Origin of the sequence: Chryseobacterium sp. JJR-5R, assembly GCF_034047335.1 — a bacterium.
Classification (GTDB): Bacteria; Bacteroidota; Bacteroidia; order Flavobacteriales; family Weeksellaceae; genus Chryseobacterium.
Window position 1 is genome coordinate 2709712 of sequence record NZ_CP139137.1, and the last position, 230686, is coordinate 2940397.

Here is a 230686-nt window from a genome sequence, read left to right on the forward strand (position 1 = left end):
CCGTTTGCACAGGGAATCACATGATTTACATCTAAATAAGACTCCAATTCATTCTGGAAAGACTTTACTTCCGGGCCGTTGATAAAAGCCGCAGAATCCATTACATTTAATACCGCATTATCCACATCATTCTTTATTTTGTAATACTGACTTTGTAAGTCAACCATTTGAATCTTTTTCATAGATAAATATTTCTGTAAAAATAAGGAATTTAAAATCCTATCAAAAATTTTATTGATTTTGTTTTATCTTTATACAAAATAAAGATATGAAAAAAACTTTACTTTTTTGTCTTTTAGCAGGTTACTCTGCCGGTTTCGCACAGACCTCGCTGGTTTTTGTGTTTTTCAAAGACAAGCCGAACAAGGCTGTTTTTTACGCCGATCCCCTGTCTGAACTCTCTCAGAAATCCCTCAGCCGGAGAACGGCATTGGGCATAGCCCTCAATGACCAGGACGCGCCGATTGAACAGTCGTATATTCAGAATGTCCAGACTCTGGGTTTTACGGTTACGGATTATTCAAAATGGCTGAACGGTGTGGCCGTAAATGCAACGCCTGCCCAGATAGCTACCCTTCAGGCTCAGGCGTATGTGCAGTCGGTGGAAAGCTTTGCCAAAAATACGTCCGGCATCCCCAAATATAAAAATGTCAATAAATGGGAAACCGTTGCTGACGGTTCTGGTTCTGCCAATAAAACCTTAACGACATTCGATTACGGTTCCGGTTCCGGACAGATCGACCAGGTCAATATCCGCCCGCTCCATCTTGCAGGCTATACGGGAACAGGCGTAACCGTTGCTGTGATTGATGCCGGATTTCCTTATGTTGATACCGGTTCTGCCTTTTCAAGATTATGGACCAACGGGCACATCAAAGGCGGCTATGATTTTGTGACCAAAGGGACCGATATTTACAACACTTCGATCAGCAACCATGGCTCTGTGGTTTTAGGTGCTATCGGAGGATACATTCAGGGTACATTCGTCGGAGCCGCGCCGGATGCTGATTTTTACCTGTACCGAAGTGAAAATGCTGCAGTGGAAATTCCCGAAGAAGAATTATACTGGATTGAAGCTGCCGAAGAAGCAGACCGGAAAGGTGTTGACCTCATCACCACTTCTCTGGGCTATGCCACTTTTGACGATCCGAAATATAATTATACCTATGCAAACCTGAACGGAACCACCTCCTTTATCGCAAGAGGTGCTGAAATTGCCGTCAGTAAAGGGATCTTCACCTTATTTGCCGCCGGAAATTCAGGTGCGCAGCCCTGGCATTATATTTTAACCCCGGCAGATAATGCAAAAGTATTTACCATCGGGTCCGTAGATGCGGCGGGCGCTTCTTCAGATTTTTCATCTTATGGCCCCAATGCTTCAGGTGTTATAAAGCCTGATGCCAGTACAAGAGGATCCAATGCAACTTCCGTTAATAACAGTTCGACCGTCCAGGTGAACGGCACTTCAATTGCCACGCCGATTGCCACCGGAGGGGTCGCCTGCCTGCTCCAGGCATTTTCCACCATGAACAGAGATGCTATGAGAGACCGGCTGAGACAAACCGCCTCCCTGTATCCGAACCACACCAATCAGATGGGTTACGGGATCCTGAATTTCGGAAGTTTCTACAATACCGTACTTAATACTTCGGAAACGGTTCAGGTTAAGCAGCTGAGCATTTTCCCCAATCCTGTTAAGGACATCCTGAATATTGCAACGGAAAAAGAAGTACTGTCAGTGGAACTGTATGACAACCTGGGAAGGCTGGTTATGAAAATTGATCATCAGAAATCGGTAAAGGTTGGGGATTTTCCCAAAGGCGTGTATTACCTTAAGATCCTGACTAAAGATAAAATCTTTTATGAAAAAATAATAAAGGAATAAAATAAACAAAGCCTCTCGTACATGAGAGGCTTTGTTTATTTTGTTTACGTCAGGTCAAGTTCATCGAAGTCCTTAATTTCAGATAACACAACAGGTTTCTGAGCCTTAATCTTTGTCCAGGTTTCTTTAAAAACCTCTTCTCCGCTGTCCGCATCCTTATTTGTATTCTCTTTGAACTGTTTTTTGCCGGTCAGGAAATTGATACTCGTTTCGCTGTTGATCACCGGACCGAAATTATCGCTGGAATCATAACCTATCAGTTGGAAATCAGAATTCCTGTACTGGAAAGTATAAGTCCAGTAACCGTACCTTCCGTGTCCGTAATGGATATATAATTTATTCTTCTCTACCGATACGTCGAGTTCCGGGGCAAAATAAATCCCGCCGTCTTCATTTTCTGAAGAAAAACAGGTCTTATTCTCTGTGATCAGCTGGTAACTGTCGTTTTTGGTTTTAAACAGCACAATAATGCCGCGGCGGTTCCGGTCCAGTGTTCCCCGGTATTTATCCATAACCACTTTATCTTTTTCCGTTCCTTTGATGATCAGGATATCATCATTCATTCCGTCATTATTCAGGTCTCCCTGAATTTCATCGAACAGCACAAACCCTTCCGGCAGGAAATCCGCCGGTTTTTTCTTTTCCTCAACTTTTATATGGTCTTTTACTGCTTTTTCAAGAGACTGTGCTTCATTTCCGGCAGCAGGCGGCAGCTTATCTTTTTTTGATTCTTTACAGCCTGCTGAAAACATCAGGGCAATTATTAAAACAGGTATCCTCATATTTAAATTTTAAGCTGAATTCCTGCTTGCATTAATATTCCCGAACAGCGAGCGCATCACCAGTTTCTCATAAGCTTCCCTGTTTCCTTCACCTTTCTGGATTTTCATCAGGGCATACTGCTGGATACTCAGCAACGGCAGTACGATCTTCTCACGGATTTTCACGGATTTCCTTGATAAGGCATCTTCTTCCTGAAGCATGGCAAAACCGGTCAGTTCCAGCATGATTTCCTTGGAAAGCCGGTATTCATCAAACAAGACCGTCCAGAACGGGCCGAATTTAGGGTTGTTTTTAATATAATAGGTCAGCGGGAAATACGTTTTATTCATACTCATCATGGAGTTGAGCACCAGCGTTCTGAAAAAGTCTGAGCCTTTGTATAATTCCCTCACCTCATCAAACCTTCCCTGTTCCTTAACCTGCTGCATGGCAAACCCGAAACCGAAAAACCCGGGAACATTCTGTTTCAGCTGTGCCCAGGATCCTACAAACGGGATGGCTCTCAGGTCTTCGAATTTAAGCTCGTTTCCGCTGCCTCTTTTTGACGGGCGGCTTCCGATATTGGTCCTTCCGTAATATTCCAGCGTGCTCATTTCCTGAAGATAGGGCACAAACATAGGATGCGCTTTAAGATCCGAATATTTCTGATAGCTGATATCGGACAATTCTATCATCAGGGTCCGTTCTTGTTCCGTTAAATCTTTTTTGGCATTTTTAAAGACATCATTTTCCACACCGGCCGTCAGAAGCTGCTCAAAGTTGTATTTCGCCTGTTCCTTGTTCCCGAAGATACTGGTAATGGTCTGTCCCTGAATCGTCAATTCAATCTTATTATTGGCAATGGTGCTTCCCTGCGAAGCATAAAAGTCATGGGTTTTTCCGCCTCCTCTCGCCGGCGGCCCGCCTCTTCCGTCAAAGAACACCACTTTAACCCCGTTCTGTTCAGAAAGCGCGGTAAGAAGTTCTTTGGCTTTGTAAATCTCCCAGTTGGCCTTCAGGTATCCGCCGTCTTTGGTTCCGTCTGAAAAGCCCAGCATAATGGTCTGCTGGTTCCCCCTTCCTTCCAGGTGTTTCTGGTACACCGGGTTCCGGTACAGCTCGCTCATTACATTTTCTGCATTGGCCAGGCCTTCCATGGTTTCAAAAAGCGGAACAATATCCATATTGATCTCTTCATCTTTATACCCGCATATCCTGAAGAATGCATAGACATTCATAACGTCTTTCACGGCATCGGAATTGGAAATAATGTACCTGTTCATTCCCCTTGTGCCGTTCATTTGCTGGATTTGCGCGATCTGCGTAACCGTAAGCAAAGTATCTTTAACAATATCTTCAAAGTCTTCCGGATCAACCGTTTCAGACATCTGAATCAGGTGATTGAACTTTTCTTCATAGCCGGCTTCTGTATTCCCGGATGTTTTGGCAAAAACTTCATCAATAACGGCCTGGTGAACTCTGCTGTCCTGCCGGACATCCAATGTCGCAAAATGGGTCCCGAAAATCTTTACACGGTCCCTGAAATCAGTCAGCAGATCTACAAACAATGAATTGTGATCTTCCACAACGATCTTCTCTGCTTCGTCAATCCTTCTGATGATATCTTCCGCCGTAATTTTTTCATTCCTGAAAATGGCTGCATACAGTTCATTGCTTAATTTCCCTAAAACTTCGGAAACACCTCTGAAACTGAGCCTTCTCCGCACGGATTTGAGGTTGTTGTAATAGGCTTTTAAAATTGCGGAATGCAGTTCTTGTGCTACTCTTTTGGTAACATCCGCGGTAACGAAGGGGTTTCCGTCTCGATCACCTCCCGGCCAGAACCCCAGCTGGATTACGTCTTCATGCAAATGGAAATGATCATTGCCGAAAGTTGATTTGATCTTGGTAAAAAGCTCCCCGATGGTATCGTAATACACATACCTCAGATAATAGATGATGCTCATGGCTTCATCAATAGGCGTCGGCTTTTCTTTATTGACGAACGGGGTTTTCCCTAATTGCTGGAGAAGCATATCAATATCAGTTACCGAATCTCTGGTAATGGCATTCCTGAGATCATGCAGGATTCTCTGTACGGAATTGGGGTAAAACTGCGTGGGATGCGCCGTGAAAACAATTTTAACGGCAAAATCCTTCAGTTTCTCACGTACTTTTTCAAGCTTATGGTCCTGCAGCGAGCGTTCATATAAATGGGTTACCGTTCCTTTATCGCTCTCGGAATGCAGACCTGGAAAGGCTGCATCTTCAATACTGTCAAAAAGGACTACCTGCCTTTCGATATACTGGATGATCTTAAAAAGCAGCTCAAGCTTCTGTTCTTCCGTCTGGAGGCTGGTATGGTTTTTAAAAAATTCTTCTACGATTTCTTCAGGGGTTTTTCCTGCTTCGTAACCTGCTTTGCTTTCTTCGCAAAGAAACGGGAGCAGCATCCCGATGTTGGTCATTTTATCATAAGGCAGGCTCATAAACAAAGAATTGTAGATCTGGAATTTATTTTCCACGATCTGCCTGAATTTTTCTGCGCGTCGGTCGTGTCTCATATAACAAATGTAGGGGATTTTGATTTGAATTCAAATGGTATCCTGTTAACTAATTTAAAAATAAAAATGTATTTTTTTATGATTATTGATTAGTTTTGACAACTTTTTAACCGGCATGGTCAAATTTAATTTCCATATTAAAACAAAGATTCTATTTATATAAAAGATGAAACTGTAGATTATAAAATTGTTGCTTTCAATGAACATCAGCTGTATACTCTTTATAAAACACAGAAACAGATTAGGTAAGATCGCGGAATAAAACGATATCTCGATGTCGATGTATATTGATAACAGTATATTCTTTTTATTATAATTTTGAATACCAGCACCTAATGATTAACTTTACTTTACGTTTCATTTGCCTAATCCTTTTCTCATGAAAAAAATATTTATATTCTTTTTACTGACCTTAATTCTGACAGCCTGTGGTGACGACTGTTATAACGCTCCTCAGCCGATTGTTTTTGAATTCGTTGATGATCAGGGCGAAAATCTGATTACTAACGGAACCCTGGATCCGTTTTCGGTGAGCGACGAAAACCAGGTGGGTATACCGCTTACCAAAACTTCTGACGGCAAGGTGATTTTAGAGAATGTAGGGGCTTACAACGGGACAAAAAACTATACATTTTATTCCGCGGTCAGAGTTTTTAATTTTTCAATCCAGTCATCCGAATTTAAAGGAGGCTGTGACGGATACCAGATTAATAAATTAACGTTTACCGGGGTAGGCATTGATGTAAAAGACGAACACGGCTATTACAAAATTATCCTGCAATAAAACTCAGGATCATCATTATCATCATCATCATCATCATCAAACCTATGAAAATTATTTCAACCGTATTGTTTCTGGTATCCGGGTTACTGTTTTGCCAAAATACCGTTTACCGGGACTTTAAAAAGATTCCGGAAATCCTTGACAACCCTGAACTGCTCTACCCTTTTATCATGCCGGACAGCAAATACCAGTACTGGTCTGTATTCCGGAATAATCCGGATCCGGATTTAGCGGTAGTCTATGAAAGCCAGATGCCGCCCTACATGACCCTTAATGATCCGGTACCGGAGAAAGGCTTTTTTCAGAAATGCCTGGGCAAAGACTGCTTCTCTTACCTTATGGCCTGTGAAAACGGACGTTCCGTGTATTTCTTGACCGAACAGCAGTTAAGGGATTTCATAGGATCCGTGGATAATCTGCCGGAAGCTGTTCTGATTGCGAATACCTATGGTTTCAGTGTTGATGCAGACAACGGGCTGGGCAGCTCGTATAAAACAGATGACCAATATATTTCGCTGTACCTTTCAAAAACAAAAACCTGTCCGCTGACCAAAGAATCTTTCCTGATCAGAATCAACAGGAAAACCGGGAAAACGGACTCTAAAAGCAACGGAATTTATTTCAAAAGCAAAGAATGTATAACGGGTTAAGATCTGAAATGCAATTTTACTGACTCATGTAAAATATTCATTAAGAAAGGTTTACTGCTGTGGGATAACAGAAGCTGTTCTTATTGATATTTTTATTTTTCAATTACATTTTGATTTTTATTAATTATCCAATTATTTGATCGTTTTTATAAAAACCGGTCATTGGGATTTTAAAACTTCTTTAACGTTGTATTCAGGCTCTATTCCGTACATTTGGATTAAATAAATCAGAACAATGCTTAATTTTGAGTTTAAGAATCCAACAAAAATACTTTTCGGGAAAGGGGAAATCGCTAAAATTTCAAAGGAAATTCCTGAAGACGCCCGAATACTGCTGATTTACGGCGGTGGCAGCATCAAAAACAACGGTGTATACGACCAGGTAAGAGAAGCCCTTGCAGACCATGAGTTTTATGAATTCGGAGGCATACCTGCAAATCCTGAATACGAAGTCCTGATCTCTGCGCTGGATTTTATCAAAGAAAAAAACATCACCTTCCTTCTGGCAGTAGGCGGCGGTTCGGTTATTGACGGTACGAAGTTCCTGTCTGCAGCAGCCAACTATGACGGCGAGCCCTGGGAAATTTTAAAGAAACCCGTGCGGACTTTTGAAGGCGAAGGACTGCCTTTCGGAAGCATCCTTACGTTACCGGCAACGGGTTCTGAAATGAATTCGGGCTATGTGATTTCGAGAAGGGAAACGAATGAGAAGCTGTCTTCGGGAGGCCCGGGACTTTTCCCTCAGTTTTCAGTACTGGACCCGGAAGTGGTAAGAAGTATTCCTGAGCGACAGATCGTAAACGGATTGACCGATGCCTATACCCACGTTTTGGAACAATATATGACCACCACTTCTTCGGCAGACCTTCAGGAGAGAATTGCCGAAAGTATCCTGATCAGCATTCAGGAAACGGCTCCGAAAGTGCTGGGCGGCGATTTCGATTATGATGCAGCCGGAAACTTTATGTGGTGCTGTACGATGGCCCTGAACGGACTGATCCAGAAAGGCGTGATTACCGACTGGGCAGTGCATGCTATGGGACACGAGCTGACCGCCTATTTCGGAATTGACCATGCAAGGACGCTGGCCGTTATCGCTCCGTCGCATTACCGTTACAACTTTGAATCCAAGAAAGAGAAGCTTGCACAGTATGCAGAAAGGGTTTGGGGAATCAAAGGTGGGTCTGTGGAAGAAAAAGCGGAACTCGGAATTAAAAAACTGGAAGAATTTTTCCACAGCCTTCATATTCAGACGAAGCTTTCAGAATATACAGAAGATTATAAAGGCACTGCCGAAAGGGTGGAAAAAGCATTTACGGAAAGAAACTGGGTGGGCCTTGGCGAACACAAGGCACTGACTCCGCAGGATGCACGCCGGATTGTGGAAATGAGCTATTAATAAAGCCGGAAACTGTAAAACAGGTTATTGGAAATATTTATTCATCAAGCGCTTCAGAGTCTTAATAAATTAGAAACTGAAATTTAAAACAGTGATAAAATTTTTAAACGCCTGCTTTCTCTTTCCTCTTACCTTTATAAATTTGTCTTTTCTGTAACCGTTGGTTTAAAAAAGCGGAATTTCATTACTGATATTTCAAATTTATTTATATTTTAGCATATTCTAAAATTTGTGAAATGAAAAAACAGTTACTTTTATTTGCCTTTTCAGCATTGGCGCTTACTTCCTGCGAAGATGACGATATCAAGGGTTATGAAATGGATATGATGAAAGGTGAGTGGAAAACCAGCAAGACAGAACTTATTTCCGGAAAAGACGATAAAACGGTAATTGACACTGTAGTTCCTGTAGGCTGCTCTGCGAAAAATATTACGGAGTACAGAACGGATTATTATGCAGCATACTCCGCTTATGCAGGAGTAGGTACGGACTGCCAGTTAAGCGCTAAGTCAGAAGGCACTTACGAGTACAATGCCGACACCAAGGAACTGGTTATTAAATATGACAATGACAGCTCCAGAAAATATCAGGTGGTTGTGCTTACAAGCTCTGAAATGAAACTGAAACAGATGTTCGGAAATGTTGATGAAGACGGAGACCAGATTATAGACGTAACGTATATCTCGTATAAGAGATAAGATAAATAAAATAAGACAGACTCCCGGATTTGCGGGAGTTTTTTATGAAAAAGAATTTTAATAGAACATAAAAAATTATTAAAAAATGAAGAAGACTTTAACCGCATTTTTATTGCTTACTTTCGCCCTTTTCTTTTCACAGGAAAAAAAACCGATGTTCTGGCAGGACATCCAGAACTTTAAAAAAACGGATCAGCAAGCCGCACCGCCGAAAGATGCCATTCTGTTAGTCGGAAGCTCATCTTTTACCAAATGGACGGATGTTGACCGGTACTTTCCCGGTAAAACCATTATCAACAGAGGTTTCGGCGGTTCCAGGCTGACTGATCTCAATGATTATGCTGATGATCTATTAAACCCTTACCAGCCCAAACAGATCATTGTGTATTGCGGGGAAAATGATTTTGCCGACAATGATCAACTCAAAGCACAAACGGTGGTTGACCGTTTTAAAACATTTTATAAAAAAATCAGATCCAGGTTTCCGAAGGTTGAGGTAGATTATATTTCCATCAAATATTCTCCGAGCCGCGAAAAGCTCTGGCCGCAGATGAAAGAAGCGAATCAAAAAATTGCCGCTTTCATGAAAAAGGAACCTAACGCAGAATATATTGACATCACTGAAGTTATGCAGGATGCTAACGGCAAGGTACGGAACGATCTTTTCGTGGAAGATATGCTTCATATGACACCGGAAGGATACCAGCTCTGGACTTCGGTCATGCTTCCTTATATGAAATAAAACATACACAGTGTATCTTTTGAATGTAATTATATAAAGAATAAAGAACTTACATTAATATTATAAAGCTGCGTTTCACAATTGAACCACAGCTTTCTTTATAATTAAAGTAAAAACTCCCGATTTGAATCGGGAGTTTTTTATTCTGTATAATAAATTAACATACTGTTTATTTCTTCTTTTTAGACTTGGAGATCGCTTTTTGCTGCGCCCTGTTCGCCCCGAATTTTTTCGGCTCTTTTCTTTTTGAAGGGCCGCCCCAGTTTTCTTTCTTGTTTTTGTCTTTTTTCTCATGGAAAGCACCTCCGCCGTCATACAGTTTCACCTGCACCGGATTTTTCATAATCACCTGTTCTTCTTCAGAAGCGATTTTCTTAGGGTTTACCTTCACTTCCTCAGGGAAACCGATAAACGTCAGCTCTTTATCCATCAGGAGCTCGATATCAAGAATCAAAGGTTCTTCCTTCTTGGTTACAAATGTCACGGCTATCCCGTTTTTATCTGCCCTACCCGTTCTGCCGATCCTGTGGATGTACTGTTCCGGGATTTCAGGGGTTTCAAAATTGACAACGTGGGTAATGTCTGAAATATCAAGGCCTCTCGCCATCACGTCTGTTGTAATCAGGCCTCTTATTTCCTCTTTCTCAAATCTCTTCATGGCCTTCAGCCTGTAGTTCTGGGATTTATTGGAGTGGATCACGTCAAACTGATCAGGGAAAAGCTCACTGATTTTCGTGTACAGAAGATCTGAATTCTTTTTATTGTTCGTAAAGATCAAAACTTTGGACATGTCCTGATCGCTCTTCAGCAAATGTTCAAGTAGGTTGATCTTGGTATTGAAGTTTTCTACCTTATAGGCAGTCTGTTCTATTTTTTCAAGCGGCGTACCGGATTTCGCCAGGGAAATTTCTACCGGACCCGCGAAATATTGGTCCAGCATTTCATCTACGGCATCTGTCATGGTAGCCGAGAAAAGTATATTCTGCCGCTTGTCCTTCATCATTTCAAAAATGTGGGTCAGCTGCGGCCTGAAACCTAAGTTAAGCATTTCGTCAAATTCATCAATAATCAGCTTCTGGACTTCTTTCAGTGAAATGGCATTGTCAATGGCCAGATCCATGATCCTTCCCGGCGTGCCCACTAAGATATCACATCCGTTATTGAATAAAAGCTTTTGGGTATTGATGTTTTTCCCTCCGTAAATACCGATTACTCTTGCAGTAAGATTTTCTGTTAATTTCTCGACAATTTCCGTTACCTGAACCACCAATTCCCGGGTAGGAACCAAAACAACAATTGTAGGGTTCCCGTTTTTATTGTATTTCCAGGTTTTAAGGACAGGCAGCAGATAGGCTAATGTTTTTCCGGTACCGGTCTGCGCAATTCCCATGACATCCCTTCCGGAAAGTATAGGCCCTATACTTTTTTCCTGAATGGGTGTAGGCTCAAACAATTCCAGGTCCGCAAGAACATCAAGAATTTTAACAGGCAGGTCAAAATCTGCAAAAGTGAGTTTTTCCATTTTGCAAAGATAGGCAATTAATTTTTTGCAGTTATACAGAGGAATAACATAAACGTCAAGGATGAAGATTTAAGAATGATCAAAATAAAACCCTCTTTAACCAACCCTTATTTCCTTGTAATTCTCAGCAGAATGATAATAATCAACACCAATGAAAAGATAAATCCCAGTAGAGCTATCAAAGACATTTCACCGATTTCAGGACCGGACCCGGAGACAAAAACAATAGCTGTGGCAATGATATTGGCTCCGAGAATCATTGCCAGCATCAGATTGACAATCCCTGATTTTATGAGATGGTTGGTCTTCTCAATATTCCTGATCTCACTGGTCACGGTAAATTTGTTTTCATCCAGCTTCTGCAGGACGGAACGGAGTTCTTTCGGGATCTCATCCATCGTATCCGTGAAGCTCATCATCCTGTCTATTCCCGTTTTTACGATGTTTTTCGGGCTGATCTTTCTGGCAAGGATTTTTTTCGTGTAGGGATGAAGGCTCTTCACCACATCCAGGTCAGGATTGATGGTTCTTCCGACACCTTCAATCAGGCCGATTCCTTTAAAAAGAAGATAAAAATAATCCGGCATATACAGGCGGTTGTCTTTCAGCACATCTTTCATTTTATTGATAACCGATTGAGGATCAATTTCTTTCAAGGAAGTACTGTGAACAAAATTAAGGATGTCCTCCACGTCATTTTCAAACCGCTTATCATCCGGGATCTGGTAGCTTACCGCCATTTTTTTAAGATAGCGGACAATTTTATGGGGATTTTTTGCCACGAAGCTGACAATCATGTTTTCAAGGACTTCCTTATCATTCGGGGGAATTTTCCCTACCGCCCCAAAATCAATAAATACGACTTTGCCGTCTTTCTGCACCAGGATATTGCCGGCATGCGGATCCGCATGGAAGAAACCGAAATCTAAAATCTGTGAGATAAAAAGCCTAAGCCCAACTTCGGAAATCGTAACCGGATCAATATTGTGTTCTAAAAGGCCGGCCTTATCCGTCACCTTAATCCCGTCGATAAATTCCATGCAGAGTACCGTATTGTTGGAGAACTCTTCATATACCTTGGGAACGTATGTTTCTTTATGGTTTTTAAAATTCCTCCTGAACTGCAGGATATTTTCCTTTTCATTGATCAGCGATACTTCTTCCAGCAGCGATTTTTCAAAGGTATAAATGGCCTGCTTCAGGTTCAGCTTCTCTCCTATTTCGGAATAGGATGAAACCAGTTTTTCAAGATCTTTGATCAGCAGTAAATCATCTTCTATGATACTCTGGACATCCGGCTTCTTGATTTTTAAGATAACATCCGTCCCGTCAGCAAGAACCGCTCTGTATACCTGGGCAATGGAAGCAGTGGCCAAAGGTTTTTTTTCAATCTTCAGAAAGTGATCTGAAACCGTGATACTAAATTCGGATTCCATGATTTCTTCCACATCCATTTCTACCGTATCCACTTTATCCTGAAGCTTCTGGAGTTCCTGGACGAGTTCCGGGGGAAGCAGATCTTCCCGGTTGCTGAACGTCTGCCCGAGCTTCACAAAAGTAGGCCCCAATTCTTCCAATACCAGCCGGATTCTTTCATACACCGTTCCTTTGGAAATAATTTCATCGGGGTTCCGGGAAATTTCCACCGGCTTGCTCCCGCTGTTCATTCTGGCCAAAAGGTCTTTAAAACCATATTTACTCAATACGGAAATCAGCTTGGCGGACCTTTTCAGTTTTCTTTGCTGTTTATCGAACATAATGTATAAAAATACAAAAAATTAAGTTTTTCCTATATCATGCCAGCTTTAAATATTATCCTGTACACAATAACACGTTCTTATCTTTCAGCCTGACAGAGCAACTCATATGAATTTATACAACAATCCTGAATGGCTTACTCTATCATTTTTAAGATTTTAATTGAAACAATAATTCTCTTTATATGGAATAGTGCCCTTAAAATTATTATATTTAAAAAATTAATCATCAAACTAAATTGTTATGAAAAATTTAAAGAAAATCTCAAGAAACCAGATGAAAAGTATAGCTGGAAGCGGAATTATCAGAAACTGTTCCAACAAATGCTGTCCGGATGACGGAAAACCAAGATGCCCGGGATTAGTCTGCCCGGCTGTCATCTGCCCTCAATGATATCTTTTAAGATCATGGATTTAACAAAAAAAGAATGCAAAACTGCATTCTTTTTTAATTTACCGTAAATAGATATCATATAAATCTTTCCTCCGGTCTTTCATCACCTGTACAGAGCCATGGTGGTGAAGGTCTTTCAGAAGATTCAGGTCTACGTCTACAATCAGGGTCATTTCGGTATTCGGTGTGGCTTCCCCTTTAACACCATTGGATGGGAAAGGAAAATCCGACGGGGTAAAAACAGCGGCCTGCCCGAACTGGATATCCATATTGTTCACGCCGGGCAAATTGCCCACACAGCCTGCAATAGCAACATAACATTCATTTTCAATGGCTCTTGCTGCCGCACAGTGGCGGACCCGTATGTAAGCATTCTGTGTATCGGTAAGGTAAGGAACGAAGAGTATTTTCATGCCCTGGTCTGCCAGGATTCTCGGAAGTTCCGGGAATTCCACATCGTAACAGATAACAAGCCCGATTTTTCCGCAGTCGGTATCGAATACTTTAATTTCGTTTCCGCCTTTCATTCCATAGTATTTCCTTTCGTTCGGGGTGATGTGGATCTTACGGTACTCATCTATCCTGCCGTCCCGGTGAAGGAGGTAGCTGACATTATAGAGTTCATTATTTTCAAAAACCGGCATGCTTCCGGAAATGATATTGACATTATAGCTGATGGCCAGATCGGAAATTTTCATTCTGATTTCCGAAGTCAGTTTTGCCAGCTCAATCATGCTGTCACGCTCGGAAAGTTTATTGAAAGGTGCCAGTAAAGGCGTATTGAACAGTTCCGGGAACAGCACGAAATCTGATTTATAATCGCCCATCACATTCACGAAGAACTCCACCTGCTCATAAAAAGCATCGATGTCCTTAAAATGCCTCATCTGCCACTGTACCAGCCCCAAACGGATAATGCTGTCCTGCATGGTATTCGGTTTTTTGCTGTAATAGATGTTGTTCCACTGAAGCAGTACTGCATTTTCACCAGAAGATTCATCTTCAGGCAGGTATCCTTTCAATACTTTGATCGGCAGAAAGTTATTGGAAAGCTGAAAAGAAAGCACGGGATCATAGAGTTCCTTATCACGTACCCTCCGGATGTATTCTCTGGGCGAAAGTTCGCTGTGTTTATGGTAATTCGGGATCCTTCCGCCTAAAATAATCGATTTTAAATTTAATAATTCACAAAGCTCTTTCCGGGCATCATACAGCCTTCTTCCCAAACGCAGTTCACGGAATTCAGGATCAACAAAAACTTCAATGCCGTACAGGACATTCCCCGTTGACAAATGGGTATTAAAGGTGTAATTTCCTGTGATGTCACTGTAGGTATGCTCGTCCCCGAACTCGTCATAATTTACGATAATGGAAAGCGCCACAGCTGCCAGTTTCCCGTCTACCGTAATACAGATCTGACCTTTGGGAAATATTTTGGTAAGCTTTTCTATACTTTTTTTAGACCAGACATACTCTGACATCTGGGGATAGGCACGCCTCATCGTTTCAACCAGCTCATCGTAATCCTGAACGGTAAGCGGCCTTGTTTCAATTTGCATCTGATATAATTTTTCTAAATTTAAGGAAAATTTCCAAAGAGTAAAAGTTATTACGGAACATAAGCACAGAAATGAAAAGATATCGCCTGATTCACGCTGTCACCATCCTTGTCATTATAATCCTGAGGTTCTTTTATACGGAATCGGGAAATAATGTCTCACATCACCTGAATTTATTAATGGGTTCAGATCTCAATGCACGGTATGGAACAGACGTTCTGTATTTCTTTACCATGCTGGGTATACTGCTGAACTTATTTATTTTTGATAAGCACAAAATATTTATAGCCTTGTACTATCTATTAATTATTCTGAATATTGTACTGATCTTTTTGTGCCTAAAACAATAAATAAATCTTTCCAGGATATAAATAAAAAACCTCCCTTAGAAAGGGAGGATAAAAACACAAATGATGAAAAAAAATTATTTCGAATTACAAATCTAAGGATAATAATTCATTTCTTTTATGAGTATAATCATTAACATACCATTATTCCCACTCAATGGTTGCCGGCGGTTTGCTTGAAATATCGTAGGCCACGCGGTTGATTCCTTTTACCTCATTAATGATTCTGCTGGAAACCGTATCTAAAAACTCGTAAGGCAACCTGCTCCAGGTTGCCGTCATAAAGTCGATGGTATTGGCAGAACGTACCACTGCGGTGTATTCATAGGTTCTTTCATCACCCATTACGCCGACAGATTTTACGGGAAGAAGCACAACAAAAGCCTGGGAAACTTTTTCGTACAGGTCATTTTTATATAATTCTTCGATGAAAATATCATCTGCTTCCTGCAGGATTTTTACTTTTTCGGCATCTACAGCGCCTAAGATCCGGATTCCCAGGCCCGGGCCCGGAAACGGATGCCTGTGCACCAGATGATGCGGGATCCCCAGCTCCTCTCCTACTTTTCTCACTTCATCCTTGAATAATTCCCTCAAAGGCTCCAGCAGTTCAAAATCCATTTCTTCCGGCAGTCCGCCGACATTATGGTGGGATTTGATTACGGCAGAAGGCCCGTTCACCGACTGGCTTTCGATAACGTCCGGGTAAATAGTTCCCTGTGCCAGGAACCTGGCGCCTTCAATTTTATGGGATTCTTCATCAAAAACATGTACAAACTCGTTTCCGATGATCTTTCTTTTCGCTTCAGGGTCATCCACGCCGGCCAGTTTTGATAAAAACCTTTCTTTGGCATCCACCAGCTTGATGTTCATATGGAAATGCTCCCCGTAATTCTGCATTACCTTAACATCTTCATCTTTTCTCAACAGCCCGGTATCAACAAAAATACAGGTAAGCTGGTCACCGATTGCCTTGTGGATGAGTACTGCGGCTACGGAAGAGTCAACACCTCCTGAAAGTCCCAGGATCACTCGGTTTTCCCCAACTTTTTCACGGATTTCTGCAACCGTTTTTTCAATATAATTGGTCAGTTTCCAGTTTTTCTCTGCATTACAGATGGCAAAAACAAAATTCTCAAGCATTTTCCCGCCTTCTTCCGTATGGGAAACTTCCGGGTGGAACTGTACGCAGTAGATCTTTTTATCTTCATTGGATATGGAAGCAATAACCCCGGATTTTGCATTCAGGTCAAATCCGGCAGGCAATTCCCCTACTTCGTCGAAATGGCTCATCCAGACCACAGAATCCTGGGCAACGCCTTTTAACAAAGCGCTTTCTTTTACAATTTCCAGGTGTGCCTTTCCGTATTCGCCTTTTACGCCTTTATGAACTTTCCCGCCCATAAGATGTGCGGTAAGCTGCATGCCGTAACAGATCCCCAGCACAGGAATTCCCTGTTCATATAATTCTTTTTCTACCAGGTGGGCATTTTCTGCATTCACAGAGCTTGGCCCTCCGGACAGGATGATGCCTTTCGGCTGTCTTTCCAAAATGGTTTCTAATGGCGTGTTGAAAGGTAAAATTTCGGAATATACGCCCATCTCCCGGATTCTTCTTCCGATAAGCTGGTTGTACTGGGAACCGAAATCTAATATAATGATACCGTTGTTCATTTTTTATAATTGATTTTTAAATGACATCAGATTTCAGATTTCAGATGTGAGACTTTAAGTCTGGAATCCGGGATCTTTGATCTGACCTCTAAATTCTAAATGTTTTACAAAAAAAGACCTGGATTGCTCCAAATCTTTTTTAATGATTTTTATTAAAACTTTCCGATGTCTTCTCTGTAGAAGCCGTAGTCGAAATGTACATGACTTGCATCTTCATAAACTTTTTTGCGGGCATCATCGTAGGTAGCGCCTGTGGCTACAATGTTCAGTACCCTTCCGCCGTTGGAAACCACTTTGTCTCCTTTTCTGATGGCACCGGCGTACAGAAGCTTGCTGTGCTTCAGTTTGTCTTCGCCTACAATTTCAAAACCGGTCTCAATGTTTCTCGGGTAACCTCCTGAACACATCACAAGGCATACTGCTTTTTCATCCTTAAAGGTAAGTTCGATATTTTTACCTTCCATACAATCCTGGATGACATCAAGAAGATTGTTTTCCATCAGGGCCATCAATACCTGGGTTTCAGGATCTCCGAATCTCATATTGTATTCCAGCAGGTAGGTCCCGTTTTTGGTAACCATCAATCCGAAGAAAATGATCCCTTTAAAACCGAAGCCTTCTGCTTTCAGACCTTTAACGGTAGGCTCAAGAATATTTTTCTCAAAATCAGCATAATGTTCCTGAGTAAATTCCGGGCTTGGTGCCACGCATCCCATACCTCCGGTATTCGGGCCCGTATCTCCGTTTCCGGCCTTTTTATAATCTTTAGCCGCTACACACGGGAATAATTTTTCACCGTTTGAGAATGCAATGATGGATGCTTCAAAACCTTCCAGATATTCTTCAATAACCAGACGGATTCCCGCATCTCCGTAGATCCTTCTGATCATGAAATCATGGATAGTCGCCTCCGCTTCTTCCTGGGTATCACAGATGACAACCCCTTTTCCGCCGGCCAGTCCGCTGGCTTTAACTACTAAAGGATACTGCTGCGTCTGAACATATGCCTTGGCATCGTTATATGAATCAAATACCATCGCTTTAGCGGTCTTGATATCATAGGTCTGCATAAATTTCTTAGAGAAAGCCTTACTGCCTTCCAGGCTGGCTACTTTCTGGTTTGGACCGAAAACTTTAAGATCATGATTCTTGAATTCGTCTCTCAAACCCGCTACCAGCGGAGCTTCAGGACCTACGATGGTAAGATCTACCTTTTCTTTGATTGCAAAATCCCTTAGTTCTTTAATCTCTGATAAATGAACATTTTTTCCTATAACATCTGTAGTTGCGTTTCCGTTAGCAAAAAACATTTTAGAAATTCTCGGGTCATTCTGAAGTTTTGCCGCCAAAGCAGATTCTCTTCCACCTTCACCTATGATTAATATTCTCATATTTTTATTTAATTAACAAGTCTATTTTACAAATATATAATTTTGAATGCTAAAAATACAATCTCAAATTATTTTTAATTCTATTTTAATTAATGGAAAAAATGCCTGATTCCTGTAAACATCATCGGGATTCCATGCTCATTGGCAGCCTCAATACTGTCCTGGTCCTTCACACTTCCTCCCGGCTGGATGATCGCCGTGATTCCTTCCTGATGGCAGAAATCCACTACATCACGGAAAGGGAAAAATGCATCGGAAGCCAATACAAGTTCTCCGGTGAACTTTTCTTTTGCCCTTTCAATCGCCTGCTGCGTTGCCCAGATCCTGTTCACCTGTCCGCCGCCAATACCGAAAGCCTGGATCCCGTTGGAAACCACAATGGCATTGGATTTTACGTATTTTACTACCCTTTGGGAGAAAAGCAGTGCTTTTTTCTGTTCTTCCGTAGGCTGAGTCTCGGTTACTACCTTAATATCATCAGAGAAAACGCTGTAGTTGTCCTGAACCAGGATCCCGCCGTCTACTTTCACCCACGTCTGCTTATCGGAAACAGGGTTTACAATTTTTATAATCCTCAGGTTTTTCTTTTTTCTTAAAACATCCAAAGCTTCTTCATCAAATTCAGGAGCCATCACGATTTCAAGGAATGTCTTATTCAGTTCTTCCGCTGTTGCTGCATCAATTTTATAGTTCATGGCAACAATTCCGCCAAAGATGGAAACCGGGTCACATTCAAAGGTTTTCTTATAGGTTTCCAGTGCAGAAGTTCCGATGGCAACACCACAAGGTGTGGAATGCTTCACGGCACAACAGGCCATTTCTTCCCTGAATTCAGTCACCACTTTCCAACAGAGGTCCATATCGCGGAGGTTATTGAAAGACAACTCTTTGCCTCCCAGCTGTTCAAAATCTTTCATGGCCCCGTTTTCAAAAGTGGAAACGTAATATGCTGCTGTCTGGTGTGGGTTTTCACCATATCTTAGATCGGAAACTTTTTTATAGGAAGCATTAAGATAGGTTGGGTATTCTTCATCCAGAAGCATTCTGGAAATAGCGGCATCGTAAGCCGAGGTAAGGTTGAATACTTTTCCTGCCAGTTTTTTACGGGTCTCAATATAGCTATCGCCGTTCTGCTCTATCTCGATTTTTACCGTTGCATAATCTTCCACATCGGTAATTACGGTAACGGAATCAAAGTTTTTAGCGGCTGAACGGAGCATTGAAGGGCCTCCAATGTCGATGAACTCCACTTTTTCGTGAAGGGAAATGTCTTTGTTTACATTTTCAAAGAAAGGATACAGGTTCACAATCACCATATCAATCAGTTCAATGCCGTGCACCTGAACCGTGTTCATGTGTTCTTCATTGGAACGGACAGCCAGCAATCCGCCATGAACTTTCGGGTGCAGTGTTTTTACCCTGCCGTCCAGCATTTCAGGGAAGTTGGTTACCTCATCAATCTGAACCGGGCTTAATCCTGCGTCTTTCAGGTGTTTGAAGGTTCCTCCTGTAGAAATCAGCTCATATCCCTGAGATTCCAGAAACTGTGCGAATTCAGTTAATCCGCTTTTATCCGAAACACTGATTAAAACTCTCTTTTTGCTCATTTTTTCTTTCAATTTTTTACTTTTTACAGCTATTTCAAACTGTAGACCGGTTCTTTCACCTCCGGTCTTTATTTTTACTTAGATTTTTTTAACGAATGCAGCAATGTACCGGTTTAACAATCTGACAATGATTTTAAATTGGTAAACTGATATTTTATATTGTTATATTATATTATTCAATACCTTATTGATTGCCTTTGGAAAAATTTCATATTCAATCAGGTGAACTTTTTCTGCTACGGTCTCAGGCGTATCGTCTCCTGTTACGGCAAATGATTTCTGGAGAATAGCTTCCCCTTCATCAATTCCCGGCGTTACGAAATGTACGGTTGCGCCGCTTTCTTTTTCTCCCGCTTCAATCACCGCATGATGAACATGGTGCCCCCACATTCCTTTTCCTCCGAATTTCGGGAGCAGTGCAGGATGGATATTGATGATCTTGCCGGTCCAGTTTTCACAGAATTCAGGCTTTAAAATCGATAGAAACCCTGCCAGTACAATTAAGTCCGTATTTTCAGGGATTATTCTGCCCAGTTCGCTGCTGAAGTTTTTGCCTCTGGGAATGAGGATATTTTCTATGTTGTGGTTTTTGGCCCTTTCCAGCCCGTAACATTCACGGTCTGCCACTACCAGGGTTACTTTTGCATCCCGGATTTCGCCATTATCAATGGTATCAATAATTCTCTGGAGATTGGTTCCCGAACCTGAAACGAGTACAACGATGTTTTTCATTAACTGAACTGAGATGTTAGATTTCAGATATCGGATTTCAGACTGATGGTCTGATGTCTGATGTCTTCAATCTGATGTCTTATCTTATTAGAATTTTAAGTTTATCTTTTCGCTTCCTTCCGTAATTTCCCCGATTTCGTAGGCGTCGTCTAAAAGGTGCAGTACTTTTTCTGCGTGCTCTGCGTCTACTACTACGATCATTCCGATACCCATATTAAAGGTCCCGAACATTTCTTCACGGGCAATGCTGCCTCTTTTTTCCAGCTCAAGCATAACACTTGGGATCTGAATTTTGGAAGCATCAATAGAGGCACATAATCCTTCACCGATAATTCTTGGAATGTTTTCGTACAATCCGCCTCCTGTGATGTGGGCAATCCCGGCCACTTCAACTTCTTCAAGGACTTTATGGATATCTTTATAGTATAATCTGGTAGGAACCAGAAGGGTTTCATACAATGGTTTGCCTTCAAATTCTTCATTGAAATCAGGGAATATCTTTCTTACGAGAGAGAATCCGTTGGAATGGAAACCTGAACTTGGCAGTGCAATGATTTTATTTCCGGCTTTAATTTTAGAACCGTCAATAATCTGGTCTTTTTCAACAATCCCTACACAGAATCCGGCAACGTCATAATCTCCCGGCTGGTACATCCCCGGCATTTCAGCGGTTTCACCACCGATCAAAGCGCAGTTGTTATCCTTACAGGCAGCCACCATCCCCAACACAATTTCAGCTGCAATTTCAGAATCCAGCTTTCCGCAAGCCAGGTAGTCCAGGAAAAACAACGGTTTTGCACCGTGGCAAAGAATGTCATTGGCACACATGGCAAAACAGTCTACCCCGATAGAATCATATTTTTTAGAGTCTAAAGCGACCTTTAGTTTTGTTCCTACTCCATCGGTTCCAGAAACCAGAACGGGATTTTTATACCCTCCGATTTCATAGAAAGCCCCGAAGCTCCCCAAATGATTCAATACATTGGCGTTGTGGGTTTCACCAACTGCCTTTTTGATCTTATCAACGGTTTTGTACCCTTCTTCTTTATCTACGCCTGCTGATTTGTATGTGTTGCTCATGCTGTATTTAGATTTTTAGATGATAGATTCCAGAATTATAATCTGTAGCTGAAACCTTAAGTATCTTTGTCTTTTTTAATATTTCTTATTCAAATTTCGGAAACAAAAAAGCCGACAATCTTGGTAGATTATCGGCCGTTGTTTTATCTCAGAATTTCAGAGCCCACAACATTTCCTTTTTCGGAGAAACATTCTTTAAAAGCGGTCTGAATTTTCATCTTATTTCTTTTTGCAAAGATATTAATTTTAAATTAATTTTCAATTTATTTTTCAAGGATAGATTCAATGGCGGAAATTTTCCGGGTTTTCTCTTTTAATTCATTGTCTTTTTCCTCATTGGAGATTTTCTGTGCCTCTTTATCAAAGTTATCATTGAAGAAGGGCAGCGAGAAAGTATCTATGATATTTCCCCCGTGCAGCGGGAAACGCTTGGAAGCTGCCTCCAGCACGCCTGCGCCTCCTCTTGCTCCGGGTGCCGTGGCCATTAAAAGCATCGGCACTTCATTCCATACAGCGCGGTTTTTTATTCTTGACGTCCAGTCGAATACATTTTTAAAGGCTGAAGAATAGGTTCCGTTATGTTCAGACAGGGAAATCAGAAGGACGTTAGCGTTGTCTATTTTGGCAGCAAAATCAACAGCCTGCTGTGGCACACCGCTTTCCACTTCCTTCTGGTGCTTATAAATCGGCATTTCGAAATCATTCATATCCACGATTTCCACTTCTGCATTTTCAATGAGTGAAGCAGCGTAAGAAACCAGCTGTCTGTTGATTGAAGTATCGGAATTACTTCCTGCTATGGCTAAAATTTTCATTATTGTTGTATCTGTTTAAGTTATTATTCTGCGGCACAAAGATCGTAAAGTTTTTGAATCCTCAGCCACATTTATGACCACACGGTCAAAAATTTTTTCTGAATCTTCGCACCTTTTTCAAAGATAATCTTCTGCTGCGAAATTTTATTATTTTAAATAATCCGGCAATTCCATCGGAACTTCCATCAGAAGGACTTCCGTATCTTCTACCGCTTCAATGTTAAAACTCTGCGTATCCCATATTCCCAAGCCGTCTTTTTCACGGAGGACGCGGTCACCTATTTTAGCGGTTCCTTTTAAAACAAAAGCATACACCCCGTTCCCTTTTTTGTTCAGCATATAGTTTTTGCCGTTTCCTTCGGTAAAATTAGCCAGGTTAAACCAGGCATCCTGATTGACCCATACGCCGTCATCATCCCGGTCGGGTGAAAGAATCTGCTGGAAACCGTTGATCTTTGCTCCTTCTTTGATGCTTTTCTGATCATATCTCGGCTCTACGCCCTGTATCCTCGGGAAGACCCAGATCTGTAAAAACTTTACCGCTTCATCTTTGTTCTTATTGTATTCGCTGTGCATTACGCCTGTCCCGGCACTCATCACCTGGATTTCACCTTTCCTGATCACCGCAGTGGTTCCCATGGAATCTTTATGTTCCAGATCGCCTTCCAACGGGATGGAGATGATTTCCATGTCTCTGTGAGGATGCGTCCCGAATCCCATTCCCTGAGAAACCGTATCGTCATTCAACACCCTTAACACACCGAAATTATTCCTGTCCCTGTTCTGGTAATTGGCAAAACTGAATGTATGGTAACTATTTAGCCATCCGTGATCGGCATGGCCTCTTGAATCGGCTTTATGATATACTGTTTTCATATTTTATTTATTTATAGTACAAAGGTACACCATGGCTTTTCCCCGTATATTGACGTAAGATAAGAAAGGATTGCGGGTTCCGTTCTTTTTTAAAATACAGGCTTTCAGAAAGCTTCCTTTATTTTTGAATTTCTCTTCAGTACAAAAAGCAGGGCACAGATCATAACAGCCAGGGTTATAAGGATCTGCAGGATTAAAGAAGTCCGGTCTGAAAAACGGCCCAGGACATTCGTTACGACTCCGGTCCCGATCTGGTTGGCTGCCATCAGGAAGCCTGAAACCATTACGGACAGCGTGGGGAATTCTACGGTTCCCCAGCCGATAGCACCCGGGAACAGGCTTCCCATAAAAAACCCTGCTGCGAACATCAGCGAAAGGATGGCACCGGCACCGGAAAAAAACAGCAGCAAACCGATGATCAACCCTACTGCCACCGGTGATAAAAGAAACAGCAAAGAAAGTTCATATTTCCTCATAAAAATCCCGAAAAGCAACCGGTTAACGGCAATTCCGCCCCAAAACAACGAAAGCCCGAGACTGGCACCGGCATTATCCAGCCCCCGGCTTTTAAGAATAACCGTCCCAAAGCTGCCGAAAGTCCCTTCTATGCATCCATATAAAACAATAATCCCGAAAAATGCCCACAACCTGCGAGGAACGGAAAACCGTTCAGGAAGTTTAAATAATGTTTCTGCGGGCAGACGGATGAATAAAAAGACGGTAAACAGGATGCTTACAGCAACAACAATAATTCCGGGAACATACATCCAGTGGCGTACATCTCCTGCCAGGTTCATCATCAGCGGCGAAGCCGAAGTTCCCAATCCTACGAGGAACTGCAAGATCAGAATGGCAGAAGAAGGATTGCTCTTAAATAAGCTTGCCGCCAGGGGATTCAGTGTCGTAATCGAAAGGCCGAAACCGGAACCGGCACATGCAACCAGAACCATGAGTACGGGAAAAAGCATCTCTTTTTCCTTCATTAAAAACTGCATTCCCCATAAACCCGCAGTAGCAGTCAGCATCAATGCAATTCCTGTCGCCAGGACTATTTTAGGGCCTGACTTATTGACGAGAAACGGAGCGGCAAGGCATGAAATGATGATGCAGGCTACCTGCGGCAAAAAAAGGTTCCCGAATTGTAATGATGAAAGCCCAAACACCGAAGGATCTGTAAATGCCGTGCCCAAAGCAGGGAAAACCACAAAGTTGACCCCGGTTATGAAAGCCAGTAAAAAGACAATTCCTGTTTTCGCCATTTGTGAACTCATGAGGCCAGAACATGTTTTTTAAGATGCCCCCCTACCCTGAGGGCCATTGCAATAATGGTAAGCGCCGGATTCACAGCACCGCTGGAAACGAAGAAACCGCCGTCTACGATATACAGATTATCCAAGTCATGGGCTTTACAATACGTGTCTACTACTGAATTTTGCGGATCTGTTCCCATTCTGGTGGTCCCGTTCTGATGGGCCGGTGAAGCGATGTCCATCCCTTTGCTAAAATAAATGCCTTTAAAGAAAAACGAATTGAATTTGCCCGAAGCTTTCAACGCTTTAATGAGTTCATCTTTAAGCAGTTCATGGCCTTTGGTATTATTTGGGGTATAGCTGATCCTGATCTGCCCGTTTTCTTCCACCGTCACCCTGTTTTCAGGATCCGGAAGGTCCTCGGAGGTCAGCCAGAAATCCACGGCATGTCTAGCCATCAGTTCAAAAGTAAAGCCGGGTGCCGGAACCGGGCTGTCTGCGCTGATCTGGTGTTCGTCTGATTTCCCGAGCATCTGGATATGTCCCAGCGGAAATTCATAGCCCCGGTTCGCATGGTAAAAATCATTGATCCCGAATGTTTTCCCGAACCTGGTATAATTGGGCTCGGTATAGAGTGCCACCAAGGCTGTATTCTGGTGGAACATATAATTCCTTCCTACCTGGCCGGATGAATTAGCCAGCCCGTCGGGAAATTTTTCGCTGCTGCTCTGCAACAGCAATGCCGCGGAGTTGATGGCTCCTGCCGACAGTACAACATACCCTGCCTTCAGGGTTTTCGTTTCCCCGTCCTGTTCTACCATTACTTCCGAAATCTTTTTCCCTTCATCATCTGTCATCAGTTTCAGGACTTTGGTATTGATCATCAGTTCTACATTAGGATGTTCCAGTGCTTTGGACAATGAACAGAGATGGGCATCACCCTTCCTTTCTGCAGCATCAGGAAATCCGTCAAAGCGGTCTAAAATATAAGGTGCATTAGTTGCAGGGTGCGGCGTAAAATTAACCCCGACCGGAAGCTCAAAGGGCTTCAGTCCGTATCTGGTAAGTTCATCAAAAATTTCCTGAATCCGGGGTTCATGAGGCAGAGCTTCGTAAGGGTACGGTTCCGAATCTGAAGGCTCGGTAGGATCCGACCCTCTTTTACCGTGCACATAGAACAGCTTTTCGGCTTCGAGATAATAGCCTTTCAGATCTTCATACTGAATGGGCCATGCCGGTGATGTGCCCCCATAATGCTGTATTTCTTTAAAATCCTCTTCCCTTAACCTGAATAAAGCCGCACCGTAGAATTTGGTATTTCCGCCTACATTATAGTGCATCCCCGGCCGGAAGGGTTTCCCGTGCTTATCCAGCCATTCGTCGGTTGTGGTATACCGGTTTTTACGGAATACTTCTGTTGAATCCCAGTTTTCTTTTTCTACGGGAACATATCCCCCTCTTTCTACAATTAAAATTTTCTTTCCGCTGTCTGCCAGCTGATAAGCCATGGTAGCGCCTCCGGCTCCGCTTCCTATAATGATAATGTCATACATCTTTTGAAATTTGATCCCTCTAAATTAGAGATTTAAATACCATGAAAGCTTAAGAAAAAATTAAATTGCAATAGATTGTATAAATAAAAAGCCACCCGAAAACGGATGGCTGGATATAATCAGATCTGATTTTTAAAAGTGCACCTGTTTGATTTCTCCTTCAATTTCTTCCGGGGTTTCATCATCTGGTCTGATAAAAACCATGGTAATAAGGGCGGCGGCCATCATGCATATGCCTCCCACCACAATATAATCCATTGCATAATTCCCGAAAAAACGGCTGACCACAGGTCCTCCGAAAATTCCGTTAATGATCTGCGGAATAACAATAAAGAAGTTGAAGATACCCATATAAACGCCCATTTTTTTCTGTGGAATGACTTCAATCAGCATGGCATATGGCATCGCTAAGATACTTGCCCAGGCAAAGCCCAGCCCAATCATAGAGATCCAGAGTAAACCGGTATCTTTTATGAAATACATTGAGATTAAGCCGATTCCGCCACATAAAAGGGCTAAAGCATGGGTCTGTTTCTTCCCTATTGCTTTTGCCAGCGGGGTGAGAAGAAAGGCAAACGGGATTGCCCAGAGGTTGTACATCCCGAACAGTTTTCCGGTAAGGTCTCCGGCATTGTTAAAAGCCTTTGAATGCGTATCTTCCGGTGAAAGTCCGAAATGATGAGTGGCCAGCGCACTGGTGGTAAATACCCACATGGTAAACAGGGCAAACCACGAGAAAAACTGTACGGCGCCCAGCCTTTTCATCTGGTTCGGGATACGTGCAAAATCCTTAAAGATGTCTGAAAATTTAGAAACATGCACGGTTCCCGGATTCTCATTGGCAAATTCGGCAAACTCACGGGGAGAATATTCTCTGGTTGTAAAGATGGTATATAAAATGGTCAGCAGAAGCAGGATTGCTCCGGCATAAAAGGAATAGATCACGTTATCGGCTACGAATCCTTCAGGTGCCGTATTGGAAACTCCCAGCCGTGTTAACCAGTCCGGCATATAGGAACCGATCACAGCACCGATCCCGATTAAGATCGTCTGCACCGAAAATCCTAATGTCCCCTGGTGTTTGGGGAGCATATCTCCCACAAGTGCCCGAAAGGGTTCCATTGCAACATTAATGGATGCATCCATCATCGCCAGGAAAATCACGGCCAGAAGCAGTACATTGGCAGCCATCATCTGGGTAGCAGAGGCGGCATTCGGCAGCATGACCAACCCGATGGCACATAAAACGGCCCCGATCAGGAAATACGGCTTCCTTCTTCCGAGCGGGCTCCAGGTATTGTCTCCCAAATGACCGATAATCGGCTGAACAATCAGCCCGGTAACCGGCGCGACCAGCCAGAACCACGAGAGCTCATGAACATCAGCTCCGAAATTGGCCAGGATACGGCTTGCGTTTCCGTTCTGCAGCCCGAAAGCCATCTGGATGCCCAGAAACCCCATGCTCATGTTGATGATCTGAGCCATGGAGAGATTTGGTTTTTTCCTCCCCGTAATCCGGGCTTCAGTATATTTATCTTCCATTATTTTGTTTTTAATTTTTGAATTACCACATCTTCAGCCGATGCTTTTTCTGCCACTACTTTGTCCACCACCTCATTAGGAACGGTCATAGAAAGCACATACTGCCTGATTTTCCATTGCCCGCCGACTTTTTCCAGCACCCCTGAACCGCGGCAGATCTTCATCTGGGTATCCAGCAGCTCATCAAACCAGGCCAGCTTACCGTCTTTGCTGAAATGGATATTCCTTTTGAGTGAGGTAAAGTTCCATGTGGTTTTTTTATCAAAATAAGGCTTAGCCCAGACTTTAAATGCCTGTTTGTCCCAGACTTCAGAAGCATCGGTCCCGATAAAAGTGGATTCTTCAGCGAAATAGCTGAAATAGGCATTGAAATCCGCTTTGGCTGCGGCCGTATTGAAGCTGTCGAGCATCGTGCCGATCTCCGCTTTGTCTTTTCCGGAACTTCCCTGTGCCGAAACAGACGTGCAGTTCAGGATAAAAATGAAGACTGCAAAGAATAAGGTTATTTTTTTCATGTCTGAATATAATTATAATTTCATCCGGCGCAGGTCCGGAAAGTTTTTAATGATCCTGTTTTTTTGATTCGAATATTGATTCCTTGTTTATTATTTAACCAATTCAATTACCATCGGGGTTTTTGCCGGCACTGTAAATGAATTCTGCAGTGACACTTCTTTACCGGAAATGATTTCTCTTCCTTTTGAAAATCCGTTCAGCGATTCTGCAAAACGGGCCAGATCTATTTTCTGTTCGCTTTCATTATTGTTCAGAACCACCATGACGCTTTCCTGGCCGTTGTACCTGAAATAGACGAATACATTATCCTGCGGAATATAATTTTTGGTTTTTCCGGTATGGATCACCTCTTTGCTTTTTCTCCAGTTCAGCATTTTGCGGGTGAACTGATAAAATTCTTTCTGTTCAGGCGTTTGTGCGGAAACATTGAATGCATTCTGCGGATCCGACTTCCAGCCTCCGGGAAAATCCCTGCGGATATCGGCATCGCCGCCTTTATTTTTGTCTCCTCTCATGCCCACTTCCGTTCCGTAATAAAGCTGCGGAATCCCGCGGACGGTTGAAAGAAGCGTTAATCCGAGCTGATAGGCTTTCGGATCAGCATTAAAAATTTCATTCCATCTTTCGGTATCATGGTTTTCAAAGAATACGAGTATATTGTTGATGTCTGGGTACAGGAAATCACTTGAAAGCCCGTCATAAATTTTCATCATTCCGGTATCCCAGCCCTGGTTTTCTTTCAGGGCTTTCGGCATGTTCCCGTACAGCATGAAATCCATCACGGAAGGCAGGTTGGAGTTATATTTCGCGGCTTCCCCTGTTTTGGAATCTTTCTGCCAGGCTGAAATATGCCCGGCAGTATTCAGCCAAGTTTCGCCTACAATATTGAACTGCGGATACTCATCGGTAATCGCTTTTGCCCATTTTGCCATGGCTTCTTTGTCATTATATGGGTAAGTATCTACACGGAAGCCGCCGAGTTCCGCGTATTCAATCCACCAGATGGCATTTTGGGTCAGGTATTTTAAGACCAGCGGATTTTTCTGGTTGATATCAGGCATCGTAGTATCAAACCAACCGTCCAGCGCTACCCTTTTATCGCTGTCGGCAGCATTGGTATCAAACTGTGAGGTGATCTTGTAATTGGAACGTTTAAAACCGTCTTTTCCGTCATTGAACCAGTGAATCCAGTCTTTTGTCGGGAGATCTTTGATAATCCAGTGGGAAATCCCCCAGTGGTTGGTAACATAATCCATCACCAGCTTCATATTCCTTTTATTGAGTTCACGGGAAAGTTCACGGTAGTCTTCATTGGTTCCGTAACGGCCGTCAATTTTATAGAGATCAGTCTGGGCATATCCGTGGTAGGAATATACTTTTTCATTATCCTCGTTTACCGGGGTCAGCCAGACTGCCGTCGCTCCGAGATTTTGAAGATAGTCTAAGTTATTGATGATTCCTCGCAAATCTCCTCCATGACGTCCGTTGGGAAGGCTGCGGTTGGCTTTTTCGGTAAGCTCCGGCCTTGAATCATTTTTTTCATCACCGTTGGCAAAACGGTCGGGCATGATGAGGTACATGACGTCTTTTGAAGTGAATGATGCGCGGGCTGCAGAACCCGGGTTTCTCTCTTTCAGTTCATAGGTGTATGAACCTGTATTTTTCCTGCCCTGTCTGGTACTGATCTTAAATTTCGGGACATTGATTTCATTGGTATTTACCGTAATAAAAACATAGTTCGGGTTTTCAACTTTCTGGATACTGCTGATTTTCACTCCGTCTGAAAGCTCAATTTCCTGATCCGCAATATTTTTTCCATACACCAGGATCTGAAGTTCAGGGTTCTTCATGCCTTTCCACCAAAAGGCCGGTTCTACTTTTTCCAGGGTTTTGGTCTGGGAAAAGGCAGCGGACGCAACGGTACACGCAAAAATTACATATATTTTTTTCATATATTTAAAGATAATCAAATAGATTCGTATACTTCAACATCCGGGGTTCTTTTTGCTATTTTATTGGCCAGCCAGCTTACATAGAACAGCTGGAAACTGTGGTACACCATAACCGGCAGCAGGAACAGCACTTTCTGATCATCCGGAATCCCCAGCACCAAAAGGAAAAGGCTTCCGTGAACCAGGGATTTTTTGGAACCGCAGAAGGTTGCCGTGATCCGGTCTTCAGCTCTGAAATTCATTTTCCGGGCGATGAATCCCAGGATATGGTACACGGTAAAAAACAGGAACACCACACTGAATGCCAGGATCAGAAATACCAAAGCAGGCACTGAAGCAAAGATATTTTCTGTGAAAGCGGCAGAAAAACTTTCATAGACAATCAGCAGGATAATCAGCCGGTCAAATTCTGCAATGGCTGAGGAAAACCGGGTTACCCATTTTTTGAGAAAAGGATTCAGCAGGATTCCCAGGATAATTGGCAGCAATACTTTGATGAGCAGCTGCTGTATGATTTCACCCTGATGGCCGGAACCTTCAGCCGGAACCAGGAAAAAGCTCATCAGTAAGGGTGTCATGACAATCCCTATCAGCCCTGAAACAGAGGCATTGAAAATTGCTGAAGTCACGTTTCCTTTAGCAATGGAAACCATTACCACAGAAGATGAAACGGTAGAAGGCAGGCAAGCCAGAAAAAACACGGAGAGCCAGATACTGACATATCCGGAATCCTTTACCAAAGGATAAAAAAGCAGTACCAGCAGCGGAAACAGGATAAAGGTACCGGACTGGATAAGCACATGCAGCTTCCAGTTGGCAATATCTTTCACCACTTCTTTTAAATCCAGCTTAAGCCCGTACAGCAGGAAGATCCCTGCAATGCCCCAGTCTATAAAAGCAGAAAGGTTAAAATACCGATTGTAGGATTCGTGGAACGGGATAAGCTTTGCCATCAGCACCATGACAGCCAACAGAAAAAGAAAAAGATTCTGCCTGCTAAACATTTTAGTTATCAACATCATTAAAAGATAAATTATTCGTACATAAAAAATCCTTAAAGGCGGAGAACCTTTAAGGATGATAAAGTTAAGAAAATATTATTTACTGTACGGGCTTAACCGAGATCGCAAAGCCGCCGCTGCGTACCATTTTCATATTGATTTTGGATTTGCTTGTGACCTTCTTTTTGTAAATGTTATAACTCTGAGGATTGCTGATGTAGTCTGCATCCTTGCCGTCTTCATAGATTGTGGCCTCATACTTTTTCCCTTTGTCCAGGAATGAAAATTCTACGGTATAATCCCGCTTGTTTTCATCGGTAATCCCGCCCACAAACCAGTTTTCCGTTCCTTTGGCTTTTCTGGCCGTCACTACATAATCTCCGGGTTCTGCAGACAGGATTTTGGTATCGTCCCAGTCTGCAGCTACATCCTTGATAAACTGGAAGGCATCCATATGTTTCCTGTAGTTTTCCGGTAAGTCGGCAGCCATCTGAAGCGGCATGTACATCGTTACGTACAGCGCCAATTGCTTGGCCAATGTGGTTTTAACAAAACGTTTATCGCCCGGGAAATAGTAATCCAGTTTAGTCTGGAAAATCCCCGGCGTGTAATCCATAGAACCGCCCATCCATCTCGTGAACGGAAGAATGGTTTGATGATCCGGATTGTTTCCGCCAAATGCTTCGTATTCGGTTCCGCGGGCCGCTTCTGCAGAAATGTAGTTCGGATAGGTACGGCTTTCCCCGGTCGGACGGACCGATTCGTGAGAATTTACCATCACTTTGTATTCATTGGCTTTTTCAGCAATCCTGTAATAATGGTTGATCATCCATTGGGAGTAATGGTGTTCCCCTCTCGGGATAACATCTCCCACGTATCCTGTTTTTACGGCATCATAGCCGTATTTGTTCATTAGCTGGAAGGCCTTGTCCGCCCATCTTTCATAATTTGTTGCAGAACCTGAAGTTTCGTGGTGCATGATCAGCTTGATTCCTTTGGAATTGGCATACTCATTAAGCATTTTGATGTCGAAATCAGGATATGGCGTAATGAAATCAAAGACGTATTCTTTTGAGCGACCGAACCAGTCTTCCCAACCGATATTCCAGCCTTCGATCAACAATCCCTGAAAACCGTTTTCAGCAGCAAAGTCGATATATTCCTTTACTTTGGTATTGTTCGCGCCATGTTTTCCGTTAGGCGTCAGTTTCGTGAAATCAGTCTGTCCCAAACGCACATTGGATTCCGGCTGACCGTATGCCCACTGGGATTTCCCGATGATCATCTCCCACCAGACGCCCATGTATTTGGTTGGGTGAATGTAAGACGTATCGGTATACTTTGTGGGTTCGTTCAGGTTAAAAATCATCTTTGAATCCATAACCTCTTCTGCTTTCGGAGCTACGATAATGGTTCTCCACGGCGTTACCATAGGAGTTTGCATATAACCTTTTGCCCCTTGTCTGTCGGCAGTAAGGTGGGTTTTGAATTTAAAATTCTGTGCATCCACTTCCAGATGGGAAGCCGGATAATCCAAAACAGCTGCTTCCGCCAGGTTGATGTACAAAGGTTCTTTGCCTTCTTTCTTCAACATCAACGGCGACTGAACGGCGTTTTTAATTAAAGTCTGCGATGCGTTGGCATCTGCTGCCTGCGACCATTTTGAAGGAATTTCGGAAACTTTGGTTTCCTGATATTTATACTCCTGGGAATCATAATCTGCCACCATCCACCAGGCTTTCATATCGGTAGGAAAATCGATTTCCGAATCTTCTTCACGGATCACAAAGTAGTTCAGATTTTTCTGCTGCGGAAATTCATACCTGAACCCAAGCCCGTCATTGAATAATCTGAATTTCACAACGATGCTTCTGTCTGTACTTGCCTGATTAAGGGTTACTGCCAGTTCGTTATAATGGTTGATATAATTTTTCTTTTCGCCGAGAACCGGCTGCCAGGTTTCGTTTTTTGAATCTGTTTTTTCGCCGGTTTTTGTAAAACCGCTGTTTAAATCAAATTTCGCATCTTCAGGTTTTGCAATTTCTGATGCAAATTTTATGGAAGAATCTTTAAAAATTCTCAGTCCAAGTTTTGAATCTTCCACCACTACCTGACCGTTGTATTTCAGGTTGTAGTAAGGAACGCCCTGTTTTAATTGGAAATCCATTTCGAATTTTCCATCGGGCGATTTCAAAGATTGCGCATTGGCGACTCCAAACATCATTGAGAGCAAAAAAGCTCCGATTGTCATTTTCTTCATAATGATTTTTATATAAAACTTTAAAAATAAAAAAACTGTTGCCGAAAAGCAACAGTTTTAAAGAATTTATAGCTACTAATTTATTGTATAAGCTAGAGTGTAAGGGTCAAAAGTAACTGTATGCTGACCTGCCGAAATGGTTAAATTACCTCCAGAAGTAGAAGCCGTTCCGCCAGATCCTCCCCAGTTGGGTTGACTCCAGTCATGATTTAGCCTGAATTTAAACTCACCTGCTAAAAAAGTCGCTGTAGCAGTCCATTTCAACTGAGTATTATCCCAAACCATGTCTATATCTGTACTCCAGTTGCCTCCGGGAGTTGCAGATCCTATTAAACTCATTTGGTGAGGTACCATCTTCAGTGTATTTGTGTTGGTATTGATGGTGGTTTCATAATAGCCAAGACCGGGTGCTACAATATCGGATCCTCCATTATACAAAACTGGAATTGTATTTACGGCTGCTGAAAACTGGCTAGTGGTTCCATAAGAATTATCCCAGTTTTTCTGCGGATTAATTTTGAATGACAGTCCATTATCTGCAGTTGCCAGAAATTTAATATAACCAACATAGATTCCATTTGAAGTTGGGGACACAAGAGTATTTGCCGTAGCAGGATCCCATCCTTGATATTTACCAGGAGCATACATATAAGAAATCAATGCATAGGGGTTTACCGAAATTTTCTGTACCGTTGAATAAACAGGACTTCCTTTTCCAACAGTAGTTTTTAATCTTACATCTACGTTTGACGCAATACCAGTTTGCAATCCCAAACTCAACATCAAAGCATTAAATTCAAATACTGTATAGGTTTTGGATAATGTTCCAAGACTTAATCCTGCCTCTTTTACATTTGCAAAATTATTTCCTGCTACTGCAAACTGCAATACATTTGTAATTTCTACTTCAGGGGTATATTCTGCAGGGGTAATGGTAAATGTAACGGCATTGTTGCTTGCTGTTGTACTCGTCAAAGTAAGAGATGCTGCACTCGCTTTAAGCGTAGGCTCGGATTTTAAAGATAAAACAGCCTGATCTTCATCTTTTTCACAAGACCAAACCATCATTATAGCAATGGTTGCGAAAAGAAATTTTATAATATTTTTCATTAATTTAAATTTTAAAAATTAATAACCCGGGTTTTGAGATAAGTTTGAATTGATATTCAGATATTTATTCGGAATTGGGAACAAAACTCTGGTAGGAGCTATAGAAGACCCATTTTGGATTCCTCCTTTCCATTGCCATGTATAACCGGAAACGTAATGATTTAACCTGATTAAATCTTGTCTTCTCGTACCTTCCCAATACAGTTCTTTAGCTCTTTCGTTCAGAATAAACATTTCTTTAGCATCTGTTGTGGTAAGCGCATTAATATCAGACATTGAAATATTTGTTGCACCACCTCTTGTTCTTAAGGCATTGATATACCCTAAAGCTGTAGCTGTGCTCCCTTTTCCGTTGACAACGGCCAATTCTGCATACATCAAATATGCATCTCCCATTCTGAACAAAGCAAAATCTGCATCTGCAAAAGTTCCGTCACTTCCATTAGCACCGCTTGTCTTTTTGTTAGAAAACTTAATCAATTTGGTACCTTCTTCAAATTTAGAATAATCTGAAATAGATACAGGATCTGTACTTCCAGCAACTTTCATTACTCGGGCATCCGATCCTGCAGACTGAATAAATTCCTGACGTGTTCTGAAACCAGCCCAGCCTGCATCTACCCCTAACAGAGCTCCTACTGCATTGGTACAACTTGCGTGGATTAAAAAGGTAGTGCCTCCGTAAGTTTTTGTTTTGATACCGTCAAAATTAATTGGGAAGATAGCTTCATCTTGCGCACCATTGGTATTGTTATCCGCTTTAAATAAATTGGCGTAAGGTATTGTAGCCACTTTATATGGTGAAGCAATTACTTTTGTAATCTCTGCCAAAGCCTCTGTACTTCTGTCAACACCCGTATATACTTTTGAGTTTTGGTATAATTTGGCTTTTAACATCCAAGCGGCAGCTTTGTCCGCTCTTCCATATTCGTTGGTCTTTGCTGCGGCCAAATCTCCATCTATATCATTCAGCTCTCCCAACAGATAATTGAAAACATATTCTCTTGATTGTACTGACGGTTTTACACCAGAACCAATAACATCTCCTTCTGTTGCAAAAGGAATTCTGCCATAAATATCTATTGCGTGATAATAAGATAGGGCTCTTAAAAATCTTGCTTCTGCACGGAAAGTCTTTATTTGGGTTTTTAAATCTGCAGAAACCCCTCTGGATGATAATTTCTCATCAGTAGTTTCTCTTAAAAACTCATTGACCAAGCCAATCTGAAAAAATATTCTTGCAAAGAAAGCTTCATTGAATTTATTGTCTGCATTCCAGGTATTGAAGTTTAAATCTCTGATCCCGGGATTATCAGATTCTCCCCAGGCAATAATGGCTTCATCGGTTGTAAGTTCCTGTAGTTGCCAATATCCTCTAATGTATTGTGAAAAACCTTCATTCGGTCCTCCATCAGATTCTAATCCTAAATCTGAATTTCCGTTAGGAGAAGTTTGTCCTGTTACCGCTAAACCAGCATAAATTTTCGCCAAAAACTGCTTGTAAGATTCAGGCTGGGAATAAAATTGTTCGGACGTGTACAATTCATCATCACTTACTTTAACATCTAAATCGTTAATACAAGAGGTTGCCGATAATAGAAATACACTTGCAATAGCCAGATTTCTTAGTTTTACTATATTTAATTTCATTTTTTTAAGTTTAAAAGTTTGCATTGATTCCTAAAGTAAACATTCTTGCTCTTGGATATATCGAAGCATCTCTACCATCATTAAATACCTCTGGATCAATGTTTTTATATTTTGTGATAATAAGTACATTATTTACCCCTGTATAAAATCTTATTGAACCCTTGTTTTTTAATAAATTGTTAAAAGTATATCCTAATGTTACATTATCTAACTTTACAAAACTTCCGTTTTTAACGTAATAATCAGATTCTTTATTGGTAAATGTAAAATTAGTATTAGTAAAATCTACAGGAGCATTGTTAATAGTTCCATCTACAGTATTATAAATGTTACCTAATTGCGCTCTGTCTGCCGAAATTTGATCATACACATAGTTACCAATACTTGCTCTCCAAGCCATAGAGAAGTCAATATGTTTCCCAAAAGTTGCATTTGTCATGAATCCCATTGTAACATCTGCCTGTGGCTTTTTATAGATGTATTTATCTGCAGAAGTAATGACACCATCATTATTTCTGTCTACATAAGCTCCTTCTATTGGTTTACCATTGCTGTCATATACTTGTTGATACACATTAAATGCATATGGAGAATATCCTGTTTTAAATGTTTGTATAAATGCTCCTAAGCCAACACCACCTTTATCAATGTTATCTAATTCCAGTTCTTTAATATTGATGTTATTGTAGGTTGCGTTATAATTGAAATTCAGGGTGAAATTTTCTTTTTTCACTGCCTTGATATCCAAACCTAATTCAACACCTTTAGACTGTAATTTTCCGATATTCTTAAATCCAATAACTCTTAAATTTTCTAAAGGTCCTTCCGGTACAATAGATAATAGATCTTTAGTATCTGCTAAATAAAAATCCAAAGTTCCCGTAACTCTGTTTTTGGCGAATCCAAAATCTAATCCAAGATTATATTTTACACTCTCTTCCCATTTCAGATTTTGATTATATCCATTGGCTTTCGCAATCTGATAAAATGTATTTCCCAACTGATAAAATAATGTTGTTGAGATATCATATGTTTTTAAATAATCAACTCTTGCAATATCACCAATATCTTGATTTCCAATCTTTCCAATACTTGCTCTTAGTTTAAGATCTGATAATGTAGAATTTCCTTTTAAGAAACTTTCTTCAGAAACTTTCCAGGCAGCGGCTACTCCACCAAAATTGCCCCATCTGTTTTCCTTACTAAAGCGAGAAGATCCATCATGTCTGTAATTTACAGTAAGTAAATATTTATTGTTATATCCTAAATTTAACCTACCAAAAAATGCCTGTAAATTAACATCCGGTTTAGAATTCGGATTATAAAATTGAGCAGGGTCTATACCATATACAAGTGTATTACCACTTCCGAAACTTGTCTTATGATAATTTTGATACTCATAACCTCCCATCACATCAAAATTGAATTGCCCAAAAGTTTTAGCATAATTCAACTGTACATTTGCATTTTTATTGAATAGACTTTCCCCAGAAAAAGATTCTGATCCATAATAAGCAAAAGTATTATTAATAGAATAATATCCGTTTCTCGAATATTTATTTGTTGTTACATGACCATCGTATTCTCTGGTATCCAAACCTGCATTCGCAACTAACCTTAATTCTGGTAAAAAATGGAATTTATATTCCATGTTTACATTTCCAAAAAATCTTTTAAAATTTTGAATATCATGCTTATTTCTTAGCTGTGCTACAGGGTTAGAAACCCCATTAGGATTATATGTTCCTGTAGTAGAGTTAAAATTACCCATTCTATTTTCGTAATAACCATCTCCATAGATAGAATTGTCTTCATAAACAGATTGTGTAGGATTCATAGAAAGTGCATTACCAATAGCTCCTTCATCGGCATTATTTTTAAAAGTATAAGAATAAGTACCTGTAATATTAAATTTCAAATGATCGTCAAAAAAACTAGGGCTTATTGCGATATTTCCGGTTGTTCTCTGGAAACCAGAAGTAATCAATAATCCGGTATTTTCTAAATGATCTACAGAGAAACGAGTTGGTACTTTTCCAAACAAACTTCCGGAAACTGAAGCATTAATATCATTCGTTACAGAAGTTTTAAAAATTTCGTCTTGCCAATCTGTATTAGAAGTACCTAATTGAGATACTTTATCCGGGACAAATTGATTGATTAGGGCTCTAAACTCATCACCACTATATACTTTAATTTTCTTAGCTAAAGTATTAACCGTGGTAAAAGCATTTAATGATACTCTTAATCTTTTTCCTCCTTTTTTAGTCGTAATTAGAATAACCCCATTAGATCCTCTGGAACCGTAAATCGCAGTAGAAGCCGCATCTTTTAATATCGAAAAAGATTCTATATCATTTGGATTGATTGTAGATAAAGAAACCCCGTCTAATGGCAAACCGTCTACAACTAATAATGGTTCATTACTTGCATTCAGAGAAGAACCTCCTCTTATCCTGATAACCGCTTCACTTCCCGGCGTTCCGGACTGGGTAATTACCACACCGGCAGCACGACCATTGATCAGCCCTTCTACAGTCGATATGGCCCCTTTGTTAAAATCAGCTGTTGACAATGCAGTTACAGATCCAGTCAAATCAGTTTTTTTCTGCTTTCCATAGCCTACTAACACCACCTCCTCAATTTTTTTCTCTTTTGTTGTAGAGTCTGTCTGCGCATGAATCATTGTACTGGCCAATAGGAAGGCCGGCGCAATTTTTAATACCGTTGTAAAATTCTTCACAATATTATTTTTATATAGTTTCTTTATCAATCATACCAGCATCAGCCAGTCCTGCAATTTAACAAAAATTTACAATGATGTTAATTTTATTATAAATTAAGTTAAAATTGTGTAGATTGATATACTTTTTTAGCGTATAATATTCAATTTCAGATGATTAAATTAAAATATGCTTTACATAGCACTGTAATAATTTAATAAAAAGTTAAACTTATGTTTAACTTAATGTCATATCCCACTATCCGTATAGACTAAAAACCATTGTTTGCAGGGCTTAGGGAATTCCACAGATATTCGTTATCTTTGCCTATAAAACTTTACAATAAGATGTCAGACAGAAAGATGATTACGGCAGCGTTGCCTTATGCCAACGGGCCGGTTCACATAGGGCATTTGGCAGGGGTGTATATTCCTGCGGATGTGTATGCAAGATTTCAGAGAAGATCAGGAAAAGACGTAGCTTTTATCTGCGGTTCTGATGAACATGGGATACCCATCACCATCAGAGCCAAAAAAGAAGGCGTAACGCCCCAGGATATTGTGGATAAGTATCATGAAATCATTAAAAAATCATTTTCCGACTTAGGGATTTCCTTCGATGAATATTCCAGGACGACATCTGAAAAGCACTACGAAACCAGCCAGGATTTCTTCAAAGTCCTGTATGAAAAAGGAAAGTTTACGGAAGAGGTTTCCGAACAGTATTTTGACGAGCAGGCCAATGAATTCCTGGCAGACCGCTACATCGTAGGAACATGCCCGAACTGTGGCAATGAAAATGCCTATGGAGACCAGTGCGAAAAGTGCGGCTCTACGCTTTCGCCTTCAGAATTAATCAACCCGAAATCAATGCTGAGCGGCAATGTCCCGATCCTTAAAGAAACCAAAAACTGGTACCTGCCGTTAAATGAATATGAAGACTTCCTGAACGAATGGATTATTGAAGGCCACAAAGACGACTGGAAACCTAACGTATACGGACAGGTAAAATCATGGCTGAATGACGGACTGAAGCCTCGTGCCATGACCCGGGATCTCAACTGGGGCGTCCCGGTTCCGCTGCCGGGTGCAGAAGGAAAAGTGCTGTATGTATGGTTTGATGCCCCGATCGGTTATATTTCATTTACCAAGGAGTGGGCAGAGAAAAACGGCAAGGACTGGAAAGATTACTGGCAGAGCGAAGACAGTGATCTGGTTCATTTTATCGGTAAGGATAATATCGTATTCCACTGTATTATTTTTCCTGCCATGATGAAGGCCCACGGGGATTTTGTGATGCCTGACAATGTTCCTGCTTTTGAATTCCTGAATCTGGAAAACGACAAAATATCAACTTCCAGGAACTGGGCAGTCTGGGCGCATGAGTATGTAGAGGAATTCCCTGGACAGCAGGATGTTCTGCGTTACGCATTGCTTTCTTCCGCTCCTGAAACAAAAGATAACAACTTTACCTGGAAAGATTTCCAGACCAAGAACAATTCGGAGTTGGTAAATAAGTTCGGTAACTTTATTAATAGAGTAATTTCTTTTACAAATAAAAACTTTGAAGGGAATGTACCTAACGGTAACTTAGATGAAGATAGTAAGAATGCTATCAATAAGGCAATTAATGACGTTTCAAATCATTTAGAGAAATATGAGTTCAGAAATGCATTAAATGCTTTTATGGCTTTAGTAGATTATGGAAATTTATATCTTCAGAATGCGGCACCTTGGAACTCTATAAAAAATAATCCAGCTGAAGCCGGGCAAACAATGTTCGTAGGAGCTCAAATCGCTGCGGTAGTAGCTCAGTTGTGTGAACCATTTATGCCATTCTCCGCAGAAAAATTATTTGGATATTTTAATATTGAGAAAAAAAACTGGAAGAATTTACGGAATTCCGAAATTCAAATTAAAGCTGGACATAAGATCGAAGAAGCTCCGTTATTATTTACGAAAATCGAAGACGATGTGATCGAGGCCCAGATCCGGAAACTGGAAAACACAAAACAAAGCAATAAAAAAACAAACCCTAGCGCCAACGCCATGAAAGAAGAAATCACCTTTGATGATTTTACAAAAATCGACTTAAGAACTGCGACTATTATTGAAGCTGAAAAAGTAGAGAAAGCAGATAAATTATTAAAGCTGAAAGTGGATACAGGCGTGGACGTAAGAACCGTGGTATCTGGGATTGCGGAAAGCTTTACCGCTGAAGAAGTGATCGGGAAACAGGTGATGATCCTGCTTAACCTGGCACCGAGAAAAATCAGAGGGATCGAATCCCAGGGCATGTTGCTGTTAACTACAAAACCGGACGGAAAACTGTCTTTTGTTACGCCGGATGACAGCACCGTGGAAAACGGAATTGAGATCGGATAATTATTTCAATTTCTATCAGAAATAACAAAAGACGTGCAGCTCATTGTACGTCTTTTTTCTTTATGCTTAAACAATACGATGTTGTCTGTCATTCTGAGTGCCGCAACGGAGTAAAGAATCTCACATCATCAATTTATCTTAATTTTATAAAACCTTTTCTTCTCAAAATGACAGTAGCCATGATTATTTTTTCGTCAGTTTCGCCAGATAAGTATCCTCGTCCTGGATCATCTTTTCAATAGCAAAACCGTTATATTCCGCTGCATTTTTCAGCGTATTGAAATCCAGGTAGAGCCATTTGATCGGGTCTTCAGATTCCCCTTTGTAATGCACCACATAATCCAGTTCCCCGTAATATCCGCCGGCCGGGATCAACACTCCGCCGTCTTCTTCGTCACGGTCAAACATATATATAATATCCGTACTGTCGATCAGGATCTGTCCGTTTTCATTCAGCAGAGAATACAGCCTTTTCAGATAGGTATCAATGGTGGAAAGGCTCTGGAAAATCCCGGTGCCGTTCATCAGCAGCAGGATCGTATCAAAAGTTCCCCCGGAAAAATGAAGCATGTTTTCACAGACTGCCGTCTGGATCCCTCTCAGCTTGCAGACTTCAATGGACTTGGGTGAAATATCCAGGGCTGTCACTTCCAGGTTCCTTTTATTCTGAAGGTACAAAGCATGAGAACCCGCGCCTGCCCCAATGTCCAGCACTTTTCCCTGAGCCAGCCCAAGCGCTTTCTGCTCTATTCCGTTCATCTCTTCAAAATCCCTGAACAGGTAGGCTATCGGAAGTTCGTCAAGTTCGGAAATAGAAGTTTCCGTCTGCAGGTCTTCAGGATTTCGGTTGTGGTAATAATCGTGGATGGCTTGGCCCATTAGGTCTTTCATGGTGAAATTTTTTTTGATGTAAAGATAAAAATTGTATAAAAACTTATTTAAAAATTTTAATCGTATTAAGTATCAAAATTAAACTAAATGAATTTATTACATCAACAAATTAAAATATTTTAAATCATATTATTTGTATCCTAGCGAGGGAAGGAAATATTTTCTATTGAGCTAAAAAAAGCCCAAAACAATAATAAAAACTTAAAATCATAAATATTAGAATATTGAATATATAATATAAAACCTTGCTAGGTATTTTATGAATTAGAAAAAAACTGACAAATTGTAGTAACAATATTACAGGTATAAATTTGAAAAAATAATCGTATTGAAAATACAATAGTAATAACAAATAAATTACTGATATTAATGTAATGGCTTGGATAAAATATTTCATCATTATTAGGGTATTAATTCTCTTTTTACAACTTCTCTTACTTTATCTCTTAAATCATTATCAATACTTCGATGTGTTGAGTTTGGAGCAAGTAAATTTAATGTTTTTGAAGTTTTATTATCACTTGTAGGCTCAATTTTTTATCCTCCATAAATATCTTTTGTCTGATAATAATTAATTGATTTAAAAACATTTGAAGAAATTTCAGTACCAGAATAAGAATCTAAAATATCCAAAGTAATTAGCAAGTCAACTTTCATACTTTTATTTTCGTTGACTGACTCTACAAAAACTAGTCCACCAATGCCTGTAAAATCTAAATTTCCTTGTCCCTTAAAATTGGGATTACTAATTCCTCCTACATTTTGAACTTGTATCTTATTAGGTTTAGTATCTTCTCCCCTAACCCAACCTTGCACAACTAAAATCTACAGCTTCTAAACCTTCTAATTCTCTAGCATCAATAACTCAATTCTCAAAGAAATTATAATGTGACTGATATGTATACTTTTCACTTAAAGGGTCAACATTAAAAAACCTTTCTACATCCGGCATATAATTTCTCCATTTAAAACTATGAAAACCAGTCTCCTGTAATTCTTGTCCCTGATACTTGTAACTCTTATAACTTCCTTGTCCAAACATAACAGATCCTTTCTTCAGGTGGTTCATGCCGAATGGGTAATAATCATTGGCATCTGTAATCTCAAGAACGCCTGCGCTGTTTCTTCCGAAACTAATCCTTGCTGAACTTCGTTCCTAGCCTTCGTAAAAACTTCTCTTTTACTTGTACATCTAAATGGTCTTTGTATTGATAAATGTACTGATCTTTTTTGTAATCATAATAGCCTTCTGCCGTTGGGAAAAACTGGAGATCAGTGTTTTTAAGGCTCATCGGGGTTAAAGAAGCAGGATCATCTATGGAATAGGCCTGCCTTTCAAGCGCTCTGCCTGTTTCCAGATTGGCCATTAAAGATTCACATCCTCCGCCACCGCCAGAAGAAGTGGCAGGCGGCTTGGAAAGGTATTGGAACACATCTGGGTAATCTGTAATTTTAATATCGGTGATATAACCCATTGATCCTCCAATTCCAGTTTTGTTTATCTTACTGAGTTTTGATCCGTCTGTCCTGTATTTGGTATCAAGAACAACTGATTTATTACTGATCTTGCTGTATTCTAAATGTTTGGGGAGGTTCAGGTAATTATATTGTATTGACCCTATCCCTTTATCCGGCATATCGGTCATATTCCCGTTCAGGTCGTATTTGATCTACTGCCCACCGCCTTCATAATCTGTATAGTTGTCAGCAGAATCATTAATATTAGTAAGCTTATTACTCTTGTTTCCTGATACGTAAACATATTCCAGGTCATCAATCTTGGTAGGGATAGTACTGCCGTACTCCGTTATTGGAGTCCTGTAAAGATTTACAAGTCTTTAATGTGAGCACGAGCAAGATGCTCGCGCTAGCATGGGATTGTAAGCAGTGCCCTGAATCCCTTTATCCTTCATATTAATCATGCTCCCGTTCAGGTTGAGCCTGTCATATACATAACCGTACCTTCTGAATTTGAAATTGTTCTCACCACTAACTTTGGAACATTGCTTTATTTCGCATATTTATAATCTCTCAAAACTAAAACTCCATAACCTTTAAAATCATAAATGTCGAAATAATTAATTTTTAAAATTAAAAATTGTTTACTTTTTTCTAATATTTCTATTGAACTAATCTTCTCAAAATGACTAGGATAATTGCCTGTAGCTGATACTACCTTAAACTTATTTTCAGAATCTTTCAGAATATTAAAATTTCTAAAAGTACCTAAATAGTTTTCTTTAGAAATAACTTTTTCCCTCTTTTTAAAATTTATAAAACTTTTAAATTCTTTCTTATCAAGATCGAAAATATAGAGAGTGCTATCATCAGAACTATACTTAAGAAAATTGCTTTCCATGTCATTAGCATTTGGATTATAATAATCTAAAATAACTTTATTTACTTTTTCATTATTAATGTTCCCATTAGGAAGATTACTAATGAGAATTGGACTATAAACTTTTAAATCCTGACTTTTAAAAAAACTTAAGCTACAAAATAGTATTAAAAATAAAACTTTATTTTTTATCATGATATTTTTCTGCGTTTTGAATTTGTATTATTTTTATTAATTGTTTATCAAAAATATCCATTGGAGAATTGGGTCTAATGTAGCCTTGAAATTTAGATTCTCCTAATTTTTTATGATCATCATCTGCATTACCTGTTCTATCTTCAATATGTGCTTTCGTTTCATGATAAACAACTTTGGATAAATCGGATAAATCATATTCTTCTTTTACTTCTCCTAATGTAGGGCTAATAGTTATTTTAGTATATTTTTCCGAAGCTGTATTTGGGAAAAAATCTTCATTAAATGCCATCAAATGTACATTTTTACCATTCGATTTGGATACATCTAATCCCTCAAAACTTCCTAATGAAGGATATGTTTTACCAATATTAGATATAGTATTATTTTTTACAAAAGACTCATTTCCACTTAAAGTATATGTTTCTGCAAAAGTTCTGGAATTTGAAGGGAAAACCGATGAATTTATATAAATATCATCAGTTTTACTTGCTCCATATTTATCCCAAATTCTTCTTCCTTCAGCTGTTTTATACATAAGTTCCTTAGATGCCTTAAAAGAACCGTTTGCGGTTAGGACAATAATATCCTTACTGGATCTTCCATCAGGATCAATAAATCTTATCGGATTATTGTAAGCATATGCGTAAGTTGACCATCTTCTCGAAGTTTCCGCCAATGGATCCACCACGCCCCATCTTCCAATATCCGGCATATAAAATCTTGCGCCGTAATCATACATCCCGCTTTCCTGCAGCTCCTTTCCGTTGTACTTGTAATTCTTGTATGAATTTATCCCAAAGAAAGAGTTCCCGCTTTTCAGGTGGTTCATCCCAAATGGGTAATAATCATTGGTATCCGTGATCTCAAGAGCACCTGTGCTGTTTCTTCCAAAACTTACCCTGTTGTTTCCAAGATGATCTTTGTATTGGTAAATATACTGATCTTTTTTATAATCGTAAAACCCTTCTGCCGTCGGAAAAAACTGGAGGTCATTGTTCTTGGATGCCAGTGTGGCCACTGCCATAGGTTCCACAGAAAATGCCTGCCTTTCCAAAACCCGCAAGGTTTCAAGGCCGGACATCATTTCATCGCTCATCCCGATGAGCCCGATATTTTCCGTTTTAAGATATTGGAAACCATCCAGGTAATCCGTTGTCTTTTTAACGGTGACAGGTCCCGAGATCCCGTCTACGGTGGTCATGTTTTGTTTCTGCAGCTTGCCGCCGTCCGATCCGTATTTGGTGTTAACGGTAACCGTCTCAAATTCTTTGGCGTAATTCAGCTTATCGGGAAGGTTCAGGTAATTGTAGGCAATCTTGCTGATGCCCTTGTCCGGCATCACGATCATATTACCGTTCAGGTCGTAACCCATCTGCTGATTCCCGCCTTCGTATCCTGTAGGATTATTCTGATGATCAGTAATGTTGCTTAACCTGTTGCTGTTGTTCCCCGGTCCGTAGAAGTATTCAAGCCGGTCAATGGCCGTTGCCGTATTGCCGGATTCTATAACCGAAGTCCTGTAGAGATTGGTAATGTTACCATTGAGGTCATAGTCTAAGGATTCTGTATTTTCCTTGCTGTTCGGATTATTTGGGTTCTGGTAGTAGCCTGCCGTTAAGCGGTTCAGCCGATCATAAACGTAGCCATATCTCTTCGGAGTCAGTGATGGATTATTGCCTATATTTTCTACACTTCTCCAGTCTACTTCCGCAATATTCCCATTGTATTTCAGTACTACATCCTTCCCGGAAAAAAGTACCGGATCGGGATTCGTCAGGCCTTCTTTCTCATTGTATCTGATCCTGTAAGAGAACAGCCTGCCACCCAGATCAGCAAGCGGCATCTGGTCTTTGTTGATGTGCGTCATCCAGCCCCGGATGTTGTAGGTATAATCAATCATTAAACCTGAAAAAAGTAAATGATGGACAATTACTTTTAAAATTTCTTAATAAGCAAAGAGCCGACTCAATTGAGTTGGCTTCTTTGTTATGACAGATACGAGCGTGACGCTCGCACCAGCGGGGGATTTCCTGTTCTCTGCCTTAGTAACCTGTGGCATTACTGGAAATATTAGTGTAAGTTACCTGTTACTATTGTTATGCGATGCAGAAATATACTCCAAGTCATCAATCTTGGTTTGGATAGTATTGCCGTATGTACTCAATCTGAGCACGAGCAAGATGCTCGCGCTAGCAGGGAGAGACCCACTTAATGTTTCAGTTTCAGCGGCAGCAACTCCTTTCGATCCTCCTACCTTATGAGCAAGTACCACAACAGCTCCAATTGTACCTAAAGACCCTAGAGCTCGTGGACAACCTTAACCAACAGTAACATTTTTATCTATTATTAGTATTCAAGTTTAGTTTCACTCCAAGAAGGTTTAATTATAGTAATCTCAATATTTTCATATATTCTGTTTAAAGTTGAATATTCAAAAAGTATTATAGTACTTTTTCTTTTAGAACTACTTAAAAAGTATGAAATGAAAATTAAATAAAGTCTAGTTCTTTCACTCAATGCTTCTAAAGACAGCAATAAACAATCATAATGTAAATTTTCAGAAATTGATAAAAGTATTTTTTGTTTTACAGATAATTTACGGATTAGAACATCTTTATGATTTTCATAAAAATATAATAAGTCCTTATCTAAATTATATTTATGGACATATTCATTCAGTTTTAGATGACCGTATAATTCAACATCTAAAAAAAAACCATCTACTATAGGAGAAATACTATTAAATAAATTTAAATCTATACAATCATTTATATATTCGGCTATATCATTTTCTGATGGCAGATTGATCTTGTAGCAATTCTCTTTTTTTATAATAAATTTCCTCATCTCTTAATCTGTATTTACCGTAAATTTATATGTTTTTGACTTAGGAGTTTTATTATCCCAACTTCCAGTTTTTAAAAACTCATTTACATATTTTGAACTTCCTGTTTCCGCTTGATATTCTAACGCAGCAGCCATTCTATGATTACCTTCACTAATATAATATACACCTTCTGAATAATAGCCACCAATTGTATAATCTGATACATTAAAACCATCTTTAGATTTCATTTTATCTAAAATTTCTCCCACAGGCGTCTCACTTCTTAATCCAGATTGTAAACTTTTTATATTTTGAGATTCAGCTAATCCTTCAACTTTTGCTACATTAGAAAATATCGAAGATTCAGTTTCAACTGCCCCAGCCACTTTTATTCCTTTTCCAGCTCCTGCAATCCTTCCAGCACCCTCTGCTGCAAGTACTGCTAAGCCTTGTGCACCTAATGCACCTAATGCTTTTCCATCTCCTTTAACTGCTTTGAATGCATTTTTAACCATATCTGTAGTACCCATATGGGTTAGATTGGTTATTTTATCCACAGCAGAATTATACCTGCCTGCCTTTGCATCATTTACAGCTCCTCCTATTACTGTCCCAATTGTTTTTCCTGGTCTAGCTGCTAACTGAATACCACCCAAAACCATATTTTTTGATTCCGTTTTAAAGTTCCCCCAGGCATCATTCCAATATTTACAACATCTTTCCGCTTCTCTTCCATCCGGATCCACAAACATGATTGGATTATCTAATGCATAAGTATAGGTAGAAAACCTTCTTGATTTTTCAGCAAGGTCATCTACCACGCCCCATCGTCCGATATCCGGCATATAGAACCTGGCTCCGTAATCATACATCCCGCTTTCCTGCAGTTCCTTTCCGTTGTACTTGTAATTCTTGTATGAACTTATCCCAAAGAAGGAGTTTCCGCCTTTCAGGTGGTTCATCCCAAACGGGTAATAATCATTCGCATCTGTAATCTCAAGAGCGCCTGCGTTGTTTCTTGCAAAACTCACTCTGCATTTCCCAAGTGGTCTTTATACTGGTAAATATACTGATCTTTTTGGTAATCGTAAAACCCTTCTGCAGTAGGAAAAAACTGGAGATCAGCGTTTTTAAGGCTCATGGGTGTTAAGGCAACAGGCTCATCTATGGAATACGCCTGCCTTTCAAGCGCTCTTCCTGTTTCCAGATTCCCCATTAAAGATTCAGATCCTCCGCCTCCGCCAAGAGGAGTGGCAGGCGGCCTGGACAGGTACTGGAATCCATCCAGATAATCTGTGGTTATAATATTGGTGATATCACCCATTAATCCTCCAATTGTAGTTTTGTTTATCTTACTGAGTTTTGATCCGTCTGCCCTGTATTTGGTATCAAGAACAACAGATTCATTACTGATCTTGCTGTATTCTAAATGTTTGGGAAGGTTCAGATAATTATATTGTATTGACCCAATCCCTTTATCCGGCATATCGGTCATATTCCCGTTCAGGTCATAGTGGATGTCCTGCCCGCTGCCTTCATAGCCTGTGTAGTTGTCAGCAGAATCATGAATATTCGTCAGCTTATTGCTCTTGTTTCCTGATGCATAAACATATTCCAGGTCATCAATCTTGGTAGGGATGGTACTGCCGTATTCCATTACCGAAGTCCTGTAGAGACTGGTAATATTCCCGTTCAGGTCATAACCTAAGGACTCGGTATTTTCATTACTGTTCGGATTATTTGGGTTCTGGTAGTAGCCTGCCGTTAAGCGGTTCAGCCGATCATAAACGTAGCCATATCTCTTCGGAGTCAGTGATGGATTATTGCCTATATTTTCTACACTTCTCCAGTCTACTTCCGCAATATTCCCATTGTATTTCAGTACTACATCCTTCCCGGAAAAAAGTACCGGATCGGGATTCGTCAGGCCTTCTTTCTCGTTGTATCTGATCCTGTAAGAGAACAGCCTGCCGCCCAGATAGGGAAGTTGCATCTGGTCTTTGTTGATGTACGTCATCCAGCCCCGGATGTTGCACTGATAATCAATCATTAAACCTGAAAAAAGTAAATAATGAACAATTATTTGTTATTACAGATATGAGCGAGACGCTCGCACCAGCGGGGGTTATTATTGCCCACGGATTACAAATCCACGAGATATGGTGCCATTTGATTTCTTCGAGTTCATTAATCCTCACAAAAACCTGTATTGGAACTTCAGCCACGTTGGAGAGAAGCATTTTCCGATACTCGATAAACTGGCACAAGGTTTTCTTGAACTCGTTGATAAGCAGTTTGAAAAGTAAAATCAAGAAAGCCAACTCTACCGAGTTGGCTTTCTTGTTTATTTAATCTTTAATAAGTGGAAGAAAATAGAAATAAAATATGAATACCAATAATAGCAAACAAAGTATTATCTCCCAAAAAATTTTCTTTTTAGAAAAAAATTGTGTGAAAATATAAACAGATATAATAAGTCCCAATACATTCATCGGAAAACAAAAGAATAAATATATTTTCTTCGCAGTATTACTATATGTATAAATTACTCCAAAAATTTCTATCAATAAATAAATAATAAAATTGATAGTAAATATTACTAGTGGAATAAAACACATTTTAGATATTTTTATTTTTTCCATCTTACTCTTTTATTCAATAGTTTTAATTTTTACTTTAGATAAACCCCTTTTAAAAAAAAGAAATAGAATAATATTAAAAGTAATGGCAAACAAAGTACAGAATAAAGTAATTTCCCTTTATTGATTGTATTTTTTATAATAACAGCAAACGATATTAATATTCCTATTATATTCAAAGGAAATAAAACGAAAAAACTTATTTTTTTATTAAATGACGAATATGGCTTAATCAATTCCAATACATCTATAAAGATAAACGCACAAAAATTTAATAAAAAAATTATAAACGATAAAATTGCTAAGTTTCTAATATTTATTTTTTCCATCCTACTCTGTTATAATTATATCCGTTAGTAATTGCTCTTTGGTCTGATGCCGTATCAGGTCCTTGACGAGAAATATATTTACTACTAGCATTAGCACCACTTTTCAATACATCCAAAGGAGCTCCAATCATTTGGAAAGCTTTTCCTGTCATAAAATTTCCAGCATCATAGACATTGTATAATGTATTGCTCCCTTCAAATTTTATAAAACCTCCTGCTCCGTCTGGAGGAGCAGAGCCACCACCTTGAATAGGATTATATGCATTATCTGTTTTTTGAGTTAAAGCGGACATATCTCCTGCAAAATCAAACTCTCCGTGACCTAAAGAACCCATATACATCATCCAAGGTGTCATAAAAAACGATTGTTCTCCAAAAGCCTGAAGATATCTGGCTGTACCATTTATATCGCCAATTCCTAATTTGTTAAAACTGTCCGCCATATCTTGTGCCGAATATGGTGTAAATAGCCTGACTTCTGCATCCTGCACTTCATAATCTGTCATTGTTCCGGCATAATCAACAAGCGCTTGTAATTGGTCTTGGTCAGCTGCGGAATCATTTGTATTTAACTGATTGCCTTGTTCATCCACCACAACGTGCGGTCCTTCCTGAGGAGTAATAGATTGAACGTAACCTTGTGCATTAACTTTAATAATATCCTCATTTGCCCTTCCATCAGGGTCTATGAATCTAATTGGGTTATTATAGGCATAATTGTAAGGACTCCATCTTCTTGAAGTTTCCGCCAGCGGATCAACCGTTCCCCATCTACCAATATCCGGCATATACATTCTCGCCCCATAGTCATACATTCCGGTCTCTTGAAGCTCCTTTCCATTGTACTTGTAATTCTTATAAGCCGATGGGCTGAAGAAAGAGTTCCCGCTTTTCAGATGGTTCATCCCAAACGGATAATAATCATTCGCATCCGTAATTTCAAGAGCACCTGCGCTGTTTCTTCCGAAACTAATCCTTGTGTTTCCTAAATGGTCTTTGTACTGGTAAATATACTGATCTTTTTTGTAATCGTAATAGCCTTCTGCCGTTGGGAAAAACTGAAGGTCACTGTTCTTGGATGACAGTGTGGCTGAAGCCGCCATAGGTTCCACAGAAAATGCCTGCCTTTCAAGCGCCCTGCCTGTTTCCAGATTGGCCATTAAAGATTCAGATCCGCCGCCACTGCCAAGAGAAGTGGCAGGCGGCCTGGACAGGTACTGGAACCCATCCAGGCCTTTGATTTCTTCGAGTTCCTAAACCCATCCAAAAACCTGTACCGGAACTTCTACCATCTTCAAGAAGAACACCTTTCTATCCTCGATGAACTAGCGCAAGGTTTCCTTGACCTCGTAGACAAGCAGTTTGAAAATTAATAATAAAGCCACTCAATTGAGTGGCTTTATTATTTATCTCTGAGTTTTCCCTGTCCCATCAGTAGCATAACCTTCTAAGATATTTATGCTTAAAAAAGAAGCATCATTATTTATATCGGAAAATTTTTCAGCATTTTCTTTATAAATGATAGGTTTATATTTTTCTTTATTTGATATGTAATCCTCAAACAAATACTTTTTATTTATAGGATTAGAAGATTTATAATCGTAGTTGGATTCTTTACTCAATAAAATAAGATGTGGTAATTTATCACTATAATATACCGTAAGATAACCAAGGTTTGAGGTCTCTATATAACCATCTTTTGGTTTTGTAATCCCATAATATTTACCCGGAATCAGATAACAAGTTCCTCCATATCTTTTCCACATCGTAATATATTGTCCATTAGTTGCTTTGAAAATAGAACGACTTTGATCATACCAAACAAATAAAGCTCCTAAAACTGCAATCAATATAACGAAGACTTTCAGTATTTTTTTCATAATTAAATTATTTGGGTCCACGTAATGGATTTGAGGATTGGGACTTGTAAACTGCGGCACGCCTACTATCATAATTTTTATGTCCGAGAGTATGACCTATTTTTTGAGCCATTTGGGTGGTCTGTCCTTCAGTAGCAAAAGTACCTTGTTGCTTGCTTTGGAGAGCATCAAATCCTAATCTTGCGGTTCCCCAGGTTAAACCATTATTTCCAGCAATATAACCTGCTCCAAAATTTCCAATATCTCGTGCTGAAGCGATAACAGAAACGTTATTAGTCTTATCTCCAGTATCTACTGAAAACAAAACACCACGATAGCTATACTGTTGCACGGTCATTCCTTCAGGTCTTTGATCGGTTCCTCCAGCTTCTCCATTAGGACCATTGGTTTTAAAATCATATTGTTCATTACTTTTACCGTTCGCCATATATTTAATAATATTAGGCTCATTAGCACCCATCAGATCATTAAGGAAATCATTGCCACTTAAATCACCTGGACTAATTACAGCACCTACAACAGCTTGGTTATCGTCTCCCATAAAAGAGCGAGGGGTTAAAGAGTTAGCAAGATGGTCTGAAGTTTCTACATCATAATTGCCTTTCGCATCTGCTACATAAATTCCATTATTCCCATCATCTTTAGCACTTACGACAGTATATGTACCATTTTCATTTAATTTTACACCTGTGCTTTCAACTCCACGACCATCCGGATCGATGAATCGTATTGGATTGTTTACGGCATAATTGTAAGTAGAGTGTCTGCGGTATTGTTCCGCCAGTGGATCCACCACACCCCATCTACCGATATCCGGCATATAAAACCTGGCTCCGTAATCATACATCCCGCTTTCCTGCAACTCCTTTCCGTTGTACTTGTAATTCTTGTATAAACTTATCCCAAAGAAAGAGTTCCCGCTTTTCAGGTGGTTCATCCCGAATGGGTAATAATCATTGGCATCTGTAATCTCAAGAGCGCCTGCGCTGTTTCTTCCAAAACTAATCCTTGTGTTTCCTAAATGGTCTTTATACTGGTAAATATACTGATCTTTTTTATAATCGTAAAACCCTTCTGCCGTTGGGAAAAACTGAAGGTCAGTGTTTTTAAGGCTCATGGGTGTTAAGGCAACAGGATCATCTATGGAATACGCCTGCCTTTCAAGCGCCCTGCCTGTTTCCAGATTGGCCATTAAAGATTCAGATCCGCCGCCTCCGCCTGTACTGGGAGGTGAACCCAAATACTGAAAGCCATCCAGATAATCTGAGATTCTGGTAGTGATGACATATCCTGTAATACCAACCACAGTCGTTGCATTGGTTTTGCTGACTTTTACGCCGTCTGCCCTGTATTTTGTATCAAGAACAACAGATTCATTACTGATCTTATTGTATTCTAAATGTTTAGGAAGGTTCAGGTAATTATATTGTATTGACCCAATCCCTTTATCCGGCATATCGGTCATATTTCCGTTCAGGTCATAGTGAATTTCCTGCCCGCCGCCTTCATAGCCTGTGTAGTTGTCAGCAGAATCATGAATGTTCGTCAGCTTATTGCTCTTGTTTCCTGATGCATAAACATATTCCAGGTCATCAATCTTGGTAGGGATGGTACTGCCGTATTCCATTACCGAAGTCCTGTAGAGACTGGTAATATTCCCGTTCAGGTCATAACCTAAGGACTCGGTATTTTCCTTGCTGTTCGGATTATTTGGGTTCTGGTAGTAGCCTGCCGTCAGCCGGTTCAGCCGGTCATAAACGTAGCCATATCTCTTCGGAGTCAGTGATGGATTATTGCCTGTATTTTCTACACTTCTCCAGTCCACTTCCGCAATATTCCCATTATATTTCGGCACTACATCCTTACCGGAAAAAAGTACCGGATCGGGATTCGTCAGGCCCTCTTTTTCATTGTATTTGATCCTGTAAGAAAACAGCCTTCCGCCCAGATCAGCAAGCGGCATCTGGTCTTTGTTGATATGTGTCATCCAGCCCCGGATGTTGTAGGTATAATCAATACTCTGAAGATTATTTCCTACTTTTTTATTGGAAAGCTGGGATAATTCATTATAGGTATTATCTGCTAAAATAACTTCAGGCTTGTCATCTACCTTGTGGTAATGCTGCAACAAGCGGTTCTGATGGTCATAGACAAAGCCTTCGGTTACTGATACCCCTACTTCACCCTGTTTGCTTAAATGATAGGTATTGACCCTCTGGGCTACCCCTGCAAAGTCCAATAAAGATTCTGTCTTTGTATAGCCCCCCAGATGGTTAATGGAATAAGATCCTATCGCCCTTCCTTTTTTATCGTAATACGTATAGTTCTTCGTCCAGTTGTCATCCTCAATATTTTTTACCAAGCTCATCACAGGAAGGCCTTTGGTGCTTCTCCCGTCTGCTGCCGGATTGTCCGTTAAGGTCGGCTGACCGATAATATCCGCCGGGAAAGTGGGACTGAAGTCATATGGAGGATACTTATCATAATAGTTTACAGTAAGGATCTTGTCAAAAACAGTTGGTGCAGCCGTTTTGCCATGATATATTGTGATGCCGCTGTGCTGAAATGACCCTTCTGTCTCAGTATTGCTTCCGAATACAGCTTCAACATGGCCTTGTATCGCATTTCTGGCGCCTCCGTCAATAACAATTCCCGTATATAATACTCTGCTGAATTTATCATGTTTGTTAAATAACCATTTATTTTGCGCTCTCAGATTAGCATCCTGGCTCATAATCAATCTATCCGCTGTATCGTAGATCATATATTCCCAGCCTTTCCCGGGAAGTTTCTTCTCCACCAATCTGCCCCTGCCGTCATATTTGTACTGGTAGCAGAGATCAGTGAGCACCGTATTGGGGTCTGCAGCAGCAGCTGCTTTGGGAGGAATGACAAAAGCCAGCTGGTTGTATTCGTTATACACATAATACGTATCTGCATTTTCACTGGCACTTAAAACTTTTCTAACCAATACAACCTGCCCCTGCCCGTTTTTAAACTCAACAGTTACATTATTATCTTCATCCGTGACTGTATTTTTATACAGCTGCGCATTCCCGTAATTAGCTGACTGGCTCATAACAGAGCTCGTAGCCCCATCAACCCAGGTGGTAACCGTAGTGTATTTTTTAACGGCATCACCGGTAGTATTGGCATCATAGCCAAACTGCACAGGCTTGTCACTCCACGCAGTTCCCACCTGCTTCTGCTGAAGGATACGGTCAAGGGGTGAGCTTTCAAGTACCTTTTCAGCATAGATCTTTTCGGAGCCATACAATGCAGGCTGCGTGGCATTGCTTAAGGGGAAAGTATAAATAGCCCCGTTCTGCGTCCCCTGCTGGGGAACGGACAAAAAATCAAAAACCTGTCTGCCGAAGCCATCATATTCTATATGCGTTACCACATCTTTTCCGGTTGGGGAAGCCTTTACATTTACCACCTGCTTGGGCCTTCCCAATCCATCAAAGTACTGGACCGTTTCCACCTGCCGCGCTGTTGAGCTTGAAGCCGTAACAGGCTCTAAATAAGTCCGGCTCTGTATATAGTTTTCTGTACTGCTTGGCCCTGTGGTCTGGCCATATCCCAAACCCGATACCAGCAAAGCACCGATTGGTATTAATATCTTTTTCATGGTTAGTGTTTGTAATTGTATTTAAATTCTTTTAGAAGTTTGCCTGTCTGATCATTTTCCCTGATTTCCATCAGCCTTCTCGCATTATCATAAATATAAACCTCTCGTATTCCTGAAGGGGGCGTGATGCTTCTTACGCCAATCAACGGATCGTAAGAATAGGTGGTCACCTGGTAATTCGATAAGCTTGCATCTTTCCTAAAATTGTCCAGTGCCTGTAGAAGTGATGTCTCATCATTATTAGGAGTTGCAGAAGCATCGGTATCAGAAGCACTCACAATAATATTAATGAGTGACTGCGGGATATCGGAAAGTTTGGCTCCTGCTATTTTAGCGATAGGCTGGGTCTGGTTGTAGCCCCAGACAATGGTTACCGGAATGCCGTCTTTGGCCGTGTACTGCACAATATTGCCTTTCTCGTCGTACTTATCATACGTAACATCCGTGGACATCACTCCTGTAAGCTGGTCCGAGGATTTTAAAGACAAAGGAAGCAAAAGGCTGCCGGCTTGGGCTGTCGGATAATTGTTCTGGTCCGGGTAAACCACTTCGGTCTTTGAAACTGTTTTACCAGCATCATTTTCATTCTGCTTTTTGATTGTCGTAGTCTCCAATGGAATACCAATCATATTAGCTGTGATTAGTTTTTGGTTATTCTTTTCGTGGGCATATTGATATGTATTTTCTGTGATACTATTATCCGGAAATGTTGCTAACTTTCTCGCAAGAAGATATTTATTATTATAAATATTACTAACTTTTGACTCTATATAATTATTTGATCCAGCAGGAAAGTATTCTCTGGTAACTGTACTATCTAATAATGACTTATATAAATTAATCGAATAATTATGGACAATTCCTCCGAATAACTCATAATAATAACTGCCAACCCCATTAGGATTAATACCATGATATTCAGTTACATAATTTGTAACAGGATCTAAAATAGAAGCAGAAATAAAATAAGTATTTAGGGTATTGGGATAGTTAAAACTATAATTAAATATGGACTCTCTTATTTTATTACTATTATTATCATAAACTATTTGTTTTGTAAGATCTCCATCTCCAATAAGCAAAGATGCACCTCTTACCGCCATATTAATACATGACTGATTATAATTATTTATAAAATGATTTTCTGTTTTCCCTTTTCCAATAATTTGTTCTGTTACTTTAGAGTAACCAACATGAGTGCCCTGTGGTAGAGTTGATGCGCCCTGAGACTGCGTTGCCTCATAAACAGATATTTTAAATGGTTTCGAATTCGAGTTTGACGGTGTTGTAGTGCAATTAGGTCTCGGGATTATACGAGTCATATTAGGATTATAAACCAGAACTTCAAAACATCTGTTTTGGATTTCAAAAAACTTAGGAAGTTCAGCGAGATTTCCATTAGAGGTAATTTTTGTACCCCCATCTGTAGATTCATCATAGATATAATTTGTAATTATCGAATTTGCACCTGGTTTTTCAGTAGATTTTATGCTTTTTATTCTTACTCCACCTCCTGAACTATAATTGTGCTCTATTCCATTAATGATACTTTTTTCTTCATTATATTTTATAGTACAGGAATTTAGTATTGCAGTGCTTCCCCCTGTATATAAATTATTATAATTAAAATCATTATTGTATGACATTCCTACTTCATACGTGCCACCCTGTAGAATAATATTATCAATAAAGAAAATATTTTGGTATGATCCAAGATTTGTATTATATATCTTTTTAACAATTTGACCGGTAGATTTATTCTTTATATAAGCCCAAAAATAATTAGTAGAATTATTATTTGCACTAGACAAATAATAAAACCCAAAACGAGCAGTAATGTTAACCTTTATATTATTTCCGGTTATTGTAAATTCTGTTGCATTGTTATTGTGTACAATGTTCCCATTTATATTATTAATAGAATAATTAGCTCCTTTCTCTATTCTGGTATTATCATTTATTAATGATTGTAGGGGAAAATTAGAATATGTATTGGGTTCATATTCATATTCTGTCTTACCACCTGTAGGATATGTTACTGATGTTAATAATCCAGCCAGAGAGTACATCGATGCTCGTCTGTCCGACAAATAATGCTTACCATCTGAGGAGTAATTTTTATAAATTCTAAAATGACCATCACTATATTCAGCACTAACCGCTGTTGCTTCATACCAGTAATTAGATGCATCCTTTTGAAATGAGGTAACATTAAAAGGAGTTTCTCCTTTGATATATTTATCAGGATCAGGAATAAAAGTATCACTATTATTCTGACCATTAAAATAGCCCCAAAAGTCAGATGAAAAACTTAGTTTATTAGGAAGATTGTGATTTACATTATATCCAAAAGAGTAATTTTCATTTGTAATTGGATTTAGGATACTCATTAACTTTAATCTGTGTGTAAAGATTTTATTACTTGTGGCACCCAGCCATGCAGCAATTGAATTTGTATCTAAATTATCCGTTGCTACAAAATAATCATAATTGAAATTATATTCCTTAATGAGTTTTTGGTTATTGAAAATCTTAATTGATGATAATTTCTTAGAATTATAAACATCTTCCCTGTCAGACCATATGAAAATCACAGAACCATTGGCGAAATTTATTTTTTCAAGATAACTTTCTTCTACAGATTGTTTACTATAATCTGTTAACCCGTTTTGAATCTGATAATTTTGGCTCATGCCTGGCGCATAAGTAAAATCTGTTCTTGTATTTTTAGCGCCTGACAGCTTATAATTACTAATATTATTGGAATATGTAAAGCTGATTGAATTACCTTTTATATCGTCTATATTAGATAGACGCTTTGAAAGTCCAGATATAGAATTCCAACCCGGCATTGGTATTGTGATCTCATTTTTAAGGAAAGTATATTTTATCCCTTTTTCGTCAATAACTTCAAAATTATAACTTGCATTAGAGCTTGGATATCCTATCAATTTAAAATCAATATTAGGTTGTTCAGCTATTGCAAATTTAAGAGGTCCGTTTGGTTTTATTGTTTTTTCCATATCCAGATAAGCTTTGTAGGATTTACCTGGTATATTGATCAAAAATAAATCCGGTTGAAAATCCCAACCTGTATAAACAGCTCCATTCTGTTTTATAGTCATAAAACTATCAGAATAATAAGCATTAGTTTGAGTACTGCTATTCCACGGAACAGTTGGACAATTTGATACGCTTCCAATTAAACTACCAAAACTTTTTGGATAAATATTATAATACCCATCAGTACTAAAATCATTAGCACCCGCCATGATTTGGGATACACTGCCTCCTGCATTAAGTGACCAGCCCAAACCTATTGACGAAGCTTCATCATTTACCTTTATACCCCCACCATGATATGAAATAGAAATAGGAACCTCAATATCTCCTTCTTTGATTGTATACAATGGAATATTTATATCCGGGACGCCTGTGTATAATGAAACGGGGGTCTCCGTATATCTGAATAATGCTGCAGCATCCGGAGATTTAGGAGCAATGCTATTAACGCTATTTTGTATATAGCCTCCTGGATTTATTTGGCACTTTATTGATATAGCAAATAATACTAATAAAGTTGATAAAATATTTTTTCTCATTGTTATTTTATTTTTTAATCAGTTTAGCACTCGCCGTTTTTCCCTCAGCCGTTTTTACACTCACTAAATAAGCCCCCTGAATCAGCGGCTGCGTATTGATCTTGGTCACTTTGTTCTTCGTTTTCACATTTTGAAGCTGTCTTCCGCCCATATCATATAATGTGATATCCGCTTCCTTAAAATCAAATCCAATTTCTACATATGCATAATCACTTACCGGGTTCGGGTAGATCTTAATATCCTGCTTTTCGATCAATTGGTCAATCTGTTTATCCCCAAGCTTTACAATCTTCCAGTTCTCTTTCCCAAGTTCCTCAGCACTGGTGCCGGCCAGGATAATCGAGCCGTCGCGGTTAAGCTTTAAATCTGACAGTCGCTCTTCCCGCTGCCTCTTTTCTCCCTTCACATGCTTTCGCCACTGCTCATTCCCGTTCTGGTCCAGACACAGCATCCAGAACGTCTCATCATCCGTTTCGATCCTTTGCTCAGCCTGGGTATAACCGCCCAATAAAATCCCGGTCGTAATGTCTTGGCTTTTGATTCTTGTATCTTGTGTCTTCGTAATCACACTCATTCCCATTAAAATATCCCGGTTCTTGAAACTGTACGACTTCTGCCAGATCTCTTCGCCTCTTTCATCTAGTGAAATGAGCCACAGATCCGTGCCTTCTTCGATGCCCGTCGTTTTATTCCCGGATCTTTCCGATCTCGATTCCCCGCCGATCAGAAAACCGGTTGAAGTCAGGGCCAGAGTCCTTGGGTGGTCATCGCCCTTGCCGCCGAAGTTCTTTTCCCATTCTACTTTGCCGTCTTTGTTAAGTTTGATGATCCAGTAATCGCCTTCGCCATAGTTCTCGGTTTTCTTTGATACTCCTGCAGCGCTTCGGGAATAGACGCCTAGTAAAGCCCCGCCGTCTTTGGTCGGGACCATTTTCTCCACTTCATCCAGGCCTTTCCCGCCTAAGATAAGCTGGGAGATTTCTTTTCCGTTTTTATCCAGCCTGATAATAAGGACATCTTTGGAGCCGTAGCCCTTGGCGGCATTCTGTACATTCCCGGCAACAAAGAATCCCAGATCCGTCGTCTGGATCACCGCCCTGGCTTCTTCATCGGAGGCTCCGCCGATGGTTTTCTGCCACAGTTCATCCCCGAATTCATTAATCCGGATCAGCCAGATATCCGAGCCGCCTTTGGAATCGTCTTTTTTATCAAAGCCTTTCGGGCTGTAGGAAGTGCCTGCCAGAAGAAAACCGCCCTCCTGGGTATTTACCGTAGCCGATAAAAAATCGTGGTTCTTCCCGGAGAAGTATTTTTCCCAGACTTCTTCGCCCTGCTGGTTTAATTTTATCAGGTGAAAATCGTATCCCTGGTTTTGCTTATTGTCCGAAGAAATTTTATCGGACCGGATGCTGCTCCCGGAAATTAAGTATTGCTGGTCAATGGTCGTGGTGACCTGCGATAGGAAATCCTGCGTGGAGGATTTGATATCCTTCTGCCAGAGTACTTCCTGGGCTGAAATGCCCAGAACCGCACACACGGTCAGTGCACTCATGTAGAGTTTTTTCATGTCCTTAGTATTTTAATTATTACTTTTTATAATTCCTGCAAAAATATGTTTTTTAATTCACCGTAAAAAGATGATACATATCAATTTTATGTGAATATGATCATGTTTAACCGTTGCCCTACTTCTGCTTCATTTCCCTGTAAACTTTCTGAAGCAAAGATATTCCTGCAATGCGACAAAACGTGTCGTGTTTTCCTGATATTTGAAATTTTCTAACCAAAATATGTCACTTAGAAACTTTTTTAAAGAAAACTGTTCCCGGTACCAATATGGTTACGGGTATTCAGTGTTTGCATTAGAATATTAACTTATTCATTTCTCGCCCTGCTTTTTATACAGCTTGCATCCAGCTGAATATAAGTAGGAAGGATCAAATTTATTTTATTATTTGTAAAAGAGAGATTCGGGTTAGGCATGAACGATGCAGCCACATCCTATTATCAATAACAATACGCAAGCGATCAACTTATTGCTTTAATTCTTTTTAAAACTTAATTGGTCCTGGTTGATTTTTATATCGAAATTCTGAGGTTCAACCGCCTCTAATGATATATCGATTTTAAAATTATTAGATTTTCCGGATGCCGATTTTAAGATAAATTTGTTTCCGAACTTTAGTTTATCGTATATTTCATGATAATCGAATAATAAGCAGAGCCCTACAAATGACAGGTCATCTTTAAAATCGGCAAAAACAACCTCTGCAGACATTCTTGGCTCCTTTAACTTCTGATTATTGAATTCCTTTATTAGATGGTGCGACAACCCGTCAGGTCCTTTATCAATAAAATCTGAAGTAAAAAACCTTCTTTTGGATTCTTCTTCAAACTGCTTCTTAACAGAAGGCATTTTTACGGAATATATATAATTGAAATTATTTTCTTTTAGGGAAAATCCGGTATTCCTGATTTCAAAATAATGCTGCAGGCTGTTTTTAAAATCCGTAATTACCGCAGATACTATTCTATTCTTCCCGGACCTGAAAGAAATATCATAGGAATGGTCTTGAGAATTGACAGCGTATTGAAAGTCCATTATTTCAGGCTGTTCTTTATTTCGCTTTATTTCATATTTATATTGAATGTAATAATCAAAATGGTATTCCTGAGAGAAGAGATTAGTAAAAGCAAAGATCAGAAACAATGGCATTAGTTTTTTCATAAATAGGTTTTAATCCTTCTCCATTCCTCCAGTTTCTTTTCAAAGGAAACGGTGTGAAGCGGACTGGTTGAAGGCAATAAAAATACAGGAATTTTAAAATGCTTTCCTAACATTTTCTGCGCATTTTTATAGGATTTTCCACCATTACAGAATATGGCCCCAATATTCGGGTATTTTTCAAGGAGCTCCGGGATCTGGTTGGCTTCTTCATTTTTAATCTCGGAATCCAGGCTTCCTTTCCGTTCACAGGAATCGATGACATCCCAGAGTGCAATATGGTGTTTTTTTAGCATCCTGATTTTTTCCCCGTAGTCTTCGGTAAAATCTTCATTGAGCAATTCAAAAATAATCTTCCAGAATTTATTCTGCGGATGACCGTAATATTGTTGCTTTTCCAATGATTTCACACCGGGAATGGAACCTAAAATTAAAATCCTGGAATTGCTGTCGACAATCGGCGGAAATGAAAATATTCTTTGGGTCATGGCATTGCTGATGTGGGATTCATCTAATTTCAAACAAAAAGCGGGCTAAAGCCCGCTTCTGTCTATGTTTTAAGTATATATTCAATCTATTTAACCACCCCGTCAAAAATTCTGAATGAATTTTTGCCCCTCCTCCGGAGTAGGAGAACTTTATAAAGTTTCTTTCAGCCAGCTGAAAAATTCACGCTGCCATACCAGGCCGTTCTGCGGATGCAGCACCCAGTGGTTTTCATTAGGGAAATAGACTAATTTTGATTTCAGGCCTCTTAATTTGGCTGCCTGAAAAGCTTCCTGGCCCTGCTCATAAGGAACCCTGAAATCAATACCGCCCTGAACGATCATGATCGGCCTGTTCCATCGATCAACAAAATTGCTCGGATTAAAATCGGTATAGGCTTTCGGCTGCGGTTGTTCCCACGGCGAGCCCAGGTCCCAGTTGGCAAACCAGAGCTCTTCTGTAGTCAGGTACCAGGATTTCATATCAAATAATCCGTCATGCGCGATAAAAGTTTTAAAACGGTTTTCATGAATACCCGCCAGCATGAATACACTGTATCCACCATAGCTTGCTCCTACTGCTGCCATTCTGTTTCCGTCAACATACGGTAAGGTTTTCGCAAAATCCGTTGCCGCCAGGTAATCCTTCATCGGCTGTCCGCCCCAGTCCCTTGAAATTTCTTCGTTCCATTTCGTTCCCCAGCCCGGCATTCCGCGGCGGTTGGGTGCCACTACAATATATCCGTTGGCTGCCATCAGGGCAAAGTTCCACCGTGTACTGAAGAACTGTGTCAGGGCAGACTGCGGGCCGCCCTGGCAGTATACCAGCGTCGGGTATTTCTTATTCGGATCGAAGTCCGGCGGATAATGGAACCAGACGCCCATTTCTTTTCCGTCTGAGGTTTTAACCATCTTCAGCTCAGATTTTCCCTGCGCCAGTTTTGAGTACATTTCTTTATTCACTTCCGTCACCTGCTTCATGTCTCCGTTTTTCACATTTACCGAAAAAAGGTCTGTTGCATGGTTAATGTCGGTACGGCCTACCAACAGCGTGTTTTTCTGATCGGCAAAAATTTCATTCACATCAAAATCGCCTTGGGTCACCTGCTGTACTTTGGCATTTTTGGGATCTAAAGAAAACAGCTGCTTGGTTCCTCTGAAAGCTGCCGTAAAATAAATGGTTTTGGAATCACCGGCCCAGAACACATCGCCCGAAACGCTGTCATCCCAGCCGGCGGTCAGGTTGCTTGTTTTACCGGATTTCCAATCCAGGATTTTGATATCGTTTTTATCCGCTTCATAGCCGTCTCTGGCCATGCTCTGCCAGATCAGCGATTTCCCGTCCGGACTGAATTTCGGGTTTACGTCATAGCCTTTATTGGTTTCCGTAAGATTTTTCGTGGTTCCTGATGCCAGGTCATACGCAAAAATATCTGTGTTGGTGCTGGTGGCGTATTCTTTACCGCTTTTCGGCTTGGTTACATACAGAAGCTGCGAAGAATCAGGGCTCCAGATGAAATCTTCGGCACCGCCGAATGGCCTTTGCGGAGCATCCCAGGTCTTTCCTTCCAGCAGGTCTTTTGCGGCATCTGCATTTTGAGAAGTATTGACTATGAAAACATGGTTGTACTTTCCTTCATTGAAGTAATCCCAATGCCTGTGGTTCAGGTCGGTATAAACCTGCGCGGTAGATTTCGGGATATCGGAATATTTGTCTTTGCCCATAAGCTTTTCCACCAGAACCTGCCTGCTGAAGGCTATTTTTTTACCGTCCGGAGAAACCACGATATTGTCTGCCTCGCCCAGGGTATAAAACTCGTTCCAGGTTTTCCCGCTGTCTCCGGAAAGTAAAATCTTGTCGCCTTCCTGTGCATAGATGCCGTTTTTGTCCCACTGGATCAATGATTTCTTGCCCAGATCTATTTTTACAGACTGGTTATTAATGACATTCAGGAAGTAGCTTTCGTTTTTTGTCTTTTCGGTTTTCAGATCGGTCTGTCCTATTTTATAAATCAGCGAAGACTGGTCAGGAGAAACGGCCTGTACGCCTACTTTTTTCAAAGTCCAGAGTATTTCGGGCGTCATGAGTTGTTGTGCATTCATTAAAAGCGGAGCTGCCAAAGCCAGCAGGCTGTACTTAAGTTTCATAATGTGGATATTCATTTTGTTCAGGACACAGCGCCATGTGAGAATGGAGATGTCCTTAATTAATTCAAAGAACGCCAAAGTTACTTATTTCTACCCTTAAATAATTAACAGGTTCATAAAATCTTTTTCAGGGAGCTGATTATTTAAACCTCACAGGTTTTGAAAACCTTTGAGGTTTAATGAGGATTTCAATACGCAAAAAAGAGCCAACCGGAATTGACTCTTTTTTATTTAATATTTGCCGGTTGGCATCTAAATTTAATCCTTGTCGCCAATCATTGAATTGGCAAGGGAAGTAATGATGGAAAGCAGAATACTGAAGATCAGTGCCCACCAGAATCCGTCCACCACCATACTGTCAATAAAATAATCGGCAATGAGAATGATGACAGCATTGATAACCAGTGTAAACAGGCCTAAAGTAATGATGGTCAGAGGCAGGCCGAAAAGGTTCAGTATCGGTTTTACAATCAGGTTGAGAATTCCCAGGACAATGGAAAAGATGATTGCCCCTCCGAATCCTGTAAAATGGACGCCCGGTAAGATCATGGTCAGCAGATAGGCGACAATCGCTGTAATAAGCAGCCGGATAATTAAGTTCATAAGTTGATTTTTTTTAATATTTACAAGGTATTGCTGTACAAAACATATTCCATTTACCGGAAGGTGTTTTACCCACAATACCGCTATTTTATTTTCATCATGGTTACCAGAGAAGTGGCCACATGGCTTTCTGAAGCCCCGTTTTCATCAACAGTATAAATTTCCGTCCTGACCACGCTTATTTTAGCACCGCCTTTTACAACGTAAGACTTTGAAATTAAGGCATCGCCTATAGCCGGCCTTAAATAATTCACTTTCATCTCTACCGTAACCACATAGCAGTCTTCTTCATAATGGCTTACTGCGGCGTATCCTGAAGAGACGTCTACCAGGGAAGCGATCATGGCACCGTTGAACATTCCGGCTTTCCGGGTCATCATTTCCATTTTCGGGATTTTAATCGAGATAAATCCGGTTTCCACTTCCAGCAATTCCGCTTTGTAGAACTGCAGGGTTTCGGAACGGCTGAAACTGCCGGTAATAAGTTGCTTTTTTTCGGGTGTCATTGTTTTTTGTTTACTGCAAATGTAGATACAAATTTTTACAAATGCTTTGATGGATCTAAGGGCGTGGCTTAAATTTATTTCAAAAAAAATAATTTTACGCAGATTACGGTGATCACACAGATTTTAAGGTGTACTTAAAGTGGTATGTGCAATTCCAAAAACTCTGAATATGGGACTTAAGCAAGATAAATAAAGGATAAAATACCGTTTCAATTGATGAACCATCAACGTACTGAATGGGTTCAGCATATTATTAGAAATATAAACACTTCAAATTAAGCCAGGGAAATACTAAAATCTTCACTTAAAGACAGAATACCTTCCGTCAGGCTTTCAGGATGCGAACTGAAGCCTTTCAGTTTTGAGGTTTTCCCCTTCAATACAAGATCCATCAGTTGCTTATCCGAAATCTTCTTGCCGAAGACTTCAAACATAACCTTAAAGCCGCAGTTCTTAAAATCAGAACACCCGACAGCCGTTTTCCCTTTGATGAGGTGGTGTGCTTTGCATTTCGGGCACCGTGTTTCTTCCCACGACTGCAGGTCTTTCTTTACTGCCGGTTCGCGTTTTTTCTTTTCGGTTTCCGGCTTTTCTTCCTGCAATGTGATTACTTTTCCTTTTCCGTATACTACTTTATCGGTGAGTTCCGTCACCATCCGGATCAGTTCTTCCTTAAACTGGTTGGCTTCATAATCGCCGCTTTCAATCCTGCGGAGCTTGGATTCCCATTCGCCGGTCAGTTCCGGGCTTTTCAGCAGTTCATCCTCAATGGTGTCAATCAGCTGGATGCCGGTCTGTGTGGCAATCAGGTTTTTCCGTTTCTTTTCAATGTACTTCCGCTTGAAAAGGGTTTCAATGATATTGGCACGGGTAGAAGGCCTCCCGATCCCGTTATTTTTAAGCATTTCTCGGAGCTCTTCATCTTCCACCTGCCTTCCGGCGGTTTCCATAGCCCTCAGCAGCGTGGCTTCCGTATACGGTTTCGGCGGTGATGTTTTTCCCTGGTGGATTATCGGATCGTGCGGCCCGGACTCTCCCACCGTAAATTCGGGAATGCTCTGTTCTTCTTCCTTGTCTTTTTCCTTATCGGCAGGCTCTTCTTTGGGTTCTTTGGCGTAGACTGCCCGCCAGCCCGGTTCCAGGATCTGCTTACCGCTCGTTTTGAACGGAATGATTCCTACTTTTCCTTCCACCAGGGTATTTGAGATTTTACACTCGGGATAAAATACGGCAATAAACCGCTTGGCTACCAGGTCGTAAATGAGTTTTTCTTCCCTGCTGAGATTCTGGGACGGCGCAACTTCAGTTGGGATAATGGCATGGTGATCGGTCACTTTCGCATCATCAAATACTGCCTTGGATTTTGGGACCGGTGCCTGCAACAATGGACTGATAAGTTCCTGATAGATGGTCATTTTTCTCAGGATCCCTTCTATTTTCGGATACAGGCTTTCTGATAAGTAGGTAGTGTCCACACGCGGATAGGTGACATGTTTTTTCTCGTACAGGCTCTGGATATAGTTTAAGGTATTCTCTGCGGAATAGCCGTATTTTTTATTGGCTTCCACCTGAAGTCCCGTCAGGTCAAACAACCTCGGATTTTTTTCTTTCCCTTCCTTGATTTCGAACGAAACGATCTCGAAAATATTTTCTTTCAGGTATTCCAGTCCTTTCTCTGCACGTTCACGGGTTTTCAAACGATCAATAGCCGCAGTGAACAGGACATCGCGGTACCGGGTTTTCAGTTCCCAATATTCTTCAATGGTGAAGACATCGATTTCCTTCTGACGCTGAACGAGCATGGCCAGCGTCGGGGTCTGCACCCTTCCGATCGAAAGGACCGCTTTATTGCCACCGAATTTTTTTGTAAACAGGCGGGTGGCATTGATGCCCAGCAGCCAGTCGCCTATGGCCCTTGCATTGCCTGCGAGGTACAGGTTTTTATAGTCTTCAGCAGGCTTTAAGTTTTCAAAGCCTTCTTTGATCGCTTCTTCCGTCAGGGACGAAATCCACAGGCGCTTCACCGGTTTGGTGCATTTTGCTTTCTGCAGTACCCACCGCTGGATCAGCTCCCCTTCCTGCCCGGCATCCCCGCAGTTGATCACCTCATCACATTCTTCCACCAGCCTTTCAATGACTTTGAACTGATTTTCAACCCCTTTGTTCGGAATGAGCTTGATTCCGAAATTCCCGGGAATGATCGGCAGCAGGAACAGGTTCCAAGATTTGAACTGCGGACCGTAATCATGCGGTTCTTTGAGCGTACAGAGATGCCCGAACGTCCAGGTCACGCAATAGCCGTTCCCTTCCATATAGCCCTGTTTGGGCATGGTGGCCCCCAATACTTTGGCAATATCTCTGGCAACACTGGGTTTTTCGGCAATACAAAGTTTCATGAAGGTTTCAGAATTTTAAAGATGGCAAAATTCGGGATTTTTTTTGGATTTTGCTAATTAATGAAAGTCAGTAAAATATATAATAAAGCAAGGCTGTTTCTAAAGTTTCATATCATCGGGATCTCCATCAGAAGCACCTCTGTGCCGTCTGATGTGGCTTTCATCTTCAGCTCCTCAATATCCAGGATACCGAATCCATCCCTTCTTTCCAGTTTCTCACCTTTCACTTCCAGGCTTCCTTCAATTACGAAAATATATATTCCGTTTCCTTTTTTCCTGATCTGATGACTGATTTCGGTGGCATCATCAAAGTTTCCCAGGTGGAACCAGGCATCCTGATGAATCCATATGCCTTCATCTTCAGGATCGGGAGAAAGGATCTGCAGAAACCGGTTTTTGCTCTTTGCTCTGTCGAGGGTGAGCTGGCCGTACCTCGGCGCAACATTCCTTTTCCGGGGATATACCCATATCTGTAAAAACCGGACGGTATCGCCCTCATCTTTACTGAACTCGCTGTGGGTGACCCCGGTTCCGGCACTCATTACCTGGATGTCGCCGCTCTTTATTTCGGTTCTGTTTCCAAGGTTATCTTCATGGATGAGCGTTCCCTGCAGCGCAATGCTGATGATCTCCATATTGTCATGGGGATGTATCCCGAACCCTCTTCCGGCTTCCACCGTATCATCGTTCAGCACCCGCAGAGTACCGAACCGGAGACGCCGGGGGTCATAATAATCCCCGAAACTGAAGGTTTTTTCGCTTACCAGCCATCCCAGGTCGGTCTTTCCTCTGGAACCGGAACGGTGAATCACCTGGTTTTCCGATTTTTCCGGCTTTCCGAAACAGCTTTCCACTTCGCTCCTAACGAGTCCGCTGCCGCCGCCATAATGTTCAATTACCTTAATGTTATGGTTAACTTGGCTGCAGAACTCTCTGATCCGGTTCTCAGCTGCCTCTTCCAGCCCGGAACTCAGCAGCACCAAATCGATCTGCCTTTCTTTAATCCGTTTATAGCAGTCATTCTCATTGCTGCAAAGGTCTGCTTTCCAGCCTTCATTTTTTTCGATGACCCTTTTTAAGATTTCGAGGATTTCCGGATTTTTTCCGATGACTAAAAACTGTAGTGATTTCATAAGTTTATTTTAAATTGTGAGGTTGTATAATAACCGGCTGTATAAGATTACAAATGCTTATTTCCCGTAATCTTCAGTTCATTCAGGTCCAACCGGTATTCATCTTTGAAGATCTCATGGTTGCCGAACTATCTGCTGCCTTTTATGGCGAATAATTCCTTTCGCTGAAGGCAAAGATGTCAAGCAGGATCTGATGGTATATTTTCAGGCCATGCTGCCTGTTGAAACACTGTTCCATCAAATGAGATGGTTCTGATGAAGCATAATATCATCTTCCAGCGTTTTTTTCAAATTCTCTGTCAAACAAACTGTTGGTCTGTAAGTTAACTGCATATTTTTCACTGATCCGATTGACCCCCAGGTTATCCAGCCTGATCCGGATTCCGGCCTGCTGTTCGTGCGAAGGCAAAACAGGGTTATACGCTTAAAATCAAATATCATCGTTGTCATCCTTCAGTCTTAACATTAAATGTTAACTCATCTCATCTCATCTCATCTCATCTCATCTCATCTCATCTCATCTCATCTCATCTCATCTGCTGAATGCCGGATAAAAGTTTTATTATCAGATTGTTTCCTTTAACCAGATGTCATTGTATTCCTCAGGATGGCGCTTGAACTGTCCATGGACATAAGGGCATAACGGGACAATCTTCAGGCTGTTTTCCCTGGCATAATCAACCAGCTGCCCCAGCAATAACCTGGCAAAACCTTTTCCTTCATATTCAGGGCTGACTTCCGTGTGATAGACGGTTAATTTTCCGCCGATGACGGAAATATCCATCTTTCCTGCTTTGTGATCATCTGAGAAAAGCTGGACTTCCCCTTTTACATTTTCTAAAACTACTGCTGTTCTTTCCATTGTTTTGATTTTTAATAAACAGAGTAAAATTAACAACTTTATTAAAACCGTTTCATGATCTATGATATTTTCTGCCTGACATTATAAGGAAACCGGATGCATAAATTAAACGGTAAAATAAAGCCTAAAGTAGGAGAAAATGAAAGATATTTTATATCCGGTAAAATTTATTTCATTGGAAATCATTTACTTGAATATTAAAATTATAGCTAACCAATAAAAAGTCTACTTTTTTAGTGGACTAATTAAATTTATGTCCTATCTTTGCAGTCATAATTAAATAAGGAAATGAAATTGAAATCAAAATTCAGATATCCATCAATGAAGAACAGGAACATCAATCATATGATGATGTATTGCTGTATGCCTTGGTATGTGAATTTTAGTGGCTGACCTTACTTTTATTATGACATATTTTTAAAGGCTTTACCACGTTGTAAAGCCTTTTTTATTTAACAGAATTTTTAAAGCATGATCGAAATAAAGAATATTTCAAAAACTTTTTATCAGAAGAAACAGTCCTTCAAAGCGCTGGATGAGGTAAGCCTCTCGATTGAACAGGGCGATATTGTCGGGATTATCGGGTTCTCAGGAGCAGGGAAAAGCACCCTCATCCGGACAGTAAATCTCCTTGAAAGGCCGGATTCCGGTAAAATTATCATTAACGGAACAGATTTTACCTCGCTAAAAGCCGGACCGCTCGCCCGCGAAAGGAAAAAGATCGGAATGATATTCCAGCACTTCAACCTTCTTTCCTCAAGGACGGTTTTTGAAAATATTGCGCTTCCGCTGGAACTGGATCATGTTGCTAAAACCGAAATCCATAAAAAAGTAAATGAACTGCTTAAAATCGTAGGGCTTGAAGACAAGGCAGGTGATTATCCCAGGAGCCTTTCTGGAGGGCAGAAACAAAGGGTGGCCATTGCCAGGGCACTGGCCAACGATCCTTATCTGCTGCTCTGTGATGAGGCAACCAGCGCACTTGATCCTGCTACCACCCAGTCTATCTTACAATTGCTGAGGGATATTAACCGCAGATCAGGAATTACCATATTACTGATTACGCATGAAATGGATGTCATCAAAGCGGTCTGCAACCATGTGGCCGTAATCGACAAAGGAAAACTTATAGCCAAAGGGACGCTGAACGAGATCATCTCGAACAAAGCGCATCCTGTTATCAACCAACTTTTAAATACCGGAGTTATGACCATACCCCAGGAACTGAATAAAAAAATGCAAAAAGAACCCCAGGCCGGATTGTTCCCGCTGGTGGAAGTTGAGCTTAATGAACATATCTCTGTTGAAGAGCTGCTTTCTGTGGTGCATGACCGGTATAAAATCCCCTATAAGCTCCTGAAAGCGGATGTTGAATACCTCGGTGATTCCAATTTCGGGAAGCTGCTGCTGCAGCTTAAAGGTAATGAAGAGAAAAATCAACAAGCGATTTATTATTTCAACCAGAACAGAATTCAAAATACGGTAAGGGGCTATGCTTAGTGATACAGTGGTTTCCCTTTTGTCAAAGGGAATTTGGGAGACGGTTTTTATGACCCTGGCATCGGGGTTCTTCGGCTTTGTTTTAGGGCTGCCGATCGGGATTTCATTATTTTTAACCAGGAAAGGGCAGTTGCTCGAACATGGTGTGTATAACAGGATCTTATCGGTTTTGGTTAATATTTTCCGCTCGATTCCTTTTATTATTTTAATTGTCTGGATGATCCCTTTTACGAGAAGCCTGATCGGGACATCCATCGGTGTCAATGCCGCCCTGGTTCCGCTGAGCGTCGGAGCTGCGCCTTTTATTGCACGCCTGGTGGAGAACAGTCTGCTGGAAGTCCCGGCAGGCCTTATTGAAACCGCAAGGGCACTGGGAGCCTCTCCTTTTCAGATCATCAGAAAGGTTTTACTGCCGGAAGCCCTGCCTTCGCTGATCAATAATGCGACAATCACGCTGATTACCCTGGTGGGATATTCCGCAATGGGCGGTGCCGTAGGCGCCGGCGGGCTGGGACAGATCGGATACCAGTACGGCTATATCGGCTATGATGCGGTAATTATGAACCTTGTTTTGGGATTGCTGGTGGCCATTGTTTTTATCATCCAGTTTTCGGGTGACCGCCTGGCAAAACATTTTGACCACCGGTAATCAATCCGGCTTCAGCCTGCAGGAACTGTTAAAAGCAGATCTGAAAATATAAATAGAGTGTGAATGTGATTTAGTGTGGTGGACTGAATATTTCAATTCAGCCATCAGCGGTGAAAAGATTAAGCAGAGATGATAAGCTATGATGATGTACAGAATTCCTGATGTTCCTCTCTGCTTTTTCGCCGTTTTCAGAAAAAGAAAATAATGTGTTATGAAAATAAAAATTTTAGGACTGTTAACAGCGGTTTTCTTATCCTTTACCGCCTGCCAGTCATCAAAAAAAGAGGATCCGAATTATATTAAAGTAGGAATCACTTCAGGGCCGGAGCAGGAAATTGCCGAAGTGGCCAAGAAAGTGGCTAAAGAAAAGTACAATCTTGAGGTGGAACTTGTTTCCTTCAATGATTATGTTATCCCCAATGAAGCGCTGAACAACAAGGATATTGATGCCAATGCGTTTCAGCATGTCCCATATTTAAATGAACAGTCCAAACAGAGGGGTTACCAGCTGGCTGTGGTAGGCAATACTTTTGTATACCCGATTGTGGCCTATTCAAAAAAGATCAAAAACATCAGTGAGCTTCAGAACGGCAGTACCATCGTGATCCCGAATGACCCTACCAACGGCGGGCGTTCACTCTTGCTGCTGCAGAAAAACGGATTGCTGAAACTCAAAGACGGCATTGGCCTGCTTCCCAAAGTAACCGATATTGCCGGTAACCCGAAACAGCTGAAGATCCTGGAAATTGAAGCCCCGCAGCTGCCAAGGGTACTGGATGACAAAGAAGTGGTCATTGCCATTATCAATAATAATTTCGCCGCGCAGGCCGGCCTGGACGCGGAAAAGCAGGGAATATTCAAGGAAGACAAGGATTCACCTTATGTGAATGTGGTTGTGTCCAGAAAAGACAACCGGAATGATGAAAAAATAAAAAACTTTGTTAAGGCCTATCAGTCTGATGAAGTCCTGAAAAAAGCCAAGGAAATTTTCAAGGGCGGAGCGGTGAAAGGCTGGAATTAAAAATAAGGACTCAGTTAACATCATGCTACAAAGTAAATATTTTGCATAAAGATTCTGTGATCATATTCAGAGCATCGTTACAACATAGTACAGTTGACGATGCTTTTTACTTTTAACGTGTTATTTGTTCATAAACAACTGGTTAAAAATAACCATTTTCCCTAAATTTACATTTTCTCAATTTGAGATAATAAAAATTTTCCTATTTTTGTCTGAATCAATAAAAAGGCTTTTATGTTAAAGAAAACCGCTGTTGTAAGTTTATTTATGCTTATTTCCGCCTGCTATACGGCTCAGAATACGAATACTTTACCTGCTTACTTAGACGAATCCAAACCTGTGGAACAGAGGGTAAAAGACGCGCTTTCCAGAATGACGCTGGAAGAAAAAGTGGCCATGCTCCATGCACAGTCGAAATTCAGTTCACCGGGTGTCCCGAGACTTGGAATTCCGGAATTCTGGACTACTGACGGCCCTCATGGCGTCCGCCCGGAAGTGATGTGGGACGAATGGGACCAGGCCGGATGGACCAACGACTCCATTATCGCCTACCCTGCCCTCACCGCGTTATCGGCCACCTGGAACAAAAAAATGTCCTGGAACTACGGTAAGGCGCTTGGGGAAGAAGCACGGTATAGAAAAAAAGACATCCTTCTGGGCCCCGGTGTGAATATCTACCGGACACCGTTAAACGGAAGAAACTTTGAATATATGGGCGAAGACCCCTACCTGACTTCAAAAATGGTGGTTCCTTATATCAAAGGCGTGCAGTCCAACGGAGTGGCAACTTCCGTGAAGCACTACGCTTTGAACAACCAGGAAATGTTCCGCCATACCAGCAATGTGGAAGTAGATGACAGGACACTGTACGAAATTTATCTTCCGCCTTTTAAAGCAGCAGTCACTGAAGGGGATTCCTGGACAATCATGGGCGCCTATGACATGTACAAAGGCCAGTATGCCAGCCAGAACCAGTATCTTTTAAATGATATCCTGAAAAAGGAATGGAAATATAAGGGCGTAGTGGTTTCCGACTGGGGTGCGGTAAACAATACGGAACAGGCCATTCATAACGGGCTGGACCTTGAATTCGGGAGCTGGACCAACGGTCTTTCGGCAGGAACCAAAAATGCCTACGACAACTATTACCTGGCCAAACCTTATTTGGATTTAATTAAATCCGGAAAAGTAAGTACCCAAGAGCTTGATGACAAAGTAACGAGACTGCTGAACCTGGCCTATAAAACTACCATGAACAAAAATAAGCCTTTCGGAAACGTGGCTTCCGAAGAGCATAAGGCGGTGGCCAGAGAAATCGGGGAAGAAGGGATTGTGCTGCTGAAAAACCAGGGGAATGTACTCCCGATTGACGCGAACAAAGCTAAAAAGATTGCCGTGATCGGTGAAAATGCCATTAAGATCATGACTGTTGGCGGAGGTTCTTCTTCGTTAAAGGTAAAATATGAAACGCTGCCGCTGGACGGCATCAAAGCCAGATTCGGGAAACAGTCTGATGTACAGTATGCCAGAGGGTATGTGGGCGATATCGGCGGGGAATACAATGGTGTAAAATCCGGACAGGATCTTAAAGATTCCCGGTCCCCGGAAGAACTGCTGAACGAAGCCGTGGAACTGGCAAAGAAATCCGACTATGTGATTTTCGTAGGAGGATTGAATAAATCCGATTTCCAGGACAGCGAAGGCAACGACAGGAAAAGTTACGGGCTGCCTTATAATCAGGATAATGTGATTGCTGCGCTGGCGAAAGCAAATAAAAACCTTACTGTAGTGCTGGTATCCGGAAACGCAGTGGCGATGCCGTGGATCAAAGAGGTCCCTTCGGTTCTTCAGAGCTGGTATTTAGGTTCCGAAGCCGGAAATTCCATCGCTTCGGTATTAGCAGGAGACGCAAACCCTTCAGGAAAACTGCCGTTTACATTCCCTGTGAAGCTGGAAGACAATTCTGCGCACCAGTTGGGTGAATACCCAGGGAATAAGGAGGAATTTGCTGCCGGAAAAGGAAAAGACCAGAAGAACCCGATCAACATCAAATACAATGAAGGCATTCTGGTAGGCTACCGTTGGCATGATACAAAAAAGATCAGGCCTCTGTTCAGTTTCGGACATGGACTGAGCTATACGACTTTTGAGTTCGGAAAAGCCAGAGCCGATAAAACAGCCATTTCCCAAGAGGATACAATTACGTTCACCGTTACGGTTAGAAATACCGGGAAAAGAGCCGGTGCGGAAGTGGCACAGCTTTATATTTCCGACCTGAAATCTTCCGTTCAGCGTCCTGCGAAGGAATTGAAAGGTTTTGAAAAGGTATTTTTAAATCCGGGAGAACAGAAAGAAGTAACCTTTACGGTTGATAAATCCGCTTTAAGCTTTTTTGATACCCAAAAGCACGACTGGGTAGCGGAACCGGGCGATTTTGAAGCCCAGATCGGGAACTCTTCGGATGTGATTAAAACTAAAGTGAAATTCACGCTGAAGTAATTTTACGTATTTATATTTTCTAAAACGCAATGCCCGGATCGATATGATCCGGGCATTTTTTACAGGTCTTTAAACTGATATTCGGTATATCTTTGGCAGTTGCCATAACGCTTTTGTTGTCCAATAAAGCTGTTATCTGTTCTTCTGTAAGTGTAATTTCCTTCGATTTCCAATGAAGATTGGATGGTCTTAATCAGGTTTCTTTTTCGCGGTTCGAATTATAAAGATGAAAAGGAATTCACCTGTTTTATTTTCTCCGAAAAATAAGCGATTGACTTATAACATATTTTGCAATCTGATATGGAGGCTTGTGCATTGATCGTATCATTTGATACAATCAAAGATATATTTCTATCGGATTTCTTTATGATCGGATCTCAACAATCAGTTCTTTTTCATATCCGTTGTACGGATCAACAATATACCCGTGAGGATTGCAGATAACCTCAGTATCTCCCACCCTGTACCGGCACGGCGTATGGATATGCCCGTGAATCCAGTACATGGGCTGATGTTCCAGAATAAAATCCTCGAGATTGGAAACATAAGCGGAGGTCAGCGGATCTTCCTTAAAATACGGCGGACTGGACTGCAGACTCGGTGCATGATGGGTCACCACAATATTCTTCAGGCCTTCTGCCTGTTGCAGGCTTTTCTCCAGCCAGGCCCTTGACACCTGATGGATTTTAAAGGTGTCAATCGACCTCATTCTGGAATAAGAAGGGTCACGCCTGATCTTTTTGTAATCATTCATCCCGTTCTGGCAGACGGACCCGTAATACACTGGATTCCCAAAAATTGAAAAATCCGTCCATAAAGTGGCTCCGTGAAAACGGATGCCTTCAATATCCACAAAATCGTCCTCCAGTACAGAGACATTGGAGCCTTTTGCCGCTTCTTTGATTTTATTTAGCGTCTTAGGATAAGAACCCTTGTAATATTCATGGTTCCCGAGAACATAGATCACCGGCTTATCCTGGATTTTGGTTTTCATCCATTCAATCCCTTTCGTTCCGGTGTTCACATCTCCGGCCAGCACCACAACATCTGCTTTTTCAAAAGACAGTTCGGAAGATCCGAATTCCTGGTGCAGGTCGCTGATAATTTGTATTTTCATGATGGTTTAAAGATGCAAATTAACTATTTTTATGCTGAACCTGTTTAAACTTATTTAAGATGATCTTAATTCGTTCTGATTCTTAAAGTTCACTTCGGAAGAAAATAAGGTTTTCAAAACTTAAATGCTCTTCTATGAAACCATTTTTTTTTTATTTCTTAATCTATCCTGCATACTTATGAACAGCCATTTTCTCTTTTCTGATTTTTATTGTCCTGATGATAAAATATAGCAGTATAAATAAAGCGGTAAGCGCATAACCGACCAGTATAAACAGGCTCAGACTCCCGACGGCTGATTCCGACGGAAAAACCTGGCTCATCAGCGTCATAAAAGACAGCCCGATCCCGGCCCCTAAAAAATAGCTGGTGGAACTTAAACTTGAAGCAACACCATAATCCGGAGCATCCACATCCTGAACCGTAAGTACAGACAGTGCCGTAAAACAGAAGGTCATGCCGATCCCGGAAATGCAGGCCGCACCCAGCAGAACCAAAAGCAAAAGATGCCCGGAATACAGGGAAATCAACAAAGATAATGATCCGGCAATCATAAATGCCCAGCCGAGGATCCCCATCTGTGAAGAATCCAGCCTTCCCGAAATATGCGGCAGTATAAATTTGGCTACCAATGCAGACATGGCACTGAACGGAACCAGCATCAGCCCTGCTGAAGCCGCACTGTAATGCATATCTTTCTGCAGCATCAAGGATATCAGGAATAAAAAACCGATGAAAAATGCACCGAGCATCACAAACGTCAGGTTGGAAACCACCAGCGAAGTGTGCCGGAATAAACGCAGGTCAATCAAAGGATGTACGGCAGTTTTCAAACGGTAAACAACGTAAACCAGCAGTATAACCGCCACAACCAGTGATCCCAATACCATAAAAGGATGTTCTTTGATATGGATGAGCTCATGCGTTCCGTAGGTCAGGCTTAATAATCCCAGAACCAATATAATCCCTGATAACAGATCTGTTTTCTGAGCCGCTTCTTTTTCATCTTCCGGAAGATACCGGTAAGCAAAGATTAACGTCACCAGCAGGACCGGCACATTGATCAGGAACACCCAGTGCCAGCTCAGATAAGTACTGATGATCCCGCCCAGGGAAAGTCCGCTTCCCGAACCGATAGCTGCAAACGAACTGAAAATTCCGATGGCCCGGTTTCTTTCCCGGTCTCCTTTAAAGGTATTGACCACAATAGACATTGCAGAAGGCATAATGAAGGCAGCTCCCAATCCCTGTACAGCCCTGAAAAAAGCAAGCATGGTAAAGTCCGGTGAAAGTCCGGCACCCAGTGATGTCAGCAGGAAAATCAGCGATCCCCACAGGAAAATGGTTTTACGCCCGACCTGATCCGAAAGCTTTCCGCCGATGATCAGGAATCCGCCAAAAAACAGCACATACAAGGTCTGCAGCCACTGTATGGTTTCCGTACCGATGCCGAACTGTTCCTGTATGGAAGGGACGGTCAGGTTAATGATGGCAATATCCAGTGCTTCTACAAATGTGCCTGCCGATGCCAATATTAAAATCAGGTTTTTCCTTTCCATGTTTTGTTTATATTGTTCAATTATGCTGCAAAATTAAAATAAACAGAACATTTATTAAAATTATACACTAAATTTGGAACATATTTACGCTTGATAAATGGTAAAAAGAACAAATGATCTTTCATTTATAATTTAATTCACAAAAAACAGAACAAATGGCAACAGAACAATACGTGCCGGATGAAAAAGACCTTTCGATCCTAAGGATTATGCAGAAAGATGCGAAACTGAGCATCCGGGATATCGCCAACAGGATCAACCTGAGTCCCACCCCGACCCATGAGCGCATCAAACGTATGGAAAAGCTTGGGATCATTAAAGAATATACCGCAGTGGTAGACCGCCGGAAAGTCGATAAAGGAATGATGGTAATCTGTATGATTGCGCTGAATGCACATAACAAGAAAACGGCAGGACGGTTTATTGAAGAGGTAAGCAGACTTAAAGAAGTGGTTGAACTGTACAACATCAGCGGGGACTTTGATTTTATGCTTAAGATCCTTGCACCCGATATGGATGCCTTCCATGAGTTCTTCGTGAACACGTTATCTGAAATTGAAGGGATCGGACAGACGAAAAGTATCTTTGTAATGAACAGTATTAAGGAAAGTGCACAGATCCTTTAAGCCGTTGTATGAATATTATTAATTTTCAGCAGAAGGTCTTAAAATTATTTTGAGGTTCCAATTTGATTCATTTTTAATCTGTTATATGATCATTGATGTAATTTTAAAAATATGGATGCATATAAAAATCCGGAAGTAAAAAGTTTTATTGATTTTGTGAATTCCCTCAGCCCGTTGGAACAGGAAGCTGAAGAGGCGCTGGTTTCCGTACTCCGGCACAAATCCTTTGCCAAAGGCGAGTATCTGCTGGAGGCAGGCAATGTCTGCAGCCGGATTTATTTTATTGAAAGCGGCCTGGCAAAAACCTTTTTTTATACCGGTACCCGCGAATTCATCATGCGCTTTTTTGCTGAAGGCGATATGTTTACGGTTCTTGACACGTTTGTGACACGGAAGCCGTCCGCCTATTCCATTGAAGCCCTTGAACCGACTGAAGCAACTTACCTGAACCATGCGGATCTGGAAAATCTCTGTGCAGAATACCACTCCATGGAAACGTTTTTCAGAAAGCTGGTATCCGTTGCCGCTGTGAATATGATGGACCGGATTGGCGGTACCCTGGAAGAAAAAGCACAAGTGGCTTACCATAAATTCCTGCGTGAGTACGGAAAGCTGTTACAGCGGATCAGCCTGGCAGACCTGGCTTCTTATCTGGGGATTACCCAAGTCTCACTGAGCCGTATCCGGGGCATCAAGTAGCCGTTTTTATCATTTGATAAATGCCGGGCCGGACAGGCGGTGTACCTTTCGGGTACATTCAACCGCTATGAAAAATACACTTTCTACCCATCAGAAAATAAGCCTTCTGACAGCCTGCCTTTTTACTGGTGTTGCCCCGGTGATGGGCTATTTGTCCATAGGCCTTGCGCCTGTTATCATTGTAGGAGGCTCCGCGCTTACCGGACTGATCTGCTGGTATTTCACGTACTTGCGGAAGCCTGTGGAACCCGAGATCATCCTTCCCCTGTTTATCCTTACGGTAGCCGGCTTACAGATCCACATTGTTGAAGAATACCTGATGGGTTTTGCACCGGCCATGAGCCGCCTGTTCGGCATCCCGTGGAGTGAACGGAGTTTCCTGATGGTCTTTGCACTCATCGGTCCCGTTATCTATACGCTCACCTCACTCGGCCTCTATTATAAAATTCCACTCGCGGGATTTGTAGCTTGGTTCATCTTCATCGGTCCCGGCGTTGCAGAATTTACCCACTTCATCTTCCCTCTGATTTCGCCCGAACTGCTTCCGTATGACCCTCACACGCTCACCGCTGACATCAGCGGCACGCCTATACCGGACATGCCCAATTTTTATTTCAGAACCACCGGGCATTATTATTTTCCGGGCCTATGGACGGCCATCCTGCCGATGATTCCCGGCTGCACCGCTATTTACCGTTTGATGATTAAGAGACAGCGGAAGATTATAAATTAATATTAATTCAAACCTCTGCATCCATCCCTGTTTCTCTGGTAACAGGCATTACAAGCCATGCAGTTTCTTTTTTTATGATTTAAAACACAAAAGGAATGTATTTTGAATAGCAGAAACTACATATCCTTATCACATGGAAAATAATTACGAAAGTATTGCCTTAATAGGCGGAGGGCCTGCCGCGCTTTTTGCCTTTAAACACATAGTAACACAGGACATTAAGCCTGAAACCATCCATATATTTGAAAAAAGCGACCGGCTCGGTGCCGGAATGCCGTACAGCAGATCCGGTGCCGGCCATGAACATGTGGCCAATGTTTCCGCGAATGAACTGCCGGAACTTTATGAGGATTTTGTTACTTACATCAGCAAACACAACAGCGGCGATTTCCCGGAATTTGTTAAAAACGGGACGGTTAACGAATATGAAGTAATCCCGAGGCTGCTGCTGGGAAATTACCTGGAAGCCCAGTTTAAAAATTATATTCATCTTGCGCGGAAATCCGGGATCGATGTGCATGTCCACACGGAAACTCCTGTTCTGGATATTGTTAAGAAAGAAAATGAAGAGGCTTTTACGGTAATCACGGAGCAGCATTCTTCCGAAGTGTCTGTTACCGTTATCTGTATAGGGCATATCTGGCCGGTAACGCATGAACGGAAACAGCCCGGATGGTATGATTCCCCCTACCCGCCTTCTAAGTTTAATGAGGTGACCAACTATCCGGTAGCAATACGGGGAACTTCATTGACGGCCATTGATGCCGTGAAGACCCTGGCCCGCAGGAACGGAACTTTTATCCCGGAAGGAAAAGGCCTGAAATACCGTCTTAATGATACAAGCCCGGAGTTTTCCATCAGCCTGTTTTCACTGCGGGGCTTCTTGCCGGCGCTCAGGTTTCATTCCGAAGATGATGCGTATTCGGAAGACTGGATCATGTCATTGGAAGATATTTACGAATATAAAAAATCCCACGGCGGTTTTGTAGACCTGGATTATGTCTATGACCTGCATTTTAAGCAGCCGCTTAAGAAAAAAAATCCTGGGTTTCACGAAGAGATCAAGGATCTGAGTATTGAAGATTTTGTAGACAAGATGCTGAAGATCCGGGATGAGCTGGACAGCTTCGAACTTTTCAAGGCAGAATATGCGGAAGCTGAAAAATCAATCCGGAGGCATCAGTCGGTGGCCTGGAAGGAGACCTTATCGGCATTCAGTTATGCGGTTAATTACCCGGCCAAGCATTTTTCCGCAGAAGATATGCTGAGGTTACGCAAAAGCCTCCTGCCGTTGATCTCCGTAATCATCGCTTCCCTGCCGCAGTCCTCTTACCGGGAAGTGATCGCACTGTATGATGCCGGACTGATCCGCCTCGTGAGCGTGGGCGAAGACAGCCATATTGAGCCCCACCGAGAATCCGGTGCTGTTTACCACTATGAAGACAGCGAAGGCCGGCAAAAATCCGAACATTACCGGATGTACATCGACGCCATCGGCCAGCAGCCGGTTCAGTTTAATGATGTGCCTTTTGAAGGGCTTAAGCAGAACGGTCAGATCAGCACAGGATACCTGAAGTTCAAAGACCTCAGCAGTGCGGAAGCAGCGTATGAAGAAGACCGGAAGAATATCATGAAGACGGATGCGGACCAGTATTATTTAAGAGTAAAAGGGCTGAATATCAACGACCATTTCCAGGCACTGGATATTTACGGAAAAACCATCACGGATCTGTTCATTATGGCCGTACCTTATATTGCAGGACTGAACCCGGACTATTCGGGGCTTGATTTCTGTGACACGGCAGCCAAAAGGATTGCCGAAACTTTAACTGATCTCAGACAGGTGAAAGATGTTGGATAATTCAGGAAACAATGACTGATTGCTATTTTAACGCAGAAAATCCATCAGATTATTGATTGCTTATTTCAATACCTTGCTTCAATTAACTATTGAGATACTTTAGAGATTTAAAGTGGTTTTTGGATTCAGCAACTTAAATATACACAGATAATATTTTGAATATCATCTTTTTATTAATAATTGTATGGTTTATAGATAAGTATAAGTATAAGTATACAGACAGAAATCTGAAAAGTGTACCCTGAAAAACCCAGGGTACACTTTTTTTAATGGTAACCGCCGTCCGGCGCACCTTCTTCATCCTGCCTCAGATCAAAGCTGCAGCCATCGGTATAAAGATGGACGACCAGGTTTTCTGCAAATACGGGATCGCCTTTTTCTACCCTTTCGATGTTGGTACGGCTGATGTTTTTCGGATCTATAATAACCGTCATCCCGGAACCTTTGCAGGTAGCCCTGTGCCCGTTTTCAATAAGAAGCGCAGTATCTTCCCCAAGCCCGATTCCCACGCAGTCCTGACGGATGATTACTGCATGGGACAGCCTTCCGAACCTTCCGCGGTGTATGAAATGGGTGTCTACAATGCAACGGGGCAGCAGGTTCAGTCCGAGTCCGAGTTTAATGTCGCCTTTCAGCATTGCTTCCCCTTCTTCTCCTTCATCAATGATAATTTCGGGCATGCACATGGCCCCCGCACTGGTCCCGGCAATAAGAAAATCTTCTTCATTCTGATACTTTTCTATGAGCAGTTTATTGGCCTGCGTATCTTTCAGCGCTTTGCAGAGGGTGTTCTGATCACCGCCCGTAAAGAAGATCACGCCTGCATTTTTCAGCCTGTCGAGATCTTCATCAGCCTGCTCCGGTAAAATATGCATAAAGCCGAAATTGGTATACCCTATTTCGTCAAATGTTTTCTGGTAGGTATCACGCATGCTTTCGGGTTCGGAACTTGCCGTGGTAATAACTTCAATGCGCCTGTTATTATCGGAGGTCAGAAGCTTAAGGATTTCATGAGAAATAAATTCACTGTTCTTCTCCTCCATTTTCACATCGGTACCATCCCGGTCTTCGTGACCTCCAATAATTAATAATTTACCTTTCGGATTCATATACCATATTTATTTTAGTGATGTTAATGCTTTTGTTAATGGGCTTTTGTTACCTTTTTCCTACTCAAAAATAATAAAGAAAATCAACAATAAAGTTGAGGCAAATCAATTCTCAGAAAAAAGAAACATAATTCCTTCTATAAATACTGACTTACGAATCTTGATTGATCATTATACTCCATAAAAACAGACAGCAGATTATGACACGGATCATAAGAGCCTGTTTTTAATATCAGTAATTTTAAATGCGGTTATAATAATCATCCTTTAAATATTTAAACTATTTATTATCTATGCTGATTTCAGAAGAACTATTAGAGTCGTACGGTGCAGAAACGGAAACCTTACATCCCGGAGATGTTATTTTTAATGAAGGCGATACCCCCAGACAGTACTATCAGATTAAAGAAGGCAGGATAAAACTGAATCATTTTGATGAAGACGGCAGAGAGCTGATCCTGGCTGTACTGCATGCCGGACTGAGCGTATGTGAACTTATGCTGTTCATTGACAAGACCTACCCCGTGAATGCCGTAGCCATGAAGCCCACTGAAATCATAAAGCTTCCTACCGGTAATTTTACCAGGCTGCTGGATGAAAACCCGGATATATCAAAGGATATCAACAGGTTCCTGTCAGAAAGGCTGTACTTTAAGTTCATTATGCTTCAGAACAATACCTCCCTGCGTCCTGAAGTGAGGATTAAAGGCGCGCTGGATTACCATAGAAGCTTCAGTCATAATCCGGGCCCGTTTTCCTTTGAAGTACCGTTCACCCGGCAGCAGCTCGCCTCTATCACGGGTCTCAGGGTAGAAACCGTTGTCAGGACCGTAAAAAAACTGGAACAGGAAAACTACCTTAAAATTATAGACCGGAAAATATATGTCTGAGAAAGTATCCCCGTTAAACCCGGTTTAAAAGCTTTATATCTGATCTTATTTTTTCACTTTTAAAAAAACATGCCTCTAAGCTGCTGATATTATATCAAAACAATGAAAAAACTGGAAGCTTCCTATTATCAGAATCCGGATGTGGAATTTCTCGCCCGGGATCTTCTGGGAAAAATACTTTTTACGCAAAAGGACGGTGAGGAAACGGCAGGTATCATTGTGGAAACCGAAGCCTATCTCGGTATTGAAGATCAGGCTTCGCACGCTTTCGGGGGCCGCCGTACACCACGCACGGAACCTATGTACCGGCAGGGCGGGATTGCGTATGTCTACCTCTGCTATGGCATACACCACCTTTTTAATATCGTTGTTTCCGGCGAAGATGAACCTTCCTGTGTACTGGTCAGGGCAGTTGAACCGTTCGCCGGCCAAGAAACCATTGAAGCCCGAAGGCAGATGCCTGTCAGTAAAATAACAATAACTTCAGGCCCTGCCTCCACAGCAAAAGCATTGGGAATTGACCTGGCATTTAACCGGAAAGATCTTACAGGAGATGAAATCTGGATAGAGGATGCAGGTGTACGCTACAGGCCTGATGAAATAGCTGCCGTACCGCGTATCGGGGTTGCCTATGCCCGGGAAGATGCGGTTTTACCCTTACGGTTTTATATTAAAAACAACAGGTACGTAAGTAAACCTCAACGGACCTGACAGACATATATTAACAATATGGACTGTTTTGGCCGTTAGCTGTTGATGTCATTTTATGTGTTCTCGTGATGCTGCCTGTCCAGTTCCAGTTTCAGGCATCCCAGGATAAATTCGCTGTAATAAAGCTGCGCATTGGGCGATTTGGTTCTCGTATGAAGGTCCAGCCTCTCAGACAGGAGGATTTTTCCGTTGCGGGCAATGGCAAAGTAAGCATACAGTTTCCCATCAGACTCATCCATCGGCGTGGCATATCCCGTTACGCCTATAGACCAGTCTGACTTAAACAGTCCGGCAACATTTAAGGCCATGGTTTCTGCAATACCGGGAGATACACAGTTGCAGCCCGAGGCTTCCCCGTCATCCACATGCAGCAGGGATACCTTCCCTTCCTGGGTATACGCCGTCATGCCGCCTTTGTAAAACTGTGAGGCATCTTTCATCTGGGAAAAGGAAAACTGCAGGAACCCGGAGGTAACGCTTTCCGCCACCGAAACGGTTTCGCCGGAAGCCTGCAGCCGACTGCCGATATATGCGAACAGGTTTTCCAGTTCCAGTATAAAATTAATAAGGGATCTGACGGAAGTGGGGTCAGTACTCATACTGATCCCTGAATGTTTTAAAATCATTGATTTGCTTTTATTATTATTGCTGAAATAAATAAAGTGAAATAAGACTGGCCCGTTCAGAAATACCTTCAGGATTTTCATTTCCTGTTACGGCCCGGATGATCCGGTTACTTTGAACTTTAAAGGCCATCCTGTTATTCAGCATTACCGAATTTAATAAATATAAAAGCTTATTTTTATGATTTCAGTCAACGGACGGATAGAAATCAGGCCAAGGCAGCAAAAGCCCGGTATGGCAAGACCTGTTTTTTAAAGCATGAACAAATACAATAGGCTTATCAATGATTAGTTTTTACATTGCCGGAGGACAGTTTCAGGGAATGTCTCATTGAATAAAAAGATCATGATATTATTATAGGGATCCCTTTATTTTGGACATACGGTTGTTATTAATAATCAGTATCCTTCCTATTTCCGGCAGGATATCAGACAATTCAATGATAATTATATATCCTCCCACAGACCGGACAGATTTGGTGAAAAAAGAAAAATCTATATGATAAGATGGTGCCGGTCTGCAGGAGCAATATAAAAAATGATAATTTGCGTTTTAAGGCTTGTGAGAGGGAGTCAGTATGTTCTATATACTGAAATGAGTTTATGTTTAATGAAGCCTTACCTTCACCACTTCCCCGTTTTCCTTTACTTCCACAAATTCTTCGATCCGGTCTTCATGGCCCACTGAATACTGCTTCTGCTGGTAATAATTGGTCTGCCCGCCATAGTTATTGTACCCCGTTCCGGTATATTCATTGTAATAGCCGTATTTTGTATAGCCCAGAAAACCCTGTAAAAAATATTTACCCGGCTTCATCTCCGGAAATGTAAATTCGCCGTTGCTGTTGGTAATTGCTTCCAGCCTGTAGCGGTATGCTGCATTGGAAAGATAGACATACCGTCTTCTCCTTGTATTTTCTTTTTCTTTCCGGAGTTCAAACCATTCATTAAAATAAGGCGTTACGGGCAGCAGCACAACTTTAATCTGGTTGGCATAAATGCGCTGTCCCGCTTTGAATCCAAAATTGTTCTTCGGTTTTGTAAAAGCCACTCCTTTTATGGTAGCTGTCCCTTTTGCCAGCATTTTTTTTGCCATAAGGGAGTCAAAGGTAATCTTAGGATAATAAATCTCTTTCTTATCCTTTTTTTCCGGCTCTTTATACTGTGCTGCCATCGGCGTACAGGCAGCTGCAATAAGGCATACTGCAGGAAACAATTTTTTCATAAGCATAAAACTACTGTAATTGATGTTAATGTTAGTGTTAGTGATTGATGTATACAAAGCTAGGACAAGTCTTTCCGGCACGAAATACCGGTTTTTAAGTCTTTTTTTCTACTGGTTTTCCAGTAGTTTTCGGGCGGATTTTAGCCAAAATGATGGGTCATGAAGATTTTTGGCGGATATTTACAGAGAATTTGATTCTGTCTTCCGAACAGCAGGATCAGGAGTGATGATCAATGAAACATTTTTTAGTATTTATCTTTTTATGGTGCCCGCTGTGTTTTTTCACCCAACAGCAGATACCGCTTGATGAGAACCGGTATGTTGACAGCCTTCAGCGCATTCTTACATCAAGAAGGGCAGACAGCGCAAAGGCCAATGCCAGCTTTTTACTGACTGACTACTGGAAATTCAGGGATACAGCAAAAAGCAGATCTTATCTGGCTGCCGGAAAAAAACTGGGAGAAAAATACCCGTATTACAAAGCGTTGTCCTATTTTTATGAAGGGCAGTACCATTACAACGGCGACCGGAAAAAAGCTTCGGCCGCCTTCAGAAAAGCAATCGGGGCACTGAGCCGCTTTAAAGACCGGAAAGGCTACGAAAAACTTTCAGCTGCCTGGTTTAATTATGCCCTGATGAATAAAGATGATGAAGGCTATGATTTCATTATGAAGATTACCCTGGAAAAGGCAGTCCCGAATGCTGAAAAAGCACGCAACCCTGTGCTGAAAGCACATTACTATACACAACTTTCCACCATTCTGATGAACAATTCCCGGTTTGACAAAGCCACTGCCTATAACCTGAAAGCGGTTGATATCCTGGAAAAGGCTGCCCCTAAATCCAGCACCATGCTGTTCGCCTATTTAAGCGGGGTCAGCATTTACTGCTACAGCAATGAGCCCAAAAAAGCCCGGATTTTCCTGCAAAAGGCAAAGCATATTTTAAAACCGTTTCCGGAATCGTTAAACAATACGCTGTACTATTACAATGAGACATTGTATTACACAACCAGCGGGCAGCTGGAGGAGGCGCTGGCAAGTGCCGGTAAAGGGGCTGTACTTGCAGGGAAATACCACCAGCAGCAGCTGTACCAACTGCTGCTGTTCCGCCAGTATGATATCTACGGCAGGCAGAAGGCATATGAAAAGGCCCGGCAGCTATTGCTCAGGATCATTAGGGAAAAAACCCTGACTAAGGACATCAATGACAGGGCGGTTATCTATGGTGAGCTGGCCAAAACCAGCGAGCAGATGAAGGATTACAAAGAAGCCTACCATTGGCTGAGCAGGTACCGTTCGGTAAACGACAGCATCAACAGCAGCCAGACCCAGCTGAAGATCAGCGAGCTGGAAACGAAATACAGAACCGTGCAGAATCAGCAGAAAATTGCTGCGCTGCAGGCACAGAACAGGCAGGCTGCCCTGAATGCCAGGAATGACCGCCTGTACAGCTGGTTTCTGGGCCTTGGGTGCATTTTTCTTATGGCGGTGCTCTGCTTTGCTTTTCTCAATGCACGCAGCAACCGGAAACTGGCTCTGCAGAAAGAAATCAATTACAGGCAGCAGCTGGCTGAAATGGAACAGAAGCAGCAGCTGAAAGTAGCGAAAGCCATGCTGGACGGTGAAGAACTTGAACGTGAACGGGTAGCGCGCGACCTCCACGACGGCCTGGGCGGGATGCTGTCCGGCGTGAAGATCAACCTTTCCGGCTGGGCCACTTCCCGTCCTGATGTCCTGCATGACAAGGATTTCCAGAGAACTGTAGACCAGCTGGATGGTTCGGTTACGGAACTCCGGCGTATTGCCCGCAATATGGTGCCGGATACACTGATGAAATTCGGGCTTGAAACGGCTTTAAAGGACCTCTGTGAATTCCATATGCGGGAAGAACTGCAGATTTCCTGTGAATCATTCAACCTGCAAGAAGATATTCCCCTGAATGTACAGCTGAATATCTACAGGATCATTCAGGAACTGATTTCCAATTCAGTCCGCCATTCACACGCCACAAATATCCTGATGCAGTGCAGCCAGAATGCCTCCACTGTTTTCATTACTTTTGAAGATGACGGGTGCGGCTTTGATCCCGCGCTGTCCGGTAAACGGAAAGGAATGGGGCTGGATAATCTCCGGAACCGCATCGCTTACCTTCAGGGCCAGTTTGAACTGATATCTGCACCCGGTGAAGGGACAACCGTCAATGTTGAACTTAATACCACTACCAATGAATAAACTGCGCACGCTTATCGTGGATGACCATCCTATTGTAACGGAAGGGCTTAAGAACCTTCTTACGCATGAACCCAATATAGAAATTACAGAAGTATTTTATAACGGCCGTGATGTATTATCCTATATGAAAGACCACATTGCAGACTTGGTTCTGCTGGATATTACCCTGCCGGATATCAATGGTATGGATTTGTGTAAAATGATTAAGCAACAATCTGTAGAGACTATTATCCTGGTCTTCAGCAACCATACGGAAAGAAGCATCATTCTGCAGAGCATACGTAACGGTGCCAGCGGCTACCTGCTGAAAAACAGTACGCTTGCCGAATTGAGGGACTGCATTGCCGAAGCTTTAAAAGGAAACATCTGCTACAGCCGTGAAGTGGCAGAAATCATAAGCCGCCCGTCTAAAAACGGGTCTGACCATATTCCGAAAATTACCAGGAGGGAACGCCAGATCCTTTCTTTGCTTTCGGAAGGAAAAACCAGCCAGGTAATCGGGCAGGAACTTTTCCTGAGCCCGCTTACGGTAGATACGCACCGCAGAAACCTGATACAGAAATTCGGGGTGAAAAATGTGGCAGAACTGATGATGGCTGCCAGCCAGCATAAAATCTTATAGGCTAAAACAATAATCAGTCTTAGCCGTATTCCTGATGAGAATAAAAGAACAGACAGAAACGTCCATTCGTATTTTATCCAGCTAAAGCAGTCTCTTAATAAAAATAAGAAGCATCAGGCCCGTCGGGCCTGATGCTTCTTATTTTTATTTGATATAACAAATTAAGGCAGAACGGGTGCAGGTGCAGATCCGGTGCCGGAAGTATCGCCGTTCATATTGTAGGTTATCGGCGTGTTTACCGTAGTCAGCATATCTCTCCTATAGGCACTGATGCTCAGCCGCATTTCGGCATTTTGGTCAAATACACGTCCGTTGTTGGGTGTAAATTTAATTCTCCACGTTCCGTTTTCCACAAAAGACCTTGCAGAATACTGAGGGATATAATTACCGGTATCATCAGGGCGGGTAATATTGATATTGGAATCGTTATTGATTCCCCTGATGATGAATCCGCCGATGATCACATAGTATTTATCCGCCGGAATCCCGGTATCGAAATTGGTAATCCCGGCTGTACTGATGTTATTGATAAAGTATACCACACTGTTGATTGCACTGTAGAAAGCCGTAGCAGGAACATACCGTTTGATGGTACTGTCACTGTTGTCCCTTACCAGGAAATAAGAATCTGAGGCATTGCCTGTATAGTTGCCCGGGTTTTCAAAATACAGGTCTCCGTTCAGTTTCATATTACCGTTGACTTCGAGGGTATGGGTTGGGGCATTGGTACCGATACCTACCCCGTTGATCTGTGCATTTAAAAGAGCAGAACCGAAAATAACGGCTGCCGTTAAAATATTTTTCATAGGTAAGTTTTTAAATTCCATTCGGTGCGGCTGCGGCGCTTCCTACATTCGATCCGTTAAAATCTACATTGATGGTGCCGAGATTCTTATAAAATCTTTTGGAATAAATAATAATGTCAAAATTATAAGTGTACCGGTCTGCGGTGTTCTGTGTATCAAGGGTAGGATATGCAATATTCAGATGCCAGTCCGGTCCGGATTCGAAGACCCTTAATGTAAAATGCCCCCTGTTTGTATCTGAATCAGGATCAGCAAGCGGGGAATAAATCCCGTTGTTCCCTGAGCTGGGGATAGCTTCAAAATTGGCAACCGTAATAAAATATTTGTCTGTAGGGATATTCAGATTAAGATCCGTAAGGTCATCCCTGTAAATATTGGTAACGGAATACGGCTGAACCGTAAGCGGAGTGAACAGGTTTTCTACAGATAATACTTTACCGTTTACCACCGCAGACTGGGGATCTGTTCCCAGAATGGTAAAACCTGCGGCATTGTTTACATAATCTACCGGATCAATGGTTACAGACTGTTCTACAGCAGTACTTCCTGAAACCTCCAGCTTTTCGACAGGTGAAGTTATACCGATACCAATTTGGGCACTAAACGGAAGTGAAAAAGATAAAGCGAGAAATAAAATACTTTTTTTCATGGTGTTTTTATTGAAGAATTGGAGAAGCATCAGATCCTGTTGAAGTGGCATTCAGGTTAAAAGGTCCGTGTTCAGGAAATATTTTCACATATGTCTTAGGGTAAACAGCACATACAATTGTCCATACACCGTCTGTATATGAGGAAAGCTGCGAATAATCTGCATAGATTGTCCATTCATTATTTACCGCCTTAACCCCGTAGGAAGGAATTGCGATATTGGCTCCTACCACATCACGGTCAAAATAGGCAGAAAGCACCATTAAAGAATAATTATCTGAGTTTATTTTGGTATTAAAACTTTCTACCCAGTCACCGTTAACATTGTTTAATGAATAGGTGACAATACTTGCAATCCCCGGAGAATTGGCCTGTCCCGGAGCTATTCTTTTTACAGTATTATCAGCAACACTATGGCTGAGCAGCATGTAGCGGTCTTTTTCAGTTGTTGTAAGTGCCGGTAAAACTCCGGTAATGATCTTTTTTGATTGGTAAGTCCCCTTAACATCAAGCTTAACGCGCGGAGTAGCCGTATTAATACCTACATTCCCTACTTGAGCATATGAAAATGCAAAAAACAAGGAAGCGGCAAAAACAGATAATTTTGTTTTCATGATAAAGTTTTCTTGACTTTTATTTTTAACGCGGCAAATATATAATTTTTTTCTAAATATACAAACAATTAGTTTTTAACACTTTACATATTTTATTTCACTATTATTTGACATTAACTCTACTTTTAATATTACCTTTTTATCTGTAATGTGCTTTCAGATCGGTGTTTATTGGATTTAAGATGTAGTACTAAAATCAAATTCTGGATTTAAATAAGGAATTATCTATGAGGCGATATAGAATTAATTCTATATTTTATCGGTAAAAAGATGATATTAACATATAAAAAAGAGATTTTCAACAATTTAAAAGGTAGAAAATAATACAGATATATCTAAACGGTGCCATAATGATTAATCATGGCACCGTTGGATTCTTCAGCTTATTATGGCTGTTATTGTAAGTATCTGCTATTTATTCCGGATACTTGTCAGCCTGCATCTCCTGCTCCTGCCTGATTTTCAAAAATGGCCCGTCCTGAAATACATTTCCGTTTTCTTTAGTGTATTCCAGCGTTTCAAGGATATACTTTTTTATCTCTTCTGTTACTCGTGAAAAGCCCAGAAGCCGTGCCACAGGAAGAACGGCATGGTCCGGCTGTATAGCTACGGAATCCGCAACCACCTTTGTAATGGCAAGGCTGATCTCTTCCGGTGCTATCAAGGCTATTTTCTTTGAATTGGAAGGAAGCATACGTCTGTCCCTGATGGTCAGCAGTCCTTTTTGCGGATACCATAAAAAGTCGCCTCTCCTGGTTATAAGGCCATTGGTAACGGCATAATCTGCCGCATTGGTAATGGCCATACGGACCCTACTGCCTATTTTTGAAATACCATTGGCATCAGCAATCCTTCTGGCCATTTCATCAAAATGCACAGGGCTTTCCGCCATTACCACCTCATGAATCCAGGTACCAAGCCTTCCCACAGGGTACATATGCAGTTCCTGCCCGGCAACTTCCGGTGGCAAAACAGCCATTTCATATAAAGGATATACCGCTGTAATCTCCTCCAGAGGCTCTTCACGGATGATGTTTTTAAGTTCTTCCATGGCCTCTTCCTCAACGGCATAATTATGATCCGCCTGCGCTTTCGCTTTTTCCACAGCCTCCGTGATCAGCCTCAGCTCACCGGCCGGATCCCGGAACCAGTCCAGGCTCCAGATATGCATCAGGTTCCACCCCATTCCTTCCAGTACCGCATTTCGCAGCCTGTCCCTGTCCCGGGCCGACTGGGCAGCCTGGTAGGATGTGCCGTCACAGCTGATGCCCAGCAGGTATCTTCCCGGATGGTCAGGGTCTGCAATGGCCAGATCAATATAAAAACCGGCAGACCCTACTTTTTCGCGTACAGTATACCCTGCATCCCTGAGCGCATCTGCAATAATCCCTTCAAACGGCTTCGGCTGATAAGGCAGCTCGTCCCTGTCGCTTTCAAACTTCCCATGCTGCGCGAAATACAGGAAACTTTTCAATGCCCTGATCCCGAATCTGGCATTAGGACCAATCGACATATCGGCTGCCGTAATGTTGGTAAATACTTCACAGCGGCTTTTCGCTCTGGTGATCAATACGTTCAGCCTCCGTTCTCCTCCTTCATTATTAAGCGGTCCGAAGCTCATCGGTACTTTTCCGTCTTCGGTCCTGCCGTAGCCTATGCTGATAAATATGACATCCCTTTCATCTCCCTGTACATTTTCAAGGTTTTTAACAAAAAACGGTTCATCGGCATGTGCCCTGAAATAATTTTCAACCTCCGGGTTTTTTCGCCGCCTTAATTCAACGGCATTCTGTATTGCCTGCATCTGCGCCGTACTGAAGGCTACAACTCCTAGGCTTAGCTTAGGGTTTTTAACGGCATGCGCTATAACGGCGTCCGCCACTTTTTCAGCTTCGCCGGGATTGGTCCTTGTTTTTCCTTTATCGTAAAATGTATCCGGCAAATGGTTAAAAGCCAGCCCCATCCTGTGTTTAGATCCGGGGCTTGGAAATATAACCAGCCTGTTTTCATAAAATTCCTGGTTGGAAAGGCTGATCAGGGATTCATGCCTGCTGCGGTAATGCCAGCGCAGCATCCGTTGCGGCGCTCCCTGTGCATCACACATTCCCAGGATGCTCTGCATATCGGCAGTTACGTTTTCCTCATCTTCGGTATCGGTATTCAGCTTATCAAAAAAGCTGGTGGGAGGCATCTGCTTGGTATCACCTACCACTACGATCTGTTTTCCTCTCAATATGGCACCCAGCGCATCAACCGGCCTTACCTGGCTCGCCTCATCAAAGATTACCAGATCGAAATCTATACTTTCCGGCGGCAGAAAGCCGGCAATAGACATCGGGCTCATCATGATTACCGGCTTTATGGCCTGAATGGCCATCCCGGCTTCCTGAATAAGTTTACGGATCGGCATATGCCTGGCTTTCCTGTTGAATTCGCTCTTCAGGATATTGATCTGGCCTCCGCCTTCGTGTTTCGGCACGCCTTCCCAGTGTTTCAATGCTACTTTGGCCCTGTTGTAATACTGTTTCAGAACATCAATCTTCCTGAATCTCGCAATGGTTTCTTCATGGGTAGAGCGTTCAAATTTCCTCAGTTCAGGGCTGTTCAGCATAGCCTGTTCAAGAAGGGAGTCATACCAGGTTTTCTGCAGGGCCGTCTTTAAATGTACGGCAGCGTCCGGCCAGTCCTCAACAGTATTTATGAGAAATCCGGCTCCCTGTTTTGTTACGTCTTCTTTTAAAGCATTCCATAAAACCGTTTTATGGATTTCAGGCAGCTGCTGCATCCATTGGTTCAGTACCGAAACCTGTGCGGACAGTTTGAAATTCTCAATGCCGTTTCCGTTAAAGTCCAGATGTTTGAACAAACCGTCAAAGGATTTTTTCTGTTCATGAATCAGGCTTCCCAAACGTTCTGTATAAGAAGTAACAGTATTGGTATCCCCGTTCTTTTCAATAAATTCCAAGACATCCTGCCGCACCTTTCCCTGTCGTATATGGGTATGCAGGCTGTTTAAATAATCTACTGCTTTCTGCAGGGCCTCCCAATCAGATTTTTGTTTCTGCCACCGTATCCCGAACAGCTTACCCGCCAGGGCATCACCGGAATCCAGGACAGAAGCTAACCTTTTCCCTTCCATTAAAGCATTCACCAGGTCCAGCTTCTTCTGCGTATCATCAGGCACTGTTGTATTGAGCAGTGCTGCCAGCTTCTTAACACTTCGCTTATAATCCCCGATGATGAATTTATACCATTTGTTGCCGTGGGCCATGATATGCTGCCTGATCTCCAGTACGTCCTGGTTCCAGGCTTCAGGGATAAAGACTGCATCATATTTACGGTGAAGCTCATTCAGCCTGCTGCCGGTTTGCAGGATATCGGCAATATCTTTCTGATGGCTCAGCCATGCAGCATCAGTAACCGCTATGGAAGCGGTACCGGGATTTTTTGACGCCCATTCCGCCGTGGCCATCAGCTTTTTGGTTTCCGCAAGATCTGTGGGTGGCTGGAATCCCATCAGCTCAGCAAGGGCTTTCGAGGTATCGGACAGGTTTTCGGTCAGATTGATGGAATCCACCAGAAGTTCTTTAGCCCGTTCTTCATCTTTAGGCAGGAAAATGGTTAAATTACTTCCGTAAAAAACCAGTTTTTCGGGCTGTCCGATTTTGCCGAGCCTTGCTTCGATCTGTCCGGCAATCAGTTCAAGATCCTGAACCTGCCTTGAGTCAAGGGAAGGTAAATCATCAATGCTGATTTTAGGGAATTTATACCCTTCGTTTTCATTGCTGATCTTTAACAGGCTGCCCATTACTTCATGGGCCGAAAGCCCGCTTTTCCCGACAGGGCGGTTAACTTCATTAACGTATGCATTCAGCTCCTGAATAAGCGGCTCCAGCAGTCGCACTTCTTCCTCAAGATGGGCAACCGTAGGTTTACCGAGCTCCAGAACACGCTTAAGCTCCGAATGCAGTTCGCGTTTGTTGGCCTTGTGACTATGGAGTTCGAGGCAGGCTTCCCCTAAGTTAATACTGTCTAGCCTCCTTTTTACCACTTCAAGCGCCGCCATTTTCTCTGCAACAAACAGTACTTTCTTGCCGTTGCCTACGGCATTGGCAATCAGGTTGGTAATGGTCTGGGATTTCCCGGTTCCCGGCGGCCCCTGGATGACCATATTCCGGCCTTCATGAACGGCCAGCATGGCAATTACCTGTGAACTGTCGGCATCCACAACCTGTAACAGCCGATCTGCACCGGTTTCTTCATCCAGGTTGTGCTCTTCTCCGAAAGTAGGCTGCGGTTCATTGAATCCGCTGCCGAATAAAGACTGAAGGATCGGATGGTCGAAAGGCTTTCTGCTGTCCGGCCACCCGGTGCTGTCAAGGTCATGATAGATCATAAATTTACCGAAGGAAAAGAACCCAAGCTCGATGGCATCATGATCCACTTTCCAGTTTTCAAGATGGCTGACATGCTGCTGAATTTCATTGAAATAAGTGGTCAGGTCCAGATCCTCTTCTTCCGGAAGATCAGGAACGGTAACATTAAAATCTGCCATCATCTTCGCCTGAAGCGATAAGTTCGCTCCTATTTCCCCGCCTGTGTAGCGCAGCCTGAACCTTTCGCCGGCACTGGAACGCTCCAAAGCGACGGGAACCAGTACCAGAGGAGCCTGTCTAACTTCTTCGGTATTGCCTTTTTCAAACCAGTTGAGCATGCCCAGCGACAGGAACAAAGTGTTTACACCCTGTTCTTCAACGCTTGTCCTTGCCGCATAATAGGTATTGAGGATTTTAGTCTGAAGCTTCTGTTCAGATTCATTGGTCTGCAAGCGGGTATCATTATAGGCATCCTGCAGTTCGGTATCTGAAAGCGGCGGGAGTTCAAAGAGTTCTTCACTTTCTTCTTTCCCTGCCCTACCCAGAAAGGTCATGGTTTTATTTTGTTTTACCAGAATCTGATAGACGGAACGTGACTGTTCCTGTACCATATGCAGCCCGCGGGCTTTCGGAACTTTATAATTTAACAAAGTATTGCGCATCCCAAGATCCAGCAGCTCTTTTCTTGCAGCTTCCAGCCTGGGAAGTATAAGGTCATTCATAGTTTGTGATTATCGGACTCCTAATGTAGAAAAAAAATGGTAAACCCTGAAACGGATGGCATAAATATACTTATGGAATTTATGATATAAAGATTAAATTGTTTCATAAACAACCAATTGATACAGGAGGATATACATGTTTTTCGGATTCTTTTTAGTACTTTTAAGTAACATTAATGTTAGTTATACTCGTACATGAACCCTTCTGAAAAAATTTACCTTGACAACAATGCAACGACCCGTCCGGACGACCGGGTTCTTCAGGCCATGCTCCCTTTTTTTACGGAATATTATGAAAATGCCGGAAGCAGCCACCTGGCCGGACTTACCGTTAATGAACATGTGGACAATGCAATCTGGCAGGTCTCGGACCTGATCGGGTGCAGGCCTGAAGAGCTCATCTTTACTTCGGGCGCTACTGAAGCCATCAACCTGGCTGTACGGGGAATTTCAAACGGGACAAGAAATCATTTTGTAACAGTAAGTACAGAACATAAAGCCGTACTGGATACGGTAGAAAGTTACACGGAAAACGGAAATTACACCCATACGTTTCTTCAGGTGGGAAAAGACGGGCGGATTGACCTGGATGACCTGGACGCTGCCTTGTCTGAAAATACCCTGATGGTGAATATAATGCTGGTTAACAACGAGACCGGCGTAATTCAGGACATCAGGAAAATCAGTGAAACAGTTCATGCCAAAGGCGCATTCCTTCTCTGCGATACTACACAGGCGGTGGGTAAAATACCGGTTGATGTCCATGATCTTGGAATTGACCTGATGCCTTTTTCTGCGCATAAATTTTACGGCCCTAAAGGAACAGGAGCCCTGTACGTTTCCAAAAAATTAAAATCCCGTCTCCAGCCGCAGATTACAGGCGGCGGACAGCAGAATAACCGGAGAAGCGGTACCCTGAATGTTCCGGGCATCATCGGTTTCGGGAAAGCCTGCGAGATTGCCAGGCATGATATGCAGCAGGATTACCTTCAGATAAAAAACCTTCGCGATCATCTGGAAAATGAACTGTTAAAAATTGAAGGTACTTTCGTTAACGGTTTATCAGAACACAGAATACATACGACTGCCAATATCTGTTTCCCGGGTGTGCTTTCAGAACAGCTGATCCTCTCCCTGCAGAACATTTCGGTTTCCAGCGGATCTGCCTGTTCCTCGGTTACCGCAAAACCGTCTCATGTGTTAAAGGCAATGGGATTATCTGACGAAGAGGCCCTGAGTTCCATCCGTTTCAGCCTGGGCAGGTTTAATACCATGGAACAGATTGATTATACGGTAAGCAGGATGCAGAAATTAATACAGCAGCTCCGGTAAACCCCGAAACTGCTGTATAGTGAATATTGTTGCATATAAAAAGCGTAATTATACGACTTTATAGAAGCTTATCAAAATGTATGGGAAGATCATAAATTCTTTTTCCCGTAGCATGGTAAACTGCATTGGTAATGGCAGGCGGCATTCCTACGCCACCGATTTCCCCTACGCCTTTTACGCCTAAATCATTCACGAACTGATCATTTTCTTCTACAAAAAGCACCTGCAGGTCATGGATATCGGCGTGTACCGGAATATGGTATTCTGCCAGGTTATCATTCATGTATTTGCCCAGACGGTGATCAAGGATGGTTTCTTCATGAAGAGCCTTGCTGATCCCCCAGATCATCCCGCCCAGCAGCTGGCTTTCAGCCGTTTTTGGGTTGATTATTCTTCCGGCAGCTACCGCAGTAAGCGCTCTTTTAACTTCAATTACACCCAGTTGCTCATCTACTTCAACTTCCACAAATACCGCACTGTGAACTGCCCGGGCTTTTTTACCGTAGGTCAGCGGATTAGGCATGGCCGAATTGGTTGTCTTAATGACTTTTCCTTCATTGGCTTCCATAATTTCCTGGTAACTGATCCTGGATTCCGAATTATCTTTGTGGACGATGTACCCTCCTTTAAAGATTACTTCTTTCAGTTTAGTATTGGCCAATACGGAATCTTTCAGTGATTTTGCTTTTTTGTACAGCTTTTTATTTAAAGCCTGGCATGCTGCCTGAACTGCGGGACCTATCGTTGCTGTGGTAAAAGACCCTCCCTGGATCGGGGCAAACGGCATCGCACTGTCGGCATAGGAAAAAGTAACATCTTCAAGAGGGAGCCCGAGCTCGTCGGCTGCAATCTGGGTCATTATCGTAAATGTTCCGGTTCCTATATCTGTTACCGCACTTTTAATCTCTACTTTGCCATCTGCATTCATAATGGCCTCAGCACGGCCTAAAAGCCTGTTGGCATCCCACATTCCTGTGGCCATTCCGTAACCTACCAGTTTATTCCCGCGCTTCATGCTGCGGGGAACAGGATTTCTTTTGTCCCAGCCGAATTGGCTTGCTCCGCGCAGGTAGCATTCTCGGAGTTCCTTGCTGGAATATTCTTTTTCACTGCTATAGTCAATTTCAGAATAGTTGATCAGCCTGAGTTCTACGGGATCAATATCAAGCTGATATGCAATTTCATCCATAGTAACTTCAATGGCATGCATCCCTGTACTTCCTCCCGGTGCCCTCATATCGAGCGGACTGTAAACATCCAACGGTACAATCTTATGTTCCAATAAGGTATTTTCTGCCGGATACAGCATATTGGCCCAGTTCACTACAATTTCCACATAATCTTCAAAACGGGATGTTTCCCCTGTGGCTTCATGAAAAATAGCATTCACTTTTCCATTTTCATCAGCTCCGAATTTCGTATGCTGTAAAGTAGGCGGACGGTGGCCGATCATGTACATCTGAGCCCTGTCCAGTGTTACCCTTACATTCCTTTTCAGATGCAGAGAAGCCATTACCGCCATAAAAAGCTGGTGCTGAGGCCGTAACCCGGAACCGAATCCTCCACCTACAAACGGGGAAATAACCTGTACGTTTTTCATTTTCAGGCCGAACACATTGGCTACATACATCTGGGAATTGATGGTTCCCTGTGTTTTATCATAAATCTTTAACTTGTCTTTACCTTCGTAAATCACCGTTGAAGCAAACAGTTCCATCGGGTTATGGTGTTCCGTACCATGGCTGAAAGTACTGTCTGTTTTAATGAATGAATCCTTATACGCTTTTTCAAAGTCACCCTTTGGCGGCGGCGGTGGCGGTTTCAGTAACGAAGCCAGCCCTTTTTTAGGATCACGGGAATCTTTAAGGTTAGCCATAAGATCAGTCTCAAACGCTTCTTCTTCGTATTCAATATGAAGTTTATTTGCTGCCAGACGTGCCATTTCAAAAGTATCGGCCACCACCAGTGCAATCGGCTGACCGTTGTACCGGATCTCATTATCTTTCAGCGGTTTAAAAACAAGTCCCGGCGGCGCATCCATATCAGCATACTGAAAGTCAAACCACGCCGTTGAAGGCCGGTTATCATGGGTAAAAACTTCAACCACACCTTCAAGATTTTTGGCTTCTTCTGTATTTATTGATTTGATCTTGCCTTTGGTTACAGTACTGTTGACCACATAGCCATACAAGAGGCTATCTGCATTATAATCCCCGGCATACTTAGCGCTTCCGGTTACTTTCAGATGGCCTTCAAGGCGGTTTTGCGGAGTTCCTATAGAGGGTATATTATTCATATTTTCTGTTTTGGTTGGTATTGCTTCGGATTATAATGAAGGTTTTGCGCCCGGTCTCTGCGATCCTGGATCCATTGCCATGATGCTGTTCCGTACAATGGCTCTTTTTGCCAGGGCAATTTTAAAATGATTATGTTCAAAACCCTGGGCTCCGTCCAGTATGATCTCTGCTGCTTGAGCAAAATTTTCTTCTGAAGGTGTTTTGCCTTTCAGGTAGGCCTCGGCTTCCGCACTGCGCCATGGTTTATGGGCAACGCCGCCCAAAGCGATCCTGGCTTCTTTGATCAGTCCGTCTTCAATATCAAATCCGGCAGCTACGGAAATTAATGCAAAGGCATAAGAATTACGATCCCTGAGTTTTAAATAGGAATAATATTCAGAAAAGCCCTTTTCCGGAAGTTCAAGCCCTGTAATGATTTCTCCGGCCTGCAGGTTATTATCCAGGTGAGGAGTGTCTCCGGGAAGCCTGTGAAAATCGGCAAACGGCAATACGCGTTCTCCCTTTGGCCCTGAAATATGCACTTCTGCATCCAGAGCGGCCAGAGCCACGCACATATCCGAAGGAAAAACCGCAATGCAGCTTTCATTATGTCCCAAAATCGCATGAATACGGTTATATCCTGTGGCAGCCGAACATCCGGTTCCCGGTTCCCTCTTATTGCAGGGAACTGCAGGGTCATAGAAATAATAGCACCGGGTACGCTGCATCAGGTTTCCGCCGTTGGTTGCCATATTACGGATCTGTGCAGAAGCCCCTGCCAGAATTGCTTTGGAAAGCAATGGATAACGGTCTTCTATTACAGGATGATAGGCGGTATCTGCATTGGTCGCAAGGGCACCCAGCATAACCCCGCCGTTTTCGGTATCTTTGATATCACTGAGACCGGAAATTCGGTTGATGTCTACCAATGTATCGGCTTCGGTAACAAAGTATTTCATCAGATCGATGATATTTGTACCGCCCGCTACGGCTTTATGATCATTGTTTTCGCTCAGCAGTGAAACGGCATTCTGAAGGTCTGTTGCTTTTGTATAAGAAAAATTATTCATCGCATATCCTGTTTTACCGCCATGATGGCATTAATAATTCCTCTGTTGGCACCGCAGCGGCAAAGGTTCCCGCTCATCATATCCTGTACTTCTTCACGGCTTTCCGCTTTTCCTTCACTAAGAAGCCCCACGGCACTGCAGATCTGCCCCGGTGTACAATATCCGCACTGGAACGCATCATGCTCGATAAAAGCTTTCTGAACGGGATGCAGGTTTTCTTCAGTTCCGATTCCTTCTATGGTGGTAACTTCTGCTCCGTCTTTCATAACGGCGAGGGTAAGGCAGCTTAAAACTCTTTTCCCATCTACTAAAACAGTACATGCCCCACACTGTCCGTGGTCACAGCCTTTTTTGGTTCCGGTAAGATGCATGGTGTGCCGAAGCGCGTCCAGTAAGGATACCCAGGGTCTGAGCGCAAGTTCATGGTCTTGTCCATTCACCCTAAGTTTGATGGATTGGTTGTTCTGATCAGGCATATTTTATTTAATTTGGTGTTTGGAGAACCTATGCAAAAAAAGAACCGCAATCCGATGGCGCAGCAAATTGTGGTATATTAATGTATATAAACCTTTACAATAGATATATTTAAATGAACTCTATAATGATAATTACTGAACATTTAAGTTTCCTTTAATGAATTTAAACAGAGCCTTAAACTCATTCGAAAATAACTGCGTCCAAAAATTAATAAAGCTAAAAAATCAAAAACAGGTTTAATTTTATTCCTGAAGATTCTATATTAAAGTTTATTAAAAAGACAAAACCCTGTCAGAGTTTAAAATTCTGGCAGGATTTTTTCCTTCAGGCAGGTGTAATAAAATCAATGCCTGTATTTGTCTTTAAGCTCAAATACATGGAGTACCTGCGGAAACAGAGCCTGCATGTATTCTTCTGCACCTTTTACCGAACCGGGAAAAGCCAGTACTAAGGTTTGTCCGCTGAAGCCGGCGACACTCCTGGACAGCATAGAGGTTTTAATGCGTTCCTGCCCGTAATTCCGGGCGGTTTCCATAATTCCAGGCATAGGGCGGTCGAGCATCGGTGATAGGGCGTCCGGGGTAACATCTCTTGCTGAAGCACCGGTTCCGCCGGTAAAAATAACCAGATCTATATTTTGCCTTTTGTATTCTGCAAGCGTATTCTGAATAATGTCAAATTCATCGGGCACTACCGTATATTCAATATTTTTACAGCCTGATTCCTCTAATTTTGTAAGGATGACTTTTCCTGAACGGTCTTCGTTCTTTCCCTGATGAATGCTGTCTGAACAGACTACCACAGCAGCTTTGATGTCTTCCGCAGCGTATTTCCGGTCTGATTTTCCTCCTGTTTTTTCCAGAAGTTTTATGTTGTGTATTTCAACCCGCTTGTCAATCGGTTTCAGCATATCATACATAACCAGGGCTGCTACGGAAGCACCGTGCATGGCTTCCACCTCTACGCCGGTCTTATAAACGGTATGCACCTCCACGGAAATAATTATGGATAAGTCTTCAATGGCATAGGTAACGGAAGTATATTCTACCGGCAGCGGATGGCAGTCCGGGATTACATCACTGGTTTTTTTAACCGCAAACAATGCAGCAACCCTTGAAAATTCAAAAATATCCCCTTTCGGGACTTTCCGCTGCTGTATGGCTTCAATGGTGGCCAGGGACGAAGTCTTTACCGTAGCCGTAGCCACCGCCTTTCGCAGGGTGGACGATTTATGCGTGATATCTACCATATTAACTGTTGGTTTTCCATTGATGGGAAGCATCTTCAAATACCTCTTTCCCCCAGACCGGAAGGTCTTTTTTTATTCTTTCCACGACTTCATCACAGCTTTCCATGGCTGCTTTCCTGTGCTTTGATGAGGTAAATACAAACAGGCAGATCTCCCCGGTTCTTATTGTGCCCAGACTGTGATGGATGTGCATGCAGGTAAGATCATATTTTGCAAAGATCTCTTCTCTTATTTCATGCATCTTTTCAAGAGCCATTTCTTCATAGGCTGTATATTCAATAGCCTGAACGGTTTTGCCTTCTACCATGTCTTCCCGGATCTGGCCCAGGAAAATACTGTGTGCCCCGATGTTTTTTTTGGCAGAATGCTTAGCAATGCTGTCTGAAATGAATACAGGATCTATTGCTCCCTCAACAAATATATTTTTAAAATCTTTTTTCATGTTCTTTGTTTTGTAATGCTGTTATTCCGCCTTTCAGATGGCTGACTTTTATGGCGGTTCCATATGCTGCGGCTAACAGTTCCGCTGCCTTTAAGCTTCGTTTTCCGCTTTGGCAGAATAGAATAATTTTCTGTCCTTTAATATTGTTGATACCTGATGTTTCAATCTTTAATTCAGATAAAGGAATCTTAATGTGAGGAAAACGGGCTTCAGGAAGTTCACCTCTTTCCCGGACATCCACGGCAAGAACACCGGGCTGCGCTGTGATTTCCGGAAAATCATCCGGCGAAATTTCTTCAATATCAGAAGAAGAGGAGAGCCCGCAAAGCCAGCGGTAATCGGTTTTTTCAAAACGTTCCCTGTTTTCTGGAATAAGACTTAAAGCATCGCTTCTTTTTGCAAGATCCATAATCAGGGTTTCATACGTCAGCATATTGAATATCAAAAGCCGCCCTCTGAGCACTTCGCCGATGCCTGTAATCAGTTTGATGACTTCATTTGCCTGTAAGGTCCCGATCATTCCCGGCAATACCCCCAGCACGCCGGCCTCGTTGCAGTCCATAACTTCGTCAGGAGCCGGCGGCTCCGGGAAAAGGTCACGGTAACTGATCCTTTCTTCATTATGATTCCCGGTGTCAAATACTGCCACCTGCCCTTCATACTGAAATACCGCTCCGAAAACCAGAGGTTTCCGCAGCAGGAAACAGGCATCACTGATCAGGTATCTGGAAGCAAAATTATCGGTGCAGTCGGCTACAATGTCGTATCTTTCTATCAGTTCCCATGCATTCCCGGAAGTTACTTCTTCTGTATAGGTTTCAATGGTGATCTCCGGATTCAGTTTTCTGAGACTTTCAGCCGCCTGAACGGCTTTCAAACATCCTACGTCTCCGGTAGTGTACAAAGTCTGCCGCTGGAGATTGCTTAAGGCAACCCGGTCATGGTCTGCAATGCCAATGGTGCCAATGCCCGCCGCGGCAAGGTACTGGAGGACCGGACATCCGAGCCCGCCTGCACCGATAACCAGCACTCTGGCCTGCAGCAGTTTTTCCTGTCCGATTTCCCCGAAACCGGCCAGCGCATAGTGCCGTGCATACCTTTCATTGTTCCGTTTCATAATTATCCGCCGGAATAGGGAGGCATCAGAGCCACCGTATCATTAGTATTCAGTTGCGTATTTCCGTCCGTCATTTTTTTGTTGACGGCTACGGCATATTTCATACCGGAAAGCTGAGGAAACTGCGTGGCCAGCTGTTGTTTTAAAGTGTCGGTATCAGGTGCTGTAATTATAAATTCCTTACCGGTAATTTCAGCAATCCGCCCGAATGCAATTATTTTTATTTCCATATTAATCTACCTTATGAATGATGATCTCAGAAATATTTTTAACATACCTCCTGCCGGTTGCCTGATCGCCGGGAGTAACCAGACTGATGCCTTCTTCTTTTTTCAAAGCTGAAACGCCGTCAGATTCAGTTACGATCATGGCATTTTCCCCAGCGGCAGAATTAAACAGCTCATTCCAGGAATATACCACTTTATAACCGTCATCTGCTATACAAACCAGATAAAATGTGCTGAGCTCCTTCGGAGATGAGACATTGAATTTTACCTGACCCAAAATATCTTTAAGCCATACGCCTTTCAGGTTTCTCAGTGTCTTTTTAAATTCCATTTTATGATTCAGGATATCCAGGCTTTTGATTTCATGGACGGTATATGTACTTAAATCCGTAAAAGAAACGGTAACAGGCTGGGCGATATCCCCTTTAATCTGCAGGGAGGATGCATGCTGTGCTTTTAAGGTTGCCGTTATTAACAGCAGAATGGTGACAATGTACTTCATATATTATGCTTTTGTGAATAAGAGTTTGTAGGAAGCCATGAGCAAAACTGTTGCCAGTACGTATTTTAAAACATTCTGATTGAATTTTTTCGATCCGAAATAAGCGCCTAACAATCCGCCAGTGAATGCTACTATCACATACATCATCATATCATCGGTAAAATGGATTCCCTGGGTAAGCATCCCTCCCAGACCGGAAAGAGAATTCACAAATATAAACGCCGCACTGATGGCCGCAGTCTGTTTCTGGTTGGTCCATTTGAGCAGAAGCAGGATGGGTGAAAGGATGATGCCACCTCCGATCCCGATCATTCCGGATAACAACCCGACAATTCCGCCGGTGATAACGGCAACCGCAATATTCTGTTCTTTAAGCTCATGGTCTTCAGCATTCCTGAAAAAGAAAAAACGGATAATCGGGAACAGCAGCAGTACACCCAGGATCCTTTTATAGATATTTTCTTCTACCGTAATCATCCCGCCTATAAATGCCAGCGGAACAGATGCCGCGGCAATCGGAATGAATAGTTTCCGGATAAAATACCCGCCGCGATAGTACTGGATAAAAGAAGTTAAGGATACAAAAAGGTTCAGTACCAGGGCAGTGGGCTTCATTTCCTCGGGTGCCACTCCGTAGAGAGCCATTAGTGCAAGATATCCGCTGGCCCCGCCATGGCCTACAGCCGCATAAAAAAACGCAACGGCGAACAGAATACCATAAAATAGTTCTATACTCATTAATTTTCTTTATTTAATTTAAAAATAACCGATGGATTTATACCGGCAGCAGATGGATTTCTACCTTATCTCCTTTCAGGCATCCTGCAGATTCTTCCGGCAAAACAATAAAACAGTTGGCCTGTGCAAATGAATGAAGCCGGTACGATTCCTGTGCATACAGCGGACTGACCTCTCCACGCTCTTCATCATAATACGCTTTCAGAAAATGTGTCAGGCCGGCAGGTTTTTTATAATCATGAGCAGCGACTGCTTCTTTTTTCTTTACTGAATTCCTTAGACCAGTTGCGTTTTCAAGTGCCGGTAAGACATATTCATAAAAACATGTCAAAGATGATGAAGGGTTCCCCGGGAGCCCGAATATCAGCTTCTCACCTTTTATTCCGAAAAACAACGGTTTCCCCGGTTTCTGTTTTATTTTATGGAATTTCTGAATAACTCCGCACTGTTCCGCTGTTGAAGCCACAAAATCATAATCACCTACGCTTACTCCGCCATTTAACAGGACCACATCGCTCATTGCTAATGCCTTCTGCAGCACATCCATCAGTTCTTCCGGATGATCATCGGCAGTGAATACATGAATATCCGTAATCCCCGTTTTTTGCAAGGCAGCTTTGAGCTGGAATGAATTCGCTTCATACACCTGCCCGAATGCCAGGTCCCGGCCCGGGTCCTGCAGTTCGTTTCCTGTAACAATAATGGCTATCACAGGCGGTACAAATACCTCAATACGATCATGCCCGATCCCAGCCAGAAAACCAATTGCTGCAGGTGAAAGATAAGTACCTGCAGCCATAGCGGTTTCCCCTTTTTTTACTTCCGATCCTTTGGGCCGTACATTCAGGCCTAAGCTCAGACCTTCATCTGAAATAAGCAACCGCCCGTTTTCAATGTTTATCTTTTCCTGCATCACCACGGTATCGGCACCTTCAGGTAATGGCGCACCGGTAAAAATCCTTGTGGCTTCGCCTGTTTCAATGGCCAGCGGCTGTGAAGTGCCGGCTGCCATTTCGCCTTTTATTGTAAGCGGTTGTCTCCGGTCTTCAAATTTCAGGGCATACCCATCCATTGATGACTGGGAAAACGCCGGAATATCGGTATGCGCCGGAATATCTGAGGAAACAACCAATCCTGCAGCCTCCGAAAGCGGAATTAAAGCCGTTTTTTTCGTTGGTGCATTCTGTAAAATAATCTGTTGTGCTTCGTGTACTGAAATCATTGGTTATTAATAAGTTGTTGATAATCTTCAGGGGTATCGATATCCACGGATCCTTTTTCAAACAACACCTGCCCTACCTCATCTTTGTATTTTATAAGCAATTTTTTAGCGCCTTCATGGCCACTTAGCTTAAGTAAATCACTGAAATAAGACTGGCTGAACAATACGGGGGTCCCAAGTGTGCCGGAATAGCATGAAGCGATAATTTTTTTTCCTGATAACTGCCTTTTTTCAATCAGTTCTGAAAAGACAGAGGCATCGATATGCGGCTGGTCACAGACGGTAATGAGTATATTTTCTGTTTCGGAATATTTTAACAGCATTTCATTCAGCCCTTTGTGAATGGATGAAGCCATGCCTTCCTGCCAGTTTTCATTGCGTATGGTTGCGGCAGATCCTGTTTCCTGATCAATTATTGAGTTTTCGCTGCCTGTAACCACAATAACTCTGGAGCTCACGGCCAGAGCCTGTTCTACGGTATGGCGCAGCAATGTTCTTCCCTGATAATCCAGAAGCTGTTTCGGCTGGCCTAATCTTGATGAATTTCCTGCTGCCAGAATAATGATTCCGGTATTCTCCTGTGCCATCATCCTCCTATGGTTATCATGCTGCGGTTATCCAGCGTACTGGCATCAATATCCTGGAAAACACCTGAAAACTGTCCTCCTAATGCTTTATGTTTTGCTTTGATGGTGCCTTCTATTAACGGCATTATTTCTTCCCCTCTCCGTAAGGCACTTAAAAGGTCTGTTTCCCCTTTGGAAAACAAGCAGTTTTTAAGCTTGCCGTCTGCGGTAAGACGGATCCTGTTGCAGGAAGAGCAAAACGGAGCAGTCATGGTACTGATTACAGCAAAATTCCCGGCAAAACCGGGTATTTTAAATTTTTTAGCTGTATCATGGGCTTCCGGTTCAATAGCAAGAATATCATACCGGCTCTGTACTTCTACCAATATTTCTTCGAGTGTAAAGACCTGGTTGCTGGTCCAACGGTTGCCGGTGAACGGCATAAATTCGATGAAACGGACTTCTATCTGAGAATCCCGCGTCATTTCTATAAAATCCAGGATTTCATCGTCGTTTAATCCTTTCATCAGCACAACGTTGATTTTAACGCGAAAGTTATTTTGGATCAGCAGATCAATATTATCTCTTACTTTCTGAAAAAGATCCCTTCTGGTGATTTTTTTAAATTTTTCGGCGTTGAGGGTATCCAGGCTTATGTTAATGGTTTTTACCTGAGCTGACACAAGGTTATCCATCATTTCGTTAACCCGTATGCCATTGGTGGTGATGGCCAGCTCAATGCCCAGTTTCCCTAATTTATCAATAATGACCGGAGCATCTTTCCTGACCAGCGGCTCACCGCCTGTCAGTCTTATTTTCTTTACGCCGTGCGATACGAAAAGTTTTGCAATGGTTTCTATTTCGTCCGGCTGCATCAGCTTTGCAGCAGGTGCAAAAGCATATTTCTCATCCGGCATACAGTAAAAGCACCGCAGGTTGCAGTTGTCGGTCAGTGAGATCCGAAGATAGTCGTGTACGCGTCCGAAGGTATCCGTTATCATTATATTTTATTTGTCACCATCTCCATGAACGGCATTGTGAATTTTATCTGTTTTATATCTCAGGGAACTTCCTTTCCTGCCTTCCAGTACCGCTTTTATTTCAGAAACTACGGAAAGAGCGATCTCTTCTGAGGTTTCCGCACCTATATCAAGCCCTACCGGGCCATAGATTCTTTCCATGTGCTGCAGCGTTATGTCAAAACCTTCAGCCGCAAGGTCATCAACCATCCGGTTCAGTTTTGTTTTTGGCCCCAGGATCCCGATGTAACGGCTGTTACTATCAGTCAGCAGGTTTCTCAGCACCGTCAGGTCATACCGGTAATTGTGGGTCATCAGGATAAAAAATGTATGGTCATCTATGATTATGTCATTCAGGAAATTTTCAGCTGCCGTTACCTTTATCGTTTTCGCAGACGGAAACCGTTTTTCTGTAGCATGTGCAGGCCTTCCCTCTCCTACTGTTACTTCCCAGCCCAATACCGATGCAATTTCCGTTAACGGTTTTACATCATTTCCGGCACCGGCAATGACAAGCGAAACCGCCGGAGCTATGTATTCAATCAATGCCTCGCAATCCGTTCCTTCATAGGAAATATTTTTAATACGTGAAGCCTTGTTTTCAAACGTATTACGAATGTCGCCTGATAAAAAATCAAGTCCCTCCCGTGATGCAACCTGTCCTTCTCTTCTGTACAACAGTACCGTTCCCGGCTGTGCACTTCCCCTGGCGAGTGAAAAAAGGCAGGCCAGTACGGCATCTTCCCGTTTTTCCACGACTTTTTCCAGCATCTTAACCGGATTATGCTCAAACGCAGCATCGATAGGTTCAAAAAGGATATGGACAATTCCGTTGCATCCCAACTGTACTCCAAAATCGGCATCTTCATCATTGCTGGTATCATACGTAACCAGCTTATTCTGCTGCTGCTGAATGGCCAGCAAAGCTCTTTTCAGCGCATCGCCTTCCAGGCATCCTCCGCTTATGGCTCCGGTCAGTTGCCCGTCTTCCGTTATCAGCATGCGGGCTCCGGGCTGCCTGTAGGAGGATCCCGTAACCTTTACCACAGTAGCCAGTGCTGTTTTCATGCCTTCGGCTTCTGCTTTGCGATAAGCGCTGATAATGTCATTAATCTCTTTCATAAATCTTTTGGAATACTGGCCTGATCATTTATATGAACTGTAACTGATCTGCTACCGATATCGATTGTTTCCTATACTTATCAAAAATTAAGCAAATGTCCATCTTGGCCTCATAAAAAACTGTAATTATCTAAAGTCCATCCATAAACTTTACTTTTTTCAGCTTATGAAATGTCATATAATTTTGCTTTTCTGATTGATATCTTACCTTCCGGCATCTGTGCGCTATACTTTTGACATATCGAATGGCAGGGTCCTTATCCTTTTTCCGGTCAGGTCAAAAACAGCATTTGCCAGTGCAGGAGCAAACGGCGGCAATCCGGGTTCCCCCACGCCTCCGGCATCTTCTTTATTTTCCATAATATGTACTTCAAGAGGCGGAATATCATAAATCCGCGGAAGCTTGTAGGAATGAAAGTTGGCTTTATCTGCCATACCGTCTGTGAAAGTCTGCGCATCCATGGTTGCTGCACCCAATGCCATTATGATAGAGCCTTCTACCTGTGCTTCAATAATATCCGGGTTAACATACCAGCCGCAATCGATCACGGCCCAGACTTTATCAATCTTCACGCCTCCTTCTTTGCGTTTTGATACCTTGACCACCTGACCTACGGTACTGTCGAAACATTCGGTAATGGCAATCCCGTATCCTTTATCCTGAGAACTTTTTTTCCAACCACTGACTTCTTTCAGCCTGTCGATCAGCTTCCGGGTCCTTTCGTTATCCATATGCACTCTCCTGAATTCCAACGGGTCCATATTCATCTGATGGGCAATTTCATCCATAAAGCTTTCATAGGCAAATCCGTTGGTGGATGCATATACGGATCTCCACCACAATACAGGTACCGGGGTTTCAAAAGGGATATCGGAAAACTTAATATTTTTAATCGATTTAAAATAAGGTTCCATGAAACCTTCCGTGGTATTTTCATTGGCAATTCCGCGCTTCTTGTCTGACCAGTGCTTGATGTTCTGCCCGACCATACGGAATTTCAGGTCGGTAAGCTTACCGTTTTCAATAATACTTTCCCCTCTGTAGGAAACGCCCGGCCTGAACGGGCCCTGGACCGCATCATCTTCCCTTGACCATATCACCTGTACCGGTGCATTGATCTTTTTGGAGATGGCCACGGCCTCATTTGGATAATCGGTAAATGCTTTACGCCCGAATCCGCCGCCTAAAAATGTCATGTTAACGATAACATTTTTCGGTTCCATGCCGAATTCCTTTGCGATATCTTTCTGGATCCAGTCCGGTGCCTGGATTGGTCCCCAGATCTCAATTTTGTCTTTCCGGTAATGGGCAATACAGTTCAGGGGTTCCATGGCCAGATGTGACTGGTAAGGGGTATGGTATACGGAATCTATCTTTTTCCTCTGGACTGAAGCCTGTACATTCACAGTTCCCTGTTCTTTGGCAGGGAGGCCTTCTTCACGCATAAGAAGCTCATGATGCTTTTCATATACTTTTTTAGTGCTGATATGCTCAAAACCGGAATCATCCCAGGTTACCTTCAGGACTTTACGGCCCTGCAGCGCTGCCCAGCTGTTGTCTGCAATGACAGCGACTCCTTCGCGCTCAGTATCATATACTTTCATGCTGATTTTGATAACGTCCTTAACGCCTTTTATTTTTCTGGCAGCCGTATCATCAAAACTTGCCACTTTCCCCCTCAGTCTCGGGTTTCTTTCCACGGATGCGAACATCATCCCAGGAATCCTCTTATCCAGGCCGAATACCGCAGTACCGTTGGTTTTTAAAGGCGTATCGATTCTTTTCAGTGGCTTGCCGATAATTTTATATTCCGAACGCTGCTTCAGCGTTACTTTTTCCGGCGCAGTAAGCTGTGATGCCGCAAGTACTAACTCTCCGTAATGCATTTTACGGCCGGATTTTTCATGAACGATATTTCCGCTTCTGGCCATACATTCATTGACCGGGACTTTCCAGGTATCGGCGGCGGCCTGCCGGAGCATTTCCCTAGCCGTGGCACTTAATTTCAACAAGTTTTTATAGGAAGCCCTGATGGTAGAGCTTCCGCCGGTAATCTGGCTTCCGTATTTTGTGCTTCCCTGTGCAAATATCACTTCTATCTGGCTGAGGTCTACCTCAAGCTCTTCTGCAATAATCTGGGGAACGGAATGGTAGGACCCCTGACCCATTTCCGCACGGTGATCCACCAAGGTAATCTTACCGGAGGTGTTAATGATAATCCATGAATTCATTTCCACGCTTTCTGCCAGTGCCGTTTCCGGCAGGATGACTTTTGCTGCCGAAACGGAAGGAAATATTCCGAGGCACAATGCAGCACCTCCCAGGCCGGCCAGCTGCAAAAATTTTCTTCTTGAAAGTTCTGATTCTTTAGACATAATTTTTCAGCATTATTTTGCCGGGGCGTATGCTCCGGTGGTTAACCAGGTGATCCAGGCTTTTTTAAATTCTTTATGGGTCAAAGGCGGTTTTTTAAGGCCGTCTGCAGGATTGAATCCGGCAAGCACCAGCTCATCATCAGCATGTTTGATGAGGTCTTCCATACTTTTATTCCCGTTCTCTTTTTTGTTCATCAGTTGCTTAGCCAGCTGATAAGGGCTTTTGCCTTCAAAAACCATTTTCATATCGGCAGGCGGCAGGTGCCATTTGGGATTTCCCGGCGGCATGTGGAGCCCGGGTGTATTTTCATCCTGATGGCAGTTGGCGCACTTCATGGCATACAGCCCTTTACCATCGGGGCCGCGTCTCGGGAACATCTGATGAACATGACTGTCTTCGCCCTGCAAAGGAATATCCCCTGCCGGGTGGCAGTTAAGGCACCGCGGACTCATCAGTACTTTATACACGTCTCCGAAAGCTTTCACGGATGCTGCGCTATCCTTTTTAACAACCGGAACAGTAGAATACATTCTTTTATTGTTCTGCACAACCATTCCGAATGTGCTTACCGATGCCAGGATAACGAGAGCCCCTTCAAAAAAGGTTCTCAGCTTTATATTTTTTTTACTGAAAAATGTTTTCATATCATTTTCTTTATCTGTTCCTGTTTACCGGATTAACCATTTCCTTTTTTCTGAATATCCGCAGCTATTTTAATCGCTTTCCTGATCCTCGGATAGGTCCCGCAACGGCAAAGGTTCCCTGCCATGGCAATATCAATATCCTCATCGGTCGGGGACGGGTTTTCCTTCAATAAAACCACAGCCGCCATAATCTGCCCGGAATGGCAGTAGCCGCACTGCGGAACATCAATATCCTGCCATGCCTTCTGGACCGGATGGTTATTATCCTGCGAAAGCCCTTCAATGGTCACAATCTTTTTGCCTACTGCCCTTTTTGCCTTGGTGATGCATGACCTTACCGCATCGCCGTCCAGATGAACCATGCATGCCCCACACTGGGCAACGCCGCAGCCGAACTTGGTTCCCGTAAGGCCGAGAATATCCCTGACTACCCATAGGATGGGCATATCCTCGCTGATGTCAAGCTCGTGATTTTTTCCGTTAATATTTAATGAAACCATATCCAATTGTTTAGCATTTTAAAATTTTTGTTAATAAGCAAATATATCATACTTGCCGCATATATCCTTATCATTTTTCAAACCGATTATTAAGAATTTCAAACCTTTTCCCTGGTCTGGCGGAAACCATCCTGTAAACGATGCATTTATAATTTATAAATAACCGGCCTTATTTTTTATATAAATATAACAAATTGTCATCAATAATATGTTTAATTTCAATAATTATTAAAAAACATAATGATACTTCTCTTAAGGTATTTACTATGTTTAGCTAATGTTGGCTAAGGTTTTGTATACCATAACCCTCTTTTTAAAATTACCATTATGAATCTGAACTTTGAAGAAATGTTTATCGGCGACCTTAATTTTACATTTGCTTTTGAAATTATCATCAGAACACTGATTATGTTCAGTATGGTGCTGTTGGTTTTACGGATGGCAGGAAAAAAAGGGGTGCGGCAATTGTCCCTGTTTGAAGTGGCCATTATTATTGCGCTGGGCTCAGCGGCCGGAGACCCGATGTTTAACAAAGATTACTCCATTCTGACTTCCGTAGTGGTATTTGGTGCCATCATCGCCCTCTACCGCCTGATTACCATGTTAGCGAGCAAAAGCGAAAAGTTTGAAAGGATTATTGAAGGCGATCCCTTATATGTAATTGAAGACGGAGAATTTGTGCTGGTAGATGACATCAGCCATACTTTTGCGAAAGATGAATTTTTTGCAGAAATGAGGCAGGCAAGTATTGAACACCTCGGACAGATCAAAACAGCTATTTTGGAAACCAACGGAAATATCAGTTTTTACTATTTCCCTGATGATGAAGTGAAATACGGACTTCCCATACAACCCAAGGTTTATGAAAAAAAATCTGAACAGGTAAAAGCAAAAGGAATATTTGCATGTACGTACTGCGGAAGTACAGAAGAATTGGAACCCGGAACATCAGAATGCACCCGATGCAGACAAAAAGAATGGGTAAAAGCAATAAATACCACCCGTCTGACCTGATCTTAAATTATAAAATAATCATTCAAACGATTACAAGCCGGAGATTCAATAAATTCATTATAGAACGATACGCCAGCAAATATTACATTTTTAAACATGATCGAAATGATATATTTGAGTAATGCATTAATGAAAAACAACAGTCATTCCTTAAATAATAAAAAGTTATTCCGAAAATACAGGGCTTTTGCAGGCACAGATTTTCAGAATAACTTTTAAGGTTTTACAGCTAAGTACTTATATAGATTAACTGTTGTAATTATTTTACGGAAGCTTTTGCTTTTTCAGATTCCATCAAATGATGCTCTAAAGTAGGAAGCGTAGTGCTGGCAAAAGATTTCAATGAAGCTTCAGAACCGCCTGAGGCTTCTTTTTTGAATTCTGCGATATCTTTCTGATGGTCGGTTACCATAAGATCAGTATACATACGGTCAAATTCTGCCCCTTTTTTGGCTTTCAGGTCATCATACTGTTTCTGCTGGTCTGCATCTAAAGAAGCAGGCAGCGTATATCCTGTTGCTGATGCCCATTTTTTAAGCTCGTCATTGGCTTTACCATGGTCTTTTGCCATCATCTGCCCCAGTGATTTTACTGTTGCGCTGTTGGCATTAGTTGCTGCTAACTGGCCCATCATCACTTCCATCATTCCGCCTTTTGCCGCTGCGTCTGCAAACTTTTTATCCTGATCGCTCAAGTTAGCTTTTGCATCGGCAGTTCCGGTTACAGCAGTAGAATCAGTATTATTCATCATACCTGAATCAGTGGCAGGCGCAGCCATTGCTGTACTGTCTCCGGCCTTGTCAGTTGATGTAGTTTCGTTCTTTTTACATGCTACCATAGAAGCAACTGCTAAAATGGCTAAAATTGAATTTTTCATAATATAATTTAAAATGGTTAGAAAATAAAGAGCAGTATATTTGTTGCTCACCGTACCTGTAACAATTTATCTGCCAAAATGTTAATAAATGTGTTTAAGCCTTTATATTATGATTAAAAAAATGAAATTATATATAAAATATATGATATTCGGAAAATTAATAAACCATAAATAATTGTTATTCAAAACTTTACAGACGAAGTCATTTGTTAGAATTAAATATTCCAAAAGTTACAGGTACTGAATTAAGTATAGCCTGTTTAATTTTTTTATGTAATTTTCCAAAAGTTTAAAGGGCTATGCAATAAATGAAGTTGCCTTTATTTTCAGAATTAACAAAGAGTCGAGCTTTCGTCCATTATACAATCTTCTGATCCGCCCTTACTTTATCAAGCTCCAGTTTGAAGCATCCTAATATAAATTCGCTGTAGTACAGCTGTGCTTTAACAGGTATGGTCCGGGAATGAAGATCAAGCTTTTCCGAGAGAATGATCTTTCCGTGATGTGAAATAGAAAAAAATGCATATAATTTATGACGGGATTCTTCTACCGGGCAGGCATACCCGGTAACCGCTACCGACCAGTCGCTTTTAAATTTTTTCCCGACTGACAGCGCCATTTCTTCCGCAACCACAGGCGATACGGAATCACAAAAAAGGACTTTCTCCGGATCTACCCCGAAAAGGCTGACATCATCCTCCGGTGTATAAACTGTTATGCCTCCTTTAAAAAATTTAGAGGCATCCTTGATCTGAGAAAATGAAAACTGTAAAAATCCGGCAGTCACATTTTCAGCAATGGAAACCGTTTCATCAATCTCTACCAGCTGTTGTCCTATATATTCCAACAGATTCTGCAGCTCAGCCAGAAAATAGATGAATGATTTTACGTTCAGCTGTTCTATGGTCAGATCAATTTTCGAAGATTTTAAAATCATAAAGCGGGGATTTTGCTTGTCATTTCAAATTTTTACACGGCAGGTAATTATACTTCCCCGGGCAGGCTGTAATTGCTGAACAGCCTGCTAAGAACAAGTGCTTCATTCCTGTTGTACGCAGCATCTAAAATCACGCCAATGCCTTACAATCCCCTATATTTCAGTTTTATGCATGTATACCTATTACTGAGTTCCTGCACAATACAGCTTTTCCCAGCCTGAAAACAGCAGCAATCAGTGAGCAGGAATGAGAAAGAAATGGTCACATCCTGAGCAGCGAACCTTATTACGGAAAGGCGCTACCTGTGTATAGAAAATTAAAATCCGATAAATTCCTGATAATCCACTGGGTGAAATAATATATATTGTTTAAAAACAGCTTTTTGAAAACCGGTTATTTCCAGTAACTCCAGCTGGCTCCGTCATAAACGGCAACCGAATTGCTTACCGTATCATAACACATCATTCCGGGATAAGGGCTTTTCACTGTGGTATGCGGGTTTTTAATATGTGGCAGCACCAGGCTTTTGTCTGCAGATTCCAGCACCAGAATCCCTTTTGCACTGCTGGCTGCAGAACCGATGATTATTCCGTTTCCTGTTTCGGTTCCGGAAACCGGAATAACGGAAGCCGCATTTCCCTCATCCGTCATATTGATCCAGCGGCCGTTTTCGAACATCATTGCGGTACGGCTCTGCTTGCTGTAAAGAAAAGTACCGTTCTGAGGATGATTTGTGGATGGGCTTACAGCAGAAAAAACCGGAGAAGATGTTACCGCAGGAAGAATGATTCCGCGGAAATTTCCCGTATCCGTATCTGTAGGAAGCCCGGTTGAAGTCATGCCTCCGAATTCCAGAAGCGAACTGTTCCCGGAAACCGTCGTTTTCCCTATAGCAACTTGTGCGATTAACGCATGAGCAGCAGCCAGTATTAAAAATAAACTGTATATTTTTATCTTTTTCATTTTTCTTAAATTTTACTTTAATTAATTCAATCGTTACAGGTACGTTTAATGCAGTGCCAGGTGCTTCCGTTGTACAGTTTGATACACTGGGCTTCACGGTCATAAATTAACATTCCTTTCACCGGGCTGGTAACCGCTGCTGAATTGGCCACACGGGTAATGACCATGCCGCTCGTAGGAGAATCCAGAGCCAGGAAGCCGTTCGGCACACCGCCATCCGCAATGCCCGGGCCTTTCGGCCAGGTTTTGTAACGGCCGGACAAAGTAGAAATTCCTATGTCTGCGTAGCCGTCCGGCACACCACCTATCCCCGGTTTTGTACAGTAATCCACAGCGATATTAACAGTGGCTGCATTGCTGGTGAGCCCTGCCTGGTCCCGGATGGTATAATTTACCGAAGATGCGGTATTGAAAAAATTCATAGCCGGAGAGAAAGTCAAAACCCCCAGGTTATCCACGTTCCATGTTCCCTGGCCTGTGATGCTGAATCCTTTTACCAATCCGTTTGAAGAGGTAACCGAGGAAGCATTGGACGGAGGGATCAGATTAATGGAAGACAGGACTAAAGAGCCTGAATTCGGATCTGAGTCATTGGTTGTAATATTGTGGCTTTTGGAGGTATTCTTTGCTACAGAAATGTTATCATTACCGGCTACCGGAGGCTGGTTGATGCCGAAATTGTTTCCTGTAGAAGTACTGTTGCTGAGGGATACATTCAGGCTGTTAACCGCTGATCCGGAACTGTTGCCTACTACGGTAAACCCTGAAGGCACGGTAATATCTACCCTGTAAGGCCCCTGATGGGTATTAGTATTGATGTTATCAAAAAAATAGAAGCCTGCTGTATTGGTAACCGTACTGCGGATCTCCGAATTATTGCTGAACAGTTTTACCGTCACACCGCTCATCCCGTTTCCGTCCGGCACGCCTGCATTGTTATCATTAAAAACGCTTCCCGTAATGCTGGCCGCAAACGTTATCGACTCCTTGTTATAAGCTCCGATAAATGCAAGATCAGAGGTTCCGGAAAATGCCTGGATCAGCTTAACGGCCTGACCGTAATTGGCTGTAGTAATCCCAAATTCTGACCAGTCCGCTGCTAAAACCCTTACATCCCTTTCGCAGCCGCTGGAAACACCTGCATTATAGGACGGCGGGTTGGTATTGGCATTATAGAATTTCCAGCAGGCCTTTCCGATGCTCTGTACACTGTTGAACGCTACGGAATATACGCTTCCTATCATATTGCCACTGACATCCTCAAAGTGGTACGTGTCATTGGCTCCGGAAGGTGCGCCCATCTGTGTAAATATGAGATCCGGCACGCCGTCCCCGATGGAAGCCGGTACGATACCCATGGTATTCAGGCTTATGCTGGAACCCTGGGGAATGTTAAAAATAGCAGATCCCAGGCCCAGGCCGTTGATGCCGTCTGAAAGGTATTCCGTTAAATTGTTTGTCACCGGTATTGGGCTTGCGTTGCCGTTGCCCCCGAAAAGCTGCCCGACACCGATGAAAGTACTGTTTCCCGGAGCAGGAATATTATAAATAGGTAAGGAAATGAATGTTCCGGGCTGGAAAATCACTCCCGCAGTATTCAGGGCACCGTTATTCACTCCTGTACTGTAGGTAACGGCAGAAAATGCCGTCCCTGCCCCGTCCGCGTCCCACCTGAAAGCCAGCAGATTATGGCTGTTGTTGGGCTGAACGGTACTTGAGCTGTCCCAGAAGCCCCCAAAGTCAGAATAGATTCTAGAAACTGCGTGCTGGGCATGGAAATTGAGAGATACGGAAAGAATCCCCAATGCAATTAATTTTTTAATGGTCATTTAATCAGTTCTTTATAAGAGGCTGCAAAATTAAAAAAATATACGGGTCAAATTGACGAACCATTATGAATATTTCAATTTTGTGGTATGTTAAAATTTTAAAAAGTAGAGTTATAACATATAAAAAACAATAAATCAATCAGTTATAAATATAAATTTAAAACAAATTTTATCAGATATACCTGGAGTTTACTGCCCCGGCAAAGTGAAAATTCACCATATTTACTATATCAAAAAGGAAAGGCTTACGGTTATTTGAGCATCCTGCATACTATTAAGGAGTGCAGTTGAAGATGAATCCTGATGGAATAAATATTCAGGATATCAGATATTTAATAAAAATCCCGGACAGACTGAAATCTGAATGCGTGATATTATCGTATATCCTTTTAAGAAAATGAAAACTTCCTAAAGCAATCATCATGACATTTCCCAAAGATGACCTCACTCCTATCATTTCTGCTGAGATAAAGGAGTTTTATGGTATTACCCTTCCTCAGCATACCGAAGAAAGGGAAATTGTCTATCCTTTATCAACATTCTTTTGGGGAATATTCCGGACGAAACTTCATGTGAACTTTTTATATGGTAAAGCAGTAAATTACAGTACGCATTTCTACTGCTTTAAATTCCGTATCAGATAGACAGACAGAAGGGCTGTTGCATGTGTTGTAATTGACCTTTGGGAGCGCTCCGGAGACAGCTGCCTTTACTAGTTAATTTTAATCCTGAAATCAGAGAACAGCATGACCGGATACTTAACACTGAACACTGAATAGTTCCATTAAAATCAATGACATTAAATTATATGGTTTAACGTGCCTAAAGCATTTGATTATAGCTGTGCTTTTGGATAGATTATCCCGCATCTCCGTACAAAATCATCTTGCATACCGGTATTGTGGATATAAATATCAATACCTGGCTGTTTATTCACCAGTCCCTATGATAATGATGAGCTGTTTTTATAGGAATAAGAGCGATTTAGAGTGAAAAACACCCTATTTTACTTAAAAAACCATTCAATATTTTATATCTATATAGTAAGAGCCTTTATTCTTTACCTTTATAATCTACAGATTATCAACCCGGTATTATTTTTTCATAAAGGTGAATTAAACACCAATTACTTTAATAGATAAAGTATATCAAAAAAGTGGAGTTATTTGTGTATATTTGCAACTGATTCTCATGTTTAATTTGAGTTTTCATGGTTATTAGTTTTTATCCTCGGGACATCCCGGGGATTTTTTGTTTTGTATAAAGGACTGTTTTTTTTAAGGTTTATTGTAAAGCAATGCAGACTAAAACATATCTGATATTTAGCAAATTTAATAATAAACAGTTGAATAAATGTCTATTCATATCTCATACTGATTTCCTTAAATTTGTTATGTTCAAAATGAAATATAATAAAGAATTCATAATTTTCATAAGTAGTTTTATTGCTGCCGTTAAAAACCGTAAAATGTGATTCTTCTGTCCTGTCCAGTTTTTACCTTCTATTCTTGTTATAGATTTATCCATTTGCAAATTTCTATGAACACTCCACCCTGAAGCTGAACGTACAACCGTATATCCATATACTTGCACACTTCTTGGATCGCCAGGGCCTATTGGCTCTCTTCCATCTGGGTCCACAAAATTAACCGGATTATCAAATGTATAAACATACGGGCTCCAGCTCGGCATTTTCTCAGCTAGAGGATCTACCCCATACCACTGGCTCCACTTAGGATTGTAATACCTTGCTCCGTAATAATAGAATCCGGTTTCGGCATCAAGTTCCTTGGCGTTGAACTTATAGGGATTATCATAAGTTCCGGTCATCTGCTCTGCCATGGTTTCCCCGAACGGTAAATTTATGAAAAACCGGGTGGTTTCACCATTGATATCCGTAACAAATGTTGCGATTATCAGGTATCTATCTAAATGAAATATAATCTGATTTAGATTATCACTTACTAAGATTTCACGTAAAAACACTCTAAATAAAAGCCAAATTCGAATTTTTTGCGAGGAGCTTGGGTTTATATATCATTCTTTTAAATACCAATTTCCTTTATACTGTTTATAGGGATATCCCTTTATAACTCTTTCCTTATTTGGTAATTTATAAAATTTAATTAATAAAGCAGGGGAATTAATGTCAAAAGGATTTATAAATACATTATGATCTTCATCAACTGATAATAGAGCAAAATCATATTTACGAAAATTAGTTATTAACTTTTCGATTTCCTTATTGCTAAAATAGTCAGGAATTTTTGTTTTTTTTAATATTGAATTATTTATTAAAATTATTTTGTCCGTAATTTCATCATATTCAATAAAATAAAGAGGTTTATTACCATCTGAATCCCCTAACATATATGTTGTTTCTGAACTGTTTTTTTGTCTAATAGCAATAAAAGATCCTTTGAAAACAGAGAAATCAGTATCGTCATATTTGGATATAACAGAATCTATATCTTGTGTTCTTGAGTTTTGACAAGAATAAAAAACAACAAAACTCAAAAAAAATATTATTTTGAAAATTTTATGGTGCATTTTTATTTTTATTTTGTTGTTGAATAGCCTTCTCTAAAATTGCTCTAAAGTTATTTCTACTAGAATAATTAGCACCTTTGATAATAGACCTTTGATCGTCTTTAGAATCCCATTGAGCTTTATATCCATTACTCTTGGAATTAATTAAACTATTGGCATGTCCAGCCATTTGCAGTGTTGAATAATCAAAACCCAGTGTATAACCAGAAGCAGCCCATAAATAATTTCCAAAATTCATATGATTCTGAGCTGTGTCGTCTCCTTCTGGAATAAATAACATTGGGGAAGGTTTTGTCAGAGGACTGAAACTTGCACCTTCTGAAATAAATTCTGATGGTATGACAGAATAAGAATAATCAAATTTTTGTCCACCTTTACTTTCTTTATAAAAATTTGACCAATTATTTTTGTTATCAGGATCAAACGCTCCTTGTTGGTTCAGCATACTCTTAATTTGATTTTTGCCTACAAAAATAACTTTATTAATTGTACCGCTTCTAATATCTTTTGTGTCATTTACCGGATCTGAAAATTGATAATTTTGCCTCGCCCCTGTTTTTGAATTTTCAATTACTAATCTATCAGGTTGATTATTTTTATCTATCCTTACAAACTTTCCGCGCTGATTAAATATAAAATCATCCTTCGGTTCTCTTCCATCAGGATCGATAAATCTAATAGGATTATCAAATGTATAAACATAAGGACTCCAGCTTGGCATCTTCTCCGCCAGCGGATCTACCCCATACCACTGGCTCCACTTAGGATTGTAATACCTTGCTCCGTAATAATAGAATCCGGTTTCGGCATCAATTTCCTTAGCGTTGAACTTATAGGGATTATCATAAGCTACGGTCATCTGTTCTGCCATGGTTTCCCCGAATGGTAAATTTAAGAAAAACTGGGTAGTTTCACCATTGATATCCGTAACAAATGTTGCTGCACTATAAACTAAAAAATCCCGCCTTTTGGCGGGATTTTTTATTATTTATTCTAGAATCTTTTGATAACAATTTTCCCCTTCGTGATATCCAAAACAAAGTACAATATTTTTATTCTTTTTTTCAAAAAAAGTTGTATAAGTCATATCGATATCATTAACATCTTCGGGAAAAGCAATTAAATCTTTATCTAAATTCAAATAAAAATCAGAAAACTTTATTGAAGCACCATCTAATTTATATTTAGAATTGTAATTCAACAATTTCTTCCCTTTTATATTGTAAATTACCCTATTATAAACCCCATCCTTGTTAATTGTTAGAGTGTCATATGTATTCTTGTATGATATGGGTGAATATTTTCCATATATATCTTCATTACTAATATTTTGACACGAAAATAAAAAAGGTAATAAAATTAAACATATACTTTTTTTCATATTTATTAAATTTAAGATGTTCGATTTAAAATCTAGGTCTTGTTAATATAAATGGTGGTGTTATAGCTTGTTTAAAAACGTTCTTTGAGGTTGGGTTAATTACTTTTTTTTGAACTTCTGAATTGCTTTCAGTCCATATATAGGTCTGATATGTATTTCCAAAACTATTTACTTTCCCTTCAGTTCTTTCAAAGTTATTTACTGGTAATCTATAAAACAATGACTCTTGTGACTTAGAATCGGTCATTAAAAAAAGGGTTTCATCTCCTAATTTGTACCAAGATACATTTGATCTTCCCCACATCTGTTCATATCCATCAAAATTTGCGCTTAAAGGGTTAGCACTGAGGTAATCCATTTTTATAACCCCTTTCGAGTTTTTTGAATTTAACACATCTTTTCTTGCTAAAGAAGAATAAGGAGATGACGCTCTATCTAAAGAAGCAAAAGGACCATGATTAGAATCATTAAAATCGCTAAACAAACTACGAGTGGGTCCGTCTCCTCCAAAAAATTCACCTGTTATAGTATCCCATCCAACATCTTTCCCTCTATGGGTATATCCTCTGATAATAGATTCTCCTCCTTTGATCGTATTTGATGCTCCGCTTTGTCGATTAACTACTTTAGTGTCTCCGTTTCCTTGATGGTGAAAATCTATTTTATTTCCACCTAAATTACTAATCATCTTGCCATTCTTATCATACTCATTAAATGGTTCTCTTCCATCAGGATCAGTATATTTTACTGGATTATTGAACGTATAATTATAAGGCGACCAGCTCGGCATTTTCTCAGCCAGCGGATCTACCCCATACCACTGGCTCCATTTAGGATTGTAATACCTTGCTCCGTAATAATAGAATCCGGTTTCGGCATCAATTTCCTTAGCGTTGAACTTATAGGGATTATCATAAGCTCCGGTCATCTGCTCTGCCATGGTTTCCCCGAACTGTAAATTTAAGAGAAACTGGATAGCTTGTACAATTTCATTGGTCATATAAGTTGCTGTTCCAAATAATCTCACAAATGAACGAGCGAGACGCTCGCACTAGCGGGGGAAATAACAGAAAGGAAAAAAAGTTTGAGCCTATTCAAAAAAGATGGATTGTTGAACGTACTTTTTCCTGGTTTGAAAATGACAGGAGACTATGCAGGAATTACGAGCTCCTGATGGAAACTTCTGAAAATATGGTCAAATTATCTGCTATAAAATTATTATTGAATAAAATCTAGACAGGCTCTTAAACAAACACGAGTAAAGAATCCTTACTCGTGTTGTTAATAATTCATTTTTAATGATTACTGAAATTCAATGAGTTAATTATTTAAAATCTATCATCACTAAATTTTGATACATTACCAAAGAGCCGGAAATTAGGAAGTTGACACTAACATAGCATCTTCTATTTCCCAATAATTATCATGCAATCTTAGTTTAAATACAGCATTTCTACCGTAATAATCTTTTTTTATACGATGGTCAACAAAAACTAATGCTCTTTTTTTAGAAGGATCGAATACAATCTCTGAAAAATAGACAACACCTATCTCACATTTATTTGTATGTTTATCATACTCTGCCAGATCTAGAACTTTTGCGGTACACAAATTAAATTGATTTGCTTTTATAGAACTTCGTGTACTTAATTTTTTAATAATATCTGGACTATTGGAAAAGTCTTTAAAAAAATCCTTCTTTCTTTGTATGTATTTTATATTATCTTCGGTACTACCTGTAGCAAAATCAGTATTTTTATTTTTAATAGAATCTATATACAAATTGCAAAATTTTTCAGGATGATTAAAAATTTCGTTGTGCGCTTTTGTCTTCTCTTCGATATATAAATCATCATCGTGAACTCTTAAACTATCAAAATATCTTTTTTCACCTAAATAATCTTCTCTAAAAAAATAAGGTATCAACTGATCTGTTAAATCATTATATAGTTTTACATTAGTATCGGTAGATTGGCTTACACATTTCTTCATTTCCTCCTTACAATTCGTAATTAATAAAGAGGATAATAAAATCATAACTATTTTAGTTTTAAAATTCATATTGTTTAGGGATTTTGGGTTAATAACATGGTCTTACTCGCAAATTATCTTTTGGTTTTTTATAAATATCTAAAATAGATGACTTTTTTTGTGATTTCAAGTCCCTGATTTCACGTTGTTGCCTAAAATCTTTTGCAGCATTATTTCTCCTAAATCCATCAAACTTTTCAGTAATTATATCACGATCAGAAGCAGAAAACTGAGTATCTGTTCCAAAATAAATAATTTCCCAATTATCTCCTGCATCTGGCATACCACTTTTTGATTGAAAACTCGTCCTAAAACCTGGGGTAAATTCCTGGGATTTACCGTCCATTTTATAGTCTGCCCAATGACCACCTTCATGAATTATTATTTCTGCTAAATTATCAATATACTTTCTATCTCCTTTATGTTTTGAAACCGTGTTTATTACGCCAGGATCAATATAAATAGCATTGGGATCTTTTTTTTGATTAAATAACCCCAAATGTCCCATACTTTCATTCATTACAACAGTGGGCCCATCTCCATCTTTGAGCATTTTCTGTATCATTTTATCATCTACTTTAAATCTGTCTTTAAACGCTTCTCGAAATCCTGAATCTCGAAACACCGCTTTTATAGTTTTTATTGCCTCTGTATATAATCTTCTTTGCTCTTTCGTAGCATTTGCTGGTAATCTAAAATTTCCATCAGGATCAATGTAATTAATAGGGTTGTTTCCACAATATGCATACGGCGACCAGCTTGGCATCTTCTCCGCCAGCGGATCCACACCATACCACTGGCTCCACTTAGGATTGTAATACCTTGCTCCGTAATAATAGAATCCGGTTTCGGCATCAAGTTGCTTGGCATTGAATTTATAGGGATTATCATAGGCTCCGGTCATCTGCTCTGCCATGGTTTCCCCGAACGGTAAATTTGAGAAAAACTGCATGGTTTCACTATTGATACTCGTAATAAATGTTGCGATTATAAGATGATCCGCTCGTCATTAGTACAATCTGATTTGAATTTTCACTTACTCAGCATCCATATAAAATTCTTTAAATAAAAGCCAACTTCAATAAGCTGGCTTTTATAAATTCAGACACTTCCATATACTTTGCAAAGTATCAACATGAAGTAAATTACATCATTTTACCATTTTCAGAATAGAAATGCTTCATTGAAACACATGTAAATCTCTGACTAAGTTTAGATTCTTCTTAATATTCATTTTAGTTGTGAAAAAATCTTTTTTATAGTTAAATTTTAAAACCCAATGTCTAAAGGATATTCATTTAATACCCTATTCAATGAATACTTTTCAATTCAATTTTTTGCATTTCAAATGTCGAAAAATACCTGATAGAGAATTAGCCTTTTCTCCAAAAAAACATAAATCTTATTTTCTTGCATTATTTATTTTTAATTGATAGGTATTTTTGCCTGCTAATTATTTCAAAGACTAAAAATGATAGTATAATAGCAAATAGATGAAAAAAGCCCTTGAACACTATATCAGTAGCAAATAGTAAATAAGATAAAAGAATAGAAACAAAACCTATTAAAATTCCAATAAAAAACATTAAAATTTTTTGTGCTTCAGATAGAAAAAAATATGATAATGCTATAATTAAAATATGTGAAATTGATCTAATTATAAGCCCGTCATCTTTTCCGGAATAAAATAATAGATTGAAAGAATTTATTTGTTGATTAATATAGATAAATGCAAATAAATTCAACAAAATAATTATAATTTTTCTCATTTTATTCTTTTTTCAACTTTATTATTTATAGCTCTGGTATCTCTTGTTGCCACGTCTTCAGCTGCTCTGGAATTCCAAGTAACCTTTTTACCTCTCACCTCCGACGCTAATGAAGTTATAAAACTTGCTCCAGCACCTTTATCATGATTCATTTGTTTATGAGAATCCTCACCATCGCCTGGATATTTTCCTGTTATTAATTGATTTTTCAACAATTCTGCAAACCTAGCATATTTCTTATTTGACAATGCGTCAGAATACGTAGGAATACTTTTTATATTTGTTTGTCCATACAATTTTTCATATAATTCTATATAATTGGAATGTGAGTAAAAATCTTGAATAGCATGATAATACTCTCCAACTACTTGGCCTAATTGAAAAGAATCTATATTACCTGATGAATATTTATTGACTGCTACATTAATATTTGCTGAAATAGATGTTTAGAATTTAGATCGTAAATCTGAATTATTATCCTTTTTAAATGTAGTCAAAATTAATTCTATTGAATACCTTTTCAAAAGTTTATTATCCTTGTAATATCCTACATCATTCTTTAAAGTTAAGATGTTATTTTTTAATTTATACAAATAAAAATTATTGGTTAAAGTATCAATTCTATTTAATGTAAATATTTCTCCTTTATAGATAGCATCTCCTACAAATTCTCCATTAATATAAACTCCTTTTTCTCTAAATTCAATGGTTTTATTATTAAAATTATCAAAACGAATACGTTTATCGCTCGTGATAGTAAGGTCTGTATTATCGTAAATATAAACCTTTTTCAACTTCCATTTATTAGATTTAAGTATATGTATATGTTCCTTTTTTACAATTCCTCTACGATCTATAAATTCCTTCTTTTCCATTTTATTTTTACTACAACTCACTATAAATAGTAAAACAATAAAACTAGCTAAAGCTATATTAATTTCTAATGACTTTTCTATGATCTTCATTTATTACTTTTTTTACTGATCCAATTGGTTTTCTATTTTTATCCATTATCAAATCTTTAGAATTTCCAGAAGCTCTGAAGAGATTTGATTTGGATACTTTTCCTTGATCAGGATTGGTACTACTATTAATCTGTAAAATTTCTTGCAATGTACCACTTTCAACATTTCCAGTCCCTTGTTTTGATTCCCAAATTAGTCCTTTGTTGCTTTGTTTAGTAGCTTCAATAATATGACCATCCCATAATAATAAATCACCTACTTTATAAGTCGTATTTTTGGATGGTATTCCTATATTTTTATAGCCATCTGCTATTAAATAATTTGCAACCTGCTGAGTGCTAGCATTAACAAAATATAATCCCCCTGTAAGAACCCATCCATAACAATTACTTTGTAAAACTTGTTTTTGACCTGGAGCAATATCTATCAATCTTTCCCACTTATTGGTATAATTTCCATTATTATCTGGTACTAAACTTGAACCATATGTACTTTGTACGTAGATAACTTCTAACTTAGTTTTTAAGTCATTAGCCTTTAAATAACCTATTTGTCCTTTAAGAGTAGCGTTGCCATCCCAATTTTCAAAAGTTGTATGTTTATTAGTCCAGTCCACCTGTACTAATAGATTTCCCCATCTTGGAGGATAAGGCTCTCTTCCATCCGGATCGATAAGGTTTATAGGATTATCAAATGTATAAACATACGGGCTCCAGCTCGGCATTTTCTCAGCCAGAGGATCTACCCCATACCACTGGCTCCACTTAGGATTGTAATACCTCGCCCCGTAATAATAGAATCCGGTTTCGGCATCAAGTTCCTTGGCGTTGAACTTATAGGGATTATCATAAGCTCCGGTCATCTGCTCTGCCATGGTTTCCCCGAACGGTAAATTTAAGAAAAACTGGGTAGTTTCACCATTGATATCCGTAACAAATGTTGCGGTTCCCAAATGGTCCCCATGGAGGTAGAATAATTTCCCCTGGCCGCCTCCCGGCGGCGCTTTGCTTCCGAGGTTTGTTACAATATCTTCAGACAGTCCGGCTTTTTTCAGGTAATGGCTGAAATCAGCTTCTGCTTCTTTTGCTTTATCTGCTGATTTATTTCCGGAGACTTTCACCGTGCTGCTTACAAAGATGTCCGTTCCGTCTATGACCCTGCTGGCAAAACGTGCAGAGCCTTCAAAATAATGTTTGGAGTAGGTACCGTTGGAAGATACGACAATCTGCGGGCTGGAATAGATCTTATAGTCATTTAAAGTTATTGATCCCGGATCTACCAGTGTTCCGTTCTGGTAGAGCTGTGAGCCGGCAGACAGGTTATATTTAATAGTCCGCTCTCCTCCGTTGTCATAAGTATAATACTGATATACCCCGGTATTGTCATTATAATAGGCTCTCATCCGGTCATACTCATCCCAATACATCCTGTTTGCTCCGTTTACTGTCGATTCCGCTACCACATTTCCATTGTAATCATATTCAAAACCTGTTGATTGTCCAGTGCTTACATCAGATACTTCCATCAATTTATGGTTGTTATAATGATAGTCATTTTCATAAGTATTTCCGGTATTGACATTAAGATCCTGATAATGGACCTGGCCTTTATGTTTTATACTTCCTGAATCATTATAAATCATTCTGAGATCTATGGTGGAATTGCTTACCGAGTATGGAGACCATCCCGGAACAAGTACTGTCTGATTATTTTCATCCTGGCTCTTATCAACCTCCATTCTAAACTGACCTCTTGTACGGATAAGCCTGTTGAGTGTATCATAACCATATTCAAATCTATAGGTCCCCCCCATTTCATTAGGTGATACGCCCGTACCGTTTTCAACTTTAATGATATTTCCTACAGGATCATAATTATAATAATTTGAAAGTAAATAGACAGCGCTACCGGGATTGTTGGCTGTAAGCCTGTGATACTGCAGCCTCCTTGTTGCATTGTTATATGAGAAATTGGACTGGGTACCATTTCCATAGGAAATACTTTGTCTTTGTCCGTACTCATCATACTTGATTCCTGAGATATACTGATAAGCGTTATTATTAACAACCTTTTTCAGATTCCCGCCAAAATCATACTGATAAAACAGTTTTTCTCCATCCGGATATACCAGCTCAGTTAAACGGTTCCAGCTGTCATATTTTGAAGTGGTAATAAAATTCATCGGCTGAACATAATTACCGTAGATCGTTCTGTTTTCAGAAATTAATTCACCGGAAATACCATATTCATAGTTTGAAAATCCTGTCGCATCAGATTTGGAAATTAATTTTCCGGTATTGTTTCCCGTACCAGGATCCCCATAAATGTACTGTATATTATTAGGGTTTGAGCCATTGGGAAGATCAGGAAGGTGGACATTGATAAGCCTGTTATACTGATAAAAATACGATATAAACGGTGATCCCGTATAGTCAGGATCATTGGAAATATTATCCGTATATTTTCGGGTGATATTTCCTGAAGGATCATACTTGTAGGTAGTGGTCCCACGGTCAGGATGTACAACCGATAACATTCTGCCACCCATGTCATAGGTAAACGATGTTGTAATGCCTTCAGGATCATTTGATTCCAGCAGTTCCCCGACTGTGTTATATGTAAAGGTAGTCTTCAAGGGCTGACCGCTTAAATAATTGATGCTGGCTACCGTCTTACCTTCCGCATTGGCAAGAATCTGAGACTGCTGGCTTGCAGCCGGAATGGTAACATCGGTTTTATAAAGGCCATTATCTACCTCGTATTTTGTATGGGTAGCCACATTGTCTTCAGTGACTGACTGTATAATCCTGTCCTTGATATCATACTGCATAGTGCTTACATACGGCTGCTGGCTTCCGAGAACTAAGTAATTGTTTACATTAAGTATATTGGTAGGATTGGAAGCTTTATTTTCCGAATTCGGATGGTGCTGCTTCACCACTCTTCCGAATAAATCATATTCAGTGATTCCCGATATCACCATTCTCTCAACACCAAGGTGCTCAATATCTTTTTTTGTCTGTATCACTCTTCCAAAACCATCTGAGAAGGAAATCGTTTCAATAGGGTTTTCAGGATCACCTTCATTATAATGTCTGGTTACCGATCTGTATATATTAATTAAAGATCCCTGTGTTTTAGCAACGGTACTGTAATCAAACATAATGGTATACCTTCCGTAATAACTGGTTGGTGGCAATGTATTTTCACGCGGGCCTGTAATTTTAACTATCCTGCCGATGTTATCGTAAACGTAATCGGTACTGTTGCCGGCGATATCCGTGGTTTTGGTCGGCAGGTCAAATCTTGAATCATATTCTGCTGTAGAAGTTTCATCAAAAACATTCGTTGTTGATGCTACATACTTATTATACAATGCATCATATTTATAGTCCAGCTGATACCTTGAATAATAATCATTGAAAGGATATTTTATTGTAACCAGATTGCCGTAATTGTTATAGGTAAGGTCCGTAACCGCGAATTCGCTGTTATTAAGCTTAACCTTTATCTGATTGATATCACCATAGCTGTTGACACTTGTTTCCCTGTGTTTCAGGAGTGATCCTCCTGTAGCCGCCCCATCATAAACATCAATCGTTTTGGGAACACTGATGATATTATTGCTTAAGCCGGTATGATATGTGATCTCTGAGTTGTAAGATAAGGTAGGGCTTGTATACAGATAGTTCCGCAACAGTCCTGACCCGGTATAAGACATACGGACAATAGTCTGAACAGAACCGCCGTTTTCAAATTGTGTGCTTGTGGTTTTAACAGGCAGTACAACAGCCATTCTTCTTCCCTCCTGCCCTCCGGCATCGAAAGTTTCGAATTCATTCTGGTTGACAGCCACCAGCTGAGTATTGGTCGTGTTAAATTTGTAAAGTGTATATTCACTTTCATTTCTGGAAACCAATGCATTTCCGGCAGAAAGCAATTCTGAACTTTTAACCAGACCTGCGGTATGATAACTCTTATTATAGAAATTCGTAATGTGTTTTCTGTACACTGCATTTCCTTCACCCATTTCATCTGTTGTCACTTTTTCAAATCCCAGAAAAGTTCTTTCTCTCCTGTCATATTTAGGATATTCATATTTAAATCTAGTTACAACATCCTTATCCGTTGTTGACGTGGTGTAAGCGGGAGAAAAAACATCAGGATTGTAAATTTTCACCTCGCTCATCACCAGCCTTGCATTAGGATCATTATAATCCGGCGTTGTATACCGATAGTCAATAGTGAATGTTGAGCTGGAATCCTGATTGGTTACCTGCTTGAGCTTATTGGTTTTTCCGATTCTTGAGTAATTGACGATCAGATTATTGCCTTCATACCTGATCAGGTCATTGTAACCGTCTCCGTTCATATCTTTAAAGCTCTTTTTCACTTCCGAAATGGTCATTCCGATGTTGGCCGATGCATCTACGCCGATTTTGATATAAAGGTTAAAGAGGAAAAGCCCGGGAATCGGTAAAATAGGAATAGGACCGATCGGGAGATATACATGACCTCCGATCATACCGTACCCGTTAAGGTTAGTAATATCTTCCGTGAAATTAATGTTCTGTGTACCGGAATCTTTTTTCAGTACCTGCTGATCAGCAAACTTATTCCCAAGATTGTAATTGACATTCAGCTCAGCCGAATTAACAGAAAGGATGTCCACAAGGCCGTCTCCGTTTACATCTTCGAAAAGTTTCTCGGGGTTACCTGCAGATTTTGATGCGCCTACGCCAATGTCAAGCCCGAAATTTCCGGCCAGGCCTGCCACAGAGTTGATCAGACCAGAAAGAGATCCTCCAAAAGACATCCCTGCAGAACCTATCGGACGTGAAGCGTAGGTACTTGAATTGTAAAAGTTTGTTGCACCGAACATCCCGTTCCCATAATTTAAACTGCAGCTGAATCCTGAAGATGACGCATTGGAAATTCTGTCAATCAATCCATCCCCATTAATATCCATCCAATATGCCTTACCAAAATCTTTTGAATCAAAATTAAAGCTTGAACTGACACCTACCCCCGGTGACCACGGCGTAGAATTATCTGCCTGGCTTGTCGTAGCCCTGTCTGCACCGGTTTTGGCATTTGATCCTGTAGTTTTAAAGGCTTTTACATTAAAATTGGCACCAAGGGTTATCGCATTCTGATAATTGTCAGAAATTGTTACATAGTCATTGATAAAAGACGGCTGCTGCAGCTTATGCCCGCCGGTAGGGAATGTAACCTGTATATTTTCCTTACTTAGAAAATCAGGGTAGCCATCCCCGTTGAGATCCGTAAAATCCTGTATCAGTATGCTTCCGGGAGGATTTACCAAACTGGATTCAGAATATCCCAGGTTGGCTCCGACACCAATATTTCCGGAAGCGCCGCCACTGTAAGATTTTGTTTTTGAGCTGCTTAAATATATTTTATCAGCAGCCTTCATTCGGGTCATTTCAGAATTAGGACTGATATTGGATGTATTCTCAACATTGGCAGGATCAGTATCGAACGGGCTTGCATTGAATACACCGGTTGTGAATTCATCATCTTTAAAGGCAGTGGCAGAAGAATATTGTTCCGGCCCCGCCCCTTTCCATTTTTCCATTGTACCGATTTTGTAGGTCGTTAACGGAAAAACATTATTTTGTATATTCATGCTTGAATTTTGGGCAACACATGCCTGCATCTCCTGCGGATCCGTAAGATGGTTACAGGCTGCTGTATTGATTGAAGTTGTTGGCTCATTAAGGTCAATCAAAACGCCATACTCATCACATAAACCTTGTGTAAGACATCTGCCGTATTCATCTCTGAATAAAAACTGTCCCCAGTTCTTAGAAATTGTGCTGACTGGATTAAGCGCTGCAGAATTTACTGATGTTTCCGCTATGTCGGTAACTAAAACATTATTGTCATAATAAATGTTAAAACTTTTTTCAGACAGTAAAGAGCGGTATCTGATATAGGTTAAATAATCATTGTTATCCTCGCAATATATCTGAATGGAAAACTCTCTTCCTCTGGGGATTGAGTTCGCAGAAAGATCCATTGTATAAAGCGGGACAGGCTGTATTCCTGAAATGGTCTGGTTGGTAGGCATATCCACTTCATACAAAGAAGCAATATTATTTGTATGGGTAATAAATACTTTTCTTTTTCCGATTACCTGCCCTGCAATTTTCACCACATAAATAAAAGAACCATCAGGCTTATAATTAAACTGTCCCAGAGGAATATTTTTGTTCAACTGTACAGAATAAGTCTTTACGCCTGGCGGATAAGTTACCGGAAGAAGGTGCAGCCTGATTTTCGGCTTATGATCTACGATATAATATGAATTGTACTTCGGAACAAGATTCAGCTGATACATGTTTCCCCCGGTTGAATAATTGACTGTAATATCATTAAGTCCGGTATTCTGATATGCGGTATGGGAAACACTTTCCACAAGGCACATCAGTACAGATGAATCGGTAATATTGGCGTTAAGGGTAAACGGCGCAATATTTACGCCGAAAGTAGCTTGGCTAAAAGGCTGTGAATAAATTTCATTGACCTGATTGGTAACCAAATTCTGTATTACAAACCTGATTTTGATATCATCATTCAAGGCAGTGAAGTTTATCGCAGGAACATTAACGGTAATGCTTCCTGCATGATCAAGCTTGAGGCCTGATTCCTGATTATTGAGCAGGAAATTTGAAGAATAGCTTCCGTTGTTGGTAGTAAATCCATCCTGGTAATCTACAGCCAGATTAGGCATATCTATATCTGCTGAACTGACGTAGGTAATCACCGGATCAGTATTGACTTTGAAATTATCATCTTCATTCTGGTGAAGCCTTATGTATACTTTCTGGCCGGACCTGACATAAAGCCTATCTGAGCTGTTCACTCCCAAGTGGTTAAACTGATTCAAGGGAGGCATCCCCTGGATCTGGGAAAAATAATCATTGTATCTTCTGATATCAATTGACTGAACAGACATTCCTGCTGTCAGCTTGGTCAGATGAATTCTTTTGGCTTTGGTAGTATTTCCGTCAAAATAAGGCATTTCCACAGAATAAATTGCATTGGCACCGTTTACATTCTCTATGGATATGTCATCATGAAATCTGATATAGCCGTCTCTCGGAGCAATCCAGAACTTAATGACATCATCTTTTGGAAGGACAGCACTGGCTACGGGTGCCACGGGGTTGGCTTTAATAACCATGTTTTCCGTGGATGCACTGAATTTTGTAAAAGCAGGCGTTCCGTTTTCCAGTTTATTAAACCACACATCTTTGCCGTCAACAACATCCATAAGACCATCCGAATTGGCATCAATCAGATATGTAGGAGTCGTGCTTTTGCTTGAAGAGGTAATATTGGAAGTGTTGGCAAAAATACTCCAGCCCAGGAAGCTGATGGATCCCCCGAAATCCTTTCCGCGGCTTTTGTTCTTTGTATCCGTAAAAGCAAAGTTGCTTTGCAGATTTTGAACCATTCTTTCAATACCGAAACCGGTAAGTACTCCGGTATCAGAAATAATTCCCGGACGTATATAAAGTCCGCTGCTTTTTTTATAAAGAATATCAGGGACACCGTCACCGTTAAAATCCACTAGCTGCTGGGCACCTTTTGCCTGTGCTCTGGAAGTAGAGTTCATCATTGAGTATAGAATAATGTGCCCATAAGGATCCTGGTTAAAGATTCCAAAATTCAGCATAAATGAAAGACGGATCGTTGCTCCCTCCTCCTTGGTGTATGTCGAATTGATTTTTGCAGTATTCAGGCCTGAAGGAAGATCAAATAATGACGAGTCGGCCTGGAATGTACTGACACTTGTATCCGGACCAAATGTTGGCAGTACGGTATTTCCGTTTTTAAGTTCGTTATGATAATCAAAATTATACGTATTATAATAATGATCCTGCTCTGCTACCCAAAAGCGCGTTAACAAACTCTTGTTAAATTCCCCATCCGAATAGAAAAATTGGTAAGATCTGAAATGCTGAGTCGTTGAATACCCTAAATTATCAAAGATCTTAATCATTTTCAACCGGTAAGGTTCTACCTGTTTTGCTCCCTGCTTTGCATTGATTGATAAATCTTTTCTCAGAATGGAAGACTCTTTTTCAAAAACTATGGAGTAGCCGCCATCGTTCCCGTCTTTTCCCGTATAGTAAATAGACTTGATGTTAAAAATTCTTCCTCCCGACAGATTTGAATTTTCAGCTGACTGATTGCCTAATGAGACATTGTCATAATAAAATTTAATGTTATTCAGATATGTATCTTCAATCTTATAGACCCCCCATTTGATAATCTGACCGGAAACTGCCCGGAGCACAGACTGTGAATCTACACTGTTTTCATCACCACCATAATAAGACTTGGTGCCATTAGTGGATGTAATGACAAATCTGTAGTCGCCGGGCGAATTGCCATACCGTTCAATCTTACTGAAGTCATGCCCCTTTCTTAAATAAAATGATTTGTAGCCGCTTGTGTTTCTGGGCTGCATAACCGTAGAAATTCCTCCGGCACCATCACTGTGACGCTGTGGCAAGTAATTATTTTCATACATCAGCATTTCTCCATCTAATGAGTACAGCTCAGATTCATTTGACGGATCGAATGAAGGAGATCCCCATCTCGTATCTAAATCTATTGATGATATTCCACTAACATCCCATCCTTCACCCATCCAGCCATTGCTTTTGCTGCTGCTGTAAGTAATTGACAGATCAGGCTGCAGCCCGTTTCTCCCTGAAGGTATTTCCACAGGATAAGAAAGATTGGCATCCCCCTGCTGACTGGCACTTGGAGGCTGCATAAAGATCCGTCCTGCTGTAGGATCTCCTGTCTTGATTCCACTGATACCTGTAGGTGATGAAGCATTGGTTTGCGGCGATTCCGGCACAGAAATCACCCCGTTGATATAATCCGTGTCTTCATCTCCCTCTACTGTAACCGTTTTTGTTTTAACATCCACCACGGCCGATGTATCCATGACCCATTGTTTTTTAGCATAATCAAAATGGAAGGTCCTGATGTCTTTCGGAGAGATCAGTCCCAAACGTTTTTCGTCGTAAGGAATCGTGAGCTTTACTTTTTTATTAAGCCTGCCTGAAATTACCGATAACCGGTAAGCGGAATTGTTTACCGTAACATTCTTTAATCCTTGTGAAGTGGCAGGAAAATCCTTGGCCCTCAGTTTTAATACTTCAAGATAAGCGGCTTCTGAAGTTCCTTTCTCAACCTTAATGTTGATTCCTTCATAATCTAAACTGAATTCCTGATCTTTAGAAACGGAAATGCCCTTTGCATTGGAATAGGCATTACTGAATGTCTTGAAAGAAGCGGTTTCAGTAGGGATTTTATAATTATTGGTAATTCCGTCTGCTGTTACGGAAAAACTGCCTTTTGCCTTATCACTCTCTGATATCTGAATCAGTTTTTCAAACTCTCCGTTTTTCAGAGAAACATAGTCATTATTAATTGCAGCTCCCGCTCCGTTATTATTGCTCCCTTTTACATATAGTTTATCTCCGGAAAGAACTGAACTCACTATAATATTATCATAGGATTTCTTGTCTTTATCGAAAACAATTTTCAGGTTTTTAACCTTATATTTCACTCCGTCTGATGGCGAGGTAAATAATATGGTATTCAGTCCGTTCTTGATAAGGTTCGGGCTTACCGCTTCCCTCTGATGGCTCCACTTAGCACTCGGAACAACAATAGCTCCGCCGATCGCTATATTATGGTTGATCGATCTTGGAACCGACTGATGTGAAGCCAGCCCTAACAGATCATATTCCAGGTAGGCAACCGTGTTTTCTTTATTTACAGCTGGAACATCGATCGTGAAAAAGTTATCTGAAATCCGGTCTTCTTCCGTATCTGAAAAAGTACCGATTGTCCCTTCTTTCTCTCTCGACGGATAAGAAATAACATCATCCGAAATTCCATTGATTCCGGATGATCCTGTATCTTCAGTCTGTGCCTGAAAAGGATTGTTTTCTGATAAAATATCCTGAGGCATTTTCTTCTCTGCATTATTTTTCAGGGATGCTGCGGAAGCTCCATTGTCGGGGATCTCCTTTGCTAATCCGTCCTCTTTTTTATCAGTTAGTTTGGTCATGAGCCTGACTTTGAAAGCCCTGACTTTCTGCCGGTCTTCTTTGGTAAAACCGGCAAAGACAAACATGCAGGCAAAGAAGCACAACAGCAGGCCTGACTTCTTGGTAAAAGGAAGCCGTTTTCTCAATATTTTCATGGTATAGGTTATTCTACGATTAGTTTGAAAGTTTTTATAATTTTCCCGTCCCTGGTGAGATTGACCAGGTATGAACTCTGGATCGGCAGGTGGCTGACATACGATCCTGCACTGCTGCTGATCTTATCCAGGGCAACAAGCCGCCCGCCACCGTCATAAATAGAAATGATCAGGTTTTCCATCGCCGGAAAGACGATGGTGAAGTTCTGGTCTTTCTTTACCGGGTTTGGATACAGGGCAATCTTTGTAAGATCCAGAGAAAGATCTTTTTCGTTATACAGTGTCCCGGATCTCGGATCCTGATTTGGCGTACCGGGTTTGGTATCTTTTACCGGGCTTACCGCAAAAGTGAAAGACGTTTTATCTCCCGTATCAAAGGCATCTAAGAAATCTACCTTGTTAAAAGTAACAAAATTCCCGTTTTCAATCCCTGGGATTTTCTTAATATCGCCATTGTCCTTTTTAAGCAGCATCCAGTATGAAAGCGGCAGGGAGCGCGGGTTGACCGCTTCTTTGATAATCCTCACCTGGTAATCCGTTTTGGGGATTTTGTCTCCCATGAAGCTGATTTCCCAGTTTCTTTCCAGTACATCAAGATCCCTTTCAGGCTTTAAAGACATGGCCTTATTATCATCAGACCACATCACAAAGTTATTGTTGTCAATGACCGTAGGATTTTCAGAATTAGTTCTTCTGATCGCATTCATCCCGATAGCTAAAAAAGGATCAGCCTGGTTGGAGGACTGTTTCTGGTAAAGCTCATTGCCATCATCCCTGCCTAATCCTGTCGGCCGGTATTTGTATGCTGTATGCTTTTCAGGATCCCAGACCACCTTTCCGTCGCTCCCGTAATATTTGCCTTTTTCCAGGGAAATCCCGTATTTGATGGAGAGGTAAGAATGTATTTTATTCAGATCCGCCATTTTGACTTTTTTCGGGAAGAAAATCATTTCATACAGGTTTTGATCTTCAAACTTTATTTTTAAACTGTCGGATTTTTCCTTTTTTGAGTCTGCCATACCGGTAAATGAAAAAATACTAGGCCTTTTGCCGATCTCTTTAGATTCCTTTCCTCTTCTGTACGAGGTGTTCCCTAAAGAAACGTTTTTGTCTGTATTTTCCCAGATCATTTCATCCTCTTTTGAAGCATGCACCAGACTCAGCGTATGGCTTTTGTCTTTACTGTATTTAATGTATTTCTTTAAAAGCCTGTCTTTGATACCGCAGTGGAAATTTAGAAGATTTTCGTCCCTGCACCTTGCAGCTTCCCGTGATACAGGGTTTATCTTTTCCCAAACCTGCACATCCGAACCAACCAGCTGGGAATAAGCATAGAATGAACACGAAAACATAAGAAATGTGAACATTCTTAAACATAGAAGTTTAAACATAGTTATGGTAGTTTTTATTTTTAATTCTTTTCTGAAAAAGAAAAAGAATCAGAAGTATGCTGTTATGAATTTATAATCTGACTAAAATTTGATATGGTTGAAAATATGTGCAGCAGGACCTGCATAATTTAGAAGATACATAATTAGGTTTTTCATGGGATTAGTGTGTAGTTATTTTTCACAAAACTAAGAAAAAAAACACATTAATCATTAAAAAATTATCAATTTAATATAATAATCCCATTTTAATCATCGATAATGCTTTTAAATAAATATATTTTATTTGTTTTTAGGGCCTTTTTAAATTTTATTTAGTAATACATTTAAATAACTATATATCACCCTTTAACGTCAAAAATTAATTTATTTCTGATTTATTATAAAAATTGGTTCTGTTTTTGTAAAGCAAGGGTATGAAAACTATTTTTATCCTTGAAGATGAGACAGGCATCAGAGATGCATTGCAGTTGCTCCTGTCATTTGAAGATTATGATGTAAGATCCTTTTCCACGGTTGAGGCATTCAATAAAAGAGACTTATCAGCCATACCTGATATATTTATACTGGATGTTATGCTTCCTGACGGGTCGGGTACAGACGTATGCAACCAGCTTAAAGAGGAGCCTGCCACTTCAGCAATTCCTGTGATCATTATCAGTGCACATGCCAAGGCAGAACACGTCATCAATTCCTGTAAAGCCGATGAGTTCATCAGCAAGCCTTTTGACATTGATGATGTTCTTGTTAAAATCGAAAATCTGATCAAATAATCTTAATAACAATCAGACTGAGCCTGTTGAATGTTAATTATCAATGCAAAATTCTGCATTGGTACAGTAAATCATATAATTAGAGTGATTATTTATCAATAGCAGATCAAATAATTTCAAATAAAAGCTCCGGAACCTGAAGGTTCCGGAGCTTTTATTTTTATAAAGTCTTAATTTCTGTTATTCTGTAATATGATCAGATGCTGCACCTTCCAGGTATTTCCTGATGCTCTCTTTCGGGAACAGATCCAGAACTTCATTTACATCGATAATTTTATGTTCATTGATAATGCTGTCAATTGATTTTGAAGCATCCGTTGAATTGACAAGACGCTCAAGAAGGCCATAGGTATTAACCATTTTCTTATGTGTATTTTCTTCATCACCTCCGAACCACGAACCGTTAAAATGGTGGCTTACATAATTTTTCGGAAGATCCTGTGAGAAATATACAGAAGGGTAAAGCGTTACGCCGTGCTTAAGTTTCTGGATGGTATCGCTGTAACGGTCTGCGCCATATTTCTGTTCCAGCATTTCAGAGAAAATATCCGTATTGATACGCTCAATAAATCCTTCCTGCTCGTCATAATAAGCTACAAAATCTTTTGAGAGCTGATGCTCCGGTTCGGCCATCCAGAATGCGGAATAGGGAACTCCTTTTACTTCAAAACCGCACACAGCCGTTTCAGTAAGGAACTCATTAAGAGGCATTTTCAGTTCCATATCGGTATCCATATAGATGCCGCCATGCTCGTACATTACTTTGGAACGGACATAATCAGACACAAAAGCCCATTTTTTCTGGGTAAATGCTTCTTTTACATAATTATTGTCTTCAAGAGGCGCATTGCTTTCATTCCATTCCACCAGTTCAAAATCAGGATGGATCTTTTTCCAGGAAGCAATGCAGTGTTCTGCAAGTTCGTGTTTTGCATGGCCGCCAAACCAGCAGTAATGTATTTTTTTAGGAATCATATATTTATTTTTAATATTTGGTGCTATCTGAAGTCATCTGAGCGATGCTTTTTACTTCCTGCAAAAATTAAACCTTATCAGAACTGCAAAAGAATATTTTACTTTTATATATTCATTATGAATTATTTACAGTCTTAAATTATTTACAGTCATACGATGCAATACCAAAATTACCGTCAAGGCCGGGTGAATATATCTGATAAGCCCAGCAGTTTATCAATTAAATGGTATATTTATTTCTTATATCGTTTCAGTAATTGATTTTATGTTTAAATAAATCTTATGGAAAAAAAGACTGACAGCCGTTACCAACCGAAAAAATATGTGGAGATTACCAGTCCGGACTGGGTAAAAAATGCCACAATTTACGAACTCAATATCCGGCAGTTTTCAGATGAGGGCTCCTTTAAAGCCATAGAAGGACAGCTTCCGCGCCTGAAAAAAATGGGGATTGATATCATATGGCTGATGCCCGTGCATCCTATCGGTGAGACCCATCGTAAAGGTACACTGGGCAGTTATTATTCCGTGAAAGATTATTATGGCATCAGTGCAGAGTTTGGTACCGAACAGGATTTCCGGAACCTTGTCAGCGCGATCCATCAACAGGGCATGTATGTCATTATAGACTGGGTAGCCAACCACACGAGCTGGGACAATGAAATCGTTGATCAACATCCGGAATGGTACAGGAAATCAAGGAAAGACACTTTCCAGTCTACCCGATGGAGGGATTATGACGATATCATCGAACTGGATTACAGCCACCAGGGACTGCGGGAATACATGACCGAAGCATTGAAATTCTGGGTGAAAGAATATGATATTGACGGCTACCGGTGTGACATCGCGAGCTTTGTCCCGATTGACTTCTGGGAGAATGTAAGAACAGAGCTTGATACCATCAAACCGGTTTTTATGCTGGCCGAAGCCGAAGACCGCGAGCTTCACCGCAAAGCGTTTGACTCCACCTATAACTGGACGCTCTGGAATATCCTTCACCAGATTGCCCTGAATGAAAGGAGCGTAAAAACACTTACGGAAGCTTATATTGCAGAACACGTCTCTATTTTTCCGAAAGAAGGCATCAGGCTGAACTTTATCGACAACCATGACAAAAATTCCTGGGAAGGTAACCCGCAAAGCAATTTCGGCGATGCACTTAATGCAGCCACAGTCTTTATGGTAATGATGGACGGGATGCCGCTTGTTTACAACGGACAGGAAGCAGGACAAAACCGTTCGCTTGAATTTTTTGAAAAAGACCCAATCCAGTGGAAGTTCCATGAAAATGAAACACTCTACACGGCCCTTTTTATGCTGAAACACAACAACCAGGCACTCTGGAACGGCGGCCACGGCGGGGAAATGGTAAGGATTATGAATGACCGGATGGATCATGTCATTTCATTCGTACGGGAGAAAAACGGCGATAAAGTAATGACCTTTATTAATTTCAGCAAAGAATCTCTGATCGTCCAGTTTGATACTTCTTTTGATATGGGCAGGTACACCAATCTTTTCACCGGAGAATACCAGGGCGTTTCCGATACCCTGATCCTGACAATGGAACCGTGGGAATATGTTGTGCTTTACCATCCGGAACAAGAAGAGCTATAGATCCGGCAGAATTTTCCGGAAACAGAAAACTTCTGAAATCAGATTTCAGGTATTCAGAAGCAAGAGATCTGATAAATTCAGACTGGCATAATACGTATATATTTATACCAGTCTGAAAATACCTATACAGGTTTTTACTTTCAATTAAGCATAGTATGCACTCGGCTGGGAATAAGATAACGATGGAAAGATGTGGCGGCAATTTGTTATAAATTCTTGTCAGATCAATCTGCAGTTTTCTTCTTAACACAGTTTGGATATCCTATTGATCAATCATTATAAAGATATCATTGATTTGTTGATTATATTGTCTTTGCTAAAATATATCCGATGACCAGTGCAATAATGGCAGCCATAATAATTTTGGTATAATCTGTTTTCTGCTCCTGGAGTTTTTTGTCCAGCTGGGAATTTTCCAGTTTTGCGGCGTCCAGACCTGCCTGCAGTGCGGCTGTTTTTTCATTAATTTCAGACCGGATATTTTTCTCATACAAAGCGGCGATCTCCTTTTTATAAGTTTCCATTTCTTCCTGGCGCTGTTTCTGCTGTCCGGCAAAACCGGTATTGAGTTCCTGAATCTGCTTTGCAGCGTTTTCCTGCAGTTTCTGAAACTCTTCATTCTTTTTAATCAGCTGCTCTGTTAACGTACCTACCTGTTTTCCATAGGTTTCCGTAATTTCCTTTTTGAGCTTCTCAACTTCCTCATTACGGATCTTAAGCTGTTCACTGAACGCTTTAGACTGCTGCTCTACCTGTTCTTTAAATGTTTTCTGGGCTTCTATAAATTCATCATTTTTCTTTTTCAGCTGTCCGGATAATGTATTCACCTGCTCAACAAACTGCCTGGAGACATCTTTTTTAACTTCCTTGATAAGCAATGCCCGGGAATTGGATTTCTCTTCAGTCAGTTTACTGAGAATATTATGCAGCCCGGCACCATAATCATGCGGCAGATGGAATCTTCGGTCTGCCAGTTTATCGAGCAGTGTTTCATCCGCTGTATGTCCCAGCGCAGTAATGGTAATGGCCGGAAGGCTGATGAATTTCTCTGCCAGCAGCAAATTATTGAACACTTCAAAACTCTGCTTGTCCCCGCCGCCGCGGACAAGGGCAATCACATCATACTGCGCAGCCGCTACGGTGTTCAGCAGATCCGAGATTGAAGTGGCAGAGGTAATGTTGCAGGTGTATTCATCGATTTCAAAGTTTTTGTAGGAAATATCCAGCCCTTCATAAAAATCTTTCTGCACAATCGCACTATGCCCGTAAATGTTGGCAATCTTTACGATTTCAGACTGTAAAATTTTATCCCGGATAAATGTCTCCAGGTCCTTTGAGCCTTTTTCCAGTTTCTTCTGTATGAGGCCATAGCGTTTGAGGTCATCCTCAGAAACCGATTTTTCTTCCTGTGAAATAATTTCATCCACAACAAAAACCAGTTCAATGCTTGAGTTCTTAATCCTTTTCTCTATAAATCCCCGCAGCGTATAGATTTCGTTATTTACAATCTTGCTCCTCAGCAGCCCCGGCATTTTAACGCCGATAGAAATACTGTCGCTCTCAGAATAAAGAAGGTCATAATAATAATTGACATAAGCTTTGCCGCCTCCGTAAGAATACCGGCCTTTGAGGTAAATGAGATTTACGGTAGCACTGGTTTTCAAGGCATTATTGAACAGTCCTATAACGGCTGCCGGAGAATAAACGGGATAGATAGGTTCGTTGCCCTGCATATGGAATATAAAATAGGTAGATAAACTGTAATCTTAGGCAAAGATAACGCCGTTATAGGTATATATTCATTAATTAAGGTACCTAAAATATCCGTGATTAAAAATATTAAAGATTACCGGATGATTATCCTGTTGTGTCCCATACAGATAGAGTTGAAATGAAAGCGGCATCCCTGAATCAGGAATGCCGGATGAAAGTCCTGCTTTAAGAATACAACAGAAAGTATAAATGCATTTTTCGATTCCGTGTACTCTACAATTTTATCACTATTTTTCCAACGGTCCTTCCGGTTTCCTGTGCCAGATGTGCTTCTCTTATCTGTTCAAACGGAAATATTTTTGAAATGTGCGGCTTCAGTGCCCCGGTCTCCAGAAGCCCGGCAATCTGTTTCATATCCTCTCCGTCCGAATGTACCAGGATGGGATATCCTTTCACCCCTTTTGCGGCTGCTTTTTCTGTTACCTTTTCATTCAGGCCTGTAGGAATACTGATGATGATTCCTCCGGTTTTGGTGACTTCCAGGGAATCATCAATGGTATCTCCGCCGATGGTATCCAGCACGAAATCAAATTCCTCCGGAGCAGATTTCCAGTCAAAACTATGGTAATCAATATGTTTATCTGCACCGAGGGCCAACACAAAATCCTTATTTTTCAGGGAAGAAGTCCCGGTTACCGTTGCCCCTGAATGTTTTGCAATCTGAACAGCCATATGCCCTACTCCGCCGGCCGCTGCATGAATCAGGACATGCTGACCTTTCTGAACGCCTGCATTCTTAACGAGGGCCTGCCAAGCTGTTAATGCTACAAGAGTGCTGGCTGCAGCCTCTTCAAAAGAAATGTTTTCAGGTTTCAGTACCAGTTGGTTTGCCGGAGCGGAAACATATTCTGCATATGCCTTGCCATGTCCGGGGAAATTTACCATTCCGAATACCTCATCACCCGTTTTGAAGGCTTCACTTTTGCTTTCTTCCACAATCCCGGAAATATCCCAGCCCAGAATTATCGGGTTCTCTTCTTTTATCCTTCCGTACATCCCTTTTCCGTTGCGGCTTTTGACATCTACCGGGTTGATGCTTATGGCCTTGACTTTTATTAACACTTCATCATGCTGAATCTCCGGTTTTTCCGTTTCAATGTATTCCAGCTGTTCCGTACCGCCGGCTGTTTTTAATGCGATTGCTTTCATATTGATTTTTATTGGTTGGTTGACTAAAAAAAAATTAATGTTCTTATAACAAATTTAGAAAGATTTATACAGTATAAACGGTTCGTTATAACGGAAAAACAGTATTGATGCAATAATCAGCCCACATTTCAGACAAACGTTGGATAAAAGCTTATCAGATATTACCGTATTATTAACTGAAGTCCGTGAGCCGTACAGGCTATATTTTTGAGCCGTATAAGAAACCTTTATCTTTTCTGAACCTGTACTTTTGTCATATGAAAAACAGTATACAAATTCAGTTGGGCCATAACGGCCCGTTCGTGTCAGGGCTTGGTTTAGGCTGCATGCGCATGTCTTCCATCTGGGGCGGCCCTGCTCCTGACGAAGCAGAAAGCATCGCTACCATCCGTGAGGCACTGGACCGGGGCATTAATTTTTTGAATACCGGGGATTTTTACGGGGCGGGCCATAATGAGATGCTTATAGGCAAAGCCATCAAAGGCAGGCGTGATGATGCCTTTATCAGTGTAAAATTCGGTGCCGTTTTTCACAATGGCCAGTGGCTGGGAATGGACCTGCGCCCTCTTGCCATTAAAAATTTCATCAACTATTCCCTGACGCGCCTCGGTATTGAAACCATCGACCTGTACCAGCCAAGCCGTATGGACAACAGTGTTCCGGTGGAAGATATTATCGGGACGGTTGCTGATCTGGTTACAGAAGGCAAAGTGCGCCACATCGGAGTTTCTGAGGTTTCAGCCGAACAGCTTCGGAAAGCCGACAGCATCCATCCTATCAGTGCGCTTGAAATAGGCTATTCACTGGCCGACCGGCAGATAGAGAAGGAAATTTTACCGGCAGCAAGGGAATTGGGTATTGCGGTAATCGCTTTTGCCAATACTGCGGAAGGTTTACTTACCGGCGAAATGAAGGCACCGCTTGCCACAGATGATTACCGTAACCATTTTCCACGTTTCCAGGATGAAAATTTGATAAAAAACCTGGAAAAAGTAGAAGTATTAAAAAATCTTGCCCGTCATAAAGGCTGCACACCGACACAGCTTGCAATTGCCTGGGTGAAAGAACAGGGAGATTATATCATGCCTCTTGTAAGCATGAGCAGGAGGACGCGCCTGCCGGAAAATATCGCAGCCATGAATATTGTATTGAGTCTGGAGGAAATGAACCTGTTAAACACTACCTTTGCCACAGGTGCTGTACTTGGCAACACTTATCTAGAACGTTAAATGAATACTACCAGCCCAGCGGAAATCCTTCCGGGAGTTATTTTTTATGCCTACCACTCTGCCGAGCGGAAAGAAAAAGTCTGTCTCTGGAATCACCATACGCTGATATTACAGGTCTCAGGACAGCTTATGCTAGAGACTTCCAGGGAGACCATTTCAACGAACGGCGGAGAATTGCTGCTGATCGGCAGGAACCAGCTGGGTACGCTCACCAAAACCCCGCCATCAGAAGGCATCTATGAAACCATCGTGATTTCGCTTCAGGAAGATCTGTTACGCAAAATCGCATTAGAGGAAAAGCTGGAATCAGACAGCAGGTATGCTGGCCCTACAAATATCCTGATCCCGCTCAATGAATTCCTGAACGGATATTTTCAGTCTGTGGTTCCGTATGCCCGGCGTGCAGGAACATCCGTTACGGATGAAATGGGTATCCTGAAAGTAAAAGAAGGCATTAAACTTCTGCTGTTGGCAGTGCCGGAGCTCAGGAATTTTTTATTCGACTTTTCGGAACCTTACAAAATCGACCTGGAAAAATTTATGCTGAATAATTTCCATTTCAACATCCCTGTAGAAAAATTTGCACAGCTTACCGGGCGCAGCCTGGCCGGCTTCAAGCGGGACTTCCAAAAGACTTTCGGTGTACCGCCACGCCACTGGCTGCAGGACAAGCGGCTGAGCACAGCAAAATACCTTATAGAAACAAAGCAGCAGAAGCCTTCAGCAATATACCTGGATCTGGGGTTTCAGAGCCTGTCGCATTTCTCCTACTCCTTCAAAAAAAAATTCGGAATGGCCCCTACCGAATGTCTGGTCAATTCCACTCCCGGTAGAAAATAAGTCCTTTGCCGTAACATCAATTAATAAAATCAACAGGCTCCTGATTTCAGTCAGGTATTTTTACGTTGTCTTTGATTACTTTTACAGGCAAACAGCAAGGTTCATGAACATTAATTTTAATCTTCCAATATCCGTTTTTTGTATTTTATTTCTCTCTTTAAAATGTGCCGGTCAGCAGGAACAGGAGAGAAGCTACTCTTTGTTCCATCCTGTTCCGAAAAGTATGATGAGGAAAATGGAAACGGACCGTCCCGATGTAACGGAATCCCCTTTTACGGTGGATGCAGGGCATTTTCAGGTTGAAACAGACCTGGCGGGGCTAATAAGAGAAAAATCAGATACAAAGGAAACCCATACTTTGCTGATCAATCAGGCAAATCTTAAAATCGGGATTACCGGTTCCACAGCCATACAGATCGGTTTCCAGACCTACGGCCGGCAAAAGGAAAAACAGCAGTCTTCGGAAACTGCTGAAATACAGGAAGGTCATGGTGACCTGACGCTTAGGATCAAACAGAACCTGCTCGGGAACGATCACGGGAACTTTGTCCTGGCTATTTTACCATATGTAAAGTTTCCGACATCAAAATATGATGAAAACAGCCGTTTTGAGGGCGGGCTTATTGTCCCGATGCTGTACAAATTGCCGGGGGAATGGAAACTCGGATTTCAGGTGGAGGCAGACAGGCTCAAAGACAAAGACCAGCAGGCCATGCATACTGAATTTTTACAGTCACTGACAGTCAGCCATCCCCTGCTGAAAGGGACTGAAGGAATAGCAGAAACATATTACACCTATGATTTTAAAGCGCATCAGTTTTCAAATTTTATCAATGCAGCCATTCAGATGGATATTGCCGGGGATCTTAAACTTGATGCCGGGCTCAATTACGGGATACAGCATACAGCGGAAAAACACTATTTTATCGGGGCTTCTTACCGGCTTTAAGAAAATACGCATTCAGTAGTTTGAAATTCTTAACTTTGCCTCATGAAAGAAAAGGTTACACGGGTCATTTCCGAATTTAACAGTGAGCTGAAGCTCCAAGGATTCAAGGCATTTCAGATTGAAAATGACAGCAATGACACCCGCACCTACAGCAGGAAAGACTTTTATAAAATATGCCTCACTACAGGTAAAAGCAAGATCCACTATTCGGATAAAACCTTTGAACAGGAAGGCACCGTTCTCTTTTTCGGCAACCCGCATATTCCCTATTCCTGGGAAACCATATCTACTGTATATGTTGGATATACCATTCTTTTCTCGGAAGAATTCTTTAAAAATTCCGAGCGTTCCGAAAGTCTGCAGCAATCTTCTTTCTTTAAAATCGGGGGCACGCCTGTTTTAAAAATCACGGAAGAACAGAGGCGTTTTCTCAATACCATTTTTCAGAAGATGATGGCCGAACAGGAAAGCGATTATGTATTTAAAGATGAACTGATCCGTAACTACATCAGCCTCATTATCCATGAATCCCTGAAGATGGAACCCTCTGAACAATATGACCACAACAGGAATGCAGCTTCCAGGTTATCATCCGTTTTCCTCGAACTGCTGGAGAGGCAGTTCCCGGTAGAAACTGCAAGCAACCCGCTTACCCTGAAAACGGCACAGCATTATGCACAACATTTAAACGTGCATACCAATTACCTGAACCGTGCCGTGAAAGAAGTGACGGGGAAATCCACCACCAACCACATTACCGAGCGCATCATCACGGAAGCCAAAGCACTGCTTCAGCATACGGACTGGAGCATTTCAGAAATCGCTTATGCGCTGGGGTATGAATATCCTACCTATTTTAACAACTTCTTTAAAAAAGCAACAGGGACAAATCCTAAATCTTTCCGGGCCGCCGAAGTTTGAATTTCTTAATTTTCGGTTTGATAATCTTTACCGCTTCCCCTTCAGGCGGTTATACCTTTGTACCAGATGATCAAACCAACTCAAAATGAAGGACCCACAAAATAATACCGCTGCCGGTTTGCCTGAAAAAGACATTTTCAAAAGGCTGAAATCAGGCGAACCGGTATACGCTACTGACCCCGGTTATGATAAAATCAATGAAACCGTTGCCGGAACATTAAGACTTTCGCAACAATTGAATTCTTCTGCTCATATTAAAGATGTCAGGCATTTTCTGTCTGAAATAACAGGAAATACGATTGATGAAAGCACGACGGTATTTCCGCCGTTTTATACCAATTTCGGAAAGTTCACCGTCATCGGGAAAAATGTGTTTATCAACCATGCCTGTTCATTTCTGGATATGGGTGGAATTACCGTTGAAGATCATGTCATGATCGGCCCGAAGGTGAATCTCATTACAGAAAACCATCCGGTGAATCCCAATGAGAGGCGGGCGTTGATTACAAAGCCCATTACCATCAGGAAAGGGGCATGGATCGGAGCCGGGGCAACCGTTCTTCCCGGCGTCACCGTTGGTGAAAATGCAATTGTAGCTGCCGGTGCCGTAGTTTCAAGAGATGTCCCCGCTGATACAATCGTAGGCGGAATTCCTGCAAAAACCATCAGAAAAATCAATCATGAAAATATTTAAACTAAAGTTGAAAGGCGTATGCTTAGCCTCTGTTTTATCAATAGCCCTTCTATCGTGTAACAATAAAAATTCAGAAATCATGAACAAAGAACATACAGCTTCTCTTTTCCCGAAAGGAAAAAAATTATCAAATGACTGGTTTACCGGCAATGCTTTTTTATCGCCTTTGGTAGCGAAAGATAAAAATAACGGATTCTCTGCCGGAGCCGTCACCTTTGAAAAAGGTGCAAGAACAAACTGGCATACGCATCCGAAAGGCCAAGTTCTGATGGTAACCGAGGGATCAGGGCTTTATCAGGAAAAAGGAAAGCCGGCACAGGCAATCACGAGGGGCGATGTGGTCAACATTCCCGAAAATACGGAACACTGGCACGGCGCTGCGGCAGATACCCCGATGACCCATATCGCGATTACTAATTTTAAAGATGAGGTACAGGTAACATGGCTGAAACCGGTAACAGATGTAGAGTTTCACGATGCCAATAATCAAAGTAAATGAAGAAAAAACTCACACTGATCATGGCTGCCGCTTTATTATTATCAGGACAGCTATCGGCACAGACCGGACAGAAACCATTAAAAAATCCAAAGAAAATGAATGCAACAGAACAGACAGAACATTATACATTCAAACTCAGTGATCAAGTAAGCCGCCAAAAAGTAAGCTTTAAAAACCGCTACGGAATTACGTTATCGGGAGATTTATACCTTCCCAAAAATGCAGGGACCGGAGCATTACCGGCAGTTGCCATCAGCGGGCCTTTCGGAGCTGTGAAGGAACAGTCTTCAGGACTCTATGCCAGCCAGATGGCGGAGCGCGGCTTTGCAGCCATTGCATTTGACCCGTCTTACACAGGTGAAAGCAGCGGCAGCCCGAGAAATGTTTCTTCACCGGAAATCAATACCGAAGATTTCAGCGCCGCCGTTGACTTTTTAGGACTTCAGCAGAATATAGACCGCAACAAAATCGGGATTATCGGGATCTGCGGCTTCGGAGGTTTTGCCTTAAATGCCACTGCTGCTGACAAACGGGTAAAAGCCGTAGCCACAACCAGCCTGTATGATATGACCAGGCTTATGTCCAAAGGATACAATGATACGGTTAGCCCGGAACAGCGCACGAAAACACTGGAAGACCTCAGCCGGCAGCGCTGGAAAGATGCCGAAAACGGAAAACCTGCCGGCGGCCCCCGTAATTTACCTGAAAAACTGAACGGTGATGAACCCCAGTTTGTGAAAGAATATTTCGATTATTACAGAACCTCTCGCGGTTTTCATCCGAATTCGGTAAATTCAAACGGAGCCTGGCTGGTCACCAATCCCCTGTCATTTATGAATATGCCCATCCTCACCTACGTTAAGGAAATATCGCCGAGGCCGATGCTTCTGATTGCCGGTGAACGCGCACACTCTCGTTATTTCAGTGAAGATATTTATAAAAATGCATCAGAACCGAAAGAATTAATGATTATCCCGCATGCCGTTCATGTAGACCTGTACGACAAAACGGAGGTGATCCCGTTTGACCGGCTGGAAAGCTTTTTCAGAACCCATCTGAAATAACGATACCTCCTGCGTTTCCTTTATTATCCCGGCCGGCCTTTTTGGTTTTGGCCGGGATCGTTAATTAATAGCGATTTGACAAAAAGAGTCAAATCCAAGGGTTGCAAATAATTAATTAAACGATTTCCTGAATTCCAAAGGGGAAAGGTTCGTCTTTGTTTTGAAAAGGCGGCTGAACGATTGCGGATGTTCAAAACCAAGCTGGTAGGCAATCTCTGCAACGGAGGAATCGGACGTGGAAAGTATTTCCTTTGCTTTTTCAATCATCTTACCGTGAATCAGCTGCTGGGCATTCTGCCCGGTATAGGATCGCAGCATGTCACTCAGGTAACCCGGTGAAACATTCAGCTTTTCCGAAAGGTTCTGAACGCTCATTGTCCCTTCAGCCATCGGGGTTCCGGCGCTGAAATACCCGTTAATAATATCTTCCAGCTTCTGCAGCAGATCGCTGTTGGCCGCTTTCCTTGTGATAAACTGGCGCTTGTAGAAACGGTTGCTGTAATTCAGCAGCAGCTCGATCTGGGAAACAATCACATCCTGGCTGAAATCATCAATCCTGCCGTTCAATTCGTCATTAATAATCCCGAAAATTGAAAAAACAGTCGATTTTTCCTTTTCAGACAGGTGCAGTGCTTCATTGGCTGCATATGAAAAGAACCCGAATTCCCTGATCTTCTTTGCCAGCGGATAAGAGAGAAGAAAATCCGGATGGATCAGCAGCAGATGGCCGGAACCGGCCTGGCCCAAAGGTGATTCAAACAGCTGGCTGGGCGCTGTAAATACCAGTCCGCCTTCACCGAAATCATAATGGTTCTGCCCGTACTTTGCTTTGCCGCAGAGAAGCACCTTGTATGCAACCTTATAGAAAGGCAGGACAATGGATGGCGGCAGCTTTCCTTCTTCTACCGTCATGTCTTTGATATCGATATAACTGACCAGCGGATGCAATGGTTTGGGCAGACCGAAAACACGGTGAAAATCAGTCAGGGACTCAAATTTATAGAATGCCGTTTCTTCCTTTTTCATAAAGTAAATGTAAGCAATTTACAGATGGGAAGCTTCCCCGAAAAAGAAGCTTCCGCACACTGAGTTTCAGTTTCTACCAGGGACAATCTCCTGTTTCCGGATTGTGTTCTTCACTGATGAATTTTCCTGTAGGCCCGTCATTACCTATCATAGCATACCTGGCAATACGCTTGCCGCCTTCATCAGCCGTTCCGGTACCGCGGTGATTATTGAAATCAGTAGCCACAAAGCCGGGGCAGACGGCGTTTACCTTAAACGGCGTATCCCGTAATTCGTATGCCAGATCTATGGTGTACATATTAAGGGCTGCTTTGGATGCAGGATAAACCGCAGCCTTGTGCGCATAATACTTCCAGTTGGGATCACTGTTTAACGTTAATGAACATCCGCTGGATGATACATTGACAATTCTTGGCTGCTCCGCATTTTTCAGCAGGTCGATAAATGCCTGGGTCACCCGTACCACACCGTATAAATTGGTATCAAAGACCGATTTGAACTGATCAATGGTGGCATCAAACGGAGACTGCGGCCATCCGCCGTTGATCCCGGCATTGTTGATCAGGGCATCAAGCGTCCTGGTCTTTTTCCCTATAACTTCACGGGCTGAATGTACAGACTCCGGATCGGTAACATCCAGCTGAACGGCTTCGGTATTTTCAAAACCTTCTTCTTTAAGTTGTTTCACAGCGGCATTCCCGTTTTCTGCCGTACGGGATCCGATAAAAACATAATATCCGTAACGGAGCATCTGACGCGCCGTTTCTAAACCGATGCCTTTATTCGCTCCGGTAATCAATACTTTTTTCATATCTTATTAATTTAACGAATGATAAATGCGTGCAAATTCTCCGGCAAAATCCGTGAGTTTGGTTTTTCCTAAAACCGGCCGGCTGCGGTAGTAATCTTCATATAAACTTCCGCTTCGCTGGGCGGCCTGCATTTCCACAAAGCCTTTGGCAATCCATTCATTCATACCTGCGGCAAGCATTCCGGTGAGCATTTCCTCATCAGAGACTATTTTCCACTTTAAATCCGGTTTGCCTATGGCCTTACCGATAACAGCAGCAATTTCGTTGGGTGAAACTTCATCGCTGGCAAGATAACGCACTGCTCTCCCTTCAAACGGCCGTTCCATTTCTTCTGCAATGGCCATTGCGATGTCAGACGGTGAAACCCAGGGTTCTTTCTGATCACCTCCATACCCCTGGATAATCGCTCCCTGTGTCTTTATCATCTGTATAGATCTGAAAATATTGGTATAGAACCCAACAGGCCGCATAAATTTTATCGCTACATTATCCGGAAGCTGCCCCAGGATTTTTTCAACTTTGTGGTGAAGGTAAAGGCTGCCGGTCCCCTGATCCGTATGTGCCCCGATGCTGCTGAGGTGAACAATTTTTTCAACACCTGATCCTTCTATGGCAAGTTTGTAGTTGTGACCGATATTTTCAAACCCTGCCACAAAATCAACGCTGTTATCAAAGATGCTGCCTATGCCTTCCCATGCTTCCATCAGGTATATGATATCCGCACCTCTGAAAGTTTCCGTTAAAAAGTCCGGATCCTGCATCGTCCCGATGGCTGCTTCTGCACCCAATGCCTCAATACCTGCCCTCCTTTCCGGTGTACTGCTTATGACTTTTATATGATGCCCTTTCTGTAATAACGCTGTTGCCAAGGGCTTTCCGATGTTTCCTAAGGATCCTGTAAGTACAATATTCATATGTCTTTATATTTATGGTACAAAGGTGTGAAACAGCACCGGGAATAAAATAACAGAATCGGGGAACTTTGTAACCTGAATGCCTCCGGGGTTGAACCTGAATGTAAATTATTCTAAAGATGCCGTCCATAAAATATCATTTCTGTAAACAGAAAGAAACCTTTACCTTTAAGCTATATTAAACATTAAATAAAAGATCCCTTAAAAAATACTCCAGAATCATCCGTGGAAAAATTTGTAACATTTATTAAGACAATGGTCGGTATCGATGACACCGAGCTGAATATGGTACTTTCAAAATGCAGGAAAAAAACGGTACCGAAAGGAAAACTGGTGCTGAAGAAAGGCCATATTGCCGGCCAGTATTTTTTTATTCTCTCAGGAGGCCTCCGGTTTTTTTATGAAGGCCAGGCCGGGGAAAATACAACCTGGGTGGTTTTTGAAAATGAATTCTTTACGGAAATATCAAGCCTGAATCCACAGAAACCTACACGGTTCAATATCATAGCCATAGAAAATACGGAACTTATCGTCATCGATAAGAAAGACATGGATTTCCTGTATGGCTATATCCCGGTATGGCAGGAATTCGGCCGGAAAATCTGGGAAGAAACCTGTGTAAGGATGATTGATCAGATCTTAAAGTTCCAGACGCTTACGGCTGAAGAAAGATACCTGGAATTTGCCAGCACACCTGAAATCCTCAGGAAAATTCCGGTGAAGCAGCTGGCAAGCGTGCTGGGCATTACCCCCAATGCGCTGAGCAGGATCAGAAAAAATATCCGGTAAGACGTATTTTCTACCAGATGGTAGTTTTGCCGCTTCAAAGACCGGTTACCTTTGTATGATAAAATATAAAACGGCATGAACGAAAATACAGACATCACGTTACATGATTATTCCGATGAGGAACTGATCAAAAAATTTCCGGGATTTGAAAATAAATACATCCGCGTAAACGGTGTGAAGATCCATTATGTTGAAGGCGGCAGCGGCAAACCCCTGGTATGCCTGCCCGGCTGGCCCCAGACCTGGTATTCTTTACAGCCTGTTGCGATGCAGCTTGCCGGGAAATACCGGGTAATCATAGCAGACCTCAGGGGAATGGGGACTTCTGAAAAACCGGAATCGGGATATGATAAAAAAACAATGGCGGCTGATATCCGTGAGCTTGCCATCCGGCTCGGCCTGGAAAAAATTAACATTCTGGGCCATGATATCGGCGGAATGGTGGCCATGAGCTTTGCTTTCAATTATCCTGAACTGACTGAAAAGCTTATTGTCCTGGACGGTTCCCATCCAAGTGCAGAGATGCTCCAGATGCCGTTGATCCCTTCCCCGGGAACTTTCAGCGAAAAGATGGATGCGAAAATCCCGTATGCCTGGTGGATGGGCTTCAACCAGGTAAAAGGACTGCCTGAACAGTTGTTGGAAGGACGTTTCCATCTTTTGCAGGAATGGCTTTTCAAATATGTAATGATTGACGAAAGCAAGATGACCGGTCTTGAAAGAGGCGTATATGCAGCTGCCTATCATGACCGGGAAAGTATCAGGGCATCAAATGCATGGTATCAGGCCTTTAACCAGGATATTGAAGATGCAAAGCATTACCAACCATTAAAAATGCCGGTATTGGGAATCGGCAGTTACATCAGTTATAACTATATGAATATGGGGCTGCCGTATGTGGCTGCCGATGTTAAAGTCGTCGGGATCCCAGACAGCGGGCATTACCTGTTTGAAGAACAGCCGCAACAGGTGCTGGATATCGTATTGCCCTTTTTAGCCTCTTAAAAAATATCAGAATGAAAAAAACAATTTTAGTTGCCGGTGCAACAGGAAACCTGGGGTACAGGATCTGCAGGGAATTAATAAACCGCGGTGCCGGAGTAAGGGCTATCGTACGTACTTCCTCTGACACGGATAAGACAGAAGCCCTTGAGAAAATAGGAGTGGAAATTAAGTGTATCGACTTTAATGATACGGAAGCCATTGCAGAAGCATGCAGAGGAGTTAGCTGCGTAGTATCCGCACTGGCAGGCTTAAGCGATGTTATTGTAGACCTTCAGAAAAAAATTGCAGACGCAGCTGTAACAGCAGGCGTACCCAGATTTGTCCCTTCTGATTTCTGTACGGACTATACGCTTCTGAAAGAAGGCGAAAACAGGAATTTTGACCTGAGAAGGACCTTCAGAACATACATTGACAGCTTGCCGATACAGGTATCTTCCGTTTTCAATGGCTGCTTTGCGGATATTTTAAAATACAATACGCCGATCCTCAATTTAAAAGACAAAAGCATCGGTTACTGGGGAGATAAAGCCGACTGGAAGCTGGATTTTACCACCATGGATAATACGGCATCCTTTACAGCGGAAGCTGCACTGGATGATCAGGCACCGAGGAATCTGCAGATTGCCAGCTTTCAGGTCAGCCCGGAAATGTTGTCGGAAGATGTAAAAGAAGTAAGCGGGCAGGAATTTAAAATTCACCAGCTGTCCAGCCTGGAACATTTTGCCGAAGCTATAAAAAAACAGAGGGCCGAAGATCCCGCCGGTGAAAACGAGCTGTATGCCAAATTCCAGCAGGGGCAATATATGTATTCAATGTTTACGGCACAAAATAATGAACCGGCGAATAGCCGTTATGAAGGCATTTCATGGACTTCATGTAAAGACTATTTAAAGATCTTCCTGCGATAGTAAACATTATCAAGATAAATTAAAATAAGGTGCTACAGATGCAGCACCTTATTTTATACTCATGATATCAAGTCATATAAATCCTGTAAACCTTTCGGGATTATTGAGACTTGAAATATTTATTTTCAGCATTTTATTTTAAATATGCTGACTTGAATTAGTCTTGTTGCATCTGAGGTTCCACCGCATAACCGATCGGCTTGAAAGAATAGTTATTGGACATCTCTGCGGAACATGCCGTCATGCCTACGATTAAGTCCATTTTAGCTTCAATGACAATGTGGTCACCAGCCTTGCTTTTTGGCGGCAGCACACTGATTTTACCGGTTTCGCCGTCTACCGCAACATGCATGAACACGTTAAAGCAGATGGGTATTTCATCCGGTGTTATTCCATAGGGCTCCAGTGCTTCACACAAGTTCCCGAAACAGCCGCGGTGCGGATGGGTATCACCGTAAATAATACGGAACGTATCAGCACTGCATGGGGTAAGTAGAAAATCATGACGGCCTACTGTATCTTCTATAATATCGAACATGATATTGCTGCGGTTAGAATAAAACGGGTTTCCTTTGGTAAGGAAAATAGTCTCCGCATAATCAATGGTTCTGCCTGAGGATAAATATTCTTTAGTATCATGTAGATTAAAGCAGATAAAATCGGATACCTGCTCTCCCTGGATATCGGTAATCATTAGTCGCTCCCCTTTCTTCAGGGTGAATGCAGCTCCGCTGCGTGGTGGTATGGTATTCATATATTTTTAGGGATAAAAGGGCACTTCCAGCTGTTGTTATATTGCATACCGCTGTACTGATAGACTTCAGAGGCAGCCCCGAAATCCTGAAGCATCGGATTAATGGAACCGCTGAGGGCAACATCTTTTTTACGTACAATATTTTTCATTTTATCATAACGCTTAAGCTCCCTCAGTTCCTCAAACTGGGCATGGGGATTGAATACAAGTGCAGGATATTTAAAACGCCTTGCCGGACGGCTGCTTGACGGATTCAGGCCAATAATAAAAAAAGCCTCCTCCTTTAAACTGAAACTGAATAAATCTGATTGGGGATCTGCGCTTACTCTGCGGTCATAAGGGTAATCTGCGGCATCCAGGTCAGATAATGCCTGAAGGCGCATCCACATGAACTGTTCAAATAAAGCTTCATTAAGGCCTTCCGCTTCCGGGAAGATAATACATACGGTATGGAAATGATTGTCTGCGCTGCGGTATCCGTCTACAAATTCGTAAATAAAATCAAGAATCTGCCGATCGTCTTTCGGGCAGGCAATATGACCTGCTACAAACAGTTTCATCTGGTCTTTGCTGAGTGCAGCCTTCGCAGCTACACAAGGAAATGAAGCGTCATCAACAAATGCTTTAAAAGCATCTTCCGCAATCATTGCCTGATCTGGATTCTGTGTTAGTGTGATTGGTGTCATATGCCCTTAAGTTCGCAAAGTTTGTGCCATGTATCGCCTTGTGGTATCTGTACCATATTAAACATGAATTTACAAATAACTGATAATCAATAAATTAAAATAATAACAATTTATGATGATTCTCCGGTATATAAAATTTATAACAGTTGTTGAATGTAGTATCTGTTTTCAAAATCCGTTATAATTTCTGATCCTCATTACACTGAAACCTGTTTAATTTTGTTTTGGGATAGATTTCTGCAGATGATTTAATTCTTCATACTTTATCTGAATTGATCTGTTTAATCTAAAAAATCACCTTTAAAAAATTTTATGTGTTTCAATATTAAATTTAAACGTGCTTTACCGGATCAAATCAAAATTTTTCAATACTTTTACAGTATGCTTTAGGGGTATTCTGAAAAGAATTGAGACAGTCCCTTTGAACCTGATACGGCTTACACCGGCGTAGGGAAAAGCAATATGCCATTGTCTTTGATGGCTGTTGCCTGTTGTCCGGACGGATCCTAAAGCTTTTATTCATACAATATAAAGAAATGGAAAATACACTCTGGCAATACATACTTCGCGTACGAAATAACGTTCCCCTTGTCCACAATATTACCAATTACGTGGTGATGAATACCACAGCCAATGCATTGCTGGCCGTTGGCGCGTCCCCGATAATGGCGCATGCACAATCAGAAGTAAAAGATATGGCAGCGATGGCCGATGCCCTGGTTATTAACATCGGTACAGTGGATGAGTACTGGGAAGAGGCTATGCTGCTTGCTGCGGAAACGGCCAACGGACTGCAGAAACCCTGGGTATTGGACCCCGTGGGCGCAGGGGCAACACCATACCGCGATCAGGTCCTGAGCAGGCTGCTGTCTTTAGACCCTCCGGTAATCCGTGGGAATGCTTCTGAAATTATCGCCCTTGCAAAGGCCAATACAACCGTTACCAAAGGGGCCGACAGTACGGCCACGAGCAATGAAGCCGTTGAGGCGGCGCAATTTCTTGCAGACCGCCATAATGCTGTAGTCTGTATTTCAGGGGAAACCGACCTCATCATCAGCAAAAACCGGAAGATCTCTTTAAAAAACGGCCATTCTATGATGGCAAAAGTCACCGGGCTCGGCTGTACGGCATCAGCCATCATCGGTGCATTCCTCGGTGTTACCGAAAATAAAACGGAAGCCGTAGCTGCTGCCATGAGCCTTTTGAGCATTGCAGGGGAACTGGCCGCTGAACAAAGCAACGGCCCCGGGAGTTTGCAGGTTAACATTCTTGATAAGCTGTATTCTATTACGGAAGAAGAATTTTCAGACCGTTTAAAACTCTGGCGTCATGAAGGTTAATTCTTCATTCCCTTACCTCCTGTATCTGGTAATTTCAGAAAAAGACTGCCTGGGAAAAGATTTTCTGACGGTTGCAGAAAGAGCAATTATCGGAGGGGTTGATATCATTCAGCTGCGCGAAAAAAATGATTCAACCGAAGTATTTCTCCGTAAAGCCTTAAAATTAAAAGAGGTAACGGATAAACACAATATTCCGCTGATCATTAATGACCATGCTGAAGTAGCACGCGAAGCCGGATGTTCGGGAATCCATGTCGGAAATAATGATACAGCACCAAAAATACTGAGAGGCCAGCCTTATTTTAAAGATAAAATGATCGGGTATTCCATTGAGTACCTCAGCCAGCTGGAAAATGAAAATACAGCCGTATCAGATTATTTAGGCATCAGCCCCATCTTCAGTACGGATACTAAAAGAGATACCGTTACAGAGTGGGGGCTGGACGGCCTGTCGAAAATACGGTCCCTCACCCATAAGCCACTGATAGCCATCGGAAATATCAATTTTTCCAATGCAGCAGCGGTTATTAAAGCAGGAGCCGACACCTTAGCTGTAGTCTCGGCGGTCTGCGGTGCGAAAAATCCTGAGAAAGCAGCGTACGAACTTAAAAACGAAATACTGAAATGAAAAAATACACTTATCCTTCCGTCATGACGATTGCCGGTTTTGACGGCAGCGGCGGTGCCGGGATCCAGGCCGACATCAAGACATTTTCGGCGCTCGGATGCTATGCCACATCGGTACTTACCGCCCTTCCGGTGCAGAATACCACAGGCGTGAGAAAGATATACCCTATTCCGGTAGAAGCGGTTTCGGATCAGATCGAAGCCGTGCTGGATGATATTTTTCCACAGGCCGTCAAAATCGGGATGGTGCATACCCCGCAGCTGGTGGAAGCCATTGTAAACACATTGGGCAGGTATCCGAAAATGCCTGTTGTTTTCGATCCCGTGATGGTGGCTACAAGCGGCCACCGGCTCATTGAAGAGGAGACCATCGCCACCATTACCGAAAAATTATTTCCTATTGCTGACATCATCACACCTAATATGGATGAAGCTTCCCTATTGGCCGGGATGGATGTGAACACTCTTGAAAATATGCGGGTGGCAGGAGAAAAGATCCTCACATACGGATGTAAAAATATCCTGCTGAAAGGCGGACATCAGGACTCCCCCACCGTTACTTCGTTGTTTTTTGACGAAAACGGAAAGCAGCATGCTTTCGAAACTGAAAAACTGGCAACCGTCAATACCCATGGTTCCGGCTGTACGCTTTCGTCAGCCATTGCCGCTTACCTCGCCCGGGGCGAAACATTATACGATGCGGTGGCACTGGCCCAGCACTATGTATTTGAAGCCATCAGCAGCGGAAAAGATGTCATAACCGGAAAAGGGAACGGCCCGCTGAACCACTTTTTTAACCCACAAAAATTAATCAAACATGAACTGGTCTGAATCTGCCTGGAAACATATTGAAGCTACGTACCAATCTATCCTTCAAATGCCTTTTATTGAAGAACTGGCATACGGAACCCTGCCTAAAGAAAAGTTCCGTTTTTACATGGCCCAGGATTCTTTATATCTCGAGCACTTTGGGAGGGCACTGGCATTAATTGCGGCAAGGGCACAGGATATACAGGATACACTGAGCTACCTTAAGTATGCTGAAACGGCCATTATTGTTGAAAATGCGCTTCATGAATCCTATTTCAGGGATTTCGGTGTAACTGATAAAGGGATTATGCAGCCTGCCTGCCACCATTATGTCCATTTCCTTAAAAGTACCGCGGCACTGGAGGCAGTGGAAATTGCCATGGCTGCCCTCCTCCCCTGCTTCTGGATCTATAAAAAAGTGGGCGACCATATCTGCAGCCAACTTCAGTCTGATAATAACCCATACCAAAAATGGATTGACACGTACGGAGGGGAAGACTTTGCCGATGCCGTACAGCAGGCCATCAGCATCTGTGACCGGGCTGCTTCTGAAACCACGCCCGCCATAAGGGAAAAAATGAAAGAAGCATTTATCACCTCTTCCCGTATGGAATATTCTTTCTGGGAAGGTGCTTATGATTTAAAAGAATGGACACGATAAAGCACTTTACGAATGAAGAATAAACGATAATTCTACATTATTTGCTATAAGATTATATTACTTGGTATTATTAGTTTCATCTATTATAATCATAAACAGTTATAATCAAACACTTGATTGATGTTTATGATTTAGAAGTAATTTTATATTCCCATAATAAGCTTTAAAAATAATCCTGCAGTTCATGAAAATTCACAAGAGAATTAACGGGGTCAGAAGATCCGTAATGCGTAATCTGACTAAAAATATCGGAAAATCAAATGAAGAGGCAGGCAACGGAACAGCTAAGGCAATAAAGAAAATCTTAATCACCCGGCCGAATCACAGGCTGGGTAATTTATTGCTGCTTACCCCACTGGTACAGGAAGTTATCGCTACATTCCCGGACAGTGAAATTGATCTTTTTGTAAAAGGCGGCGTAACGCCCGTGATCTATAAAAACTATTCCAACATCAACAAAATCATACAGCTTCCCAAAAAGCCGTTTAAGGATCTCTTCAAATATCTTAAAGGCTGGGCAGTCATCAAAACAAAAAATTACGATCTGGTGATCAATGCCAATTACGGGTCATCATCCGGAAGGCTCTCTACGCTTTTTGCCCGGTCTCAATATAAGATGTTCGGGGATCTTGATGAGAACCTGTCCTTAAGCCATCCCGATTATCAGCATATTGCCAAAAATTCAATCTACAACCTCAGGCAGTACCTTACCCAGATGGGCATTCCGGTACGCACCAATGAAATTCCTTCGCTGGATCTTAGACTGGATCAGGAGGAACTAAAAACCGGCAAAGAAAAATTATACGATCTGGTAAAGAACGATAAAAAAACAATCTGCCTTTTTACCAATGCTACCGGAGACAAATGTTATTCGGAAGACTGGTGGACCGGATTCTACGGAAAACTGGCGCAGGCCTTCCCGGATTACAATATCATTGAACTCCTGCCTGTGGAAAACATATCGAAACTCAATTTCAGCATCCCTTCCTTCTACAGCACCGATGTCCGGGAGATGGGCGCATTTATTGCCGCCTCGGCGGTCTTTATTGCTGCAGACAACGGCGTCATGCACCTGGCAAGTGCTTCGGGAACTCCTACCATCGGACTGTTCTCAGTCACTAACGAAAAAGAATACACCCCGTACAGTAAGAAAAGCTTTTCCGTCAACACGAATGCCATTGACCATGACGGGATCACAGACCTGATCCGTAAAAGCCTGAATAATCCCGAATCTTAAATAAAAGCGTTATGAAAGTGATTTTTGCCGAAGATGTACCGCAATACAAAGAAGACATCACCGCTATTTTACACCGTTTTAAAAGCGAAGGGACCTTAATAGGAAACGGGAACCGGAATGTGATTAAATTCTTTGATCTTAAAGGCTTTACATTAAACTTCAAGTCCTTCAAGCAGCATAATATCATCAACCGCCATGTTTATAAATTCTACCGGAAATCCAAGGCCAGACGGTCTTTTGAATATGCGCAGATGCTGATCAGCAAAAATTTCCGCACCCCGAAACCTGTGGCGTATGTTGAAAACCATGATTTTATCGGCCTTACGTCCAGTTATTACATCAGTGAGCAGCTTAAAGACTCATTCCCTTTATCGGACGTTCTGGGAGACCCCTCTTTTCCTGACCGGGAAAGAATCCTTAAAGAGTATGTATCTTTAATTTATAAACTGCATAATGAAGGAATTGAATTTATTGACAATTCCCCCGGCAATTTTTTAATAAAAAAGGAAAACGGCGGTTATGAGATCTACCTAGTAGACTTGAACCGGATGAATTTTTATGAGCATATTGAAAAAGACAAACGCCTTAAAAATTTTGCAAGGCTGACGAATGACCAGGAAACCATCAAAATTATTGCTGCAGAATATGCCTTTCTGTCGGGTATTTCGCCGGAATACTGTCTGAACACAATCCTGCAGGCCATAAACAGGATGTTGTTAAAACGGAAGATCAAAAAGGTGTTAAAACTCTACAAGCGCATTATAAAAATTTAATCCCGAGTCTTCATATTTCAAGATAGTACAGCTACAATCCCTTCCGGAAATCTTGAAGGGATTTTGCTTTGATTTATCACCATTCAATATAAAAATCTGAATCCTTTATTTCACTTGCTTAAATTCTGCGTACACCCAATAATGTCAGGATATTATAATACGGCTTAAAGTTTAAAAAAAAGATGACGGCAAAAACAGACCCTGCCAAAACTCCTGAAATGATGGCTGTATCAGCTTTCCTTATCATAGAGATTATAGAATGTCACAATTATTGCAGATAGTAGTTTTAACCAAATACCATACGAATATGCAGTTTATTGATTTCAAAAAAGAACATTTTACCCGTAATGAAGAAACAGGCGGTTACTTTATCGAAATTCCTAAAGACGAAGTGGACTTCGGAGATATTACAGTAAAGGAAAAAAAGGAAGACGGGACCTATGCCGGAGCACACTGTGAACTTATTGATGAGACCACCAGGATTACGATCAAAATGGAAACGCCCGTTGATATCAGGGTCAGCTTTTAAAAAACAAGCTCCGGAGTCTGCAACTTCGGAGTTTTTGTTTTCAACGCATGTATTTTAGCATTATCAAAAGGGCTGGACATTTCAGCAAGTCTGATACTATGCCCGTTTAACCCCTGTATATCACCGGCTAATCCTGTATCGGACATATCTGTCACCAGGTCATTCGTCCATTATTATTTGTCAAGCCCGGCTGTTCCCCCATTTCGCCAAGCATTCATAATATCTCTGTAAGCCGAAGTTTGGCCAAACGGCGTACCGGCTGTCAATCCATAACTTCCGCCACCACCGACAAATGCTTTAGCTATTTAAATTTCTTCCAATAAGAAACTATTGATTCCATAATATCATTTGCGTTACTTGACAAAGCACTCGTATTTATTACGAAAGGGGTATCATACTTTTTAGTTCTTGATTCGAAAAAATATTTTTGAATACCTTTCTCTTGACTTTTATAGTGCTCAATATTTTTTATATAAATAATAATATGTTGAATACTATTAATTTCGATTATTTCGATTTTAATTATATCATTCCAATTAATTAATTTATTAGAATATTGAATTATTCCTATAAACAATCCATTCTTGTTTATTCTTATAAAAAATTCCTTATTAAAAATACTTTTAACAATAATATATAAAAGTACAGAACAGCCTAAAAACCCTAGTATTCCTACAAAGAATACTATCACATTTGGCATAAGAGTATATAAATATTTTGATGGGCTCAACACAAATAATGTACTAAAATAAAGTGTAGAGAATAATATTGCTAATAGCAATATGATAATAAATAAATATTTAAGTTTATTTTTTTTAAAGATAATATCTGACATAATTTTTAATTTATTTATAAGAATTTTCTACCAGCCCCCCAACATAATCACTAGCAAAGTAACCTGCTACACCACCAACGACAAATCCTATAACAGTTCCAACACCAGGTGCAACAGAACCCCCAGCTGCACCAGCCAATGCACCAGTTAGCCAAGTTGCGCCAGCACCAACTGCTCCACTTACAACAATACCTGTAGTCACTTTTGCGGTAGCAACTGCTGTGTTTTTTCCAAATCTTCCTTTGTCTTCATAGAGGCATTGGCCAATTTCTACAGCGCTAAGACCATAGCCAATATATCCCGCTCTTTTAGCATATTTACCGAACATTGTAGTAGTTCTTAAATAATTAGCACTTGAACCTCTCAGAGGACTAGCAAAAGTATTTACAAGCCTTCTTCTTCCTAAATTATCAACCCAATAACCACTATTATATAGTGTCGTGCGTTGATCAGCAATAGTTTTATACATAGTTCCAATTGTTCCAGATCCATAATCTGCCCAATTTTTATAAGCATCCCAAGGTGTATCATTACTATTCCCAACTTTCAAGCTATGAGAAGTCATACCTCCCATCGATCCATCGTCAAGCATCCCGTTGGCATTGGCATTGTCTAAGGTATTCCAATTCAAATACCCATTAACGTTAGTAATACTTGAGGTTTTTCCGGACATTAAAGCCTTGTAAGCTGCTGTTCTCCCAAATGGTATGCCGGCAGAAATACCGCCGCCGCCGCCGCCCATATCAGCGATAATAGGAGATAACTGGTCGTTCAATCCTAAAAATGTCAGAATACTGGCCCTGTCTCCTTGTCCTCCGTTTGCATAATATGTAAACATACCAATTAGCAGCGATAACATCTGCTAACAGAGCAATACGGTTCCACCTCCCCAGATAAAGCATGTATATCCTGGCCCGAAATTATATCTTTATTATCAGTACATCTTAAATATATTTTTATGTAAATAATATGCAGAACCTAAAAAATTAACAAAAATAATGATAACTATTATCCAAACTATAATGGTACCTTTTCTATTTTTCTCTGTAGAGAATCGATCAAATTCTTTATTATATTCCTTCCATATATCAGTATGGATAAATGCAAAATAATTGAGAATAAAAAGTAATATCAAAGGAATAAGTATTATAGGATAAGTGACTTCAATATCAAGTTTAATATTATTTATAATAGAATAATAAGTTAATATTGAAGCAAGAAGTAATATTTCTAATGCTCCTAATGCAAGACCTGCTTTAAAATCACTCCAAAATTCACCACCGACCTTTTCAGAAGTATATATTATTGATTTGTAAATCTTATAAAAAAGATAATAATATGCTCTTTTTATTTTTTTCATAACTTATTTTGGTTCATGAGCTCCCATTATGTGAAATCTATAAGGACCTGCCTGATTAAATCCTTCATCTAGCATTCTTTGATCTGTATTAGCATCATTAAAAAGCCAGACCAGCCATCACCTCCGGGACTGCTGTAAAAATTATCTACTCCGAAATAAACGGTCCCTACAGATGCTCCAATGGGACCAACCCAATTACCCGCCGCTCCCATACCTGTATTCAAGACAAATTTTCCTGGTGAAATTTTTCCTTTTATTACAGCTAATGCATCAAATGCAAATCCTAAGTAGAAAGAACTTGTTCCAGCTATTTTTGCACCTTTTGCGAGTTTAGAAATTGGTCGAGTTGCATCAGTCATTGCCATTCTACCAAACTGGCTAAGATTTCTGCCTGTTAAAGTATAATTTCCTGCTAACCCTCTTCTGACACCTTGCGAATACAAATGTTGAGACTGTACCGATCCTGAAAACCACTTAAAACGCCTGCTGTCCCAAAAAACCAGTTACCTTGCCCGGCAAGTCCATACCAGCTACCAAAGGGGCTGGACATTTCAGCAAGTCTGATACTATGCCCGCTTAACCCCTGTATATCACCGGCTACTCCTGTAGCGGACATATCTGTCCACCAATATATTCGCCCATTATTATTTTTTAATTATCTACTCTTGTTTTACATTAATTTGATCTTAATTTTTACTGATTATCAGTAAAGTAATTATAGAAAGTAGTGTCATCACTAACTCTGATACATGACCAAATAGAGTATTGAAGTTCAATACCTTAATTTTCCATTGTCTATACTAGAGAAGAAGTATAAAGTTTTGCCTCAAAAGGGTAACAACTCCATTATTAATGTCATAACATTAATTAACCTTCAGATTCTCTTTTCTATCTTCAATATGTTCTTTCTGCATTTCTCTCTGTTTAAAAATTCTTTTCCTACTCATATTACCTGTATAGATAACAAGAGAAAGCGTAAATAACACTATCATAAAAAAATACACATAATATTTTTTATGATAGTCTTTAAATGAATCAAAATTTTCAAATTCTTTGCTATAAACATATCTTCCCACAAAACCACCTATTATAATGAATAAAAATAAATAGAATATATAAGGCGTATGAACAATAATACTATCACTGTATGAGATACATAAAAATACATACCCAAAATACATTATCATTCCAAAAATTAATGTAAATATCAAAAAAGTTGTAAACTTAGCAAGGGCATTATTACCATTATCTACTTTATAAAAATGTAAATAAATATGATAAAAAAGTAATTTTATAAATCTAATCATCTTAAAATGCAGGTTTACCATCATTATAATACGTTTCATAAATTGCCATTCCTCCAAAGTATACGAGTGATGCAGCTGCTCCCCAAGGTCCGAAAAAGCCTACAACTCCCATTACTCCATCAGCGATAGCCCTTGCATCAGAAATATTTCCTTCAGACCATTGATAAGCAGTATTTGCCAAACCAATGGCACCGACGGCTCTACCTCCCCATTTTAAAGCTGTCGAAAATTTACCCAATGCTTGAGCAGAAGCCGGCAATCTTGTACTTATAGTTTCTGCAAAAATACGGCTTTTTGCTATACTTGAAGGGGCGTTCCAATTTCTTATTCCCCAACTTACTAACTGTGAAGAACCCTCAACAGTTCCTGCTATTGCTGTAAATTCTCTTGGATGGCTTTGAATCCAATCGAAAGAACCCGTGATACTATTACCAAAGGGGCTGGACATTTCAGCAAGTCTGATACTATGTCCGCTTAACCCCTGTATATCACCGGCTACTCCTGTATCGGACATATCTGTCCACCAAGTCATTCGTCCATTAGTATTCGTCAATCCGGCTGTTCCCCCATTTCGCCAAGCATTCATAATATCTCTGTAAGCCGAAGTTTGGCCAAACGGCGTACCGGCTGTCAATCCATAACTTCCACCGCCACCACCGCCGCCGCCCATATCAGCGATAATAGGGGATAACTGGTCGTTCAATCCTAAAAATGTCAGAATACTGGCCCTGTCTCCTCGTCCCCCGCTGGCGTAATATGTAAACATACCATTAGCCGGAGCTAACCATTGCATAGGTTCCTGAGGCGGTAAAGCCTTCATCCCATCCGGATCTATAAAGTTTACCGGGTTATTAAATGCATAATTGTATGGAGAATGTCTTCTCATATGCTCCGCCAAAGGATCAATACTGTTCCACCTCCCCAGATCCGGCATGTACATCCTGGCCCCGAAATCATAAAAACCGCTTTCCTGAAGTTCCTTCTGTCCATATTTGTAATTATAATAACTGCCCGTATTAAAAACTGATTTCTGCTCTCCGACGATGTTCATCCCGAATGCATAATAATCATTCTGGTCTACAATCTGGGGAGAACCGTTATTGCTTTTATAACTTATCCTTACATTTCCCAAATGGTCTTTGTACTGGTAAATATACTGTTTTGTTTTATAATCGTAAAGCCCTTCCGCAGTCGGGAAAAACTGAAGCTCAGCTGCCGGAACCGGTTCCCAGGCAGATAATATGTAGGCATCCGGTTCAAATGCCGTCCGGGAACGCATAAATGAACTTGTGGCTCCTGTGGTCAGCACATACTGGAAACCGTCCAGGTAATCCGTAACGGTATTTTCCGAAGACCCGTCATTATTGTTTGTGACATATGCTTTTTTTATTTTGGCACCGTCTGACCTGTAGGTGTATTGGATATTCTGTGTTCCGTTCTTATTGATAGAATAGGAATTTGCAAGATTCAGAAAATTGTATCCTATATTCTGAATACTTTTATCCGGCATGCTGGTCATATTTCCGTTGACATCATACCCTATTGCATTTCCTCCGCCTTCGTAACCTGTTGTATTATAGTTATCATTTACAGAAAGCAACCTGTTACCGTTATAACTGTACTGAAGCTCATCGATCATTTGTGGAGTCAGGCTTACCGGATTTTTGGCATTTCTTTTAAGGGTAATGATATTTCCATTGGAATCATAAGTTACTTTCTCGTCATTGAAATGATTAACGGGAACAAAATCTATCGGATGGGAATATACCGCTTCTGTTAGCCTGTTCAGCTTATCATAGGTATAATTATATCTCTTTTTGATATTGATATTAGACGCTTTCCAGCTAACTTCGGAAATAGCTCCGTTATAGCGGGCTGAGGAGGCAGAAGATTCCGGATTTTGATAACGGATATCATATGAGAATAATTTTCCGCTTGCGGGCAGATTATCAATCACACTGTTATTTATTCCTGTAAGCAATCCTTTTATATCATAAGTAAAATCTATAGACTGGAGAGTGTTTCCTACCGTCTTATTATCTATGCGCCCTTTGTCATCGTAATGATATTCTGCCAGCAGTTCTTCAGGGTTATTATCCACCTGATGGTAACGCTTTAAAAGTACGTTCTGGTCAGAATAAACAAATCTTTCTTTGATATTGACAACAGGGGATGATGCCTGTCTTCTGTGTATCGTATTAATCTTCTGTGCAACCCCGGCAAAATCAAGTTGGGATTCCAGCCTTGTGTATCCCCCTAAATAATTATAGCTATAGGTACTGACTACCCTTCCTTTAAGATCATACCAGTTATAATTTCTTGTCCACCCGCTGCTCTCAATCATATTGATATAAGAGGCTGTAGGTAATCCTATGGTGCTTAAGCCGTCGGCTTGTGCCTCATCAGGAAGTATATTCTGGGTTAGTACCTGAGAAGGACTGCCGGGAGTTCCAACCGGATATGTGTCAAAATAATTGATGGTCAAAAGTTTTTTGATAGATGTAGGAAAAGCCGTATTGGTATAATATACATCCATATTATCCTTATTAAATGCTGCGGTGCTCCTGCTTTCAAAATTGAACTGGTACTGGGCTGCATTCATATCTGACTGAATCTTCTGCCTGCTGTCCGCATTTTGTGTTATCCCCGTATAGAGAACCTTCCCAAATTTATCATATTTAACAAATGACCATTCATTATTATTTTTTTGCCTGGTATCCTGAGACATGATCAATCTGTCCTGCTGGTCATATACGAAGTATTCTGTTTCCTTATCCGGTACTTTCTTTTCTACCATTCTGCCTTTCGTATCATATTTATATTGATATGAAAGATTATTTAGGATAGTATCAGGAATAGTTCCTGAAGTTTGCTGGGAAAGCTGCTGTGAGGCCAATGGGGAAAGCACATATATCAGCTGATTATACTCATTATAAATATAATAGGTTTCTGCACTTTCAGATGCACTGATCACTTTTTTAGACAGGATAATCAGTCCCTGATCGTTTTTATATTCAATGGTTTGATTCCCATCTTCATCAGTAACCGTATTTTTATACAGCTTATGTGCGGGATAAGGGACGCTGAGTGATACGATGGATTTTGTAACTCCGCTTTCCCATGAAGTATCCGTAACAAACCGGATTACTTCATTCTCATTTACCGAGTAATCAAAGTTTACCGGCTTAGCCGCCCAATCGTTTCCTACACTGTATTTCTTCCTGATCCGGTTTAACGGAGAATTTTCGATAACAATCTCAGAATATATTTTTTCTGATCCGTATATATTTGAAGCATTACCCAAGGGATCCGGATAGTAAAGCCCACTTTGAGTTCCCGTCTGTGGCACGGGCAGGTATTCTTTTATTCTTCTTTCGGAAGGGTCATATTCTATATGCTGAACTACATCCTTTCCGGATGGTGAACTTTTAATCCCTATTATCTGCTTGGGCCTGGCCAGACCATCAGTATATCTGATCGTTTCTGTTTTTCTTGAACAGTCCTCTGTAAGGCATGTTTTTGTATAGGTATAGTTTTGATCTGCAGGTAAATTAGCTTGTGAATAGAGTACATTGTATGCCAATATACAATAGAACAATATATGTTTTTTCATTATTTTTTATATTGACTGGGTATTAGTTCTTAAGGTTATTTTTATATTCCTGAATAGTAATATTATTACCATCAGTTATTTTCTCCAGCTTACCGGCTGAATTATATGTATAGAGTTTCTTGTTACCCATCGGCCCGGTTTCACTGGTCATTCCAATTAAAGGGTCATAGGTGTAGGTGCTGATATAATATCCTTTAAGCCCTGCTGTTTTCCTGAAATTATCCAAGGCTGTAATAAGAGCCGGTTCTGCCGAAGGATTTACAGCATCTGAATCAGATGCCGTAACAATAACTGATGTAATATTTAATGCCTGAAGCTGGTCATAGGTAATTCCTTCAATTTTTGCAATAATTTTAGTATTTTTATATCCTAATACAAATGTTACTGGTACACCTGACTGATTGGTATACTGCAAAAGATTACCGTAAGTGTCATATTTATTAAACGTTCCCTGCAATACAGGACTGTTCTCTATAACATTATAGGCTACCGTTGAAGAAGGATATATAGTAGCCGGATTATCGAATTTAATTTCTGATTTTGAAATATTTTTCGGAATGCTGTTTTTGATAATTTTAGTTTCTGTCATGATTGGAATTCCGATAATATTTGCATTGATCAGTTTTTGGTTATTCATATCCGTAGCATACCGATAGATAATTTCTGTAACATTTCCCGAATTATCAACCTCCTTCTCTGATAAAAGATTGCCGTAATCACCTTCGCTGGTTGTTTCACTCTGTGAAGTCATTATGATATTATTCCCCAAGAATCTTTCTGTACTTAGAATTTGTTTTGAAATCCATGGTAACCTTAATTGTGTAGCCTGATTATCCACATCAATATTCTTAAAGTTGACTACATATGTATGCTGGTTCTTCTCAATCAGGTTATTGTCTGAATCATACTGCTCTACTTTTAAAGGTAAAAAGGTGCTGAACAGATTATAATTAAGATCGAGATTATTTAATGTGTTTCCGAGCTGTAAAGCAAATTGCGTTTGGGCATCATAAGGACTAAGAAATGTGTAACGGGTAGAAAAACTTTTTATACTATCCGTAACTTTCACATTTTGGTACATAACTTCTTCTCCGAGCGTATAAAGCTCTCCATCCAGCATACCGCCCATACCGTTATTCCACTGATAGAAGTTACTGCTTGGCACACCAGTTTGGCTGAAATCACTATAATTATAATTTAAGACTTCTGTTGGAGTGGCACCTTCATTTTCATATTTTTTTATACTTTTGATTCGCAATCCTTTTACATATTTTATAGCATCGGGCTGTTTTTCTAAAGCATATATAAAGAACTTACCTTTATTACTGCTTACGCCACCATTAATTTTAAAATTGAAACTGCCTGTAGGATTATTAGCTATGGTGAAATCAATTCCGCTACATTCGTTTCCAGTTGAATGATCTTTATAAGGATAAGTTTCAAAAATATTGGTTCCGGAAGTGATTTGATATGTTAAAGGAACAAATCCCCCACCTCCGCCTGGCGGAAGGAGCTGCATTTGCAACTCAGGTACTTCAAGCCCTTCTTCAGTAATATAAATTTTCCCTGTATAAATATTAGGATCCTTAAAGAAGGAATAATTTCTTGTGATACTAAGGTCAAAGTCAATTACTGCAATTTTTTCTAATTTATAGTCATCAAAACAATGATCATATAGGTTAGTATAGCATTCACCCATATTAGAACTGGTAGTATTAGACTCAAATTCATATTCAACCTTTCCGCCTGTAGGAAGGTGTATGGCCTTTAATGCATCAATAGAGGATGTCAAGCGATTGACACTTTCTTTTGTATACAGACGGTCATAATTTAAATTACATGCTACAAAATCATTAGGATAACCATATTTATCAAAATTTCCGTTATAACTTGAATATGGGCTGCTATTATATTCAAATGAATATCTTTCTAAAACAGTATTATTTTTATCCTGCTTTTCCACACTTTGAAGTTTTCTCCTATCAAAAACATTATCAAACGTGTATTGAGAGATAATCTGTGAGGAAAGATCTTTCAAAATAACTTTTTTTAGTTGATAGGGATCATAATCATTAGACCAGGTATTCCAATTTGTAACCGGGAGAGGCGCCGTGCCCTGAAAGTAATCATATTCTATACTTCCTATATTAGAAACATTAATTTTTATTAATTTATTCGTAACCAAATAATTATCCCCTCTATAGTCATTGATCTTCTGTGTATATGGAACATATTCATAAGTAAGCAGTATATTATTATTCTCATCTTTTACAGTAGAAAGATTAAAAGAACTATGATAAACCTCTTTTTTATTACCCATTCCATAAAAAGAAATATCAGACTTGTCAAAAATATATTTCAAACCATCTTCATCGATTATAGTAAATGACTTTATTTTATACTGAGTGGTGTCTGTATTTTTTTCAAATAAAATCTTATTTTTAGAAGTCTCTGCCTGTAATACTTTAGGAGCATGTGTCGCTTTATCATATATGATTGTGAATTTCCCACTTCCTTTATAAAAGTTGTATTGATAGACATTAGAATTTAATTGTGCCTTATTGTTTACTGTTTTGAATTCATAATCCTGAACATAATTCTGAATTACTCTAGAAACGCTTCCTCCTGAAGATATATTCCAGCCTAGACCAACTTCACTAATCATCTGTTGATTGGATATATTAGCTGTCGAATAGCTTAACCCGATACTTACATTTAATTTTGAAGATTGCGTTGGCAAATTTAATAAAGGAACACTAATATTTGGGACTCCTCTCGCAATATCAACATTTGAAACATCTTTTGAATTCTTTTGAATTTCAAATGAATTGCCACCCTGTGCAAATATTTTAAGGGAAAATAAAAGTATAAGTATACTAATTTTTATATTTCGGTATGTTTTCATTTTTATTTTTTTATCAGTTTCGCACTCGCCGTTTTCCCTTCAGCCGTTTTTACACTCACTAAATAAGCCCCCTGAATCAGCAGCTGTGTATTGATCTTGGTCACTTTGTTCTTCGTTTTTACACTTTGAAGCTGCCTTCCGCCCATATCATACACCGTAATCTCCGCTTCCGATTTCCCGTCACCAAACTTTCCGCTTCCATCCTCCAGACCGATTTCCACATACGCATACTCACTCACCGGGTTAGGATAAATCTTAATATCCTGCTTCTTGATCAGCTGGTCAATCTGCTTGTCGCCAAGCTTTACAATCTTCCAGTTTTCTTTCCCGAGTTCTTCTGCACTCGTTCCGGCCAGGATAATAGAGCCGTCACGGTTCAGCTTAATATCTGACAGTCGCTCTTCTCGTTGCCTCTTTTCTCCCTTCACATGCTTTCGCCACTGCTCATTTCCGTTCTGGTCCAGGTACAGCATCCAGAACGTCTCGTCATCCGTTTCGATCCTTCCCTCGGATTGGGTATAGCCGCCCAATAAAAACCCCTGTACTGACATCTTGATTCCTGGTTCTTGTATCTTGTGTCTTCGTAATCACACTCATGCCCATCAAAACATCACGGTTCTTAAAGCTGTACGATTTCTGCCACAGATCTTCCCCTTTTTCATCGAGTGAAATGAGCCAGAGATCGGTGCCTTCTTCAATCCCAACCGATTTATTGCCTGATCTTTCAGACCTGGATTCCCCGCCAACTAAATAGCCTGTAGGTGTCAATGCCAAAGTTCTCAAATGGTCATCGCCCTTGCCGCCAAAGTTCTTTTCCCATTCTACTTTGCCGTCTTTATTAAGTTTGATGATCCAGTAATCGCCTTCGCCGTAGTTTTCTGTTTTCTTTGATCCTCCTGCAGCGCTTCTGGAATACATGCCCAATAAAGCCCCGCCGTCTTTCGTCGGAACCATTTTCTCCACTTCATCCAGGCCTTTACCGCCCAGAATAAGCTGCGAGATTTCCTTTCCGTTTTTATCCAGCCTGATGATCAAAACATCTTTGGATCCGTAACCTTTCTCTGCATTCTGTACATTCCCGGCTACGAAAAATCCGAAATCAGTAGTCTGGATCACCGCCCTGGCTTCTTCATCTGAAGCTCCGCCGATGGTTTTCTGCCACAGCTCATCCCCAAACTCATTGATTCTTATCAACCAGATATCAGAGCCGCCTCTGGAATCGTCTTTTTTATCAAGGCCCTTCCCTGAATAGCTGGTTCCTGAAATTAAAAATCCGCCCTCCTGGGTATTTACCGTTGCCGATAAAAAATCATGGTTCTGTCCCGAAAAATATTTTTCCCAGACTTCTTCGCCATTTTGATCGAGTTTAACCAAATGAAAATCGTACCCTTGGTTTTGCTTATTGTCCGAAGAAATTTTATTGGACCGGATGCTGCTTCCGGAAATTAAGTATTGCTAGTCAATGGTCGTGGTGACCTGGGAAAGAAAATCCTGCGTGGAGGATTTGATGTCCTTCTGCCAGAGGACCTCCTGGGCACAGGTATACATAACAGCGCACAGAGTAAGTGCGCTTACATAGAGTTTTTTCATGCTTAGTATATTTTCAGTGTGTTATCAATTTTTTAAAAACGTTGCAAAAATACCTTTTTTACTTCACGCCTGAAAGATTTATTACAAATATTTAATGTGAACTTCATCATTTTCTGATATTCTTATATTTTTTTTAATTACTGAATCAAAGATAATCCTGTAAAGCGACAGAACTCGTCGTGTTTTATTTACATTGAAAATTTCTAAAAACTACATTTTCCTGACTGAATATATAATCAATACAAAATATTTTATTCTTGAACCGAAATGCCTTTTTGAATGTTTTTAAGATACCGCAGGATTTCCTGTTTTCAAATATCCGGGAAAGCTGTGTCTGCTATTGTCAGGTTTTGCAGATTTTCCCACTCTTTTTTAGTAGTTCTTCGTAAATCCTTCTGTTCTCTTCGGAAAAAACATCTCTTTTCCGAAGAAGCACCGGACATCATCCGAAGATAAAGGATTTAATTTTCAGTTTTTTGCAACGGAAATATGATAGAAAATCATGAAATATTATGGAAGACAGATTTAACCGTAGTCGGGAAAAGACGTACAATTATTATTGGGAAATACAAATCGCATGATGTTATATTTATAATGCTTGTGAAAATAGTTCCAATATCATGTATTCTCTTTTGCTTATTCATTATTTTTGCAAAACACAAAGTAAAATAATAAACCATTTTTCAACCCTATGATCCATCCCTCTTCTGATCGCCCGCAAACCGGAACAGTTTTCACATTTTCAGAACTTGTCGGTACCCCTTTTCAGGGAATGGTGAATGCATTGTGCTGGAAACGGGAGCCGGACGGAGATTTTAAAGAAATCGCAGATAAGCTTCAGTTGAAAGAAAACATTACGGAAGTTTCCGTTGAAGACCTTTGTGCCCTGCAGCTGTCGGAATCCGGCTGTACTGCAAGAGAAACAATCCTGAATGATATCCGGTTGCTGACAGACTTCGGGGCATCGCCTTCGCTTAACCTGCTCAGGTGTTATGAACGGGATGAGGAACTCGGATTCATTTCCACCGATGTATATTCTTACCATGTTGACCGTTCGACCGTCGGTACCGATACTTTTTTATGCACCTACCACGGTGATGCCAGTGATATCCTGCCCAACGATCAGGCCCTGCAGAAAATCCTGGTTCCTGAAATCCGGGAAAAACTCAGGAAACTTCACAATGGCCCGGAAGCGGAATTTGAAACCTTCCTCAAGGAATATTATTTCGATCTGCATTATGAGCCTATGCCTGATGCGCAGCCTGTCAATTTAGGAACCGGCCATCTCTGGAGGCTGGCGGTGGATCATCCTGAACAGCAGGTTTTACCGTGTATCCACCGGGCACCGGTTGAGAATGAAGGGGAATACCGGCTGTTGCTGATTTGTTAGTGGTTGCGTAATTTTTTAATGCTGAAGGAGTTGCTGAGTTTTAATATGTCCATATTGTTTCTGCTATCTTTATTTTTTTATCTGAATCAGCGGACCATTACGCTCATTCTGCCTTGATGCAAAACAAACCAAAAGATCAAAACCCGGATTCTTCCGCTAAAAATAAAGCCTGTTCACTAAAATTCTAAACTTGTGTGATAATCCTGTTTTTTCTTCGGTTCAAAAGCCGCCTCACACTTCGGACAGCAGAATTTTCTTAACGCTCACAGGCTTCGTTTACCTCTGATTGTTTATACAATTAATAGATCGGCGAACCTCTCTGAGTTTTTTTAACACTCCAGGCTCTTATGTCATTTTTACCCGCAGTCGGTAGTATTTTTAGCTTCCATAGTAAAGCTTGTTTATGTGACTTCCATACCATCTGCATAATCCGCATGACCTGTGAGCGATCAAAACTTCTGTGTATATTCTGTAGTTTGTCAAAATTTAATATATATTTAGGTATCCAAATTTTATACATGCTAGAAAATTTCGAATTTTATCTTTTCCTGGTCCTGCTTATCACCATGCTCATCATGCTGGCGAACAAGATTAAGGTTGCCTATCCTGTGCTGTTGGTACTGGCGGGATTGTTAATCAGTTTTATTCCCGGCGTGCCACAGATTAAAATTGAGCCTGAACTTATCTTCATCATCTTTCTGCCGCCGCTGCTGTACGAAGCAGCATGGTCAACCTCCTGGAAAGAGCTTTGGCGTTGGCGGAGGATTATATTCAGCTTTGCTTTCGTTGTGGTGTTTTTTACCGCACTGTCGGTGGCTGTTTTCGCCAACTATTTTATTCCCGGGTTTTCTTTGGCCTTAGGCTTTTTGCTGGGCGGCATTGTTTCACCACCTGATGCCGTAAGCGCCGGAGCGATTCTGAAATTCGTAAAAGTACCGAAAAGGCTGGCTTCCGTTCTTGAAGGGGAAAGCCTGCTGAATGACGCTTCTTCTTTAATTATTTTCCGGTTTGCCATGATTGCCGCAGCTACCGGACAGTTTGTATGGCAGGAAGCCGCCGGAAGTTTTGTGTGGATGTGCATCGGCGGCGTAGGAATCGGGCTTATCATCGCTTATATTTTCATGAAAATGCACAAACTGCTGCCCACCGATTCAAATACCGATATTTTACTCACCTTCATTGCGCCTTTCTCTATGTATCTGGCAGCAGAGCAGCTTCACGCTTCCGGGGTCCTGGCGGTGGTAAGCGGCGGGTTGTTCCTTTCCTACCGCAGCCATGATTTCCTGAGCAGTGCATCCAGAATACGGACGGTAACCGTCTGGGAAAGTTTCTGCTTTCTGCTGAACGGGATTGTATTTATGCTCATTGGTTTGGATCTGCCCGAAATTATTTCCGGCTTAGGAGAAACCGCTGTTTATACGGCCATTGGCTATGGCTTTGCGGTAACTGCCGTTTTGATTATCGTAAGGGTCCTTGCAGGTTATGCGGCCGTATTAACAACTTTGGTCATGAAGAATTTCATTACGGTGGCTGATGAGGAATCTCCCGGCTGGCAGACTCCCATGATTATCGGCTGGACCGGAATGAGAGGCGTGGTTTCCCTGGCCGCCGCACTTTCAATTCCGTTGAAGCTGGCTGACGGAACGCCTTTCCCGCAGAGAAACCTGATCCTTCTCATTACCTTTGTGGTGATTCTTCTAACACTGCTTGTCCAGGGGCTTACGCTTCCTTTCCTGTTGAAAAAATTCCCGCTTAAAGACCGGGATTTCGTAAGGAGCGAAAAGGAGATCGATTACGAAATCCTGAACAGCCTTGCGCAGGTAGCCGTAGATAAAATCCGCAGCGATTATGCCCATAAAATAGAAAGCCTGCCGGCACTGAAAGACCAGCTGCAGAAATATGAAAACGAGCTGAACAGTTCCGAAATCATTATCAATTATGCCCAATACCGGAATATCTACATCGACATCCTTGAAACCCAAAGGAGCTGGCTGATCCGTAAGAACCGCGAAGAACTTCTGCTGGACGAAGAAATCATCAAAAAGCACCTGCGCCTGCTTGATCTCCAGGAAGAACGGCTGAATATGAGAACTTAGGAATTTACAGTTTTGTCATTTGCATTATTTATGAGGGATTGGATTTCTGTAACATGAATGTTTGCTTCTGTCATGCTGTTTTATCCGTTCATTTTGCCTTGATGCAAAACGGACCAAAAGATCAGGACCTGGATTCTTCCGCTAAAAATAAAGCCTGTTCTCTAAAAATTCTAAAACTTATACGCATTGGTATTTGTTTTCAGTTCAATATCATAGCCGTGCTTCAGATATAAATTTGCGTTTGTCTGTTTTTTAATGCAAATATTATCTTTTATCTGTTTTATCCGTTCATTTTGCCTTGATGCAAAACGAACCAAAAGATCAAGACCCGGATTCTTCCGCTAAAAATAAAGCCTGTTCACTAAAAATTCTAAAACTTGTGCGAAATCATTTTTTGGTGAATACACACTGTTTTCCTCGCACTTCAGACAGTAGAATTTTCTTAACGTTCACAGGTTTTATTTTTTAACGCTTCAGACTCCTATGTCATTTTTACTGGCAGTCGGTGGTGTAACTTTTTTGTTCCTTATTTTAAGTTTATTTTAATATGAATAATCAAAATCAAAGATTTTTAAGAGCTTAGGTGTTCCTCTTGTTTTCAAACCTGTGATCTTATACGATTCTAAATTGTAAAATATTTTAACATTTTTGGCTTATAAGTCATCGTTCATTTTGCCTTGATGCAAAACGAACCAAAAGATCAAGACTTGGATTCTTCCGCTAAAAATAAATCCTGTTCACTGAAAATTCTAAACTTGCGTGATAACCCTGTTTTTTCTTCGGTTCAAAATTAGCCTCACGCTTCAAACACTAGAATTTTCTTAACGTTCACAGGCTTTATTTTTTTTACGCTTCAGACTCCTATGTCGTTTTTACTGGCAGTTGGTAGTATAACTTTTCTATTATTATTTAAAGTTTATTTTAATATGAATAATCAAAATCAAAGATTTTTAAGAGCTTAAGTGTTCCTCTTGTTTTCAAACCTGTGATCTTATACGATTCTAAATTGTAAAATATTTTAACATTTTTGGCTTATAAGTCATCGTTCATTTTGCCTTGATGCAAAACGAACCAAAAGATCAAGACCTGGATTCTTCCACTAAAAATAAATCCTGTTCTCTAAAAATTCTAAAACTTGTGCGAAATCATTTTTTGGTGAATACACACTGTTTTCCTCGCACTTCGGACAGTAGAATTTTCTTAACGTTCACAGGCTTTATTTTTTTTACGCTTCAGACTCCTATGTCGTTTTTACCGGCAGTTGGTGGTATCATTTTTTGGTGTTCCTTACCTTTTCTAACGTGTAAATATTATAGCATTTTTAATTTTTGCAACCTGTCTCATCCGTTAATTTTTGATGAAGCAACCATAGGAATTTCATCTTTTTTATGGTTTCTTCTTTCCAGGATGAGCTGTGCGGCATCCAGCATTTTGTTCAGGTGGATGAACGGCGTAATAATATTCCCTTCCGGGGCATTGTTGAAAGAACCGAGAGAGAAATACACCATATCTGCCAGGAAATCATCAAAATCCCTGATGGTAAATTCCCTGAACGCTTTTTGAAATACCAGGAACGGGTTTCTGTATTCTTCTTCTGAAAGTGAACCCAGTATCAGGTGAGACATCGGTTCTGCCGGAGAATGGATTGCCCATTTTTTTGTCTTGAACTGCAGGCCGTAGCCGGCCCGGACAAACTAACGGAGCGACAGGTAGAAATGGAACACCACGGACGGATTTTCTTTCATCAGGATTTTTGGCTTTTGGGCATACTCCACTATTTCATACAGCCTGTTTTTGGCGGCTGCCGGATAATGGAAGTGAAAAAAGGTGTCTATCAGGCTGAGGGCGGAATATTTCCTGTGTTCCGTCCAGCCTCCGGATTCAAAATCTATGTTTTTCTTTTTCATGGCAAGATGTTTTTTTTAATATTGATGGCCTGCCGGTTTTGCGGTTCCGGTTTGGGCAGGCTGCAAGCGGGCGGCCGTCTAAGACGGCTGCGCCTGCAGTAGTTTTCATCATTTGTGTGTTGTATGGTATATTTCTCCCGTGCTCTTTCTGCGCAAAATTGGTTTTTGCAGGAAGGGCTTTTAGGATTATACATTATTATTGACTTAGGAATCTGAAGCGTTAAAAAAATGAGTCTTGGGAGCGTTAAAAAAACTCTATTGTCCGAAGTGCGAGGCTTACACTACTAATTCACCCCATTCATATACCATTTCGCACAAGTTTAGAGTTTTTAGCGACTAAGGCTCATTTTTAGCGAAAGAATCCAGGTCTTGATTTTTTGGTTCTTTTTGCATCAAGGCAAAATGAACTGTAAATTACAATAGGTTGTACACCCTATTGTTGAATGTCATTCTGAATGAGCGCAGCAACATGAAAAATCTCCGGCAGCATTCATATTTCAAAAAGCAGGCTTAGAAAGTTGCAGAATACCGGACGGCATGAAAAATAAAACGGCATGGATTCTACAATATCCGTACTAGAGGTACTGGTATACCTTGGAAACAGATAAGAGAACCCACGCCTAGGTCGTGAGCTTCCTGCTTATCTCTTGTTTCCTTAAAAATTACCAGTTTTCTAGTACAAGATTCTAAGCAATAGCTTCTATTGTTCGTTGAAGTATTGCAAAGTTACATTTTGCTGTAACTTATATTGCAAATATAACAAAAATTTTAAAAAGGATACATATAAGTATCCTAAATTTTAAGTCCAAACTTAGAATTTTACGGTTAATGAATGAAATTGACCTTAATAACTATAAAAAAGCTCTTGGTTACAGAATTTCTGAATTAAGAAAGAAAATTATAAATCCCGAGACAAATAAACCTATTTCACAAGAAGAACTGGGTTTACGAACCGGGCATGCAAAAAAAACAATAGGAGAATTAGAAAGAGGTAATACCAATCCCCGATATGATACTCTACTTATAATAAGCAAAGAACTTAATGTAACACTACAAGAACTCTTTGATTTTGATATGAAAAGATATATTAAATTATCAAATAAATCCTGACAAAAGTTGGGATTTATTTTATTATTACATTTTAAAATATTCATATAAACTACAATGGAAATTCAGTAAAAATACTGATTAGTAATTTTTAAATGTTTTTTATTTTTGTTCATTACGGTAAACCGTAAAAAATATAAATGTATTGTTTATATATTTGATATTCTTTAAGAATTAATTATGAATATTATTATATGTATCCAATTTTGCTACAAATAATTCATAGGCTTTCCCGATGCAGAACTTTGTATTTTTTAAAAGTATATAAAATATATTGTTAACTAAATTAATACATTGTCAATATTCAACAATAAGCCATTTAATGAAAATGTTTTAAAATGAGTCTATTAGACAAAGAAATAATTAATCCAAAGCCATTCCTACGATGGGCGGGTGGAAAAAGATGGTTTGTTAAATATCTTACCGAATTAAATAGAATTAAAATAAATAATTATTTTGAGCTGTTTGTAGGAGGAGGATCTGTTTTTTTTAATCTCAACAATTATAAAAATGCATTTATCTCTGATTTAAATTTTGAATTAATTGAATCTTATGAGGCTTTGAGAGATGGTCCAGAGAATGTTATAAAAATCCTAAAAGAATTTAAGAATGATAAAATAGAATATTATAATATTCGAGAGCAAAAGTTTGAAAATAAATTTGAAAGAGCAGCACAATTTATATATTTAAATCAAACGTCATTTAATGGAATCTATAGAGTTAATAAAAACGGAAACTTTAATGTTCCGTTTGGAAATAGAAACAAAAAAGATATCATTGAGGAACAAAATTTATTACTTGTATCTAAAAAGCTACAAAATGTTAATATGGTCTGTAATGACTTTGAAAACAATTTGGAAAAAATTAATTCAGGAGATTTAGTATTTTTAGATCCCCCTTATACTGTAGCTCATGAAAAAAATGGATTTATACAGTATAACCAAAAAATATTTTCACTTGATGACCAATATAGATTATCAGAATTTGTAAAAAAAATAGAGAAGAAGGGCGCATTCTACATCTTAACAAATGCTAAGCACCAAGCTATTTTAGAAATTTATAAGGATCTTGAAAGTCCAGTAAGTTTAAAAAGAAGTTCAACAATTGGAGGTTCAGGAGCAAAAAGAGGAAAAGAAGGTTTTAATGAATATATTTTTTCAAATTGTTTAAATTTAAAAATTAATGACTGATAACAAAAAAATTGAACTATTGGGAAAACTCATATCTGAAAAGGATATAGCCAAACAGTTAAAAATTAGAAATAAAGATCATTTTTATCAAAGTATAAGATACTCACAACTTGAAGAATTTGAAAGAGATGGATGGGAAATATTCCGAGAATTTAAAACAACAATTAGTATTAGAAAGAAAAAAAGTTTTGACGTTGAATTTGAAGATAAAGTATGGAGTTTGTTTGCTTATATTAACTATAAATTCATGAATAAGGATAGATATTTTTCACTTCCTTATGATAAAAATAACAACGCATTATCTCAACAAATTGATGTATTTGCGAAAGATGATGAAACAATTTTATTAGTTGAGTGTAAATCTGCAATTGAAAACAAAAGAGGCGATTTTAAAAAAGAGCTTGAGGCAATGGCTGCAAAAATAGATGGCTTACGAAAATCTGTCATTGCATTATTTCCAAATATAAAACATAAATTTAAGTTCATTTTAGCTACTAGAAATTATTCAATCTCTAGTGAGGATTTAGAAAGATTAAAAAAAATTGGAGGTGTTCATTTTAATGAGGAAATCATTGATTATTTCTACTCTTTATATTCACAAATAGGAGTCTCTGCAAAATATCAGTTATTAGGAAATCTTTTTGAAGGTCAAGATATACCAGAGCTAGATAATTTAGTTCCTGCAGTAGAAGGAAAAATGGGAGGACATACTTACTATTCGTTTTCTCTTGAGCCTGAAAAACTTTTAAAAATTAGCTATGTGTTGCATAGAAATAAAGCTAATATTAATATGATGCCGACTTACCAGAGGCTAATAAAAAAATCCAGACTTAAATCTGTTCATGATTTTATAGACAAAGGTGGTTATTTCCCAAATTCAATTGTTATAAATATTGATACAAACAAGTGTAATTTTGAAAGAGCAAATACTCAAGTCGGTTCTACTCTCTCTAAAGTTGGTATATTACACTTACCTAAAAAATATAGGGCAGCTTTTATTATTGATGGTCAACATAGATTATATGGCTATACAAATTCTGAATATAAAAAGACTAATACAATTCCTGTAGTAGCTTTTTTAGGACTTAGTAGAACAGAACAAGTTAAAATTTTCATGCAAATCAATGAGAATCAAAAAGCAGTCTCTAAAGATTTAAGAAATACTTTGAACGCCGATTTATTGTGGGATTCTAATAATAAGTTAGAGCAAATGAAGGCATTATGTTCGAGAATTTCTATATTTCTTGGAGAAGATAGAGTTTCACCGTTATTTAATCTCATCTCAATTGGAGAAGATAAAAAGATAATAACAACTTCTGCTATTGAAAACGCCATAAAAAAAGGGAGCTTTCTTGGAAAAGTTTCAAAAAATAAGATTGAAGAATTAGGAACTTTCTACTTTGGAGATATTGATGAAACCTATGAAAGATTAAGTAACTTTTTATGTGAAGGATTTAAATATATTTCTGAGAATTTAGATGAAGAATGGAGAAAAGGTAGTGATGGCATGCTTCTAATTAACAAAGGTGTATCTGGAATAATCCTAATTTTAAGTGATTTAGTAAGCTTTTTGAGATTAAATAATCAAATTGATCCTAAAAAGGATTCAGTAAGACAAATATTTTCAGAAGTTAAAAATTATCTAGATCCTGTAATTATTTTCATTAGAAATTTAGATAACAACGTTAAAAGTGAATTGAAATCTTCATATGGTACAGGTGGAGAAATAAAATATTGGAGAACTTTTCAAAAAACTATTCGAGATATTTTTCCAGAATTTAAACCTGATGGTCTTGACGAATACTTTAAAAAAGAAGCGAAGCTATATAATGACAAAGCAATTGCTTATATCAGAGATATAGAAACTGAATTCAAAAATGATTTTAAGGAGAGATTAAAAGATCATTTTGGAAAAAAATGGTTCGAAAAAGGACTACCCCCCAAAATTTCTGAAAAAGCAATTGTAGATGCTCTCTCTAAAAATAGAGAACTAGAAGAAAACGATGAACAAATTGAAGCATGGGATTGTATAACAATAATAGCTTACAGAGAAATTGCATTAAAAAACTGGCAAAGTATTTTTGAAAAGGAATATACTAAGCCTGGAGAAGAAAAAATAAGTGGAGGAAAAGAAGAAAAAACAAAATGGATGGTCAAACTTGAAAGAATTAGAAATCAGAACTTTCATTCTTATTCTGTTACAGAAGAAGAATTAAATTTCTTAGAAGAGTTGCATGATTGGATTTACAAAAAGGTTTTAAGAAATAAGTTTCAGAAAGATGAGTAATCTTGGAATGCCAATTAGCATTTCAAAATAGAATTAGTTTTAAAATTTGGCGACATAATAATGACAATTTTATTTTCATTCTACGACAAAAATGATCCAGCTACTCTCCAAAGTCTCTGACTTTGGCTTTTTGTTTATTATATTAACTAAGTAATAGTTTAATTAACAACACACATCGACTGCTTAAATTTCAAATCAGATATACGGCTCAATGATAACAAGAATTTCCATAGTCAACAAACCATCACTTTAATTATTTAGTAAAAATTCTGTAAAAAACCGTCACTTACACCTGAAATAAACCCCTACTTTTACTCCCGCAAACACTTCTCAGAAATGGCACACCCTCTACATTTCAAACTCATTCAGCCTGATAAATCGATACAGGATTTTGTCTGTTGTTTTTCGTCGCTGCGGAACTTTTCCAACCGACACCAGGCCGTGGTGGTCCCCAACGGAAGGATTGACCTGATCTTTTCTAAAACCAAAGACCGCAAAGTGCAGGTGGCTCTGCTGGGACTGGAAACCCAGCCTAAATATCCGGATCAGGAAGTTTCGGATTTCTGCTCGGTCAGTTTTAATCCGCTGGCCATCGAATATATTTTCGGCTTTCCGGTAGCGGACCTCCTCAACAGCGGGAAACGGATGCCGGATGATTTCTGGGGGTTCGGGATTGAAGATCTGGATGATTTCGGTGGATTTTGTGAGAAGATGACCGGGAAAATCAGTTCCCTTCTGCCTGAGAAAGTGGATGAGCGCAAACGGAGACTGTTTGAACTGGTGTTTGCTTCAGACGGCGAAATTTCTGTTGCCGAGCTCTCGGAAAAGATTTCGTGGAGCCCGCGGCAGGTCAACCGGTATTTTAATCAGCAGTTCGGGCTTCCGCTGAAGGCCTACTGCAAGATCCTGCGCTTCCAGGCTTCGCTTTCCCACATCAAGGACGGAACCCTGTATCCGCAGCTTAACTTTACCGACCAGTCGCATTTCATCAAAGAGGTAAAGCAGCTGTCAGGCGTTTCACCGAAAGAGCTGCATCAAAATAAAAATGACCGTTTCTTACAATTTTTAGTCTACGGCCCGAAGTAACTTTGCTGCCTGAATCTAAAGATATGGGAGTACAAAATAAGAAAGTAGCCATTATCGGCGGCGGCCCCGGCGGGCTGACCTTAGCCAGGCTTCTTCAGCTGAAAGGCGTTGATGTAAAAGTTTATGAACGGGATGCCGACCGGAGTGCCCGCGTACAGGGTTCGCCGCTTGACCTGCACGAACATTCCGGCCTGGCCGCGATCCGGAAAGCGGGATTGCTGGACGTATTTAAAAAGAATTATATGCCGGGAGCCGACCAGACAACGGTGACCGATGAACAGGGCAACGTGGTTTTCAGCGACCATTACCCTGACGTCATCAAAGAAGAAGATTTCGGGCACGAATATTTCCGTCCCGAAATAGACCGTGGCGTCTTACGCAACATTCTACTGGACTCGATACAGCCTGAAAACATCATCTGGGACCGCCATTTCCTGTCCATGGAGCAACAGAATGACTGCTGGCGGCTGCATTTCAAAAACGGATCTGAAGCGTATGCCGACCTGGTGATCGGGGCAGACGGCGCCAACTCAAAAATCAGGCCCTACATCACCGGGATTACTGCGTTTTATTCGGGCATCACGATGCTTGAAGGGAATATCTATGATGCTGAACAGCAGGTTCCTGAAATCACTGAGCTCCTCCGCGGCGGTAAATTAATGGCTTTCGGAAACGAAAAGAATATCCTGATGGGACAGAAAGCAAACCGCGAAATCGGGTTTTATGCGAGCTTCAAAACAGAAGAAGGCTGGGTTTCAAGAAGCGGTTTAGACTTTTCGGACCGCTTGCAGGTACTGGAATGGTTTAAGAAAAAATATGCGGAATGGAGCGACCTCTGGTACCCGCTGTTTGAAAACACGTCGGTCCCTTTTATTCCGAGGCCGATCTACTGCATGCCTTTGGACCAGGACTGGGAGACGCTCCCGAATGTTACCCTCATCGGCGATGCCGCCCATGTGATGCCGCCGTTCGCAGGTGAAGGTGTTAATATGGCCATGCTGGATGCCCTGGAACTGAGCGAAAGCCTGACGGGAACCGATCATCATTCAATACACGATGCCTTGGCATCGTATGAAACTGCAATGCGGAAAAGGGCTTCCGGTATCGCCCGGGAATCCCTGGACAACGGGGAAAGGATGCATAATGCGAATGCACTGTTGACGATGACGGAGTTTTTTGGAGGAAGGTGAAAAGAGAAATAATAAAAAATCAATTTTTTGTTATTGTCAATATTTTAAGATGACAAATTATATATAATTTACTCAATGGCAATTAAAAATTATTAGTAATACTACAATCTTAAGCAAATCAACAATAGTACATTTCACTATTTTTATTTAATGACTTAATCTTTCAACTCTTCAATTAATTCTAGAGCTGTTGAATTAGGAAGTTGATTAAAGATAATCTGATAAGAATTCTTGTAATATTTGTTTTACTTGCATATAATATTTAAAGATGATTTATTTCCCAGAATCAAAACCTGATTTAATAATTCTGTTCAGACTATCATCATTTTCTCTCATATCTTAATAAAAAGACCAAACTTTTATTGTTTGGTCTTTCTTAAATTTCATAACACTAAGGTGCGATCCAGTCAAAATCAACCAGATGATCTAGATTATTAGTCTCTTTTTTATCAGGATTTGATCTTAAATATTTACCATTAGTGCCATTAACTACATTCACACTCTCACCAATATTCCAGCAACAGTTATTGTAATTCCAAATCCATGTAGTAGCACTATTGCCCGACATATCCAATAATCTAATAGCCTCATCTTTAGTTTTTTTAATTGCTCTTGAAATACTAGAGTCATTAACTGTATGAAATGCATAATGTGTAATAATACCACTTGAGTCTTTCCAAACTCCTGAAATTCTGTATTCTGCCATAATTGAAATATAAATTAATTTATTGCAATTTACATTCACTTTTTATGTGATCACTACGGATTTCCATAATGAAATAATACTATTTTTTATTAAAGAATAGCATTCATTTCCATAATTTCGCATAATTAATCACTGAAATTTCAGTATTATAGTAAGAAACAGCAGTACAAAAGACCAATAAAAGAACTACAGCATCCCATCCATGAAAATAGAGCATATCGCAGTCTGGGTAAAAGACCTGGAGAACATCAGGAATTTCTATGAACAGTATTTCGGGGCCGTTTCCAATGAAAAATACCGTAACCCGGCCAAACATTTTGAATCCTACTTTTTAAGTTTTGACAACGGCTGCCGCCTGGAAATCATGTCCCGGCCGGACATTGGGGAAAGCGGTCATTCTTACGATGACCAGAAATCCGGCATCACCCACCTTGCATTTTCCACGGGCAGCAGGGAAAAGGTTGATGAACTGACGGAACGGCTAAGACAGGACGGTTACTGGATTGCCGGAGAACCGCGTACCACCGGAGACGGATATTACGAAAGCGTGATCCTGGACCCGGAAAACAATATTATTGAAATTACGGAGTAGCTGGATAGGTGAACGATAGAAGTAATTCAGTATATTTACTGTAACTCAAGGTATTGGGTAAAACCTCCACAGAAATAAGTATAAAGGTAAAAGTACATGTAAAACACAGAAATATTCAGCCCATGAGAAAACAACTTATTGTATTACCAGCCGTTTTTGCTTTGATGCTGTCCTGCAACAGCCCGAAAGAATCCGCCGCGGAAACATCTGCCAATGAAAAACTGGTTGAAACCTATTTTAAGCATTTCAACCGTCATGACTGGAAAGCGCTTGCGCACATGTATACTGAAACACCACAGTTTAAAGATCCTTCATTGGGACCGGGAACCGTAACACAGACCAGGCAGCAGATTATTGATAAATATTCTGAGCTCAGCACCGTGTTTCCGGATCTTCAGGATAAAATTGTCCAGGTATATCCTTCCGGTGAAAAACACATTATCGTTGAATTTGTTTCAAGCGGCACCGCAGCAGACGGCTCGAAATTTCAATTGCCCATCTGTGCGGTTTTTACCATCGAGAACGGACGTATCACCAAAGACTTTTCATATTTTGACAATTTTGAAGAAAACCAATAGCAGGAAAATGGCTTCAGGACACACAGGATGAAATTCCGAGGCCGGGAAGATCATTCTATAAATAGCTCAGTCAGTCTTAACCTTCGCTGACTGCCCTGAATTTACGCCGGTTCCACTGCCTTATGAATGCTTTTCCGTCTTCAAACCTGTAGAAACACGGTTCTTTCTCTTTTTCTTTCGGCCTGATCAGGGTAAAGCACTCCCCTTCCGGAAGCTCAATGATCTCGTGGACGGTGTCTGCCGCAACAAAATGGGAAGTCCCTTCCTGCCTGTGGTGTACGGAGGAATGATATGTTCCGTCTTCATGGATTTCATAAACCCTTTCCACATAGCTGCCTTTTAAAATATGCGTGGTGAAACTGAAAGGATGGTCATGGATATGTTCATGCTGGTCTTTTGCGCTGAAATGGTGAATAACCGCATCGAAAGGCAACCCCTTTAAGTGATGCTTGGTAAATACGGCATTCATTTTTTCACGTCTGGTCTTTATATTAATCATGTTTTTTAATTTATGGAGGTGATGTCCTGAACGTTGGATATCACTTGATTTATTTTGGGTTCAGAACCCGGAAATGAGGAATGCATAACTGTATTTCCCTTCCTGAATTTAGGTATATGCTATAAAGTTAATAAAAAAAACAGGAATTGAGGCTATTGAAGGGTATGATAACTTAATTTGAGCGCCTGTTAAAACTTATTTTTATAAATAATTTCCTAGAGATAAAGGCAATCCCGCGGATCTCTATGTGTGTTCAATTGCCAATCCAAAACCACCGGCAAGAGTCTTTATGACATCAGTCTGAAAAGCTTTAGGTAAAATTCAGCAGCCTTATCATCTTTACAAAAGTAAAACGGATCAATAGCTTGAGATGATGACCTAAATCATCAAACAAAAATACTCCGATGATCCTTTTTTCCCTATTTTTACTTTACAATTATAATTGACATATGAAAAAAACAGTTTTTGCAGGGATCATGGCTTTAGGAGGATTGGTAACAGCACAGGCACAATGTACTGCCGTATCGGCAATTGCTGAAAATTTCGACACTTGGAAGGATATCAGTAAATGCTGGACGGCACAGCAGGGAAAGGCAATGCTGTACAGCAGTGATAAAAAGATCGTTTTTTACTCCATGACCAATCCCGGGGAAAATATGTTCCTGGTAACCCCTAAAATAAAGGCAGGAACCTACACCCTTACCCTTGACAGTTCAGACAACGGCGGCAAAACCACCCTGGAACTGTTCTCTATAGGCAGTACATCCGACACAAAATCATACACCGCTATAACCAAACCTTCTGAAATAACAGGAGACCGGAAAGTAATAACGGTTACGTTGAAGAAAGATGCTTACCTGGGGCTCAAAGTTTTGCTAAGCGGCATCCATCAGGCTGTTTATGTGGATAATTTCTCCCTTAAGCCTAAAAAATAACTGCTTCAACACGCATCAGCACATTTTTTTTAAAAGCGAGCAGGAACAGTTAACAGAGCACAATCAAAAAACAAAAATCAATCCGAGAAGTTTTAGATTTCCGGCACTTCTTTACCGTTGCTGCAATATGCATCAGGTATGAAGGAATCCGGGGAAAACTGTTTTACAGCATTCGCAAAGCTCCGTACCGGAAGTCCGAAACGGCTTCTGCCACAAGCCTCGAGATCAGCCTCGTTCATATGAAAAAGCAGCAGCTGTCATACTGAAAGGATTAGTAAATGAATTCCGATATGGCCAATACCGTATGTCACAATTTGTTCATACTTAAATGACTTTTTTGAATATATTCATAATGACGGTTTTCACTTTCACAACATAATCTTCAATTCTGGAGTGTTTGTTTTTTTATTGAATTCGTTAATATATCGTGGTACAGGTGTAAATGTACAATTGTCTGGAATAGTTTTCTAACGGCACTTCCCGCAATTCAGTTTTTTATGAACCGTTAACCGATGATAATCCATACTATAGGAAATAAATACTTAAAGCCATGAAAAACATTTCCAAGACATCCAGGCTGCTGAAAACAGCTGATCCGTAATACACAGTAACTTTTGTCCGGCTGTTTATTGACTGATTAAATGATTAAATAAACACATCTGAAAAAAAAGTTTGCATAATTGAACACTGTTCATTATTTTTGTAAATTATTAGATGTTTCTTTTTGGAGAACTAAAACTGATACGTAAGAACCCGGCATAAAATATCATATTGCATATGAGCATCACGGAAAGAAAAAATAAGGAGAAAATAGAAATGCGCAAGCGTATTCTGGATGCGGCGCGCAAAATATTCCTTCAGAAAGGCTATGAAAATACCAGTATGCGGAATATTGCCAGCGAAATCAGCTACAGTGCAGGTACGATCTATTTTCACTTTAAAGATAAAAGCGAGATTTTTCACGAACTTCATAAAGAAGGCTTCCTGCTATTGCTTACGCAATTGAGGGTTTTAGACAGTGTGGCAGATCCTTTTGAACGCCTGAAGGCTGTAGGCAGGGTATTCATCCAGTTTGCCCAGGAAAACAAAGATTATTACAACCTGATGTTTATAGTAGAAGAATCAGCTTCAGATAACTCCGGGGAAGGAGGCTTCCAGATTGCCAAGGAAGCCATCAACCACCTGTTCCTTTTGATTAAGGAATGTCAGGCTAAAGGCCGGTTCACCGATATGGATGCTGAATATTTTACCTTTATGGTACTGTCATCGGTCCACGGCATCTGTGCCCTTTTCTGCAAAGACCGTACGGTAAGCTTTGCAAGCAAAACCAATGAAGAGCTGATGGAGAACGGATACAATTGTCTTGTAAAGCTTCTGGAAAAAGGATAACACCTTTTTTTTACTATAAAATTGAACAGTGTTTAAAATAAATACAATGATTAACAAATCTAAAAAAAGACTGCTCCGGTATTTCTGCCTGCTGGTCTTAATGCATCTGCCTACGAAAATTTTAAAGGCACAAAACAGGCTCGATTCCTATATACAGGAAGGTATCGGATCTAACCAGAGTATCAGGCAGCAGTCTTTTATTCTTGAAAAAAATATCTATGCGCTGGGTGAAGCCAAAAGTATGTTTCTGCCTAATGTTTCTTTTTCCACCACGTACACCAAAGCAGACGGAGGGAGAACCATAGATTTTCCTACAGGCGATCTTCTGAACGGCGTCTACTCCACTTTAAACCAGCTGACCGGGAGCAGCTCATTTCCGCAGCTTCAGAACCAGAGCATCCTGCTTAACCCGGATAATTTCTACGATGCCAAATTCCGCATCACCCAGCCCATTTTGAATGCGGAGCTCGGCTACAACAGAAAGGTCAGATCAAAACAGATCGACCTGCAGAAAACGGAAATCCTGCTGTATAAACGGGAACTGGTGAAAGAAATAAAAACGGCCTATTACAATTACCTGAAGGCCGCGAATGCCACAAAGATTTACCGGTCTTACCTTACCCTGGTTAATGAAGGGGAAAGGGTGAACAGGAAACTGCTTGAGAATGGAAAAATCAACCGGACAGCCGTAGTCAGAAGCCAGAATGAAGTTTCAAAGATCAGAGCCTCCATTACCGCCTCTGAGAAAACGGAAGAATCTGCAAAGTATTATTTTAACTTTCTCCTGAACCGCCCTTTAAAAGACAGCATAGTGGCAGATGATATTGACACCTTACCGGAACAGTCAAAGGTGCTGAATGGAGATATCAGCAGCCGTGAAGAACTGTCTAAACTCCAGATATCCGGGGACATCAGTAATGACCTGACCGGCCTTGCCAAGTCTTATTTCATCCCGAAGATCGGGGCAAGCCTTGATCTGGGTTCGCAGGCTTTCGACTGGAAGTTCAACCAGAAATCCAGGTATTATTTGCTGGGCATTTCACTGGAATGGAATCTTTTTGCTTTCGGTAAGAATACCTACAAAATAAAGCAGGCCGTTGCGGAACAGCAGGCCATCTCATCCCAGACCACATACGTACAGCAGCAGCTTTTAACCGAGCTGAAAGTGCGGCAGGCCAATCTGGAAAGCGCTGTTGCCCAGTATACCGCCGCACAGTCTCAGCTGAAAACAAGCCAGACCTATTACAATGATATGTCTAAACTTTACAAAGAAGGAATGACGATCTACATTGAGCTTCTGGATGCTCAGAATCAGTGGATCGACGCAAAACTGAAGTCTAATATTGCATTATTTGACACGTGGATCGCTTATACAGCCATTGAACGGGCCAATGCCAGCTTTACAATACAACAATAATAATCACTATGAAAAAAATACAATCAACTGCCCTAGCCCTATCCCTGGCTCTGTTTACTATTTCCTGCAGTGAAAAGCAGCCTGAAAAAAACAGGCAAAGAGGCCAAGGCCAGGATATTATATCCGTAAAAATCTCGCCGTTGTCCTCTGAAGATGTATCCGGTTCCATACTGGCTACAGGGCTGGTAAGCACGGAAGATCAGGCCAATTATTCATTCAAGGTCGGTGGGGTCATCAGCAGGATATGGGTGGATGAAGGGCAGTCTTTCCGGAAAGGGCAGCTGCTTGCCACATTAAACACAACGGAAATAGCAGCAGGCGTTGCCCAGGCCGACCTGAACGTGGCCAAAGCCCAGCGTGACTACAACCGGGCAAATAACCTCTATAAAGACAGCGTTTTCTCTCTTGAACAGCTGCAGAACACCAGAACGGCACTTGAAGTTGCCCGGCAGTCTAAACAGGCTGCGGCATTCAATGAGCGGTATGCTAAAATCTATGCGGTTTCAGACGGTTTTGTTTCTAAAAAGCTGGTCAGTGAAGGAGAGATTGTAAGCGGCGGAATGCCTGTTTTCCTTACCAATTCCACCCAGAAAAACAACAGCTATTTACTGAAAGTGGGCGTAACAGACCTTGAGTGGGCAGCCATTAAAACAGGACAGCCTGCAAGCGTTACCCTGGACGGCTACCCTGACCGGAAATTCGAGGCAGCCGTCTTCAGGAAACTGCAGTCCGCCGACCGGGAAATCGGTTCATTTCAGGTAGAACTGAAATTAAAGCTTGACCGGGTGGCTCCCGCCGTGGGGATGTTCGGTAAAGCTGAAATAAAAACAGACCAATCAGGAAAATCCGTCGTCATCCCTTACAATGCATTGGTAGAAGCGGACGGTAATCAGGGGTTTGTTTTCGTTCCGAACGGTAAAAACAGGGTAAAGAAAGTACCTGTGAATATCCTGAAGTTCGACAATACCAAGGTATACCTCAGAGAAAAACCTTACGGAACTGATGCCATAGTTGTATCCAACAGTGCCTACCTCAACGAGCAATCCATTATCAAAATCATCAAGTAATTATGAAGATTACAAATTTCTCCGTTAAGAATTACCAGTTTACCCTGATCATATTTGTGCTTGTTGCAGTAGTCGGTATTCTGACCCTTTTTACCATGCCGCGGTCTGAAGATCCCACCACCCATCCCCCGCAGTACCTGGTAACGGTAATTTACCCCGGAACCAGCCCTAAGGATATGGAAGAACAGGTGGTAAAACCTATTGAAAATAAAATTTACGGCCTGGAAAATATTGATAAGATCCTTACCACTGTTGAAGACGGGGTTGCCGCCATCCAGATCAAATTCAAGTACGGGGTTGATGTGGACAACAAATACCAGGAAATATCCACAGAGATCAATGCCCTTAAAGGCAGCGAGCTCCCAAAAGACATTTACCTCATCAAAACCGAAAAAATATCATCTTCTGATGTTAAAATACTGCAGGTTGCTTTAGTGTCAAACACCGCGTCCGGAAAGACATTGAGAGACAGGGCGGACGAGCTGAAAACCCAGCTTGAAAAAATTACCAACCTCCGGGAAGTAAAATATGCAGGGATCCCGGAACAGGAAATAAGGATTGACCTGCAGCTTGATAAACTGGCCCGGCTGAACATACCGCTGAACCTGGTGATGGGAAGCATACAGAGTGAAGCAGCCGATATTCCCGGAGGCAGCATCAATCTGGACAGTAAAGTTTTCAATGTAAAGACAAGCGGGAAATTCAAGAATGTAGAAGATGTAGCCAACACGGTTATTTATAATGCCGGAGGAAAAATCATCTATCTGAAAGATGTGGCCCGCGTTACCTATAAAGACGGCACGGTGAACCACATTACGCGCCTTAACGGAAACCGCTGCATCCTGGTTACCGCTGCTATGAAAGACAATGTGAATATCACAAATGTTCAGGAAGAATATACGCCTGTTGTGGAAGCATTCGGCAAAACATTGCCTGAAAATATAAAAATGGTCAAGAATTTTGACCAGGCGGATATGGTATCCCAGCGTCTGGGTCATCTTGGGTTTGATTTTGTCCTGGCCATTCTCCTGGTTGTGATTACCTTACTGCCGCTGGGGTTCCGGGCTTCTGTTATTGTAATGATTTCCATACCGCTTTCCCTTGCCCTGGGGCTTATCACCATGAACCTGTTGGGATATTCACTCAATCAGCTGAGTATTGTCGGTTTGGTTGTCGCACTGGGACTGCTGGTGGATGACAGTATTGTGGTGGTTGAAAATATAGAACGCTGGCTGAGAGAAGGCCACTCCCAGAAAGATGCTGTTTTAAAAGGCACAAAGCAGATCGGTATTGCGGTTGTGGGATGTACGGCTACCCTGGTCATTGCATTTCTTCCGCTGGCATTTCTCCCGGATATTGCGGGTGAGTTTATCCGCAGCCTTCCCATGGCTGTTATGACCAGTGTTTTGGCATCGATGATCGTGGCACTGACCATGGTTCCGTTTTTAGGAAGCAAAATACTGAAGACCCATACCCATGCAGAAGGAAATTTTTTCCTTAAAAATTTACAGAAGTTTTTAAGCCTGTCTTACAAACGCATCATGCCGCTGGCCCTGAAATGGCCGAAAGCAACCATCGGAATATCCGTTGTACTGAGTATCCTCGCATTTATGCTTTTTCCTCTTGCGGGTTTCAAGCTGTTCCCCACTTCAGAAAAACCGATGTTCCTTATCAACATCAAAATGCCTCTTCAGGCAGACATTCCTGAAAGCGACCGGGTGACCAAAATGATAGAAAAAGAGCTTAAGAAAGAGGATGAAATCGTTCATTATACCTCAAATGTAGGAAAGGGGAATCCCCAGATTTATTACAATGTGCACCAGCAGGATATCAAACCGGATTTTGCCCAGATCTTCGTACAGCTGGAAGATGAAGCCGGTCCCGGAGCAAAGACGGAACTGATTAAAAAGCTCAGATCAAAGTTCAGCAGCTTTCCTTATGCAAGGGTGGAAATAAAAGATTTTGAACAGGGAACCCCGATTGAAGCCAATATCGTGGTGAGGGTATTCGGAGAGAACCAGGATACGTTGCGTTCCATTTCATTTAAGGTGGAACAGCTGCTGAGAAAGCATCCCGGGACATTTTATATCAATAATGAACTGAATGCCTATAAATCTGATGTTAAAATAAAGATTGATAAAGAAAAGGCGCGCACATCAGGGGTGATGACCAGCGATGTGGACCGGGTGATCCGCATGGCAGTTGCAGGGTTGAATGTAGGAGACTATATTGATGACCGCGGAGATTCCAGAAATGTGGTCATTACCCTTCCGAGAGAAAAATTCGCCAGCCTGGATGCACTTAAAAACCTGTATGTGAACAATATCCAGGGCATTCCGGTTCAGATCGACCAGATTGCTTCGATCAGTTTTGAGAAATCCCCCACAGCGATCAACCATTTCAATAAATCCCGTTTTGCAAAAGTAACCTCGCTGACCAAAGACGGCGTGCTGGCAAACGATATCCTGAAAGACATTGTCCCCGAACTGAACAAAATGAAGCTGCCCGCCGGATATTCCTACAAGCTCTCCGGTGAAGCGGAATCTGAAGGTGACGCATTGGGAGGGAACTTTCTCTCGGTGATTATTTTAAGTGCTTTCCTTTTCATCGCCGTACTGTTGCTGCAGTTTAAAACTTTTAAAGGGATCATCATCGTTTTGTCCATCATCCCTCTGGGAATATTGGGCGGCGTTATTCTGCTGCTGCTGACAGGGAACCCCATGTCACTGGTATCCATCATCGGCTTCATCGGGCTTTCGGGGATCCAGGTTAAAAATTCCCTTTTGCTTGTTGATTTTACGAATCAGCTCCGGCTGGAGGGCCACAGCATTGATGAAGCCATCCATATTGCCGGGGAAACACGTTTCCTTCCGGTGGTACTGACTTCAATTACCGCTATCTGCGGACTGCTGCCCATTGCCCTCAATCCTAACCCTTTGATTGCACCGCTGGCAATCGTACTGATCGGAGGGCTGATCAGTTCTACCATATTATCAAGGATCGTTACTCCGGTAATGTACAAGTTAATCCCGCCGCAGCTGGGAGATCAAATCTAACCCGTTAACAAATAAAAAAAATTATAAATGAAAGAATACGTTTTAATTACCGGGGCATCATCGGGAATTGGTTACGAAATGGCATGCCAACTGGCAGAAAAAGCCTACAACCTCATCCTGGTTGCCCGTACGGAAAGCAGACTGCAGCAGATGCAACGCGATTTATCAAATAAGTACGGTGTGCTGGTGCATTATTTCATTGCCGACCTCTCGGATGTGAATGCAGCCAAAAACCTGTACGAAAGGGTTAAAACAGAAAACCTTTTGGTTTCCCATTTCGTTAACAATGCAGGAACAGGCAATTACGGCCAGTTTACAGAAACTTCCCTGGAAGAGGAGCTGAATATGATCCAGCTGAATATTTCCAGCCTTGTAACCCTGACCAAGCTCTTTGCACAGGATATGGTAAGCCGGAAATCCGGCCGGATTATGAATATAGGATCAGTGCTTTCATTTCTGCCGTTCCCCTACTATACCGTATATTCTGCAACCAAAGCATTTGTGATGGCATTCAGCGAAACGCTTGCCGCGGAACTTGAAGGAACGGGCGTTACCGTTAATTCACTGTATCCGGGAACCACCGACACCGGTTTTACAACAGAAGAAATGAAGGCCACCAACCTGTACAAAAGCAAACCTATGCACCCCGAGGTAGTGGCCGAGTTGGGAGTCAGGCATCTTTTATCCGGCAAGAGCAAAAAAGTGACAGGATTTCAGAACTGGCTTAATTCCAATATCCCGCGTTTTGTAACGGATAAGATGATGATGAAAATCAAGAAAAACCTGGCAGGCCAGTCCAAAAGTTAGGCGGATTTGCAGTAAAAATTATCTTAAAAACAGAACTTTGTTCTGATAAAAGTTTCTGTTTTAAGATTAAGAACCCGTCTGTTTGAATTTATTTTTCACAGGTTGCGGCCATTATACAGAATTTTATTCGTATTCATTGACTCTCTAAAAATCTATGTGAACAGTTTAGATAAGCTTTCAACACTAAAAATCAACTGGTTCTCATAAAAATTGACATTTGATTGACCCTATATTAAGAGCCGCTTTAACTTAAGTTGCTTAAGACTCGTTCAATTCTTCCTGTTTTTAAGTTTACTTTAGTTAAAAATCACTGATTTCCAAAACTTATGGATTCTTATATAAACTTTTAAGATGAAATAATTTTAAGCTTAAGGGTGAATACGTTTTATCTGCTGAACTCAGACATTTTCCGGGTTTTAATTAAAACAACAGAACATGAGGCCAGTAAAAACAGGATTCCGGCCAGGATTATGGCATTTACCGGATTATTGTCCAGAAAATGGTTATAGATAAAGCCAAAGGAAACCGTCTGAATCAGCATCGGAATCACAATCATCATATTGATCACGCCCATATACACGCCCCTCTTGTGCGGGGGTATTGACGGAGATACCATGGAATAAGGCAGTCCCATCATCGCAGCCCAGCCGATTCCGAAAAGTACCATCGGCAGCAGGATCAGATATTCATTCTGGATAAAAGGCAGGATCAGCAAAGACATGCCGGTGGCCAGAAGACAGAAGGCATAGACATTTTTTGTGGAATATTTCAGTGCCAGCGGAATCAGGAGCAGGGCGGAAACCATGGTAATGAAATTATAGAACCCGTTCATCAGCCCCGTCTGCCCTACTGCAGTTTCTACCAGGCGGAGGATGTTCCTTGCCCATTCCAGGTCAGCCGGATTTCCTGACCCCGCCTTTGAAATTTCAAGAATGTTTTTGGCTTTTGCCTCATCACTTTCAGAAACATGGTATAACGTCTGCCTGATCATCGGGGTTACGAACTGCCAGTAACAGAACAGCGCGTACCACTGGAATAAATAGACCAACGCCAGCTGCCAGAGTATTTTCGGCATCCTGATAATGGCTTCGGCAATATCTGCGAACGGCGTGAGAAACGTATCGTTTTCCTTTTCAGCCTTCAGCCTGGTGAGCTCTTCTTCCGTTGGCGGAATTTCCGGTGTCTTGTAAACCGACCAGGCCACAGAGGCAATTGAGCAGAAGGAACCTAAGAAGAACGAATAGTAAACCCACGCAGGAATACCTCCCGATTCTGACGTTCCGCCGAAATATTTCTGGAAAATAAACAGGGAGAGATTGGCCAGCGTAATCCCGCCGCCCACAAAAAGGCTCTGCATCTGGAACCCGTAAGTCTGCTGTTCTTCAGGAAGCTTGTCCCCGATAAAGGCCCTGTAAGGCTCCATTGCCGTATTGTTGGCAGCATCTAAAATCCACAAAAGCCCGACTGCCATCCAGATGGAAGAGCTGAACGGGAAAACAAACAGTGCCAAACTGCAGAATACGGCCCCGAGCAGAAAGAACGGTTTCCGGCGTCCCCACTTTACACTCCATGTCTTATCACTGATGGCCCCGATCAGCGGCTGGATCAGCAAACCTGTAACCGGCCCGGCCAGATTGAGAATAGGCAGCTGGTCTGCATGGGCACCCAGGAAAGAATACAGCGGATTAACCGCGGTCTGCTGAAGCCCGAAACTGTACTGGATCCCGAAAAACCCCACATTCATGTTCCAAATCTGCCAAAAGCTGAGTCTGGGGATTATTTTTTTATTCATAGGTTACGGTTTTACAGTCTGATAGTTTTTTCCAAGGATTAAGTCTGCCTTTTCTTTAAAGCGGCGGATAATATGGTGCTCAATATCCAATACTTTTTCCACAAAACCGCTCTGTTCGTCCCGGTTTCTTTTCATCCGGTTTTCATACGTATCTTTATACGTCCGGTCTATGAAGATACTGAAATCAAAATCATCAAGACCCAAAATATAGGTCCCTTCAATAATCAGCATCTGAATATCGTTTAACTCAAGGACTTCCCGGGAAATCATATTTTCTTTATAATGAACCAGAGGTTTTTCAATAGAGATTTTTCCTTCCTTAAACTGTTGTATATTCTCCTGAATGATTTCTAAATGAACTTCATGCATGCCGACATTTTCAAAACTTTTCTGCCGGTTCTCGTGGTTGCTTTTCGGAGGAAGCCTGAAATAATCATCCATTTGAAGCACCATGCTTCTGATGCCCTGTTCTTCAAAAACTTTCTGCAGTGCAAAGGCCGTTACCGATTTTCCGCTGCCGCTTTCCCCGCCAATCCCAACTGCCCATTTTTCCCCGGCTTTATAATTTTCCTTTATGATCTTATAAATATTTCCAGCCGTCTCCAAATGTCTTTTTTCTAAATTAATTACATCTCCAATCATTGTTAAACCCGTTTTAAATAAATAGTTTTTGTTTAAAATTCATCGCTTATGCTATGCCTTCATTAAAAGGTAACCGGAAGCCGAAAAGCACAACCGGTCTGTTCCTGAAGGCAGCAGCTGGTCCGTAGAATAATATTCCCTGAAACTCGGGCTTTTCTCCTGAAGCAGCTGCTCATACTGGCTCAGAATTTTTTCCGGTATCTGGTCATATCCCCTTTTTCTCAATCCCAGGCAGAGCCAGCCAAGATAGATGGGCCATGAACCTCCGTTATGGAAATGGTAGGGCCTGTTTTTGAATTCATAGCTGTAATTGTTTTCCAGTAAATTCCAGTCGGCATCATCCGGAAAAATAACCGGGTAAAAAACCGGGAGCATCCAGTGACCAAACTCAGTATTCAGCATCTTCAAAAACTGTGTGAAATCCTCCATATTGAGATCAAAACCTAAAAAGACGGCCAGTGCATTTCCTGCAAGATCGAAACGTTCATCATAGCCGTTGGCATTCAGCGATGCCCATAAATACGGCTTCTCATCTGCCTTTTTATAGGCTGCCCCGTGGTATCTGGCGTCAGCCGAATTATTTTTCCGGAAATTGATTTCAATTAAATGTTTCAGCTGTTCTGCCTGGGCATTCCGTTCATCATCCCGGTATACCTCAGCAGCATTTTTCAAGGCCCAGTACCGCAGGACATTATCATACAGGACATAGCCGGAAGTTACATATTCATCTGCCCAGTTGCCGCCCAGCGGGCTGTATAAAAGGCCTCTCTGGTTGAATTCCCAGGTTTTCAGACAGGAAAATGCCTTGTCTATCTTAGGTTTTAAGCTTTGCTTTACTTCCTGGTCTTGGGTATATTTTATATATTCACACGCACCGATGATCCACCAGATGGTGGCATCCGTTCTTCCGACAAGCGTGCCGTAGCTTACCTTATTTCCGTAAACATTGGACGGAATCTGTCCGTTTTCTGCCTGATGGTCTGCGAGGGTTTTCACTGATTTTTCCAGACCGTCAATAATCATCGGGTTTTTAATCAGAATCCCCGTAATTCCTGTCATCATAGCATCCCTTGACCATACTCTTGCGTAGTTGTCCTTTTTCTCGGACGATGCCAGAATTCCCTGTTCAGAAATGGACTGTTCTATTACCTGTAAGGCTTCTTTTGTAAACATAATTTTCAATTTGCGTGCATAAACTGACAGCAGACCCTACTGCCCGTTTCATAAAACCTGTTTAGATTATTCTTATTTATCAATTGTCAACACCTGGATGCGGTTAAAAATCAAATTTTACGCTGGCACCAATCGTTCTTCCCGGAAGTGCCCTTGCCCTGATGATCCCGTTGGTTCCCTGCAGAGTGCTTTCTTCCGCTTCTGTAACGGCCAGTGCATTGAATACGTTATTGGCATTTACATTAAGCGTCAAATTGCTTAAAAGCCTGTATGAAATATATGGATTTACCATAATATAACCCGGCATGATCAGCTTATTGCTGTCCTGGGTATATGCTTTTGCAGATCCTACGGCAAAGAAACCGAAGCTCAGTTTTTCAATATTTACATTCGGGTTGAAAGAATACATTACTTTCGGGGTCCTCCTCGGCATATTCCCGATGATGGTTTTGTCAATGGCATTTTTAATTTCGGCATGCGTATAAGTCAGACCTGCTTTGATGTCAAAGTTTTTACTGATTTTATAAAAGCCGTCGAACTCAACCCCGAACGATTCATATTTATTTTCTGTCCTCAGCTGTGTAGTGGCTTCGTAATTCGCTTCGATGGTTCTCGCCTGGAACAGCGTCGTATTCAGGAAATAACTGGCTCCCCTTAATTTGTACCCGACCTCGATCTGGTTCAGCTTGTTTACTTTCACGGCATCCAGAGCAGGGTCATCATTATTGGTGTAATTGTAGCCTGCAAAAAGGATCCTGTCGGCAGAAGCGCTTCCGCCCTGGCTTACCCTAGCAAAGACGGCGTTACGGGAATTCAACGCATAATTAGCCCCGAACGAATACCCGAAAATACCGTATTTATAATCAACGGGAACCGTTCCGTCCACCACAGCCACAGCAAGTTCCGGGGTTTCAAACGTTCCGTTCTGGTTTACATCAATGGCACGCATCGTGTTTTTTGTTCCTGCAAAGGTTCCGGATACATTCCCGAAATCATATCTTGCCCCTAAATCCAGCGTCAGGTTCTGAACCGGGTTGATTTCCACCTGAGCGTGTGGAGCAATTACCGAATATCTGGTATCGTAATTCCTGTTTACACCTCCGAAATCAGGAACGCCGTAATGAAGAAGTCCGTTATCGGTAATTTTAGTTCCCGTGTTGCTTATAATATCCACAAGACGGGCGTTGTTATCGGATACTTCCATCAGATAGGTATTCCAGTTCCAGGATAGATTGATATTCTGTGAACTGTTGTATACTCCGGTATTCAGCTTCACTTTGTCCCATTTCTTACTGATATTCACATCACTGAAAAAATTGTTGAGATTATTCAGTTTGGTATTGAACAGCACGGTTTTCATGTATTTGGCATTGCTGTCTACGGCGGTACCGGTTCCTGCATACACTGCGCTTCCATAGCCTGCAACAGACTCAAGAATTTCAGATTTACTGCCTACCGAAGCCGGGAACGGAGCGAGAAACTGTCCGTCGTTTGCCGCATATCTTGCCTTGGCATCGATTTTCCAGCCGGCACCCAGGTCATAATTAAATTCCATGCCTATCGTTTTTGAGACCGAATGCATACCATCGCGGATATCGCTTTTCAGAACCTGCCCGTTTCCGCCGATCGTAAGGTCGTTTTTAAAGTTGGCAGACTGCAAAGCACCCGTTAAGATGTCGAAATTGCTGAGCGAGCTGTAATCCGGATGAGAATCTGATCCTGAAACGGCAACCGGCATCGGCATATAAGCGGCTGTACGGTCGTCCAGGTATTTACCGTACACGCGGATGCTTCCTTTTTCAAATTTCTTTAATAGTGATAAACGGAACTGTCCGCCGTTGTTGGAGGTATACCCTGTTTTTCTCGGGCCGTCACCGCCTCTGTAGAAACCGCCGATGCCGATGAAAAAGTCTTTTCCCAGAGGGGTCCCGTAATCTATATCGGTCCTGAAGTTTTTATAGTTGAGGCCGGCCTGCTGGGTAATGCTGCCTCCCTGCTTTTCACCGGTTTTCGTAATAAAGTTGATGATCCCTGCGGGTGAATTGGAAGCAAAGACCGATGCCGAGCCTCCTCTTAATGCTTCAACGCGGGAGACAAAGGAATCAAACCGGGTAAACTGGTCCTGAGTGCCAAAGGCAATATCCCCGAACTGCATTACCGGAAGCCCGTCTTCCTGGATCAGCAAATACCTGGAGCCGCCCGCAGAAACAGGGACTCCCCTTACCGTAATATTGGAGTTTCCTTCACCGCCTGAAGACTCGGCACGGATCCCGGGGATCGTCCTGAAAATTTCAGCCGTGGTTCTGGGTGCCGCATTGATGATATCTGCCGGTTTTAAAGTTGAAATTGAAGTACTGGTTTTGATTGAAGCTTTCGGGTTGGAGTTTCCTGTAATCACCACTTCATCAATGGTCTTGCTTCTGGTAGATAAGGTATCGTTTACAGTCTGGGAAAACATGAATGCCGCCATGTTCATCGTCCCGAAAATCAGTAGTTTCTTTATTACTTTTGATTCCATAATTTCTTTTGGTTTTTTGCTATGTCTCAAAAGTATTTTTTTTAGGGTATCAAATGATGATTTTAAACTGAACGTTAACAGCATCACAATATCAACCGTTTGCGCAACCGTTTGCGGTGAATAACTTTTTATAATATTAACTTTTATTTAACAAATTAACCGATTTTATTTAACAAATATTAACAAAATTTGAATCGATAATTATTCTTAATTTCTCCGGATATTTGATCCTGTAACGTAAAATGAAAAGAACGACCATAAAAGACCTCGCTGAAATGCTCAATATAAGCACTTCTACGGTTTCGAGAGCGCTAAAAGACCATCCTGATATCAGCAGTTCGGTAAAAATCAAGGTGCGGGAAGTGGCTGAGACCTTTAATTACGTGCCTAATGATTTTGCGATTAATTTCAGAAAAAAATCATCAAAGGTCATCGGATTGATTGTTCCGGAAATATCCATGTTCTTCCTGCCATCGGTCATCAGAGGTATTTCTTCGGTTCTTAACAAAGAAGGCTATCATTTTTTCCTTTTATCTTCCAATGATTCTTATGAAACGGAAAAGGAGCATCTGGAAACCTGCATCAATTCGAGGGTAGACGGAATTTTAATTTCCCTGACGAAAGAAACAAAGGACTGCGGACATTTAAAAAAGCTGCAGGATATGGAAGTTCCGGCGGTTATTTTCGATAAAACGGTCCCTCAGAACATCTTTGAATCCGTGATCTTCGACAACAGGAAAAATGCTGAACTGTGTGCTGAAAAATTAATCAGCTACGGCTGCAGGAATGTCCTGGCCATCTTCGGGAATGAAAGCCTGGAAATTACCCAACACAGGAAAGAGGCATTTCTGGAAAAGATAAAGGCGTTTCCGGATATTCAGGTTGAGGTGATCTTCTGCAAATCTGCAGATATTGTTAAGGAGCAGCTGGACGTATTATTGGATACGCATTCTTTTGACGGTTTTTTTGCGATGAGCGACGAGACTTTAATGGGGCTCCACAGTTCGTTAATCAAAAGGAACCTCAACAATACCAACAAAAAGGTAGTTGCGATCAGTGAGGGGACGATTCCGAAATACCTGGATGAAACGTATGAATACCAGATAAATGACGGATATGAAATGGGCATTTTTGCCGCTGCGAAATTAATGGGCTCCATCATGAAGGCAAGCCCTGCAGCGGCCGAAACTTCAAATGCCGTTTATTACCTTTGATGTGTCTATATCAGCTTAGCGGGAAAAAGAATCCGATACTGAAAACCCGGGCAACCCTCATTTCCGGGCTCCGGGAAATGCTTACGGAAGCTGGAATATGATTTTAAACAGAAGAAAATCAAGGTTTTAAACATATGGCACCCGGCATCATCCACAATCTTATTTAAAATACATAACAATTCCTTTTCCGGGATATAATTTTGATTAAATTTACGTCACTAATGTATGCCAGATCGGCATACGGGAAGACCTCTGCAAAAAAAGTGTATGAATAAAAAAAGTGCCACCATATATGACATCTCAAAGAAGCTAAACGTAAGTGTGGCAACTGTTTCAAGAGCATTGAACGACCATCCTAGAATAAGCTACGCCACGAAAGACCTGGTGAAGAAAACCGCCAAGGAAATGAACTATAAGCAGAATAATCTTGCGAAGGCTCTGAAAAGCGGGGAAACAAAAAACGTAGGCATCATCGTGCCTTATATCAATACCAATTTCTTCTCATCAGTGATCCGGGGAATTGAGGAAGAGCTTTCTCCGCACGGGTATCATGTGATCATCTGCCAGAGCCATGAAGACGTGAATATTGAGAAGAGGCACTTAAACACGCTGCTTAATGCACAGGTAGACGGGATTTTTATGTCGGTTTCCAAAACAACGGTTGATACGGACCATATCCAGAGTATTCTGGACACAACAAACACGCCGATTATATTTTTCGACCGTAAAAGGGATATCGGAGGAATCAGTACAGTGACCATTGATGATTATCGCGGCGGGTACATGGCTACCGAACACCTGATTAGTGAGGGATATAAAAACATCTGTCATTTTTCCGGTGACCTGAACCTTGAAATCTACCAGAACCGCCTGAACGGCTATAAACAGGCCCTGGTCAACCATCAGCTACCTGTAAAGGAAGAGAATATCATCTCAACAGGAAGTTCTATTGATGCCGGGATCGAAGCCATTAAAACACTCTGGGCTCAAAAGTCTGTTCCGGATGCCATTTTTTCTTCAAGTGATTTTGCTGCTTTGGGTGCCTGCCAGGAATTAAAAAAACGCAACATTAAAATTCCGGAAGAAGTTGCCGTCATCGGTTTTTCCAATGAACCTTTTACCCAATTTATGGAGCTTGCCATGAGTTCCGTGGACCAAACGCCCGTAACCATGGGAAAAATGGCCGGCCAGGTTTTTATTGACAGCATAAAAGAACATGGATCCGGAGTTTCTATCGAAAAAAAAGTGGTTCTGGCACCGCAGCTTTGCGTGAGGAAGTCTTCGAAAAGGAGATAGCTTCAGCCAGCATAAATTGCTGATACGTTCAAACCATTCACACCCATTTTGCCTTACTGTAATTATCTTTCAGAGCACATTTGAGTGGGGATGTTAAATTATCCTGCTGATGAAATTAGCCGTTTATTTCCCCGATCCTCTCCTCTTGTAGTTCATCAGATAAATTCCTTTTTCAGAGCTTTTTGAAAAATTGCTTCCCAATTCCCAGAACAGGCGTGCCTTTGCTCTTGCGTTCTCATTGGTGAAATTTTCGTATTCAATTCTGTAGATGGAACTGAACAGGCGCGAACGCCCTACGCCATGGTGACAATGGATGAGAAAGGGATAATTTCCGGGATTATCCATAATCTTTAAAAATTCCTGAACCGTACGGTCTTCAGGGATCTGATCAGTGGGCAGATTAAAATAATGCACACCGGCAATTTTACCCGCCGCATATTGCTCGGCATTTACCTGCTTTTTGGTCTCTGGATTCAAGGCGGTCTGCACCAGGCCGTCACGCAGATCAATAATTGTTTTTATCTTGTACTCACTAACGACATCCGCTAATTTTTCCGGAGGAACTGCTCCTGAGTTATATACTTTATTTTCCGAAATCGTTACCAGGTTATACCGTATTTTTTTCTGATACAACACAAATACCAGAATCAGGGCTGCCACAACAGCTAATGAAATCAATATCTTTTTCGTTATATTATTTTTGAAACTCAGGTTCATAAGGCTTTGACGGTTACATTTTAATTGCTGCGAATCTACAATCTTTTTTAGAATATTGATAAAGCTTTGTATTGATTCATGAAAATATGCGTGTCATTTTTGTTTGTTTATATTTTGCGTTTGTAATTTTAACCTTCTTAAACCACCCTGTCTTTTTTCTCCGAAAAAATCCACCCCTCCAAGGGAGGGGTGGCGAAAATTCCAAAGAATTTTTGACGGAGTAGTTTAAAACATTGCGCTCTTATATAATGTACTCTCAATATTACATACCGTCCGGAGTATATGCAACCAAACCTTGCAGGTTTTCAAAACCTGTAAGGTTTCATCAGAGTTTCCATTACGGATTTCATCATACGGGGCATTTTTATACCTTTTAATTTAATTTGCATCCGGTAAGCATTCTCAACAAAACATTATCAACAATGACCTTGACAAAACCGATGTCGCGGATTTGAAATCCGTGACTTTATCATGCAAAATATGGCTACACATCTGCATCATCTGATAATTCAACTATGAAATTTTTGTACTTTTAAATAAAAACACAGATGTCTACAAAATACAAAGCTTTAGATATCGATCAAGCTTACTTTATTACCATCACAACTGTAGGATGGGTTGATGTATTTACAAGATTATCACAAAAAATGATCATTATAGATTCTTTGAAATATTGTCAAAATCAAAAAGGTCTTTCCATTTTTGCTTACTGTTTAATGTCAAACCATCTTCATTTATTTTGTCGTGCAGACAGCAAATACACTTTATTTGAAATCATGAGGGATTTTAAAAAATTTACTTCAAAAAAAATTATTGAAACCATACAATCTGAACCTGAAAGCCGAAAGGAATGGATGCTGGATTATTTTAAAAAGACCTGTGAACATCTTTCCAGAGGTCAAAATTTTAAAGTATGGCAAGATGGTTATCACGCGGAAGAAGTTTTTTCAAACAAATGGATTAAGCAAAAGATAAATTATATTCATCAAAATCCCGTCAAACAGAAAATAGTGGCAGAGCCTGAGCATTACTATTTCAGCAGTGCCAGAAATTATGCAGAATTAGATAGTGCTTTGGATGTATTTGTTGTTTTTATGGGGTGATTTCTCGTCACGGATTGCAAATCCGCGCCATCGGTATTTTTATGGGTTGCTGATGGTTACATGCAATACTAAGCACGGTTGCAAATCCGCTACATCGACGCTATCTAATTACAAATCCGCGCTATCTATAAAAGAAAACGCTCCTTACCGAAGCAAGAAGCATTTTCAATCCTAATATTTAATATAATTAACCCATTACAGGGAGACCCCTCGTCTCCATGGAATGAAATCATTCTGGTTAAGAACGTCCGCTTTGGTTTTTACTTCGCCGCTGGCTACGTTGATGATGAGTTCCAGAAGTTCGTCTGCCGCTTCAGGAATTGTTTTTTCTCCGCTGATGACCGCACCGGCATTGAAATCAATAATGTCTGACATTTTTTCGGCCAAAACCGTGTTTGAAGAAATCTTTACGACCGGTGAAATTGGATTTCCCATCGGGGTTCCGAGACCCGTGGTGAAAAGCACAACTGTCGCCCCCGAACCTACTAAAGCCGTTGTACATTCGGCATCGTTTCCGGGTGTGCAAAGAAGATTGAGGCCGGGCTTGGTGGCATATTCCGTAAAATCAAGGACTTCAACAATGGGTGCAGATCCTCCCTTTTTTGAGGCACCTGCAGATTTCATGGCATCGGTAATCAGACCGTCCTTGATATTTCCTGGGGATGGGTTCATATCGAAGCCTGACCCTGCCGCCACTACCGATTCTTCAAAATCCTTCATCAGCTTCAGGAACTTTACGCCGTCTTCATCATTAATACAGCGGTTCACCAACTCCTGCTCCACGCCGCACAATTCAGGGAATTCGGCAAGCATGGTGGTTCCGCCTACGGCTGCCATAATATCGGAAACCTCACCCAAAACAGGGTTGGCAGAAATTCCTGAGAAACCGTCTGAACCGCCACATTCCAAACCAATATTCAGCTTGGTGATCGGTGCAGGTGTTCTTTCTATTTCGTTGGCCTTTTTAATGCCTTCGTATGAATCTTTAATTACACCGGTCAGCATGGCATCAATCGTTCCGGATTTCTGCTGTTCGTATACCACGATCGGTTTTCTGTTATTGGGAGCCAGTGTGTTCAGTGCATCCATGAAAACCTGAACCTGAAGATTCTGGCATCCTAGGCTGAGCACCGTAGCACCAGCTACATTCGGATTATTGACGTATCCTGCAAACAGCCTTCCCAAAGCTTCGGCATCCTGACGGATCCCGCCACAGCCGCCCTGGTGCGTGATAAATCGTACATCGATATTTTTAAATATTCTTGTATCAGGCTCCTCTTCTTCCACCACAATATCAGCTGTTGCACCGCCGTTTAACAAAGATCTCAGCAACAGTTGGTGCTTGCTGGCTTTGTCGTGCAGCAATTCTTTTTCAAAAATATCCTTCAGCGTTTCGATATTCTTGTTTTCGCAGAATACCAAAGGAAAAAACAGCCAGATGTTTTCGGTTCCCACCTGTCCGTCTTCACGGTGGTAGCCCATAAAGATGCGGTCTTTCCATTTATCAACATTGGGTGGAGTCCAGCCCAGCGTACCGGTTTTACCGACTACTTTGGCGCTCTGGTGCTTCACATTTTCAGTGGTGATGACCTCGCCTCTTTTGATGGGCTGGTTGGCTTTCCCAACGATAACACCATACATCAGAATATGGTCACCATTCTCAAAATCTACGGCAGCGAATTTATGTTTTGCTTTAATATCTTTAAGAACCGTATAATCCGTACCGTCCAAATGCACCGATTCTCCGGCAGGCAAATCCAGCAGCGCCACAATAACGTTGTCTTTGGGATTCACTTTCAGTACTTTCTTTTGCATCATTTCTTAAGAATAAAATTGGATAAAGTTTCTGTGGGCAGTTTCCATGTCATGATGGTCGATTTCATACAGTGCTTTGGCAACTGCATCTTTCAGGCCTTCCACCTGAGCAAGGTCTGTGTCCCAGAACAGTTTTTCGCTTAGTGCCAGTTCTGAAACCGTATTATAATCTTCGTTCGCCCAGATTTCTCTGAACCTGTTTACAATCGCCTCTTCGTCATTTAAAGGTAATGATTTATCACCGAAACTCCCCTGGTAAAATCTGATTAAACTTGCCAGAGAGAACGTTAAATTCAATGGAAGCTTATTATTCATTTCAACATATTTCAACAAACTCGGAAGCACCCTTACTTTAAATTTGGAAACAAAATACAGAGCAATGCTTGCCTGGTAATGTTTGATGAACGGATTCCTGAAACGGTCAAAGACCTCTTCTGCAAAATCCTTCAGCTCAGCTTCATCCAACCCTAATGTCTGGTTGACTTCATTAAAAACAGCATCGCTTAAAAAAGTACCGATAAACGGGTCGTCAACAGATTCTTTTACGGTTTCTTTTCCTGCCAGCACGGCCGGTGCCAGCATCAGAGTATGGCCGCCATTCAGGATTCTAACTTTTCTCAGGCGATACGGCTGGATATCATCCACCACCAGGATCTGTTCATTGATTTCACTAAAAGGAATCCTTTCTTTCAGATTTCCGGCTTCCTGAATCACAAAAAGCAGGAAAGTCTCAGAAACCACCATCATTTTATCTTCGTAATCCAGCTGGTCTTCATATGATTCCGCGTCATCTTTCGGATACCCCGGAACAATCCTGTCAACCAGTGTGTTATGGAAATAATTATTCTGATTGACCCACTCCGTAAAGTCTTCTTCCAAATTCCAGAGCTGTGCATATTTCAGGATGATCTCCCTCAGCACAAATGCATTGTTTTCAATCAGTTCACAAGGGATAATCCTTAGTCCTTTGTCTGCTGCGCCGTTGAAATGCTTAAATCTTTCATGCAGTAAAACCGTAACTTTCGCAGGGAAATTTTTATGCGGGCCTTCGTAGGAAGTCTCCGTTTCATCGTAAGCAATCCCCGTTTCCGTGGTGTTTGAAAATACAAATTCCAGGGCTTCTTCTTTTGCAAGGGCTAAGAATTCATCGTAATCCGCATAGGGGTTAATGGACTTCTGAATCGCAGAAATCACCTGTTTTTCATCAATGGTTTCTCCTTTTTTGATTCCACGGGTGAAAAGGGTGTAGAGATTGTCCTGCTCTTCCAGTTTATGAACGGAACCATTCGGAGTCGGCTGAACGTTGACAATCCCGGCATTGAAACCTGCTTCCCTGTTTAGTTTATCGATTATATAATCCGTAAATCCGCGCATGAAGTTTCCTCCCCCGAACTGTACGATTTTGATTGGTAGTTTTATGTCTGATCCGCTGTTCTGGCGGTTGATCTGTTGTTTTGTCTGATTTTCCATTTTTTAATTTGAATTAAATTGTGTTTTTAATCCGATGAAATCCTGATGCTGAATGCTGTTAAACGCAAAGTCCGCAAAGATTTTTTAACTCGTCATTATTTACTGATCACTTTATATTTCGGCACCAATGATTTCATCACCACCCATGCAATCAGGTAAGCAACGGCACAGATTGAGAAAATGATCATGTATCCTTTATCAATTCCGTCCGAGACTACAGCTCCTGATTTTTTCAGCTGTTCAAAAAAACCTTCCGGCAAACGGTCATTGACATATTGAGGGTATTTTTCCAGCAACGGAACCCCGTCAACGGTTGACCATGCTTTATGCGCGTGATCAAATAACAATCCTGAAGATTTATTAATTAAAAATGAACCGATTCCGCCTGCCATGCCTCCGATTCCCGTAATGGTTGCAATGGCTTTTTTAGGGAACATATCGCCTACGGTTGAGAAAATATTGGCGGACCATGCTTGGTGTGCTGCTCCTGCCACCCCGATAATTAAAACAGGAAGCCAGTAAGTGATTGTTCCTAAAGGTTGTGCTAAAAGGGCTAACAGAGGAAAAAAGGCAAAGATCAGCATGGCTTTCATCCTTCCGTTATACGCATTCATTCCTAATTTTTCCACAAAATATTTTGGAAGCCAGCCTCCGATGATGGATAGCAGCGTAATCATATACAATACGAATAACGGCAATGCACTTTGGGTAGAATCCATCCCGTACACCGAACTCAGGTAAGCCGGCGTCCAGAATAAGAAAAACCACCAGACTCCATCGGTCATAAATTTCCCGAAAGCAAAAGCCCAGGTCTGCCTGTAGCTGAAACATTCCCTGAACGTAAATACTTTTTCCGGAACGGAAGTATCTTCATTGGGAAGATCATCCTGGTCCTGATTAATGTAGGTCAGTTCATGCTCGTTGACTCTTTTATGCAGATGGGGTTTTTTGTATACAAAGACCCAAAGGCCCATCCATACAAATCCCAGTGCTCCGATAATGATAAATGCCCACTCCCAGCCCATTGACTTGGCAATAAACGGAATGGTAATCGGTGCTGCCAGAGCTCCTACTGTGGCTCCCGCATTCCAGATACTGGTAGAGAATGCCCGGTCTTTTTTAGGGAAATATTCTGCCGTAGTTTTAATGGCTGCCGGGAAATTCCCTGCTTCGCCGATTGCCAGTACGAAACGGGCAAAAATGAATAAGGTAACACTTGTGCTGATGATGGCAGAAGTATTGGAAACGGTGGCAATTAATTCTTTTGAACCGTGAAAGCCTGCCATCCAGTTTCCGGTAAGGATCCCGGAGGTTGCCACTCCGCAGAATGCATGTAAAACGGCCCCGATAGACCAAACCCCGATGGCCCACAGGAAACCTTTTTTGGTATCCATCCAGTCTACAAATTTTCCTGCGAAAAGCATCCCCACTGCATAAAATATGGAAAATAGTGCGGTGATGTTTCCGTAATCATTGTTATTCCAATGAAATTCGGGTGCAATGAAGTCTTTCCACGTTAATGACAGTACCTGGCGATCCAGATAATTGATGGTGGTGGCAAGAAATAACAGTAAACAAATAGTCCATCTGTATTGGGTCGGTTTAAGCGATTTAACTGAACTCATCGTTAATTTAAGAATTTAGTTATGTATTATTTTAAAGCCTGAATGATATCCAGTACTTTCTTTGTTTCATTTTCGATGGCTGCATAATCTTTGGCAGCCATCAGGTCTTTACTTACCAGCTTGCTTCCCATTCCCACGGCAGAAACACCGGCTTTGAACCAGCTTTCAATACTTTCTTTTGTAGTGTCCACACCTCCGGTCGGCATAAATTTCAGATTCGGGAAAACATCTTTTACGGCGCTCATAAATCCGGTTCCCAACACATTTCCGGGAAACAGTTTAATAAAGGTTACGCCTGCATTTTCAGCTTCTATAATTTCTGTCGGGGTCATGCAACCCGGGCTGTACAAAAAGTCTTTCGGAATTAAAAATGCCGCCACTTCCGCCACAAAACCCGGACTGATAAAAAAATCCGCTCCTGCCTGGTAATATTCTTCGGCTTGTTTTACATTTTTGACGGTTCCTATTCCTAAAAGCATTTCCGGCATTTCTGCATTGCGGACTTCTACCATTTTTTTGAAATTGCCCAACGCAGCTTCTCCGCGGCTGGTATATTCTACCGCACGTATTCCTGCTCTGTAAAGCGATTTCAGTATCTCTAAAGTTACCGTTTCATCTGCATTATAATAAAGAGGCAGGACCCCCTGATTGATAATGGTATTGGTAACTAATTGAATTTTTGTCATTTTGTTTAATTATTTTATTTGAAAATAATCTTTGATGGGATTAAATGCATCCTTTAGTATGCTGCCTTTTCAGGGCTTTTATCTTGTTCTTTTTGAGCGGAGAGTCTGCTGAGTTTTTTTTCTGCTGAGTTTTAAAGGTTCATAAAGCCGCTCTGCTTATAAAGTAAAGACCATCAAGACTTAGACAGTATTTACTGTATTGGGTACCTTTTTAAGCCAACCGCTCAAGCCCACCCGCCGGTTACCTCTTGATGCGTCCTCCGGAATTCCCGGCCATTACTTCGAGGATATCTTCTGCGCTGCAGTAATTGATATCGCCTAAAATGGTGTGTTTAATGGCACAGGCGGCATTGGCGAAATGCAATGCTTTTTCGTCACCGAAATTTAATAACCCGTAAATCAGACCGGCTGCAAAAGCATCTCCTGTCCCGATCCTGTCGACCACAGGATTTACTTCCAGAAGTCCGGTTTCAAAATAATTCCCTTCAACCAAAGCCCGTCCCTGCGTCTGCTGGGAACTTGCCGTAACGCCGATTCTTATTTTGTCGAAAATTTTATGAATAGATGGACACTGTTTTTTTAATTCTTCACAAGCTTCCATGAAACCTTGCTGGTCTGACGTAAACTGAGTCCCTAAAATTTCATTGATCTCATTCACTCCGCCGATAAAAACCGTTGAGTAAGAAACCAGCTCTTTTAACACTTCGTTTCCGCTTTTTCCGTATTTCCAGAGGTTGGAGCGGTAAGCAGGATCGGCAGTCACTTCAATGCCCATTTCACGGGCAGTCAATAAACCTTTTTTCAGCGTTTCATAGGCACCTTCTGAAATTCCTGGGCTGATGCCTGTCCAGTGGAAATATCCGCAGCCTTCCAGCGCTTTTTTCCAGTCTACCTGTTCAGGTCTGATATTGGCGAAAGAACCGTTCAGCCTGTTGTATGCAATTCTGCTGGCCCGTACTGAGGAACCGACTTCCAGGAAATACAGCCCTAAAGGATGTTCATTCTTACTGATGAAAGCGGTATCAATACCAAAGCTCTTCACAAAAGAAAGCGCCGATTCTCCTACGAAATCATCTGAAACAGCACTTACATGCTTTACTTCGCAGCCCATGGTGGCCAGTGAAGAAGCAACGTTCAGCTCTGTACCGCCAAAAAAGAATTCCATTTCGTGGCTCTGCTTCATGATCCGGTTTCCCGGTGGTGAAAGCCTCATGATGACTTCGCCGAAAGTAAGTATTTTGCTAGACATATTTTAATAGATACCCTTTTATTGTTTAATATCTGCTGTTATTCAAACGCAAAGAGCGCTAGTTTTTTTAACCACTGACTGTCTTTAAGTTTGCAAAGATTTTTTATTTAGCTATGCTCAAAAACATTTTCAGGTTTAGAAAAAATTGCAGATAGGTAAATTATTGTTTTTATTTAATCCGGAATTTAAAAATCGAAATAATTTTTAGCATTGTGGTAACAGATGTCGGAAATGGTTTTCCCGATCAGTTCCATATCATCCGGCAGTTCTCCGTTTTTCATTTCTTCCCCGAAAAGGTTACACAGCACCCTTCTGAAGTATTCATGCCTTGGATAAGAAAGAAAGCTTCTGGAATCCGTCAACATGCCTACGAAGCAGCTGATAAGGCCCATGTTGGAAAGGGCATTCATCTGCCTGATCATCCCGTCTTTCTGATCCAGGAACCACCATCCTGAACCGAACTGCACTTTCCCTCTGATGCTGCCGTCATTGAAATTCCCGATCATCGTAGCGAAAATTTCATTGTCGGCAGGATTTAAATTATATAGGATTGTTTTGGTCAGTTTATCTTTTCCGTCTAAGGCATTCAATAATTGAGACAGCGTTTCAGCCTGCACGAAATCACCGATAGAATCCCATCCGGTATCCGGGCCTAAAATTCTGTGCATCCTTTCGTTGTTGTTTCTCAATGCTCCCAGGTGGAACTGCTGCACCCAGCCAAAAGTATGGTAGATTTCTCCCAAGAATAATAAAATTGCTGTTTTGAACTGGTTTACCTGCTTTTCAGCGATTGCTTTCCCTGATAATTTATCCGTGAAAATGGTATTAACCTCTGTTTGCGAAGCTTCTTCAAAAGAAATGTTGTTCAGACCGTGGTCACAAAGCCGGCATCCGTTTTCGTGGAAATATTCAATCCTTTTAAGTAAAGCATCACACAAAGCCTGATAAGAATTAATCTCAATTCCGGCCGATTCGCCTAATTTGGAAATATAATCTGTGAAGTTGTGGTTTTCAATCAGGATCGCTTTATCCGGACGGAACGCCGTGCTTACTTTAATATCGAAATCACTTTTTGCCAGGTCCTGGTGGTAATTTAAAATATCAGTAGGATCTTCCGTGGTACATAAAGATTCTACATTCATCATTTTCAGCAAACCTCTGGTTGATTTTTCCGGAGTCTGGAGCTGTGCGGTGATGTTTTCATAGATTTCCGAAGCATTATCTGCATTCAGCAATTCATCAATCCCGAAATATCTTTTCAGTTCCAGATGGGTCCAGTGATATAAGGGATTTCTGAGGGTATGGGGAACCGTTCCGGCCCAGGCCTGGAATTTTTCTTTGTCTGAAGCATCCCCGGTAATGAACTTTTCGTTCACGCCCATCGTACGCATGGCCCTCCACTTGTAATGGTCGCCGGCAATCCAGACCTTGGAGATATTTTCGAAAACGGTATCTTCTGCAATATCTTTAGGAATCAGGTGATTATGGTAATCGATAATCGGCTGCTTTTCTGCGTAGCTGAAGTAGAGTTCTTCAGCATATTTATTCTGTAATAAAAATTGATCTGTTATAAAAGGTTTCATTCTTTTCTGGTTCTGTGGTTATTCATTAGCCGGTTTTCCGATGGTGGCCAGGATTCCTCCGTCAACGTAAATAATCTGCCCGTTAATGAACTTACTGGCATCGGAAGCTAAGAAAACGGCGGTTCCGGCAAGGTCTTCAGGGTTCCCCCATCTTCCTTCCGGTGTCCTGCTGATGATAAAATCATTAAACGGATGCCCGTCTACACGGATGGGTTCCGTCTGGGAAGTGGCAAAATACCCGGGACCGATCCCGTTCACCTGGATGTTGTGTTTTGCCCATTCCGTTGCCAGGTTCTTGGTCAGCATTTTAAGGCCTCCTTTTGCAGAAGCATACGCCACTACATTGTCACGGCCCAGCTCGCTCATCATGGAGCAGATGTTGATGATTTTTCCGGATCTTCTTTTGATCATGTGTTTGCCGACCAGCTTGGACATGATGAAGGGACCGGTAAGGTCTACATCAATTACTTTTCTGAAGTCTTCCACTTCCATATCAATAGCCGGAATACGTTTGATGATTCCTGCATTGTTGACCAGAATGTCTATTTTGCCGTGTGTGGCTTCCATCAGCGCTACTTTCTGAATGGCTTCCAGCTCGTCTGTCACATCAAAGAGATAGCCTGTTGCACTGTATCCTTTGCTCCGGTAATACTCCAGTGCCGCTTCTAATTTTGAGGGGGTTGTACTTGTAATGGCCAGTTCTGCGCCTGCTGCGGCAAGGCCTTCTGCCATAGCCATTCCCAAACCGTGGGTACCGCCTGTTACAACGGCTGTTCTGCCGGATAAATCAAATAAATTCATTGGGAAAGTTACTTTAGTTCATTGGTTTTAACACCGTCCATATCGCCATAATCCATATTTTCTCCGGCCATTCCCCAGATAAAGGTATAGTTTGAGGTTCCGGCTCCTGAGTGGATTGACCATTCCGGAGACAGTACCGCCTGCCTGTTGCTCATAAAAATATGGCGTGTTTCATCCGGCTGGCCCATGAAATGGCTTACCGTCTGCCCTTCTTCAAGATCGAAATAGAAATAGGCTTCCATTCTTCTGGCATGGGTGTGCGCGGGCATCGTGTTCCAGATGCTTCCCGGCTGAAGTTCCGTCATTCCCATCTGAAGCTGGCAGGTTTCCAGTACACTGTTGACAATAAGTTTATTGATTACACGCCGGTTGGCATATTTTTCATCACCCAGCTCTACAATTTCAGCTTCGTTTTTGGTGATCTTTTTTGTAGGATACGTATGATGTGCGGGTGCGGAGTTGATGTAAAAGTAAGGCTGTTCCCCGCCTGTTTTTTCAAAAACCACTTCTTTTGCTCCTTTACCGATGTACAGAGCTTCTTTATTTCCCAGCTCGTATATTTGGCTGTCTACGGTTACTTTTCCGGCACCGCCGACGTTGATAATGCCAAGTTCTCTCCTGTCCAGGAAATGTTCTGCTTTCAGATCATCGGTCGGTTCCAGCTTTAAAGCTTTTGAGGAAGGCATGATACCGCCAACAATCAGCCGGTCATACATGGAATAAACCAGCTTTATTGTATCTTCATTAAATAAATCATTGATCAGGAACTCCCTTCTGAGATCTTCTGTAGTATACTTCTTAACATCTTCAGGATGATGGGCGTAACGAAATTCCGAATTTGTCATACTTCTTTTTACTTTTCTTTATTTGCGGTTTTATCAAAACCTGTTAAACATTGCGTAATCGATTGCATAAAATTACACCAAATTGAGCAGAAATACTTATGGGATAAATATATAATTAATATTTAACCTGTTAACAAAAATTTAATTTTAATTTATAAAAATCTAAAATACAACTGATTAAAATTTAATACCCATAGAAATCGGGTGAAAATATGCTTTGAAAATATTTCTTTTTTTTACCGAAATCCATGTCTGCTCCATGTGCAGTTTTAAAATCAGCATAGCAGATTAAAGGAATTGCGTAATATTGATTTAACAATGATCTTATTATTTATATCATTATATCATCCACAAAATACAATAAATTTACCAATGAAACAATCCTGAAAATAATATTCAGGAAAAGATGATAAAAATCAGGAAAAATGTAAAATACGTCTGGCTGAATGTTAATTTCGGGACATTTTCAGAGTCGAAAATTAGATAATTTTAAGTAATTTTTAACATTGCAAAAGTGAATTGATTTATTTTCATATCATATTTATCATTAAATATTTTACTAAGTTTTAATTCAAAAAGCATTAATAATCAATACTTTAATACCCATATCTGATATTACACCGTTTACTATTTATTAACAGGAAAAAATTATTTAATGAAAAAATAACATTTTTTTCTTTGCGTATTGGAAAATAATATTAGTTTAGGAGGCATAATATTTACTGTGAAACTTTACGCAATCGATTGCACTCCATGCGTGATTATTTTCCTGAAAATAGATACCACTAAAAAGCAGCATACTTAAAAAATCCACAAAAAAAGAGATTGAAAAAATCTTCAACCAAAAAATTAAAACTATAAGGATACTTAAATGGATAAAAAAGTACATTCAATAAAATGGTTATATTTAACCGTTTTTCTACTTCCTGTCCTTGCTATGGCTCAAGAAAAAGGGACAAAGAAGGATAAGGAAACCCAAATTGACGAAGTGGTTCTGGTCGGCTACACGAAGGTTTCTAAAAAAGATGTCACCAATGCCGTTTCTTCTGTAAAAGCAGAGGCCATTAAGGATATGCCCTCTACCAATGCCGCCGAAGCCATCCAGGGAAGAATGGCCGGGGTAAGAGTGGCATTAAGCGAAGGTGCGCCGGGCGCAGACGTGGATATCGTTATCCGGGGAGGCAACTCTATTACGGGGAGCAACGCACCGCTTTACATCGTAGACGGCGTTCAGATGGATAATGCCCTGACCATTCTTTCACCAAAGGAAATCGAATCCATCGAGGTTCTGAAAGACGCTTCTTCTACCAGTATTTTCGGCGCGAGAGGTGCCAACGGCGTGGTGCTGATCACCACAAAGGGAGGCCGTAGAAGAGCTAAGACCTCCATTAATTATAATGGATTTTTAGGGGTAAGAAAAATTCAGAATACGATTGATGTTTTAGACCCTTATCAATTTGTGCTGTATCAGTACGAAGTGTATAATAAAGGAGGCATACAGACTGACAAGGACGCTTTTGTTGCAAGATACGGCACATATGATCAGCTGGCATCAAAATACAAGGACATCAAGAAAAGAGACTGGCAGGATGAAGTTTTCGGGAGGGAGGCTTTCAACTTTACCCACAATATCTCCATTACCGGAGGATCTGATAATTCGTCTTTCTCATTGTCATTGAACAATGTACAGGAAGACGGGATCATGATCGGTTCGGGATTCAAAAGAAATATGGCCAACTTCAAATATGATTATGATCTTTCCAAGAAAGTAAGCATGACTTTGAATGCCAGATACAGCAGGCAGACTATTTTCGGAGCAGGAACCTCTTCCACCGGTTCGCAGAGTAACAACAGGCTGAGAAATGCCGTAAGGTACCAGCCGTTTGAAGGAGGTTCCAATGTAAATGTTGATGATTTCGATCCTTTGTTTGCCAATGAGACCAATCTTGTAAACCCGGTTCTTCTGGCGAATAACGAAGTTCGGGAAAACGGCAGAAATGACTTGCTTCTTAACGGAATCCTGGAATATAAAATCAGTAAAGATTTTACCTTCAGAAGTGTGATCGGGTATGTACAGAGGGATGAAGAAATCAATCAGTTTTCCGGGACGATCACCAGCCTTGCGAGGCAGAACAATGACCAGCCTGTGGTTTTCATGAGCAAGACCCAGTCCAGAAGAATTACCAATACCAATACCTTAAATTTCAGAAAAACATTAGGCAACCATAAATTAGATTTACTGGCAGGACAGGAAACGGTGAAAACAGATGCCGAAAGCTTAACAATGACCGTAAAATGGCTTCCGAAATCAATCACTGCCCAGGAAGCATTTGCCAATATCCAGTCGGTTACCGCTCCTTCAGGACTGGTTCAGGATGCTCCGCGAACCAATGTTTTACCTGACCGTTTGGTATCATTCTTCGGGAGGGCCAACTATATTTTTAAAAACAAATATATCGTAACGGCATCCATGAGAGCAGACGGATCCAGTGTATTCGGGCCCGGAAACAGATGGGGCTATTTCCCTGCCGCTTCCGTAGCATGGAAAATCGGCGAAGAAAATTTCTTAAAAGACAGCAAAACAGTCAGTGACCTTAAGCTGCGTGCAGGATACGGTTTATCCGGGAACAACAGGATCCAGGCTTTCCTGTACAATACATTCTATACCACGTCATCTGACTACGGCTATGCATTCGGGACTAATGTGACACCGGGCGCAACAACAGGGAATACCATGTCCAACACCGGTGTAAAATGGGAATCGGCTGCTTCTAAAAATATCGGATTGGATTTTGGATTTTTCAAAAGCAGACTGTACGGTACGCTTGATTTTTACCAGACAGACACCAATGACTTGTTGCTTTTGGCAAAAATCCCTCAGACTACGGGTTATGAATACCAGTTTCAAAATTCAGGAAGCACCACCAATAAAGGGATTGAATTCTCTGTGGGAGGCACCATCATCAATAAAGAGAACTTTAACTGGAAGATGGATGCGAATATATCCTCAAACAGAAACATCATTAAAAGTTTAGGAGCCAGCGGATCTGCAAGTGCCAACTTTTATTTATACCCTTCAGGCTGGCAGAATAATTTAAATGACTTCCTGGTACAGGTGGGCAAGCCGGTTGGTACCTACTGGGGCTATGTAACAGCCGGAAGATATGAAATCAGTGATTTTGACTATAATGCAACAACGCAGGTCTACACACTGAAATCCGGTGTACCGAATGCATCAGCTGCTGCCAACGGAGCAAAACCGATACAGCCGGGGGATCTTAAGCTTCAGGACCTGAACGGTGACGGAGTTATTGATAACAATGACATGACGGACCTGGGAAGTGCTCAGCCTAAAGCCTACGGGGGTTTCAGCCAGACTTTCCGTTATAAAAACTGGGATATGAGCATGCTCTTCAATTTCTCGATCGGGAATAAAGTATACAACGCCAACAAGATCGAATACTCCACACAGTATTTATACCGGGACAACAATATGCTGGCCGAAGTGGCCGACCGATGGAAATGGTTTAATGATGCCGGGGAAAAGGTAAATGACCCGACTGCACTGGCTGCATTGAATGCCAACACTACAGGATGGACTCCTCCTGCCGGTGCCTATTTCCTGCATTCCTATGCAATTGAGGACGGTTCTTTCCTGAGATTAAACAACATTACGTTAGGATATTCTTTAGGGAAAGATTTTACCAAGCAGTTAGGCCTTTCAAATTTCAGGCTGTACTTTACCATGAACAATGTATTTACAGTAACAGGATATTCCGGGTATGACCCTGAGGCGAATACCAGAAGGAATCCTCTGACACCGGGTGTAGATTATGCTGCTTACCCACGCAGCAGGTTTATCTTATCCGGCGTTGATATAACCTTTTAACCTACTACTCTACTATTATGAAGAAAAATAAATTTTTAGCTATTCTATTTTCCGTTATCGGTCTGGTATCTTTAAATTCATGTGAAGAATATCTGGATGTAGAAAGCTTATCCAATACCGCTGAACAACAGCAATTCGATTCTGCCTCTGATACATTTTCAGCATTGGTGGGCGTTTATAATGCCACGATGGGCGACAATACCTACGGGCAGAGAATGAACCTGATCCTTACCCAGTCCGGGGACGACTTCAGGACTTCAGGGGATTATAATGCCAATGACAGAAGAGGAATCAGCTGCTTCGGCGCGATACCGACCAATACAGAACTTATACGGCCTTTCCTGGATACCTATGCGGGGATTGAAAGGGCAAACCTTGTTATTAAAAACATCCCGCTTTCACAGGTGATGCAGACGGGTTCGGCAGCAGATAAGGTATTAATGAACAGATACCTGGGTGAAGCTTTAACTTTAAGAGCCCAGTTCTATTATGACCTGATCAAAAACTGGGGTGATGTTCCGTTTCAGGATGTGCCGTCCGCAGACCTTGCCGATTTTTACCTTCCGAAAACGGACCGGGATGTGATCTATGATAAAATCCTTGATGATTTATTAAAAGCTGAAGGCCTTGTGCCATGGAGGTCTGAAGGAGGAACAACAGCGCAGAGGATCTCAAAAGGTGCCGTAAAAGGTTTGAGGGCAAGGATCGCCTTGGCAAGAGCAGGATATTCCTTAAGAAGGAACCCGCAGCAGATGCTGAAAGGCTCTAATCCTCAGAAATATTATCAGATCGCCTACGATGAGTGCAAAGACATCATGACTTCCGGGCAGCACCAGCTGAACCCGAGCTATGAAGGCTTATTCAGATCCCTGCACACCAATACCCAGGATGCAGCCAATGAAGTGATCTACGCCGTCGGAGCATTCGGAGGAAACTCAAGGACAGACAGTAAAATCGGGTATTACAACGGATTGAGACATGATGATACCGACTGGAAATCTTCCGGCGGAATCAGTGCCATTCCCGTATATTTCTACGAGTTTACCAAATATGACCTGAGAAGAGACGTAAATGTTGCCATCTTCAGGGTAAGCACCACAAAACAGGAAGAACTCCAGACCTCCATCAACTGGAATGACGGGAAATTCAGAAAATCCTGGACATCGATTACCGGGACTTCCCAAAACCTTGGAATCGACTGGCCGTTGCTAAGATATTCCGATATCCTTTTGATGTTTGCCGAAGCCGATAACGAATTGAACAGTGCACCATCTGCACAGGCAGTCAATGCCGTGTTATCCGTAAGACAGAGGGCATATGCTGGAAACCTGGGCCAGGTAGGAACCATCCCCACGGATAAAACCGGATTCTTTAACTATATTGTAAAAGAAAGACAACTGGAATTCGGAGGAGAAGGCCTCAGGAAATATGACCTGATCCGCTGGAATTTACTGGAAACCAAAATTAACGAGACAAGAACCAAGCTTACCCAGTTCATGAATGGTACCGGTGCTTATGCAAACGTTCCGGAATATATTTTCTATAAAAAAGTAGTATATACCCCTACTAAAACAGCACAGCAAAACATTACGGATATAGATTTCTATACTGCAACCGGAGTTGCAAAAGCAGATATTTTCTACAGCCCGAACCAAAGTGTGGCAACACCGTCCGGATATACGAAAGTAAACTGGAGACTGGCAATGACACAGCCCTACATCAGTGGAGATCCCGTAAAAAGCTATGCATATTATTTCCAGCCCAACAGGAAAGAACTGCTTCCGCTTGCTTTAGACGTTATTAACTCCAACTACAATCTTACGCAGGATTACGGTTACTAGATAAAATTTCACATTCATATTTATTTCAAGAAAATACAGGCTTTTCCTCGTTAAAAAGGATAAGTCTGTATTTTAACTAAAAAATCTTTCAATGAAAGCTTCCGGTTTTATTAAAAATTTTACAGCTTTTTCAGCTTTTTCAATCGTACTTATCAGCCTTCTTTCTTTCAAAACCAATGAGAAATCAATCGTGGTTTCGAAAGACGGGAAAGGCAACTTCACCACAGTACAACAGGCCATTGATGCCGTTGAAAACGGTTCTTCTTCAAGAACGAAAATTTTTGTTAAAACAGGGGTTTATAAAGAAAAGATCATCATTCCTGAAACAAAAGGAGCTATTCTCCTGGAAGGGGAAAATCCTGAAAATACCATCATCACTTATGATGATTTTGCTTCCAAAAAGAATGCAGAGGGTAAAGATATCGGAACAACAAATTCAGCGACAATTTTTATTTATTCAGATAACTTTACGGCAAAAAACATTTCATTTGAAAACAGTTCGGGAAGGGTCGGACAGGCCGTTGCGGTGCTGACTTCAGGCGACAGGATTGCTTTTGAAAACTGCAGGTTCCTGGGAAATCAGGATACTTTATATTTAAAAGGTGTCCAGGATTCGCCGGATAAAACAAAGCCTTCAAGGAATTATTTTAAGAATTGCTACATCGAAGGCACAACCGATTATATTTTCGGGGCCGGAACGGCCGTTTTTGAAAACTGTACCATTTTTTCCAAGGAAACGGCAAGCTACGTTACGGCCGCTTCCACGCCACAGGAAAACGAATTCGGATTGGTGTTCATCCATTCTAAAATCACCGGCAATGCAAAAGAAAATTCCGTTTACCTGGGGAGACCCTGGAGGCCTTTTGCCAAAACAGTGTATCTTGACTGTGAAATCGGTTCAGTCATAAAGCCTGAGGGCTGGCACAACTGGAACAAGCCCGATGCGGAAAAGACAGCTTTCTATGCAGAATTCAATTCCAAAGGAGCCGGAGCCCATACTTCAAAAAGAGTTTCCTGGTCACATCAATTAACCAAAGAAGAAAGAAAAAAATATACAGCAGACAATATTCTTAAAGGAAAAGACAACTGGAACATTAAAAAAAGTTTAAAATAGACAATCAAAGCCTCAACGCCAAAGAAATTTTTCAGGTACGAATATGAAAAAGCACTTCACAAAAATAATAACGGCAGGCATTTTATGCGGAAGCCCGGCTTTTACTGAAGCTCAGAAAGTCCTGAGTTTTCCCGGCGCAGAAGGCTTTGGAAGATATACAACAGGCGGACGCGGCGGAAAGATATATATTGTTAATAAACTGGCAGACGACGGTTCACAGGGTACTTTAAGATATGCTTTGGACCAGAAGGGCCCGAGGTATATTGTTTTTAAAACCGGAGGCACTATTTATCTGGAATCTCCGTTAAAAATAAAGGAAGGCGATGTCACCATTGCCGGGCAGACGGCTTACGGGGACGGAATTACCGTTGCCAACTACGAAACTTTTGTCGCCGCAGACAATGTGGTTATACGTTACATGCGGTTCCGGATGGGCGATCAGAAAAAGTTTGAAGGCGATGCTTTCGGAGCCCGGTTTGTAAAAAACCTGATCGTTGATCATTGTTCGATGAGCTGGTCTACAGACGAAACCGTTTCCATGTATGTGAATGAGAATACAACCCTTCAGTGGTGCATTATTGCAGAAAGCCTGAGAAATTCCGTTCACCAGAAAGGGGCTCACGGATACGGAGGAATTGCAGGCGGAAAATCTGCCACTTTTCATCATAATATCTATGCCCATCACGACAGCAGGAATCCGAGGCTGGGAGAATATGCAGGAAGTAAATTTGCACTGACCGATCTTACCGATTTCAGGAATAATGTCATTTACAATTGGGGACACAATAACATCTACGGCGGCGAAGGGATGAATGTGAATATCATCAACAATTACTACAAACCCGGACCGGCAACAATGACCAGACAACGCATTGTAGCCATCGATAAAAACGAAAAACCTGAAGCCGAAGTCTACAATATCTGGGGTAAATATTATATTGATGGAAATGTGGTGGAAGGAAATCCGCAAGTAACGGAAGACAACTGGACGGAAGGTGTTTTTGCGCAGATGAAGTCTTCGTACAACCTGACGGATCAGGATAAAAATTCCATAAAAATCAACCGGCCCCACGATATTCGGGATAATGTAAAAACACAGCCGGCAAAAGAAGCGTACGGGAAAATCTTACAGATCGCAGGCGCCAGTCTGGTAAGGGATGCTGTTGATGAACACGTGTTGAAAGATATAAAAAACGGGACCTCTACGTACAGAGGGTCAAAAGGAAGCACCCATGGGATTATTGATTCACAAAATGACGCCGGCGGATTTCCGGTATTGGATCCAGGAAGGCCACTACCCGATTCAGACAACGATGGAATGCCTGATGAATGGGAGATCAAAAATAAATTAAACCCGCAAACTGCTGATGCCAACGGACGGGATTTAGATAAAAATTACGATAATATTGAAGTTTATTTTAATGATATTGTTAAAAAAATAACCGAAAGACAATTCTGATAACCATGGAAATTTTTAATTCGGCTATATTATCTGATAAAGTATGATGAAATTTACTGTATTGAAAACAGCATTCGCAGGCGCACTTTTAAGTTCAGCATTGCATTGGGCGCAGGCTTCTGTAATTGAAAAAATCAAGAAAAACCCCAAAGCTCCCTTTTCCTATGCAGAGCTTTCTGTAAAGGAAGGCGGAAAATGGGAAGGCAACAAATACATCGGCGGAACGTTTAAAAACATTCAGGAACTCACAATTCCTGCATCGCACACGGATCATTCTTCTTACATCAGGTACGAAGGGATCGGGCTGGAAAACAACCAGATCGGCTATAGGTTATATCTGGACTGGAGAAATGCAACGGATATTTTCGGTAAAAAAACTAATACTTTGGTTTTACCTGAAGTCGGGCAGGATGGTTTTGAATCCTATCATCATGATGCGCCCTGGGGACAGGATATTCTGAAATCCGGACGTACCATCGGTATTGGTTCATACGGAAGATATGACGAGCAGAATGATTTTATTGAGACATTTAAAATCGTAAAAAACACGTCCGTAAAAGTAGTCAATGACAAAGACAGATCTTATGCTGCAATCGATTACACAGGCTGGAAAACCTGGGGTGATCCGGTAGACCTGCAGTCCAGGCTGACCATCTTCAATAAAGACCGTTTTGTAAAAGTAGAGGTAAATCTGAGCAATACCCTGTCAGGATTATGCACGGGAATTGTCGCCATTAAGAATATTCCGTTAAGACAGGGAATCAGCAAAAATAAAAAATGGGCGTACATGGCAACGTACGGGCAGCAGACATTAGCCAAAAAAGAAGACAACCTGGGAATGGCAGTCTTCTACCCTATTGAAAATTTTGATAAATATGTACAGACAAAATCTACGCATACCGTAGTTTTTAAGAAAACAAAAAACATTTCCTATTACTTTTTGGGAGCGTGGTCACAGGAGCCCAACGGCCTGGCGACCGAAGAATCTTTCTATCAGGATTTAGATAAAAAACTGGAAATTTTAGATAAAAATAATCAACTTTAAAGTTTAAAAAATGAATATGATTAACCATACCATAAAGGCATACGCAGTAGCCGTTTTAAGTTCAGGAATGTTCCTTGCCTGTGCCCAGACGAAAACCGCAGCCACCGCAAAACCGGCAGCCGAAACTTCAGCATCAGGAAAAATTATTCCTGCCAACCTGAAATGGTCTGAAAGAATGATGCTTTCCGAAATGCAGCGTTTTCCGGAAGCATGGATGCTGGATTTCAGCAAAAGCCCGAAATGGACGTACCCTTCGGCAATTGTTCTGGATGGCGCCGAACAACTTTATATCAAAACCGGGAAAAAAGAATATTACGATTACATCAGCGGCTTCGGAGAACAGCTGATCAAAGAAGACGGTACTATTCTTACCTACGACCTTTCCAAGTACAATATCGATATGCTGAACAGCGGGAATGTCCTTCTCTATCTGTATGAAAAAGAGAAAAAAGACAAATACCTGAAGGCGCTTCAGACGTTAC

188 protein-coding genes and 1 riboswitch (2 of these 189 running past the window's edge) are annotated in these 230686 nt (G+C 41.2%); of the genes, 68 read left to right on the forward strand and 120 right to left on the reverse strand.

Features of this window, described 5'->3' with window-relative positions; translation table 11 throughout:
* A protein-coding gene (locus tag SD427_RS11940; RefSeq protein WP_320558025.1) for a DegT/DnrJ/EryC1/StrS family aminotransferase crosses the window boundary here: on the reverse strand, positions 1–182 show its 5' end (the start). The gene continues 943 nt to the left of window position 1, outside the view; 182 of the gene's 1125 nt are visible here — the first part of the coding sequence; it begins with the start codon at positions 180–182; its stop codon lies beyond the left edge, outside the window.
* Between the two features lie 86 nt (positions 183–268).
* On the opposite strand from SD427_RS11940, the gene SD427_RS11945 reads away from it, so the two are divergent.
* On the forward strand, positions 269–1885 hold the full coding sequence (locus SD427_RS11945; RefSeq protein ID WP_320558026.1) for a S8/S53 family peptidase: 1617 nt from the start codon (positions 269–271) through the stop codon (positions 1883–1885).
* A 44-nt stretch (positions 1886–1929) separates the two neighbouring features.
* Here the strand turns inward: SD427_RS11945 and SD427_RS11950 are convergent, their stop codons facing one another.
* Positions 1930–2667 carry a hypothetical protein gene (locus SD427_RS11950; protein WP_320558027.1) on the reverse strand — a complete coding sequence of 246 codons (738 nt, stop codon included), beginning with the start codon at positions 2665–2667 and terminating at the stop codon, positions 1930–1932.
* A gap of 9 nt (positions 2668–2676) precedes the next feature.
* Positions 2677–5211, reverse strand: a complete 2535-nt coding sequence (locus tag SD427_RS11955) for a phosphoenolpyruvate carboxylase (protein ID WP_320558028.1) — start codon at positions 5209–5211, stop codon at positions 2677–2679.
* A gap of 379 nt (positions 5212–5590) precedes the next feature.
* Between SD427_RS11955 and SD427_RS11960 the strand changes: the two genes are divergently transcribed.
* The 5 genes from SD427_RS11960 to SD427_RS11980 all read left to right on the forward strand — a co-directional run bounded on the left by SD427_RS11960 (position 5591) and on the right by SD427_RS11980 (position 9484).
* A complete protein-coding gene (locus SD427_RS11960) occupies positions 5591–5995 on the forward strand; it encodes a membrane lipoprotein lipid attachment site-containing protein (RefSeq protein ID WP_320558029.1) in 405 nt (134 codons plus the stop codon).
* A 44-nt stretch (positions 5996–6039) separates the two neighbouring features.
* Complete coding sequence (locus SD427_RS11965; RefSeq protein WP_320558030.1) at positions 6040–6645, forward strand: hypothetical protein; 606 nt, start codon at positions 6040–6042, stop codon at positions 6643–6645.
* 235 nt (positions 6646–6880) lie between these two features.
* Positions 6881–8044 (forward strand): iron-containing alcohol dehydrogenase, encoded by a 1164-nt coding sequence (locus SD427_RS11970; RefSeq protein WP_320558031.1) that lies wholly within the window; start codon positions 6881–6883, stop codon positions 8042–8044.
* Between the two features lie 236 nt (positions 8045–8280).
* Positions 8281–8742, forward strand: a complete 462-nt coding sequence (locus SD427_RS11975; RefSeq protein WP_320558032.1) for a lipocalin family protein — start codon at positions 8281–8283, stop codon at positions 8740–8742.
* An 85-nt stretch (positions 8743–8827) separates the two neighbouring features.
* Positions 8828–9484 (forward strand): GDSL-type esterase/lipase family protein, encoded by a 657-nt coding sequence (locus tag SD427_RS11980; protein WP_320558033.1) that lies wholly within the window; start codon positions 8828–8830, stop codon positions 9482–9484.
* 169 nt (positions 9485–9653) lie between these two features.
* Here the strand turns inward: SD427_RS11980 and SD427_RS11985 are convergent, their stop codons facing one another.
* Positions 9654–11006: a DEAD/DEAH box helicase gene (locus tag SD427_RS11985; RefSeq protein WP_320558034.1), complete on the reverse strand. Its 1353-nt coding sequence runs from the start codon at positions 11004–11006 to the stop codon at positions 9654–9656.
* 107 nt (positions 11007–11113) lie between these two features.
* Entirely contained in the window at positions 11114–12763 is a 1650-nt protein-coding gene (locus SD427_RS11990) for an ABC1 kinase family protein (RefSeq protein WP_320558035.1), read from the reverse strand.
* A gap of 244 nt (positions 12764–13007) precedes the next feature.
* Between SD427_RS11990 and SD427_RS11995 the strand changes: the two genes are divergently transcribed.
* Positions 13008–13157: a bacteriocin-like protein gene (locus SD427_RS11995; protein WP_320558036.1), complete on the forward strand. Its 150-nt coding sequence runs from the start codon at positions 13008–13010 to the stop codon at positions 13155–13157.
* A gap of 59 nt (positions 13158–13216) precedes the next feature.
* On the opposite strand, the gene SD427_RS12000 is transcribed toward SD427_RS11995, so the two are convergent.
* The 18 genes from SD427_RS12000 to SD427_RS12085 all read right to left on the reverse strand — a co-directional run bounded on the left by SD427_RS12000 (position 13217) and on the right by SD427_RS12085 (position 38815).
* Entirely contained in the window at positions 13217–14716 is a 1500-nt protein-coding gene (locus tag SD427_RS12000; protein ID WP_320558037.1) for a carbon-nitrogen hydrolase family protein, read from the reverse strand.
* A 491-nt stretch (positions 14717–15207) separates the two neighbouring features.
* Complete coding sequence (gene guaA / locus SD427_RS12005) at positions 15208–16737, reverse strand: glutamine-hydrolyzing GMP synthase (protein ID WP_320558038.1); 1530 nt, start codon at positions 16735–16737, stop codon at positions 15208–15210.
* A 152-nt stretch (positions 16738–16889) separates the two neighbouring features.
* Positions 16890–18128, reverse strand: a complete 1239-nt coding sequence (gene purD, locus SD427_RS12010) for a phosphoribosylamine--glycine ligase (protein WP_320558039.1) — start codon at positions 18126–18128, stop codon at positions 16890–16892.
* A gap of 89 nt (positions 18129–18217) precedes the next feature.
* A complete protein-coding gene (purH, locus tag SD427_RS12015) occupies positions 18218–19735 on the reverse strand; it encodes a bifunctional phosphoribosylaminoimidazolecarboxamide formyltransferase/IMP cyclohydrolase (protein WP_320558040.1) in 1518 nt (505 codons plus the stop codon).
* Positions 19736–19897: 162 nt separating this feature from the next.
* Positions 19898–20467: a phosphoribosylglycinamide formyltransferase gene (gene purN / locus SD427_RS12020; protein ID WP_320558041.1), complete on the reverse strand. Its 570-nt coding sequence runs from the start codon at positions 20465–20467 to the stop codon at positions 19898–19900.
* Positions 20468–20554: 87 nt separating this feature from the next.
* On the reverse strand, positions 20555–21547 hold the full coding sequence (gene purM / locus SD427_RS12025; RefSeq protein ID WP_320558042.1) for a phosphoribosylformylglycinamidine cyclo-ligase: 993 nt from the start codon (positions 21545–21547) through the stop codon (positions 20555–20557).
* Positions 21548–21810: 263 nt separating this feature from the next.
* Positions 21811–22362, reverse strand: coding sequence for an NAD(P)H-dependent oxidoreductase (locus tag SD427_RS12030; protein WP_320558043.1), 552 nt, complete (start codon positions 22360–22362; stop codon positions 21811–21813).
* A 147-nt stretch (positions 22363–22509) separates the two neighbouring features.
* Complete coding sequence (locus SD427_RS12035) at positions 22510–23238, reverse strand: pirin family protein (RefSeq protein WP_320558044.1); 729 nt, start codon at positions 23236–23238, stop codon at positions 22510–22512.
* 104 nt (positions 23239–23342) lie between these two features.
* Positions 23343–24509, reverse strand: coding sequence for an MFS transporter (locus tag SD427_RS12040; RefSeq protein ID WP_320558045.1), 1167 nt, complete (start codon positions 24507–24509; stop codon positions 23343–23345).
* Entirely contained in the window at positions 24506–26041 is a 1536-nt protein-coding gene (locus SD427_RS12045; RefSeq protein WP_320558046.1) for a GMC family oxidoreductase, read from the reverse strand. Before SD427_RS12045 ends, SD427_RS12040 begins: the two co-directional genes overlap by 4 nt.
* A 132-nt stretch (positions 26042–26173) precedes the next feature.
* Positions 26174–27583: an MFS transporter gene (locus SD427_RS12050; protein WP_320558047.1), complete on the reverse strand. Its 1410-nt coding sequence runs from the start codon at positions 27581–27583 to the stop codon at positions 26174–26176.
* Positions 27583–28098 carry a nuclear transport factor 2 family protein gene (locus SD427_RS12055; RefSeq protein WP_320558048.1) on the reverse strand — a complete coding sequence of 172 codons (516 nt, stop codon included), beginning with the start codon at positions 28096–28098 and terminating at the stop codon, positions 27583–27585. Before SD427_RS12055 ends, SD427_RS12050 begins: the two co-directional genes overlap by 1 nt.
* Positions 28099–28188: 90 nt before the next feature.
* Positions 28189–30051 (reverse strand): glycoside hydrolase family 13 protein, encoded by a 1863-nt coding sequence (locus SD427_RS12060; protein WP_320558049.1) that lies wholly within the window; start codon positions 30049–30051, stop codon positions 28189–28191.
* A gap of 14 nt (positions 30052–30065) precedes the next feature.
* Positions 30066–31070 (reverse strand): bile acid:sodium symporter family protein, encoded by a 1005-nt coding sequence (locus tag SD427_RS12065; protein WP_414017726.1) that lies wholly within the window; start codon positions 31068–31070, stop codon positions 30066–30068.
* Between the two features lie 82 nt (positions 31071–31152).
* Entirely contained in the window at positions 31153–33312 is a 2160-nt protein-coding gene (locus SD427_RS12070) for a glycoside hydrolase family 97 protein (protein ID WP_320558051.1), read from the reverse strand.
* A gap of 75 nt (positions 33313–33387) precedes the next feature.
* Complete coding sequence (locus tag SD427_RS12075; protein ID WP_320558052.1) at positions 33388–34422, reverse strand: SusE domain-containing protein; 1035 nt, start codon at positions 34420–34422, stop codon at positions 33388–33390.
* Between the two features lie 18 nt (positions 34423–34440).
* Complete coding sequence (locus tag SD427_RS12080) at positions 34441–36096, reverse strand: RagB/SusD family nutrient uptake outer membrane protein (RefSeq protein ID WP_320558053.1); 1656 nt, start codon at positions 36094–36096, stop codon at positions 34441–34443.
* On the reverse strand, positions 36083–38815 hold the full coding sequence (locus SD427_RS12085; RefSeq protein ID WP_320558054.1) for a SusC/RagA family TonB-linked outer membrane protein: 2733 nt from the start codon (positions 38813–38815) through the stop codon (positions 36083–36085). The genes SD427_RS12080 and SD427_RS12085 overlap by 14 nt, the downstream gene beginning before the upstream one ends.
* Before the next feature lie 327 nt (positions 38816–39142).
* On the opposite strand from SD427_RS12085, the gene metG reads away from it, so the two are divergent.
* Entirely contained in the window at positions 39143–41179 is a 2037-nt protein-coding gene (gene metG, locus SD427_RS12090; protein WP_320558055.1) for a methionine--tRNA ligase, read from the forward strand.
* 183 nt (positions 41180–41362) lie between these two features.
* Here metG and SD427_RS12095 read toward each other — a convergent pair whose 3' ends face one another.
* The 9 genes from SD427_RS12095 to SD427_RS12130 form a co-directional block, all read right to left on the reverse strand.
* The gene (locus SD427_RS12095; RefSeq protein ID WP_320558056.1) at positions 41363–42070 is read right to left on the reverse strand and encodes a class I SAM-dependent methyltransferase; all 708 of its coding nucleotides are present in this window, start codon (positions 42068–42070) and stop codon (positions 41363–41365) included.
* Between the two features lie 537 nt (positions 42071–42607).
* On the reverse strand, positions 42608–42886 hold the full coding sequence (locus SD427_RS12100; protein ID WP_320558057.1) for a hypothetical protein: 279 nt from the start codon (positions 42884–42886) through the stop codon (positions 42608–42610).
* A 49-nt stretch (positions 42887–42935) separates the two neighbouring features.
* Positions 42936–43139, reverse strand: a complete 204-nt coding sequence (locus SD427_RS19090; RefSeq protein WP_414017691.1) for an RHS repeat-associated core domain-containing protein — start codon at positions 43137–43139, stop codon at positions 42936–42938.
* Between the two features lie 64 nt (positions 43140–43203).
* Positions 43204–43707, reverse strand: coding sequence for a hypothetical protein (locus SD427_RS12105; protein WP_320558058.1), 504 nt, complete (start codon positions 43705–43707; stop codon positions 43204–43206).
* Positions 43708–44078: 371 nt separating this feature from the next.
* On the reverse strand, positions 44079–44603 hold the full coding sequence (locus SD427_RS12110) for a hypothetical protein (RefSeq protein WP_320558059.1): 525 nt from the start codon (positions 44601–44603) through the stop codon (positions 44079–44081).
* Positions 44590–46506, reverse strand: coding sequence for an RHS repeat-associated core domain-containing protein (locus tag SD427_RS12115; RefSeq protein WP_320558060.1), 1917 nt, complete (start codon positions 46504–46506; stop codon positions 44590–44592). The genes SD427_RS12110 and SD427_RS12115 overlap by 14 nt, the downstream gene beginning before the upstream one ends.
* 446 nt (positions 46507–46952) lie before the next feature.
* Positions 46953–47453 (reverse strand): hypothetical protein, encoded by a 501-nt coding sequence (locus tag SD427_RS12120; protein ID WP_320558061.1) that lies wholly within the window; start codon positions 47451–47453, stop codon positions 46953–46955.
* A gap of 3 nt (positions 47454–47456) precedes the next feature.
* Positions 47457–48464, reverse strand: a complete 1008-nt coding sequence (locus tag SD427_RS12125) for an RHS repeat-associated core domain-containing protein (protein ID WP_320558062.1) — start codon at positions 48462–48464, stop codon at positions 47457–47459.
* Entirely contained in the window at positions 48461–49483 is a 1023-nt protein-coding gene (locus SD427_RS12130; protein WP_320558063.1) for a hypothetical protein, read from the reverse strand. The genes SD427_RS12125 and SD427_RS12130 overlap by 4 nt, the downstream gene beginning before the upstream one ends.
* A gap of 109 nt (positions 49484–49592) precedes the next feature.
* On the opposite strand from SD427_RS12130, the gene SD427_RS12135 reads away from it, so the two are divergent.
* The gene (locus SD427_RS12135; RefSeq protein WP_320558064.1) at positions 49593–49739 is read left to right on the forward strand and encodes a hypothetical protein; all 147 of its coding nucleotides are present in this window, start codon (positions 49593–49595) and stop codon (positions 49737–49739) included.
* A gap of 649 nt (positions 49740–50388) precedes the next feature.
* Here SD427_RS12135 and SD427_RS12140 read toward each other — a convergent pair.
* From SD427_RS12140 to SD427_RS12200, 13 genes are all read right to left on the reverse strand, one after another.
* Positions 50389–51561 (reverse strand): RHS repeat-associated core domain-containing protein, encoded by a 1173-nt coding sequence (locus SD427_RS12140; RefSeq protein ID WP_320558065.1) that lies wholly within the window; start codon positions 51559–51561, stop codon positions 50389–50391.
* 246 nt (positions 51562–51807) lie between these two features.
* The gene (locus SD427_RS12145; RefSeq protein WP_320558066.1) at positions 51808–52281 is read right to left on the reverse strand and encodes a hypothetical protein; all 474 of its coding nucleotides are present in this window, start codon (positions 52279–52281) and stop codon (positions 51808–51810) included.
* Between the two features lie 7 nt (positions 52282–52288).
* Entirely contained in the window at positions 52289–55912 is a 3624-nt protein-coding gene (locus SD427_RS12150) for a DUF6443 domain-containing protein (protein ID WP_320558067.1), read from the reverse strand.
* 2 nt (positions 55913–55914) lie between these two features.
* Positions 55915–59514 (reverse strand): hypothetical protein, encoded by a 3600-nt coding sequence (locus SD427_RS12155; protein ID WP_320558068.1) that lies wholly within the window; start codon positions 59512–59514, stop codon positions 55915–55917.
* Between the two features lie 7 nt (positions 59515–59521).
* Positions 59522–61081, reverse strand: a complete 1560-nt coding sequence (locus tag SD427_RS12160) for a T9SS type A sorting domain-containing protein (protein ID WP_320558069.1) — start codon at positions 61079–61081, stop codon at positions 59522–59524.
* A gap of 474 nt (positions 61082–61555) precedes the next feature.
* The gene (locus tag SD427_RS12165; protein ID WP_320558070.1) at positions 61556–62242 is read right to left on the reverse strand and encodes a hypothetical protein; all 687 of its coding nucleotides are present in this window, start codon (positions 62240–62242) and stop codon (positions 61556–61558) included.
* Entirely contained in the window at positions 62239–62727 is a 489-nt protein-coding gene (locus SD427_RS12170; RefSeq protein ID WP_320561043.1) for a DNA-deoxyinosine glycosylase, read from the reverse strand. Before SD427_RS12170 ends, SD427_RS12165 begins: the two co-directional genes overlap by 4 nt.
* A 150-nt stretch (positions 62728–62877) precedes the next feature.
* Entirely contained in the window at positions 62878–64872 is a 1995-nt protein-coding gene (locus SD427_RS12175; protein ID WP_320558071.1) for a S9 family peptidase, read from the reverse strand.
* Between the two features lie 258 nt (positions 64873–65130).
* Positions 65131–65475 carry a phage holin family protein gene (locus SD427_RS12180; protein WP_320558072.1) on the reverse strand — a complete coding sequence of 115 codons (345 nt, stop codon included), beginning with the start codon at positions 65473–65475 and terminating at the stop codon, positions 65131–65133.
* A gap of 83 nt (positions 65476–65558) precedes the next feature.
* Positions 65559–65981, reverse strand: a complete 423-nt coding sequence (locus SD427_RS12185; RefSeq protein ID WP_320558073.1) for a PaaI family thioesterase — start codon at positions 65979–65981, stop codon at positions 65559–65561.
* A gap of 275 nt (positions 65982–66256) precedes the next feature.
* Positions 66257–68377 (reverse strand): DNA topoisomerase 3, encoded by a 2121-nt coding sequence (locus tag SD427_RS12190; protein WP_320558074.1) that lies wholly within the window; start codon positions 68375–68377, stop codon positions 66257–66259.
* Positions 68378–68484: 107 nt separating this feature from the next.
* Complete coding sequence (locus SD427_RS12195) at positions 68485–69510, reverse strand: pirin family protein (RefSeq protein WP_320558075.1); 1026 nt, start codon at positions 69508–69510, stop codon at positions 68485–68487.
* A 565-nt stretch (positions 69511–70075) separates the two neighbouring features.
* Entirely contained in the window at positions 70076–70372 is a 297-nt protein-coding gene (locus SD427_RS12200; RefSeq protein ID WP_320558076.1) for a GNAT family N-acetyltransferase, read from the reverse strand.
* Between the two features lie 471 nt (positions 70373–70843).
* Here SD427_RS12200 and SD427_RS12205 point away from each other — a divergent pair, with 471 nt between their 5' ends.
* The 4 genes from SD427_RS12205 (at position 70844) to SD427_RS12220 (ending at position 76041) form a co-directional block, all read left to right on the forward strand.
* Positions 70844–71872 carry a methionine ABC transporter ATP-binding protein gene (locus tag SD427_RS12205; protein WP_320558077.1) on the forward strand — a complete coding sequence of 343 codons (1029 nt, stop codon included), beginning with the start codon at positions 70844–70846 and terminating at the stop codon, positions 71870–71872.
* Positions 71865–72521, forward strand: coding sequence for a methionine ABC transporter permease MetI (gene metI, locus SD427_RS12210; RefSeq protein ID WP_320558078.1), 657 nt, complete (start codon positions 71865–71867; stop codon positions 72519–72521). The genes SD427_RS12205 and metI overlap by 8 nt, the downstream gene beginning before the upstream one ends.
* Before the next feature lie 211 nt (positions 72522–72732).
* On the forward strand, positions 72733–73542 hold the full coding sequence (metQ, locus tag SD427_RS12215) for a methionine ABC transporter substrate-binding lipoprotein MetQ (protein WP_320558079.1): 810 nt from the start codon (positions 72733–72735) through the stop codon (positions 73540–73542).
* 234 nt (positions 73543–73776) lie between these two features.
* Positions 73777–76041 carry a glycoside hydrolase family 3 C-terminal domain-containing protein gene (locus SD427_RS12220; protein ID WP_320558080.1) on the forward strand — a complete coding sequence of 755 codons (2265 nt, stop codon included), beginning with the start codon at positions 73777–73779 and terminating at the stop codon, positions 76039–76041.
* Positions 76042–76405: 364 nt separating this feature from the next.
* On the opposite strand, the gene SD427_RS12225 is transcribed toward SD427_RS12220, so the two are convergent.
* A complete protein-coding gene (locus SD427_RS12225; protein WP_320558081.1) occupies positions 76406–77158 on the reverse strand; it encodes a metallophosphoesterase in 753 nt (250 codons plus the stop codon).
* A 163-nt stretch (positions 77159–77321) separates the two neighbouring features.
* The gene (locus SD427_RS12230; RefSeq protein WP_320558082.1) at positions 77322–78716 is read right to left on the reverse strand and encodes an MFS transporter; all 1395 of its coding nucleotides are present in this window, start codon (positions 78714–78716) and stop codon (positions 77322–77324) included.
* A gap of 155 nt (positions 78717–78871) precedes the next feature.
* On the opposite strand from SD427_RS12230, the gene SD427_RS12235 reads away from it, so the two are divergent.
* The 4 genes from SD427_RS12235 (at position 78872) to SD427_RS12250 (ending at position 82635) form a co-directional block, all read left to right on the forward strand.
* Positions 78872–79342, forward strand: coding sequence for an Lrp/AsnC family transcriptional regulator (locus SD427_RS12235; protein ID WP_320558083.1), 471 nt, complete (start codon positions 78872–78874; stop codon positions 79340–79342).
* A gap of 111 nt (positions 79343–79453) precedes the next feature.
* Positions 79454–80041 (forward strand): Crp/Fnr family transcriptional regulator, encoded by a 588-nt coding sequence (locus SD427_RS12240; RefSeq protein ID WP_320558084.1) that lies wholly within the window; start codon positions 79454–79456, stop codon positions 80039–80041.
* 67 nt (positions 80042–80108) lie between these two features.
* Positions 80109–80774: a hypothetical protein gene (locus SD427_RS12245; protein WP_320558085.1), complete on the forward strand. Its 666-nt coding sequence runs from the start codon at positions 80109–80111 to the stop codon at positions 80772–80774.
* Between the two features lie 133 nt (positions 80775–80907).
* Positions 80908–82635, forward strand: coding sequence for an FAD/NAD(P)-binding protein (locus SD427_RS12250; RefSeq protein ID WP_320558086.1), 1728 nt, complete (start codon positions 80908–80910; stop codon positions 82633–82635).
* Positions 82636–82901: 266 nt separating this feature from the next.
* On the opposite strand, the gene SD427_RS12255 is transcribed toward SD427_RS12250, so the two are convergent.
* Complete coding sequence (locus SD427_RS12255; RefSeq protein WP_320558087.1) at positions 82902–83744, reverse strand: cyanophycinase; 843 nt, start codon at positions 83742–83744, stop codon at positions 82902–82904.
* A gap of 293 nt (positions 83745–84037) precedes the next feature.
* Between SD427_RS12255 and SD427_RS12260 the strand changes: the two genes are divergently transcribed.
* A complete protein-coding gene (locus tag SD427_RS12260; protein ID WP_320558088.1) occupies positions 84038–84634 on the forward strand; it encodes a Crp/Fnr family transcriptional regulator in 597 nt (198 codons plus the stop codon).
* Positions 84635–84736: 102 nt separating this feature from the next.
* On the forward strand, positions 84737–85345 hold the full coding sequence (locus SD427_RS12265) for a DNA-3-methyladenine glycosylase (protein ID WP_320558089.1): 609 nt from the start codon (positions 84737–84739) through the stop codon (positions 85343–85345).
* Between the two features lie 53 nt (positions 85346–85398).
* Here the strand turns inward: SD427_RS12265 and SD427_RS12270 are convergent, their stop codons facing one another.
* On the reverse strand, positions 85399–85971 hold the full coding sequence (locus tag SD427_RS12270) for a CinA family protein (protein ID WP_320558090.1): 573 nt from the start codon (positions 85969–85971) through the stop codon (positions 85399–85401).
* A 604-nt stretch (positions 85972–86575) separates the two neighbouring features.
* Positions 86576–87193, reverse strand: a complete 618-nt coding sequence (locus tag SD427_RS12275; RefSeq protein WP_320558091.1) for a carboxypeptidase-like regulatory domain-containing protein — start codon at positions 87191–87193, stop codon at positions 86576–86578.
* Between the two features lie 233 nt (positions 87194–87426).
* On the opposite strand from SD427_RS12275, the gene SD427_RS12280 reads away from it, so the two are divergent.
* The gene (locus SD427_RS12280; RefSeq protein ID WP_320558092.1) at positions 87427–89427 is read left to right on the forward strand and encodes a sensor histidine kinase; all 2001 of its coding nucleotides are present in this window, start codon (positions 87427–87429) and stop codon (positions 89425–89427) included.
* Positions 89420–90049: a response regulator transcription factor gene (locus SD427_RS12285; protein WP_320558093.1), complete on the forward strand. Its 630-nt coding sequence runs from the start codon at positions 89420–89422 to the stop codon at positions 90047–90049. The genes SD427_RS12280 and SD427_RS12285 overlap by 8 nt, the downstream gene beginning before the upstream one ends.
* A gap of 161 nt (positions 90050–90210) precedes the next feature.
* Here SD427_RS12285 and SD427_RS12290 read toward each other — a convergent pair whose 3' ends face one another.
* The 4 genes from SD427_RS12290 to SD427_RS12305 all read right to left on the reverse strand — a co-directional run bounded on the left by SD427_RS12290 (position 90211) and on the right by SD427_RS12305 (position 97215).
* Positions 90211–90855 (reverse strand): hypothetical protein, encoded by a 645-nt coding sequence (locus SD427_RS12290; protein WP_320558094.1) that lies wholly within the window; start codon positions 90853–90855, stop codon positions 90211–90213.
* Positions 90856–90865: 10 nt separating this feature from the next.
* The gene (locus tag SD427_RS12295; RefSeq protein ID WP_320558095.1) at positions 90866–91504 is read right to left on the reverse strand and encodes a hypothetical protein; all 639 of its coding nucleotides are present in this window, start codon (positions 91502–91504) and stop codon (positions 90866–90868) included.
* 7 nt (positions 91505–91511) lie between these two features.
* Positions 91512–92117, reverse strand: a complete 606-nt coding sequence (locus tag SD427_RS12300; RefSeq protein ID WP_320558096.1) for a hypothetical protein — start codon at positions 92115–92117, stop codon at positions 91512–91514.
* A 415-nt stretch (positions 92118–92532) separates the two neighbouring features.
* Positions 92533–97215, reverse strand: coding sequence for a DUF3320 domain-containing protein (locus tag SD427_RS12305; protein ID WP_320558097.1), 4683 nt, complete (start codon positions 97213–97215; stop codon positions 92533–92535).
* 195 nt (positions 97216–97410) lie between these two features.
* On the opposite strand from SD427_RS12305, the gene SD427_RS12310 reads away from it, so the two are divergent.
* Positions 97411–98547 (forward strand): cysteine desulfurase family protein, encoded by a 1137-nt coding sequence (locus SD427_RS12310; RefSeq protein ID WP_320558098.1) that lies wholly within the window; start codon positions 97411–97413, stop codon positions 98545–98547.
* A gap of 58 nt (positions 98548–98605) precedes the next feature.
* Here SD427_RS12310 and SD427_RS12315 read toward each other — a convergent pair whose 3' ends face one another.
* The 16 genes from SD427_RS12315 to SD427_RS12390 form a co-directional block, all read right to left on the reverse strand.
* The gene (locus tag SD427_RS12315) at positions 98606–100843 is read right to left on the reverse strand and encodes a xanthine dehydrogenase family protein molybdopterin-binding subunit (protein ID WP_320558099.1); all 2238 of its coding nucleotides are present in this window, start codon (positions 100841–100843) and stop codon (positions 98606–98608) included.
* 30 nt (positions 100844–100873) lie between these two features.
* On the reverse strand, positions 100874–101893 hold the full coding sequence (locus SD427_RS12320) for a xanthine dehydrogenase family protein subunit M (RefSeq protein ID WP_320558100.1): 1020 nt from the start codon (positions 101891–101893) through the stop codon (positions 100874–100876).
* A complete protein-coding gene (locus SD427_RS12325) occupies positions 101890–102369 on the reverse strand; it encodes a (2Fe-2S)-binding protein (RefSeq protein WP_320558101.1) in 480 nt (159 codons plus the stop codon). The genes SD427_RS12320 and SD427_RS12325 overlap by 4 nt, the downstream gene beginning before the upstream one ends.
* Before the next feature lie 344 nt (positions 102370–102713).
* The gene (moaCB, locus tag SD427_RS12330; RefSeq protein WP_320558102.1) at positions 102714–103619 is read right to left on the reverse strand and encodes a bifunctional molybdenum cofactor biosynthesis protein MoaC/MoaB; all 906 of its coding nucleotides are present in this window, start codon (positions 103617–103619) and stop codon (positions 102714–102716) included.
* A gap of 1 nt (position 103620) precedes the next feature.
* Complete coding sequence (locus SD427_RS12335; protein WP_320558103.1) at positions 103621–104061, reverse strand: molybdenum cofactor biosynthesis protein MoaE; 441 nt, start codon at positions 104059–104061, stop codon at positions 103621–103623.
* Positions 104045–105178, reverse strand: a complete 1134-nt coding sequence (locus SD427_RS12340; RefSeq protein WP_320558104.1) for a HesA/MoeB/ThiF family protein — start codon at positions 105176–105178, stop codon at positions 104045–104047. Before SD427_RS12340 ends, SD427_RS12335 begins: the two co-directional genes overlap by 17 nt.
* Positions 105179–105180: 2 nt before the next feature.
* The gene (locus SD427_RS12345; RefSeq protein ID WP_320558105.1) at positions 105181–105408 is read right to left on the reverse strand and encodes a MoaD/ThiS family protein; all 228 of its coding nucleotides are present in this window, start codon (positions 105406–105408) and stop codon (positions 105181–105183) included.
* Position 105409: 1 nt separating this feature from the next.
* Positions 105410–105907, reverse strand: a complete 498-nt coding sequence (locus SD427_RS12350) for a molybdopterin-binding protein (protein ID WP_320558106.1) — start codon at positions 105905–105907, stop codon at positions 105410–105412.
* A gap of 3 nt (positions 105908–105910) precedes the next feature.
* Positions 105911–106645 carry a sulfite exporter TauE/SafE family protein gene (locus SD427_RS12355; RefSeq protein ID WP_320558107.1) on the reverse strand — a complete coding sequence of 245 codons (735 nt, stop codon included), beginning with the start codon at positions 106643–106645 and terminating at the stop codon, positions 105911–105913.
* A gap of 37 nt (positions 106646–106682) precedes the next feature.
* Positions 106683–107867 carry a gephyrin-like molybdotransferase Glp gene (glp, locus tag SD427_RS12360; protein WP_320558108.1) on the reverse strand — a complete coding sequence of 395 codons (1185 nt, stop codon included), beginning with the start codon at positions 107865–107867 and terminating at the stop codon, positions 106683–106685.
* The gene (locus SD427_RS12365) at positions 107864–108457 is read right to left on the reverse strand and encodes a nucleotidyltransferase family protein (protein WP_320558109.1); all 594 of its coding nucleotides are present in this window, start codon (positions 108455–108457) and stop codon (positions 107864–107866) included. Before SD427_RS12365 ends, glp begins: the two co-directional genes overlap by 4 nt.
* Positions 108454–109434 (reverse strand): GTP 3',8-cyclase MoaA, encoded by a 981-nt coding sequence (gene moaA, locus SD427_RS12370; protein WP_320558110.1) that lies wholly within the window; start codon positions 109432–109434, stop codon positions 108454–108456. Before moaA ends, SD427_RS12365 begins: the two co-directional genes overlap by 4 nt.
* A 6-nt stretch (positions 109435–109440) precedes the next feature.
* Positions 109441–110574: an XdhC family protein gene (locus tag SD427_RS12375; protein WP_320558111.1), complete on the reverse strand. Its 1134-nt coding sequence runs from the start codon at positions 110572–110574 to the stop codon at positions 109441–109443.
* A gap of 225 nt (positions 110575–110799) precedes the next feature.
* Positions 110800–112950: a xanthine dehydrogenase family protein molybdopterin-binding subunit gene (locus SD427_RS12380; RefSeq protein ID WP_320558112.1), complete on the reverse strand. Its 2151-nt coding sequence runs from the start codon at positions 112948–112950 to the stop codon at positions 110800–110802.
* Between the two features lie 12 nt (positions 112951–112962).
* A complete protein-coding gene (locus tag SD427_RS12385; protein ID WP_320558113.1) occupies positions 112963–113595 on the reverse strand; it encodes a hypothetical protein in 633 nt (210 codons plus the stop codon).
* A 32-nt stretch (positions 113596–113627) separates the two neighbouring features.
* On the reverse strand, positions 113628–114095 hold the full coding sequence (locus SD427_RS12390) for a (2Fe-2S)-binding protein (protein ID WP_320558114.1): 468 nt from the start codon (positions 114093–114095) through the stop codon (positions 113628–113630).
* A gap of 327 nt (positions 114096–114422) precedes the next feature.
* On the opposite strand from SD427_RS12390, the gene SD427_RS12395 reads away from it, so the two are divergent.
* Positions 114423–115109, forward strand: coding sequence for a DUF421 domain-containing protein (locus tag SD427_RS12395; RefSeq protein ID WP_320558115.1), 687 nt, complete (start codon positions 114423–114425; stop codon positions 115107–115109).
* A gap of 259 nt (positions 115110–115368) precedes the next feature.
* Here the strand turns inward: SD427_RS12395 and SD427_RS12400 are convergent, their stop codons facing one another.
* From SD427_RS12400 to SD427_RS12415, 4 genes are all read right to left on the reverse strand, one after another.
* Positions 115369–115986 (reverse strand): DUF4142 domain-containing protein, encoded by a 618-nt coding sequence (locus SD427_RS12400; protein ID WP_320558116.1) that lies wholly within the window; start codon positions 115984–115986, stop codon positions 115369–115371.
* Between the two features lie 358 nt (positions 115987–116344).
* Positions 116345–116923 (reverse strand): nicotinamide-nucleotide amidohydrolase family protein, encoded by a 579-nt coding sequence (locus SD427_RS12405; RefSeq protein WP_320558117.1) that lies wholly within the window; start codon positions 116921–116923, stop codon positions 116345–116347.
* Positions 116924–117317: 394 nt separating this feature from the next.
* A complete protein-coding gene (locus SD427_RS12410) occupies positions 117318–117887 on the reverse strand; it encodes a hypothetical protein (protein WP_320558118.1) in 570 nt (189 codons plus the stop codon).
* Positions 117888–117913: 26 nt separating this feature from the next.
* Complete coding sequence (locus SD427_RS12415) at positions 117914–119716, reverse strand: Ig-like domain-containing protein (RefSeq protein WP_320558119.1); 1803 nt, start codon at positions 119714–119716, stop codon at positions 117914–117916.
* Between the two features lie 422 nt (positions 119717–120138).
* Here SD427_RS12415 and SD427_RS12420 point away from each other — a divergent pair, with 422 nt between their 5' ends.
* Positions 120139–120360 carry a hypothetical protein gene (locus SD427_RS12420; protein ID WP_320558120.1) on the forward strand — a complete coding sequence of 74 codons (222 nt, stop codon included), beginning with the start codon at positions 120139–120141 and terminating at the stop codon, positions 120358–120360.
* Between the two features lie 724 nt (positions 120361–121084).
* Here the strand turns inward: SD427_RS12420 and SD427_RS12425 are convergent.
* The 5 genes from SD427_RS12425 to SD427_RS12445 all read right to left on the reverse strand — a co-directional run bounded on the left by SD427_RS12425 (position 121085) and on the right by SD427_RS12445 (position 124647).
* Positions 121085–121558 (reverse strand): RHS repeat-associated core domain-containing protein, encoded by a 474-nt coding sequence (locus tag SD427_RS12425; protein ID WP_320558121.1) that lies wholly within the window; start codon positions 121556–121558, stop codon positions 121085–121087.
* Positions 121559–121753: 195 nt separating this feature from the next.
* Positions 121754–122266, reverse strand: coding sequence for a hypothetical protein (locus SD427_RS12430; RefSeq protein WP_320558122.1), 513 nt, complete (start codon positions 122264–122266; stop codon positions 121754–121756).
* Positions 122256–123137 (reverse strand): RHS repeat-associated core domain-containing protein, encoded by an 882-nt coding sequence (locus tag SD427_RS12435; RefSeq protein ID WP_320558123.1) that lies wholly within the window; start codon positions 123135–123137, stop codon positions 122256–122258. The genes SD427_RS12430 and SD427_RS12435 overlap by 11 nt, the downstream gene beginning before the upstream one ends.
* A 117-nt stretch (positions 123138–123254) precedes the next feature.
* Entirely contained in the window at positions 123255–123647 is a 393-nt protein-coding gene (locus tag SD427_RS12440) for a hypothetical protein (RefSeq protein WP_320558124.1), read from the reverse strand.
* Positions 123648–123672: 25 nt separating this feature from the next.
* Positions 123673–124647 carry an RHS repeat-associated core domain-containing protein gene (locus tag SD427_RS12445; protein ID WP_320558125.1) on the reverse strand — a complete coding sequence of 325 codons (975 nt, stop codon included), beginning with the start codon at positions 124645–124647 and terminating at the stop codon, positions 123673–123675.
* A 29-nt stretch (positions 124648–124676) separates the two neighbouring features.
* Here SD427_RS12445 and SD427_RS12450 point away from each other — a divergent pair, with 29 nt between their 5' ends.
* Positions 124677–124883: a transposase gene (locus SD427_RS12450; protein WP_320558126.1), complete on the forward strand. Its 207-nt coding sequence runs from the start codon at positions 124677–124679 to the stop codon at positions 124881–124883.
* Positions 124884–125024: 141 nt separating this feature from the next.
* On the opposite strand, the gene SD427_RS12455 is transcribed toward SD427_RS12450, so the two are convergent.
* The 6 genes from SD427_RS12455 to SD427_RS12480 form a co-directional block, all read right to left on the reverse strand.
* Positions 125025–125708, reverse strand: coding sequence for a hypothetical protein (locus SD427_RS12455; RefSeq protein WP_320558127.1), 684 nt, complete (start codon positions 125706–125708; stop codon positions 125025–125027).
* Positions 125709–125727: 19 nt separating this feature from the next.
* Positions 125728–126630 carry an RHS repeat-associated core domain-containing protein gene (locus SD427_RS12460; RefSeq protein WP_320558128.1) on the reverse strand — a complete coding sequence of 301 codons (903 nt, stop codon included), beginning with the start codon at positions 126628–126630 and terminating at the stop codon, positions 125728–125730.
* Between the two features lie 813 nt (positions 126631–127443).
* Positions 127444–127743, reverse strand: a complete 300-nt coding sequence (locus tag SD427_RS12465) for a hypothetical protein (protein ID WP_320558129.1) — start codon at positions 127741–127743, stop codon at positions 127444–127446.
* A 150-nt stretch (positions 127744–127893) separates the two neighbouring features.
* Positions 127894–128412 carry a hypothetical protein gene (locus tag SD427_RS12470; RefSeq protein ID WP_320558130.1) on the reverse strand — a complete coding sequence of 173 codons (519 nt, stop codon included), beginning with the start codon at positions 128410–128412 and terminating at the stop codon, positions 127894–127896.
* A complete protein-coding gene (locus tag SD427_RS12475) occupies positions 128381–138673 on the reverse strand; it encodes an RHS repeat-associated core domain-containing protein (RefSeq protein ID WP_320558131.1) in 10293 nt (3430 codons plus the stop codon). Before SD427_RS12475 ends, SD427_RS12470 begins: the two co-directional genes overlap by 32 nt.
* An 8-nt stretch (positions 138674–138681) precedes the next feature.
* Positions 138682–140040, reverse strand: a complete 1359-nt coding sequence (locus tag SD427_RS12480) for a T9SS type A sorting domain-containing protein (protein ID WP_320558132.1) — start codon at positions 140038–140040, stop codon at positions 138682–138684.
* Between the two features lie 437 nt (positions 140041–140477).
* Here SD427_RS12480 and SD427_RS12485 point away from each other — a divergent pair, with 437 nt between their 5' ends.
* On the forward strand, positions 140478–140834 hold the full coding sequence (locus SD427_RS12485) for a response regulator transcription factor (protein ID WP_320558133.1): 357 nt from the start codon (positions 140478–140480) through the stop codon (positions 140832–140834).
* Positions 140835–141014: 180 nt separating this feature from the next.
* Here the strand turns inward: SD427_RS12485 and SD427_RS12490 are convergent, their stop codons facing one another.
* Positions 141015–141809 (reverse strand): glycosyltransferase family 32 protein, encoded by a 795-nt coding sequence (locus SD427_RS12490; RefSeq protein WP_320558134.1) that lies wholly within the window; start codon positions 141807–141809, stop codon positions 141015–141017.
* A 282-nt stretch (positions 141810–142091) separates the two neighbouring features.
* Here SD427_RS12490 and SD427_RS12495 point away from each other — a divergent pair, with 282 nt between their 5' ends.
* Positions 142092–143429, forward strand: a complete 1338-nt coding sequence (locus tag SD427_RS12495) for an alpha-amylase family glycosyl hydrolase (protein WP_320558135.1) — start codon at positions 142092–142094, stop codon at positions 143427–143429.
* A gap of 302 nt (positions 143430–143731) precedes the next feature.
* Here SD427_RS12495 and SD427_RS12500 read toward each other — a convergent pair whose 3' ends face one another.
* Positions 143732–145162, reverse strand: a complete 1431-nt coding sequence (locus tag SD427_RS12500; RefSeq protein WP_320558136.1) for an exodeoxyribonuclease VII large subunit — start codon at positions 145160–145162, stop codon at positions 143732–143734.
* A gap of 253 nt (positions 145163–145415) precedes the next feature.
* The gene (locus SD427_RS12505) at positions 145416–146351 is read right to left on the reverse strand and encodes an NADP-dependent oxidoreductase (protein ID WP_320558137.1); all 936 of its coding nucleotides are present in this window, start codon (positions 146349–146351) and stop codon (positions 145416–145418) included.
* 257 nt (positions 146352–146608) lie between these two features.
* Here SD427_RS12505 and SD427_RS12510 point away from each other — a divergent pair, with 257 nt between their 5' ends.
* The 7 genes from SD427_RS12510 (at position 146609) to SD427_RS12540 (ending at position 152547) form a co-directional block, all read left to right on the forward strand.
* Positions 146609–147580: an aldo/keto reductase gene (locus tag SD427_RS12510; protein ID WP_320558138.1), complete on the forward strand. Its 972-nt coding sequence runs from the start codon at positions 146609–146611 to the stop codon at positions 147578–147580.
* Complete coding sequence (locus SD427_RS12515; protein WP_320558139.1) at positions 147581–148420, forward strand: AraC family transcriptional regulator; 840 nt, start codon at positions 147581–147583, stop codon at positions 148418–148420.
* Positions 148421–148523: 103 nt separating this feature from the next.
* Entirely contained in the window at positions 148524–149369 is an 846-nt protein-coding gene (locus SD427_RS12520) for a transporter (protein WP_320558140.1), read from the forward strand.
* 42 nt (positions 149370–149411) lie between these two features.
* Positions 149412–150290, forward strand: a complete 879-nt coding sequence (locus SD427_RS12525; protein WP_320558141.1) for a helix-turn-helix domain-containing protein — start codon at positions 149412–149414, stop codon at positions 150288–150290.
* Between the two features lie 85 nt (positions 150291–150375).
* Positions 150376–150984, forward strand: a complete 609-nt coding sequence (locus tag SD427_RS12530; RefSeq protein ID WP_320558142.1) for a DapH/DapD/GlmU-related protein — start codon at positions 150376–150378, stop codon at positions 150982–150984.
* 79 nt (positions 150985–151063) lie between these two features.
* The gene (locus SD427_RS12535; protein ID WP_320558143.1) at positions 151064–151483 is read left to right on the forward strand and encodes a cupin domain-containing protein; all 420 of its coding nucleotides are present in this window, start codon (positions 151064–151066) and stop codon (positions 151481–151483) included.
* Positions 151480–152547: an alpha/beta hydrolase gene (locus tag SD427_RS12540; RefSeq protein ID WP_320558144.1), complete on the forward strand. Its 1068-nt coding sequence runs from the start codon at positions 151480–151482 to the stop codon at positions 152545–152547. The genes SD427_RS12535 and SD427_RS12540 overlap by 4 nt, the downstream gene beginning before the upstream one ends.
* A gap of 111 nt (positions 152548–152658) precedes the next feature.
* Here SD427_RS12540 and SD427_RS12545 read toward each other — a convergent pair whose 3' ends face one another.
* From SD427_RS12545 to SD427_RS12555, 3 genes are all read right to left on the reverse strand, one after another.
* Positions 152659–153573, reverse strand: coding sequence for a helix-turn-helix transcriptional regulator (locus SD427_RS12545; RefSeq protein WP_320558145.1), 915 nt, complete (start codon positions 153571–153573; stop codon positions 152659–152661).
* A 73-nt stretch (positions 153574–153646) separates the two neighbouring features.
* Positions 153647–154384, reverse strand: coding sequence for an SDR family oxidoreductase (locus SD427_RS12550; RefSeq protein WP_320558146.1), 738 nt, complete (start codon positions 154382–154384; stop codon positions 153647–153649).
* 6 nt (positions 154385–154390) lie between these two features.
* Entirely contained in the window at positions 154391–155299 is a 909-nt protein-coding gene (locus SD427_RS12555; RefSeq protein ID WP_320558147.1) for an NmrA family NAD(P)-binding protein, read from the reverse strand.
* Between the two features lie 225 nt (positions 155300–155524).
* Between SD427_RS12555 and SD427_RS12560 the strand changes: the two genes are divergently transcribed.
* From SD427_RS12560 to SD427_RS12570, 3 genes are all read left to right on the forward strand, one after another.
* Positions 155525–156088 (forward strand): Crp/Fnr family transcriptional regulator, encoded by a 564-nt coding sequence (locus SD427_RS12560; protein ID WP_320558148.1) that lies wholly within the window; start codon positions 155525–155527, stop codon positions 156086–156088.
* 75 nt (positions 156089–156163) lie between these two features.
* Positions 156164–157093, forward strand: a complete 930-nt coding sequence (locus SD427_RS12565; protein WP_320558149.1) for an alpha/beta hydrolase — start codon at positions 156164–156166, stop codon at positions 157091–157093.
* A gap of 11 nt (positions 157094–157104) precedes the next feature.
* A complete protein-coding gene (locus SD427_RS12570) occupies positions 157105–158001 on the forward strand; it encodes an NmrA family NAD(P)-binding protein (RefSeq protein ID WP_320558150.1) in 897 nt (298 codons plus the stop codon).
* Positions 158002–158158: 157 nt separating this feature from the next.
* Here the strand turns inward: SD427_RS12570 and SD427_RS12575 are convergent, their stop codons facing one another.
* A complete protein-coding gene (locus SD427_RS12575; protein WP_320558151.1) occupies positions 158159–158755 on the reverse strand; it encodes an urea carboxylase-associated family protein in 597 nt (198 codons plus the stop codon).
* Entirely contained in the window at positions 158752–159441 is a 690-nt protein-coding gene (gene gntA / locus SD427_RS12580) for a guanitoxin biosynthesis heme-dependent pre-guanitoxin N-hydroxylase GntA (protein WP_320558152.1), read from the reverse strand. The genes SD427_RS12575 and gntA overlap by 4 nt, the downstream gene beginning before the upstream one ends.
* A 378-nt stretch (positions 159442–159819) precedes the next feature.
* Positions 159820–159912: riboswitch (TPP riboswitch) on the forward strand.
* Between the two features lie 65 nt (positions 159913–159977).
* On the opposite strand from gntA, the gene thiM reads away from it, so the two are divergent.
* From thiM to SD427_RS12615, 7 genes are all read left to right on the forward strand, one after another.
* The gene (gene thiM, locus SD427_RS12585; protein WP_320558153.1) at positions 159978–160781 is read left to right on the forward strand and encodes a hydroxyethylthiazole kinase; all 804 of its coding nucleotides are present in this window, start codon (positions 159978–159980) and stop codon (positions 160779–160781) included.
* A complete protein-coding gene (thiE, locus tag SD427_RS12590) occupies positions 160771–161409 on the forward strand; it encodes a thiamine phosphate synthase (RefSeq protein ID WP_320558154.1) in 639 nt (212 codons plus the stop codon). Before thiM ends, thiE begins: the two co-directional genes overlap by 11 nt.
* Positions 161406–162239 (forward strand): bifunctional hydroxymethylpyrimidine kinase/phosphomethylpyrimidine kinase, encoded by an 834-nt coding sequence (gene thiD / locus SD427_RS12595; RefSeq protein ID WP_320558155.1) that lies wholly within the window; start codon positions 161406–161408, stop codon positions 162237–162239. The genes thiE and thiD overlap by 4 nt, the downstream gene beginning before the upstream one ends.
* On the forward strand, positions 162226–162879 hold the full coding sequence (gene tenA, locus SD427_RS12600; RefSeq protein ID WP_320558156.1) for a thiaminase II: 654 nt from the start codon (positions 162226–162228) through the stop codon (positions 162877–162879). The genes thiD and tenA overlap by 14 nt, the downstream gene beginning before the upstream one ends.
* Positions 162880–163063: 184 nt before the next feature.
* Positions 163064–164116: a glycosyltransferase family 9 protein gene (locus tag SD427_RS12605; RefSeq protein WP_320558157.1), complete on the forward strand. Its 1053-nt coding sequence runs from the start codon at positions 163064–163066 to the stop codon at positions 164114–164116.
* An 11-nt stretch (positions 164117–164127) separates the two neighbouring features.
* Positions 164128–164889, forward strand: coding sequence for a lipopolysaccharide kinase InaA family protein (locus SD427_RS12610; RefSeq protein ID WP_320558158.1), 762 nt, complete (start codon positions 164128–164130; stop codon positions 164887–164889).
* Positions 164890–165160: 271 nt separating this feature from the next.
* Entirely contained in the window at positions 165161–165418 is a 258-nt protein-coding gene (locus SD427_RS12615) for a hypothetical protein (RefSeq protein WP_320558159.1), read from the forward strand.
* Between the two features lie 301 nt (positions 165419–165719).
* Here SD427_RS12615 and SD427_RS12620 read toward each other — a convergent pair whose 3' ends face one another.
* From SD427_RS12620 to SD427_RS12665, 10 genes are all read right to left on the reverse strand, one after another.
* The gene (locus SD427_RS12620; protein ID WP_320558160.1) at positions 165720–166253 is read right to left on the reverse strand and encodes an STM3941 family protein; all 534 of its coding nucleotides are present in this window, start codon (positions 166251–166253) and stop codon (positions 165720–165722) included.
* A 10-nt stretch (positions 166254–166263) separates the two neighbouring features.
* Positions 166264–167091, reverse strand: coding sequence for a hypothetical protein (locus SD427_RS12625; protein WP_320558161.1), 828 nt, complete (start codon positions 167089–167091; stop codon positions 166264–166266).
* Positions 167092–167187: 96 nt separating this feature from the next.
* Positions 167188–167613: a hypothetical protein gene (locus SD427_RS12630; protein ID WP_320558162.1), complete on the reverse strand. Its 426-nt coding sequence runs from the start codon at positions 167611–167613 to the stop codon at positions 167188–167190.
* Between the two features lie 68 nt (positions 167614–167681).
* A complete protein-coding gene (locus tag SD427_RS12635; protein ID WP_320558163.1) occupies positions 167682–168056 on the reverse strand; it encodes a hypothetical protein in 375 nt (124 codons plus the stop codon).
* Positions 168057–168476: 420 nt separating this feature from the next.
* Positions 168477–168920: a hypothetical protein gene (locus tag SD427_RS12640; protein ID WP_320558164.1), complete on the reverse strand. Its 444-nt coding sequence runs from the start codon at positions 168918–168920 to the stop codon at positions 168477–168479.
* Position 168921: 1 nt separating this feature from the next.
* Entirely contained in the window at positions 168922–172533 is a 3612-nt protein-coding gene (locus SD427_RS12645; RefSeq protein ID WP_320558165.1) for a DUF6443 domain-containing protein, read from the reverse strand.
* 22 nt (positions 172534–172555) lie between these two features.
* Positions 172556–175438 (reverse strand): hypothetical protein, encoded by a 2883-nt coding sequence (locus tag SD427_RS12650; protein WP_320558166.1) that lies wholly within the window; start codon positions 175436–175438, stop codon positions 172556–172558.
* A 2-nt stretch (positions 175439–175440) separates the two neighbouring features.
* A complete protein-coding gene (locus SD427_RS12655; protein WP_320558167.1) occupies positions 175441–175989 on the reverse strand; it encodes a T9SS type A sorting domain-containing protein in 549 nt (182 codons plus the stop codon).
* Positions 175925–176812, reverse strand: coding sequence for a hypothetical protein (locus SD427_RS12660; protein WP_320558168.1), 888 nt, complete (start codon positions 176810–176812; stop codon positions 175925–175927). Before SD427_RS12660 ends, SD427_RS12655 begins: the two co-directional genes overlap by 65 nt.
* Before the next feature lie 81 nt (positions 176813–176893).
* Entirely contained in the window at positions 176894–177028 is a 135-nt protein-coding gene (locus SD427_RS12665; protein WP_320558169.1) for a hypothetical protein, read from the reverse strand.
* Between the two features lie 691 nt (positions 177029–177719).
* On the opposite strand from SD427_RS12665, the gene SD427_RS12670 reads away from it, so the two are divergent.
* Together SD427_RS12670 and SD427_RS12675 are read left to right on the forward strand one after the other, a co-directional pair.
* Entirely contained in the window at positions 177720–178418 is a 699-nt protein-coding gene (locus tag SD427_RS12670; protein ID WP_320558170.1) for a DUF1826 domain-containing protein, read from the forward strand.
* A 518-nt stretch (positions 178419–178936) separates the two neighbouring features.
* Positions 178937–180514, forward strand: coding sequence for a Na+/H+ antiporter (locus SD427_RS12675; protein ID WP_320558171.1), 1578 nt, complete (start codon positions 178937–178939; stop codon positions 180512–180514).
* Positions 180515–181854: 1340 nt separating this feature from the next.
* Here SD427_RS12675 and SD427_RS12680 read toward each other — a convergent pair.
* Positions 181855–182139: a hypothetical protein gene (locus SD427_RS12680; RefSeq protein ID WP_320558172.1), complete on the reverse strand. Its 285-nt coding sequence runs from the start codon at positions 182137–182139 to the stop codon at positions 181855–181857.
* 69 nt (positions 182140–182208) lie between these two features.
* Positions 182209–182421: a hypothetical protein gene (locus SD427_RS12685; protein ID WP_320558173.1), complete on the reverse strand. Its 213-nt coding sequence runs from the start codon at positions 182419–182421 to the stop codon at positions 182209–182211.
* An 828-nt stretch (positions 182422–183249) separates the two neighbouring features.
* Here SD427_RS12685 and SD427_RS12690 point away from each other — a divergent pair.
* The 5 genes from SD427_RS12690 (at position 183250) to SD427_RS12710 (ending at position 189281) form a co-directional block, all read left to right on the forward strand.
* Complete coding sequence (locus SD427_RS12690) at positions 183250–183531, forward strand: helix-turn-helix transcriptional regulator (protein WP_320558174.1); 282 nt, start codon at positions 183250–183252, stop codon at positions 183529–183531.
* Between the two features lie 335 nt (positions 183532–183866).
* Entirely contained in the window at positions 183867–184718 is an 852-nt protein-coding gene (locus tag SD427_RS12695) for a Dam family site-specific DNA-(adenine-N6)-methyltransferase (protein ID WP_320558175.1), read from the forward strand.
* Positions 184711–187005: a DGQHR domain-containing protein gene (locus tag SD427_RS12700; RefSeq protein WP_320558176.1), complete on the forward strand. Its 2295-nt coding sequence runs from the start codon at positions 184711–184713 to the stop codon at positions 187003–187005. Before SD427_RS12695 ends, SD427_RS12700 begins: the two co-directional genes overlap by 8 nt.
* Before the next feature lie 336 nt (positions 187006–187341).
* Positions 187342–188091, forward strand: a complete 750-nt coding sequence (locus SD427_RS12705) for an AraC family transcriptional regulator (RefSeq protein ID WP_320558177.1) — start codon at positions 187342–187344, stop codon at positions 188089–188091.
* Between the two features lie 23 nt (positions 188092–188114).
* Positions 188115–189281: an NAD(P)/FAD-dependent oxidoreductase gene (locus SD427_RS12710; protein WP_320558178.1), complete on the forward strand. Its 1167-nt coding sequence runs from the start codon at positions 188115–188117 to the stop codon at positions 189279–189281.
* Positions 189282–189672: 391 nt separating this feature from the next.
* Here the strand turns inward: SD427_RS12710 and SD427_RS12715 are convergent, their stop codons facing one another.
* A complete protein-coding gene (locus tag SD427_RS12715) occupies positions 189673–189987 on the reverse strand; it encodes a DUF3892 domain-containing protein (RefSeq protein ID WP_320558179.1) in 315 nt (104 codons plus the stop codon).
* A 202-nt stretch (positions 189988–190189) separates the two neighbouring features.
* On the opposite strand from SD427_RS12715, the gene SD427_RS12720 reads away from it, so the two are divergent.
* Both SD427_RS12720 and SD427_RS12725 read left to right on the forward strand, forming a co-directional pair.
* Positions 190190–190579, forward strand: coding sequence for a VOC family protein (locus SD427_RS12720; protein WP_320558180.1), 390 nt, complete (start codon positions 190190–190192; stop codon positions 190577–190579).
* 122 nt (positions 190580–190701) lie between these two features.
* Positions 190702–191157, forward strand: coding sequence for a nuclear transport factor 2 family protein (locus SD427_RS12725; protein WP_320558181.1), 456 nt, complete (start codon positions 190702–190704; stop codon positions 191155–191157).
* Positions 191158–191233: 76 nt separating this feature from the next.
* On the opposite strand, the gene SD427_RS12730 is transcribed toward SD427_RS12725, so the two are convergent.
* Entirely contained in the window at positions 191234–191656 is a 423-nt protein-coding gene (locus SD427_RS12730) for a hypothetical protein (protein ID WP_320558182.1), read from the reverse strand.
* Between the two features lie 449 nt (positions 191657–192105).
* Here SD427_RS12730 and SD427_RS12735 point away from each other — a divergent pair, with 449 nt between their 5' ends.
* The 6 genes from SD427_RS12735 (at position 192106) to SD427_RS12760 (ending at position 200327) form a co-directional block, all read left to right on the forward strand.
* A complete protein-coding gene (locus SD427_RS12735; RefSeq protein WP_320558183.1) occupies positions 192106–192591 on the forward strand; it encodes a hypothetical protein in 486 nt (161 codons plus the stop codon).
* Positions 192592–193368: 777 nt separating this feature from the next.
* On the forward strand, positions 193369–193980 hold the full coding sequence (locus tag SD427_RS12740; RefSeq protein WP_320558184.1) for a TetR/AcrR family transcriptional regulator: 612 nt from the start codon (positions 193369–193371) through the stop codon (positions 193978–193980).
* A 46-nt stretch (positions 193981–194026) separates the two neighbouring features.
* On the forward strand, positions 194027–195397 hold the full coding sequence (locus SD427_RS12745; protein ID WP_320558185.1) for a TolC family protein: 1371 nt from the start codon (positions 194027–194029) through the stop codon (positions 195395–195397).
* Between the two features lie 8 nt (positions 195398–195405).
* Positions 195406–196464, forward strand: coding sequence for an efflux RND transporter periplasmic adaptor subunit (locus tag SD427_RS12750; protein WP_320558186.1), 1059 nt, complete (start codon positions 195406–195408; stop codon positions 196462–196464).
* Between the two features lie 2 nt (positions 196465–196466).
* Entirely contained in the window at positions 196467–199520 is a 3054-nt protein-coding gene (locus SD427_RS12755) for an efflux RND transporter permease subunit (protein ID WP_320558187.1), read from the forward strand.
* 27 nt (positions 199521–199547) lie between these two features.
* Entirely contained in the window at positions 199548–200327 is a 780-nt protein-coding gene (locus SD427_RS12760; protein ID WP_320558188.1) for an SDR family oxidoreductase, read from the forward strand.
* A gap of 385 nt (positions 200328–200712) precedes the next feature.
* On the opposite strand, the gene SD427_RS12765 is transcribed toward SD427_RS12760, so the two are convergent.
* The 4 genes from SD427_RS12765 to SD427_RS12780 all read right to left on the reverse strand — a co-directional run bounded on the left by SD427_RS12765 (position 200713) and on the right by SD427_RS12780 (position 206452).
* Complete coding sequence (locus SD427_RS12765; protein ID WP_320558189.1) at positions 200713–202119, reverse strand: MFS transporter; 1407 nt, start codon at positions 202117–202119, stop codon at positions 200713–200715.
* A gap of 3 nt (positions 202120–202122) precedes the next feature.
* On the reverse strand, positions 202123–202761 hold the full coding sequence (locus tag SD427_RS12770; protein WP_320558190.1) for a hypothetical protein: 639 nt from the start codon (positions 202759–202761) through the stop codon (positions 202123–202125).
* Positions 202762–202812: 51 nt separating this feature from the next.
* The gene (locus tag SD427_RS12775) at positions 202813–203934 is read right to left on the reverse strand and encodes an amylo-alpha-1,6-glucosidase (RefSeq protein WP_320558191.1); all 1122 of its coding nucleotides are present in this window, start codon (positions 203932–203934) and stop codon (positions 202813–202815) included.
* Between the two features lie 103 nt (positions 203935–204037).
* A complete protein-coding gene (locus SD427_RS12780; protein WP_320558192.1) occupies positions 204038–206452 on the reverse strand; it encodes a TonB-dependent receptor in 2415 nt (804 codons plus the stop codon).
* Between the two features lie 242 nt (positions 206453–206694).
* On the opposite strand from SD427_RS12780, the gene SD427_RS12785 reads away from it, so the two are divergent.
* Both SD427_RS12785 and SD427_RS12790 read left to right on the forward strand, forming a co-directional pair.
* Entirely contained in the window at positions 206695–207666 is a 972-nt protein-coding gene (locus tag SD427_RS12785; RefSeq protein ID WP_320558193.1) for a LacI family DNA-binding transcriptional regulator, read from the forward strand.
* A gap of 267 nt (positions 207667–207933) precedes the next feature.
* Complete coding sequence (locus tag SD427_RS12790) at positions 207934–208962, forward strand: LacI family DNA-binding transcriptional regulator (protein WP_320558194.1); 1029 nt, start codon at positions 207934–207936, stop codon at positions 208960–208962.
* Positions 208963–209085: 123 nt separating this feature from the next.
* On the opposite strand, the gene SD427_RS12795 is transcribed toward SD427_RS12790, so the two are convergent.
* Complete coding sequence (locus SD427_RS12795; protein WP_320558195.1) at positions 209086–209679, reverse strand: dual specificity protein phosphatase family protein; 594 nt, start codon at positions 209677–209679, stop codon at positions 209086–209088.
* A 548-nt stretch (positions 209680–210227) separates the two neighbouring features.
* On the opposite strand from SD427_RS12795, the gene SD427_RS12800 reads away from it, so the two are divergent.
* Positions 210228–210782 (forward strand): REP-associated tyrosine transposase, encoded by a 555-nt coding sequence (locus SD427_RS12800; protein WP_320558196.1) that lies wholly within the window; start codon positions 210228–210230, stop codon positions 210780–210782.
* Positions 210783–210977: 195 nt separating this feature from the next.
* Here SD427_RS12800 and SD427_RS12805 read toward each other — a convergent pair whose 3' ends face one another.
* The 8 genes from SD427_RS12805 to kduI all read right to left on the reverse strand — a co-directional run bounded on the left by SD427_RS12805 (position 210978) and on the right by kduI (position 220856).
* Positions 210978–212597, reverse strand: a complete 1620-nt coding sequence (locus SD427_RS12805) for an altronate dehydratase family protein (protein ID WP_320561044.1) — start codon at positions 212595–212597, stop codon at positions 210978–210980.
* A gap of 6 nt (positions 212598–212603) precedes the next feature.
* Positions 212604–214067 carry a tagaturonate reductase gene (locus SD427_RS12810; protein WP_320558197.1) on the reverse strand — a complete coding sequence of 488 codons (1464 nt, stop codon included), beginning with the start codon at positions 214065–214067 and terminating at the stop codon, positions 212604–212606.
* 95 nt (positions 214068–214162) lie between these two features.
* Positions 214163–215692: an MFS transporter gene (locus SD427_RS12815; protein ID WP_320558198.1), complete on the reverse strand. Its 1530-nt coding sequence runs from the start codon at positions 215690–215692 to the stop codon at positions 214163–214165.
* Positions 215693–215718: 26 nt separating this feature from the next.
* The gene (locus tag SD427_RS12820) at positions 215719–216378 is read right to left on the reverse strand and encodes a bifunctional 4-hydroxy-2-oxoglutarate aldolase/2-dehydro-3-deoxy-phosphogluconate aldolase (protein WP_320558199.1); all 660 of its coding nucleotides are present in this window, start codon (positions 216376–216378) and stop codon (positions 215719–215721) included.
* Positions 216379–216619: 241 nt separating this feature from the next.
* Positions 216620–217627, reverse strand: coding sequence for a sugar kinase (locus SD427_RS12825; protein WP_320558200.1), 1008 nt, complete (start codon positions 217625–217627; stop codon positions 216620–216622).
* A gap of 185 nt (positions 217628–217812) precedes the next feature.
* Positions 217813–219210 (reverse strand): glucuronate isomerase, encoded by a 1398-nt coding sequence (uxaC, locus tag SD427_RS12830; RefSeq protein WP_320558201.1) that lies wholly within the window; start codon positions 219208–219210, stop codon positions 217813–217815.
* 18 nt (positions 219211–219228) lie between these two features.
* Positions 219229–220011 carry a gluconate 5-dehydrogenase gene (locus SD427_RS12835; RefSeq protein WP_320558202.1) on the reverse strand — a complete coding sequence of 261 codons (783 nt, stop codon included), beginning with the start codon at positions 220009–220011 and terminating at the stop codon, positions 219229–219231.
* Positions 220012–220019: 8 nt separating this feature from the next.
* Entirely contained in the window at positions 220020–220856 is an 837-nt protein-coding gene (kduI, locus tag SD427_RS12840) for a 5-dehydro-4-deoxy-D-glucuronate isomerase (protein ID WP_320558203.1), read from the reverse strand.
* A 937-nt stretch (positions 220857–221793) separates the two neighbouring features.
* Here kduI and SD427_RS12845 point away from each other — a divergent pair.
* From SD427_RS12845 to SD427_RS12870, 6 genes are all read left to right on the forward strand, one after another.
* Complete coding sequence (locus SD427_RS12845; protein WP_320558204.1) at positions 221794–224745, forward strand: TonB-dependent receptor; 2952 nt, start codon at positions 221794–221796, stop codon at positions 224743–224745.
* A gap of 17 nt (positions 224746–224762) precedes the next feature.
* Positions 224763–226586, forward strand: a complete 1824-nt coding sequence (locus SD427_RS12850; protein ID WP_320558205.1) for a RagB/SusD family nutrient uptake outer membrane protein — start codon at positions 224763–224765, stop codon at positions 226584–226586.
* Positions 226587–226677: 91 nt separating this feature from the next.
* Positions 226678–227700, forward strand: coding sequence for a pectinesterase family protein (locus SD427_RS12855; RefSeq protein ID WP_320558206.1), 1023 nt, complete (start codon positions 226678–226680; stop codon positions 227698–227700).
* A gap of 43 nt (positions 227701–227743) precedes the next feature.
* A complete protein-coding gene (locus SD427_RS12860) occupies positions 227744–229159 on the forward strand; it encodes a pectate lyase (protein ID WP_320558207.1) in 1416 nt (471 codons plus the stop codon).
* A gap of 43 nt (positions 229160–229202) precedes the next feature.
* Positions 229203–230204, forward strand: coding sequence for a DUF4861 family protein (locus SD427_RS12865; RefSeq protein ID WP_320558208.1), 1002 nt, complete (start codon positions 229203–229205; stop codon positions 230202–230204).
* Between the two features lie 16 nt (positions 230205–230220).
* Positions 230221–230686 carry the 5' end (the start) of a glycoside hydrolase family 88 protein gene (locus SD427_RS12870; protein ID WP_320558209.1) on the forward strand. 788 nt of this gene lie beyond the right edge of the window, so only the first 466 of its 1254 coding nucleotides appear in the window; the start codon lies at positions 230221–230223; its stop codon lies off the right edge, out of view.

What these genes read in the sequence shown, in the direction of transcription:
- SD427_RS11945 (WP_320558026.1), top strand. Translation starts at nt 269, where the DNA reads ATGAAAAAAACTTTACTTTTTTGTCTTTTAGCAGGTTACTCTGCCGGT.
- SD427_RS11950 (WP_320558027.1), bottom strand. Translation starts at nt 2,667, where the DNA reads ATGAGGATACCTGTTTTAATAATTGCCCTGATGTTTTCAGCAGGCTGT.
- SD427_RS11955 (WP_320558028.1), bottom strand. Translation starts at nt 5,211, where the DNA reads ATGAGACACGACCGACGCGCAGAAAAATTCAGGCAGATCGTGGAAAAT.
- SD427_RS11960 (WP_320558029.1), top strand. Translation starts at nt 5,591, where the DNA reads ATGAAAAAAATATTTATATTCTTTTTACTGACCTTAATTCTGACAGCC.
- SD427_RS11965 (WP_320558030.1), top strand. Translation starts at nt 6,040, where the DNA reads ATGAAAATTATTTCAACCGTATTGTTTCTGGTATCCGGGTTACTGTTT.
- SD427_RS11970 (WP_320558031.1), top strand. Translation starts at nt 6,881, where the DNA reads ATGCTTAATTTTGAGTTTAAGAATCCAACAAAAATACTTTTCGGGAAA.
- SD427_RS11975 (WP_320558032.1), top strand. Translation starts at nt 8,281, where the DNA reads ATGAAAAAACAGTTACTTTTATTTGCCTTTTCAGCATTGGCGCTTACT.
- SD427_RS11980 (WP_320558033.1), top strand. Translation starts at nt 8,828, where the DNA reads ATGAAGAAGACTTTAACCGCATTTTTATTGCTTACTTTCGCCCTTTTC.
- SD427_RS11985 (WP_320558034.1), bottom strand. Translation starts at nt 11,006, where the DNA reads ATGGAAAAACTCACTTTTGCAGATTTTGACCTGCCTGTTAAAATTCTT.
- SD427_RS11990 (WP_320558035.1), bottom strand. Translation starts at nt 12,763, where the DNA reads ATGTTCGATAAACAGCAAAGAAAACTGAAAAGGTCCGCCAAGCTGATT.
- SD427_RS11995 (WP_320558036.1), top strand. Translation starts at nt 13,008, where the DNA reads ATGAAAAATTTAAAGAAAATCTCAAGAAACCAGATGAAAAGTATAGCT.
- SD427_RS12000 (WP_320558037.1), bottom strand. Translation starts at nt 14,716, where the DNA reads ATGCAAATTGAAACAAGGCCGCTTACCGTTCAGGATTACGATGAGCTG.
- guaA (WP_320558038.1), bottom strand. Translation starts at nt 16,737, where the DNA reads ATGAACAACGGTATCATTATATTAGATTTCGGTTCCCAGTACAACCAG.
- purD (WP_320558039.1), bottom strand. Translation starts at nt 18,128, where the DNA reads ATGAGAATATTAATCATAGGTGAAGGTGGAAGAGAATCTGCTTTGGCG.
- purH (WP_320558040.1), bottom strand. Translation starts at nt 19,735, where the DNA reads ATGAGCAAAAAGAGAGTTTTAATCAGTGTTTCGGATAAAAGCGGATTA.
- purN (WP_320558041.1), bottom strand. Translation starts at nt 20,467, where the DNA reads ATGAAAAACATCGTTGTACTCGTTTCAGGTTCGGGAACCAATCTCCAG.
- purM (WP_320558042.1), bottom strand. Translation starts at nt 21,547, where the DNA reads ATGAGCAACACATACAAATCAGCAGGCGTAGATAAAGAAGAAGGGTAC.
- SD427_RS12030 (WP_320558043.1), bottom strand. Translation starts at nt 22,362, where the DNA reads ATGAAAATTTTAGCCATAGCAGGAAGTAATTCCGATACTTCAATCAAC.
- SD427_RS12035 (WP_320558044.1), bottom strand. Translation starts at nt 23,238, where the DNA reads ATGAAAACAGTATATCATAAAGCCGATTCAAGAGGCCATGCCGATCAC.
- SD427_RS12040 (WP_320558045.1), bottom strand. Translation starts at nt 24,509, where the DNA reads ATGAGTTCACAAATGGCGAAAACAGGAATTGTCTTTTTACTGGCTTTC.
- SD427_RS12045 (WP_320558046.1), bottom strand. Translation starts at nt 26,041, where the DNA reads ATGTATGACATTATCATTATAGGAAGCGGAGCCGGAGGCGCTACCATG.
- SD427_RS12050 (WP_320558047.1), bottom strand. Translation starts at nt 27,583, where the DNA reads ATGGAAGATAAATATACTGAAGCCCGGATTACGGGGAGGAAAAAACCA.
- SD427_RS12055 (WP_320558048.1), bottom strand. Translation starts at nt 28,098, where the DNA reads ATGAAAAAAATAACCTTATTCTTTGCAGTCTTCATTTTTATCCTGAAC.
- SD427_RS12060 (WP_320558049.1), bottom strand. Translation starts at nt 30,051, where the DNA reads ATGAAAAAAATATATGTAATTTTTGCGTGTACCGTTGCGTCCGCTGCC.
- SD427_RS12065 (WP_414017726.1), bottom strand. Translation starts at nt 31,070, where the DNA reads ATGTTGATAACTAAAATGTTTAGCAGGCAGAATCTTTTTCTTTTTCTG.
- SD427_RS12070 (WP_320558051.1), bottom strand. Translation starts at nt 33,312, where the DNA reads ATGAAGAAAATGACAATCGGAGCTTTTTTGCTCTCAATGATGTTTGGA.
- SD427_RS12075 (WP_320558052.1), bottom strand. Translation starts at nt 34,422, where the DNA reads ATGAAAAATATTATAAAATTTCTTTTCGCAACCATTGCTATAATGATG.
- SD427_RS12080 (WP_320558053.1), bottom strand. Translation starts at nt 36,096, where the DNA reads ATGCAAACTTTTAAACTTAAAAAAATGAAATTAAATATAGTAAAACTA.
- metG (WP_320558055.1), top strand. Translation starts at nt 39,143, where the DNA reads ATGTCAGACAGAAAGATGATTACGGCAGCGTTGCCTTATGCCAACGGG.
- SD427_RS12095 (WP_320558056.1), bottom strand. Translation starts at nt 42,070, where the DNA reads ATGAAAGACCTAATGGGCCAAGCCATCCACGATTATTACCACAACCGA.
- SD427_RS19090 (WP_414017691.1), bottom strand. Translation starts at nt 43,139, where the DNA reads ATGAACCACCTGAAGAAAGGATCTGTTATGTTTGGACAAGGAAGTTAT.
- SD427_RS12105 (WP_320558058.1), bottom strand. Translation starts at nt 43,707, where the DNA reads ATGCCGGATAAAGGGATAGGGTCAATACAATATAATTACCTGAACCTC.
- SD427_RS12110 (WP_320558059.1), bottom strand. Translation starts at nt 44,603, where the DNA reads ATGATAAAAAATAAAGTTTTATTTTTAATACTATTTTGTAGCTTAAGT.
- SD427_RS12115 (WP_320558060.1), bottom strand. Translation starts at nt 46,506, where the DNA reads ATGATTGATTATACCTACAACATCCGGGGCTGGATGACGCACATCAAC.
- SD427_RS12120 (WP_320558061.1), bottom strand. Translation starts at nt 47,453, where the DNA reads ATGAGGAAATTTATTATAAAAAAAGAGAATTGCTACAAGATCAATCTG.
- SD427_RS12130 (WP_320558063.1), bottom strand. Translation starts at nt 49,483, where the DNA reads ATGATTGATTATCAGTGCAACATCCGGGGCTGGATGACGTACATCAAC.
- SD427_RS12135 (WP_320558064.1), top strand. Translation starts at nt 49,593, where the DNA reads ATGGTGCCATTTGATTTCTTCGAGTTCATTAATCCTCACAAAAACCTG.
- SD427_RS12140 (WP_320558065.1), bottom strand. Translation starts at nt 51,561, where the DNA reads ATGGCCAATCTGGAAACAGGCAGGGCGCTTGAAAGGCAGGCATTTTCT.
- SD427_RS12145 (WP_320558066.1), bottom strand. Translation starts at nt 52,281, where the DNA reads ATGAAAAAAATACTGAAAGTCTTCGTTATATTGATTGCAGTTTTAGGA.
- SD427_RS12150 (WP_320558067.1), bottom strand. Translation starts at nt 55,912, where the DNA reads ATGAAAAAGATATTAATACCAATCGGTGCTTTGCTGGTATCGGGTTTG.
- SD427_RS12155 (WP_320558068.1), bottom strand. Translation starts at nt 59,514, where the DNA reads ATGAGAAAAAATATTTTATCAACTTTATTAGTATTATTTGCTATATCA.
- SD427_RS12160 (WP_320558069.1), bottom strand. Translation starts at nt 61,081, where the DNA reads ATGAAAAAACTCTACATGAGTGCACTGACCGTGTGTGCGGTTCTGGGC.
- SD427_RS12165 (WP_320558070.1), bottom strand. Translation starts at nt 62,242, where the DNA reads ATGAAAAAACTAATGCCATTGTTTCTGATCTTTGCTTTTACTAATCTC.
- SD427_RS12170 (WP_320561043.1), bottom strand. Translation starts at nt 62,727, where the DNA reads ATGACCCAAAGAATATTTTCATTTCCGCCGATTGTCGACAGCAATTCC.
- SD427_RS12175 (WP_320558071.1), bottom strand. Translation starts at nt 64,872, where the DNA reads ATGAAACTTAAGTACAGCCTGCTGGCTTTGGCAGCTCCGCTTTTAATG.
- SD427_RS12180 (WP_320558072.1), bottom strand. Translation starts at nt 65,475, where the DNA reads ATGAACTTAATTATCCGGCTGCTTATTACAGCGATTGTCGCCTATCTG.
- SD427_RS12185 (WP_320558073.1), bottom strand. Translation starts at nt 65,981, where the DNA reads ATGACACCCGAAAAAAAGCAACTTATTACCGGCAGTTTCAGCCGTTCC.
- SD427_RS12190 (WP_320558074.1), bottom strand. Translation starts at nt 68,377, where the DNA reads ATGAAACTTTGTATTGCCGAAAAACCCAGTGTTGCCAGAGATATTGCC.
- SD427_RS12195 (WP_320558075.1), bottom strand. Translation starts at nt 69,510, where the DNA reads ATGAAATCACTACAGTTTTTAGTCATCGGAAAAAATCCGGAAATCCTC.
- SD427_RS12200 (WP_320558076.1), bottom strand. Translation starts at nt 70,372, where the DNA reads ATGGAAAGAACAGCAGTAGTTTTAGAAAATGTAAAAGGGGAAGTCCAG.
- SD427_RS12205 (WP_320558077.1), top strand. Translation starts at nt 70,844, where the DNA reads ATGATCGAAATAAAGAATATTTCAAAAACTTTTTATCAGAAGAAACAG.
- metI (WP_320558078.1), top strand. Translation starts at nt 71,865, where the DNA reads ATGCTTAGTGATACAGTGGTTTCCCTTTTGTCAAAGGGAATTTGGGAG.
- metQ (WP_320558079.1), top strand. Translation starts at nt 72,733, where the DNA reads ATGAAAATAAAAATTTTAGGACTGTTAACAGCGGTTTTCTTATCCTTT.
- SD427_RS12220 (WP_320558080.1), top strand. Translation starts at nt 73,777, where the DNA reads ATGTTAAAGAAAACCGCTGTTGTAAGTTTATTTATGCTTATTTCCGCC.
- SD427_RS12225 (WP_320558081.1), bottom strand. Translation starts at nt 77,158, where the DNA reads ATGAAAATACAAATTATCAGCGACCTGCACCAGGAATTCGGATCTTCC.
- SD427_RS12230 (WP_320558082.1), bottom strand. Translation starts at nt 78,716, where the DNA reads ATGGAAAGGAAAAACCTGATTTTAATATTGGCATCGGCAGGCACATTT.
- SD427_RS12235 (WP_320558083.1), top strand. Translation starts at nt 78,872, where the DNA reads ATGGCAACAGAACAATACGTGCCGGATGAAAAAGACCTTTCGATCCTA.
- SD427_RS12240 (WP_320558084.1), top strand. Translation starts at nt 79,454, where the DNA reads ATGGATGCATATAAAAATCCGGAAGTAAAAAGTTTTATTGATTTTGTG.
- SD427_RS12245 (WP_320558085.1), top strand. Translation starts at nt 80,109, where the DNA reads ATGAAAAATACACTTTCTACCCATCAGAAAATAAGCCTTCTGACAGCC.
- SD427_RS12250 (WP_320558086.1), top strand. Translation starts at nt 80,908, where the DNA reads ATGGAAAATAATTACGAAAGTATTGCCTTAATAGGCGGAGGGCCTGCC.
- SD427_RS12255 (WP_320558087.1), bottom strand. Translation starts at nt 83,744, where the DNA reads ATGAATCCGAAAGGTAAATTATTAATTATTGGAGGTCACGAAGACCGG.
- SD427_RS12260 (WP_320558088.1), top strand. Translation starts at nt 84,038, where the DNA reads ATGCTGATTTCAGAAGAACTATTAGAGTCGTACGGTGCAGAAACGGAA.
- SD427_RS12265 (WP_320558089.1), top strand. Translation starts at nt 84,737, where the DNA reads ATGAAAAAACTGGAAGCTTCCTATTATCAGAATCCGGATGTGGAATTT.
- SD427_RS12270 (WP_320558090.1), bottom strand. Translation starts at nt 85,971, where the DNA reads ATGATTTTAAAACATTCAGGGATCAGTATGAGTACTGACCCCACTTCC.
- SD427_RS12275 (WP_320558091.1), bottom strand. Translation starts at nt 87,193, where the DNA reads ATGAAAAAATTGTTTCCTGCAGTATGCCTTATTGCAGCTGCCTGTACG.
- SD427_RS12280 (WP_320558092.1), top strand. Translation starts at nt 87,427, where the DNA reads ATGAAACATTTTTTAGTATTTATCTTTTTATGGTGCCCGCTGTGTTTT.
- SD427_RS12285 (WP_320558093.1), top strand. Translation starts at nt 89,420, where the DNA reads ATGAATAAACTGCGCACGCTTATCGTGGATGACCATCCTATTGTAACG.
- SD427_RS12290 (WP_320558094.1), bottom strand. Translation starts at nt 90,855, where the DNA reads ATGAAAAATATTTTAACGGCAGCCGTTATTTTCGGTTCTGCTCTTTTA.
- SD427_RS12295 (WP_320558095.1), bottom strand. Translation starts at nt 91,504, where the DNA reads ATGAAAAAAAGTATTTTATTTCTCGCTTTATCTTTTTCACTTCCGTTT.
- SD427_RS12300 (WP_320558096.1), bottom strand. Translation starts at nt 92,117, where the DNA reads ATGAAAACAAAATTATCTGTTTTTGCCGCTTCCTTGTTTTTTGCATTT.
- SD427_RS12305 (WP_320558097.1), bottom strand. Translation starts at nt 97,215, where the DNA reads ATGAATGACCTTATACTTCCCAGGCTGGAAGCTGCAAGAAAAGAGCTG.
- SD427_RS12310 (WP_320558098.1), top strand. Translation starts at nt 97,411, where the DNA reads ATGAACCCTTCTGAAAAAATTTACCTTGACAACAATGCAACGACCCGT.
- SD427_RS12315 (WP_320558099.1), bottom strand. Translation starts at nt 100,843, where the DNA reads ATGAATAATATACCCTCTATAGGAACTCCGCAAAACCGCCTTGAAGGC.
- SD427_RS12320 (WP_320558100.1), bottom strand. Translation starts at nt 101,893, where the DNA reads ATGAATAATTTTTCTTATACAAAAGCAACAGACCTTCAGAATGCCGTT.
- SD427_RS12325 (WP_320558101.1), bottom strand. Translation starts at nt 102,369, where the DNA reads ATGCCTGATCAGAACAACCAATCCATCAAACTTAGGGTGAATGGACAA.
- moaCB (WP_320558102.1), bottom strand. Translation starts at nt 103,619, where the DNA reads ATGGTAGATATCACGCATAAATCGTCCACCCTGCGAAAGGCGGTGGCT.
- SD427_RS12335 (WP_320558103.1), bottom strand. Translation starts at nt 104,061, where the DNA reads ATGAAAAAAGATTTTAAAAATATATTTGTTGAGGGAGCAATAGATCCT.
- SD427_RS12340 (WP_320558104.1), bottom strand. Translation starts at nt 105,178, where the DNA reads ATGAAACGGAACAATGAAAGGTATGCACGGCACTATGCGCTGGCCGGT.
- SD427_RS12345 (WP_320558105.1), bottom strand. Translation starts at nt 105,408, where the DNA reads ATGGAAATAAAAATAATTGCATTCGGGCGGATTGCTGAAATTACCGGT.
- SD427_RS12350 (WP_320558106.1), bottom strand. Translation starts at nt 105,907, where the DNA reads ATGAAGTACATTGTCACCATTCTGCTGTTAATAACGGCAACCTTAAAA.
- SD427_RS12355 (WP_320558107.1), bottom strand. Translation starts at nt 106,645, where the DNA reads ATGAGTATAGAACTATTTTATGGTATTCTGTTCGCCGTTGCGTTTTTT.
- glp (WP_320558108.1), bottom strand. Translation starts at nt 107,867, where the DNA reads ATGATTTCAGTACACGAAGCACAACAGATTATTTTACAGAATGCACCA.
- SD427_RS12365 (WP_320558109.1), bottom strand. Translation starts at nt 108,457, where the DNA reads ATGATGGCACAGGAGAATACCGGAATCATTATTCTGGCAGCAGGAAAT.
- moaA (WP_320558110.1), bottom strand. Translation starts at nt 109,434, where the DNA reads ATGATAACGGATACCTTCGGACGCGTACACGACTATCTTCGGATCTCA.
- SD427_RS12375 (WP_320558111.1), bottom strand. Translation starts at nt 110,574, where the DNA reads ATGAAAGAGATTAATGACATTATCAGCGCTTATCGCAAAGCAGAAGCC.
- SD427_RS12380 (WP_320558112.1), bottom strand. Translation starts at nt 112,950, where the DNA reads ATGTCTAAAGAATCAGAACTTTCAAGAAGAAAATTTTTGCAGCTGGCC.
- SD427_RS12385 (WP_320558113.1), bottom strand. Translation starts at nt 113,595, where the DNA reads ATGAAAACATTTTTCAGTAAAAAAAATATAAAGCTGAGAACCTTTTTT.
- SD427_RS12390 (WP_320558114.1), bottom strand. Translation starts at nt 114,095, where the DNA reads ATGGTTTCATTAAATATTAACGGAAAAAATCACGAGCTTGACATCAGC.
- SD427_RS12395 (WP_320558115.1), top strand. Translation starts at nt 114,423, where the DNA reads ATGAATCTGAACTTTGAAGAAATGTTTATCGGCGACCTTAATTTTACA.
- SD427_RS12400 (WP_320558116.1), bottom strand. Translation starts at nt 115,986, where the DNA reads ATGAAAAATTCAATTTTAGCCATTTTAGCAGTTGCTTCTATGGTAGCA.
- SD427_RS12405 (WP_320558117.1), bottom strand. Translation starts at nt 116,923, where the DNA reads ATGATTTTAAAATCTTCGAAAATTGATCTGACCATAGAACAGCTGAAC.
- SD427_RS12410 (WP_320558118.1), bottom strand. Translation starts at nt 117,887, where the DNA reads ATGAAAAAGATAAAAATATACAGTTTATTTTTAATACTGGCTGCTGCT.
- SD427_RS12415 (WP_320558119.1), bottom strand. Translation starts at nt 119,716, where the DNA reads ATGACCATTAAAAAATTAATTGCATTGGGGATTCTTTCCGTATCTCTC.
- SD427_RS12420 (WP_320558120.1), top strand. Translation starts at nt 120,139, where the DNA reads ATGACATTTCCCAAAGATGACCTCACTCCTATCATTTCTGCTGAGATA.
- SD427_RS12425 (WP_320558121.1), bottom strand. Translation starts at nt 121,558, where the DNA reads ATGGCAGAGCAGATGACCGGAACTTATGATAATCCCTATAAGTTCAAC.
- SD427_RS12430 (WP_320558122.1), bottom strand. Translation starts at nt 122,266, where the DNA reads ATGCACCATAAAATTTTCAAAATAATATTTTTTTTGAGTTTTGTTGTT.
- SD427_RS12435 (WP_320558123.1), bottom strand. Translation starts at nt 123,137, where the DNA reads ATGGCAGAACAGATGACCGTAGCTTATGATAATCCCTATAAGTTCAAC.
- SD427_RS12440 (WP_320558124.1), bottom strand. Translation starts at nt 123,647, where the DNA reads ATGAAAAAAAGTATATGTTTAATTTTATTACCTTTTTTATTTTCGTGT.
- SD427_RS12445 (WP_320558125.1), bottom strand. Translation starts at nt 124,647, where the DNA reads ATGACCAATGAAATTGTACAAGCTATCCAGTTTCTCTTAAATTTACAG.
- SD427_RS12450 (WP_320558126.1), top strand. Translation starts at nt 124,677, where the DNA reads ATGAACGAGCGAGACGCTCGCACTAGCGGGGGAAATAACAGAAAGGAA.
- SD427_RS12455 (WP_320558127.1), bottom strand. Translation starts at nt 125,708, where the DNA reads ATGAATTTTAAAACTAAAATAGTTATGATTTTATTATCCTCTTTATTA.
- SD427_RS12460 (WP_320558128.1), bottom strand. Translation starts at nt 126,630, where the DNA reads ATGCAGTTTTTCTCAAATTTACCGTTCGGGGAAACCATGGCAGAGCAG.
- SD427_RS12470 (WP_320558130.1), bottom strand. Translation starts at nt 128,412, where the DNA reads ATGAAGATCATAGAAAAGTCATTAGAAATTAATATAGCTTTAGCTAGT.
- SD427_RS12475 (WP_320558131.1), bottom strand. Translation starts at nt 138,673, where the DNA reads ATGAAAATATTGAGAAAACGGCTTCCTTTTACCAAGAAGTCAGGCCTG.
- SD427_RS12480 (WP_320558132.1), bottom strand. Translation starts at nt 140,040, where the DNA reads ATGTTCACATTTCTTATGTTTTCGTGTTCATTCTATGCTTATTCCCAG.
- SD427_RS12485 (WP_320558133.1), top strand. Translation starts at nt 140,478, where the DNA reads ATGAAAACTATTTTTATCCTTGAAGATGAGACAGGCATCAGAGATGCA.
- SD427_RS12490 (WP_320558134.1), bottom strand. Translation starts at nt 141,809, where the DNA reads ATGATTCCTAAAAAAATACATTACTGCTGGTTTGGCGGCCATGCAAAA.
- SD427_RS12495 (WP_320558135.1), top strand. Translation starts at nt 142,092, where the DNA reads ATGGAAAAAAAGACTGACAGCCGTTACCAACCGAAAAAATATGTGGAG.
- SD427_RS12500 (WP_320558136.1), bottom strand. Translation starts at nt 145,162, where the DNA reads ATGCAGGGCAACGAACCTATCTATCCCGTTTATTCTCCGGCAGCCGTT.
- SD427_RS12505 (WP_320558137.1), bottom strand. Translation starts at nt 146,351, where the DNA reads ATGAAAGCAATCGCATTAAAAACAGCCGGCGGTACGGAACAGCTGGAA.
- SD427_RS12510 (WP_320558138.1), top strand. Translation starts at nt 146,609, where the DNA reads ATGAAAAACAGTATACAAATTCAGTTGGGCCATAACGGCCCGTTCGTG.
- SD427_RS12515 (WP_320558139.1), top strand. Translation starts at nt 147,581, where the DNA reads ATGAATACTACCAGCCCAGCGGAAATCCTTCCGGGAGTTATTTTTTAT.
- SD427_RS12520 (WP_320558140.1), top strand. Translation starts at nt 148,524, where the DNA reads ATGAACATTAATTTTAATCTTCCAATATCCGTTTTTTGTATTTTATTT.
- SD427_RS12525 (WP_320558141.1), top strand. Translation starts at nt 149,412, where the DNA reads ATGAAAGAAAAGGTTACACGGGTCATTTCCGAATTTAACAGTGAGCTG.
- SD427_RS12530 (WP_320558142.1), top strand. Translation starts at nt 150,376, where the DNA reads ATGAAGGACCCACAAAATAATACCGCTGCCGGTTTGCCTGAAAAAGAC.
- SD427_RS12535 (WP_320558143.1), top strand. Translation starts at nt 151,064, where the DNA reads ATGAACAAAGAACATACAGCTTCTCTTTTCCCGAAAGGAAAAAAATTA.
- SD427_RS12540 (WP_320558144.1), top strand. Translation starts at nt 151,480, where the DNA reads ATGAAGAAAAAACTCACACTGATCATGGCTGCCGCTTTATTATTATCA.
- SD427_RS12545 (WP_320558145.1), bottom strand. Translation starts at nt 153,573, where the DNA reads ATGAAAAAGGAAGAAACGGCATTCTATAAATTTGAGTCCCTGACTGAT.
- SD427_RS12550 (WP_320558146.1), bottom strand. Translation starts at nt 154,384, where the DNA reads ATGAAAAAAGTATTGATTACCGGAGCGAATAAAGGCATCGGTTTAGAA.
- SD427_RS12555 (WP_320558147.1), bottom strand. Translation starts at nt 155,299, where the DNA reads ATGAATATTGTACTTACAGGATCCTTAGGAAACATCGGAAAGCCCTTG.
- SD427_RS12565 (WP_320558149.1), top strand. Translation starts at nt 156,164, where the DNA reads ATGAACGAAAATACAGACATCACGTTACATGATTATTCCGATGAGGAA.
- SD427_RS12570 (WP_320558150.1), top strand. Translation starts at nt 157,105, where the DNA reads ATGAAAAAAACAATTTTAGTTGCCGGTGCAACAGGAAACCTGGGGTAC.
- SD427_RS12575 (WP_320558151.1), bottom strand. Translation starts at nt 158,755, where the DNA reads ATGAATACCATACCACCACGCAGCGGAGCTGCATTCACCCTGAAGAAA.
- gntA (WP_320558152.1), bottom strand. Translation starts at nt 159,441, where the DNA reads ATGACACCAATCACACTAACACAGAATCCAGATCAGGCAATGATTGCG.
- thiM (WP_320558153.1), top strand. Translation starts at nt 159,978, where the DNA reads ATGGAAAATACACTCTGGCAATACATACTTCGCGTACGAAATAACGTT.
- thiE (WP_320558154.1), top strand. Translation starts at nt 160,771, where the DNA reads ATGAAGGTTAATTCTTCATTCCCTTACCTCCTGTATCTGGTAATTTCA.
- thiD (WP_320558155.1), top strand. Translation starts at nt 161,406, where the DNA reads ATGAAAAAATACACTTATCCTTCCGTCATGACGATTGCCGGTTTTGAC.
- tenA (WP_320558156.1), top strand. Translation starts at nt 162,226, where the DNA reads ATGAACTGGTCTGAATCTGCCTGGAAACATATTGAAGCTACGTACCAA.
- SD427_RS12605 (WP_320558157.1), top strand. Translation starts at nt 163,064, where the DNA reads ATGAAAATTCACAAGAGAATTAACGGGGTCAGAAGATCCGTAATGCGT.
- SD427_RS12610 (WP_320558158.1), top strand. Translation starts at nt 164,128, where the DNA reads ATGAAAGTGATTTTTGCCGAAGATGTACCGCAATACAAAGAAGACATC.
- SD427_RS12620 (WP_320558160.1), bottom strand. Translation starts at nt 166,253, where the DNA reads ATGTCAGATATTATCTTTAAAAAAAATAAACTTAAATATTTATTTATT.
- SD427_RS12625 (WP_320558161.1), bottom strand. Translation starts at nt 167,091, where the DNA reads ATGTTTACATATTATGCAAACGGAGGACAAGGAGACAGGGCCAGTATT.
- SD427_RS12630 (WP_320558162.1), bottom strand. Translation starts at nt 167,613, where the DNA reads ATGAAAAAAATAAAAAGAGCATATTATTATCTTTTTTATAAGATTTAC.
- SD427_RS12640 (WP_320558164.1), bottom strand. Translation starts at nt 168,920, where the DNA reads ATGATTAGATTTATAAAATTACTTTTTTATCATATTTATTTACATTTT.
- SD427_RS12645 (WP_320558165.1), bottom strand. Translation starts at nt 172,533, where the DNA reads ATGAAAAAACATATATTGTTCTATTGTATATTGGCATACAATGTACTC.
- SD427_RS12650 (WP_320558166.1), bottom strand. Translation starts at nt 175,438, where the DNA reads ATGAAAACATACCGAAATATAAAAATTAGTATACTTATACTTTTATTT.
- SD427_RS12655 (WP_320558167.1), bottom strand. Translation starts at nt 175,989, where the DNA reads ATGTCAGTACAGGGGTTTTTATTGGGCGGCTATACCCAATCCGAGGGA.
- SD427_RS12665 (WP_320558169.1), bottom strand. Translation starts at nt 177,028, where the DNA reads ATGAAAAAACTCTATGTAAGCGCACTTACTCTGTGCGCTGTTATGTAT.
- SD427_RS12670 (WP_320558170.1), top strand. Translation starts at nt 177,720, where the DNA reads ATGATCCATCCCTCTTCTGATCGCCCGCAAACCGGAACAGTTTTCACA.
- SD427_RS12675 (WP_320558171.1), top strand. Translation starts at nt 178,937, where the DNA reads ATGCTAGAAAATTTCGAATTTTATCTTTTCCTGGTCCTGCTTATCACC.
- SD427_RS12680 (WP_320558172.1), bottom strand. Translation starts at nt 182,139, where the DNA reads ATGTCTCACCTGATACTGGGTTCACTTTCAGAAGAAGAATACAGAAAC.
- SD427_RS12685 (WP_320558173.1), bottom strand. Translation starts at nt 182,421, where the DNA reads ATGAAAAAGAAAAACATAGATTTTGAATCCGGAGGCTGGACGGAACAC.
- SD427_RS12690 (WP_320558174.1), top strand. Translation starts at nt 183,250, where the DNA reads ATGAATGAAATTGACCTTAATAACTATAAAAAAGCTCTTGGTTACAGA.
- SD427_RS12695 (WP_320558175.1), top strand. Translation starts at nt 183,867, where the DNA reads ATGAGTCTATTAGACAAAGAAATAATTAATCCAAAGCCATTCCTACGA.
- SD427_RS12700 (WP_320558176.1), top strand. Translation starts at nt 184,711, where the DNA reads ATGACTGATAACAAAAAAATTGAACTATTGGGAAAACTCATATCTGAA.
- SD427_RS12705 (WP_320558177.1), top strand. Translation starts at nt 187,342, where the DNA reads ATGGCACACCCTCTACATTTCAAACTCATTCAGCCTGATAAATCGATA.
- SD427_RS12710 (WP_320558178.1), top strand. Translation starts at nt 188,115, where the DNA reads ATGGGAGTACAAAATAAGAAAGTAGCCATTATCGGCGGCGGCCCCGGC.
- SD427_RS12715 (WP_320558179.1), bottom strand. Translation starts at nt 189,987, where the DNA reads ATGGCAGAATACAGAATTTCAGGAGTTTGGAAAGACTCAAGTGGTATT.
- SD427_RS12720 (WP_320558180.1), top strand. Translation starts at nt 190,190, where the DNA reads ATGAAAATAGAGCATATCGCAGTCTGGGTAAAAGACCTGGAGAACATC.
- SD427_RS12725 (WP_320558181.1), top strand. Translation starts at nt 190,702, where the DNA reads ATGAGAAAACAACTTATTGTATTACCAGCCGTTTTTGCTTTGATGCTG.
- SD427_RS12730 (WP_320558182.1), bottom strand. Translation starts at nt 191,656, where the DNA reads ATGATTAATATAAAGACCAGACGTGAAAAAATGAATGCCGTATTTACC.
- SD427_RS12735 (WP_320558183.1), top strand. Translation starts at nt 192,106, where the DNA reads ATGAAAAAAACAGTTTTTGCAGGGATCATGGCTTTAGGAGGATTGGTA.
- SD427_RS12740 (WP_320558184.1), top strand. Translation starts at nt 193,369, where the DNA reads ATGAGCATCACGGAAAGAAAAAATAAGGAGAAAATAGAAATGCGCAAG.
- SD427_RS12745 (WP_320558185.1), top strand. Translation starts at nt 194,027, where the DNA reads ATGATTAACAAATCTAAAAAAAGACTGCTCCGGTATTTCTGCCTGCTG.
- SD427_RS12750 (WP_320558186.1), top strand. Translation starts at nt 195,406, where the DNA reads ATGAAAAAAATACAATCAACTGCCCTAGCCCTATCCCTGGCTCTGTTT.
- SD427_RS12755 (WP_320558187.1), top strand. Translation starts at nt 196,467, where the DNA reads ATGAAGATTACAAATTTCTCCGTTAAGAATTACCAGTTTACCCTGATC.
- SD427_RS12760 (WP_320558188.1), top strand. Translation starts at nt 199,548, where the DNA reads ATGAAAGAATACGTTTTAATTACCGGGGCATCATCGGGAATTGGTTAC.
- SD427_RS12765 (WP_320558189.1), bottom strand. Translation starts at nt 202,119, where the DNA reads ATGAATAAAAAAATAATCCCCAGACTCAGCTTTTGGCAGATTTGGAAC.
- SD427_RS12770 (WP_320558190.1), bottom strand. Translation starts at nt 202,761, where the DNA reads ATGATTGGAGATGTAATTAATTTAGAAAAAAGACATTTGGAGACGGCT.
- SD427_RS12775 (WP_320558191.1), bottom strand. Translation starts at nt 203,934, where the DNA reads ATGTTTACAAAAGAAGCCTTACAGGTAATAGAACAGTCCATTTCTGAA.
- SD427_RS12780 (WP_320558192.1), bottom strand. Translation starts at nt 206,452, where the DNA reads ATGGAATCAAAAGTAATAAAGAAACTACTGATTTTCGGGACGATGAAC.
- SD427_RS12785 (WP_320558193.1), top strand. Translation starts at nt 206,695, where the DNA reads ATGAAAAGAACGACCATAAAAGACCTCGCTGAAATGCTCAATATAAGC.
- SD427_RS12790 (WP_320558194.1), top strand. Translation starts at nt 207,934, where the DNA reads ATGAATAAAAAAAGTGCCACCATATATGACATCTCAAAGAAGCTAAAC.
- SD427_RS12795 (WP_320558195.1), bottom strand. Translation starts at nt 209,679, where the DNA reads ATGAACCTGAGTTTCAAAAATAATATAACGAAAAAGATATTGATTTCA.
- SD427_RS12800 (WP_320558196.1), top strand. Translation starts at nt 210,228, where the DNA reads ATGTCTACAAAATACAAAGCTTTAGATATCGATCAAGCTTACTTTATT.
- SD427_RS12805 (WP_320561044.1), bottom strand. Translation starts at nt 212,597, where the DNA reads ATGCAAAAGAAAGTACTGAAAGTGAATCCCAAAGACAACGTTATTGTG.
- SD427_RS12810 (WP_320558197.1), bottom strand. Translation starts at nt 214,067, where the DNA reads ATGGAAAATCAGACAAAACAACAGATCAACCGCCAGAACAGCGGATCA.
- SD427_RS12815 (WP_320558198.1), bottom strand. Translation starts at nt 215,692, where the DNA reads ATGAGTTCAGTTAAATCGCTTAAACCGACCCAATACAGATGGACTATT.
- SD427_RS12820 (WP_320558199.1), bottom strand. Translation starts at nt 216,378, where the DNA reads ATGACAAAAATTCAATTAGTTACCAATACCATTATCAATCAGGGGGTC.
- SD427_RS12825 (WP_320558200.1), bottom strand. Translation starts at nt 217,627, where the DNA reads ATGTCTAGCAAAATACTTACTTTCGGCGAAGTCATCATGAGGCTTTCA.
- uxaC (WP_320558201.1), bottom strand. Translation starts at nt 219,210, where the DNA reads ATGAAACCTTTTATAACAGATCAATTTTTATTACAGAATAAATATGCT.
- SD427_RS12835 (WP_320558202.1), bottom strand. Translation starts at nt 220,011, where the DNA reads ATGAATTTATTTGATTTATCCGGCAGAACAGCCGTTGTAACAGGCGGT.
- kduI (WP_320558203.1), bottom strand. Translation starts at nt 220,856, where the DNA reads ATGACAAATTCGGAATTTCGTTACGCCCATCATCCTGAAGATGTTAAG.
- SD427_RS12845 (WP_320558204.1), top strand. Translation starts at nt 221,794, where the DNA reads ATGGCTCAAGAAAAAGGGACAAAGAAGGATAAGGAAACCCAAATTGAC.
- SD427_RS12850 (WP_320558205.1), top strand. Translation starts at nt 224,763, where the DNA reads ATGAAGAAAAATAAATTTTTAGCTATTCTATTTTCCGTTATCGGTCTG.
- SD427_RS12855 (WP_320558206.1), top strand. Translation starts at nt 226,678, where the DNA reads ATGAAAGCTTCCGGTTTTATTAAAAATTTTACAGCTTTTTCAGCTTTT.
- SD427_RS12860 (WP_320558207.1), top strand. Translation starts at nt 227,744, where the DNA reads ATGAAAAAGCACTTCACAAAAATAATAACGGCAGGCATTTTATGCGGA.
- SD427_RS12865 (WP_320558208.1), top strand. Translation starts at nt 229,203, where the DNA reads ATGATGAAATTTACTGTATTGAAAACAGCATTCGCAGGCGCACTTTTA.